Below are 230,686 nucleotides of genomic sequence, written 5' to 3' on the forward strand. Positions count from 1 at the left end.
GCTCTCCCTCAATCTCTACCGATAACTCCCGCCCTATGTTCTTCACATACTGACGATGTAGCTTCAACGGACGATCTAGGCCCGGAGAGGACACATCCAAGGTGTATTTCTCTCCCAACCAACCATTCTCCTCTATCTGAGCTTCCAAATGACGACTCAATCGCGCACAATCTCCAAAATTGACCCCATTGTCACTGTCAATAAAAACCTGCACTTTGTTCTCGCCCTTATACTCAATCTCTACCAGAAATAAAGCCTCTCGACCCTCTTCTGCAAAATAAGCCGTTATCAAATCGGCTAGCTTTTCCGTAATTGTTGGCATCTGACTTCTTTATAATAAAAAGAGGGAACGTTTTCACGGTTCCCTCGCTCAATGCGTTTTGCTGCCACAAATATAAGCATTTATCTTTAGCTTTTTGGACTTTCTCCAGATTTGTTAGCCCAGCCCCCATTTTTTCCAGCTCCTCTCCCCTCCTTTCTACTGCCTCAATTTCTGCTGTTTTGGGGCCTCCCGCCTGCGGCGGGCGGTTACTCCCTTTGGTCGTCGAACTGCGAACTAAAGTTCTTGTTGTCGTTTATTCTCTTTGGTCATCGAACTGGCGCCCCTATAGGGGCTTGTTGTCGCAGCTCGCTGCTATTTTGGGGCCTCCGCCTCCCTTCGGTCGTCGGCGCTACGTTCCGCAGCTCGCTATTCGCTCGGCCCTTCGCCAGCTTCGCTGGCTCGGTCTGGCCTACGGCCACTGCTGCACATCGCTAGGCCTGTGGCCCTTCGGGCCTGTAGGACGAAAAAGTTTTAGCTAGCTTTAATGGCTTTATTAGGTTGATAATTATACTTCTTCAATGCCGCCTTCATTTTTGCTATGGCCTTCAATATTTCAGTACGGTTCTTTCTGCTTTTTATCCATTGAGGAAGCCGACTCGCTAAACTCCTATTTATGTTTGGAACACGCTCCCGTAAATCAGCTTCAACATAGCGCTCAATAAAATCTAAATGAGCCCTGTTTCTCGCCCAGAGAACATGCCCGCAACAATGAATGACTAGGAAGTAGTTAATGTCTATAGTCAGTCGAACATAATGAGGTAGACAAGAAAACAGTGGTTCAAACTTTTTATTAAACCCACAATGAATACAAGCCACTTGTAAGTCGATAAAATCTGTTGGTCTCGCACATTTGGGACAACCTACTATTTCAGCACCGTAAAAGTCGTATAAGGTTGTTCCATTGTCTTCAAATTTTTTCATCTTTATTTTATTTAGAGTGAATTAGTATTATTAGCCCTCTAACTGCTCATCTTCTGATAGATGATTTTTTGCTTGGGCTAGCTGTCCACTCAATACCCGCTTTCATTGAAAAAAGTTCTATTGTCTTCAAAAGAAAGAAGGACTTTATTCTTTTATTTCTTTCCTTTTTAGGCCATTATCTCCCCCACTCCCCCCATAACAAAGGCAATCTTCATGCTCTGCATAGTCTTTTAGCTTAGGGTGCTTAAACTCTCCCAACTTTTGTAGGCCAATTTTTTTCATGACTTGCTCGGACTTTTGGTTGTCTAGGGTGCAAACGGCAATGAGCTGCTCTATTTCTAGCTCCTCAAAGGCAAATTCCAGACATTTTTTGGCCCCTTCTGTTGCATAGCCCTGCCCCCAGGCCGCTTTTTTCAAGCGCCAACCAATATCTACCGCAGGCGTGTAGGCGCTCTCATAATCCTGATAGGCTAAGCCGATGAAGCCTATAAATTCTCCGCTCTCTAAAATGTCAGTGGCAAAATAGCAGTAGCCATATTTCTCCTGATGCGCCTGTAGCCGCCGCAGAAAGGCCGCCGTTTCTTCTTCTGTTAGCGGACTGGGAAAATGTGCCATGACCTCTAAATCGGCATTCATTTTTGCCAATTCAGGCAGGTCGGCGGCGGTCCAAACACGAAAACCCAAGCGGGCAGAGCGAAAAAGGTAGTTTTTCATGTTGATTGTTTTTATTGGTCCAAGATAGGGTTTAAAATTTTGTGTATGCGCCTTTCTTGCGGCCTAGGGACATATATCTCCTCATCTATTATCTCATCTCTACCCCTAGGGCCAAGGCCCTAGGGGCATGTATCTCCTCATCTATTATCTCTGCGCCTAGGGACAAGCCCCTAGGCTAGCTTTTTTAGACAGCCCTCTAAAGAGGGCCTCCAGATAAGGCCCTTCTCTACAATAACTCCTTACTTAAATAAGCTAGTTGATAGACATCTAAGCGCTTACCTAAACTTAGGTAAGCTAATTGACAGAGATCTAATGGCTTACTCCAATTGGGATGCCCTAATTGACAGAGATCAAGGCCTTTAGGCGATTTAGCAGGCGGCGAAGCCGCCGCAGGCCTAGCGATGTGCAGCAGTGCGGCGCAGCCGCAGACCAAGGCCGTCAGGCCGCAGGGCCGAGCGAATAGCGAGCTGCGAAACGTAGCGCCCGCCGAAGGCGGGAGGCCCCAAAAAAACAAAAAAGGAGCAGTAAAAAATTACTACTCCTTTTGTATGCTATTGTGCCCAAGCCATTAGATAAAGAGGTCGGGCATAGGTTTTTGGCTGCTATCTACAGCATATTGGCTAAGGTCTTGGATGCCTTCAAACATCAAGACTTCATCATCGAGGAAGAAATTGCCCGTGCATTCTGCGGCGGGGCGTTGCAAGATGAAATAAGCGGCATCGGCCACCACTTTGGGCGTACGGCTCTGTTGCACCATAGCCTCTCCGCCTAAAAGATTGCGCACGGCAGCCGTGGCAACAGTCGTTCTAGGCCAAAGGGCATTCACGCCAATTTTATAATCCTTAAACTCCTCCGACATGCCCAAAACGCACATACTCATGCCGTATTTGGTCATGGTATAAGCCACATGATTAGCGAACCATTTGGGGTCCATATTCAAGGGTGGCGAAAGGTTGAGGATATGGCCATTTTCTGACTTTTTGAGGTGGGGCAAACAAGTTTTGCTCACCAAAAAGGTCCCTCTCACATTTACGGAGTGCATCAAATCATAGCGCTTGAGGCTAGTGTGCTCCGTGGGCGTAAGGCTAATTGCGCTAGCGTTATTGATGAGGATATCAATGCCACCAAACTCGGCCACCGCCTTATCTACGGCTTCTTGGACCAGCTCCTCGCTGCGTACATCTAGGAAAACCGCCAGGCCTTTTCCGCCAGCAGCCGTCATTTCTTCGGCGGCGGTATAAATGGTTCCCTCTAATTTGGGATGGGGTTCTGTGGTTTTGGCCGCCACCACAATATTGGCGCCCTCTTGGGCCAAACGAAGGCCAATTGCTTTGCCGATTCCGCGGCTACCGCCTGTAATAAAGACAGTTTTATTCTTAAAATAACTCATCAGGATTGATTTTTTGGTATTGCTCTTAGCGAGCGGCTTGAAATTGACCATTTTTTGTCAGTTCACAAAATATTAGTTGGCCTTTTTCTCTGCGCTAAGACAAGTCCAAATACTTGCGGATGGTGTTAATGGCCACGCCTAGCACCCGAGCCGTTGCCGTTTGGTTGCCCTGCATGCGTTCATAGACCATTTTGATATGCTGCGCCTTGACATCTTCTAGGCGGAGGCTATCGAGAAAAAGCTGCTGCATCAGGTGCAATCTTTTGGGGAAATCTTGGCGACTGACCTCTTCTAGGCCCAAAACATAGAAGCGCTCCACCAGACTTTCTAGCTCTCGGATATTTCCGGGAAATCGATAATTAAGTAGCTCCTTATAGGCTTTCTTTTCAAACTGAATTGGTTTTTTTCGGCAATAAAGCTGTCGTTTTTGCTCTACAAAATGCTTGAGGTAGAGCTCCTTGGCGGCTTGTCCCTGCTCGTCTAGGCTGGGCAGTTCTAGCTCAGCAATGGCGAGGCGATAATAGAGATCCCAGCGAAATTTACCGGCCTGACAAAGCTGTACCAAATCCTGATTGGTAGCCACAATAATGCGCACATCTACCTTTCTAATTTGCTGCCCAATGGGAGCAATTTCTCCAGACTGCAAAACCCGCAAGAGCGTTTGCTGCATCTGGGGAGAAATATCGCCAATTTCATCTAGGAAAATGCTGCCCTTATCGGCCTGCTCAAAATAGCCTTTATGCTCTTGGCTGGCGCCGGTAAAAGAGCCTTTGGCATGGCCAAAGAGGCGAGACTCCAGCAGAGAATCGGAAAAAGCGGCACAATTGACCGCAATAAATGGCTGCTTGGATCGGGGCGACTTACTATGGATAAACTGGGCCAATAATTCTTTGCCACTTCCACTCGCCCCCTGAATAATAATCGTTCCCCTTTCGGCCTGCGCCACCTTAAAGGCCTGATTATAGACCCGCTCTAGGGCGGGGCTCAGCAGCACATGATCTTCGGGCAATTGGCTGCGGCTCATCTCTTGGCGGCTGCGGCCTTCTTTTAAGATAAAAGAGCCCAGCTCGGTAGCCCGCTCAATATTGAGGAACTTTCGACGGGGTTGTTGTTCGGGACTCTCTTGGCTTTTGGTGGTTTGCAACAGGCAGGTCCGTAGCCCCAACTGCTGATGCAGCATAAACCAAACCACCGACATGGCCGAGGTGCCTGGAGAGAAAAAGAGATCAATTTGATAATCCCTATGCTCAAATAATACAGGCTCTACCTTGGCCTTAATGGGGGCAAAATCTATAATTTCCTCTTCGCTTAGGCCCATATATCGGCCCTCAATTTGATGGCTGGGAAAATCTCGTCTCAGCGTATTGAGCAGAAACTCAAAGGCCGTATTTTCTTGGGCCTTAGAACAGAGGATGATGTGCTTTTCATAGCCCTCAGTTTCCGAAAAAAAGTATTGGTGGAGCTCATAATTGGGCCCAAACTTATTGATTTGTGAACGCTTTTCTCCTCGCTCAAAATCAGAAAGGGGAGCCCACCAAGAAATAACGACCTTGGGTTGCATACCGCAGTGTTTAAACAATTGAATGGGTTGAAATTGATGGTTCAGATAGCTGATGAACCGACTATTGTCTGTCATTTGTGTTGGTTTTGCTTTAGGAGGGGCAAAACGAACTAAAAAACAGACCAAGCTATAATTCATTGATAAACAAGCCTCTTTAAAACAGAAGCTTCATCAAAAAATGATGGCAGCTATCAAAAACTGATGACTTTATTCTCTAATGATACGGAATTTCATCCAAATATCTTCCTGAGGGCGGCCATATTGGTCTTTGGCTTGGGCCGCAATGCTATCAATAATATCGAGGCCTTCATAGACCCGCCCAAAAACGGAGTAATTCATATCGAGCTGTGGGCTGCCCCCTAAATACTTATAGCGCATTCTGTTTTCGGGACTATAGACCATATTGTACTTGCGCTCATTTTGGTCCAATTGCTCCATTCGGACCTGGCTACCCTGTACAATATAAAACTGGCTAGCGGAGGACTTTTTTTCTGGGTTGAGCTCATCACTTTGTCGAGCGGCAGCCAAAGCCCCTTTGATATGGGGATACTGCGGCAGGATTTCGGCCTCTAGCAGTTGGCCATTGCCGCCTCCGCCCAAACGTTGTCCTTTTTTGGCTTGTCTGGAGCTGGGGTCTCCCCCCTGAATCATAAAGCCTTCAATTACCCGATGAAAAAGCAGGCTATCATAAAAGTTTTGGCGGATCAACTGCAGCATATTTTCTCTATGGCCGGAGGGCTCAAAATAGAGCTCTATCTTCATCTCGCCATAGGGCGTTTCTAGGGCCACCAAAGAAGAAAAGGGATCGGGAGCGGGAATTAGCAAACTGCTATCTATAGCCGCTGTTTTAGGGCTAGAGCGGTCTTCAATCTCTAAAGGGCGATGGCAGGCACAAAAAAGCAAGAGCAGTAGGCCAAGCGGGTATAATTTCTGTATCATTAGCGGTATTTTGGCCCTAAAATACTAAGGCAAATGCAAAGCAAATTATTTCTATTTAGCTTTTTTCTATCTCTTCCCTTTTCGCTACTGGCCCAGAGCATCCAGCTGGTAGATGGTCCTGCGCCCGAACAGCCCTATGCGGAATTAGTGGCCGAAAGCTGGGATGAGCAAGGCGCCAATTTTGAAATCCTCATTGAGAACAAAGGAAAGGCGATGCTCCAAATTGATAGCATCGCCCTGAGTTGCGATTGTTTGACTTTGCGGCCTTATCATAACATTCCCTTGCCAGAAGATGGCCGCCGCCGCTTTTTTATTCAGTATAAAGGTCCCAAAAAACCTTTTGATTTAATGGCCATTATTTATAGCAATGCCAAAAATCACCCCGCCTATTGGCTGCGCCTAAAACAGGACTAGTCTACAGTCTCTTTAGGGTAAAGCGAGCGCTGAATCACTTTCTCATAATAGGCCTCGTACTGAGGCAGTATATTTTCTATCGAAAACTTTTTGGCATGTTCTAAGGCCGCCTTCTGAAACTTCTGATGTAGGGTTTCATCCTTGAGCAACTTAATGGCATTGGCGGCCATTTCATCCACCTCGCCCAAATCGGAGCAAAAGCCCGTCACTCCATGCAAATTGACTTCGGGCAAACCGCCCACATTGGTCGAAATTACGGGAACCTCACAGGCCATAGCCTCTAGGGCCGAAAGGCCAAAACTCTCACTAGCCGAAGGCATAATAAAGAGGTCCGAAACGGCCAACAACTCTTCTACCGCATCTTGCTTACCCAAAAAGCGAATATCTGCACAAAGGCCCAATTCTCTACACAATTGCTCTAGTTTTTGCCGCTCTGGCCCATCGCCAACCAACAGTAGCTTGGCAGGCAACTCGGCCCGAACCTGCGCAAAAATCTTGACCACATCCTCTACCCGCTTTACCTTGCGAAAATTAGAAATGTGAATCAGTATTTTTTCGCCATGAGGCGCAATCGCTTTGCGAAAATGCTCTTTGTTCGAGCGCTTAAATCGGTCAAAATCAATGAAGTTATAAATGACCTCAATCTCTTGGTCCACCTCAAAGTTGGCATAAGTATCCTGTCGCAAACTATCCGATACCGCCGTTACCCCATCCGATTTATTGATCGCAAAACTGACCACTGGCTCATAAACGGGCTGCTTGCCCACCAGCGTAATATCGGTCCCATGCAAGGTCGTCACGGTGGGAATATAGATCCCTTCTTGCAGCAATATTTTCTTGGCCATATAAGCCACCGAAGCATGCGGCACCGCATAATGCACATGCAAAACGTCTAGTTGGTCATATTTGACCACATCCACCAACTTAGAGGCCAGGGCCGTTTCATAAGGCGGATAATCAAAAAGAGGATAGTCTGCAAAACGAACCTCATTATAGACAATATTCTCATGAAACCCATCCAAACGAGCCGGAGGAGCATAGGTAATAAAATGAACTTTATGGCCTCTATCGGCTAGGCCTTTGCCCAATTCTGTGGCAACAACACCGCTACCTCCATAGGTAGGATAACAAACAATTCCTATTTTCATAATGACGCTTCTGTATGCTTTGGCCTCAAGATAAGGCCCGACTTATAATAAACAAAAGCCCTAAAAGGTTTTTAAGTGATGTTTAAGCCTATTCTGCTGTTTTGGGGCCTCCGCTGCGGCTTCGCCTTGCGGCGCTACGTTACAGGGCTCGCTCTTCGCTCGGCCCTTCAGCGCTTGCAGCGCTTCGGTCTGGCCTAACGGCCACCCTTTCACATCGCTAGGCCGTTTGGCGGCTTCGCCGCCCAAACCCAAACCTTTGGTCCAGCTAGCTGTTTAATACCAAAAAAGATGAAGAAAGCCTCTAGAAAAAAGCCTTGGAAAAAAGAGCAACTCCCTTCCAAAATTTGTATACATTGCGGCCGCCCCTTCAATTGGAGAAAGAAGTGGGCAAAAAACTGGGATGCTGTAAAATACTGCTCTAAAGCTTGCCGCAATGGAAAAACGCCTACAACTTCAAGATAGAATGCTGAGCCAAAAATGGGGCTTTTATGTCTTGCTTTTCCTCCTGCTCTTAGGAGGCAGCTACCTCAACAGACTCCTCAAAGCGGGCATCTTTGGCTGGGCCCTACTCGCCTTTGGCCTCTGGCAACTTAGCCGCTCTTTTCAACTGCAATTGCGTCTGGCCAAAAAAGAAATTATCCTAGAACGACAAATTTTTGGCCTGACCATCAAACGCAGAAGCTGCGCTTTCTCTCAAATGGAATGCTGGGAGCATGGCTGCCGCCTCCTCTTTTTTCAGAATGACCAAAAATGCCTAGAGCTCAGCTTTGAAGAGGAAGGGCTCCGCTGGGCCGAAAATAACTACCAAAGCCTATTGACCCAAGCCAAAATAGGACAAGCCCTCTGGGGCAAAATTATGCAGTATTATGGCTTTTTGCGCTAAAACTGGCCCTTTACAGCGGACAGGCGGCAAAGCCGCCGCAGGCTGAGGGATGGACAAGGGTGGCCGAAGGCCAGACCTAGCAAAATGAGCGCAGCGAAATTTTGCGCAGGGCCGAGCAGACCTGCGAGCTGCGAAACGTAGCGCCGCAAGGCAAAGCCGCAGCGGAGGCCCAAAAAAATCCAGATGAATATAGAAACTTAACATTTTCTTGAAACAGCCTAAGCCATATTTCCTTAGAAAAAAGCGACCTTTGTCCTCAATTTTAAGCCTTTAAGTTGGTCTAATTTGGACCGCAAAAGGATTTCTTCGAATCAATTTACTTGCAGAACCTATGGATATCAAAACCACTGCTGCCCCCTTTGAGGAGCACTTGAGCAAATGGCGCGAAAATGAAAAAACAGCCCTTGAACTTCAGCGCCTAGTTGGAGAACTGCGCTTTGATCGCTCTATTGAGATTGTCCTTTTCCGTCGAGATATTTATGATAGCCGCCCCAGCCAAATTATTAATGACCACCTTTTTGCCAAAAATTACGTCAAAAAGCCCATTACGGCTCAGATGAGTTTGGCCATTACCGAGGCCATTGCCAAATTGGACCTGGCCCCCTCTAAAATTGATATTGGGAAGTTGGCCACAGAATGGCTGAGCTTAGACCAAAGTGAAAGCCCTAGCCTAGAAGATTTTGTGGCCGATCAGCTTAAGGATTTTGTGGGACAAGCGGCCAAAGATGCTCAAAATGTAAGCCCCAAAGATGTGGTGGTTTATGGTTTTGGTCGTATTGGTCGCCTAGCCGTTCGCATTCTTACCGAAATGATGGGCCGTGGCGAGCAACTTCGTCTGCGCGCCATCGTTTTGCGCCCCCGAAAAGGAGGCGATTTGGTGGCCGAACTCAATAAACGAGCTTCGCTTTTGCGCAAAGATTCTGTGCATGGCAAATTGAGAGGAACCGTGCAGGTTTTGCATGAAGAAAACCAACTCATTATTAATAGCTGTAAGGTGCAGATTATCTATGCCGCCCAGCCTGAAGATATTGACTACCGAGAATATGGCATCAATGAGGCCCTCATTATTGATAGTACTGGGGCGTGGAAAGACCGTGAAGGCCTAAGCCGCCACCTTCGTCCTGGCGTAGATCGCGTGCTCTTTACCGCTCCCGCCAAAGGCATCAAAAATGTGGTCTATGGCATCAACCAAAGCGATTTGGACCTCAGTAGCGAGGAAGATAAAGTCGTTTGTGCCGCCTCTTGTACCACCAATGCCATTGCCCCCGTGCTCAAGGTGCTCAATGATAATTTTGGGATTGAAAAAGGCCATATGGAAACTATCCATGCCTATACCAGCTCTCAGAATTTGCTCGATAACTACCACAAAAAAGAACGCCGTGGACGTGGAGCCGCCACTAATATGGTCATCACTTCTTCTGGAGCCAGCTCGGCCCTAAAAGAAGTATTGCCCGCCTTGACAGGTAAAATTACGGGCTCTTCTGTACGGGTACCTATTCCCGACGGTTCTGTGGCCATTATGACTCTCAACCTCGATAAGGCCATCAGCCTTGAGGAGCTCAACCAAGCTATGCGTCAGGCCTCTTTGCATGGCGACCTCTTTGAGCAAATTCAATACTCTACCTCTAAAGAGTTTGTTTCTGCCGATGTAATTGGTGCCCAAGCTTGCTCTGTTTATGATGCGCCCGCCAGCAAAATTTCTGCAGATGGCAAAACCATTACCATCTATGTTTGGTACGATAACGAATACGGCTACACTCGCCAAGTACTTCGCCTGGCCAAATATGTGAGCCAAGTACGCCGCTATCACTACTACTAGACGCTTGTCTTTATTGTATAAAAAAAGGACTGCCTAAGGCAGTCCTTTTTTTGTGCCCTACAACAATATAAAGCACTTAGCAAAAAACAAATACATTAACCGTATCAATACTTGCAATTACAAACCTAAGTCATTAACTTAGCGATACATAACAAAAACACAAAAATTATGCATCGACTAATTATCTTTCTCCTCAGCTTTTTTCCGCTTCTTCTATTGGCCCAAATCAATACGGATCGCCCCACCCAGTCCGAGAGTTCGGCCCTTGTTTTGCCCAAGCAACTACAGCTAGAGCTGGGCAGTAGCTGGCAGCAAGCCCCCGATTTACAGGCCTATCAATTGCCTGGTTTTTCTTGGCGCTACGGCCTCATTAAAGGCTTAGAATTGCGGGCCTTGGGGCAGCTGCAGCACCTTCTGCCCGAGCAAGAGCCAGCAGAAAATCATTGGAAGCTTTCGGGCCTTCAGCTAGGCACAAAAATGCAGCTTTTTTCTAGCGCTTCTGGAGCTGCCGAAGGGGCTTGGGTCAGCCAAATAGCCCTTCCTATCCAGACTTATGGGGGAGCGAGCAACTGGGCCTGGACCAACAAATTGGCCTTTAGCCATCAGCTCAATAGCCGACACAATTTGGCCTATAATCTGGGCACTCATTATGCCGAAGGGGGCCAACATAGCTTTAACTACACCCTTTGCTGGTCCTATAGTTTGGCCAAGGGTTGGACCGTTTTCCTAGAGCCTTATGGGCAGTTTTCGCCGCAAAACAATCCGCAACTTTGGGCCAATACGGGCCTCATTTATTTGCTCAATAACAACCTTCAGCTCGACTGTTCTTTTGGCCTAGACCTACAAACGGCCCAACAGTATTTTATTGGACTAGGCCTGAGTAGCCGCTTTTTTGCCCCTGCCAAGGCTAAAGAAGAAGAGGAAGACTAGTTGTTTTTTTCTTTTTTGGGGCTGCCCCGCCCTGCGGGCGGGTCGGGCTGTATCGCAGCTCGCAGCTCTGCTCGGCCCTGCAGGCTTTTTCGCTTCGCTTCAAAAGCCTTGGGTCTGCCGCCTTGCGGCGGCCCTGCTTTCCATCCCTCAGCCGGGGCAGTTTTCTTCGCTCCAATGGCAATTTCTAGCCACAATCTCCCCCTTCTATGCCCTATCTTATTTTTCTTTCCCTCTTCTTCAGCAGCTCTTTTCTTTTGGCCCAATTGCAGCCTCTACCCGAGGCGGGCGGCCAGTTGGTCCTTCAAAAGGATAGTATTTTTTATATCGCTCCCAAAGCCAGCTATCTTTATCAAGCAGGCCAATTTATTGCCCTAGACAAGGCCCCAAAAGCGCCCCCCAAGAAGCCTAGTCTGGCCTGGGGCGCCCAAGAGCGATACATTTTGGACCAAAGCCAAAACTTTCGAGCAGGCTATTGGGCCAAAGATTTGGACCAAAGCGAGGCCCTGCTCGAACAAAAGAAAGCCGAAAGCTGGCAGAGCTTTCGGCTTTTCCTTCCTCCTTATGAGGATGCTTACATTTATAGCCTAATAGAAAAAGAGAAACAATTGTACCTCTGTCTCTATCTAGACGAACAACATTTTTTACAACTTATTGTGGTAGAGCCGCCGCCTCCTTCTCTAAAATAGAGCGGTAAGTGCTGGTATCTACACAAAAAGGCATATTGTCCTGCTTTAGGTACTTATACCCCGCAGTCATATCTGGGTTTGGACCTGCTTTTTTCGTCTTAAAGTCTAGGGCTTCGGCGCAGCCTTGTTCTAATCCAGCAATAAAGTTGGCCACTAAGCGGGCTTGCTCTGCTCGGCCTTCCCAGCCTAAGCCCACGGCTTCTACCATGCCCAAAACAAAGAGGTTATCATATTGAGGATGGAACATATTGAGGTAGAGCTTGGGCGCTCGTTCTTGCCAGTTCAGCTCCTTTTTGTCAATAAAAGGATAATCTAGCTTATAGCCCGTAGCCAACATCAAGATATCATACTCTTCCTTTTGGCCATCTTTAAAATGGACCGTTTGCCCCTCAAACTGCTTAATATCTCCACGGATGTTAATATCACCTTGGCCAATATGCTGTAAAATCAGCGTATTCATTACTGGCCGAGACTCATACACCTTATGGTCTGGGGCAGGAAAACCAAAGTGCTGCAGATCGCCAACTACCCATTTGAGGAGCTTTCCGCCAATCCATTGCTGTAAAGGACGGGGCAGGCGCCATTTTCCACCTAAGGTATCCGAGGGTTTACCCATAATGTATTTGGGCACAAAATAATAGCCTCTACGAACAGAGACATCTACCTTGGGCGAACGGTGGGCCGCATCTACGGCAATATCGCAGCCGCTGTTTCCAGCACCAATAATCAAGACCCGCTTACCTTCAAAGATGGCCGCATTTTTATACTGCGAAGAATGCCAAATCTCTCCAGTAAACTCCCCTTTAAACTTGGGGTAATTGGGCTGGGCCAACATGCCATTGGCAATAATGAGCCCTTTGTAAAGATGGCTAGACCTTTGGCCATTTTGCTCTACTGTTATCTCCCACTGCTCTCCTTTTCTTTCCGTCTTGATCACCTTGGTCTGAAAAGAATAGTGAGGATAAAGGTCAAACTCCTCGGCATAAGCCTGAAAATAGCTATACATCTCTCGATGAGAAGGGTAATCGGGCCAGTGTTCCGGCATTGGGAAATCCTTGAATTCCGTTTGCTTTTTAGAAGAAATCAGGTGAGCTGACTCGTAGACAATGCTATTTGGATTATTGATATTCCATAATCCGCCAACATCTACACCTAGCTCAAAGCCATCAAAAGGAATTCCTTGTTCCTTGAGTGCTTTGGCCGCAGAAATCCCCGAAGGGCCGGCACCAATAATAGCATACTTTTCTTCTGTTTGGAGGAGGGATTTGGGGCCTTGGACATTATTCTTGCGATTGGGCACAAATATATAGTTTTGGTGAAAGCGTAAAATGCTAAGCATCTCGCTATAATAGACTTTCTGCCAATAGATAACGGTTTTCAAAAAAAAATGAAAATTTCTACCGTTAAAAAAATCTAATGAATTCGGGAAATCGTATTAAATAGATTTTTTTTTAAAAGATGGCTCTAAAGGGTAACAAAACCTTAAGAATTGTCATCTATATAATAAGTCTTAGGTAAATGCTTATCTAAGACCTCTTATCTCACCTAAAGCTTAATTTAATGTCTAGATTATTATTTTTACCCTTACTCTTATTCTTCTTCTACCAACCGGCAGAAGCTCAACTAATGAACCGCCTTAAGAAAAAGGCAAAAGCAGGTGTTGCTGGCGTGAAGGCCCAAACAGAACAAGCTGTAGACATCAATAGTCTGCCAGCAGAAGAGCGTCGAGCACTGTATGAAAAAAAAGGCTATCAAGTTGTTGTTGGCTATCTACACTGGGCCACTGGGCAAGGTGAGCTGGCAGAAGAAGTGACTGGTGCAGCGAAAGCTATGCAACACCCTAGCGCAACTTATGCTGAATTAACATCTCCCTTAGAGGATCGTAAACTCCTTCAATACTCAGAACTTCCTGAATCTAGTGATTGGGTGGAAGCTGGAGATAAACTTTATGCTATTGTTGGACTAAGTGGTATCATTAAAAATCCTGAAACGAACAAGGCTTTCCGTTATCAAGAACTAGATAAGGCCACTGTTCGCAAACTTCTTTTTGAAGACGAAAGCTGGATTCTTTACCTAAACCGTCCTGGTGCAGAAGTTATGGTTATTGCTGCTGGAGCAGCAACTGTAACCAAAGCTCAAAATCTTTTTGAGGCAGAAAGTTCTTTAGCCAAAGCTAAAGCCGTTGAAGCTAAAATCAATATCCGCTTAGAAAAAGAGAAAGCCAAAGAACTAGAAGAGCTCAATGCTGCGGCTGCCAAAGTACAAGTGCCTAAAAAAGGCGCTATGGATAAAAATAGCGACCTCCGTGCTTTGTCTAAAAAATACTTGACTGAGCTTTGTGAAAAAGACGGCACTCCCCTACTCTATTTTCACCTAGAGTCTAATGATTGGACCCCCTACATGAACCAATTGACCTCTAAGCCTTTTTACCGCTGGTGTAAGGGTGCTTTTGTTCAGAAGAATAAAGACGGAAGTTGCATGCTTCATGGCTATACGCTCAAGCAGCGTTATGTGGGTGGAAAATACCATACAGAAATTGAGTTTGGTGGAGTGATCCAGGGCCAAGTGCCTTATGGTAGCTACATCAGCTGCGATAATATTCCGAAATAATCATTTTTCGGTTTGATGTAAAAGGGAGCTTAGGCTCCCTTTTTTTTGGTCCATTTTTGCGCCTAGAGGAGCGAAGCGACTGGCCCAGCGCTGCGGAGGGGTGGCCGAAGGCCAGACCCAAGCCGCCGCAGGCGGCTGCAGGGCCGAACAGACCTGTGAGCCCCGCAGCATAGCGGCGGCCGAACTAGGCGAAGCCTAGCCGGCCGCGGGCCCCAAAGCATAAAAAAATAACCAACCCTAATGCTAGAGTTGGTTATTCTTATATCTAGAGAAGTAGAAAATTTATCCTAAAGACCAAAAGCCTTTTTGATATCTTCTACACGGTCCAAACGCTCCCAAGTGAAGGTTTCCACTTGGCGTTTTTCCCAGCCCTGAGGCGTCAATACTTCTACCTCTTTCATTTCTGAAGGGCGGCCCATGTGACCATAAGCAGCAGTTTCAGAATAGATAGGATTGCGTAGGCCGAGGTTGCGAATTACGGCAGAAGGGCGAAGATCGAACAAAGTAGAAAGCGTTTTAGCGATTTCCCCATCGTTCATATCTACTTTGGCCGTGCCATAAGTGTCTACAAAAAGACCTACGGGCTCGGCTACACCAATGGCGTAAGCCACCTGAACGAGTGCTTGATCAGCAACGCCAGCAGCCACCAAGTTTTTGGCGATATGGCGAGTTGCGTAAGCAGCAGAGCGGTCTACTTTTGAAGGATCTTTACCAGAGAAAGCGCCACCACCGTGGGCACCTTTTCCACCATAAGTATCTACAATGATCTTGCGGCCGGTCAAACCAGCATCGCCATGAGGACCACCAATAACGAACTTACCTGTGGGGTTGACATGATAGATGATGTTGTCATCAAAAAGGGCCTGAATGCGCTCGGGCAAGCTTGCTTTTACGCGGGGCACCAAGGTTTCGATCACATCCTTTTCGATTTGATCGCGCATGTTTTTTTCCTCTGCAAAATCGTCATGTTGTGTAGACAAAACGATGGTGTTGATGCGGATCGGCTGATGGTCATCATTGTACTCAATGGTTACCTGAGACTTGGCATCGGGGCGGAGGTAAGTCATTTCTTTACCCGCCTTGCGAATGTCTGCCAACTCTCTCAACAAACGGTGAGAAAGGTCTAGGGCCAAAGGCATGTAGTTATCGGTTTCGTTGGTGGCAAAACCGAACATCATTCCTTGGTCACCAGCGCCCTGCTCCTCTTCTTCACGTCCTACATCTACGCCCTGCGCAATATCGGCAGATTGTTCGTGGATAGCAGACATGATTCCACAAGAGTTATAGTCAAATTGATATTCAGCTTTGGTATAACCGATTTTATGCAAAGTTTTGCGAATCGCTTTTTGGATATCTACATAAGCTTCTGAGCGAACTTCACCGCCCACAACCACCAAACCTGTGGTCACAAAGCTTTCACAGGCTACCTTAGAACTAGGATCATTGGCCAAAAAAGCATCTAGGATAGCATCTGAGATTTGGTCGGCTACTTTATCGGGATGCCCTTCAGAGACCGACTCTGATGTGAACAAATATGGCATTATTTCTCGCTAATTTAAAGTTGTTCAAAAAATATGCAAAGGGCCAAATTTGTCTTTTGGGCGGCCTTCGCTTCATAAATGCAGCAAAGATATAAATTTCTGCAAAGGAAGTTAAGCCCGCCCCTATTTTGCTAGAAAAAAAGCTGAGGAACAAGCGCCAAGCAATCAAAAATCAAAGGCCCGAGCAAAACAAGCCTCGGCCCAGTTTATTTCTTCCTGCTCAAAATGACTAAATTCTTTTCCTTACAGCCGCAGGCCCCCGAAAAACAGTTATCCTTGATGAATATTGCATAGAAAACAGCTTGTTTTATGAAAATTGCATACGATTTAAGGCTTAAGTTGTAAAACACTATCATTCGTTTCTTTTTTTGGGGCTGCCCCGGCCATAGGCCGGGTCGGGCTGTGTCGTGGCTCGCAGGTCTGCTCGGCCCTGCGGCGCAAAGCGCCTTGGTCTGCGGCTGCGCCGCCCCACTTTCCATCCCTCAGCCGATGCAGGCCAGGGCCTGCATAAAAGCGGCAGGCTATCGCCTATTTAATGTAAAGCGGGCCAGGGCCCGCTTTGAATTGGACCAATTTGGCCCAGGCAGCCCGAGGGATTCCGCAAGGAATCCCGCAGAGGGGTGGCTGGGCGGGTCATCAGTACGGATGAGGAGCGAAGCGAGGAATACCGCTTTGGGCCAACCAAAAGCAGAAAAGACTGTTTAAGGAAAAAACGCCATGAAAAAAGTAGAAAAAACCGAGGCCCAATGGAGGGCCCAACTTCAGCCAGAAGAGTACCGCATTTTGCGACAAGCAGGTACCGAACGCCCCTTTACAGGAGCCTATTACCAAGAAGAGCGAGCTGGCCAATATAGCTGCAAAGCCTGCAATTGGCCCCTTTTTGATGCCCAACAGAAATATCATTCGGGCTGTGGCTGGCCCAGCTTCTGGACCGAGCTAGGCAGCGCCAACATCATCCAGCGGCCAGATTATAGCCATGGCATGCAACGCATCGAGCTGCTTTGCCCTCAGTGCGAATCGCATTTGGGCCATATCTTTAATGATGGGCCAGCCCCTACGGGCCTTCGCTATTGTATCAATTCGGCTAGCCTGAACTTTAGCCCCAAAGAATAAGGTCCAAGGAGGCGGCGAAGCCGCCGAAAAGGCGCGCAGCGCCTCGGCTGAGGGGCTGTAGCAGGGCCGCCAAAGGCGGCAGACCAAAGCGCTGAAAGCGCTGCAGGGCCGAGCAGACCTGCGAGCTGCGCAATGGCCCGACCCAGCCGAAGGCTGGGGCAGCCCCAAATCCTCCTATAACTTAATTTCAGTCAAAATCTCCCATTCATTGGGCCGAGGAGCCGTATGCACCAACTGCAGGCGGTCAAAATGTAGCGGAATCGTCTGGCCCTTGCTTTCCTCATTAAAAATGGGCAAGGCCCCATACAAAAAGCTGAGCTGAGGCACAAAAGGATGCAACTCCAGATGTTCAAAAAGCTGCTGGGCCTCTGTTCGGAGCTGGTCGATCTTAGAATTTGCTTGCTTATTGAGAAAAAGGCAGCGATAATGCGCCTCTAGCTCGCCACAGGGATGAAAATCTAGGGCAATAGGCAATAGCTCCTCGGCCCAAGCCGCCAACTTTGGCGCGAGCAGCTCGGCTGGCTCTAGTAGGCCAGACAAAAGCGTTAGATGGGGACAAAAACGCGGCGAATCATCTAAGCTCGACAGGGCCTTAATGTGTTGGGCCAACTGCCGATAAGCCTGATGATTAGGGATTAACCAAAGAGAAAGCATAGCAAATTGTGATTAGGGAAAGGAAGATACAAACTTATTAGGGAAAATTGCCCCCCTCTTCGGTCCTTAAAGAGTTTTGTTTAAATTTGCGGGCAATTTCATCTGCTCAAATACAGGCTTTTATCATGCTCAACATCATCTTATTTAGTAGCGAGGCCCAACGCATCCGTTTGCGCCCATTTAGTTATAGCCGCCCCATTGGCGCTTTTCGTTTGGGGATAGACAACTTGGCGGACAAATGGCAGGCCTTGCTTGGCGGAGAGGTCTCGCATTTTACGGCCCCTTATTTGGCCCAAAAATATCCCTGCCAATTTGAAGAGGAAAACTTATTGATTCGGGCGACCGTCCTCCCCTCTGCAGATTTGATTTCGGCCATTGGGCAGCTACAGCTTGGCGAAAGCCTAGCCGATGCCCAAGGGCAATCTATTGCTTTGAAGCTGAACTGCCTAGCCGCTCAACAATATTTGGCGGGCCAATTACTAGAGCCGCCCATTCAGCAAAACTATCTAGGCGAATTAGTCGAGTTAAAAGGGCCTTGGGACCTCTTTCAACTCAATGATCATCAGCTTTGGCAAGACTTTGAGCGCCTGAAGGGCCAGGGCCAAAAACTTTCGGCTAGCAACCGTTTGATTGGGCCAGAAGATCAGCTCTATATTCATCCAACCGCCAGTGTAGAAGGCAGTATTTTGAATACCCAAACGGGGCCTATCTATATTGGTCCCAAGGCTCAGGTCTTAGAGGGTTGTATGTTGCGTGGACCCATTGCGCTAAACGAGGGGGCCGTCCTGAAAATGGGCGCTAAGGTCTATGGCGCAACAACTCTGGGCCCTTATGCTAAAATGGGCGGAGAAATCAGTAATGTCAATGTCTTTGGCTACTCGAACAAAGGACATGACGGATTTTTGGGCAATGCCGTTTTGGGCGAATGGTGCAATCTGGGTGCAGATACCAATAGCTCCAACCTCAAAAACAACTATGGCAAAGTCAAAGTATGGAACTACGCCCAAGAGCAATTTGAGCAAACCGACTTACAATTTTGTGGGCTGCTGATGGGCGACCACAGCAAAACGGGTATCAATAGTATGCTCAATACCGCCACTACCGTAGGCTTTTCGGCCAACCTCTACGGGGCCGACTTCCCCGAAAAGTTTATCCCTTCTTTTGCCTGGGGCAGCAAAAACAACTGGCAAAGCTATAGCCTCGATAAAGCCATGCAAACCGCAGAGCGAATGATGCAACGCCGCAATATCCCCTTTGATGAAAAAGAAAGCCAGCTTTTTGAACAGCTTTTCCTACGGACCAAAAACTATCGAAAATGGGAGTAGCCGTCACAAAAAAGCCCAACTTCTTAAAAAAAATGGCCAGCTACTTCTATAGCTTCCTTTTAGAGCAGGCAGAAAGCCCCATTAGCGGCCCTCTAGAACTGCACTACCGCCAAGGGCGCTATATGTTGAGTACAGCCCATGCAATTTATTCTTATGAAGACCTCTATCACAATTTTCGGCTAGCTTTTGACTACCTGCAGCCCGAAAAAAAAGGCATCCAATCGGTCCTTATTTTAGGCTTTGCCATGGGCAGCATTTGTCAGCTCCTTGAAAGTAGGGGGCTAAAGGCCAATTACTTAGGAATAGAAATCGACCCTATCATCATCGATTGGAGTGAACGCTATATTTTAAGCGAATTATCGGCTAATATTTGCATTCAACAAGCTGATGCGGCCAAGTTTTTGCAAAAAAACACAGACAAATTTGAGCTGATACTCATTGACCTATTTGTAGATAATCAGGTCCCTGAAGCCTTCAGAACCATAGACTTTTTAGAAAACATTCAAGAACATTTAGCCCCAAATGGACGTATAATATACAACAGTATGTCTGATCAAAAGGGACATCCAGCATTTTTGGAACAATTTCGGCAAGTCTTTCCGAAAATGCACAGCCTAGAAATTGGAAAGAACCAGCTCCTTTTTAATTTTGCATAATCAGCTGTCACAAATATTAGGCATTTCACCTAGGTGCAGATTAAAAAATCATTAGGGTAATTAAGGCTCTTGGCAAATAGACTTTTATTCCTTATTTTTAGTTAAATTAAAATAAAATTCTGAGTTGCCTAGCAGTTAGCTAACAAAGGGTAGCTGCAAAAAGCCGTCTAATTGCAGTTAATTTCTCAAAACTCTTAATTTTCACGATATTCATTGGCTCAATAGCCCCCAAAATACTCCAACTCAAGATAAATACAAAGACAGAAAATCGACACACTTAATATTTTAGGGAATATGAAAGCACTGTACAACCAATCACTCTTTAGTTTGCTGCTCCTTTGCAGTTTGCTGTTTTTAGGGAGCAGCTCTAAGCTAGAGGCCAACGACAAGTTTTTCGATTACCTGCCCAAGTACCGTAAGTTCAATTCCAATTATCAGATTGATAAGATTGAATACCGAGAAAAGCGCACGGTAATTTACTTCCGCTTTGTGGTGGAAGAAGATAATAATGTAGCCTTTTATAGCGGCTCTCACCCCAATGCCTGGTACCTGCGTACACCTCCTCGTATGCGAGGCATTGAGGTGCAGTTCAAGTTGATGGAAATCACCGACATCCGTGTCAATAATGAGGTAAAAGTAGATATCCTCAAAGATATTCCAGAAATCGAATACGAAATGAAAAGAGGCGATGTAGTGACCTGCGAAATGCACTTTGCCCGCATTCCCCACTATATCCGTATGCTCGACCTTATTGAAGGTGCCGACGGAGATATGGATAACGACCGCTTCAACTGTTTCGATATTCTCATCAAAACGGCTCAAAGCCCTCTGCTCGGAAAAGAAAGCGAGGCCCAAAAGAATACCCAACGCTTTGAGTCTACCTTTACTTACCTGCAACCCAAAACCGCTAGCCAACCCCTAGCCGCCAAAGAAGACAGCTCCAAAGAAGCAAATAATACACATATGGCCGAGCCGATTGACTATCGCCCTCAAGCCATGACAGACCTAGCCGATATCCGCTGCAATAAACGGGTGATTCTTCCTTCTATCTCTTTTAAAGAAGATGCGGTAAATTTCAACGGAAGAGTCCGCGCTATGCAGGATATCAAAACACTTCGCCAATACCTAGAAAATTATCCCTCGGCAATGATTCGCCTACACGGACATACCGATATCTTTGGCGATGAGATCCAAAACCTTCAACTCTCTAGAGAACGGGCTATGGCCGTTAAACTAGAACTAGTCAAAATGGGCATCGACCGCGATCGTATCGAGATCCTATTCTACGGCGGAAGACAACCCCTCCAAGGCCTAGAAGAAGGCGGTATAGCAAACAGAAGGGTGGAAGCAGAAGCCATCTGTACCGACCAATAAGCCAGACTATTCCGCAATCAAAAGCAGCTATTCCTATTCAGGAATAGCTGCTTTTTTCGATTAGGGTTTCCCCTAGTTTTGCAAAGACTAGGGTTTCCCCTAACAAAAGAGAAAAGACTAGGGTATATATTTGTGTCAGAAGCAAAATTCCTCTCCCACCTTAAATCTTTTGTTATGCGATTAGCTATGGAAAAAATGGGTAGTCTGTTTTTTTACCTCCTTAAGGACTACCTCTATCAAGCCCTCCCTCCTATTCGGCTCTATACCAAAGTGTACCTAATTGATAATCAATCTGATTATCCGCTGACGATTGTGGGGTGGAAAGAGGGACAGAAAAAACAGGAATTTATTCCCCTTGGCCCCAACGGACAATTAAATCTAGAAGACAGCCAACGATATTGTAAAACTAGCCTCGGCCGGTCTGTATCTATCTTTATCAATGGATGCTATACAAGCAAACGCATCAAATATATCAACGGACAAGCCACCCTAATTATCAAGAATTCAGATTACTCATCCTTTTAATCGTTCATTATGCAAATTAAAGAAGAGATCCAAGCCTGGAACGAGATCCGAAATAGCCAAAAAGGCTTTCAGTTCTTGCAAGCAGGTAGCGGACTCACCCTCTCTAAAGAGGAGTTCCAACAGTGGAATAACAGCTCGGATTATGTTCACCTCTACCTAGCTAATCAAAATGATGCGCTCTGCTTCTATCTTATTGATGATTATCATGATCATGCCCAAGAGTATATCCTGGGCCAGACCATTTTCAAAAAGCAGTTTATTCATCCCACAATAAACGCTAAGCAACAGCCTCCTCTAGCAAAACAAGCAAACAACTTCCTTATCCAATTTCTTCAAGAGCTCAATAGCCGACTACAAGCAGCTAGCAATAGCTCTCTCGAGCAACAAAAGCAAAGCCTAGAAGAAGGCTGCAAAAAGATGCTGGACCAACTCAATACGCCCCTAGCCCTCAGCCAATTTCAACAGGCTGTTCAGAACCAAATAGATGCCGTGATCCCCAGCTTCCGCTGGCTGATGTTCTCCCCACAATGGTTCGAGGAATTGGCCCAAGCCGAAAAGGTGGTGCAGGCCTTCAAAATCCCTTTCCAAGATTTTAAATTCCTCTTCGAGGAGCACAATAGCCAAGAGGCTTTCCTCTTTTTTGGCCTGAAAGATACCCCCATGGAAGATTTTTCGACCACTATTGATGTCTTTCTGACCCAATACGACCCCAGTAAGAAAAGTAGCGAGGAGATTAGCTTTGTCCTAGCCAATCGCACGGCAGATATTAGCACGCCTTGCCCCCCTTACCATAGCTACGATCTCCCCCTGCTTAATTAGGTCTAGCCCCAATACCTACTTTTTATGCTTTTTGTTCTCCCCCTAGCCCTAAGCCAATCAAAAAGGGCTAATAAACTTTAGCTTGCCTAGGACTAGACAAAAAGCATATTTTAAGTACATTAGCCCCAATCAAATTGGGGCTTTTTACTTATGATGGAATGGATAAATTTACTAGGCCGATTGATTGCCGTCTCCGCTATCGTCATCCTAACGCTAGGCGGCCTGCTCTCAATCACTACAAAACAATACGCAGAGAAAAACTGGACCCTCACTTACCTTCTTTTCTTGCTCGCCACTGAAGGCCTCGCTAGTTATATTGGCTTTTATCGCCAAGAGAGCGTCTTCTTTATGTTTATCCTCTCTTTTTTCTTGCATTTCTCCTTCCTCAATCTCTACTATAACCACTTTCTCTTTCAACATCCGCCCTGGAAAACCCTGCTCAGCGCTAGCCTCGGCCTAATCCCCTTTCTCCTCTTTGTTTTGCCCGAACCCTACTACCAGTTATTCCGATACTATGACCGCCTGCCCTTCTCTTTCTCCATTATGCTCGCTAGCCTGCTCTATTTCTACCAATTGGTCAGCGGAAAAAGAACCTACGAAAAGCCTACAACCCTACTCAACGCCAGTATTCTCCTCTTTTTTAGCCTCGATGCCTTTTTGGCCCTAGCTACAGAGTACCTGATTCATGAAAACCTGATTTTAGTCTCTGGCTTTTGGACCATCAGAGCCATTTGCCTCCAATTATTCTATAGCGCTTTAATTTATCACGGATGGGCCCGCAGCAAAATGCCTCTACAGTTCTAATCCTCCTCGCTCTAGGAACCATTATCCTAGGGACCCTCCTCGGCCTGCTCTTTTTCTTCCTCCGCATTCACCTCAAAAGAATTAAGGCCGCCGAAGAAGAAAAACACCGCCTCGAGATTAACCACCAAAAAGCCTTGGCCTCAGCTACTGTAGAGATTCAGGAAAGAGAACGCGCCCGTATCGCAGAAGAATTGCATGACGATCTTATCGCCCAACTTTACCGAATTAAGCTCTCTAACTTTAATCCACAAATCAACCAGATGCTCAAAATGAGTATCCAAAAGGCCCGCGGCCTCTCTCACGATCTTAGCCCCCCTATGATTGATCAGGTAAATATGGAAACGATTCTGCTCGATTTTATCGAGCCCTTTCGACAAAAGTATCAAATTCAATCTAATCTCAATGATGGCAATAATAAAGAACTGCCCAAGGAGGCGAAGCTCCAACTCTTCCGCATTTTTCAAGAACTCATTACCAATATAGATAAACATGCCGCGGCTAAGCAGATAGATATTTATTACCGCTATCGCCATAATTATTTGGCCCTCCTCCTCCGCGATGATGGCCTAGGCTTTAAGGCCGAACAACAAAATGGCCTGGGCCTAAAGAATATTGCCATGCGCAGCCAAATCCTAGACGGTCAATTTAAGTTTAAACCCAATTCTCCAAACGGAACTACTTTTACTTTCCTACATTATGAGCCAAACAACTAAGATTAAGATCGCCATTACCGACGACGACTCTCTGGTGGTCCAACTACTTACCGAATACCTAGAGAAGTTCTCTCCCCTTCCCTGCCAGGTGGTCCTCCAAGCCTATAGCGGCCAAGAGTTTATAGAAAAGACCAAGCTCCCTAGCTTCCAAGAGGTCGATATTATCTTGCTCGATATGCGAATGAAGGAAGGAGACGGCCTTTGGGTGCTCAATGAATTGAGTAAGCAGTCTTTTTCGGCCAAGATTATTGTGCTCACTTCTTACTATAAAACGGCCTACATTGGCCAGATGATGAGCCTTGGAGCCCATGCTTTTTTGCCCAAAGAGATTGATAAGGAGCAATTAGTGGAAATCATCCAGGAGGTCCAGCAAAAAGGCCACTATTTTAGCAGCGAGCAGATGCAGTCGCTCCGCTCGCAAATTACGGCCAAATCGCCTAAGTTACAGCTCGATCCCAGTAGCCAGATTAGTCCCCGAGAACTAGAGGTGCTCCAACTGATTGCCCAGCAATATACCAATAAGGAGATTGCCGAAAAGCTCTGCCTGACGGTCAAGACCATTGAGGCCCATAAAAGTAATTTGCTGGCCAAAACGGGCTCTAAGAATGCGGTGGGCCTAGTGGTCTATGCTATAGAACAGGGCCTGATTAAGGCCAGCGATTGTATCCGCCTCAACTAATTTTTTTTGGTCTTTTTGACCTTTGTTTTTTCTTTTTTCCTTTTGGGGCCCGCGGCCCAGGCAGGCCTAGGGCCTGCCTGGGCCGCCGCTATGCTGCGCGGCTCGCTGTTACTTGCTTCGCTGCGTCGGCTCCCGTTGGTCGGGTCGCTCGGCCCATCGCTTTTTCGCTTTGCTCAAAAGCTCGGTCTGGCCTGCGGCCACCGCTGCGCAGCGCTGGGCCGCTCGGCCTCTTAGCTTGGCCAGTTCTTTCTGCTGCGGCCCCCTTGGCCCCTCCTTTTAAATGGTATTCGTCGCTGCGCTCCTCATCCGTCTATATGTCCCCGCCCACCCACCCCTCTACGGGATTCCCTAAGGAATCCCTCGGGATGGCTGGACCAACTCCTACACCTCCTCGCCCACTAAATAGGCGGCTTCGCCGCCTCTGGCCCAAAGGGACAGAACGGCCTAGTGATGCGGCGGGGTGGCCCAAAGGGCCAGACCCAGGCGGCGCAGCCGCCGCAGGGCCGAGCAGACCTGCGAGCCCCAAAGCGTAACGGCGCAAGGCGAAGCCGCAGCGCAGGCCCCAACTCCTCCCCTCAGAAAAATAGCGGAAATAAAACACAAAACCTCTAGCCCCTAGCGCCCAACATAAGCCCCCAGCGCCTCCAACAAAGCCGAAATATCCCCCAAATCCATATCCGCCCGCAGGCAAATGCGCAGGCGCTCCTGCCCCCTAGGCACCGTAGGGTATCGAATGGGACGCAAATCAAAACCCTGCCCCTCCAAATGCTCCGAAAGGGCCAAAACCTCCCGATTTCCTGGCCAAAAAATAGCCTGAATCGGTCCCTGATTGGCCGTCAAAATAGTCGAAAGGGCCAGTTTTTCCCTTAAGGCCAAATAATGGGCTAAACGCTGCTGCAGTTCGGCCCGCAGCCGCGCCCCCTCCCGCTCCAAATAGCGATAAACCAAGCGCAAATGCCCAATCTGAGGCAATGACATGGCCGTACTATAGATCAAAGGACGGGCAAAATTGATGAGATACTGCCGCAGGGTCGAGCTGCCCAAAATCACCGCCCCATGGCTGCCCACCGCCTTGCCAAAGGTATGCAGACGGGCAAAAATGCGCTGGCTCAGGCCTAATTCCTGAACCAAACCGCCCCCATTTGGACCAAAACAGGCCGTCGCATGCGCCTCATCGACCAAAAGGGCCGCCCCATAACGCTCCGCCAAATCGGCCAAGGCCCCCAAAGGCGCCCGATCGCCATCCATGGAATAAAGCGACTCCACCCAAATGTAGCGCAGCCCCTTGGGCGCAAGCGCCAACTGCCTCTCCAAATCCTGCAAATCATTGTGCGCAAAGGCAAAAGCCTGCCCCTTGGCCAGCTTTAGGGCATCATGCAAACTCGCATGGGCCAAGGCATCATAATATAAGGTATCGCCCCGCTGCAAAAGGGCCGAAACCAAGCCCAAATTGCCCAGATAACCCGTGTTAAACAGCAAAGCCGTTTCCGCCTCATGGAATTGGGCCAACTGCTGCTCCAACTCCAGCATAGCAGGATGATGGCCCGAAAGCAAGCGGGAACCCGTGGCCCCCATTTGCTCATATTTTTCTTGCCCCAACTGCAAAAGGAGCTCCCGATTCCTAGCCAAGCCCAAATAGTCATTCGAGCTAAAGCTAATGAGCTCTGGCCGATGGCGCAAACTGCGTTGCATCCCCCGCTTCGCATAGGCCGCAAGACGCTCTTGCAGCCGTTCTTCATGCTTCATGACTTACTCAATTCTGGCTACCGTATTGACCGCATCCAAGTTCTTAATCGACATAATAATCTGCTTGAGCTGGTCCTTATTTTGCACCATCAAACTAATCCGTCCTTCAAAATGACCCTCTAGGCCCTCCATAGAAAATGAACGCATATTGACGCCCAACTCATTGGTAATGATGTTAGACAACTGCTGCACCACCCCCATATCATCCATGCCCGTAATCAAGAGATCGGCCACAAAAGAGGTTTCGCCAGACTCTACCCATTCCGCCTTTTTTATCCGATAGCCATAAGTGGCCTGCATATGCTCGGCATTGGGGCAGGTGGTCCGATGAATTTTTAAGCCATGCTTAGAGGTCACATAAGCAAAAATATCATCGCCCATAACGGGATTGCAGCAGGTGGCCAAGGAGTAGGTATAATTGCTGGCATCTTCGCCATCTACCATCAATTTGGGCTTCTTAAACTGCTTGCGACTGGCCAAGGGACGTAATTTGGGGCCCTTGGGCTTTTCTATCTGTGCAATTTCCTCCTTAGGCGTATCGGCCAACTCTGGGAACAGCTTTCCCTGCTCCTGCCGCAAGAGCTTAATCTCATTTAAGTTGTACTGCCCCTGATAAATCCCATAATAAAGAGCGGGGCGATTCTCTAGGCCATAGTATTTGACCAGTACGTCTATATTCTCATCGGCATCTAGCTTGAGGGTTTTTAGTTTGCGCTCTAGGGTTTCTTTGCCCAGGGCGCCCAACTTCATACGCTCCTCACGGAGCGCCTGACGGATCTTATGTCGAGCCCGTCCAGTCTCCACCATCTTCAACCAACCCTTTGAGGGCTTTTGGTTGGGACTGGTCACCACCCTCAATTGGTCGCCATTTCGGAGGCGATAGCTAAGAGGAACAATCTTTTCGGCCACCTTGACCGCCTTACAATGATAGCCCACCTCCGAGTGAATATCAAAGGCAAAATCTAGGGCCGTGGCTCCTTTAGGGAAAAAGCGGAGGTCTCCCTTGGGCGTAAATACATAAACCTCCTCGGCAAAAAGGTTTGACTTAAAGCTGTTTAGAAACTCAATGGCATTGGTTTCTGGATTCTCTAACATTTCTCGGGCTTTGGTCAGCCAGCGTTCAAAGGTACTGCTTTGGCTGGATTTAACGCCCTTGTATTTCCAGTGTGCCGCAAAGCCCATTTCGGCAATTTCATCCATGCGCTCCGAGCGAATTTGCACCTCGACAAAGCGGCCCTTGGGCCCCATAACTGTCGTATGCAAAGATTCATAGCCATTGGTCTTTGGCATAGATACCCAATCTTTTAGGCGTTCGGGCACGGGGGTATAGTAATCGGTAATGATAGAATAGACATTCCAACAGGCGGCCTTTTCTCTTTCAATGGGTAAATCTAAAACAATCCGAATAGCAAAGAAATCATATATCTCCTCAAAGGCCAGTTGCTTCTTCTTGAGTTTGTTGTTAATGGAAGAAATGGATTTGGCTCGGCCAAAGATGCGGGCCTTATAGCCTGCAGCTTCTACAGCCTTGCGCACGGGAGCAATAAAATCTTCAATATAAGCCTCTCGCTCGTCCTTCGTTTCTTGTAATTTCTTGACAATGTCTTGGTACTCTGTAGGCTCGATGATCTTCATGACCAAATCTTCCATTTCCGTCTTTATGGAGTAGAAACCCAGACGGTGGGCCAAAGGCGCATAGATATAAGAGGTTTCTGAAGCAATCTTTAGCTGCTTATGATGAGGCATAGAGCCTAGGGTCCGCATATTATGTAGGCGGTCCGCCATCTTAATGAGCACCACCCGCACATCCTTGGCAATGGTCAAGAGGATCTTTTTAAAGTTTTCGGCCTGTGGGCTACTCATCTTATCGCCCTGTACATTATTGGCATTGGCAATACCCGAAAACTTAGTCAGGCCATCTACAATAGAACTTACCTTTTGGCCAAACAATAACCGAATTTGGGCTAAATTAACCTCCGTATCTTCTACCACATCATGCATAAGGGCCGCTTTGATAGAGCGAGGGGCCAAGCCTAACTCATCGGCACAAATACGGGCTACCTCTATGGGATGCAGAATATAAGGCTCTCCTGACTTTCGTCTTTGGCCCGCATGCGCCCGAAAAGCTAAAGTAAAAGCCAGACGCATTTCTCTTTCTTCCTCTGGCGGATAATCCATCCGCAGGCTGCCTAACAAATGCTCAAAGGCCGCATAGACTTCTTTTTCTTCATCGGCATTGAGATCGGTGGTTGGGTCTGGCAAATTTAAAGGCGCCAGCTTTTCTTCTATATAGTCTACCATAGTCTTATTCTTTTTATACAGGGCCCTACTCATCCAAAAATTTGATCCTCGGCCACCGCTTGCTCTTTTGCTTTCTTCTTTTAATAGAAAATCATTCTATTACAGAAAAAAATGCCCCTGCCCTAGCCCATAGGCTAAGCAGAGCACAACAACAAAAAAGAAATTTAGAGAGAAGCCCTTGCTTTTCCAAACTTTTTTAAGCTATTGTCTGCATCACTATATATTATATGTATAAAAGAAATAGGAAGCACTGCTTTTTTGCCCCTAAGTCAATTGATGAATAAAGCAGAAAGCTCTTTTTATCAGCGGACTAGCATCCCTTAGGCTAAAAACAAGGCGCCAGAGGCCTCTGGATTGTTACATTTAACCGTGGGGATTCCCCACAGCCATCTGGATTGTTACATTTAACCGTGGGGATTCCCCACAGCCATCTGGATCGTTACATTTAACCGTGGGGATTCCCCACAGCCATCTGGATCGTTACATTTAACCGTGGGGATTCCCCACAGCCATCTGGATTGTTACATTTAACCGTGGGGATTCCCCACAGCCATCTGGATTGTTACATTTAGCCGTGGGGATTCCCCACAGCCATCTGGATCGTTACATTTAGCCGTGGGGATTCCCCACAGCCATCTGGATCCTTAGATCATTATCTATAGTCTACACTTCCGTAACGACCACAAAAACAGCCTTAATTTTTCTACGTAAACAACAAAAGTTAAAAAAGTTGTGTTTTTTTCTGCAAAAGACTTGACCTTATAAAATCGTTTACCTATATTTATAACGTCAACTAATTAGTAAACTAATAAACGCAATCCAATGGTAGAAACTACTGGCTGGATCAAGACGGAAAACTTCGTCTATACGACCACCAAAGAAAACAAAAAGAAGATGTACCTTTTAGCGAAGGATCATGTTCACAAATTGACAGAAAAAGCGAGCAGCGATCCTGTCATTCAAGACATCTTGAACTTTATTCTTCCTGCCTATGAGGACTTTCTTCTTCAGTATCGTAAGAATACGGTAGAGAGAAGAGACTATCAGCAGAAAACAGCAACATTTAAGTCCCTGATTGCTCAATTGTCTGGCGTTGAAATTCGCCGCTGGGATGTTGAAATTCAGATGACCTATGATATTGTTACCAATGATTACCGTCTATTTCTTCCCTACGGACGAGAGCCCTTCCAAAAAGGGACCTATGATATGCGCATTGAGGCAGTCATGACCTTGGGAGATTTGTTGAGCGCCGATCCGCAGCTTCAGGGCTTGGGGGCTCGTGTACTTGCCTTTGGCCAGCAGCTAGATGATCTTCGTGGCCAGCAGCAGGGAGTAGAAGGTAATAACGATGACAATGTAGATGATTTGGAAGCCAAGCGTGAAGAGCTCGCTATTATACTTTATGGTGCTTTTGCTCGCCTATTGGCCCATTATTATCGTACGCCCAAGCGGGTAGATAACTTTTATGAGCTCAAGTATTTCCGCCGCAGCCGAAATAGCAGCCCAGAGCAAGAAGAAGAAAACGACAACTTTAGCAACTTTGAAGTGGCCCTAAGTCCTGGCAGCAGCCAGCAGCAACTAGAGGGCCTACTTATTGGTGGCGAGCGCTTGCGTTTGCAGCATATTAGCGGAGAGCCCGTCTTGTACTACTTCTTGGTTAATTCTAGCGATAGCCCAGGCCAACAGTATGAGTTGCAGCCCAACCAAAGCGTTGAAGTGATTGTCCCGCTTGGCCATCGTCTTATTGTGCTAGAGAATCCTAGCCGCCAAGACAGCCTTGTCGAGATTGAGCTACTGCCTAGCTAGACTTAGCAACAGAACAGCCATCCAAGACTATGGATGGCTTTTTCTTTGTTTGGGTCTTTGGCCCAAGAGCTGGCCCAAAAAGAAAGCGGCCTAGGAGAAATTCTCCTAGGCCGCTACTTATTATGGTCCTATTGCCTTAATCTAGCTTTAATTCAAAAGGCAGGCGCATTTGTGGTCCTTGCATGCTTCGCAAGTCTTTCACCTGCTTCATCCAGATCAAAAGCTCGGGATCTAGATCTTGAAGCAATTGATTTTTCTGCCATTCGCTGGGCGAGAAATCAACTTTTTTGCCTCCTGTCAAGCTTTCCATCAGCTCTTCTTCAAAGTTTTTGATCTTGGGGTAATGCACGGCATCATAGCTTTCGCCCAAATTGGCCAAGGCGGCAGCTTCTGTAATAGCGGCATCTAGGCCCGCAAGGCTATCGACCAATCCAATTTCTAGAGCGGCAGTGCCCAGCCATACACGGCCCTGAGCAATGCTATCTACATGGGCGCGCTTGAGGCCACGGCCCTCGCTCACTCGGTTTTTGAACAAGTCGTAAATCTCCTCAATAGATTGGGTAATGATGGCCCCCTCCTCTTCATTGAAGGCGTAATATTGGCCCATATCCCGACTCATGATTGAGAACTTGCCCGTTTTTACAGTATCCATGCTCAAGCCCAATTTCTCTTCATAGAGGCCGCGCATATTGGGGATCATACCGAATACCCCAATTGAACCCGTAATGGTATTGCTTTCGGCAAAGATTTTATCCGAGTTAGAAGCAATATAATAGCCGCCCGAAGCCGCTACATCTCCCATAGAGGTCACTACCTTAATGCCCTGTTCTTTGGCCAACTCAATTTCTCTCCAGATGACCTCAGAGGCAAAGGCAGAGCCCCCACCAGAATTTACTCGCAAAACAATGGCTTTCACCTTATCATCTTCACGGATTTCGCGGATGGTGCGAGCATAGAACTCGCCCCCAATACTCCCGCGATCGCCTTCGCCATCAACGATGCTTCCTTCTGCAAAGATGACGGCTACCTTATCCGAGCCCGCAGAGCGTTCCCGCAAGGCCTTTTTCTTCACATCATAGTAGCCAGAAAGCCCCACAAACTTCAGTTTGGCCTTTTTGTCATCCTGAATCCCGACTAGCTCACGCAACTCCTTAATGACTTCATCCTTATACTTCAGGGCATCTACCATACCGTATTGTAGGGCCGCATTGGCATTGCGAATCTTAGCCTGATTGGCCAATTGGTATAGACTATCGGCAGAGATGCCACGGCTCTCGCCAATGACCTCCAAATACTGCATATAGGCCCCATTGAGGTACTCCCGCACTTGCTTGCGGTTGGCCTCGCTCATATCCGTTCTGCGGAAAGGCTCGGTAGCGCTCTTAAATTTTCCTGCATAGTAGATCTGTGCTTTTACACCCAGCTTATCCATTAGGCCCTTATAGTACATAATTTGGCCCCCAAAGCCCATGAAATCAATACCGCCCATAGGGTGCAAATACAACTTATCTGCGGCAGAGGCTAGGTAGTAAGTAGACTGCGAATAGCTATTGGCATAACCCAAGACAAACTTCCCTGAGGCCTGAAAATCGGCTAGGGCTTCGCGGACCTTTTTCATGCTAGCAAAACCACCGGGGCTGCTCTTGGGAGAAAGGTAAATCCCCTTGATATTGGGGTCCTCCTTGGCCATGGCAATCAACTGCAAAAGGTCGGCTAGACCTACATTCTCGGCAAAGAGGCTTTCTAGGTCGGTGGCCCCACTTTTGTCCAAATTATTGCTCAATTCTGGAACAGCGGCCCCAAAATCTAGCTTCAAGATGCTGTTTTCCTCTACCTCAGGATCGCCGGGCTGGTTGAGCAGCACAATAGTCATAATAATAGCCCCCAAACCAAAGAGACCGACAATGGTCCCGAAGCAGGAAGCAAAAAACTCACGGATAAAATTCTTCATAGATGATTGATTTATTAGATATGTTCTTTTTCTGATGATTTGGGGCTGCCCCGCCCTGCGGGCGGGTCGGGCTGTCTCGCAGCTCGCTGTTCGCTCGGCCCTGCGCGGGCTGCGCCCGCTGGGTCTGGCCTTCGGCCACTGCTGCCCATCCCTCAGCCTCTGCGGCTAAAGCCGCAGCCAAGCGGCATAGCGCTTTGCGCTATTGGCTAAGATGGCGGGCTGGGGCCCGCCATATCGGCGGCTTCGCCGCCTCTTTGGACCAAAAAGGCCGCCTTGCTCAATTCATTAGAGAAAATAGTCAAAGTTTTTGGGACAAAAAAAGGGCTGCCCCTAAAAGTCGACAGCCCCACAGATATTTCGGACAAAACTTAGTGCCCTTTAAAATTGGGCGCACGTTTCTCCAAGAAAGCCGAGGCCCCTTCCTTAAAGTCTTCGGTATTCACGGCATTGGCAAACTCGATTACTTCTTTCTCGAAGCCGCCCTTGCTAAAGTGGCTATTGACACATTCGATCACTTTTTGGATAGCGATAGGGGCTTTAGTAGCAATCTTCTCTAGGAGTTCTTTGGCCTTAGCGACCTCCTCTCCTGCGGGCGTGACATAATTCAGCAAGCCGAGGCGGTAAGCCTCTTCGGCCTTAATCATATCGCCGGTCATGAGTAATTCGATGGCTTTGGTTTTGCCCAAGTATTGGATCAAGCGTTGGGTTCCGCCATAGCCGGGGATAATGCCCAGATTTACCTCGGGTTGGCCAAAGCGGGCCTTCTCGCTAGCTACACGAAGGTGGCAAGCCATGGCCAGCTCACAGCCACCGCCCAAGGCAAAACCATTGATCGCAGCGACAACAGGAACCTTAAACTCTTCAATCAAAAAGAAAATATCTTGGCCATGTTGGGCCATCTCCAAACCAGCCTGAGCGTCTAGTCCAGTAAACTCGCTAATATCGGCACCGGCCACAAAAGACTTGGGGCCTGCTCCAGTAAGGACCACCCCTTTAAGGCCTTCTACGGCTAGGGCATCTTGGCCAAAAAACTGCTTGAGCTCCTTCAAAGTTTGTTGATTGAGGGCATTGAGCGCTTTAGGGCGATTGATAGTTAGTGTAATGATGCCGTTTTCTTCAACGGCCAAAAGATTCTGATAAGTCATAATGATATCTGATTGATCAAATGGATGTTTTTCTATTGTGCTGCGTCTAGAGGCGGGCGCAGCCCGCCGGCCTAGCGATGGTAGGCAGTGCGGCGCAGCCGCAGACCCAGGCGCTGAAAGCGCCGCAGGGCCGAGCGAATAGCGAGCTGCCGAACGTAGCGCCGACGAGCGAAGCGAGGCGGAGGCCCCAAACAGAAGGCTATCGCTTTCTTTGCCAGAACAGCAAGCCCCCAAAGATAAGAAAGCCGAGCAAACTCCCCAAGAGGGCGGGCTGCCAATAAGGGGGGGAAAACTGCAATTCGATTTGGTGCTGGCCTGCAGGCAGCGGAAGGGCCATAAAACCCAGTTGGGCCCGATAAATCGGCTGCGCCTCCCCATTGACCAAAAGTTGCCAATTTGGATCGAAGGGAATAGAGAGGAAGAGGGCTGCGGGCTGCTCTAAGGCTATTTCGCCTTGGAGCTGCTTTTGGCCCAACTTGCTCCAGCGAACGACTTGGCGACTTCGGTTGGCGACATCTTGGCCCAGCTCATTTGGGCCATAAGCCTGAGGGTTGAGATTATTCAAGGGGTTGTCCTGCAGAGCAGTAAAAGCCCCTAGATCCTCTTGGGCCAGCACCAAAGTTTTGAGCAAAGCCATCTGTTGTCTAATTGATTGATTATCCTTGGGCAGGGCCTCCCATTGCTTTTCCGAGCATTTTGTATCGTAAGTGAAGCCTAGGGGAAGAAACATACTATTCTTCCAAATCTTGACGGCCCCCACACTATCTTGCAAAACATAAAAGAAAGGATTGAGGGGTTCCTTAGCCAGCCAATACTTGCTGCTAGCTAGGACCTGCAAAAGGGGCCGTTGGCGAATGCCGGGGGCCCAGCGGGTTTGGTTTTCGTCCTGGGGATCAATCACTGCAGTTTTGGCCAAAAAGCGGATATAATTCTTTTGGTTGAAAGAGTGATAAGAGGAGGAGCCCTTGAAGTTTTGGACCTTGGCATCATTGAGGCCATTGTGCATAGCGGGGCTAGAACTATACATCTTCTCTATGCGATAAAAGCCAGAGTCTTGGGCTTCAATTTTGGCCAAAGCGGTCATGCTCTCATCTTGGTAGCCTATATTTTTGGACCATTCTTCTTTGCTGATCATTTGGCGGTCGCTGCTATAGACCTGCTTAGCCGAGAAAATCAGCTCCGCCAAAAAGAGCAGGGCCAGAAAACCAAAGGCCTGCAAGCGATATTTTTCAACGGCTAGGGCCGCAATGGCTAGCGCGCTCCCCAGCAAAAAGATAAAGAGCAAATTCTGCAAAGGCTGATCGACCTCTACCTCTTTGGCCGATAGAAAAGGAACATAGAGCAGAGCCGCCCAAAAGACCAGGCTAAAAATGAGCAGCCAAATATTGGGTTTGGCTCCCTGCAACAGCTTAGAGAGTCCCTTTAGGGCCAAAAGCAGCAAGCCCGTGGCCACAAAAAGCGAGTAAATGCGGTAATAATTTCCTGCGTACAGCCAAATGCTATATCGGAAAAAGGGAATAAAAAGCGGGAGCAAGAGTAAAATCAAGGCGGCCAAGCTCAGGTAGCGTTGCTTGCCCTTTTGGAAAAAGAGCGCTTGGGGCAAAAGCAAGAGCAAAGGGAGAGCGATATAGAGACTAGGGGCCTCTAGGTAATTATTCCAACCCTTATAGGCCAGAACATTTTGGCCATTGGGCAACTGCTCATAGGCAGCCCCAAAGAAAAAGTTGGGAGAAAAGAGTCGGCCAAGGATCGTTAGGGCCTCTGCCTTTTGGGTACTGCCGAGGCCTTCCTGCATCAATTGGGCAAAAAAGGCGGATTCTCCGCCCACACGGGGGCTGTTGAGAATTTGGTCAATAGTACTAATTAGGAGGACCGAGCTCATGAGTAGGCCAACCGCTCCCCAGATCATTAGCCAGAGGTAGAGTTGGATAATGGCTTTTTTATCTTTCTCCCCCAACTCCAAGAGGCGAAAAACGCTATAAACGCCTACAAAGAGGCCAATAATATAGAGATCTACCGGCATATTGAGGGCCAAGAAAAAGACCGAAAGGCCGAAAGTCTCTCCTTTTTGTTTGGCCAGTAGGCGCTCAAAGCCCCAGAGGCAAAGCGCCATAAAAACGGCTTGAGTGCTGAAGACATACCAGCCTGCGCCAATGAGCAGAAAGCCAGAGAAAGCGAAGGCTAGTCCCCCCGCCATTTGGGCCAGGGGCGCCAGCTGTCTATAGCCTAAAAAGCGAAAGAAAAAGAAAGCCGCCAAAAGCAGCTTGAGTGCTTCCATCCAAGCGATGCCATAGGCCAGTTGTTTTGGGCCGAGGAGATAGAGCGGCCATTGGAAGGGGTCGCCTAGGCTAAGGGGGAGAATATTTTGTCCCATTCCTTGTTGGAAAGACCAAGTAGGGAGTCCCTCTTTTTGGAGGTAGTCTGCTACATGATGGAGTTGGGGATAAAACACATTGAGCGTATCGCTTCCAATATCTTTAAAGAGAAAGAGGTCTGGGCCAAAGAGAAAAGCGCTAAAGGCCAGCAGAAGCAAGATAGTCGTCAGGCCCAAAAAGATATAGGTTTTATGGGGCAGCCATTTTTGGGGAATAAGCGAAGAGGACATAAGGCGAAGAATTAGGGAAGCCCATTATGCTAGGGGCTTCCGTTGCGCTAAAATTGACTAAAAAAAGGCCCTTCTCAGCCAAGAGAAGAGCCTATAGAAAAGATTGCTTGTTATAACTAGTTAGAGCGTTTGTTGGCCAAATAGCTTACTCGGCGGAAGTTGGCTTTACGCAGCTCTGTTTTTACATCGGTGATGAGTCCCATTTTCACTTCCCCATCAATTTTCATGGCACAAGTCATTTCGTTGTGGCGTTCGGGGTTAATGGCCGAACGTTCTACATTGACAAACTGCATGATATCATCAGGAGTAGCAAAAGCATCGTTAAGTTGGATCTTAGGAGCCGAACCAAACTGAGCTTGATAAACGGGAGAAGGAGGACCGATGAAGATATGGCTCACCATAGATTTCTTCTCTAGCTTTTGAAGTTCAGTAGCTTGAGGAATTCTGACGCGCACCTTTACATCTGCATCACGCATTTTTGTTACTACCATAAAGAAACAGAGCAACATAAAAACGATATCGGGTAAAGAGGCGGTGGTGATACCGGGGGCATCCTTCTTTTTATTCTTCTTAAATTTAGACATGGTCTAGTGGTTTAAGATTTAATCAAATCGAGTGGGCTCCGCTTCAGAGAGGAACTTGGGATAATCCTCACGGATAGCCATACGGTCCTCTTTTTCGAGAGTTTGGTATGGGCGGCCAAAGCGGCGCTGGGCTTCTGACTCCCAAATGGCATTATAGGCAGCTTGTAGTTCGTTGTAGACCCCTAGGTAGGTAGCATAATCGGTTCCATCATCATTTTGCAGCGAGATCACTGCTGCTTTGGGGTTATCTGACATAGTAGGGTCAGAACCATTGTTGGTGATAAAACGGATAGCTTTTTCCTTAAGGCTTTCTACGGGAAAGCCGGGCTCTCCTTCTACAGCAAGCTGATTAGCCCCATTGATGACCACTTCTAGAACGTTACGAGAGTTTTTATCCTGAGGTTCTGGGGGTTCATCTACCCATTGGGGTAGGGTTACCTGTAGTCCAGAATCTGTTTGAATAGTCGTAGTAACGAGGAAGAAAACCAAAAGCAGGAAGGCGATATCGGCCATAGAGCCTGCGTTGATTTCTGGGATTTGTCTTTCAGCCATAATTCTTGATTTCTATGATTATGATTTAATGGTATCCCAAACTGCGGAGAAGACCCAGGCAGCGATACTGAGGAAAATCATGACCACAGCGAATAGGAGGAGGCCATCGACAAAAGCGACATCGCCAGCTTCTAGGTGGTGGTTATGGTTTCCTTGAAAGACTACCAATTCTTCGGCAGTGGGAGTAGTACCCATTGCTTTAGTGACAAAGAAAACAACCAACATTGCTCCGGCGGTAGCTAGGAACTTGATTGATTCTTTGATATTGAACGCCATGTAAAGGACGGGGCCTACAATAGCGACAATAGTACAAATAAAAATGAGTAGATAAGTAATATTTAGCGCAGGGTTGAAGATTCCTGAAGCATAAAGCGTAGGCCGATCTGCTTCCTCTGGAAAACCTCCAACGATTGCGAAGATAGAGATGAGAGACAATAAGGCACCTAAAGAGAAGCTAATTGTCACCCCATGCTTTTTCAAAAACTGATATGCACCGTTCATAAGGCATTTCTGATTTTTGGATGTGAATGGAGAAAATCAATTAGGCTTCTTTGCCATTATTGTTATAGCCGTTATCTAGGAGGATGTCAATCATAGAGATTGTAGCATCTTCCATTTTGTTAGATAGAGAGTCTACTTTGTTGGTAATCAAGTTGTAGAAAATCTGAAGGATAATCGCTGTGATCAGACCGAATACGGTAGTCAAAAGGGCTACTTTAATACCACCTGCTACATCAGAGGGGCGGATATCACCGGCGGCTTCGATCGCATCAAAGGCCGAGATCATACCGATTACCGTACCCATAAAGCCCAACATGGGAGCGAGAGCGATAAATAGTGCCAACCAAACCAAACCTTTTTCTAGAAGGCCCATTTGTACGCTACCGTTAGAAACGATGGCTTTTTCTACAGCGTCTAGGCCGTTATCTACGCGGCGGAGGCCTTCTCCGAGTACTTCGGCGGTGGGGCCAGGAGTAGCTTTGCAAAGCTCGTGAGCACCAGAAATATCGTTGGCGCGAACATGGTCCTCAATTTTGGTCAACAACTTTTTGGTGTTAATAGTGGCCAAGCTAAGCGTGATGATACGCTCAATAGCTACAGCCAAACCAAGGATCAAACAAACCAATACGAAGGTCATGAATTCCCAACCTCCATCAATATAGTATTTCTTAATTTGCTGGTAGAAAGTTACTTTTTCTGTTTCAGCATCTGCGGTTTCTACATCAGCGCCAGATTCTTCTTCAGGGGCGGCTTCTGGAGTTTCTTCAGGAGTAGCAGCGGGATCAGTTCCCTCTTCTGCAGTTCCTTCTTCTACTTGTTCAGTAGGCTCGCCGTTATCAGCGGGAGGATCTTGGGCATAAAGCGCCGTGGTTGAAATCGTTGCTCCCAAAACAAGCACAAGCAACAAAGCAAACAATCTTTTCATAATAGATGTGCGATTTAACAGTTTTTCGGAAAATTACTTTTCGTCTTTACCAAGAAGCAAGAAATCACTTCTTAGAAAGCAGCTTTAAAGTTAAAGTGTAGTTGAAAATTTGAGCGCCTAAATTACTTCAGGCGCTCGGGAATTAGCGGAGAGAGCGGGATTCGAACCCGCGGTACCCGTAAAGGCACACACGCTTTCCAGGCGTGCCCGTTCGACCGCTCCGGCACCTCTCCTGTTCTTTCCTCTGCCCTCGGGGCTTTCGGAACCGCACAAAATTTGTAAAATAAAGTTATAAAACAAAATTTTTTTTAAGCCTAAATTAACAAGCGCCTTTTTTTAGCTTTCATTTTGCTTTATTTCCTTCATTTTCAGGAGCCGCCTAATTTCCTCTTATCCTTAGCCTTTTGGGCCAATATTTGTTTTATAGACGCCTCTTTTTCAAAAAGGGGTGTGCGCCCCCTCTTTTTTTTCTAAAAAAACTGATTTGGAGTAGCTCCTTGCGTTTAGGGAGGGCCGAAGGCCCGACGGCTGAGGGATGGAAAAGGGGGGCCGAAGGCCAGACCAAGCAAAACGAGCGCTAGCGAAGTTTTGCGAAGGGCCGAGCAGACTTGCGAGCCCTGACACAGCCCGACCCGACCAAAGGGAGGGGCAGCCCCAAAACAAAAACGACCTACTCCAAATCATCATCTTAAAGGGTTCCTCTTAGCTCTTGCTCCCGCTCGATGGCTTCAAACAAGGCCTTGAAGTTTCCTTTGCCAAAAGATTGGGCGCCACAACGCTGAATGATTTCATAGAAAACGGTGGGGCGATCCTGTACCGGCTTGGTAAAAATCTGTAGCAAATAGCCATCTTCATCTCGGTCGATCAAAATATTGAGTTTTTTCAACTCTTCCAAATCCTCTTCAATTTTGCCTACCCGATCCAAGACCGTATCATAGTAGTTGTCGGGCACATAAAGGAAGTCTACCCCATTGGCTCTCAACTGACTAACGGTCTCGATGATATTATCGGTAGCCACGGCAATATGTTGTACACCGCCGCCCTGATAAAAGTCAATATACTCCTCAATTTGCGACTTCTTACGGCCTTCGGCGGGTTCGTTAATGGGAAACTTCACATAGCCGTTTCCATTAGATACCACCTTGCTCATCAGGGCTGTATATTCGGTAGAAATATCATTATCATCAAAGGTAATCAGGAGGTTAAAGCCCATCACTTTTTGGTAGTATTCTACCCATTTATTCATCTCGCCCCAACCGACATTGCCCACGCAATGGTCAATATATTTTAGGCCAACTGGCTGGATTTTCATAGGGCTTTCTTTGGCCATATAGCCCGGCATAAATGCGCCCTTATAATTTTTGCGCTCGACAAAAGTGTGCACGGTTTCGCCATAAGTATAAATACCGGCCAGCTTCACTTCTCCATCTTCATCGCTCAAGGTTTTAGGCTCAAAAGCCGATTTTGCCCCTCTTTCTAGGGCCACTTTATAGGCATTTTCTGCATCATCTACCCAAAGGGCCAAGGTTTTTACCCCATCGCCATGCTTTTTCACATGCTCCGCCACGGGATGATCGGGCACTAGAGCCGAAGTTAAAAGCAAGCGGATTTTGCCCTGCTCCAATACATAGGTACAAAGCTCCTTATCGCCAGTCTCCAAACCTCTATAAGCTACCAACTTATAGCCAAAAGCCGTTTGATAATAGTGGGCCGATTGCTTGGCATTTCCCACATAAAACTCCACATGATCGGTCCCCAATAGGGGCATTGCATCTTGGTTCATGTTACTGTTTTTTTTAACGTATTTAGATGATCTTGCTGTTCAGCGCCTAAACTTAAGGAATTTTTAGCGCTTTTTACTGTTTTTTGGGGCTGCCCCTTCCGCCGGGTTAAAACCCAGCGCAAAGCGGCATCGCTTTGCGAGCTTATACAAAATGAGGGTTAAAACCCTCATGAATTATCGGCCGGGTCGGGCTGTGTCGTGGCTCGCAGGTCTGCTCGGCCCTGCGGGGCTTTCGCTTCGCTTCAGCCCCTGGGTCTGCGGCTTCGCCGCACCACTTTCCATCCCTCAGCCTGCGGCCCTTCGGGCCTGTAGGACCTAAAAATCTTGCCCTCGCTCTAGCATATTCCAACGCAAGCCTAGGCGGCCCCAAAGCGCCTGCGGGCTTTCTATTAGGCCCGTTATCTTTTCTTGGCGGAAAGATAGGCCCAGGTCTACAAATAAATTGTGGCGCAGCTGATAACTGCCCAATAGGTCCAGATACAATAAATGAGTGGCCAGCCCCTGCCCTATTTGGTTGCCATACTCCTGTTCTCTTGTAATATAAGAAAGGTGGATATTGCTGCCCCAATTGCTGCCGCTGCTATCCTGCCCATAAAAGGCATAGGTACATTGGGCCCGAAGCTGTAGTTTGGGCATTGGCTGATAGCGAATAATGGCCAAAAACTCTCTAAAGTTGGCCCCTAGCGGATGGGCCAAAGGCTGATTATAATGCGTATAACTAGCCGAGCTATCTCTAAAGGTATAGGTATAGGGACGAACCGTATTAAACTCCAATTGCAGATCTAGATGATTGATATTGGCTACATTTCGGTATTTGAGGCCCAATTGCAGGCCTTGTTTGTTGGCCCACCAGCCGCCATTGGCCGCAGAGGGCGAACGGAAGACCTCTGAAAACACAAACTCATCAATGACCACTTGTCCATAAAAGGCAAAGCGCCGCAGAAAATCCCAGCGGAAATTTAGGCCCAGCATAGCATTATCTGGGCTGCCTAGGCCTTGCTCTACTGCCCGATAAAAAATAAGGGGATTGAGATATTGCAATTCAAAACCTTGCTCTCGACCGAAAACGATGGCCTCAAACAAGCCAATTTGTAGGTTTTTGCTCAGTTTGAGGTCCAGATAATGCGCTGCCAAATACTTTTTGGGATAGAGCCCATTGGCTACGGGTGCATGATCCTGCGTCAATTCCGCAAAGATATTGCGGTAATGAAAGCGCCAAATGCGAGTATCTAATTGCAGATAAAAATAATTGTTTGAGAAATCGGACAAGAGCAAAGAGCGGTGCCCATCGCCAATAAAATGGCGGCCATGGCCCAAGCGGGCCGAGATATAGGGCATAATCTGAAAGCCAATATGTCCTTGGGCCAATAGATAATCTACCCCATCTTCTGGGGCATCGGTCAGTTGGCTATCATAGACCTTATAAAAGCCCGCTCTGGGCACCGCCCCAAACTGGCTAATTCGGTTTTGGATATGGCGGGGAAAAGCTGCCTGATTTTCGGTAAGGGTTGTCGAGAAAAACAAACGTTTAGCAATATCCCCCTCTAGGCGCAAGCCTCTGCGGTTGAGGAAAAGCAGGTTTTGGCTTCCATCTTCTAGGCGCTCCCCTCCTGCTTGCAGATGCAATAAAGGATTGACCGAAAAATAGAAATCGCCAGTTTGCAAGGCATATAGATTGGCCTTTTGTCTGTAAAAATGCGACCAAAAACTTTTGGGCGCGGGGGCCAGGCTATCCCAAAGGGCATTATCGGTTAAAAGATAGCTAGAGTCTGGACTTTGGCTGGCCAGCTTGCGCAGATCGCTGCGCAAAAAGGGCCGCAGGCTCGTATGCGCGCCTTCTAATTGTGGAGCAAGGGTCTGTGCTCGGTCCAAATAATCATCAGCAGGGCCCTGCAGGGGGCTATATTGGCTAGTTTGGGCCCAAACACTGGCCGAAAGCAGCAAGGGCAGAAAATAAATGAGCGTTTTCATGAAAACGAATTAGAGCGTAAAGATAGCCCGCAGGCTAAACATATAGGGATTGAAATAAGTATCCTTTCGGATATTCATGGGGGCTCTTTGCCAGCGAACATTGAGGCCCCAATTTTTGGTAAAATAAAAGGTCAGGTCGGCCACAATCATGACATAATCCTTGCGAAAATTATCAATTACTGCGGGATCATCCTGCCCATTTACTTCTACGGTGGCATTGAGGATACGATTATAGGAAAGCCCCGCCCCAAACTGCATGCGGTGGTAGCTATCCTTGCCATCTTCTGTGGAAATTTCCCAATCTTTGAGTAAGATAAGGACGGGCACCTCTATATTATTAAGGTGTAGATAAAAATTGCGAGGCGCTCCCTGAAGAGAGGGAGACTGGCTGCCTTGCTGAGAAAAAAGAATCTCTACCCCTAGGTCCCAAATGGGCGCCAAACGGGCCGTTCCTCTGGCGCCAAGATTTAGGCCGGGCTTGGTATAGCCTGCGGCATCATCGCCATCTATTTGGGCCATATTTATTCCAGCAATAATACTAGCCGAAAAGCGATTCTGATAATCTGAAGATTGGGCCTGAAGCTGTAGTGCTCCAATCCATAAGGCAAGAAAGCATAAGATATTAAGTCGCATAGTAAATATTTTAGCGTGAAAGCCTCAAAATACTGCGCTTTTAGGGGATTGGGAAGGCGGGGGCTGTTTTTTATCCCTTAAACTCTGGCTGGGACTATTTAAAATTTTGGGTCTGCCCTTTCCTGCGCCTAGGGACAAGCCCCTAGGCTAGCTTTTCAGACAGCCCTCTAAAGAGGGCCTTTGGATAAAGCTAGCTGCAGCCTAAAGGCCGCAGCCAATCTTGTTGGGCCATCATCTTGCTCGCCGCAGGAGCTTAAAAGCCCCTGCTTTTTTAGGGTTGAGCAAATTAGGTTTTGTTTTCAGGTCCTGCGGGTTTTAAGCTGCAGATCTATATATACATCCTACAGGCCCGAAGGGCCGCAGGCCTAGCGATGTGGAGGGGTGGCCGAAGGCCAGACCGAGGAGCGGAGCGACGAAGGGCCGAGCAGACCTGCGAGCCCCGCAACGTAGCGCCGCAAGGCGAAGCCGCAGCGGAGGCCCCAAAGCATCCCAATAAACACAAAAAAAAAGCTGAATAACTCTAAAGTTATTCAGCTTTTGGTCGGGATGACTGGACTTGAACCAGCGACCACTCGCCCCCCAGACGAGTACTCTACCAACTGAGCTACATCCCGATTCGCTAGTAGCGTTGTTGTTTGTGGTCACAAATATAGGGCAATATTTTTTAGATCCAAACTTCTAGCGATTATTTTTTCTAATTTCCTCCAAAAACATCTCGGAGACGGTCCAAAAAGCCCTTTCTACCGCCTTTTTCCTTGGCATTGGGAATGAAATTTTTGCTGTCGCGCATTTTTTCTAAAGCACGGCGCTCATCCGAAGACACATTTTTAGGCACCCAAACCTTAACATGAATGAGCTGATCGCCCTGGCCATATCCTCTTAGAGAAGGAAGGCCCTTGCCTCTTAGACGGAAGACCTTGCCGCCCTCGGTGCCCGCAGGTAGCGTCACCTTGACCTTGCCCGTTAGGGTGGGGACCTCCACGGCGGTACCTAGGACCAAATCAGCAAAGTTGACGTCTAGCTCATAATGAATATTATTGCCATCTCGAGCAAAGAGCTCATGCTCCTTTTCTTGGATATTGATGAGCAGATCGCCCGCAGGACCACCATTCATGCCCGCATTTCCTTTGCCATGCATAGAAAGCTGTAGGCCTTCCGATACCCCAGCAGGGATCTCAATCTCTAGGGTTTCTTCGCCATAAGTACGGCCCTCGCCTCCACAGCTGCCGCATTTGCTCGTAATGCTTTTTCCAGAGCCATTACATTGGGGACAAGCCACGGTGGTTTGCATTTGGCCCAAAAAGGTGTTTTGCACCCGACGCACATAGCCGCTGCCATTACAAGTACCACAGGTCTTGATTGAACTGCTATCTTTGGCTCCAGAACCGCCACAGCTAGCGCAATTGACGTACTTCTTAACCTTAATCTTCTTTTTGGCGCCCTTGGCAATTTCTTCTAAGGTTAGGCCAACCCGAATACGAAGATTAGAGCCCTTTTGGCCACCTGCAGCCCTACGGCCACGGCCCCCTTGCTGCTGACCAAAGAAGTCGAAACCTCCTCCTCCGCCACCACCAAAGATGTCGCTAAACTGAGAGAAAATATCTTCCATAGAGAAGCCGCCTGCACCGCCAGGTCCAGCGCCCTGATTCACGCCAGCATGCCCATAACGGTCATAAGCTGCCCGCTTTTGGTCATCATTGAGCACCTCATAGGCTTCGGCTGCCTCCTTAAATTTTTCTTCTGCCTCGGGGTTATCGGGGTTGCGGTCTGGGTGGTACTTCATGGCCACCTTGCGGTAGGCCTTTTTGAGTTGCGCCTTTTCCACATTCCGATCTACGCCCAACACTTCATAATAATCTCTTTTCTGCGCCATGACTCTTTATCTTCTTTTTTATTGGCCCACTACAACCTTAGCGTAGCGGATGATTTTTTCATTCAAAATGTATCCTTTTTCCACGGTATCAATCACCTTGCCCTTGAGCTCTTCTGTGGGAGCGGGTACCTTGGTGAGGGCCTCATGAAAATCGGGATCAAAGGCTTGGCCAGTAGATTCCATTTCTTCCAATCCTTTTTGGGCCAAAGCTTTTTTCATTTTTTCATAGATGAGCATAATGCCATCATCTAGCTCTTGGCCAGCTTTTACCGCCCGATCAAAATCATCGAGTACGGGCAAAAGCGACTTAATCGTATCGGCCGCAGCAGTTTGGATCAGCTGCAGTTTTTCTCTGGCATTGCGCTTTCTAAAGTTGTCAAATTCAGCATAAATACGCAGGTATTTATCCTTCATTTCGGCCAGTTCTTGGGCCAATCTTTCTTTTTCGTCTTTGGGAGCTGCCGTTTCCTTCACGGTCTCCTCTTCCTGAGTTTGTGCATCTGCTTGCAACTGCTCTTCTTGCTGCTGTTGCTCCTCCTGAGGATCTAGTTGTTCCTCCTGCTTCTTTTCTTCCATGATAATATATATATAGTATGACGGTGTTTAAACGATTTCACTTTGGCCCTTGTCAAGTTTTTTGCCAGCCGCAAGATAAAGACATCTTGTCAGTTTTTTCTTGCTTTTTGGCAGTTTGTCAGTTTAGCCTGACAGGCCGAGGGGGAGCCATTATTTTTTTGTTGATTTTTTTGGGGCCTCCGCAGCAAAGCTGCGGCGCTACGTTTCGGGGCTCGCAGGTCTGCTCGGCCCTGCGGCCTGACGGCCTTGGTCTGCGGCTTCGCCGCCCCCCTACACATCGCTAGGCCATGAACGAGCGCAGCCAGCTGCGCCCAGCAGGCGGCAAAGCCGCCGCAAAGGCGCGAAGCGCCTCGGCTGAGGGATGGATAGGGGGGCCCGCAGGGCCAGACCCAAGTTTTTTGAAGCGAAGCGAAAAAAACTGCAGGGCCGAGCAGACCTGCGAGCCCGGCACAGCCCGACCCAAGGCCGTAGGCCGCAGGGGCAGCCCCAAATAAAACTTCTTCAATTCCTGTTAAAGCCCTAAGTTTGTCCCCTCCTATTTAGATCAAGAGTGAGCAACTCATTTTAAAAAAAACAAACTATGCGTTTATTTCAAATCGGGCTATTTTTGGCCCTCTTTTCTGGTATTTTCCTTTTTTCTTGCCAAGATAATGCCCCTCAACAAAGCGAGGGCGAAGCAACCGTAGCCGCCGATAGCAGCCAAGAAGGAAGCAGCGCCTCGCCTAGCCCCTTGAGCCCTGAAGAGCAATTGGCTAAGATGGAGCCCGCCGCCCAAGCCGAAATGGCCAAGCTCAATGAAACGGCCTGCGCTTGCCTGCAAGAACATGCCGAGGCCATCACTAATTTTACCGATAAGGCCCTGCCCGCTATTGCCGAAGCCAAAGAAAAAGGAGGCGTTAGCCTAATGGAAGTTCTGGGGCCCTTGATGCCCGATATGCGCAAGATGAAAGGCTATCGCGAATGTGGCAGCCAGGCAGATAGTAGCATCAATCAAAACCTAATTGATGAGGCCATGGCCAAAATTTTGGGCGAAAACATGGACCCCAAAGCCGCTAGCGAAAGCAAAATAGCCATTATGAACGCCCAACTTAAACAAAACTGTCCCGATGGTTTTGCCATTCAGGAAAAAATTACCGCCTTTGCCGAGGCTGGCCAAAGCTTGCAAGGAGATCAGCCCGCTGCCCCTCATAAATAGGCACTGTCCCGTCCTGAAAAACTGATACAGAATTTAAAGCAATAAAATTCTGATTAAATACGGGTGAAAAGTTATTCTGGAAGATTTTGACCTCCTTCAAAAAGGTCAAAAAATCTTACGGAAATAACTTGTTGTCAATTTAACAACTCTGGCTTAAGATGATCTTGGGCTAGAGTTGTTTTCTTTTTATAGCTCTTATATTCGAGCTCTTGTTGTTGGTGCATTTCAGCAGGCGGCATAAATTGACAAGACCAATGTGGCCGCGCTTGGTTGTAAATATCAATACTTTGAGCCACTATTTTCTTCATCGCATCTAGCCCTAAATGGAAAAAATCTGCAATAAACTCTTGCTTTAATATTCCATTTATTCGCTCTGCTACGGCATTTGCATAAGGGTCATAAGACTCAGTCATAGAGCAACTTATGCCTAGCTCTTTGAGTACTTGCTGATAATCATTTGAGCAGTACTGAATGCCCCGATCAGAATGATGAATCAGCTCTTCGTTAGGATATAGACGACGCTTTGCAGCCTGTTTTAAGGCTCGAATAGAGCCAATACTGCTCAAGCTGTCAGAGACATCATATCCCATTATTTGCTTAGAATAAGCGTCTGTGACCAAGGCTAAATACATTGGATTTTCTCTCGTTCCAATGTAAGTAATATCTGAAACCCCAGACTTGCTCTGGCCGATAAATTTTCAAATCAGCTATCTTGTTCTTATGCTTTCTGTAGTGGTGGAAGGAATTTGTCGTTGTATGATAGTTCTTTCGAGGTCGAACTAGCAGATTGTTGGCCCGCAAAATAGTAAAAAACTTATCTCGGCCTACTCGCAGAGCCTTCAACTCAGATTGAAGTAAATGGTACAATTTGCGGCCTCCTAAGCGAGGCATTTTGTTCCGTACTTCTTGAACTAAGGCAACTACTTTTTCTGCCAAACCCTGATTAGATCTATGTTTCGCCTTCGATCTATAGTACTGCTGACGATTTATCCCGACCAATCGACATAAGCCACTTAAGCTTATTTTTTCTTCTTTTTGGAATTTATCAACTGTTCGGGTAAAGACTTTTTTCTGATTGGAATTTCAAACTCTTCTTCCGCTATATCTATCATCATATCAAAAAACAAGGCCTTCTTATCTGCCTGATTTAGCTCCTTTTCCAAGCGACGATTTTTCTTCTCTAAAAGCTTCAATTGCTGACGCAACTCCATCAATTCTTGTTCTGGACTCTTCTTCATACTTCTTAATTTATAGCTTTTATCGTATTGGCCATGTTTCTCGATCCATGTCCGAATTGTACTGTCTCCTTGTATCCCATACTTCCGTTGAGCCGCCCTTAATCCAATCTCGCCATTTTCTACTTCCGACACAACTTGGAGCTTAAAAGCTAAGGTATAATCTTTTTGCGTCCGCTTAACATACTGACCTTCTTTATTTTCCATCTATCTTCTGTTTTTGTTGTATCAGTATATCAGGACAAGACACACTGAAGTAGAAAAAGGCTAGTGATTTTTATCGCTAGCCTTTTTTTTGGGCAAAAAAAAACCTCCAAGCCAAAAGCTTGAAGGTTAAAGTGGTTTCGGGCGGGCTCGAACCGCCGACACACGGATTTTCAGTCCGATGCTCTACCAGCTGAGCTACGAAACCAGCTGTTTTTGTTTTGCGTGGCACAAATATAAGGCAGTTTTTTAAACTTCCAAAGGTTTTCTGAAAAAAACTATACTTTTTTGTGAATTCAGAGCCTGGCCTTAAAGTTTTTTAAAAATTTAAGATTAGTGAGGCCTTTTATTAAATTTGCGCAAGTCCTTTTTTGCCCAAAAATGTTTGGTCTCATCCTTAGAATTTAAAATCTATGTACTTAAAAAGATGGAGTGTACTGGCCCTACTCCTTTGTTTTGGCCTGTTGAATAATAGTTGCGATAATGAAGTTGATGTAGTTGGCGACTGGAAAGAGGTGCCTATTGTTTATGGCGTAATTAACCCCCTGCCTTTATTTTCGCCTATGGAGCCGCACTATATTCGTATTGAAAAGGCCTTTTTGGACCCTCGTACGGATGCCTTTCAGATTGCGCAGCGGGCCGACTCCCTTTATTATGGTCCTTTTGACCTAGAAGTAATTTTGTATGAGCAAACGCAGCAGGGCTCTCAGGTCATCAACACCCCTCTAGATACTTTTGAGCGGGTAAATGCCACCGATGAAGGCTTTGCGGACCGAGAAGAGGGTATTTTTGCGGCTAGTCCCAACTATATTTATAAGAGTGATGCCGTTTTGCCTGTAGGCAGCTATTTCTTACTCAAGGTAAAGAACTTGGCTACGGGCAAAGAGTACGATATATATACAAAGAGCATTCAACCTGGCAATCGTGATTTTACCGACTCGACCTTTAATGAGTTTAGAGTGACCACGCCCTCCACTAGTTTGGGGATTAAGTGGGCCAACTATGATCAGGGCAGCCAAGACTGGATCTTTAGAGATATCCGCTTCAACTGGGCCACCCCAAGCGATGCGGCTATTTATGATCTTTCATTGGATATTCATTATTATGAATTTGAGGTAGACCAAAGCCAAACGGGCGAGCCCGAGATTCCTGGCACTCGAGTCCGTAAAACCCTCAAGTGGACCCCCTTCCGCTCTGTTTTGGCCTCGGGTACTTCAGAGCCTAGAGGACTTTGCAATGCTTGTCCACAAACCTATGAGCGTTTTATTGAAGGCGATGGAACCGTGGCCCAAGAAATCAATGGCGAGAGCTTCTTCCGCTATTTGGCCAACAACCTATCGAGCACTACAGATAATAATATTCGCCGCTGCTTTAGCGAATTGGATATTCGGGTAGATGCCGCTGGCGTAGAGCTGGCCAACTACCTTAAGGCCAATGCCGCCAACCAAAGCCTAGTGGGCGGACTGTTTCCGGCAGAACCCTACACGAATGTTCCTGATGGCTATGGCATTTTTACCACAAAAATGTTTACCACTAGAAATGGCTATGAATTAGACGATGAAGTTTTGGAGTACCTCAAATTTGGGGAAATCACTCGAGATCTTGGTTTTAGAGATTATAGCTGCAACTAAAATATAAAAGGCCCTTTGGAGGGCCTTTTTTTATGCCCTGCAAGCCAGGCCGCCAAGCAATCACTGACAAGAGAGCGGACAAAAACTGAAAAAATGGCAGCTTGTCAGGCCAAAATGCAGGCAAAACAGCCGATTTGGCAAAAAAAAGGGCAAAAAAGAGAAAAAATTCTGTTGGTACAAGCCTTGATCTTAGGGCAGTGTCGCTCAATGAGGCGAACAACAATAATTGACTATCAAACTAACAAATTCAATATCTACAAGTTATGGGTAAGATTATAGGAATCGACTTAGGAACTACCAACTCCTGCGTATCTGTAATGGAAGGAAACGAACCTGTAGTGATTACCAACGAAGAGGGTAAGCGCACTACGCCTTCTGTTATTGGTTTTTTGGATAATGGCGAACGCAAAATCGGTGATCCCGCTAAGCGTCAGGCAATTACCAACCCGCACAAAACAATCATGTCTATCAAGCGCTTTATGGGCTTGCGCCACAGCGAAGCTGGCGATGATGTGAATCAGGTCCCCTATGAAATTTTGAAAGGGGCCAACGATACTATTCGCGTAAAAATTGACGACCGCGAATATAGCCCACAAGAGATTTCGGCCATGACGCTACAAAAAATGAAGCGCATTGCAGAAGAGTACTTGGGCCAAGAAGTGACTGAAGCTGTAGTTACTGTACCTGCTTACTTTAACGACTCTCAGCGTCAAGCCACTAAAGAAGCTGGCGAAATTGCCGGCCTAAAAGTTCGTCGTATCATCAACGAACCTACTGCCGCAGCTCTTGCTTACGGTATGGATAAAGCTGATGAGGATGTAACTATTGCTGTTTATGACCTTGGTGGAGGAACTTTTGACGTTTCTATCCTTGAACTAGGCGGTGGCGTTTTTGAAGTAAAATCAACAAATGGTGATACACACCTTGGTGGTGACGACTTTGACCGTGTGATCATGGACTGGCTCATTAGCGAGTTCAAACAACAAGAAGGTATTGACCTTAGCAAAAATGCAGAGGCCATCCAACGTCTAAAAGAAGCTTCAGAAAAAGCTAAGATTGAGCTTTCTGGTGGTTCTTCTACAGATATCAACCTTCCTTATATCTCTTTCAATGAAAGTGGCGCTAAGCACTTGGTCCGCCAATTGAGCCGCTCTAAATTTGAGCAACTCATTAGCGACTTGGTACAGCGTACCCTTACGCCCTGCCAAAAAGCACTAGATGATGCTGGCCTTTCTATCGGCGATATTGATGAGATTATCCTAGTAGGTGGTTCTACTCGTATTCCTGCCATTCAGGAAGCTGTAGAAAAATTCTTCAACAAGAAGCCCAATAAGAGCGTAAACCCCGATGAAGTAGTGGCCGTAGGTGCTGCTATCCAAGGTGGTGTATTGACTGGTGAGGTGAAAGATGTTCTTCTCCTAGATGTTACTCCCCTTTCTTTGGGTATCGAAACTTATGGTGGCGTATTCACTCGCCTAGTTGAGGCCAATACGACTATTCCTAAGCGTGCTTCTCAGGTATTTTCTACCGCTCAAGATAACCAGCCTTCTGTAGAGATCCACGTTTTGCAAGGAGAGCGCCCCATGGCCAACCAAAACCGCACAATCGGTCGCTTCCAACTAGAGGGTATCCCCGCTATGCGCAAAGGTGAACCTCAAATTGAAGTAGTTTTTGACATTGACTCTAACGGTATCCTTAGCGTTTCTGCTAAAGAGAAAACGACCGGAAAAGAACAGAAGATCCGCATCGAGGCTTCTACTGGACTTTCTCAAGAGGAAATCGATAAGATGAAGCAAGAAGCCGAGGCCAATGCCGAAGCCGACCGCCAAGCTCGCGAAAAAGTAGATAAGCTCAATGAGGCCGACTCTATCATCTACCAAACAGAACGTCAGATGACAGAACATGGCGAGAAATTGCCCGAAAACCTCAAAGCCGATATCGAAAAAGCAGTCACTGAGCTTAAAGCAGCTCATCAAGCACAAGACCTAGATGCCATCAACAAAGGGATCGAGGCCGTAAATAACGCTTGGGCTGCAGCTAGCCAGCAAATGGGTGGACAGCCCGGCGCCGGTGGCCCCGAAGCAGGCCCCCAAGGCCCCGCCAATGACGGCCAAGCCGGTGGCGATGATGTAACCGATGTAGAATTTGAAGAGGTAGACAATAAGTAGTCGCCTACTCAAAAACTCCAATAATGAGGCGAGTCAACTTAGGTTGACTCGCCTTTTTTATGTCTTGGCTTTCTATTCTTTATTATCTTTGGACCAAAATCTAACTTATGGCGACATCCCCCAGGCTCCGCTACTTTCTGCTTATACCTATGCTAATTTATTTCCTTTTCCTCTTTTGGTTCCACTGGATTCAGCCCAAAACGCCGACTAAAGCCGAGAAAATTGCGGCCAATAATGAAGCCATTGCCGCCTATGTCGAACGCTTCCACCCCCTCGCTATTGCCGAGATGCACAGACTAGGCGTGCCCGCTAGTATTACCCTGGCCCAAGGGATCCTAGAGTCTCAATACGGAAAAAGCGAATTGGCCCAACAAGCCAATAATCACTTCGGCATGAAATGCGGCGGCAACTGGGAAGGCGATAGCTACTCTAAGTTTACTGGAGAATGGAATAATGAAGCCCAGTCTTACCGACAATTGGCCTGCTTCCGCGTTTTTGATTCTGCCGAAGCCTCTTTTAGAGCACATTCCGACTTCCTGCGCTACCGCAAGTATTACCAAAAACTCTTTCTCCTCCCCTCCAAAGATTATAAGGCCTGGGCCAAAGGCCTACAAGCCGCAGGCTATGCTACCGACCCCAAATACCCCGATAAACTCATTTCTCTCATCGAACGATTTGAACTGGACCAATATGATCAGCTCCTGCTCCGCCCAGAATCGCCCTGGGTGCTGGCTCCAGATACCCTCTCTTTCGACTAACGATTATATGTTATGCGCTTGCTCTCTTTTTTTGCCCTTTTCTTGCTCCTCGCCTGCCAAAATGAATCCCAAAAAGCGGAGCTGCTCATCTTTAATGGCCCTATTTATACCGTAGATAGTAGCCAATCTCAGGTGGAAGCGCTGGCGGTGGCCAATGGGAAAATTATCGCCCTGGGAAATTGGAGCGATCTCCAAAAGTTTCAAAGCCCTAGTACCGAACTGCTGGACCTTAAAGGCAAAACCCTGATTCCCGCCTTTATTGAAAGCCATGCCCATATTCTGGGCCTAGGGCAGTTTAAACGAGAACTGGACCTCAGCCAAGTCAAAAGCTATGAGGAGCTGATCCAATTGGTCCAAGAACAAGCTGCCAAAACGCCAAAAGGCGAATGGATTCTTGGCCGCGCCTGGCATCAAAGTAAATGGGATTCTCTCCCCTTTTCGATCAAAGGCTACCAAACGCATGATGCCCTCAGCCAAGCCGTCCCCGATCATCCCGTTTTGCTGATGCACGCTAGCGCCCACGCCCTGATGGCCAACGAAAAAGCCATGCAGCTGGCGGGCCTAACGCCCGAAACCCAAATGAATGAGGAAGGCGAGATTATCCGCTTTCCCAATGGCCGCCCCACAGGCATTTTTACCGAAAATGCCATGACGATGATTAAGGAGGCCCTGCCGCCCGCCGATGAAAATAGCCGCTATCAAGATCTACTAGCGGGTATCCAAGAGGCCCTTAGCTACGGTATTGGCAGCCTGCAAGATGCCGGCTCCGATTCTGCCGCTATTGCGCTTTACCGAAAAGCCCTGGCCCAAAATGAACTCCCGCTCCGCCTTTGGGTAATGCTGGCCTATAATAATTATGCTGCCGATGTCCAAGGCCAAGACGATCCTTTCCTAGAAAAATGGCTGAAAAAAGGTCCCGAAAAAGGCGATTTTCTCAGTATCGGAGGCATTAAGCTTTATGCCGATGGCGCCCTAGGCTCTAGAGGCGCTTGGATGCTCGAGGAGTATAGCGACCGAGCTGGCCATTTTGGCCACCCTACTCTCCCCCTAAAAACTATTGAGGAGATTGCCGAAAAAGCCCTGCTGGCCGACTTCCAACTTTGTACTCACGCTATCGGCGACCGAGCCAACCGAGAGCTGCTCAATATTTATGAACGGGTCCTAAAAGCCCAGCCCCAAGCCGCCAAAGACCACCGCTTCCGAATTGAACATGCCCAACATATTGCCCCCAAAGATATTCCCCGCTTTGCCCAGCTAGATGTTATTGCCTCGGTCCAAGGGATCCACTTTTCTTCCGATCGCCCCTGGGCCCAAAGCCGCCTGGGCCGCCTGCGCATCGCTATGGGCGCCTACCGCTGGAAACAATTGCTGGCCTCTGGCGCCAAACTGATTAACGGCACCGATGCCCCCGTCGAGTCGATCAATCCAATCGCCTGCTTTTATAGCCTGGTCAGCCGCCAAGCCAATGATGGCCAAGTCTATGAAGCCGACCAAAAGCTGAGCCGCCTGCAGGCCCTAAAGGCCTATACCCTAGATGCCGCCTATGGCGCTTTTCAAGAAAAGGAAAAAGGCAGCCTAGAGGTCGGAAAGTTTGCCGATTTTGCCATCCTTTCCCAAGATATTATGCAGGTCCCCCTCCAAGATATTCCCCAAACTAAGGTCCTGCAAACTATTGTAAACGGTAAAACGGTCTATTTGAGGGAGTAGGATTTGGGGCCTCCGCCTCGCTTCGCTCGTCGGCGCTACGTTTCAGGGCTCGCAGGTCTGCTCGGCCCTTCGCCAGCTTCGCTGGCTCGGTCTGGCCTACGGCCACCCTTGCACATCGCTAGGCCTGCGGCCCTTCGGGCCTGCTATCCGTAGCTTGTCCCGTCCTGAAAAACTGATACAGAATTTAAAGCAATAAAATTCTGATTAAATACGGGTGAAAAGTTATTCTGGAAGATTTTGACCTCCTTCAAAAAGGTCAAAAAATCTTACGGAAATAACTTGTTGTCAATTTAACAACTCTGGCTTAAGATGATCTTGGGCTAGAGTTGTTTTCTTTTTATAGCTCTTATATTCGAGCTCTTGTTGTTGGTGCATTTCAGCAGGCGGCATAAATTGACAAGACCAATGTGGCCGCGCTTGGTTGTAAATATCAATACTTTGAGCCACTATTTTCTTCATCGCATCTAGCCCTAAATGGAAAAAATCTGCAATAAACTCTTGCTTTAATATTCCATTTATTCGCTCTGCTACGGCATTTGCATAAGGGTCATAAGACTCAGTCATAGAGCAACTTATGCCTAGCTCTTTGAGTACTTGCTGATAATCATTTGAGCAGTACTGAATGCCCCGATCAGAATGATGAATCAGCTCTTCGTTAGGATATAGACGACGCTTTGCAGCCTGTTTTAAGGCTCGAATAGAGCCAATACTGCTCAAGCTGTCAGAGACATCATATCCCATTATTTGCTTAGAATAAGCGTCTGTGACCAAGGCTAAATACATTGGATTTTCTCTCGTTCCAATGTAAGTAATATCTGAAACCCAGACTTGCTCTGGCCGATAAATTTTCAAATCAGCTATCTTGTTCTTATGCTTTCTGTAGTGGTGGAAGGAATTTGTCGTTGTATGATAGTTCTTTCGAGGTCGAACTAGCAGATTGTTGGCCCGCAAAATAGTAAAAAACTTATCTCGGCCTACTCGCAGAGCCTTCAACTCAGATTGAAGTAAATGGTACATTTTGCGGCCTCCTAAGCGAGGCATTTTGTTCCGTACTTCTTGAACTAAGGCAACTACTTTTTCTGCCAAACCCTGATTAGATCTATGTTTCGCCTTCGATCTATAGTACTGCTGACGATTTATCCCGACCAATCGACATAAGCCACTTAAGCTTATTTTTTCTTCTTTTTGGAATTTATCAACTGTTCGGGTAAAGACTTTTTTCTGATTGGAATTTCAAACTCTTCTTCCGCTATATCTATCATCATATCAAAAAACAAGGCCTTCTTATCTGCCTGATTTAGCTCCTTTTCCAAGCGACGATTTTTCTTCTCTAAAAGCTTCAATTGCTGACGCAACTCCATCAATTCTTGTTCTGGACTCTTCTTCATACTTCTTAATTTATAGCTTTTATCGTATTGGCCATGTTTCTCGATCCATGTCCGAATTGTACTGTCTCCTTGTATCCCATACTTCCGTTGAGCCGCCCTTAATCCAATCTCGCCATTTTCTACTTCCGACACAACTTGGAGCTTAAAAGCTAAGGTATAATCTTTTTGCGTCCGCTTAACATACTGACCTTCTTTATTTTCCATCTATCTTCTGTTTTTGTTGTATCAGTATATCAGGACAAGACAGCTGCAGCTTAAAAGCCGCAAGACCTGAAAACCGAATGCTTGCGCCCATCTCCAATAAAGCAGGGGCTTTTAAGCTCCTGCGGCGAGAAAAATGATGGCCCAAGAGATTGGCTGCGGCCTTTAGGCTGCAGGAATAGGATTTTGGCCCCAATTGTTAGGGAATTGTTAAAAATGAAAATAATGTAACAAAATCAAAAAGGGGGAAAGTTCGGTATTTTACCGAACTAGTTCAGCTCCAGACCGAAGCAGTTCACCTCCAGACCGAACTAGTTTACCTCCAGACCGAAGCAGTTTACCTCCAGACCGAACTAGTTTACCTCCAGACCAAACTAGTTTACCTCCAGACCAAACTAGTTCAGCTCCAGACCAAACTAGTTCACCTCCAGACCGAACTAGTTCAGCTCCAGACCGAACTGGTTCACCTCCAGACCGAAGCAGTTCACCGCCAGACCGAACTAGTTCACCGCCAGACCGAAGCAGTTTACCTCCAGACCGAACTGGTTCACCTCCAGACCGAAGCAGTTCACCTCCAGACCGAACTAGTTCACCTCCAGACCAAACTAGTTCAGCTCCAGACCAAACTAGTTCACCTCCAGACCAAACTAGTTCACCTCCAGACCAAACTAGTTCACCTCCAGACCAAACTAGTTCACCTCCAGACCGAAGCAGTTCACGGGACTGTTCAGGATTTTGTGTATCCAGATAGGCAACAAAAAGGGCAAGCAAAAAATGTTAAACAAAAAAGCCCAGCCACTCCCCTAAGGGATTCCTTAGGGAATCCCGCAGAGGGGTGGGTGGGCGGGTTATATTGCGAATGAGGAGCGCAGCGACGAATACCGCTTTTGGGCCTCCTCTAGAGCAGCGCATTAGGCTAATTTTTGAACGGCAGTACTCGCATCTCCATAGTTTTGGCCGGGCGCAACGCTAAGTAGATTAACGCCAGGTTTTTTGCCTGGAGCAAAGCTGCCCAATTCCTCCTCAAAGCCGAGGGCTTCGGCACCGTTTAGGGTGGCCCATTGCAAAAGCGTCTCAAAAGGGACATAAGACTGGTAGCGGCGGATAGTCTTTATCTCCTCTAGAATAGAAAGGGACCAATTAGAGGTAAGGCTATCGGTACCTAAACAAACCTTAGCGCCTTTTTTCAAAAATGCCTGATAATTGGGCAAGCGATTTTCAATATATAGATTGGCATTGGGGCAGCTGGCCCAATAAACCGATTTGCCCCAGCTTTTGGCAAAAGCAATATCCTGCTCAGAAGTAAGGGTATTATGCACAAAAAGCGTTCGTTGTTCGGGGTCCATTTGCGAGAGGGCATAATGAATGGCCGTGCGGCCATTAGGCTGGAATTGGTCCAGAGAAAAACCAAACTGCCCATAGAAATCGACAAAGCCGCCTGTTCCTGTCAAAAAGAGTTCTTGTTCTGGGGGTGTCTCTTGGTTGTGAATGCTTACCGTATGGGCTTCTCCTTGGTTGGCGGCATTGATGCGCTCGAACAATTGGGGAGAAACAGAATAAGGGGCATGAGGCACCATCACCTTTTTGCTCCCTTCTGCTAGGGGGAGAGCATCATAAACGGCCTTATATTTTTCAAATTCGGCCTCGGCATTGGCGGTTTGTAGAAAATCGAAGCATTCGACAAAGCTATAATAGCGCAGGCGGCCCTTGGCCTTTTGGGCAAAGGTATCGGGAACATTAGTAATATCGCCTACGGCCACAATACCATTAGCGATCATTTGGTCCTCGGCCCAAGCGATAGCCTCGGCAATTTCGGTTTCGGGCGCATTGCGTCTAGACACCACCTGCTTAATAAAGTCGATGAGGCCCGTGCCCGTTTCTACTTTTCCGAGCATATGAGAGAGCTCTAGGTGGCAATGGGCATTGATAAAGCCGGGGACCAAAATCCCTTCATGAATCTCGATCTCTTCATCGGGATAATCGGCTCTTTGGCCTATTTCTAGGATGCGGCCCTCATCATCAAGGACCAAAACGCCCTCTTTGATGGGAGCTTCGCTAATTGGGTAAATATAATCGGCGCTTATTTTTCTCATGATAGATGTCTTTAATTTGAGGGGCAAAAATAGCTAAAACTATTGATTTTATCCTTAAAAATGCGGTGGACAGGCGGCGAAGCCGCCGCAGGCTGAGGGATGGACAGCAGTGGCCGTCAGGCCAGACCCAGCCGCCGCAGGCGGCGCAGGGCCGAGCGAAGAGCGAGCTGCGAAACAGCCCGACCCGACCGCAGGGAGGGGCAGCCCCAAAATAGCAGCGAGCTGCGACAACCAGCCCCAAAGGGGCGCCAGTTCGATGACCAAGGGGAATAAACAGCCCGACCCGACCGCAGGGAGGGACAGCCCCAAAATAGCAGCGAGCTGCGACAACCAGCCCCAAAGGGGCGCCAGTTCGACAACCGAAGGGCGTAGCGGCAGCCCCAAAATAGCCGCATAAAAAAAGCCTCCCTAGGGAAGCTTTTCCTTAATATTTAGAGTAGCCTTAATTTCTCGGGGCCGCAGCCTAATTCATCGGCTAGATGGCCGCCATTTTCGCAGAGGGGGAGCAACTCCTCCTGGAGGAAAGGCTGCACCTTAGGCTGCATCGATTTGGGGTAAAGCAGATGCAAATTGGGGCCTGCATCTAGGGTAAAATAGAGCGGGAGTTTTGTTTGTTGGCGCCAATCTCGGACCTTCTCGATCAGGGCCAAACTATTGGGCTGCATCAGCAAATAAGAAGGGCGAGAAGTCATCATGAGAGCGTGTAGCATCAGGGCCTCTTCCTCGGCAATTTGGCCAAAGGTGGCCCAATCGCCAGCTTGGAGAGCGGGCAAAAGTTTGCCCAAATTCTCTTCCGCCAATTGGTAGCGAAGGGGGGCAAAAGGGTTGCCCTCCATCAGTTTGTGGCCGGCGGTACTAGAGACCGATTTCTCGGCCCGGCTCACCAGCAAAATAGTATCTTGGACCGCCTTAAAATCATCATGCAAGAGCTCGCCGCAGGGGCTAGCCCAGAGATTAGAGCTCCCCTTTAGCTGCTTAGACTCGCCCCAAGAGGCGGCCATAGGGTAAAGCGATCGGCAGGCAGAGCCAGAGCCTAGGCGGGCAAAATAGCTGGCCTTTTGCCAAAACTCGGCCTGATCGGAAGTGGGGCCAAGGCCCAATTCGGCGGCCATATCGCAGAGGCAGAGAGCCAGAGCGCTCATGCTAGAAGCGGAAGAAGCGATGCCCGCAGAATGGGGAAAAGAATTCTTAGAATCCAGTTCTAGGGCGTATTCATCGAGGAAAGGCAGCTCCTCGAGAATACTTTCTAGAAAGCCCTGAATACGTTGGGCAAAAGCTGGTTTTTCTTGGCCTTCAAACAAAAAGCGCAACTGAATACCGCCCTTAGCTTTGGGGCTATAGCGGAGCGTCGTTTGGCTATAGGCGGCAGAAAGCGTAAAGCTGAGCGAAGCATTTTTGGGAAGTTGGCGGCCGTATTTGCCCCAATACTTAATAATGGCAATATTGGAGGGGCTTTTCCAGCAAGTTTGATTCATGATATACTTATTTTGATGTTGATTCAGGGGCTTCCATAAAGCTTTGGGGCTCTAGAAAAGCAAATTGATAATATCTGAAATAAAGGGATTGCAGACCGAGAAATAGGCGGCCATCCTCTAGGGGGTAGCTCAATTCGGGGCAGAGCAATTCATCTTTAAATTCGTAAGATAATAACTGTTTCTCTTTTAGCTTGCCTTGGGCATCTATTTGGGCTAGGTAGGCGCCTGATTCGCGGCCATAGAGGCCTCGATTGAAGAGCAGATACAGCTTGCCGGCCTTCTCCCAAAGGTAAGGGCGTAAAAAGCTAGCCTTAGACTTGGGAAAAGAGTTGTGTTTGAGGATACTCTGCTCCCAGAGTAGCTCTCCAGCTTCAGAGAAGCAGAGCAGAAAAATATTGTGGCTTTTAAAGTTATGAATGCCATAGGGACGTTCTTCAGCTAGGAGGATCAAGCGACCATCGGCCAGTTGTCGGAAGCTGATCGTTTTGTAATTTCGCAGCTCTGTTTTCTCCTTAATTCGCCCTAATTTCCGCTGCAATAATTGGGCTTTTAGCGAGTCGGAAAAGGACTGCTTGTACTTAGTGAGCACCTGATTTCGGGCGGCATTTATTTTAATAAAAAAATAGCCGCCTTGTTTATAATATTTTTTCTGAGAGTAGAGGCCGGTCCAATAAATATTGCCCTCTGCATCAAAAAGGAGATCCATTTCATTATAGAAAAAATCGCCTAATTTGGGACTAAAGTGGGTAAACTCCCCTGCATTTGGGCCTAAGAAATAGACCAGGGGGTCTGCCGTTACCTTTTTGAGCTGATAAGAGCGTTTTTCTCGAAATCGATCGCAGAGAATAGCAATAATTCCTTGATTACTAATCTTCAGCTTTTGAATAGCGACCACTCTTTTTCCGCTTTGATGAAGAGAGAGATCCAGCTTGCGCTCCCAGAGCAGCTGAAGACGGGCATCGAGCACCCGCAGGCGGATGCTATTGGTAAGTCCCCGAATATCTTCAATATCGCCTTCTTCCTCATAATCATAAAGCAGCAATTTGCTACCATCTGGAGAAAGGACAAAATTGCCTCGGTAGAGGCGTTCTTTCATATCAAAGGGCGGAATCAGGGCAATACTATCGGGAGATAAGCGAAAGCTATCGGGCAAAATTTCTTTGGCATAGAGGCTCACATCCTCATAGCGCTGAAGAGCCTTATTGTCTATATAGTAGGAATAGAGCAAATAGTTTTTGTCCTGAATGTGCATGGCTCCGCCATATTTTCGCTTTCGGTCGCTTGAAATATAGCGGCCCTTTAGCTTGAGCTGCCCATCGTAAATTTCGGTTTCGGCCTTATCGAATTGCTTATTAAAGCGCAAAATCTGAAAGCGATTCTCCTCATACTCTAAAAGCGCATAGGTTTTATAGTTACCTAATCGCTCTTGGCGCTCGCCCAAAAATAGCGCTTGTGCGCCCAAGAATAAAGGGAAAAAGCTGATCAATAATAGAAGTATAATTTTATGCATGTATAGATGATTTGATGTAAATGTACTGACTTCTTATAGAAGTCTAAACTTAGCCCCAAAGCAAATAGATGAATCTCTGAAACAATCTGGTGGTTTTAAATTAACTAAGCAAAAGAGAAACTAATTTTGACCTTTTACATTTATCCGACTTTCTATTTATCAAAACCCCTTATAGAATGATTAGTCTTATTATACTTATTGGCGTAATTCGCAATTATTGGAATTTAGCCAAAGCAAAAGGCAAAAATGCTTATTTATGGGCATTTCTAGCTTTTATTATTTATTATGGCTTAGTTATACTCATATCTGTCCCCCTTATGTTTTTCCTAGAAGAACAGATTACAGGAGAACCCGGCTTTGAACTCCTCTTCAATTTAGTTATTGGATTTCTATCTTTACTTTTCACTTATTTACTAGGTCCGGTCCTTATTAAAGATGATAAGGCCCTCTCTTTGGAGGAGCAAAACGACATCTTAGATGCTGGCCTTTAATTTATCATTATGATCATACTCACTATTATCCTTGCGGGCGCCTTGGCCATTGGCAAATGGTACTGGGATAGCGCCGCCGAGCAATCTCTGCCCAAACTCAAATGGCTACTCATTGGTATGGGCCTATTTATTGGCAGCTATATCCTCATTGGAATAATTGTCTCCCTAGTCTTTCAGTTTGTTTTTGGCGATCTGGCCATTGGTATACATGAAATTGGCAAAATTCTCATTACCGCCTCTTTGGCTATTAGTGTCTGCAAATGGGGCAACAAACGCTGGCTAGAAAATTATAGCCCTCCCCAAAAGTCAGATATTCTAGATGCGGATATATAAACCAGTTTCCTATGCAATTGACTATTTATTTACTCCTGTTCTCTTTTTTTCTGGCCTTAGTTCTTTACGGACATTACCGCCTCAAAGCTCAAGCTGCTAGACTAAATCCAGAAATTTGGGGCCTAGCTGGCCCCATGCTTTTCTTTGGGCTCAATCATTACCTCAGTCTGCTCATCATTGCCCTTCGGGAGAGCATCAGTAATATTGATTTATTTCTCGCCCTCAGTATAGCAGGCAGCCTCCTTAGCTTTGCAACCATTTTCTTTATGGCCCCTTACCTAATTTCTACGGTCCAAACAACAGCAGAACATGAACGCGATTAGCCCCCATCTTCTCACGTATATCCTTAGCCTAATCAGCCTATTTTATTATGCTTCTCTTGCCCCTAAACACAGCAAGAATGCCTTGCTATGGGCGGCTTTTGGCTTTCTTTTTCAGACAGGCCTCTCTCTCCTTTTCATCCTATTCAGTAAGGTATTTATCGCCCTATTCAAAATCCTTTCTTGGCCCATCAATGATTATTGGGCGATTGGCCTGCTCCTTCTCCCCCTAATCGCCTGCGTCCTTAGCCTTAAGCTAGCCCCTTCTTTTGTTGCGCCCCAAGCAAAAAGCCCCGCTCCTTCCTCCTCCAATTCAGATATTCTAGATGCGGATATTTAGGGGCCCGCGGCCGCCCTTTATAAGGGGGGCGGCCGCCGCTAGGCTCCGCCGCTCGCAGGGCTGCTCGGCCCTGCAGCGCTTTCAGCGCTTTGGTCTGGCCCTTCGGGCCACGGCTGCGCAGCGCTGGGCCATTTGGCCCTGCGGGCCAAGGGGGCTTCGCCCCCTAGATTCCTAAACCTAGCATAAAACACAACCATGATCAACTACTATGCTTATTACATCCCCTTCCTACTTATGCTTGGCCTCAACTTTTATATGTACAGAAAGAAAGCCATTCGCTACAATAAAAATCCACTAAATTGGGGACTTATTAGCCTCCTTATCTATTACGTTTGCTTTGAACTACTCTTTCATCTGGCCAATTTGTTGTTTGCATTTGTTGGTGTAGCCTACCCGTAAGGTGCAACCAAAAAATACTATACATCTAACATCGTCCTTTCAAAGTCATATGGGCTAATATTTCCCAGACTTTGGTGGGGACGATTAAAATTGTAGTGCTGAAACCAATTTTGAATTTCCTCATTTAGTTCTTCTAAAGAGTGGAACCAAGATAAGTTTAAACACTCTGTTCTCAAAGTTTTATTTAATCGCTCAATAAATGCATTTTGGGTAGGTTTTCCTGGCTGGATGAACTTTAATTCAATATCATGTTTTTGGGCCCAAGCAGCTAACTTTTTAGAGATGAATTCTGGCCCATTATCGCAACGAATATAGTCAGGTTTACCTCTGTAATCCAGTACTTTATCAAGTACATCAGTAAGCTTTTTTGCAGAGATACTTTGATGGGCTTCTGTCCACAAAGCTCGCCTTGAGGTCTCATCCATAATGTTGATAATTCGGACCGATTTCTTATCTGAGCTCATGACCCAATCGCTTAAAAAATCCATAGACCAACCCTTATTTACCTCCTTGGGCAAAGAGATAGGTTCAAATTTTCGGCGAATACGCTGACGCTTTGGGCGCTGTCTTAAGTTTAATTTTTCTCTCTTCCAGATTCTATACACCTTCTTATGATTGAAGGTAACACCTTGATTTCTAATGTAATGAAAAACCTTCCAAAAGCCCCAAGCTAAATATTCTTTCGTGACTTCATGCAGTAATTTAGCGATTTGATCATCGACTACTTCTGGCCGATGACCTGACTTTCGTTTATAGTATGTTTGACGACGAAACCCCAAAACGACACAGATTCGACGCACACTGTACTTCTTGGACAGCTCGTCTATGACTCTTTCTTGTCTTTTGGGGTTAAGTGCTTTTTTGCCATTGCATAGCCCTCTTCTAAAATTTCATAATTCATGCTTAAGTCTGCATACATCTTTTTTAAACGAGCATTTTGGGCCTCTAATTCCTTGATTAAACGCTCTTTATCGTCAACTTCTTGCTCTTTGGATCTTTTCCATTTATAGAAAGTGGCTGGGCTTATTTGGTGCTTTCTACACAAATCTGCCACGCTAAGGCCGCTGTCGTGCTCAGCTAAAATTGATAACTTCTGCTTTTCCGTGAATTTACTTTTTCGCATCCTTTTAGTTTTTGTTCTTTAAGATAATTATTTTCTATAACTAATGGTTGCTTTTTTGGGCAGGCTACATTGGGTACAGCTACGTTTTTTACACAGAGCAGCTTTCAGAAAAAGAAGAGGGACCTCAGGTTATGTATATTCTACTTTATAGTCGCCAAGCAATAGCCTTCCTTTCCGCCTTATGGCTAAGTTTGCGCATAGGAGAATTCCTTATCCGCCCTAGTAAAAATCAGTCTAATGCCGACAATCAGCAGCCCTAGGCCATCTGCTAAAAAGGACTGCCCTAAGACAACCTTCTCGCTGTCTTCCTCCTATCTATCTTGCTCTTCCCTAAGCTCCGCAATAAGCTTCCATAAGCAAAGGCCGATTTTAATTTTTGCTCCCCTGACCGTATCCGCATTTCTTCCATCGGAAAGCGCTGTATGTGCCGCCCCAACTGCATTTCTTCCTTAATCCCCGCCCCGCCAAAACTAAGGTCCAAATTGGACCGATCAAAAAAATCTAGCCCCACTTCATGGTCCGTAAAGGGAAAGGCAAAAGCCCGAATAGGTTGCCGCAACCAAAGGGCCAACTGCTGCTGGTTTTTCTCTGTCTGAAGCAATTGCTCTTCTAACGAAAGCTTTTTGTATAAAGGATGATCCCAACTATGCCCCCCTATGCTAAAGCCCATTGTTTGCAGGGCTCTTAGCTCTTCTAGCTTTAAATAAGGTTGTTTTTGGACCAAAAAGTCAGGGACCGAGCAGCCAATTCGATCCGCCCAGGCCAAAAGCTCAGCTTCCTGAGCATGCCCCGCCGAAAAAAGCAGCTTTGCATCTTTTGGAGCCAAGACTTTCTGTGCCGCCAAATGGCTGTAAATCAGGGCCGCCAAATGCCTAAACATCAAGCGCTTATTATCAATAAAAGCCCCATTGATAAAAAAAGTAGCAGGAACCCCCAAACGCAACAAAATAGGCGCAATAACATGATAACAACTACTCAGGCCATCATCAAAACTCAAATGAAAAAATGGCTTTCGAGCAGGGCGACCCGCTTCTACCCAAGCCAACAGTTCTCCTAAATCTATGGGCTCAAAATGGGCCAAAATGAGCTTTAGCTCGGCCTCAAATTGCTGAGGCGAAATAAGCGGATAAAGGGGCGAAATATGGGGCTGCGGCTCCGCTTCTACCGCATGATAAAAGGGAAAAAAAGCCGCTACCTTTGCTTTTTCTTGCCAAAAAGAAAGGGAAAAGGCCTGAGCCAATTGGTCCAGACCTTTTTTCATATTATTCTTTATCCAAGGACCTAAGCCTTGTCTTTGGGCATAGTACATTGGCCATTAAATATTGCTCCTTGTTCAACCTGCAATCGCTCACAGTCAATATCTCCTTTCAATTGAGCCGAAGCCTGCAAATAGACCAAAGCACTGGCTTTTACATTCCCCTTGCTCTCGCCCTCAGAAATCATTTCTTTGCAGTTAATCTGGCCCATCACCTTGCTTTTAGGCGCCATCACTAGGCGGCCCCCACAAGAAATTGTTCCATGCACCTCTCCTTCCAAACGAATGTTGGCATTGGTCTCTAAACTCCCCTCGATAATGGTCCCCTGCGCCAAAATACATACATCCTTGGCGCCAATAGCTTTATTCTCTTCCATAAAATTTAATTCAAATTTGGTCTTCAAGATAAGAACTTCTCCTTAATAGGCCAAGTTTTTCCTCTTTTTGGGGCTGCCCCGCCCTGCGGGCGGGTCGGGCTGTCCGCAGCTCGCTGCTCGCTCGGCCCTGCGGCGGCTTTGCCGCCTAGGTCTGCCGCCTTCGGCGGCCCTGCTCTCATCCCTCAGCCGAGGCGCTTCGCGCCTGCAAAACGCAGTTGGACCTATTTCAGACCCCGCTTTTCACAAATCGTATCATAGGCCTCTTGCAAGCGCTTAAACTTAGACTCCCCCACTTTCTGAAATTCCTCTCCCAAACTCGCCAAACTATCCGGATGATACTTCTTCACCATCTTGCGATAGGCGGCCTTTAATTTGGCATCAGAGGCAGAAGGGGGTAACTCTAAGATCTTATAATGGCTGTCCATTTCATCATAAAACATCGCCTTAATCGATACAAAATCACTATGCGGTAGGTCCAACTCCAAACTAATGCGCTTGATGGTATCCACCTCCACCTGGTCAATACTATAATCTGCATTGGCAATGCCAAACAGAAAATAGAGCATCTGCAAGCGGGTTTCATAGCTACTGCTCAAATAAATCTGCCGACAAGTTTTGGCCATATCCCAATCTTGCTCTAAGGCGGCACTCAAAATGCCCATATACTCCTGCAAGTTATCTTGGCCAAACTGCTCGACCAAAAACTTTTGAATATAGCTCAGCTCCAACTCTTCTACCTCTCCATCTGATTTGACCACCGCAGCGGCCAAGATGAGGGAGCTCAAAATAAAGTTGGTGCTGTCGTTGGGTTGTGGCAATTGTTTTTTGCGCCTTTTTGGGCCTGCCCCCCCTCCTTTTTGAAGCAGTATATCTAGAAAAAAGCCAATACCTAAACCCAGTAAAAGACCAATTGGAAAGTAGAGCAAGCCACCCAACAGCAAGCCTAGAATCTTCCCTATATGTTGTTTTAGTATCTTCATCTATGCTATTTTTTACCCAAGGACCAACTTTGCTGCAGCCACTCACTACTTTTTTGCCACCATTCTACAAAGGGCTGGCTTTTTTCTTCCGTTTCGGCCAATTGTTCTAAAATGGGTTGTTCGGCGCTGGGGTTTTGCTCTTCGCTCAGGATAGCCAAAAAGCGACTAATCTTGTCTATGGCCTGTTGGGCCTCGGGGACATAGGCCCAAGCAAACTGCCAAACATGTGGCATGCCCTCCCAAAGGTCGACCCAAATTTTGGCCCCAGCTGCCACCGCTTTTTCTCCTAAGCGGCGGCTATCATCTAATAAAATTTCATCTGTACCGACCTGGACCAAAATCGGGGCCGTATCTTTCCAGTCTCCAAACAAAGGAGAGACCAAGGGCGACTTAGGGTCTGCCGAGCCATAATAAGACCTGGCCCAACTGCCCGCATGCTCGGCCCGCAGAATTGGGTCATTTTTTTGGCAACGCTCTAGGCTATCTCCAGACAAAGTCAGGTCGGTCCAGGGCGAAAGCACTACTGCCCCCAAAGGCTGCGGCAACTCCAAGCTTTTTAGTTTTAGGAGCAAGCTAAGGACCAGCCCGCCCCCTGCCGAATCGCCCATAAAAAATATATCTTTTGGTCCATAGCCTTGGTCCAATAAATAATGATAGGCAGAAAGGGCATCATTTAGGCCAGCAGGAAAAGGATGCTCCGGCGCCAAGCGATAATTTACACTTAAAGCAGGAATACCCGACTGCGAGACAATTTTGCCCACCAAGGCCCGATGTGCCCTAGCCGAGCCCAACAAAAAGCCCCCACCATGCAGGTATAAAATGACTTTTGGGTTCTTTTCTGCAGCAGGATGACAAAACTCAGCCGAGCAAGTAGGCAGCTCAACTTCTTGGTAATGCAAGCCCTTGGGGGCGGGCAAACGACAAAGGGCTTTATCATGCTCTAGGCGCATTCGGTCAATATCATCTAAATAGATGAGACTCATTTGGCGCATGGCACGCATGGCATATTTTACAAAAGTGGATTGTATACTTGGCATAATTCTGACTTAATTAAAGGATGATTCCAAAACGGCAGAGAAAGACGCAAATGGCCCAGCGCTGCGGAGCGGGTGGCCGCAGGCCAGACCAAAGGCAGGCTACGCCTGCCTGCAGGGCCGAGCAGACCTGCGAGCCCCGCAGCATAGCGGCGGCCGACCTAGGCGCAGCCTAGCCGGCCGCGGGCCCCAAAAAAAACGAAATCGTATAGGGCTTTAAGTCTTTAGAAACAGAAAAATAACAAAGATAAAGAAGGCACAGTTAAAAAATCGGTTATTTTGCTTTTTAGCGCCCCAGTTGCGCCTTATCTTTTGCCAGCTAATTGAGTTTCACCTAATTTAATAGAACTTATGCCAAACTTATTAAAACTTGCCCTACTGGCTCTCCTCTTCTTGCCGCTTCATTTGAGCGCTCAAGACTCGGATGGTCTTTATAATGTCAATATGAAATTTTATCATCTCGACTTGGATATAGACATCGACAAGCCTCAAATTAAGGGCTCGGTCTATATTGAATTTGTGGCCGTGAAGGACCAAATAGACGAGCTCTACTTGGACCTTGGCGAGGGGATGAAAATAAGTAAAATTGATGGGGCCAGCGCTTTTGAGCGAGAAGGCGAAGAAATTCTGGTCAAATTATCGGGCCGCCCATTACGCAAAGAAGAAAGAGGCAAAATTACGGTTCATTATGAGGGCGTTCCGCAAAACGAACAGCTGGATGTAGACGGAGAAACCGTGACCAAGGGCCTATTGGTTAAAAACCGTGGAAAAGATAAATTTCAGAGTCGCTTAGTGGCCCTAGCGGCCTATCCGCAGGCGGGTTACCGTTGGTTTCCCTGCCGTAGAGGCATTGGCGACAAAGTCGATTCGGTTTATGTAGATGTGACAATTCCCGTTCGTTTTAGTACGGCTATGGTGCAAGAAAAAGAGCGCAAAATTCCTTATACGGCTGTTTCTAATGGCGTTTTGGAAGGGACCGAAATCTTGGAAGATGGCAAAAAAAGAAAGTTCAAATGGCGGCATCGCCACCGCATTGCGCCTCATCATTTGACCGTGGCCGTTTCTAATTTTGCCAAAATGGAAGTGGAATACAAGGCCAAGGGCTACAGCTTCCCAATCAACTTTTACATCTTTCCCGAGCATCTAGAAGAGGCCAATGCAACCATCAACCGCTCTAAGGAAATCATGGCTTGTTTGAGCCGCACCTTTGGTCCCTACCCCTACAGAGACGAGGGTTTTAGCGTGATAGAACTGGGCTTGCCCTTAGGCTTGGACGGTATGCCGACCCAAACCGCCGTTTTGGTCGAAGACCTCAAGAGTTTCCATATGTACCAAGTGGTGCACCAAGCCGCCAATATGTGGTTTGGCAACCATATTTCGCCCGAGGCTTGGCAGGATGCCTGGATCACCGAAGCCCTAGCCACCTATGCCGAGGCCACTTGGCAGGAGTATAAGCGGGGGCTCAATGTTTACCAAATCATTTTGGACCAAAAAGAATACTATGAGGGTGGCAAACTCTATCTGGACAATATCAATGAGTACTCTCAAGAACGCCTTTCTAAAAAGGGAATGTACGTCATTCACATGCTTCGGGGCATGATGGGCGATGAGTATTTTTATGAAACCCTAAAAGGAATTACGGAGCTCAAAAGAGGCAAAAGCACCTATTTGAGTACCCAGCGCTTTAGAGAAATTTGTGAATATTACGCCAGCGAAAATGAGCCCAAAGACTTTAAATACTTCTTTGACCAATGGGTCTTTGGCGAATACTACCCCACTTATAAAGTAGAATATGAAAAAAACCGCAGCGGCGTCAACCTTCGGGTCCTACAAGAAAAAGTAGAGGGCCAAAAACAGTTTTTCGAGATGCCCGCCCGCATCCGTTTTACCCTAGAAGATGGCAGCACGATAGAAAAGGTCGTGCAACTCAAGGCCCTAGCCGATCAAACGATAGAAATTGAGCTCGATAAAGACTTTAATCAACTTGAGTTCGATCCCTTCAACTGGATTTTTAAAGACCTCCAATATAGCCGAGAAATCTTATCGGGCCGTAGCCCCATCGAAAACATGAGCATCAAGACCAGCCAGGGCCGCCGCAAAATTGCCCTCAGTTTTGATAGCCCCAAAAAACAAAATATCGAGATTCAGCTTATCCAGAAAGCCAATGGCGTAGATATTCTAGAGGACAAAATTCTCCAAAGCCAAGAAATCAAAAAGGTAAAAGGCAAAAAAGAGCTAAGCTTCAAATTGCCTGTTCCGCCCAAAAGCCGAGGCGTTTTTGAGCTCAAAATTATCGGAAAATCAGATATTTTCTCTAAAACAATTCGCGTGACGCAATTAGAAAAGCGCTTTAAGTAATTCTAATTTATTTTTCTATAGGCTAGTTCTTGATTCAGGACTAGCCTATTTTTTTGGGGCCTGCCGCCTTTGGCGGCCGGGCCCTTGCGGGGCTCGCAGGTATGCTCGGCCCTGCGCCGCTTTCAGCGGCTGGGTCTGGCCTACGGCCACCCCTTCAGGCCCCTAGGCCGACGGGCCTTCGGCCCTCTATTTGGCCTTTGCTTGCGGCGGCTTCGCCGCCTGCAAAACCCAGAAAACGAATAGCTAGAATAATTTCAAATCAGAACTAACAATAATAAAAAGCAAATTTCAGCTAATAAAATTTTAAATTAGAGGGCAAACCAATTCATCATTACAACCTTATAGTATATGCGTATACTTTATGCTTTTGCAGCTGCACTTTTGCTCTCTAGTTTTGGTCTACAAGCCCAAACGACAGCAGGAGACTGGCTAGCGCTGAAGTCGGGCCGAGAATTTATTGCCGCCGACCTCAGTAGCTTTAGCAGCCCGCAGCAACAAGATGTTTATCAAGGCAAGCTGTTTCGCTTGGCCAACTTTAAAGAACTGCCCAACGCCAAAAAACGGGCAGCCATGCAAGACCAAGGCATTGTATTTTTAGAATACTTGCCCAAAAATAGCTACCTGCTTGCTATTCCGAGCCGCCTAACTGTTCAAGATTTAGAAGGCTTTGGTATTCGTGGACTCAAACTGCTCGCTCCCAAACATAAAATGGACGCCCGACTAGAGGAGCGTCCATTTCCTATTTGGGCCATGCAAGGGCAAAAACTTAAGCTTTTTGTCCAAATTCATCAAAGCGTCAACTGGGAGCAGGCCCTCCAAGAGCTACAAACAGAAGGCTATCCCCTGCTGTTTGTCAACCCCCTAAGTAGAACCCTAGTTACGGCCCTGCCTCCTAGCCAAATTGAACAACTGGCCCAAAAACCCTTTGTTCGCTACTTAGACTTACCCTCTGATCCCGGACAGCCAGAATCAGATGATGGCCGTAATCTTCACCGCGCCAACCTTATCGATGGCGATTATTATGGGGCCTATGCCTATAATGGCGCTGGCGTGGCCGTCGCTATTAACGATGACGGTTTTGCTGGTCCACATATCGACTTTAAAGGCCGAGCCAACCAACAAGATGTAGCTGGCGACTTTACTGGCTCTCATGGCGATATGACCGTGGGCATTGTGGGTGCCGCAGGAAACCTAGACCCTGTAATGAGAGGAATGGCCCCGCATGCTTATTTGCACGTTCGCCAATATAATAGTAGCCTGCCTGGCACGGTGGCTCTCCACCAAGATAGCGCCGTCATGGTTTTCTCTAGCTCTTATTCTAATGGCTGTAATGCGGGCTATACCACCCTAGCCAGAACCGTGGACCAAGAGATCTATAGCAACCCTAGCCTCATTCAGGTCTTTTCGGGCGGAAATAGCAACGGCAGTGACTGTGGCTATGGCGCTGGTAGCCAATGGGGAAATATTACTGGAGGCCATAAAGTAGGAAAAAATGTCTTGGCTACCGCTAACCTCGCTAATGATGATGGCCTTGCTACTAGTAGTAGTCGTGGCCCCGCCTCCGACGGAAGAATCAAACCCGATATCTCCGCTCATGGCCAAGGCCATTTCTCTACCGACCCCGATAATACTTATGTGGCCGGTGGAGGAACTTCAGCCGCCGCTCCTGGTATCGCAGGGGTGCTCACCCAATTGCATCAGGCTTATCGAGACCTCAATGCTGGCGCTAACGCCCCCTCGGCCCTACTAAAAGCCGCATTGCTCAACTCTGCCAATGATCTAGGCAATGATGGTCCCGATTACTCTTTTGGCTGGGGAAAAGTGAATGCCTATCGCGCACTCAAAACCCTAGAAGAAAACCGATACATTAACGGATCTGTGGGACAAGCAGGCAGCGCTAGCCATACCATTAGTATCCCTGCTAATGTTCGCCGAGCTAAAATTATGGTCTATTGGCACGATAAGGAGGCCTCTACTTCAGCCGCCCTTGCCCTAGTTAATAACCTAGACCTTACAGTTAGCGATCCTAGTAATAGCACGCATTTGCCCTGGATCCTCGACCCAACACCTAATGCCACTACCCTAGCCCTACCCGCTACCAGAGGAGTCGATACCCTCAATAATGTGGAACAGGTGGCTATTGATAACCCTAGCGCAGGAACTTATACCATTAACGTAAGTGGTACTGCGGTGCCCTTTGGCCCACAAGACTACTATATCGTCTATGAGTTCCTGACCGATGATATCCTACTCACTTATCCCGTGGGGGGCGAAGGACTTATCCCTGGCAGCCAAGACCGTATCCATTGGGATGCCTATGGCACAAGCGCTAGCTTTAATATTGAGTATAGCGCCGATAATGGTAATTCTTGGGCGACAGTACAATCTAATGTAGCTGGTACAGCTCGCTTTATTGACTGGACCGTCCCCACTGCTGTAACTGGCCAAGGACTTATCCGTATTACTAGAGGGAGCAACTCGGATATGAGCGATGCCAATTTCTCGATCCTAGAGACTCCTCAAAATATTCGAGTAGTTGCGGTCTGTACCTCTGCCAATACCATCCGCATCAATTGGGATGCCGTAGCTGGTGCCGCCGAATATGATGTCTTTGTTCTTGGTGCCACACATATGGATTCTGTGGGCTCTACGGCTAACCTTAGCTTTGATGTCCCCGTCAACAATATCAATGATGACCAATGGTTCTCGGTTCGAGCCAAAGGCCCTAACGGCCTTAGAGGCCGCCGCGCTATTGCAGTCCAAATGCAAGGAGGAAATACTGGAAGTTCAGCCTGCCTCATGGATTGTGGACTAAATGACGATGCCGGAATTAGCCAGGTCTTTAGCCCCCAAACACAACAGCAAAGTTGTAATGGGAATAGTCTGCCCGTAGAAGTCGAATTGACCAATATTAGCAATCAAGCACAAAGCAACTTTGAGGTCTACTATCAAGTCGATAACCAAACTATTGTTACCGATACCTTTACTGGCAGCCTAGCCGGAGGCGCTGTTGCTAACTTTAGCTTTAGCCAAGCCCTTACACTTGCTAGCCCCGGCCAATATCAGTTTAAGGTCTGGACCAATATCCCCGGAGATGGTGCCCGCTGTAATGATACAATCGCCATGACAATTGATTTTAGCAATACTATTAGTGCTTTCCCTTATATCGAGGACTTTGAATCTGGCGTTTTTCCTCCCGCCAATAGCTACCTCGAAAATAATGATGCCGACCTCAGCTGGCAGGAAGATAATGTGACGGGTAGCGATGGCAACCCCACTACTGCTATTGTGGTCAATAACTTTTCCTATAATGCCGCTGGTGAAGAAGATGTCCTCGGCTTCTTTAGTATGGACCTCACTAACGCACCCGCCGCTCAACTCAGCTTTGATGTGGCCTATGCTCGCTATAATGCCTCGCTCTATGATGGCCTAAGAGTAGAGGTCTCTACCGATTGTGGCCAAACCTATAGCCAACTCTACTTCAAGGAAGACCTTAATCTCGCTACGGCAGGTAGCCAAACTGGGCAGTTTAGCCCCGCCGCCGCTAGCGACTGGAGAACAGAGGTCATCGATCTCGCCCCTTACATTGGTAATAATGTGGCCTTCCGCTTTGTGAATATCTGTGGCTATGGCAACGACCTTTTCCTAGATAATATCAATGTGACGACGCTTAATAATGCCCCCAGCGTGGCCTTTAGCGCTGGAAGCACGACTAGCTGTAATGGTGCAGTCTCTTTTATGGACCAATCTACAAATACGCCCACTAGCTGGGCCTGGGATTTTGGCGATGGCAATAGCTCTACGCAACAAAACCCCAACCATCTGTATACCGCCAATGGCAGCTATACGGTCCAACTAATTGCAAGTAACCAACTCGGTAGCGATACCCTGGTCCAAAGCAATTATGTAACAGTGAATTTCCCTACAGCCCCCACTGCTGCAACTCCAGCTACAGGCTGTGTTGGCCAAACTGTTGCCCTAAGCGCTACCGGCACAGGCAGCATCTGGTGGTCCGATGCAAACGGTAATTTCCTCTTTGAAGGCAATACTTATAATGCAACGCCTACGGCTACAAGCAGCAACTATTCGGTCCAAAATGTAGTCACTTCTCCCTCTCAGCAGGTTGGCCCAGCCAACCCCGCCGCTGTAGGTGCCGGAGGCTATTTTACAGGTACCCAATACCTGAATTTCGACGCTAGCAGCCCCATCCGCATCGTTTCCATTTTGGTAGATGCCAATGGCGCAGGCAACAGAACGATTGAGCTTTATGATGCAGCCAATGGCGGCGGCAACCTGGTTCAGTCCACTACCGTAAATGTCCCTAACGGACAAAGCCGCATTACGCTCAATTTTGAACTGCCCGCTGCAGGTAGCTATAGTATCGGTGGCTCGGCCCTCAATCTCTACCGCAATAATGCCGGCGTTAACTATCCCTATAGTATCGCTGGCCTGATGAGCATCACGGGCTCTTCTTTTAGCCCCGACTACTACTATTTCTTTTATGATTGGGAAGTCCAAGAAGGCCCCTGCCGCTCTACTGCCGTTACGGTTAATGTCTCTGCTGATGAGGCAAACTTTAATCATGATGCCAATGCGAGTACCCTTGCCGTTAACTTCACGGACCAATCCGCTGGAGCCAATAGTTGGAGCTGGGATTTTGGCGATGGCAATAGCTCTACGCAACAAAACCCTAGCTATAGCTATACCGCCCCTGGCGTTTATTTGGTCCAATTGACGATCAATGGTAACTGCAGCTATACAGATACGGTCACGGTTGGCCCCACGGCTATCCAAAGCTGGAGCAATGGCACTGATGTACGCATCCTGCCCAATCCTAGCCTCGGCCAAAGCCGCCTACAACTCTCTAGCGCACTCAGCAATACCCTAAGCGTTCAACTGATTGCCCTAGACGGACGTATCCTACAAAGCTATGAACTGCCCGCTGGCCAAAATAGCCTAGACCTTAATGAGGAGCTCGCCCCCGGCCTCTATTTCTTGCGCCTGCAAAATGAACAGGAGCAACTCCTACTCAAATGGATTATTCAAGACTAATCTTTTTCGGTTTTTCTTGATTTCTCATCTAGAGGCCTTCCTTTTGGAAGGTCTCTTTTTTTTGGGGCCTGCCGCCTTCGGCGGCCGGGCCCTTGCAGGGCTCGCAAGCCTGCTCGGCCCTTCGTTTTTCGCTGCGCTCAAAACTCGGTCTGGCCTGCGGCCACCCTTTCAGGCCCCTAGGCCAATAGCCACTGCGGCTTTCAGCCGCAGCAAAAAGGGCCAGCTCAAAAGCTGGCCCAAGACCTAGCAGGGCGCAAAGCGCCCGCAGGCTGAGGGATGGGAGCAGGGCCGCCGCAGGCGGCAGACCCAGGCGCTTTAGTGCCGCAGGGCCGAGCGAACAGCGAGCTGCGGACAGCCCGACCCGCCCGCAGGGCGGGGCAGCCCCAAAAAATCATCATCTAGTATTAAAGCGATAATTCCCAACTCAAACCCGAAATATCCACTAATTTTAGGGTTTTGGCCTTGGCCGCTAAGGCTTTGGAAATCGGCAGACTCAGACGGGCCTTGGCCCCCAAGGGAACCACTAGGCTATGCGCCCCCGCCTTGATTTTAGCGGGATAAGCATTCTGAATTTGTTGATCGGGCAGGCTAGAAAGGGCTTTTTGGTCCCAGTTCTTAAGGATTTGGCCCTCCTCATCTAGCAATTCAATTTGGATGAGAAAGGAGCCATAGACATCTGCTCCCTCTATGCGATAGAGCTCAAAGCTTAGGCTATCGGCCTGAAAAATCGGGGCCGAAAGGGCCAATTTGGGCTTAACCGATTTGTTGTGTAGCTGTCCCCAAAGGCCAGAATGAAAATATTGGTTAGTATAAAGTGCTAGGGCAAAAATGAGCAAACTGCCCCATAAAACGGGCTTTTGGAAGCCTTCCCAGCGGATAGGGCCAGAGCTCCAGAACGATAGGTAGCCGGTCCAGCCCCAACGCTCCAAAGCATAATGGTCTAGACTGTAGCGGCCGCCGCCCGTCATCAATATACTTGCCCCAGCAGATACCCCCAAAATGCCGATTTGCCATTCATCTAGGCAGGTGGTGCCCAGCCAGCCTGAGCCCAGCAAAATGCCTAGGGCAAGGCCCAAAACGGCCAGACTCATCAGGCGGCTCAAAAAACCGAGCATAAAAAAGAGGCCCACAACGCCCTCTATCAGGGTAAAAAAGAGCATGGCCCACCACAAATAGGCGGGATGTTCGAGCAAAAACTCGATGATTGGGCCAATGCCAAGGGCCTGCGGCAAAAAATGATTAAACTTGATACCGATATAATTGGCGGCATCGGGATCTAGCTTATTGGAGAGAATCAGGCGGCGCCAAAAAGCCGAGAAATAGGTCCAACCCACCACTAGACGGAGGCCCAAATTAAAGACGCCCAATAATTTATAGGAAAGAAACTGCTGCCCATCTTGGGGCAAAACTGCTGATTGATTTGACATAGAAATGAGTTTTTTTAATGAATGAATCGCTTAATTGCCAAGCATTCATCAACTCATTTTTCCATTGTTGGTAGAGCAGAAAATAGGGCCGAGGAGGGCCGCGGGGGCCTTCGGCATCGAGCATAGCTCTATTTTTCCGCTTCATTTGGCTCAAAAAAAATAGCGAAGCCGAAGAAAGAGGCGCTGGGCCTGTTTTCTTTAGCTTCACTATTGTTTGGCCCCATTGCAGCAGCCTGTTTTCGCTTTTTTGTTCTGTTTTCGCACAACTTAGGCCTTTGGCTTTGGCGGCCACGGCCGTAGGCAATTGGTCCAAACTGCTTTGCAGGGCCCAGCGCATTTTGCAGGGGGCTAGCAAGAGCAAGCTGCCCAAAAAGAGCAGACCAATATATGTGCGGAGCCTATTCATAGGCACAAACATAAGGCTTTATTCCTTTCCCTTTTCTTAGCTATTTGCTAAGGCTTTCTAAAAGGCTTTTGGCCCCTTCAAACAAGCTGTCTAGGGCTTTTTCCATTTGCCAGCCGGCTCTATTGCGGGGCTCTACATAATTGGAGATAGACCGCAGGGCCACAAAAGGCTGTTTGGCTTGCAGGCAGGCAAAGAAAAAAGCGGCTCCCTCCATACTCTCCAAATCGGCCTCGGGATATTTGGCCCGAATCTGCTCGATAGAATGGGCAGAGCCATGGGCTTTATTGACCGTTAGGCCCGTAGCCAAGGGCAAAAACTCGCTTTCATCGGCTTGGGGGTTATAGAGGCGCTTATTGATATAAGGCGGGTTGCTCGGTTCTAAGAGGCCCAAATCAAAGAGGTCTAGAAGGCGGCCATCTTTTTCCTCGGCCCCTAGGTCTCCTAAGATTTCGGCCCGAACGTGATAGAGCTGGCCCAAAACCAAATCGGGGTTCAAGGCTCCAGCTACCCCTAGGTTGATGGCCAAATCGGGGGGATTTAGGAGGAGCTCTTGGCCCAAAGCATGGGCGGTATGCATACTGCCCACCCCAGTAATTAGGCAATGTAGTTCTAGTTGGCCTTGCTTAAAGCTGCCCGCTCTGCGCTGAGGCTCCCAGTTTTTGTACAGCCATTGCAAAAGGGGCGAAATTTCTAGTTCGGTGGCGGCGACAATCAGGAGTTTCATAGTTGAGTGGCTTGTTCGGCGAGATATTCTTCTTGGCTCATGCGGTCATAATAACGCATCTTAAAACGGTCCTTTTCGAGGACCACTTGGGTGTGGCTGACCGTCTGCACAATGCCATTATTTCGGTACATCACTAGGCCATTTTCGATATCGCCTTGGCCCCCTTCCTGATGAAACTGCCAGGCAGATTCTGGGCGGTAAGTTCCTTGCTGGCACTTCCAATCTGTAAACCAGCCCGCTCTTTGGGCCTGAATAGGCGCTGGATAAAGGGTGGCTGAAGACCAGATATAGGCCTCGGTGGGCATCAATTTTTCTACATGGGCTTTTTCCTCATCCCAGCGCAATTGATACAAATTGCCTCGCTCATAAATGACCAAAGTAAAGGGTTCGATGCCTTCAAAATCGTAGTGTTCAAAAAAGCTGGGCGCATCTTCATAATCAAAGAAGTCGAGGACCAGCAGGCCACGGCTGCGTTTATAAGGCGGTTGATGCTTATGTTTCACAAAGGCGCCATTGAGCAAACAAAGCAGGCGGCCATTATCCGAGGCGGCAATCCAAGTTCCCCCTTGGCTCGGCTCTTTGGGGTAAATCACCCCCTTTTCCTCATTCTTAAAAATCCCCTCGGGTTGGCGGCGGGGGCTCTCATCTCGGTTAGAGGTCAGTACAAATTGGTCCTTGCCTAGGGGCAAGTAAGTTACGGTACACATAATATTATATAGTTCTTGTTTTTCGGTTGGGGTTATGGGAAATTTTGGGGCTGCCCCGGCCAAGGGCCGGGTCGGGCTGTGTCGGGGCTCGCTATTCGCTCGGCCCTGCGCGGGCTTTGCCCGCTGGGTCTGCGGCTTCGCCGCCCCCCTATCCATCCCTCAGCCTGCGGCGCTTCGCGCCTGCTTGCTGCAAATTATTGGCCCAATAAAATTTGCTGGGGAAAGAGTTTTTTGAGGCGGGCATCATGGGTAACAATCAGCAGGCTAGCGTTTAGAGCTTCTGATTGTTCTCGGAGGAGCTGGGCCACTTCCTCGGCATTTTTATCGTCTAGGCTGGCCGTGGGTTCATCGGCCAGGATGAGTTGGGGGCGGCGCAGCAGCACACGAGCAATAGCGATGCGTTGTTGTTCGCCTTGGCTCAGTTGATGGGGTTTGGCCTTGCGTTTATCGGCTAGACCTAGGCGATCTAGCAAATGGACAATGGCATTTTTGTCTTCTTTAATTTGGGCAAAATGCTGGGCGGCCAATAGGTTTTCTTCCACATTTAGAGAGCGGATAAGGTGGGCTTGTTGGAAGACCACCCCGACCTTTTGTCCCCTATACTCATCTAGGCTGCCCTTCATATTTTCTAGGGCCAAATTGCCTAGGCGGATACTGCCTTTTTGCAATTTTCGGAGGCCTGCGATCAGGTGGAGCAGGGTTGTTTTGCCGCAGCCAGATTGGCCTAAGAGCAGGCGTTGCTCGCCTGCGGGGCAAGTAAAATTGGGAAAATCAATTTGTTTTCCATCGGGATATTGGTAACTAACATCTTGAACGTGTAGGTCCATAGGAAAGGAGTTTCTGGTCCAAAAAATGGCGGCTTTGCCGCCTTGGCCGCAGGCCAAACGGCCTAGCGATGTGCAGGGGTGGCCGAAGGCCAGACCGAAGCGCGCAGCGCTGAAGGGCCGAGCGAACAGCGAGCCCTGGAACGTAGCGCCGCAGCTTTGCTGCGGAGGCCCCAAAAAATCAGCGAGCCCCGGAACGACAACAAGGTCTTTAGACCGTCTTTGACGACCGAAGGGAGTAACCGCCGCCTCATCATATGAGTGGAGGCCCCAAAAGGGCATAAAAAAGGGGAGAACAGCGAACTGTCCTCCCCTCAAAAGTACAATATTTTGGCTTATTTCTGCAAAATAATGCGTTCGGTCAATACTTGCTCACCGATGATGATGCGGGCGAGATAAACGCCAGCGCTATAATCGGCTAGGTTAATTTGGTAGTTAAGGTTGCGGCCCAATTGGCTGGGGAAGCGTTGAACTTCTTGGCCATTGAGGTTATAGATTGTCAATTGTACTTCCTCCTCATTGGCTAGTTCAATTTGAAGCTGAGCGACATCTTGAGTAGGATTGGGGAAGAGATTCAATTGATTGAGGCCTTCCACGCCATTGATATTAGTGGGTTGAGTGTAAGCCAGCGTGATTGTTTGGCTAGCAGAGCAACCTACTTGATCGTAGACAGAAACTTCATATTGGCCAGAAACGAGGTTATTGATGCTAGCGGTAGTATCGCCAGTATTCCAAACGATGTAGTAAGGACCAACACCGCCAGAGACAGAAACATCGATAGATCCAGCGAAGTCGCTGCTTTCGTTCACGATATTATCTACATTGATTGTCAAAGCGGGGTTAGCGCTAATTGTGTAGCTTTCGTCATAAGTACAGCCGATAGCGTCGGTAACGGTTACGCTATAAGTTTCGCCATCGAGGACGTTGCTTAGAGCGGCAGTCGTTGCGCCATTGCTCCAGTTGTAGGTATAGGGAGCGGTACCGCCTTGAACGTTAAGTTGGAGCGTACCGGCATTGCCACAATCTACGCCATTAGCCATAAAGCTAAAGTTGATCGGGGCTGGGCCATTAACGGGATAAGTTTCGGTAAACTCACAGCCGTTATCGTCGGTAATAGTTACGGTATAAGTTCCAACATCTAGTCCAGTGATATCTTCAGTAGTAGCGCCGGTGGTCCAATTGAAAGAGAAAGGAGCCGTACCGCCAGCCAAAGTAATATCAACAGCACCGTTGCCATCGCGTCCGCAGTTTAGCGTACTCAACTGAGCGCTAACTGTGGGGCCAGTAAAGAAAGAAATCTGGATAGAGTCGGTAAGTGCGCAGCCATTAGCATCAGTCATGGTGACTGCATATTGGCCCTCCATATTAGCAACAATACCGGGAGTAGTTTCTCCAGTGCTCCAGAGATAGCTTTGAGCGCCAGGGGCGGCAGCAAGGCCTAATGGGTTACTTTCACAGATGGTAGCATCGGGGCCAAGGTCTAGGTTGGCTGTTGACACTACAGTAGCCGTAACGGGGGTACGCGTTGTACCGCCAGCACAAGAAGTAATTTCTGCGTAGTAAGTAGTAGATACTTGGAGCGCAGGAGTAGTAAATACGGGATCGGTAGACAAGAGTGTACCGCCAGTAGCTTGGTCGTACCAGCTAATTCCGCCAGCGGGCATAGAGGTCAAGCTAGCGCTATTTCCGATACAAGTCGTATCGTCCATGAAAGTGGGGTTAGGATTAGCGATGCTCACACAAATGTTAGCGGTATCATTGCTTGCGTTAGCGTCGGCAGCAAGCTGTGTAATGATTTCGAAGCAGTAATTTCCGCCTCCTGTAGTATTAAAGGTACCTACAGTGAGAGTATCTTGAGCGGCAGAAGCTAAAGGACCAGCATAGGTAGCGCTCAAGGTTTGCGTACCGTTAGGGCCATTCAAGTTTACGATTACGGGAACATTGCTAAGGCTATTGCTACCATTATTAGAGAGCGTAATTACCAAGACTTCATTGGCATTTTCGCAGGTACCTACGCTAGGGGCGTCAACACCAACGGCTACGGCATCATCAGTAAAGATAGTAATCTCATCAGCTCCGATATCGGGTAGTGAAGTACTTGCAGAGGGTCGAGTTTCGCCATCGATATCAGTAGCTACGCCTACAAGAGCGCCAGCGGCATTGAGTTGGATATTTTGAACGTGTAGGTCTGTGTAATTAGCCACAAACTGGGGATCGATATCCAAAGAGTTAGCATCATAGCCATAGGGGCCAGAAGCCTGCCAAGTGGCCAAATCATAGGTAGTTGTACCATAATCGATATGGTTAGTTCCGCTTGCCTTATAGAACACGTTATTATCCATAGCGGCCAAAGGCAAAGCATCGGCAGATTCAAAGGCGTAGGCAGAAGCATTATCGGCCACAAAGATATTATTGCGAATATCTAGGTCGGTGGGGTCATTCATATAGAGACCAGAAGCGGCAGTGCTACCAGAACCGACCAATGTATTGTGCCAAATATCTACAGATTGGATATCATCCATATAGAGTGCATCATCACTCTTAGAGAACACCATATTGTTGATAATCTGTCCACGGCGAGTAATAGTGCCATCAAAGTTACCATCAGAGATATAGATGCCATAATCTTCTGTCACCACACGGTTGTAGTTGATTGTAAAGTCCATGATATCGAAGCAATAGATTGCATCGCTGGCGGTAGAGCCCACAGTTGTTTCAATCGTATTGTAGTTAATCTCTAGAGAGTCTTGATCATCAACATAGATACCGTAGTCGTCAAAGTCTACAATTGTATTATTGATGATGCGGTTATACTTGTTGCGAGCAGCGCTAGCGCCTTCGATGTGGATCCCCATTTCTCCACCAGAGATATAGTTATTCTCGATGAGGGTATAATTGGCGTTATTGCCTTCTGAGTAGTCATTGGTATAATCTGAAGAAATAACTACAGGAGTCACATCAAAAACAGAGGTGTGGAAAGTAGCGCTAATGCGGTTATTTCTGATGCGGTTATGATCTGCGCCATTAGTCAATTGTACGCCCCAGCCATCGCCGCCAGAAAGGGCAGTAGTAGCAATATTGAAGTTTTGTACTGTTACATAATCGGCTCCATCCAATAGTACAGTAGCATATTGGCTACTAGAAGCATCATGAGTAAGGAAAGTGGTAGCGGTATCGCCACCATCAAAAGTGATGGTATTGCTCATGCTAGCGCCAGAGATTTCTCCAACTAGGGCCAGTTGTTGTCCAGTATAAACGCCGGGAGCCACTTGGAAAGTGACGGCACCAGCTACACCACATTGGTAGAGGCGAGCTACAGCATCTGTAATAGCGGGAAAATCAGAAGTGGGCGTACCTACAGTATAAGTACCCACTAGGCCTTGGCAAAGCTCGGCATAGAGCGTATCATTGCTCATACGGTCATCAGTTTGGCCGTTGGGCATGCTGGTCCAGAACACAAAGTCTACATTTTGGCCAGCGGGGAAGTTAATGCTACTTAGGGTAACATCTACTTCTTGTTGGGGAGCAAGAGGAGCTCCAGTATAGCCAATTGTTCCTTGAGGCGTTCCGTTGTAGGTCCAATCAATATTGAAAGTTGTCAAATCTTGTACACCAAAGTTACGCACACGTACGGTTACGGCTTGGAAGCCTGCAGTTAGTGGAGAAACGGGGTTGACCAAAGCGATCACACCAGCATCATTATCTTTGGGGCGGAACTCATCTGCTCCAATATCTACGGTAGTGGCACCAGTAAATGGACGGCTTTCGCCATCAATATCTACAGTAACGCCAACAGTATTATCTCCAGCATCATTAGCAAAAGCGCCGTCTACGTGTAGGTCCATAGGGCCAAAGAAAACGGGATCAGCTTCTACAGAGTTAGTGCCATGGCCAAAAGTGTTACTATTTTGCCAAGTCACTACATCAACATAGTTAGAGGTACCAAACTGGATAAAGTTTGTTCCGGGGTTAAAGCGGAAAAACAGGTTATGGTCCATATCAGTTAGGGCCAAGGCATCGGCATGGCGGAAAGTATAGCCAAAGTCTGAAGTAAAGATATTGTTCACTGCAGAAACATCAATCAAGTCATTGCCATAGAAAGATGAGCTAGTGGTGCTTGTATTTTTGTTCCAAGTGCTGTTATGGAAAACATCAGTTTCGTTCACATCATCTAGGTAAATACAATAGAACCCTTCAGCGATAGACATGTTGTTGATCACCTCTCCACGACGGCTAGGGGTCGCATCAAAGTTTCCATCAGAAATATAGATGCCATAATCTTGTGCATAAACATTATTGCTATTGATACGGAAGTCCATCAAGTCAAGGCAATAAATAGCATCAGAGAAGGTAGAGCGAAGATCATTCACTGTGTTTCCGATGATATCGATAGAGTCTTGATCATCCATATAGAAACCATAATCATCTACGCCAGTGATTGTATTATTGATAAAGCGGTTGCCTACATTGCGGTTAGCGCTAGCGCCCTCAAAGCGGACGGCATAGTCTCCTCCTGTAATGTAGTTGCCTTGGATCAGGTTGTAGTTGGCATTGTCGCCTTCGCTAGAGGTACTAGTATAACTAGCAGAAGCAAGAATAGCTACGGCATCAACGATACCTGACCGATAAGGCATTGTAATTTGGTTATTGAGGATTTGGTTATTATTGGCCGAATTGGTCAAGAATACCCCCCAAATATCGGTAGTTCCGGTACTTTGGATACCTAAGTTTTGGATACGCACCCATTCTACGCCATCTAAAGCCACAGTAGCATTACCATCTGTGCCAGAACCGTCATGCGTTACAATAGTATTCGCGGCATTTCCACCATCAAAGGTTACCGTATTTACTGCAGAGGCCCCTATAATAGGGCCAACTAGGGCAATATTTTCGGTATAAGTACCAGGCTGAATATTAAGCGTAACTGGGCCACTGATTCCGCAGCTATACAAAGCGGCAACAGCATCTCCGATAGTAGCAAAGTCTGCCGTTGCGCCCCCTACCGTATAAGCCCCATTAAGGCTGGCACAGAAGATAGCAGTCAAGGTATCATTGCCTGTAAAGTTATCGGCATTACCGTTAGGCAAAGAGGTCCAAGCCTTGATTGTTGTCAAACCATTAGTAAAGTTATAGTTTCCTAGGTTAACGGTTACGCTAGCCTGAGGAGCCACCAATGTGCTATAATTGACCTGCGTTTGCATGACCCCATTCATTTCCCAGTCAATATTTACTGAGTTAAGGGCATTGGTGCCAAAGTTGGTTAGAGTTACATCTACGGCTTGATTACCTGCTGTACTGGGTACAGTAGGAGCCACCAAGGCGCTAATTCCAGCATTGTCGGGAACGGGAGGCGTACCTGTAATGCTAAAGTCATCTAGAGTAAATCCATCAGAACCTGTGATACTCGTGGCTTGAAAGTTATCAGACCAACCAAAACGCACCTGAAAAGTACTACTAACTAGCTGGCTATTGGCCGCTAGAGTAGCATCGATATCGATCCCCGTCTCATTAAAATAAACAGCATTGGTTGTGTTTCCAGACCAATCTAGGACCTCAATCCAAGCATCGGTATTACTTCCTCGGATCCAAACGCGGTCCTCTGGCTGCGACTCATCTCCATGGTCCATCCACCAAAAGCTAAGCTCTAGGTCATTAGAGCCCAAATAAGTGGAAAGGTCTCCGGTAAAAGTTAAATAAGAAATACCTAAGGTGCTGTTCACTTCTGCATCTAGGGTCATAGCGCGGTTACCGCCATGATAAAAACCCGCTCCAGCATCAGTACGAAGGCGACAGTTCGTGGTATTTTCTTCAAAATCCCATTGGTAGCCTGTGCCACTAAGGCCAGGAATAGGGTTGGTAGTGGCTACATAAGTGCCAGCTGTGGCCCCCTCAAAGTCCTCATTATAAGGAAGGGTTAGCTGGGCCTGCGCAGAGGTCCAACTCGCCAAAAGCAGCGCTACACAATAGCCTAATTGTGTTAACGTTTTTCGCATCGTTTAAAAGTAAATTTGATGAAGAGTTAATAAAATTGTGAAATCTTCCTAGGTAAAGTTAAGGATTTTTAAATGGAAAACAAACCCTCTTCTCTCCCCTATCTACTCCCTAAAATTAGATCTGCGACTAGAGGAGCGTAGCGACTGGCTGAGGGATGGATAGCAGGGCCGCCAAAGGCGGCAGACCAAGGAGCCCAAGGCGACGCAGGGCCGAGCAAGCCTGCGAGCTGCGACACAGCCCGACCCGAGCGAAGCGAGGGGCAGCCCCAAAAATAGCCCCTAATTTTTCAGAAAAACAGACTTCACACAAAAAAGCAATAAAAAACAAACCGAAAAGCTTAGATATTGTTAGCTTAACAGCTACAATTTTAAATCTTATGGATATGTCTGCTCTGCCCAAAAAAGCCAAAAGAGTTATTGCTTGGTTTCGCCTAGATTTGCGACTACACGATAATGAAATGCTCACCGAAGCAATTAAGGCCGGTGAGGAGGTCTACCCTGTCTATGTCTTTGATGAGCGGACCTTTGGCGGCAAGACGGAGTCTGGCTTTGCCAAAACTGGCCCCAGAAGATGCCAGTTTATTATTGAGGCGGTGGCCGACCTAAAGCAACAACTACAGGCCCTTGGCATCGACCTCCTTATCCGAAGAGGAAAGGCCGAGGAGGAGGTCTTTAAGCTGGCCCAAGAACTCAAAACGGGCTGGGTGTTTTGTAACCGAGAAAAAACTTATGAGGAGGAACTTCAGCAAAATCGTCTAGAAGAAAAACTCTGGTCTATTGGCCAAGAAATTCGCTTTTTTAGAGGGAAAATGCTCTACTATACTCAAGATCTGCCCTTCCCTATTGCCCATACCCCCGATATTTTTACGCAGTTTCGCAAGGAGGTGGAAAAACTAACGCCGGTCCGCGCCCCCCTGCCCAAACCCAAGGCTTTTAACCCTTGGAGCCACCGTTTGCCCCTAGGCGATTTACCCCAATTGAGCGATTTTGGCTGGGAAATGCCGCCCCAAGATGATCGGACCGTCCTGCAGTTTAAGGGCGGAGAAACAGAGGGACTCAAACGCCTACACTATTATCTCTGGGAGTCGGATTGTATTGCCAGTTATAAGGAAACGAGAAACGGCCTGCTGGGCGCCGATTATTCCTCTAAGTTTTCGCCCTGGCTGGCCCAAGGCTGCCTTTCGCCCAAACAGATTTATGACGAAATTAAACGCTACGAAAAAGAAAGAACAAAGAATAAATCCACTTATTGGCTCTATTTTGAACTGCTCTGGCGCGACTTTTTCCGCCTGATGGGCAAAAAATATGGCTCGCAGATTTTCTTGCCCACGGGCCTGCGGGGCAAAAAGAAAAAGAAGCTCTCTAATAATATGCAAGCCTTTGAAAGTTGGCTGCTAGGCAAAACCGGACAGCCCTTTATCGACGCCAATATGCGAGAACTGGCCCAAACGGGCTTTATGTCGAACCGAGGCCGCCAAAATGTAGCCAGCTACCTCATCAACGACCTAAAAGTGAATTGGCAACTGGGCGCAGAATACTTTGAATCGGTCCTGATTGATTATGATGTGACCAGCAATTGGGTCAATTGGCTCTATATCGCTGGCCTGGGCAATGACCCCCGAGAAGATCGCTATTTCAACCCCATCAGCCAAAGTAAACGCTATGATCCCGATGGCGAATATATTCGGCTTTGGCTGCCCGAATTAGCCGCCCTCGATAGCCGAGAAATTCATGAGGCCGATAGCCGAGCGTTTAGCCGAAAAAAACATCAACCCTAATGATTAGAGGTCCATTTTTGGACCTTTTTTCTTTTTTGGGGCTGCCCCGCCCTGCGGGCGGGTCGGGCTGTGTCGGGGCTCGCAGGTCTGCTCGGCCCTGTGCGGGCTTTGCCCGCTGGGTCTGCGGCTTCGCCGCCCCCCTTTCCATCCCTCAGCCGAGGCGCTCCGCGCCTCTCGCCCAAGCTTAGTCCTTAAGAAGAAATTAAAAGCGAAAAATAGGCTTAAACTCCTTTCAAAACGATTTAATTTTGGCCCAAGTTAGTAGAGCCTAAAAAAATGCCTATTTTAGGGCCCTTAAACACTAGAAAAATAAAGGTGGCCCAGGCTACCCTATATAATTAACATCCAACCCCTTAAGGGGTCAAAAAATAATACAGATGCAATCTTCGGCAGATATTCAAGCCCTGAACGAACGCATTTATGCAGAAAGCCAAGTCATCGAGCGCCTATTGGCCGAAACCTCTAAGGTGATTATTGGCCAAGAATACATGATTGAGCGCCTGCTAATGGGCCTGTTGACCAAAGGACACGTTCTTCTGGAAGGCTTGCCCGGTTTGGCCAAAACCCTAGCCATCAATACGCTCTCTAAGGCTATTGATGCGGAGTTTAAACGGATTCAATTTACCCCCGATTTGCTGCCCGCAGATATTTTGGGGACCATGATTTATAATCCCGCCAACAACAGCTTTTCGGTCCGTAAAGGCCCCATTTTCGCCAACTTTATTCTTGCAGATGAGATTAACCGTGCCCCCGCCAAGGTGCAATCGGCCCTGCTAGAGGCCATGCAAGAGCGACAGGTCACTATTGGCGAAAAAACCTATAAATTGCAAGAGCCCTTCTTGGTCCTCGCTACCCAAAACCCCATCGAGCAAGAAGGAACTTACCCCTTGCCCGAGGCCCAAACCGACCGCTTTATGCTCAAGGCCAAAATTGGCTATCCCAAAAAGAGCGAAGAACGCCAAATTATCCGCCTAAATATGAGCGGAGAGTTTAGCCAGGTCCAAAAAGTAGCCAGTATAGAGGATATTTTGCGCGCCCGCAAAACCGTTCGAGAGGTGTATATGGATGACCGTATCGAGCAGTATATTTTGGACCTCGTTTTTGCTAGCCGCTTCCCCAAAGAACACGGCCTCGCCCAACTAGAAGATCTCATTACTTATGGAGGCTCACCTCGGGCAAGTATCAACCTGGCCCTAGCCGCAAAAGCCCATGCCTATATGCGCCGCCGAGGCTATGTGATTCCAGAAGATGTGCAAGCTATTGCCCCCGATGTGCTCCGCCACCGTATTGGCCTAAGCTATGAGGCCCAAGCCGAAAATATTAGTCAAGAAGATATTATTGAGCAATTGCTCAATAGCGTAAAGGTCCCCTAAAGATGAGCCAGCAAGTTCGAGATTTAATCAAGAAAGTGCGCAAAATCGACTTAAGGACCAGAGGCCTCTCTGCCATGGCCTTTTCGGGCAGTTACAAAACCCATTTTAAGGGTAGAGGAATGTCCTTTAGCGAGCTGCGCAGCTACCAATATGGAGACGATATCCGAAACATTGATTGGAATGTGACGGCCCGTACAGGTACGCCCTACATTAAGGTTTTTGAGGAGGAACGAGAGCAGAATTTTATGCTTTTGGTGGATGTGAGTGCCTCCACCAATTTTGGCAGCCATGATGTCAATAAACGAGAGTTTATGGCCGAGCTGGGCGCCACTTTGGCCCTGGCCGCTATTCGCAACAACGATAAAGTGGGCGTCATCTTTTTTTCAGATAAAATTGAGCAGTATTTGCCGCCAAAAAAGGGGCGAAACCATGGTTTGCGCATCATTCGGGAGCTCCTGCAATGCCAGTCAGAAAGTCCGCATACAGACATAGACCAAGCCCTGCGCTACCTGACGGGCCTGATTCGCAAACGCTGCACCGCTTTTCTTTTATCCGACTTTTTGGACCCCAATTATGGCCGCTATCTCAAGGTGGCCGCTAGCCGCCACGATTTGGTCGGCCTACAGGTCTATGACCCCCGAGAGGTAGAATTGCCCAATTTGGGCCTTTTGCCTATCCGCGATGCCGAAACCGGCAGTTGGCGCTGGATAGACAGCGCTTCCGCTAGCGTTCGTCAGGCCTATAAAGCTCGTTTTGAGCAACAAACCGCCAGCTTTAAGGAGCAATTTGGAAAACTAGGGCTCGACTCCTTGAGTTTGTGCAGCGACCAGCCTTTTGTGGGCGCTTTGCGGCAGTTTTTCCAGGAACGTCCGGCCTTATAAATGATTAGAAACTACCATGATGCACCGCCTCCTTTTGTGGATTCCTTATATATTTTATTGTTTTTATTCTATGCTAAGTAGGATTTGGGGCCTCCTGCCTTCGGCAGGCGCTATGTTCGGCAGCTCGCAAGTCTGCTCGGCCCTGCGGCCCTACGGGCCTGGGTCTGCGGCTGCGCCGCACTGCCTACCAGCGCTAGGCCCTGCCCGCCCTCGGCCCAATAACGTCCTACAGGCGGCGATAGCCGCCGCAGGCCTAGGGATGGAAAGCGGTGGCCGAAGGCCAGACCGAGGCGGCTTTGCCGCCGAAGGGCCGAGCGAAGAGCGAGCCGCGACACAGCCCGCCGCCAAGGCCGCAGGCCTGCAGCGGAGGCCCCAACTCCTGCTGATTATCCTTACCTTTTTACTGCCTGTACTGGCTTCTGCCCAAGCCAATATTCAGTTTTTGGTGGATAGTACAGAGTTGTTGATTGGCGACCAATTGACGGCTCGGATGCGGCTAGAAAGTCGAGAAGATGTACTGGTCCGCCTGCCCAACCCTACGGTATATTGGGATGATGACTTAGTGGAAGTCATTCGACTTTCGGATCAATTGGAGGAGATTAGCCCTGATGGATTAAATAGTTTTGAGAAAAAGATCACTTTTACCTTTTGGGATACGGGCCATTATCAGCTGCCCGATTTGCCCATTTTGTATCAGAAAGATGGACAAATAGACAGTCTTTGGTTGAAAGTGCCCCTGATTCGGGTCAAGTTTCCGCCGGGCATTCGGGGCGATTCTAGTTATGTTGCACCGATTAAGGACATTATGGATGAGCCGCAGAATTTTATAGAAAAGCTGCTAGAATGGTTCTTCTTTTATCTGCCAATTGTTGCGGTAGTTTTTCTCATTTTGTTTGCTAGTGTCTTGGGCTTTTTGGCCTATTTGCTCTACAAAAAAGCGCAGGCTAGAAAAACCTACAAAACGCCTGAAGAGCGGGCACGTATAGCCCTAAAAAAGCTATTGGCCAAGGGCTATTTGGAGCGAGAAGAATGGGCAGAATTTCATACGGGCATCAGTTGGATTATCCGGAGTTATTTGCGGCTTCGTTTTAGAGTTCGGGCTTTAGAGGCCACCACTAATCAGCTATTAGATCGGCTAAATTATGAGCATCTAGAGCAGAGTTTACTCTTAGAATTGAGAGAAGTACTAGAAACTGCGGATTTGGTCAAATATGCCAAGGCTTCGCCTTTGGCGGCGGCCAATGATTTTTCCTTAAAATTTATCCATAAAATGTTGGAATATGTAGAGCGGCAGGAAGCCCTCCGCAATCGTTAAAATTAAGCAAAAGCATGTCAGGTCTTACATCTATTATATTTGCACAAGCTTGGGTCTTGCTTCTTTTGCCCTTACTGTCTTTATTTTGGTATTGGCGGAAGCGGAGAGCCTATTATCCTGACTTAGAGTTATCTTCTACGGCGGGTTTGGGCCCGGCTAAGAGTTGGCGAAGTCGTTTGCGGCCCATATTGCCTCGGTTGCAGCTCTTTGTTTTGGGGAGTTTGATTTTGGCCTTGGCTCGTCCGCAGAAAGTCTTGGTCAAGGAAAACATCAAGGCGGATGGCATTGACATTGTGGTGGCCTTAGATGTATCGAGTAGTATGTTGGCTCGGGACTTTAAGGAAGACCGTTTGGATGCTTCTAAGCGGGTGGTGCAGCGCTTTGTTGACCAGCGGCCCTACGATCGTTTGGGCTTGGTGCTCTTTGCGGGCCGCAGCTACACCCAATGTCCGCTAACGACCGATCATGGCATGCTCAAGCAGCTGATTAGTCGGGTAGAATGTGGCTTAATTGAAGAGGGGACGGCCATTGGGATGGGCTTGGCCAATGCGGTTCGGCGTTTACAAAAGAGCCAGGTCAAGAGCAAAGTAATCATCTTATTGACCGATGGAGTGAATAACTCGGGGAAGATTCCGCCTTTGGTGGCCGTAGAAGCCGCCAAAAAGCTGGGGATAAAGGTCTATACCATTGGAGTAGGGACCAGAGGGCGGGCCTTGGCGCCTATTTACCGCAAGGCCAATGGCAGCTTTGTATTTAGCCCCACCGAGGTAGAAATTGACGAAAAGCTTTTGCAGCAAATTGCAGAAAGCACCAGTGGGCTTTATTTTCGGGCCACAGATGAAAAAAGCCTAGAGAAAATTTACGCTCAGATTGACAAATTGGAGCGCTCTAAAATTGAGAAAGAGACCTTTATTCGTCATCGGGAACTGTACCAATACTTTCTCTTTTTCGCAGTGATTTTACTGTTCCTTCATCTTATTCTTCAACAAACGGTATTGCGTAGCATCGTCCAATAGTCTTTTATTATGCAGTTTGAATCACCCAGTTTGCTGGCCCTACTAGTCTGCATTCCCCTAATTATTATATTATTTATTAGGGCGCAGCGGCTCAATGCCCAAGTTAGAGCTCGTTTTGGCAGTTGGACAGCCTTTCAGCGGATGATCCCTACTTTTGCTCCTGGCCGCAACAAGCTCAAGTTTGTGCTTTCTGTGTTGGCCCTTTCGCTAATGATTTTGGCCTGGGCCAACCCGAGGATGGGCAGCCGCAGCCGCAAAGTAGAGCGGGCGGGAGTAGATGTTTATCTGGCCCTCGATTTATCTAGAAGTATGTGGGCCAAAGATGTGCAGCCTAGGGGTATGGACCGTTTGGAGAAGGCCCGTCTGTTTAGTTTGGATTTGCTGCAGGGTTTGGCCAACAATCGGGTGGGGCTTATCTTCTTTGCGGGAGAGGCTTTTTTGCAAATGCCGCTTACTTTGGACCATAGTTCGGCCCAGGTATTTCTTTATAATGGCTTGGAAGAAGTAGAACTCATGCAAGGCAGTATGCCAGAGAAAGTCTTGGAGCTGGTCCAAAAATCAGAAATACAGCCCGATGGCAAACAGCATCAAAAAGCGGTTATTTTTGTTAGTGATGGAGAAGAACACAACCCCAAAACCTTAGAAGCGGCCAAAGCCGCCCGCAAAAATGGCGTATTTAGTTATACCATTAGTGTGGGCTCTGGCCAAGGGGCCAAAATTCCTCTGCAAAGAGAAAATGAACTGGGTTTTCATAGAGATAAGCGAGGAGAAGAAGTAGTGACCGCTACCAACAAAAAGATGTTGGCCGAATTGGCCAAAGTAGGGGGCGGCCGAGCCTTTGATATTGACCAAGGGAAAAATATCTTGCCCGCCTTGCTCAAAGACTTTAAGAAATTGGAGCAACAAGAGTTTGATGAATTGCAATATGACGATTTTGACAGCTACTATCAGTATTTGTTGGCTCCTGCCCTACTCCTTCTCCTCTTTGAGTTTTTTCTGGCCTACCGCAAAAAATCATAAGCGATGAGAGTAATTATTTTTCTGCTTCTTGCGCTCCCTTTGGGGCTATTGGCCCAAGAATCTTCTCGGAAGAACTTGATTGAAGGCAATAAGCACTATCGGCTGGGCGAACAAGAAAAGGCAGGGCAAAGTTATAAGAAAGCCCTGCAAACCGATGAAAACAATAGCAAGGCCTGGTACAACCTAGGCAATGTCTTTTATCAGGCACAAAATTATGAAGAGGCAGAACAACACTATAAAGAAGCCCTTCAGAAAGCCGATAACCCCGAGCTAGAAGCCCGGGCCTACCACAACCTGGGGAACCTCTACGCCAAAGAGAAAAAACTCAAAGAGGCCGTAGAAGCCTATAAGAATGCCCTGCGCATTCGGCCCAAAGATGTGGAAACCAAACACAACCTGGCCCAGGTCCTCAGAACGATTAAGCAGCAGCAACCGCCGCCCCCTAAGCCCAAAGATGATAATAAAAAACAGGAGGAACAACAAGAACCGCCGCCCCCCGATGAAATGTCTAAGGATGAGGTAGAACGCATGATGGATATGATTGAGGAGGAAGACAAAGACACCCAAAAGAAGAAGAAAAAGCAACCTAAAAATCGCCAAAATCCAGAAAAAGACTGGTAAGCAAATTGTATTTATAATGAGCGGAAGGAAGCAGGGCTTCCTTCCACCTTCTATTCTTCATTTTTAAATTCAACTGCATTATGAAAACGCTTTTTAGTACTTTGATGGGACTCTTTTTTGTGCTTGGCCTAGGGGCCCAGTCGCCTACTATCTCTCTGGAAGTTCCTTATGATACCGTAGGGACCGAAGATGTTTTTCAATTGCACTACCATATTGAGCAGGGAGAGCAAGTAGAGTTCAAACAGCCCGATTTTGTCGACTTTGAGGTAGTGGGGACCGCTAGTAGCAGCCAAACCTCTATTATCAATGGCCAAAAGACCGCTAAGAAAACCTATAGCTTTAGCCTAAAGCCCCGCTATGCGGGCTATCTGGCCCTACCCTCCGCTACGGCCTATATTGATGGCCAGACTTATAGCAGCCCCAATGGGTCTGTCTTTGTGGTAGAAGGTCCACTAAGAGGCAACAGCAAAGGAAATATTTTTGGCAATTCTCCCTTTTCTAATGACTCGCCTTTTGGCCAAGGCTTTAATCTACAGCCCGATAATTTCAACTTTGATATGGAAGGCTTTGGCGATTTGAGCGATGGCCGCATGCAAGAACTAATGCAAAAACAAGAGGAACTCATGCGACGCTTGCAAAATCCCGATTCCCTGCTTAAACAACTAGAGCCACAACTTAGAAATATGGACCAAGAATTTGAGGAGCTTTTTCGCCAAATGGAAGACCAATTCCCTGGTTTGCTTGGACCAGATGCCCCCAAAAAGGAACAACCCAAAGAGCAAAAAACCTATCGGCTTTAAGGGAAGCAGCCAAGCGCAACTTGGCCTAGCGATGTGCAGCAGTGGCCCGCAGGGCCAGACCGAGCCGCTGAAAGCGGCGAAGGGCCGAGCGAACAGCGAGCTGCGAAACGTAGCGCCGACGACCGAAGGGAGGCGGAGGCCCCAAATAAATAGATAAGTCAACAACTACCAGATTAAAACTACCGTTTTGAAAAGCTACCAACTAAGTCTACTTCTCCTTAGTTTTTGGGCCATGAGCAGCAGCTTGTTGGCCCAAAAAATCGCTTTTGTAGCCGATTGCAACGCCTCTAAGGTGGTGCTAGGCAATGCCTTCAGACTCTCTTTTCGTTTAGAAAATGCCGAAATTAAGAAGATTCGATTTCCAGATTTTGAAGCCCAGGGCTTTCAAATTGTGGAGGGCCCCGTCAATGAGAGCCGATACACCAATATTAACGGCAACCGCTATACCTTTGAGGCCTATACCTTTAGTTTGGCCCCCAATGAAGAGGGCAACTATACGATTGGCCCCGCAGAAGTGACCACTTATGGCGGTAAGGTCCTGAAAACTATGCCCGTTAAGATCAAGTGCGTGGCGCCAAGTAGTAGCAATGTACAAAGCCTAAATGACCACAACCTGCCCCCAGAATTGGCGGGAAAAGTGCTTTTTCGCCTCGAATGTGAAAATCAGGAGGCCGTGGTGGGCGAACAAATCCGACTCAATTATAAGGTCTATACCCAAATAGATATTTCTAATATTGAGCTGGTCAAGGAACCCGAATTTCCTAAAATGTATAGCAAGGAATATCGCTTCTTTGACAAAGATCCTCGGGTGGAGGTCATCAATGGCCAACAATATGCCACGAAAATCATCTACTCTATGGGGGTTTTTCCAACCAAAAATGGCGAACTGAGCATCCCCCCCGCCGAAATCCTAATTAGTGTGGGCCGACAAGATCCCCGCAACCCTTTTGCTAGCCGCAACCTCAAACAATATCCCCTGCTCAGCCTGCCCAAAACAATTCCCGTTCGCTCGCTTTCTGGCCAAGATAAAGATTATACCGGGGCCGTGGGCGAATACGATATGGAGCTTTATCTGGAAAAAGATGAAATTACAACCGATGAAGCCCTAGAACTAGTGATGCGCATTCGGGGCCTAGGCGATATTAAACCCATCACGGCTCCACCCGTCCATTTTAAGGAGGGCAGCTTCAAGATTTTGGAGGTCGAACAAAAAGAAGATATCCGAGAAGGCGGCCGCGGCATTGGCGGCGAAAAAACCTTTATCTATAAAATTGACCCGCAAGAAGTGGGGAATTTGAGCTTGCAGCCCAGCTTTGTCTACTTTGATGTGCGCGACCGAAAATTGGTCCGCATAGATAGCAGTCTAGAGGTCAAGGTAAAACAAGGCAAACGCATCCTGAACCAAGAAGTAGCCGAAAAAGCCGTAGATAGCAGCCAAGTATTGAGCATGCAAGCGGCCCTAAAATCGGCAAGTTGGCGGCCAACACCCCAGCCATTTTTTGGAAGTTATCGCTTTTATCTGCTCAGTGTATTGCCCTTTTTGGCCTTTGGCGGATTCTATTTGCTCCTTTTGGGCCGAAAGAAAAGCCTAGCGCTCAAAGAAAAACAAGCCCTAAAAAATGCCCCTTATCGACATGCTCAGGAGCAGCTTAAGCTGGCCAAAACAGCCCTAAAAACAGATACTGTAGGCGATTTCTACCGGGCCATTGAAGAGGCCCTAAAAGGCTATATTGGCCTACAGATGAATATCCCTTTAGGCGAAAGGAGCAAAGAACGCCTACAAACGCTTTTGCCCGAAAAAGAAGCGCAGGAACTAGGCGAAATCCTTGAGCATTGCGAACAAGCCCTCTTTGCTGGCCAATCGCCCCATAAAACCATGGAAGAACAACTCAAACATAGCCAAAAGCTCATTAAACAACTCGAAAAACGCCTTGCCTAATGCTACGCCTTTTTAGCCTCATTTTGCTCCTTGCCGTAGCAGCCCCAAGCTGGGCCCAACTGCCCGACAGCTTGGCCAAACAGTTTGCTATTGGCTATGCCCATTATGAAAAAGGAGACTACGAAAAAGCCCTTTTGGCCTATCAAAAAGCAGCCTTGCCAGGCTATTGCTCTGCCGAATTGCAAAATAATTTGGGCCTGACCTACGAGAAATTAGGCCAATATGGCCCCGCTGTGCTCGCCTTTGAACGCGCCCTCTTTTGCCAGCCCCAATTTGGGCCAGCTCAAGCCAACCTTAAAGCCATTTCCGGCAAATTAAGCCGACCCAAAGCGCAAGAAAAATCCGGTTTTATCTTCCAAACTTGGGACAATATGGCCGCTGGCCTCGGGAGCCATTTCTGGGCCTATAGCTTCCTGTTTTTCCTCTTTTTGGCCGCCGGCAGCCTCGCCTACTACCTCTTTGTGCAACAGAAAAAAGGCAAAACTTGGCTGCTCATCCTACTTAGCCTGCTGCTGGCCTTCTTTAGTTTTATGCTCAGCCGCCGAGCCAATTATCTGCAATTTAACCGCCAATGGGCCGTCGTCATGAGCTCAGAAGCCGCCATCCTAGACCAACCCTCTATCCAAGGCAAAGAAGTAGAGCTGGTCGGCAGCGGAAATAAAGCCCTAATTCTAGAAGAAAAAGAAGATTGGTATTATGTTCGCTTGCCCAATGCCGTACAAGGCTGGATATCGGCCAAATTACTAGAAAAAGTACGCTCCTAATTTGGGGCCTCCGCAGCAAAGCTGCGGCGCTACGTTTCGGGGCTCGCTGTTCGCTCGGCCCTGCGGCAGCAAAGCTGCCTGGGTCTGGCCTGCGGCCACCCCTACACATCGCTAGGCCTGCGGCGCTCCGCGCCTGCATAACGCAAAATATAAGACCTCTTAAAATACTTATCATCATGAAAAATATCTTTTCTCTAAGCCTCATGGCTGTCCTCATTCTCTTTAGCTTTAGTAGCTGCGATAGCCTACAATCTGCCCTAGATGAGGCCTCAAAACTCAATGGCGGAACCGCCGCCCTTACCCAAGCCCAAATTGGCGAAGGACTCAAGCAAGCCCTTAAGCAAGGGGCCAGCAAAGGAGCCAGCCAACTGGCCGCCCGCGACGGATTTTTTAAAAATCCTTCGGTCAAAATCCTCTTTCCCGATGAGGCCAAACAAGTAGAAAGCCGCCTCCGTGCCCTAGGCGCTGGCAACCTAGTCGATGATGCCATCGAAAAACTAAACCGCTCGGCAGAAGATGCCTCCAAATCAGCTAAAGACATTTTTGTTAAGGCGATTACCCAAATGACCATCCAAGATGCTACGAATATCCTGATGGGCGACAAAGATGCTTGTACTAGTTACCTCAAAAAAACCACCTCCACCCAATTGTACCAAAGCTTTCAGCCTGTGATCAAAAATTCATTGAATAAAACAGGCGCCCTAAACGCCTGGAACAATGTAATGACTCGCTACAATAAAATTCCACTGGTCCAAAAAGTGAACCCCGATCTAGATGATCATGTCACCAATAAAGCCATGGAAGGCCTATTCAAAATGGTCGAAAAAGAAGAGGCAAATATTCGCGCCAATCCTGTATCTCGGGCTACCGACCTTATGAAAAAAGTCTTTGCCAAACAAGATTAGTAGCCTTTTTAAGCCCTACTTACGTTAGTAAAAAGAGAAGTCAGTTGATCCTCAACTGACTTCTTTTTTGTTACTTTTGAGCCCCTCGGAGCAAAATGCTCTAGCCTAGCCTAAAAATAGAATTTATGTTTTATCGCACGCTTTTATACCTTTTGATCTGCTGCCTAAGCAGCCCCGCACTCTTTGCCCAAGGAGTACAGCTGGTTCCACTAGAAGAAAATTTGGCCCTCAAAAAAAGAAGCCAACTCAAAAATAATCAGGTCTGCCCCAACCTCCAATTGAGCCTCCCCTTCTTCGAGGATTTTGCCAATAACCCCAATGGCATTTACCCCGATTGTAGCCGCTGGCAAGATAATCACGCTTATATCAATGAGCAATTTGGCTATTTGCCCCCCAGCTTAGGAGTCGCCACCCTAGACGGTTTGGACCAAACTGGCGCTCCCTATGATGCCAATGCTAGCGTCTCTATCCCTGAAGCCGCCGATACCCTTACTTCTCAAACTATAGACCTAGACAACCGCAACCTAAGCGACCAAATTGTCTTGAGCTACTTCTATCAGCCCCAAGGCTGGGGCGACCGCCCCGAAGAAGGCGACTCCCTGCTACTGGAGTTTTTGGACCAAAACGGCAACTGGCAAGCCGTCCGCGCTCATGCTGGGGTGCCTAGCTCCGTCTCTACTACCGACCTCATTGACTTTGAAGAGGAGCTGGTGGTCCTAGATACCCAATTCCTACATGCTAATTTTCAATTCAGATTTAGAAATTTAGCCACTATTACCGGAAGTAATGACCACTGGAACCTCGATTATATTTATCTAGATGCCAACCGCGATACCAGCCAAGCTAGCAATTATGCCGATGTGAGCTTTCGTATGCGACCAAAATCTCCTCTGGCCCCCTATACCGCAGTGCCTTGGCGCCATTTTGATAATACCCTTTGGTCCGACTCTATTGTGATGCAGTGCTTTAATCATAATGGCCTATCGGGTACCCTAGACCGCAGATACCAAGTTTATGATAGCGCACAAACGAGCTTTTTGTTACTCAATAGCCAAGTGCCCGCTACCACCTATGCCCCTAGCCCCAATGCAGACGATGACTATCGAGACCTTAGCCTAAATGCTTTTTCTCCCTTTTTGCCTAGCCAAACTACAGAGCTCATCAGCCGCTATATTATTGAAAACCCTAGCGATTTTCAATCTGCAGCCCGCTATCAGGCCAATGATACCGCCTACCTAAAAACCCAACTCTCCAACTATTTTGCTTATGATGATGCCTCGGCAGAAATGCGCATTATTGTCCAGGGAATTGGAACCCAACTGGCCGTAGCTTTTCAGGCCCAAGTAGATGATACCCTCAGAGGCATCTATTTTCATTTGCCCTATTTTACTAACCGAGATGCAGAACTCGACTTTATCAATGTTAAGGTTTGGGAAGACTCTGCGGGCGTCCCTGGCCAAGAACTATTTTCTAAGGATATTTATAAATTGCGTTATGTAGAGGGCTTTAATGGCTTTCATTATATGCCCCTCAGTGATTTTGCCGATAGCCTAACGCCTATCGCCCTGGCCGCCGGTAGCCGCTTTCATATTGGCTGGCAACAAGCTTCTAGTACGCCAGTTCCAGTAGGTTTTGACCGAAATAACAGCGATGCCGAAGCCTTTACTCATGTCAAAGTAGGAGGAAATGCTTGGCAGGATCTGGCCCTAGGCGGCGCCGTGATGATTCGGCCCGTACTTAGCCCCTCTGCTAATCCAGTGATTGTGTCTAGTACAACAACATTGGCCCCAAAAACAACATTAGACTGGAAGGTATTCCCCAACCCACTAGCAGACGTTTTAATAATAGAAGGACTAGAAGAACGACCCCAGGCAGAGCTCCAACTCTATAATAGTTTGGGCCAATTGGTGGCCCAAAGTCCCGCCCAAAGCCGCTGGACCCTTCCTCAACTTCCCAGCGGTATTTATTACCTTTCGGTTTGGGAGAATGGCCAATGCCTAGGTAGTAAAAAGCTATTACAACCCTAAGCCCCATTTGCTGTTAAAGCGCTTGGGGGCGGCTTGGCCGCCTTGGCCGAAGGCCAAATGGCCCAGCGCTGCGGCGGGGTGGCCGAAGGCCAGACCAAAGGCGAAACGAAGTGGAGCCTGAAGGGCCGAGCAGAACTGCGAGCCCCAAAGCCTTGGGTTGACCCACTTTTTATAGCGGTGTCAATTTAGGGATCGATATCCATCATACATAAATATGAATCTCTCTAACCCTAGTCCTATTTTCTTGACGGATACGGCATGCCTAGTTTTCTTCACTGCGCCATTAAATTCGCCCAACCTTGCTATGATCCAATAGGCCCAAGCTATTGATTTAGAGGTAAATGGGTTACGCAAAGAAGGGCTTTGGCTTTCGCCTTTTAGATATTGTTTAAATATAAGATCTAAGACTTCTACTTCATCTTCTGTGAAAATAGAGGTTGCTGGAGTCTCATTATCTTGGTTAAGTCCAGCTTCTTTAAGCTTAAGGACCTTGTCAGATGCACTGATTGCCATAAGTATCATTTTGCGGATAGCTTTACCTGTTTTTAAACATATGTTTTCAATATCAAAGCCATCTGATTTTAAATATTTAAAGTATGTTTCAATTAACCACCTCTTGCGGTAGCAAAGAACAAGCTCTAAGAGCTCTTCTTCGCTGTTGATTTCTTCATTTGTGAGTAAGCGCCAACTGATGGTTTCATCATCATGATCTTTTTTTGTTCGGCTTCTTTTTCTAGCGGCAGATTTTGAAAAACCTTTGCCCTTTTCAAAGACCTCAATAACATTGATTGTCATTGGTTTAGGCCTTGGTTCGCCAAGAACATACTTACAAGATTTGGGAACGGCAAAAGTCACTTTTTTAGATCGAATAACTAGCTTCTTCCCGTTAAGTTTTTTACGGCTACTCTTGACCGTTTCTGTCGTCTCAAAGTCTGCTGGATAATGTTCAAAGACATCACATAATGGAATCTTTTTGCCATCCTCCCAAATCGTTGCTCGTCTATCTGTTCGAGACCGAATCAAGAACTTAATATGCTGTCTGAAAAAACTTTCCATCATAGGATAAACATCTCCTTCTCGATCACAAACATGTAAAATATCAATTAGGTCGTTAATTATTTTTAACGCAGATTCTGTCTCTTCTACATTTATTTTCCACCTCGTAATTTCACCTCTAAAATGACCCGTATTTCTATTTTCAGCCTCCTTACAAGTTACTCTATTTTTATATCGATTATAAAGCTGAATACCTCCTAAGCCATGATAATGAAAGCTTTCTCGACCATATAGTAGAGCCATGTGAAGAAATACAGACAAATTTGTTTCCCGACCTCCAGGGCCTAAACCCTCTTTGTCGGTTAGTCTATTTCTTTGCTTGTTCAGTACAACTTCAGAGGTGTCGTGAAAGGCCAGAAGCTTTTCTTCAACCACCTTCATAGACTCCCTACTTTTGCCAATAAACTCAAATTGAATGTATTCCTCAGTAAGATTTTTGTTTGATAACAACCTCATGAAAGCCTTACGGTCTGCATCAGTTTTTGCTACATTTGTTAAATGTGGGTTAGGATTATTTTTTAGACTCTCTACTAATCTATAACATACTCTTACTGATTGCTTATTTAACATAAATGAAGATACCTTTGTACTGTCCATATAAATCTTGATTTAGAGCTAAGTTAAGCTTATTTTTAAAAGTGGGTCAACCCAAGCCCCAAAGCATAGCGGCGGCCGCCCTACTATAAAGGGCGGCCGCGGGCCCCAAAACACCCTAAAAAGAACTACATAAAACATCTAAAATGAAAGTTGATATTCTTGCCATTGGCGCACATCCCGACGATATTGAAATTTCTTGCTCCGGCACCCTTTTGCACCATATTTCATTGGGGCATAAAGTAGGGCTGTTGGACCTCACCGCTGGAGAACTGGGCAGCCGAGGCAGCGCCGAAATTCGCCTGCAAGAAGCTCATGCCGCCTCTCAACTCATGGGGGCCAGCTTTAGAGCCAACCTAGGCTTTGCCGACGGATTTTTTGAGCACAACCAAAGCAATATTCTGGAAATTGTGCAAATGATCCGATTGACCCAGCCCCGAATCGTTTTGGCCAACTCTATCCATGACCGCCACCCCGACCATGGCCGGGCCGCTAAACTCATTGCCGATGCCTGCTTTTATGCGGGTTTGCGTCGAATTGAGACCGAATGGGAAGGCCAAGCACAAAAGGCCTGGCGACCAGAAGTCGTCTACCACTACATCCAAGATTATAACCTAAAACCCGATTTTGTCTTTGATATTAGCCCCTATATGGACAAAAAAATGGAGCTGATTCAAGCCTTTAAATCACAGTTCTACGACCCCAATTCTAGCGAACCCCAAACGCCCATTTCTTCCGCAGAATTTTTGGAGTTCGTCCGAGCAAAAAATGCCACCTACGGCCGGCCCGCTGGCTTCCATTATGCCGAAGCCTTTACCGTAAACCGCAGCATTGGAGTAGATAATCTGTTCTCCATTAAATAGCTTTTAAGCGAGCAAAAGCCGCAAGCCTCATCCGCTTGCGGCTTTTTTTTTATTTTTTTTCTTGGCCTTGGAACTTATCCAAAGAGCTTAGAGTTCTGCTGCTGTCTACACTTAGTTTAGATATTAAACTAAGTCCATGTTTAACCTCAAAATCTTTTTATTATGGGAGACAGCCGCGAACGCGATTTAGTCCTCGCCCCCAACGAGTACGCCTTTATTTCTGACCAAACCAAGGGGAATGTAATTACTTATGTAGGGCCTTATAAAACCAGTATGGCCAATACAGACAAGCCCGTTTTTTTTAATAAAAAGACGAAAGCCTTTGACATTTGCGATTTGGATGGTTCGATTCAGACCTTTTGCACGGCCCCAGAAGGCTGGTATATTATCCTGAAAAACCCTGCAATTGATAATAAACCGCCCCAGATTGGGACCTCTAACCAGCTTTCTTCTTTGCAGATTGGGCGCAAGGTCAATTTACCTGGTCCCAACTTTTTTGCGCTTTGGCCCGGCCAAATGGCCGAAGTTTTAGAGGGCCATCATCTGCGCTCCAATGAGTATTTGCTGGTCCGTGTGTATGAAGAGGAACAAGCCCGCGCCAATTGGGATAATGCCGTAATTACGCCTCAACACACCCAGCCCGAAGGCCTAGAAGAAGAGCAAGCAGCCAATGATAGCATTGATGCCAACCGCCTCAGCATGGGCCAATTGCATGTGATCAAAGGGACCAATGTTTCTTTTTATATTCCTCCCACTGGGATTGAAGTGCTCCGAGACAAAAAGGGAAATTATGTCCGCTCTGCCGTCACTTTGGAGCGCCTAGAGTATTGTATTCTGCTCGACGAAGATGGCAATAAACGCTATATCCAAGGACCCGATGTGGTCTTTCCTCGCCCTACCGAACGCTTTATTGAGAAAAACGGCAGTCGAAAATTTAAGGCGATAGAACTAGATGAAAATAGCGGGATTTATGTCAAAATCATTGCTCCCTATACCGAAAATGGCCAAAGCTATAAGGTGGGCGACGAGCTCTTTATTACGGGCCGAGAACAAATGATTTATTTCCCCCGCCCAGAGCAAGCCCTGATCAAATATGGGGAACAGGAAATCTATCAGGCGGTGGCCATCCCCCCCGGCGAGGGCCGCTATGTATTGAACAGAAAGAGCGGAAAAATCAGCCTGCAAAAAGGGCCTTCCATGTTTTTAGCCGACCCCAGAGAGGAGATGATTTTGCGCCGTATCCTTAGCCCCAAACAGGTCGAACTTTGGTTCCCTGGCAATCAAGAGGCCCTGCAATATAACCTCCAACTGCAAGAGCTCTCTAAACAACAGCAGGCCCGCCTGCGCAAAGCCTCTAAAAAGCGGAACAAACTCAATTTGCCGCCCATGGCCCAACAACAACAGGCCCTAATTGATATGGATTTCTCGGAGGAAAATGAAGATGGCGAAAGCGTCTATGAAGGCATCGTCAGCAATTCTTTTTCTAGAAGCCGACAACCCCAAAATAATAATAGCTTGGTCCTCGATAGTAAGTATGAAGGGGCCGTTACTATTGATGCCTGGACCGGCTATGCCGTTTTGGTCACTAGCAAATTAGGCGACCGCAAAGTGGTGGTGGGCCCAAGTACTTACCTACTCGATTACGATGAGGTCCTACAGGGCATCGAGCTCTCTACAGGCACCCCAAAATCTGATGCAAAGCTAATGAGAACGGTCTATCTCCGCATTCTCAATAATAAGGTCTCTGATTTGGTGCGAGTAGAAACTGCCGACTTCTGCGAGCTGGATATCCACCTCTCTTATCGAGTCAATTTTACGGGAGATCCCGAAAAATGGTTTAATGTGGAGAATTATGTCAAGTTCCTCACCGACCACCTCCGCTCGGTCCTCCGAAATGCCATTAAGCAGTATAATTTGGCCGATTTTTATGCCGAAGGGATTGCCGAATTGCGCAATATCGTCTTAGGTAGCCGCCCCGAAGGCGAGGAGCAGGATAGCCGCCGCCCCGGCCGACTATTTACCGAAAATGGTATGCACATTTATGAGCTGGAGGTCCTCGATATCGAAATTCTTGATGAGGAAATCCAAGAGCTGCTTTTTGCTAGCAAGCACCAAGATATTCGCAGCCAGCTAGAGCTAGAGAATAAGCGAAAGGAGTTGCTCTATAGCCAAGAAGCAGAAGAAATGGCCCAGAAAATTGCCGCTAGCCGCTCTAAAACGAAGCAGTTTGCCCTAGAGCTCCAAGAGGCCGAAGAAAAACAGGCCCAAATGCTCAAGTTGGCGAGCCAAGCGGCCCGCATTGACCTAGAACGCCAAGAACTTACGGCCCAAATGGAGATGCAAGAAAAGGCCCTCAACATTGCCCGACTACAGCGCCAAGATGAGGAAGAAGCCGGCTTGCTCCAACTCGAACTCAAGAAGGGCGCCCTAGAACAACGCCTCAAAGAATTGGAAGGCGAAGTGCAGGCAGTGGTCCAAAAAGCCGAGGCCGTTAGCCCCGATCTGATCGCAGCCCTACAAGCCTTTGGCGACAAAGCCCTGGCCGAAAAAATGGCCGAAAGTATGGCCCCGCTCTCTATTATCGGCGGCAAAAGTATTGTCGAGGTCTTTGGCAATCTGCTGGCCGGCAGCCCCCTCTCCTATCTGCTGGATAAAAAAGGAGAAACTCAGGATCCCGGTTTAGAGGAGTAGGTTTTGGGGCCTCCCGCCTTCGGCGGGCGCTACGTTTCGCAGCTCGCAGGTCTGCTCGGCCCATCGCCAGCAAGCTGGCTCGGTCTGGCCTTCGGCCACCCCTCCACATCGCTAGGCCAGTTCTGCGGCCCAAGGCCGCAGTTGGGCCGAGCCAGCTAGGCAAAACCCTTTTACTGGCCCTAGCATAAGTAAAGCGCCCCGCTGCCAATGGCAGCGGGGCGCTCTTTTTGGCCCAAAAGCTAGGCCTTAATCCTTGGCTAAATGCTTGGCCAAAAAGCTTTGCATTCGGCCATAAAACTCAAAGCGGTTTTCCTCATTTCGGAAGCCGTGGCCCTCGTTTTCCTTAAGGATGTACTCTACCTCTACTCCTCTTGCCTGCAAGGCCGCCACCATTTGGTCCGATTCCGCCTGATTGACCCGAGGATCTTTGGCCCCCTGCGCAATCAATAAGGGCGCCTTGATTTTATCCACATGAAAAACAGGAGATGTCGCCCGCATCCGAATACTGTCGGCCTCATTGCTAGGGTCACCTACCATTTCATGTAGCATTTTGCGGTAGGGCTCCCAATAGGGCGGAATAGTCTCCATAAATGTAAAGAGGTTAGACACCCCCACATAATCTATAGCACAGGCATATTTGTCGGGACTAAACGTGACCCCCGCCAAGCTACAATAGCCCCCATAACTTCCGCCATAAATGGCCACTCGATCGGGGTCGGCAATGCCTTCTCGAATCAACCAATCTACTCCATCACTGACATCATCTTGCATTTTGAGGCCCCACTCCTTAAAAGAAGCTTCCCAGAATTTGCGGCCATAGCCCGTACTTCCTCTAAAATTGACCTGCAAAACGGCATAGCCTCTATTGGCCAAAAACTGCACTTCTGGGTTAAAGGTCCAGACATCTCTGGCCCAAGGCCCACCATGTGGATTAACCACCACAGGCAAGTTTTTTGGCGCTTTGCCCTTGGGCAAGCTAAGGTAACCATGAATCTGCCAGCCATCTCGGCTGCGGTAGCTAATCGGCTGCATTTCTGCCAATTGGTTGGCGGGTAGCCAGGGACTCACCTCCGCTATTTTGCGCAACTCCTTTTGGTCCAAATCATAGAAATAATAGGCCCCCAAAGAACGATCGCTATAGGTGCGGACAATAAACTTGTTTTCTTCCTCATTGGTGCTGCTCAATACAATCTCCAAATCGGGCAAAAGACTTTCTAAATGCTTATAAATAGCCGCCACCTGAGGGTCCAGAAAATGATACTCTCGCTTCCAACTAATATAGGAAATGGTGCTAAGGGCCTTGCGCTTACGCGAATAAGACATATAAGAAACATTGACCTCGGGATGCTCAAAGATGAGCTGCGTCTCCTTGGCCGTTTTTAGATCAAACTTGACCACTGCCGTTTTATCTCGGCCCAAATCAGAAAGGGCGTAGATTTCCTCCTTGCCTTCAAAATCAAAGTAAAGCGGGTAGAGCGTTTCCTTAAATGACGTACTGAGGACCAAACGGAAACTATCTTGTTCACTCTTCCGATAGAGCAAACTACTATTTACCCCATCAGTAGCAATAGCGAGGCGGAGCCGCCCCTGATGGTCCGTTTTCCAACTCGTGATATTTCCTGGGTTTTCGGCCAAGAGTTCTAGCTCTGCCGTTTGGATATTGAGGCGGTAGGGGTCAAAGACTTGGGGGTTGCGTTTATTCATCCCAATAATGAGATGTTGTTCATCGCTGCGGAGGTCATCAATAATTTCTACCCGAACATTATCGAAGGGCGTAAGGTCTACTTCCTCTTGGCCCGCTCGGTCTACCGAAAAGAGATGAAAGTTTTCATCTCCGCCTTGGTCCCGCACATAGACCAAGCGCTCATTATTGGCCCAAAAGAAGCCAGAAAGATCACGGTCGGTCACCTTGGTGAGGCGCAAAGGAGCTTGCTCCTGAGCCACATCTTGGACAAAGATGTTTTTGCGGTTTTCATAAGGGGCCAAATAGGCCATATACTCCCCATTTGGAGATAACTTATAGGCACTACTAGCGGGATTTCGGAAAAAGTCTTCTAAGGGAATTAAGTTCTCGTTCTTTTGCATATCAACTTCCTTTTCGGGGGCTGGATTTTTAAATAGGCAACTACTGCCGAGCAGGAGCAGCAGTAGGCTAAGTATTTTAATTGAATAGCTATTCATTGGTCTTCATTGAGTAAAGCAGTTAGTTTTGCGAGGCTTAGCTATTCTAATGTAGACTTTAGTATTGGTATATTGCAGTTCTTTAGACTAAAAAAAGATTTCTCTAGACTTAAGCCCGCTCTTTTTTGGTCCATTTTGCGGTGGACAGGCGGCGAAGCCGCCGCAAAGGAGCGCAGCGACGCGGCTGAGGGATGGATAGCAGTGGCCGAAGGCCAGACCGAGCTTTTTGAGCAAAGCGAAAAAAGCGATGGGCCGAGCAGACCTGCGAGCTGCGACACAGCCCGACCCGGCCAAAGGCCGGGGCAGCCCCAAAATAAGAGCATAAAGCTTTGCTAAATAAGAAACATGATGATGCGTTATTTCCTATTCTTGCTCCTGCTTTGGAGTAGTGGGGCGCTTTTGGCCCAAACAGAAGATATTGAATTGGTGGTGAGCCAAGGCCACCACAGTAATGTCCGAAGCCTTGCCTTTTCGGAAGATGGGCGTTTTTTGGCCACGGCTGGCGATGACCGCAGCCTGCGCATTTGGTCGATGCGGCTACAGCAAGAATATAAGGTCCTTTGGGGACATAAGGCAGCTATTACGGATGTTGGCTTTTCTAAGGATGGGCAGTTTTTGGTCTCTATCGGCAGTCGGTTGCTCTGTATTTGGTCCATACCTGAAGGCAAACTTTTGCATCAGCTGGAGGTAGATGCTTTGGGCAAACGCCTACAATTTTCGGAGACTAAGGCAGGTCATGTTATGGTCCGACTGCCCGAGGGCATAGCCTGGGTAGATTTAAAAACGGGGGCCATAGACTACAGCCCAAAGCCCTTTATGCGCAATTGGAGCAACTGGATTTTGGGACAAAAAACAGCCCGTGTGATTGTCCCTGAACGGCCCGATAGCATTTGGGCCTATAGCCTAGCGGGCAAAAGAGAACAACTATTTGTAGGTAAGGGGAGCTATTATAAGCTGCTGCTTTCGCCCAATGAGGATTATCTGGCGGCCTATTCGGGCAGCCGTATGGCCGTAGATGTTTGGGATTATCAGAGCGGGAAATTTATAGGCAGTATTGAGGGGCTTAGCCCAGTACAAGACTTTTGTTTTGATATATCGGGCAAGCGGCTCTGGATTATGGACCTACATGCCGAATGCAAGGTCTATAGCTGTCCTCAGCTCCAAGAAGAACTAGTGGTCAATAAGAAAAGTTGGGACAAGGAAGGCCTTGGCCAAGGCGATTTGGTACAGGTAAATATTGGTCAGCAAATTCGCCCTAGCCCCAATGGGCAGTTTATGGGGCTGGCCATTACTCGCACCGAAGTGAACCGCAAGACGAGCAAGATGAATGACCTCAGAGGGGTGCAGCTAGTCGATGCCCAAACGGGCAAAGAAAGGGGCCTGTTTAAGGGGCATTTTAAGTGGATTACCCAGCTAGGCATCTCGCCCAAAGGCGATAAACTCCTCTCCATTAACATGGGCAAAACCCGAGGGCTGCGCTCTTGGGCCATCAAAAAAGGAGAAATTGAACGCTATATCCATAGCTCCCAAAGCCTTAGCCAAAGCCAAGATAAAAAACAACTGGCCCTACTCGAGTTTCATGAAAAAGCTCAGCCAGAACTAACGGTCTATCAGCTCCCTAGTTTTAGAAAGCTAGCCAAGAAGAAGCTCGACAATTGCAGCGCCTTTGCCCTAAGTGGCGATGGCCAAAAAATAGCGGCCCTACAAGTAGATGTCAATCTCAAAAACCCCTTAAACAACCGCTTTTATTACTCTATATGGAAGCTGCCCAACTACAAACTAGAACAAGAAATTGAGATCGAATCTAAGGAATCTGCCCTGCCCATATTTAAAAGTCTATTGCTTGATTCTGCTGGCGATTACCTTCTTGCCGCCGCCCAAAACCAAGCCTACAGCCTAGAGCTAAGCAGCCAAAAACGCATCCGATTTGCCCTGCCTAGCTCGGCTACTTATTGGCGAATGCTCTGCCTGCATCCGCAACAGCCCGCCCTACTCTTTGCAGTCACTGAGGTGGTCTATAATCAGGAGAAAAAAAGAGTGGAGGAGCTCAGCAAGCTGCTGCTCTACAACTATAAAACAGGCGAACTCATCGAGGAAGTAAACAGCCCCAAAGAGGGGGTTATCCAAAGCGCAACCTTTAGCCCAGATGGCCAATACCTGCTCACGGGACAAACGGCCTATCAGGCCGTTATCGACTTTGATGTGCTGCTTTGGGATTGGCCCCAAAAACAACTGCTCTGCCAATTTAAAGGGCATAATGGCGGCATCAATGACCTGGCCTTTGACCCCCTAGGCAAAAAGGCCTATAGCTGCTCAGAAGATGGATTGATTAAGGCCTGGGATATAGAAAAATGTGCCCTAGCGGCCTCTTTTATTGGCTATAATGAATTGGATTACCTTATTATCTCGCCCGAAAATTACTATAAAACTAGCCGAAGCAATACCGCTGGCCTTGGCTTTCGATATGCCGGCGACCTCTATACCTACGATCAATTTGACCTCCGATTTAACCGCCCAGATAAGGTCCTCGCCCCCTTTAGCGATGCCCCTCGCAAACTAAATATTTATACCAAGGCCTGGAAAAAAAGAGTGCGGCGACTCGGCTTTACCGAGGAACAACTAGAGCAAGAGCTAGAGCTGCCCCAACTTCAAATTGTCAATCAATTGCAGCTCCCCATTTTTGTAGAAGATAGCCTCATCCATTTCCAAATTACCGCCTTTGACCAGCAACAGGCCCTAAAAAAACTCCGCATCTTTGTCAATGGCGTGCCCTACCCCAATGCAGAAGGCATCGAGCTAAACAACAGCCCTGGCGATAGCCTGCACCAAAAACTAAGTATTCCACTAGGCCAAGGCCCCAATAAAATTCAACTGTCGGTGGTCAATGCCGCAGGCCTAGAAAGTGCCAAACAGAGCTTTCAACTGGCCTACCAACCCAAAGAGAAACAAACTAGTCAACTCTACTTTTTGGGCCTTGGGGTCAGTGAGTTTAAAGATAGTAGCCGCAACCTAAAGTACCCCAAAAAAGATGCCCATGACCTGGCCCAAACCTTAGCCGAAGCCCAAGAAAAAGGACAGTTCCACCAACTTTTACTCGACCCTAATATGCCCATAGAACAACTGCAAAAAAGCGCTAGGGCCTTCATGCAGCAGGCCAAAATCAATGACCAAATTGTCTTTTATATCTCTTCACATGGCCTGCTAGACGATAGCCTGAACTACTACCTAGCCCTGCCCAATAGCCAATTTGATCAGCCCCAAAATGGAAGCTGGGCCTATGATGATATGGAGCAATTACTGGATGGGCTGCCCTGCCGCAACCGCCTGCTCCTGCTCGATGCCTGCCATTCTGGGGAAGTGGATAAGGAGGTAGAAACCGAGAAGAAATCGGTCAGTAGCTTTGCCCAAAACATACTCAAAAGAAGCAAGTCGGGCAGTACCCTGATCCGGCCCAAAACAGGACTCAACAACTCTTTTGCCTATATGAAGGCCCTTTTTTCGGACCTAGAACAGCAGCGGGGAGTCACGGTTATTTCTGCCGCTGGCGGCTTCGAACTGGCCTATGAATCGGATGAATGGGGCAACGGCCTCTTTACCTACGCCCTTTTGGAGGGCATCAAAAGCAAGAAAGCTGACCTCAATAATGATGGCCAAATTCCTATCCTCGAGCTGCGAGACTTCCTCAGCCTCAGGGTGCTAGAGCTCAGCCAGGGCCAACAGCAGCCCACCGCCCGCCAATCTAATGTTTTCAATAACTTTATCCTTTACCGTTATGATTAGTTTCTTTTCTTTTGGGGCCTCCGCCTCCCTTTGGTCGTCGGCGCTACGTTCCGGGGCTCGCAAGTCTGCTCGGCCCTTCGGCGGCTTAGCCGCCTCGGTCTGCGGCTGCGCCGCCCCCCTCCACATCGCTAGGCCAAAACCAAAAACTGCCCTAGGGGCAGCCAAAGAGGGCCTTTCGGCCCTCCCACTAAATGCACCTAATAGCCCCCAACAGGCTGGCAAGTCGCTCTTTCTTTTGGGCCTTTTGCTGCTCTTGGTCTTGGGCCTACTTCCTGCCTGCCAGCCTGCTCAATCGGCTGAGGCAGAGCCCGCCCCCCTCCTAGCAGATAGTAGCCAAACAGACAGTTTGCCCCCAAGCCAACTCCCCCCCGCTATTCGCCAAGGGCCACAGCCTCGGCTAGCCCAATTTAGCGACAGTCTGACGACCCTAAGGATTGGGGGGCATAAGGTGGATATACAACTCCCTAGGGCCGCCTTTAAGGGCAGTATCATTATTTTGCCTGGCTATAATTTCCCGAAGGAGGATGCCTGCCAGAAAGCCCCCCTCTTTTGCCAGACCTTTTTGGATGCTGGTTATCTACTCATCATGCCCGAAATGGGACGCTCCTTATATAGTAGTCAGTATTTTCCAGAAACCCAGGCTCGTTACAAGCGCTATCCCGACCAAAACTGGGTCCTAGATAGTCTGCTCCCTAATTTGCAGCTAGAATATGGGCTATTAGTAGATGGGCAAGACAATTTCTTAGTGGGTATTTCTACTGGGGGCCGAGGAGCGGCTCTTTTGGCCTTGGCTGCGCCCGAGCGCTGGACCGCAGTGGCCTGCCTGTCTGGAGATTTTGACCAAAGCCAGATGCCCAATGATGGACTGATGCGCAACTTTTATGGACCTTACAAACAATTTAGTCAGCGCTGGAAAACGGTGGATAATGTTATTGCTCGCATAGACGACTGGCAAACGCCTATATTTATTGGGCATGGCGGAGCCGATAAGGTGGTCCCCCCTGCCCAGTCTAAACAACTCTTTGATAGCTTGCAGAGCCGTTTAGATCAGGAGTTACTCTATTACTCTGCCCCCCCCAAGGCCGAGCACAACTATGCTTATTGGGAAGCTGAGGCCAAAAATATACTGGCCTTTTTTCAGTCATTGCCTTAGCGGGCTGTTTTTTGTCCTGCTTTATACTTTGCCCCCTAGTTGCTTGCAGCGGCTAGGGGGCTTTGTTGTTTGGGCTAATCCCCAGCAGTTTACTCTAACTCATTCAGCCGCTATTTAGCGAGACTATTCTTAGCCTATTGGCTAGGTCTCCTCCCCAATTATTATAGCAAATGAAGAGGGTTTATGCTAGTCCTCTAGAGGGGGTCCCCTACCCCTCTGCAGGGGTTGCGCACCCCCTCAGGGGGATTCTTCTACCTCCAAGCGAGGACCTATAGAAATCATCAGGAGGACCTCATAAAATCCTCGGGAGGACGTCAATAAATCCTCTTGACCATTTTACAAGATCCTCGGGAGGACGTTAATAGATCCTCACGACCATTTTGCAAGCTCCTCGGGAGGACGTTAATAGATCCTCTTGACCATTTTACAAGGTCCTCGAGAGGACCTTCTTAAATCATCTTGATGAGGTAGTGAGGTCCTCTTGATGAGGTAGTGACCCCCTAAAGGGAAATCAGCCTTTACCTAAGGTTCAACAGCTAGCAAAATGGCTAAATTTTATCGCCTAATGCGAACAATTTAGCCTAAAAACCTGCCAAATACTAAAAAATAGTATCTAAAACGTATTTTTTATTAGTTATAACTTGCATTATTAAATTGTTTACCTTATGTTTATAACGTAGACAACGAAAAGGACTATAACTTTGTAGTTGTCGAACAAGTTCTTGACTAATAAATTTTTAATCAATTAAACATTTTGACCTATGTCTAGAAAAAATGTAATTAGCATTGATTTGCTTGCTAGTGATTTGCAGCAAATTATGTCTGCCTTTGAGACCATTGAGCAATTACTGCAGGGCAAATTGACCAACATCAGCCCGGAGGACCGTCAGCGTTATGGGAGTGTAAATGAGCAGGCCAAACTATTTGTGTTCAAGGCGCATGATTTTTATCGGGCCAAGGGGCAGTTGCTTCCGAGCTACTTTGATGCTGTAGAGTATGAAAAAGACTTTGAGGGGCGTAAAGCCTTTGAGCAGATGGAAAGCAGAATTAGCGAGCTATATGAAAAGGTTCGCGACACTCGGACGCTTTTGGATTATGATACCCTTCAGTATTCTTACAGTCTGTATCGACATCTGAAGAACATGAGCCAGGAAGACATTCCGGGCATTGATTTTTGGCTAGAGGAGATGTCTCAGTTTTTCAAGCGTAGCACTAACAATGGTTTGGAAGAGCAGAGCAATGATGAGGCGGAGCCGCCTATTGTTGACTAACTAGTTTTAGTTGTTTAATCTGTGGTTTATAAATTGGTTACAGGCAAGCTCTACTTTTGTGGGGCTTGTTTTTTTTGTGGGCTGGGGAGGCGGCAGCCATGGCCCGCAGGGCCAAACGGCCTAGCGATGCGGCGGGGTGGCCGTCAGGCCAGACCAAGGCGGCGCAGCCGCCGCAGGGCCGAGCAGACCTGCGAGCCCCAAAGCGTAGCGCCGCAGCTTGCTGCGGAGGCCCCAAATAAAAAGGCTGAAGTAAATACTTGTTATCTTGCTGAAGCTTTGTTAAATTTGGGGCTTGTTTTTGGGGCTTAGGGTCCTGAGCAGATATTAACAAACCGTATTACGAATAATATATCATGGGAAGAGCATTTGAATATCGCAAAGAGCGCAAGATGAAGCGTTGGAGCCAGATGGCCAAGGTATTTACAAAAATTGGTAGAGAGATCGCATTGGCGGTAAAAGAGGGGGGCCCTGATCCGGAGAACAACCCGAAATTGCGTTTGGCGGTACAGAATGCCAAGGTGGCCAACATGCCTAAAAAGAACGTAGAGGCGGCCATTCAGCGGGCGACCTCTAAGGATGCGGAGGACTTGCAGGAGGTGGTATATGAGGGTTATGGGCCTCATGGTATAGCCTTTATTATTGAGACCTTGACGGACAATCCGACGCGGACGGTGGCCAATATGCGTTTTTATTTTAGCCGTTCTAATGGTTCATTGGGGACCTCGGGTTCGGTATCTTTTATGTTTGACCGTCAGGGCGAATTTATTTTGGATGCCGAGGGTTTGGACATGGAAGAGTTGGAGTTGGAATTGATTGATGGAGGAGCCGAAGAGATTGAGATCAATGAGGATCAGGTTTGTATTTATACGGCCTTTGAGGACTTTGGAAACATGCAAGCCAAGTTGGAAGAGTTGGGCTTGGAGGTAAAAGAGGCTAGTTTGCAGCGTTTTGCCAATGCGAGTAAAAAGTTGGAAGACCCCGATCAAATTGCTGAAATAGAGAACCTTATTGATAAGTTTGAGGATGATGACGATGTGCAGAAGGTTTTCCACTCTATGGAAATCTAAAAAATAAGCAAAAAACTAGGCGCTTTATTTGGACAAACCAATTGGAGCGCCTATATTTGCATCGCACTTGAGGGAACGATAGTGTATAATTACTCTTGCCCAGGTGGTGGAATTGGTAGACACGCTACTTTGAGGGGGTAGTGCCTAATTACAGGCGTGCAAGTTCGACTCTTGTCCTGGGCACCAAAAAATCTCGATATCGGAAGATGTCGGGATTTTTTTTTGTGCTGTATAAGATGAGGAAATAAAAAAGCCACAAGTCATACAACTTGCGGCTTTGGTTTTCTCTAGTGCTACAATCTAAGCCTCCAAAGAAGCCATATCAATAACGAAGCGGTATCTCACATCGCCTTTTTCGAGTCGGTCAAAGGCTTCATTTACCTCTTGGATATTGATGCGTTCTACGTCGGCAACAATTTGGTGCTCGGCACAGAAGTCTAGCATTTCTTGGGTTTCTGCAATACCACCGATATTAGAGCCTGAAAAGCTTTTGCGTCCTTTTACCAATTGGAAGGCGCCTACTTCTAGCGGTTGAGCGGGTAGGCCCACAATAACGAGGCTACCATCTACGGCTAGGGCACTCAAATAACTGTTCACATCATGTTTGGCAGAAACTGTATCAATGATGAGATCAAAGCCTTTGGCTTGGGCCATGGCTTCGGGATCAGTAGATAAGATCGCTTGATCAGCCCCTAAGCGTTTAGCATCTTCGGCCTTAGCTACAGAACGGGTGAATACGGCTACTTCTGCCCCCATGGCTTTAGCGATACGAACGGCCAAATGGCCCAGTCCACCAATACCAATAACAGCTACTTTTTTGCCTGGACCAGCCTTCCAATGTTTGAGGGGGGAATAAACCGTGATGCCTGCACAAAGTAAGGGAGCCGCAGCGGCTAGGTCCTCAAAGTTGGGCATTTTCAAGACATAGCCCTCATTACAAACATAGAATTTGGAGAAGCCGCCATAGGTTCGTCCACCAGAAACCTTATCTGGAGAGTTGAAGGAGAAGGTCATGCCTTCTTCACAAAACTGTTCTTCTCCAGACTCGCAATGTTGGCAATGCTGGCAAGAATCGACAATACAGCCAACAGCAGCTAGATCGCCTACATTAAAGTTTTTTACTTCGGGCCCAACTTGAGTCACTCGGCCTAAGATTTCGTGGCCAGGGACAATAGGAAAAGTTGTTCCGCCCCAATCGTTGCGGACCGAGTGTAGATCAGAATGGCAAATACCACAAAACAGGATTTCCATTTCTACATCTGTAGCTAAAAGGGTTCTTCTTTTGATTTGCATACTTTCTAGAGGCTGAGTAGCGGCCTCTGTGCCATAAGCTTTTACGCTAGTCATATTCATTTACTAGTTTTTTGATGGTTGTGTGATTGAAAATTACTTTTTAGGGAGAGGGGATTTCCCTGCTGTTCTGAGATAGCTCAAGCCAACATTTACACCTAAATCGTGAGCAGCGATAAGAGCTTCTAGAGCTCTTTGTCCAAAGCCGCCCAATTAATTAAAAGCCTCATCTAATGCTTTAACTTATTCGGAGCTCAAACTCAGGTAAGCAGCGGCACTACGCATACTTACTTTTTTAAATGAAAGTCCCTACTCTGATCGCTAAGTTCAGCGATAGAAATCGAAACGAAAACGTTCACATCAAAAGGAATCTTAGGATATAGCGGAGTCATCAACTACTTCCCTTTGTTGCCTTACAAAGTTAAGGGAAGTTGGAACAGCAAAATGACGTTTTTAAAATAGAAGATTACGAAATTCAAACCTTCCTAAATTGACCAGGGGTCATTTTCAATTGTTTCTTGAAAAAGTTATTAAAATGAGTAGCCTCAGTAAAGCCCAAGCCATAGGCAATTTCCGAAATATTCCAGCTCGTATCCTTTAAAAGGATTTTTGCCTCTCTCAATATTCGCTCTTGGATAATTTGACTTGTCGTTTTATCAACTGTTTCTTTGAGTACTCTATTTAAATAGTTAGGATGAATATTCAACTTTTCAGCAAATTCAGAAGCCGTCCGCAACTCTACTCTTGGATGTAACTCATCTAAAGGGAACTGTCGACCCAATAATTCAAAAAAAAGCGTAGATATCCGCTCCGCTGCATTTAAAGTATGCTGTTGACTTTCACTAGGCTTCAATTTCATAGCAAAATGAATAAGCTCTTGGGTCAGCATTCTAAGTACATCAAGCTTAAACTCATAAGTAGAAGCAATCTCTTTGTGCATCTTTGCAAAAATGTCTTTTACCCAAGCCAATTGCTCATCGTCTAACTCAAAGACATGATGCCCCTTAGGTTGAAAAACACTATACTTTGACAATTTACTATACGAGTAAAAAAAATCATCGCTGAAAATAGCATAATGCCCCTTGTGCACACTCTCAAAATGCTTCCAACAATAAGGAATGTATGGATTGGTGAAAATCAACGCCTGCTTAGGTATCCGAATGACTTTGTCTGCATACTGCATCAAACTATTCCCCTCCAATAAACTCACCTTGTAATAATCTCGCTTCTTATAAGGAAGCGGCTTTTTGTTTTCTGTCTCAAAAGGCTCTATTTCAAAGACATTAAAATCACCGCTCTTTCTAGTTTGGTCCCTCATCAGTTTTGTTTTATCAGCAGTTCCCCAGATAATCCTAGGCAAAACAAAGTTACGATTTTCGTACTATAGTTTTAACTACTAAAACTAGTTTAGCACTCTTTGGTCCTCAAAAGAAATATCTCAGTATTAAGCAAACCAAAGCCGCCAACTTATCTCTATAAGCTGGCGGCTTTATGCGCTACTTGGGATTCCACCAAAGCCCCCCTTCTACTCCCCCAGCCTCTCCAATTTCTAGCTCCCAAATACTGCCCAAAGGCGTATGGCAACCATAGGGACAAGTATAGGGGTAGTCGAGTAGCTCTTTCTTGGGGTCCAAATACTCCAAAATCATATTGATGGGCCCACAATGGCTAAAGATGGCCGTGGGCCGAGCCCATAACTGCTGCTGCTCTCCCCGATACCAATCCTGCACTCTTTGTTCTAGTGACTCATGCGGCTCTATTTCTTTCTCTCTTTCTCTTAATGCCTGCACTACTTTCGGCTGCAAAGCTGGCACAAGCTGAGCATAGGGCGCATAGGTCTGCCCTACCCGCAAATAATCGCTACAATATACGGCCTGAATATCTTTCTTTGCTAAATATTGGGCAATGGCTAGAGCTTGCTCTTTTCCCTTTTCGCCCAAGGCTGGCCCCGGAAAACCCCGATATTCTTTGGGGGCAGGCTGGGCATGACGCACTAGATAAAGCTTCATATTTTATGTTGACAGTCTCCTTTTTCGTTAATAATTTCATGTTCCCCCCCTTGGTTCTGCACCAACGCAAAGCCATTGTAAAAGGGCTCTAGCTGCAAAAATCGACGATTATATACGGGCCGCCCCGCCAAATCGATATGCAACCAACCCGCCTCATCTTTGGCCCGGGCAAATCCTTTGTGAAAAACATCTAGTTCTAGATAGCGATAAGGATGTAAGGCCCTGCCCTGAGAATCAATATGCAAACAATAGCCATCGGCCTGACGAACACAGGCATAGCCATCCCTAAAGTCGCCCGCATAGCGATAACGCTCCTCATAAAGCGGATGTCCCTGCAGATCAATATGGAAGTATTCCCCGCCTTTTCGGACCGTGCAAATGTCTTGCTGATAGTTCCCACACCAGTCATAACGCTCTCCATAAATGGCATTTCCTTTTGTGTCTATATGAAATTGCCCCTGCTCCGAAGATACCGCCGCCCGCTCACAATAATAACCAAAGGTCCGCAAATATCGCTGCCGATAAAGGGCCATGCCCTCGCTGTTGATATGATAACTGCCCGTTTCGTCTTCTACAGGCGCCAAACCCGGCGCATGAAACTTTAATACCGACTTATAAGGACCAAATATAGCTTGCCCTTCCAAGCAAAATCCATTGCCCTCTGCATTGACTTTTATGTTTTTCCAATTCATCTTTTCTCAAATATCAATAGGGTCTGTAAATCATTGATCGGACGCTTTTCTAGATAAGCAAAGCCTATTTTCTCTGCTAATTTCCGATAGGCAGCTAAGGTCCGTTCTTGGCTCTTGCAAATGGCCAACATATTCAAACTAAGCAGCTCGGCCCCATCGGCTAGCTGCTCTTTTAGGATTTCTAAGATATACATTCGCCCTCCTTTTGGCAAGGCGGCATAAACGTTTTCCAATATTTTCAAGGCAGCTTCATCGGGCCAATCATGTAGCACTCTGGCCAGAAAAATATGCTCCGCGACTTGGGGAATAGGCGCAAAAAAATCGGCTGGAATAGGCCGAAAAGGCAGCTCCCCCGCTGGCAATAAAGCCAAGACCTTGGGCTTGTCTAATAAATAATATTTAGGCTGAGGATGAACCCTCGCCAAGGCCTTGAGCAAAGCCCCCAGACCGCCTCCCAAATCCATCACAGCCTTAGCTTCCGACAAATCCAACTGCTCGCCCAACTGCGCATAATCATCCCGCGCATATTCGTTCATCGCCAAATGATAAATCCGATTGCTCTCGGGCTGCTCATCCAAATAATCAAAAAAAGGCTGTCCATATAGCTGCTCAAAAACGGCCTCATCACTGCGAATACTCTGCGCCAAATGCTGCCAAGCCCGCAAATGCTCCTCCCCCCAAAGCAAACAAGCATACTTCAAAGATTGGGGATGTTCCTCCGCCAGTTGCGCCCCTTTTTCGGCCAAAACATACTGCCCATTTTCGGTCCTCAAGGCCGCCAATTGCTCCAAAGCCGCCAATAATAACTGCAAACTAGCCTGTTTAGCCCCTAGCTTTTCGGCCAACTCAGCCAAACTAAGCGGCCCCTCCCAAAGCGCATCAAATACCCCCAGCTGGCAGGCGGTCCGCAAGGGCAAATAATGCCAATAACTGGTAAAACTATTCTTCAACTCCTGACTAATACTCATTTTTTTCTGTTCTACATGATTTGATTTTGGGGCCTCCTGCCTACGGCAGGCGCTACGCTTTGGGGCTCGCTATTTGCTCGGCCCTTCGGCGGCTTTGCCGCCTCGGTCTGGCCTAACGGCCACCCCGCCGCATCGCTAGGCCAAAAAAGGCCTGCGGCTGAGCTAGAGAGTAAGCTAAGCTACCAGCGCTCTAAAGTTCGATGACTCACTCCTAAAGCCTCCCCTGCTTTTTGTAAAGTGCCATATTTCTCTACAGCCCAATATTTAAGTTTTGCCTTAAAGTTTCTAATTAGCTCATCAGCACTTTTATCTTCGATACTGAATTCATAAATGCCTGTCTCTTTACTTTCGGGAAAATGATTGTATTTCTTGAATCCTGCTATAACTTCTTGCGCCAAATGCTTATCGTCCACCTCTTTTTCAGCTAAAATATCTCTATAAGATTGATCCCAGCTTATACAAAGTTTATCCAGGTCTCTGAAATTTCCATTAAAGCTATGCCCCTTCTCCTTTAGGAAATCTTCTAACACTTTAGGGTAAGGCGCTTTTTTAAACCCAAACTTTTTCCAACTTACCTTAAAGTCTTCAACAATCTTAGCGGAACAACTATCAAAGCTCGGAAACTCCACTACAAGTTGAGCAATGCGATCAAAAAAATGATTGCTCAAGTATTGCCGACTATCTCTTAGGTTCGCAATAGGTTTAGAGGAACTAAAGACAACACGTACCTCATACTCTTTTTCAGCTAAGCCAAATTTCCCATCCTTAGTCGACAGCCCTTCAAATAACAACTCTTGGCTTTTTTTAGACAAATACTCCACATCCTTAATCAAAAGGATTTTCTGATGTGCTTTTTTTAAAATATGCGCCCAAAAATCTTTTGTCTCTTCGGTTAAGCGCCCTTTTACCATAATCACTTCTATTCCTTTTTTTTCTGCAAACTGTTCTAGCCAAAATGTTTTTCCAGTCCCTGTTTTTCCTAGGATAAGAATAGAAAATCGTCCTGGATTCTCAAGGTAGTTATTCAATTTCTGAATAGCTGCCTTTCTTTTTGCGTGCTGTTTATCTATTGACACTTTCATTTATGTATTTTTTTGCGGGTTATTTAGTCTTTTTTTGCGGGTATCAATATGCCTCTTACCTATGCCCTACATTTGTAGAGTAATCAGCTGATACACTATTATTTACTTATTTAAAATCAATGCTTATGAAATACGATGGAAAAGATTCTGATGAAATGGAACAACACGATATAGACAATCGTGCTGACCAACTTAACCCCAATAATGATGCATACTGGACTTCTAGAGACTATGATGAGCGTCCAAATGATTGGGAAGATCTTGTTGACTAACATCCAATAAATTTAATCACTTCTAAATTGACAGAACATGGCCAAATCAACAAAGAAAACAGGCTTAAACCTACCAAGTACAACTGGAAACCCTTCTGGTAAGGGACGTGATAATTGCTCTTCTAAACCAAAGAAGTAGCCCTTTTTTACCGCTATACTAGTTTTAGTATAGCGGTTTTTTATCTACGCCTACTTCCGCATCGTACAGCCTTGGCAAAGGGGCTTTTCCTTATAGTTTTCTACCAATTCTACGTAGGCTTTACTTTGTAGGACCTCCACAAGGCTGCGGTTCTGAATACTACCAAAGTCGCCTAAGGCTTGCCGCTGCTCATCGGGGGCGCAGCAGGGCGATATTTTCCCGGTGGCCGAGACCCAAAGTTCTTTATTTAAGAAAGGGCAGTCGTAGTCTTCTGGGACCGCCTCTGCTGCGCCTGCCGTTAGGGGGACAATATTTTCTAGTAAAACAGCTTTGCCATTGGGCAGTAAATATTGGTCTCTAGCCGCATAGGCCTCTTCTACATATTGGTTCCATTGGGCCATGCTTTGGGCATCCTTACGAAAAGACAGGTCCTTGATTTCATCAAAATGATCCCACAACTGATGCCCTTTTACCCGATCTACGCCAAGACTAGCCGCTAGCTTGATGATATCGGCTAGTTCATGCATATTGTTTTGCATGAAGGTGAGTTGGAAACTCACACGGCAATAATAGCCCGTTTCTGCAAAATGCTGGTCCCTTACAGCCACAAAGCGACGGACATGATCTACACACTGCTCGAAGTTAATTCCAGGCATGACTTCCTCAGCCGTTTTGGCTGTGGCCGCATTCCAAGAGATTTTAATGTCTGTGGTTTGTGGTACAATCAGTTTGGCCCAAACCTCTACGGGCTTTTTAGGAAAGGTCCCATTGGTGGTCAAGTTGATTTTAATCCCATACTGCTCACTCAAATCAAAGATTTGCTCAAAGCCTTTATAGAGCAAGGGCTCGCCCATGGTAGAGGGGATAATCTCTTTGACGCCCAAGGCTTGGGCCTGCTCAAAAATCTGGACCACCCACTCAAAAGGCATACGGCGACGCTTGACGCCCGTGTTTTTATAGAGGTCTGCGATAAATGTACTATAAGGACTATGCTCCTCGCACATAATACAATGCAAGTTGCAATCTTCAGGGTTGGTGTCTATGGTAATTCGCCAAAAGTCTTTAGGCTTGGACATGCAAAATAGCTTTATACTGTTCTAAAATGGTTGCTGTATGTGTTTTTATATCAGGGACCTCTCCGGCGGCATCATAGAGATAGCCTCTTTGGCCCAATTGCTTCATTTCTTCGGGATGTTGAATGGCCCAGGCCATTTGCTCTTGCAATGATGGACCATCTCGGTGCTTGAAGAGCAGGCCATTGACCCCATGCGCTACATATTCTGCCATGCCGCCATAATCTGCCGTGATGACAGGCAAACGAGCCGCCTGCGCCTCATGAATCACCAAAGGAGAGTTTTCGCCCCAAATAGAAGGGACCACAATGGCATCTACCTGAGCAAAGACCTCTTGGACCAAATCTTCATTGGCATAGCCCCCACAAAATGAAATCCGCTGACTTTGTGCTGCGCTCATGGCGTTTAAGGCCTTTTGGCTTTGGCTGTCTTTCCAGCCCCAAATCTTTAGCTCTGCCGCTTGATCCAAGCCCTTAAAGGCCTCTATGAGTAGGTTGACCCCCTTGGCGGGAATATGCGTGCCGATATACCCAAAGCGAAAAGGTCCAGCTTTTCGAGCTGTTTTGGGCGGACTTAAATAATGCGTTGGAAAGCCATAATCTAGATAACTTACTTTTTCGGCAGGCAAATTAAAGTCCTTGATAAAGCGATTCATCAGATAGCGAGAGGGCGCAATAAAATGATCGACTAGCCCAATAATTTCTCTTGTTTTCTGCATCCGTCGGCCGATCCATCGGCTCCAATAGGCTAGGTCTTCGGCTTCTTCTTCTGGATGGCCAGAAAAGAGCATTTTGTAGCAAGAGGCCGCACATTTTTGGTCCTCTTGACCCGTACAGAGCTGATAGCAGTTTTGGCCATCAAAGTTGCGCTGTAGAAACTGACCTCGGGGACACATCAGCCAGAAGTCATGCAAGGTAAAGAGAATAGGCACCCCCGCCTTTTTCAGCGCTTGGACCAAGCCCAAGGACAGATGATTAAGATGGCCAATATGAGCCACATCTGGACGGTCTTGGGCCAAAATAGCCGCCAGCTTTTGGTCGACCTGCGGCTGCCAATAGCCATCTTTGTCTCTGGGCATATTGACCAAATGAAACTGTAAGCCCTGCTCATCTTTAAAAGAACGCAGCTCAAAATCTGGCCGATAAGGTTCCTCCTCTCGGCTGAAAATGCTGAGCCGATGCCCCTGCCGATGCAGTTCTTGGCAGAGGCTCTGGCTATAGACTTCGGAGCCTGCACTGTAGCCCGGCGGATAGCCATGAATAATTTTTAGAATGTGCATTTTTTCAATTTATGGTTTAGGGAAGGCTGTTGGGAACTAGCTCAAAAGGAGAGTTTTGTCTTTGTGCCCCTTTTGTGCTCCACTTATTTCAGCTAATCAAAAGGATGTGCCAAAAAACAAAAACCAACTAAACAACTAACAACCAACAACTTACAAAAACAAGCTAATTTAAAGCTGCTGTAAAATTTTGGAATCTATGTATTTTTTTACAGTTTCAGGATAAATTTAGGGCAATACTTAGGCGGCTTCGCCGCCTTGGCCGAAGGCCAAATGGCTAAAGGCCAAATAGCAGTCCTCTCACTTCTATCCTTTGATGCAATTTCCTGCTATTCTGCGTTATTTTTCTCAGCCATAGCTAGGGCTATGCCTTTAAAAAATGCCTTGAGTAGCCTGAAATTTCTATCCAAGGATGGCCGAAGCGAAGGGCTTCTATTTGGCCTAGCGCTGCGGCGGGGTGGCCCAAAGGGCCAGACCTAGGCGGCAAAGCCGCCGCAGGGCCGAGCAGACCTGCGAGCCCCAAAGCATAGCGCCCGCAGCTTGCTGCGGGAGGCCCCAAAAGCCCCTCATTTAACCCTCAAAACTATGGCAAAAGAAAACATTTACATCAGTTGGCATTATACTACTCATGGTATTGCATTTTTGCAGCATCAATTGGCGGCTTTTTGGCGGGGGGAGCTGCAATTATCGGAAAAGCCCTTGTATAAGGAAGGGCTTTGTCAGTTAGAATTGAGCGAGGCCTTTTCGGCAAATCGGCAGCCTGGATTTTTATTTGACAAGGTCTATTATTTATGTGCCGAGCAGACTGTTTTGGACCGTTTATCTCTTCGGCGTTTGAGCTATCGGAAGAATATGTATGAGGTAGACAAAGCAGTGGAGGAGACGCAGATGCAGGAGGTTTGGAGAGAGGTGATTGCGCAGGATCTTTCCTCTTGGGTAGATGAGATGGCTTATGTAAAGGAACATTATCCCGATCGTTTGGAAGACTTTGAGGGGCAAATTTGGCGGGATATGCAGCATTATCCCATTGACAGTCAGCTAGCATGGTTTAGGAGAAGGTCGCCTGCTGCGCCTTATTATCAAGCTCGTTTTGAGGCCATTCATTTTAGCCAAGAAGAGCTACCAAACTTGCGAGACGAGCAGAGTATTTTGGCTGTTTTGCAAGGATTTTTCAAAACTCTTTTGGCCCATCATGGGGCCGAGGCCAATTATATCATCAATGTCAGTTTGGGCAGTAATGAAACGCAGGTCGCTTGGTTTGTCCTGGCCGAGGCGGGGCTCTTGCCCCCCAACTGTCGATTCATCAAGGTCTATGATGTTAAGACCAAAGGCGCAGATCCTCGTTTTAAGAATTTCCAAATTCAGGAGATTCCCAGCCGCCTAATTTCTAGTTTATCGGCCAACTTATATGAGCATGACAACCTACAATCGCCCCAGCGGCGTTTGGCTGATCTCAAGATGAAGACCTATATAGAGCAAGGTTTTGCCATATTGATTTTGGGCGAAAGAGGAACGGGAAAATCCAGAATGATTTCAAGATTGGAGCGAGAAAACCGCAAGGTCTTAGCCATCAATTGTGCCTCCTTTGATGATGATAACAAGGCTGAATCGGAGTTTTTTGGACATAGCAAGGGGGCCTATACTGGGGCAGATCAAGCCAAAAAGGGCTTATTTGAAGAAGCTCGGGGCGGAATTCTCTTCTTTGATGAGGTACATCATTTGAGTAAGCGGGTACAGGGCAAACTCATGAAAGCCCTACAAACCGATGAGAACAACAACTATCGTTTTCGGCCCATGGGGAGCAGCCAAGAACAGCAAAGTCAGTTTACTGCTGTTTTTGCTAGCAACAAAAGTATTGAAGAGCTGCGGGAGCTTTTATTGGCCGACTTCTTTGATCGTATCTCTCAGCTCCTGATTGAGCTGCCCCCACTGCGGGAAAGTCGAGATGAAATTGAAAAAGACTGGGAAACCGTTTGGACGCAACTGCGCTTTGCCCCTAGCTACCCCTGTCCTAAATCTCCAGAGCTTTTCCAATGGCTCAAAAAGCAGCCTTTGTGGGGCAACTTTAGAGATTTGCAAAAGATAGCCATCTATTATAAGGCCTTTATGGATTTACCCCAAGAGGCTCAACAACTAGAGGGAGTAGATAGCCCTCTGGCCTTTGCCAAAAAGGAGTTTAAGGCCTATCATGGGCATTTTCCTAAGCAAACTAAGTTGCCCCAAGCCTTTCAAGACCTCTTTGATCTGGAGCTCATTGCCTCAGAGACAGAAGAAAAGACCTATAAAATTCTGGAGAAGCGCTATAAAAAGGCCCTTATTAGTTGGGTAGAGGAAAACTTTCCCGCTCAACCGGTTTGGGAGATTTTAGGCATGAGCGAAAGTAATTACTACAAGATGAAGAAAGAGGGCTAAATAAGAGGGTTTAGGCCTCGGTTCTCAAAAGCGCATAATGGTATTCATCCCAAAATTGGCCCGCCTTATAAACCGCTTCTAGAGATTTGCCCTCTAAACGGAAGCCTGCAGCTTCTAATACCTTGACCGAGCCCAGATTAAAGCTGAATACGGTCCCCACCACCCGATGTAAGTCTGGATAACGGCCCCAAGCCCGCTCTAAGAATAAGGGCAAGATCTTTTTCATCAGCCCTCGGCCCCAAAAGGCAGGCGTTAACCAATAGCCAATTTCCATATTGTAGCGCCAAACATCTTGCTGTGCATGCAGACCAATTCCCCCAATCAATTGCTCTTGGGCAAAGATGGCTAAGATGCCCCCATCCGAAGGGATGGCTACCTGATTCACAAAGGCCTCTGCAGTGGCTAAGGTATATGGCGAAGCAAAACGATCGCTCATGCCTTTGGCCACTTCTGGATAATCGGCAGCCTGCTGTAAGGCCGCTGTATATTCGGGCCGAAATAGGCGTAGGGAGTAGGCCTCGCCATTTAGTTCAAATTCTATCTCTTTCATTTTTTATCTTTGAGTTCACTCAGAATTATTGACATGATTAAGATAGATAAAATAAAACAACTGGCCCAAGAACAACTAGAGCAATGGATCAGCATTCGCCGACATCTTCACCAATATCCAGAACTCTCTTTTGAAGAATGGGAAACCGCTAATTATATCGCCTCTTGCCTAGACCGCTGGGGCATTAGCTACCAAAGAGGCATGGTCAAAACAGGGATTTTTGCCCAAATTGAAGGCAAAAATCCCGATGCGGCCTGCATTACGCTCCGTGCCGATATAGATGCGCTCCCTATCCAGGAGCAGACGGGCCTGCCCTTTAGCTCTAAGAATGAGGGCCGTATGCACGCCTGCGGCCATGATGTACATACGACTTCCCTACTCGCTACCGCTTTTATCCTTAATGAACTTAAGGAGGAGTTTGAGGGCCGCGTTCAACTGATTTTCCAACCCGGCGAGGAGCTACTACCCGGCGGCGCTAGCCAGGTCTTGGCCGAGGGTTGGCTGGATCAAAGCCGAGATTTTCCGATTCTGGGCCAGCATGTAGAGCCTGGCCTGCCTGCTGGACAGGTAGGTTTTCATCCCGGCCCTTTTATGGCCTCCGCCGATGAGCTTTATCTCTCTGTTTATGGTAAGGGGGGACATGCCGCCCGACCCCAAGATTGCAATGATGTGGTCCTGATTGCCTCGCATTTGGTCATTGCCCTACAGCAGTTAATTAGCCGATTTAGAGACCCGCTGCAGCCTTCGGTCCTTAGTTTTGGCAAGATGAATACGGCTGGCGGGGCCACCAATGTATTGCCCGAACGCATTGATCTTGAAGGCACATTCAGGGCATTCAATGAAGAATGGCGAGCCGAGGCGCATCAAAAAATGCAGCAGCTCTGTCAGCAAATGGCCCAAAGTATGGGTGGCCGTGCCGAGCTAGAAATCAGAAAGGGCTACCCCTACCTACACAATGAAGAAAGCCTAACGCATAGCCTGATGCAGGCCGCCCGTGACTATGTCGGCAAGGATAATTTGGTCCTTCTTCCCCAACGCATGGGGGCCGAAGATTTTGGCTTTTATGCCCAACAAATGCCCGCCTGCTTCTATCGCTTGGGCACGGGCATTGGTCCAGGTTTGCACCACCCCAAGTTTTCTCCAGATGAAAAAACGGCCCTCCCCTTGGGGGCTGGGCTTATGGCCTATCTGGCCCTTTTTCAGCTAAATCAACAGATCAAAAAGGCCTAGTTGTTTGCTTGCTTTTGCTTAACTTGCAGCCAATTCGCATTTCAAACATAGAGGCTCGACCTCTTCAAAGCTTTTTATTTCTATGAAATTTTTTGTGGATACGGCCAATCTGGCCCAAATTAAAGAAGCCGCCGATCTTGGCGTTTTGGATGGTGTAACCACCAATCCCTCTCTCATGGCCAAAGAAGGCATCAAAGGCGAGGAGGCCGTCCGCCAGCATTATCTAAACATCTGCAAGCTTGTAGATGGCCCCGTAAGTGCCGAAGTGATTTCCACCGATTTTGAGGGCATGATCAAAGAAGGCGAAGCCCTAGCCGCCCTACACCCCAATATCGTCGTGAAGGTCCCTATGATTGAGGATGGCGTGAAGGCCCTTCGCTATTTTAGCGACAAAGGCATCAAGACCAACTGTACCCTCGTCTTTTCTGCTGGACAGGCTATTTTGGCCGCCAAAGCAGGCGCTACCTATGTTTCTCCCTTTATTGGCCGCATTGACGACATTAACTGGAGTGGCGTGGAGTTGATCGAGCAGATTGTACATATCTACCAAAACTTTGCTTTCCGCACTCAGGTTTTGGCCGCCTCTATCCGCAATCCCTTGCATATTGTGCAGTGCGCAGAACTTGGCGCCGATGTGGTCACTTGCCCCCTTTCTGCCATGAAAGGCATGCTCAAACATCCACTTACCGATATTGGCTTGCAAAAGTTTTTGGCCGATCACGCTAAAAATAATGGCTAGTTAAAGCCCAAGAAGATAAAGGCTGCTGAAAAGTAGCCTTTTTTTTTGGGGCCTCCCGCCTTCGGCGGGCGGTTACTCCCTTCAGTCGTCGAACTGCGGCCTAAAGGCCTTGTTGTCGTTCCGCAGCTCGCTGCTGTTTTGGGGCCTCCCGCCTTCGGCGGGCGCTACGTTCCGCAGCTCGCTCTTCGCTCGGCCCTGCGGCCTGACGGCCTTGGTCTGCGGCTGCGCCGCACTGCTACACATCGCTAGGCCGCTCATCTGCCTTTTTCTAGCTTAAGTTTCTTCTTTGGCGGCTGGGTAGTTTTGGGCCGATGGGCTGAAGCCCATTTGGAGGATGCTATTCTGCAACTGCAAAACGACACATTCCATTTGGAGGATGCTATTCTGAAACTGCAAAATGGCATATTCCATTTGGAGGACGCTATTCTGCAACTGCAAAACGGCATATTCCATTTAGAGGATGCTATTCTGAAACTGCAAAACGGCATATTCCATTTGGAGGACGCTATTCTGAAACTGCAAAACGACACATTCCATTTGGAGGACGCTATTCTGAAACTGCAAAATGGCATATTCCATTTGGAGGACGCTATTCTGCAACTGCAAAACGACATATTCCATTTGGAGGATGCTATTCTGCAACTGCAAAACGACATATTCCATTTGGAGGACGCTATTCTGAAACTGCAAAACGACACATTCCATTTGGAGGATGCTATTCTGAAACTGCAAAACGGCATATTCCATTTGGAGGATGCTATTCTGAAACTGCAAAATGGCATATTCCATTTGGAGGACGCTATTCTGCAACTGCAAAACGACACATTCCATTTGGAGGACGCTATTAGGAATTTGCGAAAACGTACATCAAGACTTTGATGGGCTGTTCCAAAATTCGTCTTACAGGCCCGAAGGGCCGCAGGCCTAGCGATGCGAAAGGGGGCGGCGAAGCCGCAGACCAAGGCCGTCAGGCCGCAGGGCCGAGCAGACCTGCGAGCCCTGAAGCGTAGCGCCTGCAGCTTTGCTGCAGGAGGCCCCAAAACAACAACAGCAAGAGCATAAAAAACAGCAGACTAAAATGGGAAGAACAGAAGATTGGGCATTCATTGCGGAGCATCAGGCGGAAGATTTGGCGCAATTGGCTTTGCAATTGGCCAAGCGGCCAGAGCTAGACCGCAGTTTTATTTTGGCGCAGGTCAATGGGCGGCAAAAGGCCAAGGAAAAGTTGCCAGATTGGGCGGGTAGAGCGGGCTTAATATTCCCTTCTCGCTTATCGATGCAGCAGTCTTCTAGCCAGATGACGGCCCAAAAAAAGGCCGAATACTTGGCGGGGGGCACCCTAGTTGATTTGACGGGAGGTTTTGGGGTAGATAGTTATTATTTGGGCCAAAAATTTGAACGAGTTTATCATGTGGAGCCGCAAGAGGAGTTGCAAGAAATTGTGCGGGCCAACTTTGCGCTTTTGGGCTTTGATCGGGCGGAGTTTTTTTTGGGCAAGGCCGAAGAATTTCTGGAACAGGCCAATTTGCCGGCCATAGATTGCTTTTATATTGATCCGAGCAGAAGATCGGAGGGCCAAAAAGTCTTTCGTTTAGATGATTGTCAGCCGCAATTACTGGAGATCTTGCCTCGATTATTGGAGCTTGCGCCTAGGGTTTGGGTCAAGGCGGCCAGTATGTTAGACATACAGCAGGCCTTGCAGCAATTGGGGGGTAAAGTTCGGCAAGTTTATATTTTGGCTTGGCGCAATGAGTGCAAAGAGTTGCTCTTTGAAATTGGGCGAGAGCCACAGCCCTCTCCGCAGATACAGATAGAAGAAATTTACCCCAAGCGGGCCTTTTCTTTTCCGTTTACATTAGCAGAAGAAGAGCAAGCTCGGGCCGATTATGGGCCCTTGGGCAGTTATGTATATTTGCCGCATACAGGCCTACTCAAGGCGGGAGCCTTTAAATTATTGGCCGAGCGTTATGGGCTGAGCAAGTTGGCCATCAACAGCCATATTTATAGTAGTGAAAAAGAAATATTGGATTTTCCGGGCCGGGCATTTCGGTTAATTCGGGCCATCCCTTACCCTAGTAAAGCGGCCAAAAAGCTAGGCTTAAAAAAAGCGCAAATCATCAGTAAGAACTTTGGAATGAGCGTAGAACAGCTACGGAAAAAGCTAAAAATAAAGCAATCGGGGGGCAGCTACCTCCTAGCGAGCAGAGATCAAGAAAACAAAACTTGGCTTTATGAAATGGCGCCCTTGTTCTAAATAGAGTTTTTCTCTCCCTAAATTTTTTATTAAATTGTAAATGCTTTAGCGATTCATTTAAAAAAGTGTGGATTTATTCCCTTTTCGATGAAAAAGTCAACCCAAGGATTTTTTGGCTGTTAGGAGTCAGATATCCTTTTTTTATCTCCAATTCCCCATAGCCTTAGGGCTAACGACCGAGAACTTAACTATGCCTGCTCCCCGTTTCCTCCATTTTTTTCCAAAAACATTTAGGCAAGAAAGCTTAGAGAAGATACTCTTATCTTTAGGGAGTTTTTGGAGTATGATCATCTGCATTACCTATTGGTTAATTAGTTTATACTATGACTATCAAGAGGTCGTTCGCTTAGCCACTACTTTAGGGGCCTTAGGCTATTTGAGCTTATTTTTATGGCTAAAATTTAGGACTTTTTCACCTTGGCTGCCTGTAATTTACATTCTAATTTCGCTTAGCTTACTAGATGGGCTTTGGATGAGAGTGGGCGGAGTTTATAGTGACTTGCCTATATTGCTCTTGCTGGCCTTTTTTACCTCTATGATTATTTCAACAGAGGGTTGGCGTTGGTTAGCGATGGTACTCAACTTTAGCAACTTTGCCTTTTTGTTAGTTTTGCACCTTTATTTCCCCGAGAGTATCAGCTACTATCCTCCGGCAAGCGAGGTAGCCTTTACCAGTTTTACGAGCTTGGGAGTGGCTTTATTTTCGGTTTGGGTATTGATGGGCATCTTAAAGGAGCGCTATCAATTGAGTCAGGAGCAATTGGAGGGAAAAAACATGGCCTTAAGAGATGCCAGCCAGGCCAAGTCGCAGTTTTTGGCCCAGATGAGCCATGAGATTCGGACCCCCATGAATGGAATGTTGGGCATGGCCCAGCTCCTGCTAGACGGTCCCCTAAGCGAAGAGCAACAAGAATATGCGCAGACCCTCAAACAAAGTGGCGAGCAGCTTTTGCAGATTGTCAATGAGATTTTGGATTACTCTAAGTTAGAGGCGGGAGGTTGGCATTTGCAGGAGCAAGAATTTGAGTTGGAGCGGGCTGTAGAGGAGGCCATGAATATTGCGGTCTCTAGGGCCTTAGCCAAGGGATTGAGCTTGCGTTATTTTCCAGATGCCCATTTGCCAGAGCAGCTCATTGGAGATGCGACAAAGATTCGGCAAATGCTATTAAATTTATTGGACAATGCCATTAAGTTTAGTCATCAGGGCTGCATCTCTATTTATCTATCCAAATTGCGGGAGGAAGAAGATCGAGTTTGGGTAGAATTTCGCTTAACGGATCAGGGTGTGGGGATTCCCAAAGCCAAGCAAAGCGATTTATTTAAGGAGTTCTCTCAACTGTCCAATCAGCAGGCGCATAGCAGCTCGGGCACGGGTTTGGGCCTATCCATTGTTCGACAATTGGCCGAGCAGATGGGGGGCCATGTTGGTGTAGATAGTGAAGAGGGCCAGGGGGCCAGTTTTTACTTTCATTTACCCTTACAAAAGGCGGCCTCCAAGTCGGCCAGTTTATTTAAGGGCAAACGGCTCTTTTTATTGAGCAAAAACAAGGATGCCGCTCGTTTTTTCGAGGCCATTTGCCAGCGTTGGGAGATGGAATACTTTCAGTTTTGGGAGCCCGATGCTAGTCATCAGGCTGCAGAGCTAGACATTATTCCCAGCCCTGATTTTGTCTTTTTTGATAGCCAGTTACAAAACCCTGAAGAGGTGTTGAGTTGGCCTTGCCCCCAGTTTTTACTTTTGGCCTTAGGTGAAGAGCGGAAGCTCAGTCGCAACTTTCAGGCAGCACTTTCGGCTCCTTTGCGCCCGCTACGAATCAAGCAGTTATTGCTCAAGCAAATGTCGGTGGTCCAAGAGGAAAAGGAGGAAGGTCCTAGCTACCCCTGGACCAATAAAAAGGTACTTTTGGCCGAGGATAATAAGATCAATCAGCGCCTGATGCAACAAATTTTGGAACGGATGGGGCTTCGGTTGCATATTGTACAAAATGGGCAGGAAGCCCTTGACTTTTTGGCCCAAGAAGAGGTAGATCTTATTTTTATGGACCTACAAATGCCCGTTTTAGATGGGCGAACAGCCAGCCAAGAAATTCGAGCTCAACAGATTAACACGCCCATTATTGCGCTTAGCGGAGAGGAGCAAAAAGCCATTGAAGGCATCAATGGCTTTTTGCAAAAGCCCATTGCGCGAGAAGAACTAGAGGCTTGTTTGCGCCAGTTTTTTTGCTAGCTTTGCGCTATTATTTTCACGCATCCTCCCCTCCGAATCATGAAAGTTACTGCAGAAAAAATAGCCCTTTATAGTCTTGGATTTCTTTTTTGTATCCTGCTACTCTACAAGGCGGTCAAGATGAGCATGACCCATGATGAAGCCGCTACTTTTTTGGTCTATACCAAATGGTCTATTTATGACATCTGGACCAATTCGGGTCCCAATCCTACGGCCAACAACCACCTACTCAATACCTTATTGATTAAGTTTTTGGTGCAGCTCTTTGGCGATCATCAGTTGGTGGTTCGCCTTAGCAATATTTTAGCGGGATTCAGTTTTCTCTATTTCTCTGGGCGCCTGATGCAGCAGGTTTTTGGGCCAAAAAATAAGCTTTTGGTCCTTTTGGGCTTCAGCCTGCTGCTAATGAATAATTATCAGTTTGATTTTTTTGCCGTGGCCCGCGGTTATGGCTTGTCTATGGGCTTTTTTATGCCTGCGATCTATTTTTCGCTGCAGGCGGTCGCCAATTCTTCTATCCGAAGTTGGAGCTGGGCGGTCGGCCTTTGTCTGCTGGCGGTTTTGGCCAATTTTAGTAGCCTGGTTTTTTGTATCGCCTTGCTGGGCAGCGCACTGCTGCTGGCGCTCAAAAAAGAGCGAAACTGGCGGTTTTTGGGCCAAAGTCTAGGTATTGCTAGTCTGGCGGCCCTCGTTTTAGGGCTGGCCATTGCCCCTGCCATCATTCGCCTCATCGACTTTGAGCAGCTCTATTTTGGGGGAAATAATGGCTTTTTTCAAGATACTATAGGCAGCTTGGCCCGATCCTATACACACAATATTTCCTTTTTGCATTCGCCCAAATATATCCATTGGGGCTTTGGGTTTCTGCTTATTTTTGCCGCTGCCCGCCTGCTTTTTTCGCTGATCAAAGAGAAAAGTCAGGGCCCTGCCCTTTTCATTCAATTGGGTTTATCCTGCCTTTTGGCTAGTTGCATCGGCCATCTTTTGCTGCACCTCCTTTTCGATGTCAAGTTTCTGATTCAACGGACGGCCCTGATTTATTTTCCCCTGCTGCAGTTTTCACTCATTAGCCTGCTGTATAGCCTTTATCAGGTTTTTCCCTTGGCCAAAAAATGGAAAAATACGGCTTTGGTCTTCGCTAGCGTTCTGGGCCTAAGCCTTTTTGGCCTCAACTACCGCCCCAATACCATGACCGAATGGTACTATAATGTAGAGGATAGAAAAATTTTGAGCGAATTGGAGGCGAGCATTCCCCAAAATGAAACCCATACCCTGGGCATTTGGTGGCTCTTTTTCCCCACTTTCGAGTTTTATCTAGAAACGGGAGTCTATCAAAATATTCAGCTCAATCCACACAATATGCAGCTCGATCTCGAGCAGGATTATGACTATTATTTTATTGACCACAATGCAGAACGAGTGGCCGCTTTAAGCGAAAAATACGAGCGCTTCAAAAATTACCAACAAGGGATTCTCTTTCGCCATAAGAACTTTCCCATTCAGAAAAATAACTAGTGTTTTTTGGGGCTGCCCCAGCCTTCGGCTGGGTCGGGCTATGTCGCAGCTCGCAGGTCTGCTCGGCCCTGCGGGCTTTTTCGCTTTGCTTCAAAAGCCCTGGGTCTGGCCTTCGGCCACTGCTTTCTATCCCTCAGCCGCGTCGCTGCGCTCCTATGCGGGCGCTGCGCGCCCTGCAAAACCGCAATTGGACCAACAGGCTAGCGCTTTTTGGGTGGAAAAAGCTCAAAGCGCTTCTGAAAATCTTTCAATAAGCCATTTTGCTTCAAAAAGTGGACATACTTCTCTCGGTCGGTCGTCGGCCGATGTTTTGGCTTGGGGATATCTTCTTCCTTGGGTTCCTCTATTGTAAATTTATACTGCAATTTGGGCAGACCAAATTCTTCTCGCAACTGATTGAGCAGGGCCTGTTCATCGCCAATAGCGTCTTTTACTCTTTGGCTACTCACCACTAATCCTAGGGCCTGTTCTTCTTTGGGCAAAACCGTCAATTTAGCCGAGCGCAGCAGGGCCTGCATAGAAGGCGACTCCATTTTTTGGGCATAGGCTTCCCAAAGGGCCAAAACAGCCTTTTCTTCCCAGCTTTTGTGTACAATTTGCTTTTTGCGCTCTTCTTCAGCCTGAATTTCGGCCTTAAGGGCATCTATGGCCGTTTCTTTTTTCTTTTTGAGGCGCTCCTTTAAACTCTTTTTAGGCTTTTTTTCCAGTTTTGGCGCTGCCTCCTTAGGCTCTTCTTTGGCTGCAACTACTTTAGGGCTAGTTGTTTCTTTGGGTTCTTCTTGTTTTTTGCTGGGGGCAGCGCCTTCTTGGACCACTTCCTTCGGGCTGCTTTCTACGGTTTGCACATATTGTACAACTTGCTGCGGGGCCAAAGTTTGGGGCTGTATCGCCCTGCGGATATGGGCCATTTTAATCAGAGCCATTTCAACATGTAGGCGCTTATTTCTGGCCATTTTATAATTTACATCGCAGGCGGCGCTCAGGCTCAGGGCCGAAACCAAAATATCTTTGGGCGCCAATTGGGCCTGCTGCTGATAGCGTTGGCGCAGCTTTTCACTAAGGTCCAAAAGGCCAAGGGTGCTAGCATCTTGGGCCATTAGCAAATTGCGCAAATGCAAAGAAAGGCCATCTAAGAAAATATCGCCATCAAATCCCTTTCGCTGAATTTGGTCAAAGATGAGGAGCAATTGCTGCATATCCTCGGCCAAGATGGCATCAATAATCTGAAAGTAATAATCGTAATCTAAAATATTCAGGTTTTCAATGACATCCTCATAGCGGATATTGCTGCCTGAAAAACTGACCATGCGGTCAAAAATAGAAAGGGCATCTCGCAGAGCGCCATCGGCCTTTTGGGCAATCATATTGAGGGCCTCTTCTTCGGCCTCAATGCCCTCTTCTTGGCAAATCTTGGCCAAATGCGCTCGCATATCGGCTACCTGAATCCGATTAAAGTCAAAAATTTGACAGCGAGAGAGAATAGTGGGAATAATTTTATGCTTCTCGGTGGTGGCCAAAATAAAAATGGCATAAGAGGGCGGTTCCTCCAAGGTTTTTAGAAAAGCATTAAAGGCCGCCTGAGAAAGCATATGCACCTCATCAATAATATAGATTTTGTAGCGGCCCTTTTGAGGAGCAAAACGCACTTGTTCAATCAAAGAGCGAATATGCTCTACCGAGTTATTGGAGGCGGCATCTAGCTCATGAATATTGAGCGAAGCATTTTCTCTAAAGGCCGTGCAAGAAGGGCATTTATCGCAGGGCTCGGTATCTGAGGTGGGGTTTTCACAATTGAGTAATTTGGCCAAGATACGGGCGCAGGTCGTTTTACCCACCCCTCTAGGGCCACAAAACAAAAAAGCTTGGGCCAAATGCTCTGAGCGGATGGCATTTTTGAGGGTATTAGAAACATGTTGTTGGCCCACCACCGAATCAAAGCGGATGGGACGATATTTGCGGGCGGAAACGACGAAATTACTCATAATAATTTAACTTGTAGGGCAAAGATAGGCTTTCTAAAGGAACTTAGCGGCCCTTCTGAATAAGAAGAGGGCAAAAACTTCTGCGGTCCCTTGGCCTAGCGCTGTGCAGGGGTGGCCCGCAGGGCCAGACCAAGCAAAATGAGCGCAGCGAAATTTTGTGAAGGGCCGAGCAGACTTGCGAGCCCCGAAACATAGCGCCCGCAGCCTGCTGCGGGAGGCCCCAAAAAATAAAACAAATCCCCTTAAATATGCGTATATTTAAAGTTATTATTTCATTCTTTTTTTTGCTGAGTTGTTCTCCTCCCCCAGAAGTTGTGGCTGATCAGCCTGCGCCAGAGCCTGTAGAAAAAGAGGAGGTTGCTGCTCCGCCTGTAGCCGAGCCCAAGCCAGTAGTGGCCATAGACAGCAGTGGGCCCAAGCGGGCCAAAAAGCCCAGTTTGCGGCCAGCTTTTCCTCAATTTGATAGTTTGGCCCATGATTTTGGGGAGGTTATTCAAGATTCAGTGCTTCGGCATCGCTTTCATTTTGAGAATACTGGAGAGCGGCCTTTAGAGATAGAATCGGTGCAGGGAAGTTGTGGTTGTATACAGGGCAGCCAGCCATTTTTGCCCATTGGGCCGGGAGAAAAAAGTTATATTGATGTCCGTTTTGATAGTCGGGGACGGCAGGGGGCTGAATACAAATACCTTTTGGTGAATTGGAAGGGCAATGAGGAGCCATTGAAGCTGGAAGTCCGGGCAAAAGTCTTGTTAAAAGAGAAAAAATAGTGGTATATTCGAGAAGATAACCAAAAAACTATTTTCGATGAAAAACTTTATCTTTTTGGCCTTTTTAGGGGCCTTACTTTTGGGGCAAACAGCCTGTAAACGCAGTGTAGAAGGCGAGACACAGAGCTGGGAGGCCAACAAGGGAAATGTACAGAAGCTATCGGCCAAGTACAGTAACTTTAAGCCTGCTTTTGAGGAAATCTTGAAAAAAGCGGAGGCTAAAATGACCGAAGCGCAGGCGATGACTGATGAGAAGGCCAAGATTTCGGCCATGGCGGAGGCCAACTCGATTATTCGGCCCAAATTTGTGCGGGGCTTAGAGGGCATGGACCGCAAGATTTCTACTTTGGAAGACCTGATGGCCAAGGCTAGTCAGCAATCTAAGGACCATAGCGACCGAGATGCTGCTTGGGCGGCTAAAAGCAGTGGCGAGCGGGCTATTCGGGAGGCTCGCGAGCTTATTCGCAGCGCCAAAGTGAGCTCGGCAGCAGTAGCCGATGGCATTGTTAATGATGCCGAGCGGCAGTTGAGTTCGGCCCAAAAGCGCTTACAAGAAGTGGTCAAAACGGCCCAGAAAAAAGCCGATGAAAAAGAAAAAGCAAAGGCCGATCAGAAAGCAGAAGAAACGGCTAAGCAAGAAGTCGAAGAGAAAAAAGCTTCGCCCATCAAATGTGGGTACTGCGGTACAATGAACAAGCCTGGCAGCTTAAAATGTAGCTCTTGTGCTGCTCCCTTAGAGGCCAATAAATAGGTGGAACGAAGGGCATAAAAAAGCCGCAAAGGAGAAATTCCTTTGCGGCTTTGCTGTTTATTGGCCAAAAATCTGCGCCCAATAATAGCCCCATTCGCTATCTTCATCGGCAACAAAACCTGCGCCCATAAAGCGGGCATCGGGGTCCAGCATATTTTTAAGATGGCCAGGACTGTTATACCAGAGCTCAAAAACGGCGGCGGCGGTGGCGGTGCCCACCGCAATATTTTCAGACATAGGAAAGAGCTCCCTTTGGCAAAAGGGCTTAATTTTTTCAAAGGTATCGGCCACTTTTTTTAGTTTTCGGCCTTTGCGGTCATAGAGCCCATGTTCAAAATATCCGTCTATTATCATATCTTTGGCATGATATCTTGCTGCCCAACTGAGTTCCTTAGACCAGCTGAGGGCTGCCAGCCCCCTAGTTTGTCGAAGTTCATTAACGAGTTCTAGCAACTTTTGCTCCTCACTCTTATTAGAAGATGCGATGCGCTCATTGCCCTGCGGCAAGCCCTTAAAACTCTGCGCCTCTAGGCGAAGGGCCGCCATAGAGAGCAAAGTCAATAGGATAAAGAAGATTTGAAATTGCATTGCGCTAAAAGTTAAAATTGAAATAATGAAACAGCTATTTTGTCTGCTCGTTTTTTTGGGAGCCAGTCTTTTTGCTGAAAGTTGGGCCCAGACAAACTCTTGTCAAACGGTAGAACTCTATCTTTATGCCAAAGATAACAGCGGCTTGATTGCAGATGCAAATATTCGCTTTTGGCGGCCTGCCGATAGCCTGAGCTACCGCCTAAAAACCGATTCTCTGGGCCGTTGTCGGGCTTGTTTGCCCTTGGCCCAAAAGGAGTATCAGGTCCAAATTCAACACAAAATTTTTTCTAGCCAAACTTTTTCGCTCCAACTCGATGGTAGCGATAGTACGATCTATAAAAAAGTAGGCCTAGACCGTCTGCCTGGCTATTTGCTCGAGCTTAGTATTACCGAGTTTTTGCAAGGCCAAGGCGATAGCCTAGCCGCTGGCGAATATAGCCTAGAGGGCGTTACGATCGAAATCTATAATAAAACGCAGTATAAGCAGGAGCTTCGCCTAGTGGAACATCCCCATCATGAAATTTCTTTTTTGATGGAGCAGGGCAATGAGTACATTTTTATGCTCCGCAAACAGGGCTATTATAGCAAGCGAATGCGGGCCAATGTGAATGTTAATGATTGCATTTTGTGCATGGAGGGCTTTGGAGAGCTTACGCCTGGGGTGGCCGAATCGCTCACGCAGGACAACAGCATGGGCACTTTGGTCAGCAATGTGAATTTGAGGCCCTTGGCTGTGGGCGAAAAAATGAAGTTGGACAATATTTACTATGATTATGGGAGCTCGCAAATTCGGCCCGAAAGCTATGCCACCCTCGACCAATTGGCCGAGATGATGCGCGACAACCCCAATGTCTATATGGAACTTTCGGCCCATACCGATTGCCGAGGGAGCAAGGCCTTCAATTTGGAGCTTTCGCAGAATCGGGCCAATAATGTGGTCCAATATATTCAAGAACGCCTCCCCAATGGGGCCGATCGGGTTAAGGCGCAGGGCTATGGCGAGTCTAAACCCCTCAACTCTTGTGTCGATGGCATTAGCTGTAGCGAGGAGTTGCACCAACAAAATAGACGAACCGAGCTGTTGGTCCTCGATGTGGTCGATGATGAGGATTATATCAACCGCCCGCTGGCCTCGATCATGCAAGAAGAGCTAGAGTCCGAGATTTTGGCCGCCAATAATAGCTCCTACTTTAAAGAAAAGGACCCCAGCCAGCAAAAAGCGCAACAAAAGCCCACGATTCCCGGCCCAATTCCCCCCAATTATAGCGGCTACAAAATTGAGCTGAGTCGCAGCCAAGAGAGTCCGGCCCTAGACCACCCTATTTTTATGGCCTTTTCAACTGTTTTTCTCGACATTGACGAGCAGGGATTTATCAGTTTTATGGTGGGCGACTACTCTTCTGAGGAGGAGGTCAATAAGGCCCTAGATAAGTTTCGTTCACGTTTTTCTAAGGCCAAGGCAGTTTATTATAAACTGGGAATTCGACAATAATTTTTGGGGGCTGCCCCTGCGGCCTTCGGCCTTGGGTCGGGCCATTGCGCAGCTCGCAGGTCTGCTCGGCCCTGCGCAAAATTTCGCTGCGCTCATTTTGCTGGGTCTGCGGCTTCGCCGCCCTGCTACAGCCCCTCAGCCAGATTTAATTGCGCTGCTTTGGCTATAGTTTGCTATGAATTTTTGGCTAGACCAGCTATTTTTTAAGGGCATAGCCTTCGCTATGGCCGAGAAAAATAGGGCCGACTAGCGGAAAATTGCTGCAAACTATAAAAGTGAGTGCATTTAAATTTGGCTATAGCCTGCGGCGGCTCCGCCGCCTGTCCACCGCCATTGGACCAAAAAAGCCGAGCCTGCACTAGGCAGACTCGACTTCACTTAATAACCCTAAAACCTTAACCTTTGGCTTAAATTGAATTAAGCCTCTGGAAAACCAAAAAACTCTTACTGAACCTGAATACTGATTTTCTCTTTTTTAGGCTCCTGCTTTTTGGGAACCTCTAGTTGGAGAATGCCATTTTCATAGCTAGCAGTAATACTTTCTAAGTCGTATTTATTAGATAAACGGAGCTTGCGCTCAAAGGTTGTAAAGGCAAACTCTCTTCGTCTAACTTTAACATTTTCAGTCAGTTCCTTAACATTTCTCTTAGCTGAGATATGCAGAAGGTCCTTCTCTAGCTCCAATTTAAAATCTTCTTTTTGGAAGCCCGGAGCCGCTAGTTCTAGCAAAAGGCCAGCTTCTGTCTCAAAGACATTGAGCATAGGTTGCTGATGGGCTTGGTCTTGACCAAAAAACTGTTGTAGGGGTTCTTGCTTGAGCAGTTGCTCTAGCTCTTTACCAAATTCATTGAAAGGGAAACCAAAGAAGTGATTTGCTTTTGCGTTTTTCATAACTCTATTATTTTTCTTACTCTTTTACTATTTAAGCTGGCCTTGGGCCAGTATGTCTATCGAAGCTTCATCCTCCATTAGACAAGTTTGGGACCAAGGGCCAAAAGAAGAAAAACAACTGCCAAAATGGCAAAAACACAAGAAAAAGGCTGCCAAAATGGCAAAAAAGATAGTTTTGAGCTGTCATTTTGGTCCAATTGCGGTTTTGCAGGGCGCGCAGCGCCCGCAGGCCTAGCGATGCGGAGGGGGGCGGCGAAGCCGCAGACCGAGCCAGCTTGCTGGCGAAGGGCCGAGCAGACCTGCGAGCCCCAAAGCGTAGCGCCTGCCGTAGGCAGGAGGCCCCAAAAAAAATCCCCTCTCTAAACGAAAGGGGATCTAGTTTTACTTTTTCAGTTTCATATAATCTTTAAGGATAAAGGCGACCTCTTCGAGGTAAGCGTCTTTTTCTAAGCCAGCATGCCATTTCTCAAAGCTTTTGGCCTTCACGCTATCGAGAGCGATTTGCTCCTTATCGGCCTTGAGGTTATAGATAGAAAAGTCCTCAATTTTGGGCATCATATCCTTATACTGCTCGGCCTCCTTATCGGTTTTGGCCTGATGGGCCTCATAATCTTCTAGCTGAAGCGGATAAACGGTTTCGCCCTGTTGTTTTTCCAGCCATTTTCCGTGCTCTTCTAGCAACTGAAAAGTTTTGCTTTTTGCTTGGCGTTTTGCGCTTTTGCTTTGCAATTTGGGCAAGGCCTTCATTTTCTTTTTATGATAATTGGCCGGATCAATTTCGGACCAAGCCATGGGATAATCCTCATCTTTTTCGCCTACTTTGAGGTAGCTATAGCTACCGGGCAGCACGATATCGGGTTCTACCCCTTTGAGTTGGGTAGAGCCGCCATTGATGCGATAGAACTTTTGGATTGTAATTTTGAGGCTACCGAGTGCGCCCAAATCTTTGTAGCGAGGCGGCACCACCGCATCTAGATCCATAAAGCGCTGCACAGTTCCCTTACCAAAAGTAGAGGGGCTCGTGCCGACAATAATGGCGCGGCCATAGTCCTGCAAAGCGGCCGCCATAATCTCAGAAGCCGAGGCAGAATAGGCATTTACGAGAATAATGAGGGGGCCATTATAGAGGGCGCCGGCCTCTTTATCTTCTAGCACATAGGGGCGATTATCGCGGCTTTTGACCTGTACCACGGGGCCGCGGTCAATAAATAGGCCGGTCATTTTGACCACATCAGAGAGCGAGCCACCGCCATTAAAGCGGAGGTCGATCACGATACCATCAATATTTTCTTGGAGTAATTTGCGGACCTCCGCTTCCACATCAGTAGCACAGCGGCGGCCGTTGGGGTCTTGAAAATCGGCATAAAAGCTACGCAGATCAATAAGGCCCATTTTCACGCCGGCCTTTTTGTGTTCTACGATAGCCGATTTGGCGTAACTTTCTTCTAGGACCACCACATCGCGGATGATTGGAATCACCTTAGTTTCGCCACTTGTTTTCTTGACTGTTAGGCGCACCTCGGTGCCTTTTTTGCCGCGGATCATGGGCAAAACGTCATCAATGCGCATATCGACTACATTGACGGCCTCTTCATTGCCTTGGGCCACCTTAATAATTTTGTCATTCACCTCTAGCTCGCCTTGTTTCCAAGAGGCTGAGCCGGGCACAATATTCACCACCTTAATGTAGCCATCTTCTTGGCGAAGCTGGGCACCGATTCCCTCTAATTTGCCCGACATACGGATATTAAAGTTCTCTTTTTCGAGTGGGGGAAAATAGCCAGAGTGTGGTTCGTGGGCATTGGCAAAGGCATTGACATAATTGGCAATACGGTCGTCACGGCTATCTTTCTTGATATTTTCTGACCATTCTCGGTAGCTTTTGAGCAGCTTTTCGCGCTCCTCTTTTTCTATTTCCTCAAAGGTTTTGATGCTATCGACTTCCTCGCCTTTTTCTTGGGCTTTTTCTTGTCGCTCGAGGCGGTCATGCACACGGCCAAGAACCTGTAATTTGAGGTAATCGTACCAGCGGGCTTTTAGTTCTTCGGGATCCTTGAGGAACTCTAATTTTTCGCCATCCATTTGAAACTCGCCTTTTTGGGCAAAGCGAAAGGGTTTGGCCAAAATGTCTTCATAATAGCCTTCTACCTGCTTAATTCTTTCGTCAAAGGTATTATTGACCAGATTAAAAAAGCTAAAATCGCCAGCTTGGGCGGCATCATCGAGTTTAAATTTAAAGTCTTCAAACTTTTTGACATCATCGGCCAAGAAAAAGCGCTTATTGAGGTCCATCCGCTTGAGGTAAAGGGTATAGACCTTTTCAGAAAACTCATCATTGATGGCTTCTGGTGCATAATGGTTGTAGCGCATACTTTGGAGCACCACTTCGAGCAGCAATTCTTCTCGGTTAGAGAGGTCGCCACTAATTTGGGGTTGATTATCTTGCCCTTGCTGCCAGCGGAAGGCAATAAGTAGGCTACAAGCGGCAGTAATTAAGAGGAGTTTACGGATCATAACTATAGTTCTGTTGATTAAGCGGAGGGCAAAAAAGAAGATAGCGTATTTTTGTTAAAATTTGCAGTTTCTAGATTTGATTGGGCCGTAAAATAGGGCCATTCATTTTGCTTTAACAAATTTTAATACGCTAGAACGATATTTTTAGTTGATTTCTTAGAAAAATTTGGGCCAAATCATTTTTGCCTTAGGCAAAAGCATGTTTATTTCTTTAGGAGTTTTTTTGGGGCTGCCCCGCCCTGCGGGCGGGTCGGGCTATGTCGCAGCTCGCAGGTCTGCTCGGCCCTGCGCTTTTTTCGCTTCGCTCAAAAAGCTGGGTCTGGCCTTCGGCCACTGCTATCTATCCCTCAGCCAGATTTAATTGCGCTGCTTTGGCTATAGTTTGCTATGAATTTTTGGCTAGACCAGCTATTTTTTAAGGGCATAGCCTTCGCTATGGCCGAGAAAAATAGGGCCGACTAGTGGAAAATTGCTGCAAACTATAAAAGTGAGTGCATTTAAATTTGGCTATGGCCTGCGGCCCTTTGGGCCTGCCAAACGCAAAAGCCCCAATTTGCTAAAGCAAATTGGGGCTTGGGCCAGGGGGGCTCGGTCTTACTGTACGGCTTCATTAAGGACTTGAAGGCGTTGAGACACTTCTTGTCCGGCTTCATTATAGAGGCGGAAAATATAGTAGCCATCTTCAAAAGTTTTGAGATTGATGGCCTTATAATTATTACCTGGCGTCAGTTGCATTTTATTTTGGGCCACTAATTCTAGGCTTTGGGCCTCATAAATTTCAAAGTCGAGCTCTTGAGCTTCTTGGGCTTTTACGCCAAAGAGGAAATAGCCTTCTTGCACGGGTTCTGGCGACATACTAAGGGTCACGGGCAATTCCTTTTGTTTATTTTCGGCGCCCATCAGGCTAGCGAGCAGCCGTTGGCTAAAGGCGGCATCGCCTGCGCTTCGGTCGGCGGGAGCTAGGGCCTCGATAGGTTCTTTAAAGAGCTCGGCGGGAATTTGGTCCTCTACTTTGCTAATGGGCAGACTTTCAAATTTTTCTACGACCAATGTCTTTACGTCGAGTTTACCTCTTTGGGCAGACTCGGTAATAATCGTTTCGGTTTGGATGGCAGTAGCAGCACTATCTTCTGCATTTTCGCAGTCACATTGGCAGCCATAGGCCAAAAAAGCCATAGTGGCAGAAAGGTAAATTGCTTTTTTAAACATCATTTTAATTTTAGGGCCAATAATCGGTTAAAAAAAAGAGCGTACTGTATGTACAGCCGCTCTTTTCAAATATTTTGTTTAGGCAAAAACGGCCTAAAAATTAGTCACGTTTGATCACGACTGTATTAGTCATTTCTTTACCAGCCTCGTCTTTTAGCTTGAAGAAATACTTACCTTCTTCTAGGCTAGTTACATTGAGGGCTTTGTAATTGTGACCTTGGTTGAGGCTAAACTTGTTGTTGGCGGCTAGTTCGAAACCTTCTTCATCGTACATCTCGAACATAACATCTTTAGCTTCTTCTGCTTTGAGGCCAAAAACGAACATATCGTCTACGGCTTTATCTTCCATAGTGAGTTCGATACCAGCAAGTTGGTCTTCTTTTTCGGCAGACATCAAAGAGCTGTGGATATCGTTTACTGCATCTTCGCTTTGCTTAGCGTTTGCTTTTTTGGCTTCTACAACGAAAACGTCTTCAGCAGTGATCGCTACATCTGCGCCTTGGAACTGAACAGTTTGTACACCACGAGTGCTATTTACGTTCTTGATATTTACGGCAGTAGCAGCTTGTTGGCTATCAGAGCCACAAGAGCCCATAGTGAATAGTACGGCGGCAGCGAGGAGGAAGCTTGACAACTTTTTCATAAGAGGTGGTTTTAATGTGATAGTAAATAATAGGTTTTGGCTTTTAGGGCCAGTTGTTTTGGGGTGTATGGCGGTTAAAACAATGGGGTTTAATCCGCTCTATGTATGTTTATGGCAAAAGTACTGACTTTGTTACCTTTAAATCGGTTTTTTTTTCATTTTTTTTTCAGACTTCCACTAAACCTAAATAGATTATTTCTAGAGAATTGGCCACAAGTAAGATATAGGGGCCAGACTCTAGGCTAGCTGTAGGAATGAGCAGATTTGTTTTTCCTTTGGGCAGGGCGGTAGTTTCTTTAGCTAGGCGATTAAAGCCGTCTTGGTCAAAAAACTGAAACTCTAGGTCCATGTCTTCGGTGGTTGCTAGCTCTAGGTAGAGGTAATCATTACCTTCTTTTTTGTAGGCTAGTTGAATAGGACTTTCGTTGAGTTGGTCCACCTTAGCAAGCAGCTCTCTAAATTGTGCTTGGCTTTTGCTCGATAGGCTCCCCTTGCCTCTTAAAAAGAGTTTAATTTCTTTCAGTTCCCGATCGATGGTTGTTAGGCGTTGAAGTTGTGGAAAATCAGAAAAGTGGACCTGTTGTCCTCTGACACTACTATCTGCCTGCAAGCCTTCCATGTTGACTTCTGGCCTAGGGGCGGCCCCTGGTCCACAAGCGCTGACCAAAAGAAGCAGGACAAAATAAATAATGCGATGTTTTAGACACATTGGGAGTGATATTTATAGACAAATTGTCTGTCGGTGAGAAGTATAATTCAGTTGTTAAACAGTTGCTTAGCTTCTGTAGCTGATTTAGAGAGGGGACATTCTTTTTCAGGTCACCAAATAACACTTCTTGGGGAGTTCAATATAAGCATATTTAACGAGCCTTTAAGGTATTTTATCACAAAAAAGGACAGCTTTTCAAGAGGCTGTCCTTTTAGCGGTTCATAGGCTTATATTGTAGCTAAACTACTCTCTTTCAATAGAAAACATTTGGTTTAGCTCGGCGCCGGCTTGGTTTTTCAGTTTGAAGTAATAAGTTCCTTCTTTGAGGCTACTTACTTTGATGGCTTTATAGTTTTTGCCTTCAGTTACTTCAATGCTATTATTGGCGGCCAATTCAAATCCTTCCTCATCATACATTTCAAAGGTTAGATTTTCTTCGGTAGTTGATTCTAGGGAAAAAGCGAAGATGTCGTTGACTGGGCCTTCGGCCATCGTCATTTTAACATCTAGTTTCTGCGCTTCATTTTCGGCTTTGGCCAAAGAGCGCATAATGCCCGTAACGGCTTCTTCATTTTGCTTATCCTTAGCTTTTAGGATGATCATATCCTCGGCGGGGATGCTCACGGCATCGCCGGCGATGCTAAACTTTTGTGCGCCGCGGGTTTCTTCTAGATTGATGCTTGCTGTCATGCTACTGCCTGCCTTTTTGGCTAGGTCGTCGCCACAGCTACTGAGGCTAAAAAGAATCATGGCGCTAAAGAGGAAAAGTAAATTGAGTTTCTTCATGATTGGTGCGATTTAAAAGTTGCTTTTTATAAATTTTCTATTGATTTTGCTATCTTATTTGGGTTGGCCTTTGGGCACAACCGTTTAATATTTTACTATTTTCTGGTCCTAATATCAAAAATAATGCAAAACCAAGATAAACAAGAACTTAATATTCAGATTTCTGAAGAAGTAGCCGATGGCATTTATTCTAACTTGGCCATCATCAGTCATTCTCCGGATGAGGTGGTTTTAGATTTTGTTCGTTTGGTCCCTAACATTGATCATGCTCGGGTAAAGTCTAGAGTATTAATGAGTCCACATCATGCCAAGCGTTTATTGGCGGCTTTATCGGATAATTTGCAGCGTTATGAGCAGGAGTTTGGTCCAATTAAGGACCCTAGAAATAGCAGCCGCAATAGCAGTTTGTCTTATTCTGGACCTAAGGGGCAAGCTTAAATTAATGCCGCCCAAAATCAAGCCAAAAGCCCTTTTAAGGGCTTTTTTTTATGGCCCTAGGGATATTTTTTAGATAAGGCGGCCAAGCCGCCGCAGAGGAGCGCAGCGACTTGGCTGAGGGGCTGTAGCAGGGCCGCCGAAGGCGGCAGACCAAAGCGGCGCAGCCGCTGCAGGGCCGAGCAGACCTGCGAGCTGCGCAATGGCCCGACCCGCAGCGAAGCGAAGGGGCAGCCCCAAAAAAAGGACATTAATCAAATAATCTCCAAAGAACTGAGAGTCGGAGCCAGTTATTGGCCTCGGCATATTGGTAGCTACTAAAGTAGTTTTGGTTTTCCCAGAAGTAGCTAATATTTTGATAATTGAGGCCAATTCGGAAGCGGTAGACCTTGAGGACGGCAAAGGCATCTAGTTGGGGATAAAACTGTAAAAGTTGTTCGTCTTGCAGATAAAATTGGTTCCAAGTTGGGGCATAGGCTTGGGCGTAGAAGGCCGTTTGGTAGCGCAGGCGGAAGCCAAATTGCCAGCTTGCGTTTCGGAAATATTTGCCTTTAAAGTAGAGCTTTTGTTGGAGTTGGCCTTGGGGCAGGGGCCAGTATTTTTCTTCTCCGACTTGTAGCTGCCCAACTAGGCGAGTGTCGGAGTAAAAGCCTTTGTAGTGGAAGCTTTGTTGGAGTTCGGCTTGCAGCAAGCTCAGGCTGCTATTGAGTTGTTCGCTTTGGCCGTTTAGGTTGTAGATAATAGGATTTTGGCGGAGGAAATATTGGGCTTTGAGGCTTCCCTCCTGCCCTTTCCAGCTCAGGCCGAGGCCGAGATTGGCTTCTTGGCTTTGGCCAAAGTCATTGTTCCAGATTTCTTGGCCAGAGAGATAGGCTTTTTGTTCTAAGAAGCTGGGGCGAAACTGCTGCATTTGTCCCCAAACCGCAGCTGCTAGCCCTTTAGACAAAGGACGTTCATAGCGCAGTTTAAGCTGATAATCTAGGGTTTGCTCTCCAAATAAAACTTGGCCTGAGGCGCTTAGGTTTTGGCCTTGATAATTGGCGCCTGCAAAAAGGCTATTGAGCTGTTCTAGGGGCAGGGGTTCTTGTGTAACCGCTTGAAATCTGTGGCCCAAAAAGAGCTTAATATCAGCGAGTTGATAGCTCAATTGATTTTGAAGCAGCTGTTGTTGCATGGCCATTCTCAGGCCTCGGTTATTGACCTGAAGTGGGCCGTAGAAGCTACTATCTGCGGCTAGATTATTATCAAAAAACTTAAATCGTTCTTGTTGGTAATGCAGTTGGTGCTCCCAGTTTTTCCAGTTTTGGCGATAAAGCAGTTCCAAAAAGCGATTTTCCTGTCGGGGCGAGTCATTATCGCCTTCATTGAGGCTAGTTTCGGCAGTTTCTAAAAAATCATTGCTCAGGCCTTGCAAAACACTATCTTGCAGGCCTCCATTTTCGCTTTGATTTTGGCTAGAAGAGACTACAAACAGGCTGCCCTTATAGTTGGCTTTTTGGTAGTGAAGCTGCAGGCCGAGGTCTCGATGTTGGCTAGCGAGGCTATTAAAATAGCCTCTTTGGCTCAGCACGCTATACTGGATGCCGTAATAGAGTTGTTTATTGTATTGCTGGGCCAATTCGGCTTTGAGGGCCAGATTTTTCAGGTTAATTTGGCTGTAGTAAAGGTTGGTTAGGGCCTTCCCTCCTTCTACCTCATAGATGCGGAGTTGGTTGGGCCGCAGGCGGTAGCGGTCCAGATGTTCTCCAGCGCCTAGGCGGGGGCCTAATTCTTTTTCTTCATACTGCCAAGTTTTGGCAAAAACGGGCGTTCCCCAATGGCCCAGATTCCCGTAGTTTTGGGTCCAACTTTCTTGCGCCCAGCCCCAGGCAAAATCATGCATATAATGGAGGCTAGTATCCAGTTTGGCCCATTTGTTTTCGCTTAGGGCATAGCGCCATTTTATTTTCAGGCTATCGCCTAATTTCTGAAAGCGTTCGGCTTCTGTGGCGGCGGGCAGGCTATCTCGTTGTAGGCTATCTACTGGCGTTTGGGCCCAGCTACTGTTTGCCCAAAGGAGCAAAACAGCCAAAAGAACAATTCGCATAGAGCTTTAATTTTTGCGCAAAAAAAAGCCATGGACCCAAAGAGTCGATGGCTTTTTATCAGAACTTAGAAAGAAAAAGCAACTTACTTCTTCTTTTTCTTGTCAGCAGCAGCTTTAAGGCTAGTGCGTAGATCTTTGTTATCTACAGTACCAGCAAGCTCTTTACCTGCTTTAAACTTTACAGTTACCTTGTCGCTGATTTGGATTTCCTTCTGCGTAGAGGGGTTGATTCCTTTACGGGCAGCACGGTAATTCACATCAAAAGTACCAAAACCAACCAAAGTGATTTTTTGGCCTGCTTTCAAAGTGTCAGCAATAGTTTCTAGGGTAGCGTTCAAGGCTGCAGCAGCATCAGCTTTTTTCAAACCAGCAGCTTCTGCAATTTTGTCGATCAAATCTCCTTTGTTCATAGTTAAATTCTAGATTATCCAAATGATACAGTAATTCTTGCGCCCTAAAAAGCTAGCTTGGGGTAGTTTGAATAGGCAGGGGGGCTCTGTATCTAGGGCTTCTTACTGTTCTTCAAACCAATGGTCGAAGGTCTAGCTTTCGGCGCTTACAAATTTATATCCTTTTGCAGCATTTCCAAACATTTACCCAAAAAAAGCAAATAAAGGCCCTAAAAAAGGCCATTTTAGTACTGTTTTGGGGCCTCCGCAGCCAAGCTGCGGCAGTTACTCCCTTTGGTCGTCGAACGGCGAACTAAAGTTCTTGTTGTCGCTTCGGGGCTCGCAGCTTTGCTCGGCCGCTCGTTTTTTCGCTGCGCTCAAAAACTCGGTCTGGCCCTCTGGGCCAGCCCTCCGCATCGCTAGGCCAACAAAGGCCTTCGGCCCAGAGCGGCTTCGCCGCCAAAAGAGTCCGCCTAAAATAGCAACAGCCAGTCAGAAATCTGACTGGCTGTTGTTGGCCTACTAGGACTCGAACCTAGAATGACAGAACCAAAATCTGCTGTGTTACCAATTACACCATAGGCCAATAAAATCTTTGCTACTTATAGGAGCCAAACTCTCCTCTGAGAAGTTGTTGGCCCACTAGGACTCGAACCTAGAATGACAGAACCAAAATCTGCTGTGTTACCAATTACACCATGGGCCAATTCCGTAGCGGCACAAATATAAGAAGGAAAATTAAACCGCCAAAACTTTTTACATTTTTTCTAAAAAAATTTGTCGTGTTCCTTCTTCTTGGACCAAGATCCGCAAATGCAATGCATTTTCGGCTAGCAAAGGTAGCAAAATTTCTGGCCATTCTACAAAAAAGTAGTGTTCATCTTCCAAGTAGTCCTCTATACCAATTTCTAGGGCTTCTTCTAGGCTATCTAGGCGGTAGAGATCGGCATGGCGGACGAGCAAAGGGCTGTTTTGCAGGCCATATTCGTTAATGAGGCTATAGCTAGGGCTGCTCCCCTCTTCTTGGCCCCCTAAGGCTTGCAGTAAATAATGGACCAGAGTGGTTTTTCCGGCTCCCATAGGCGCATCTAAAAAAACTTTGCGGTAAGTTTGCAGCGGTCCAGCTACTAATTCTTGGGCCACAGCTGCCAATTCGGCCAAATTGTTTACCGTATAATCTGCTTGCATAATGAATTTAATTTCTGCAAAATTAGTCCAGTTTTTTGGGCTTCCCAAAAAAATGGGCGCTGCCCTGCTTCTTTTTGGCCTTTTTTTTACGGCCTGCAAAAGCAGCAGTCCCCTAGCCTACCTACAAGCCCCGCCCCAAGCAAAAATGCAAATTGATGGACAAAGCGAGGATTGGCCCGAAGGCCTACAGCGGCTAAGAGAAAAAATCAATATTCAGTATGCGGCCAAAGAAGACGAAGAGTTTCTCTACCTATATATACGTATAGATGAGCCTAGCTACCAAAACTATGTTTTGGCCAATGGGGCTCAAATCTGGATAGACAGCCTAGGCAAAGACAAAAAAAGCTTGGGCCTCAATTACCCCCTGCCCTTGGCCACTAGCCGCCTAGAAGAATTGGCCCAAAAAGCTGGTGTAGATGAGGCCAAATTTCTGGCCCTCTACGCCCAAGAATTACAAGAGTTTGAACTCCTCAATTTTGTCTCTGAAGATATTCGCGTAAGCAATTTGGCCTCTAAGGACTTTAAAACTGCCGCCCATTTTGATGCCGGCAAACGCCTTTGCCTAGAGTTTCAACTGCCCAAAAATCGCCTAGGTCTAGCCCCTAAACAAAAAACGCCTTTTTCCCTAGGCTTTTTTGTCCGAGCTGCCAAAGCCTCTCCCTTTGAGCAGGCAGAACAGGCCGGCAGCCTCTTCGATGAACAAGACCCTCAGAATGGAGTGACCAGCAGCAACCCCATGCTAGGAGGTAGAAGTCAACAAACGAATAGAAATAATAGCTTGTCTATTTCGCCTAAAAGCAACTTACCAAAAATTTGGACTAGACTTAGTCCCAAAGAATAAGATGTTGTGATAATTAAATAGTTATTCAACTTTTGTGACAGAAAATTTATTCAGCGTATTTTAACAGTACCTTGCCTTAAATTGGCCTTTTTGTCTACTTTTTTTCTTTTTTTGCGCTATTGCTTTTTAAGAAGCCAAGGAGCAAAAATTACTCTAATAAACTAATAACCAAATAGTTGGATTTGAATTTAATTAAAAACCGGGCAAGTAGGTAAAATACCTAAAAAAGAGCAGTAGGCCTTTTCCTGAGCTGCAAACAAGTGAAAAATTTCATATTTATAACACAACAAACAGCGACTAGCTTAGCTTGCTAACTAGGAAACTGTTTGGGGTAAATAATGGGGATTTTTATAAGCATCAAACTTGGGGGAGTTTGATGCTTTTTTTTGGTCCATTTTGCGGTGGACAGGCGGCGAAGCCGCCGCAAGCGAGCGAAGCGAAGCGGCTGAGGGGCTGTAGCAGGGCGGCGAAGCCGCAGACCAAAGCCCGCAGGGCTGCAGGGCCGAGCAAGCCTGCGAGCTGCGCAATGGCCCGACCCAAGGCCGAAGGCCGCAGGGGCAGCCCCAAAACCTCCTATTCTGGAATAGGATGGTCTAGCATTTTGAAGGTAAAAAAGGCAAGCATATTGACCACGGCATCTAGGCGGCCCTCCTCTACAGAAACATCGGTAATAGAGGGGAAATGCTCGGCAAAATAGATGTGGTCGCTGGCCATTTCGATCAGGCTAGAGGCTAGGGTATTGGGGTAGGGAAAATCTGGCTTAACTGCCTGAATGGCGTCTGCAATCACCTTAGACAGGGTTTTATAATTGAGGAAAAGGCCTTCTTTATTTTCATCATCGACCTCCTTGGTATGATAAGCCTTAATGCCCTCGGCCACCACAATGCGGTGCAGGCGGTTTTCGTCTACATATTCTACCGCTGGATTGGTTTGGGAAGAAGTGACCAGGGTAGACAAAATAATTTTGAGTCGCTTGGCGGGGCAATCGATATTCATGCTATTATAATCAATCTGGAACATGGTCCATTCCCAGTACCAGCAGACCAAATAGAGCAGCAATTTGTGCTTATTTTCAAAGTAGCGATAGACCGAAGCCTCCGTTGACTGTATTTTGCAAGCCAGCTTTTTAAAGGTAAACTTCTCGAAACCCAATTCCTCGATCAGGATAATGGCATACTCGATAATTTTTCGGCCCAGTTTAGTTTGCTGCGGGTCGCGCAGATAGAGGTTTTCGTTGAGTTGGATATGAATAGCAATCATATGTGATTGTTGAGCAGTGGTTCTAGAGCAGTATAAGGGGCAAAGATAGGCTTAAAAAAAGAAAAAACCCTTTTGCAGCTACGCAAAAGGGCATTATCCAAATAGCTAAGGGAAAATTAGCTGGCCGTTTCCTGCGGTTGTATCCGCTTGAGTTCGGCCAAGGTTTCCCCTTCCCTATCCAGCCCCAGCCATTTCCATTTGATTTCTTTGAATTTGGCATAATCCTTAAAACTTTCAAAGATATCTAGGATGTCGGGGTCAATATATTCGGTTCGGCTAGCATCAATAATCAATTGACTTTTAGCGGGAAGATTAGATAAATATTCTTTTAGCGCACTTTTATTGAGGAAAGAGAGATCTTCTGAGAGCGTCAGCTGAATCCTATTTCCCTCCTTAGTTTCGACAAAAGGCAGGCGATAGTTATTGCGTAAGATATAGAAAATGGCCACCGCCATCCCAATCATAATTCCAATGAGCAAATCGCTGAGCAAGATGGCAATAATAGTAACTAAAAAGGGAACAAACTGTTTGTAGCCTTGCTGCCAGATCTGCTTAAAGACCGTTGGGTTGGCCAATTTATAGCCCACCATCACCAAAATAGCGGCTAAGCTAGCCAGCGGGATCAGGTTGAGCAGAAAGGGAATCGTCAAAACGGCCAAAAGCAGAAAAACCCCATGTAAAAATGCCGCCGTTTTTGAGCGTCCGCCCGACTGAATATTGGCCGAAGAGCGCACAATAACCTGCGTGACGGGCAATCCGCCTAGCAAACCGGCAGCAATATTCCCCATGCCCTGCGCCTTGAGCTCCTGATTGAGGTTGGTGGTCCGTTTATGTGGATCCAACTTATCGGTTGCTTCGGCACAAAGCAAAGACTCCATACTGCCCACAATGGCCAAGGTGATGGCCGTAGTATAAACGGCTGGATTAAAGAGCTCGGCAAAATTGGGAAACTTCATTTCAGCAGAAAAGGCCGCCCAAGAATCAAAAATGGGCAGACTGACCAGATGCTCTGAGGCAATTTCTAATTGAGGAATCCCTTTAAAGCTCAAGTTCAGTACGATGCCCGAAAAAACGGCCACCAAAGGTCCTTGAATCCACAAGGCCCAAGGCTGCTTTTTAATGAACTCTTGTTGCCAAATAATGAGAATGATAAAGGCGACCAAAGCCGCTACGGCAGGTCCCCAGTTTACATTCAGCCCCTCAAAAACATCGGTAAATGCCTTAAAAATCTCGCTAAAAGTGGTCTCTCCATCGGGCTGCAGATAAGCCATCTCGCCCTCGGGGTCCTTATCGTCGCCTAAGGCATGTGGAATTTGCTTGAGGATAATGATGAGCCCAATGCCCGACAACATCCCTTTTATGACCGAAGAAGGAAAAAAGTAACCGATACTTCCCGCCTTCAAAAAGCCCAAAAGAAGCTGCAAAAGGCCAGAAATAACCACCGCCAGCAAAAAGGTCTCAAAACTTCCCAACTGCTCAATTGCGCTGATGACAATAGCCACCAATCCCGCAGCCGGACCGCTAACGCCTAGAGATGAATTGGAAAAAAGCGTGACCACAATACCGCCCACAATGCCAGCAATAACGCCAGACAAAAGAGAGGTACCAGAGGCCAAGGCAATACCTAGGCATAGAGGAACGGCTACCAAAAAAACGACAATGGCCGCAGGTAAATCGTTCTTCAAGTGCTTGAAAGTAAGAGGGGCTTTCATAGACTCAAATAGAATGTAGAACACATTTAGGGGCTAAGCTAACTGCATCCAAGGGTAAATAAGTTGGTTTAATGATAGCAATACTATCAAGCACAAAGGTAATCAACTTAAATTAGTTAGTTTTCCTTTTTTTTTATTTTTTTAATGATTTTTTGGGGCTGCCCCTCCCTGCGGTCGGGTCGGGCTGTGTCAGGGCTCGCAGGTCTGCTCGGCCCTGCGCAAAAATGCTTCGCATTTTGCTGGGTCTGCGGCTTCGCCGCCCCCTTTTCCATCCCTCAGCCGGCGGCCCTTTGGGCCTACTAGACCTAAAAAGGCCCAAAACCTTAGGGTTTTGGGCCTTTGGGGCCAGAAAGCATTCTCTTTATTCTTCTTTGAGGCTAAAGCTCCCCATGAAGGCCTCTATTTCTTTTGGGCCAACTTCTTGGGGTTGTTTGTTCACAATCAGCAATTGATAGACCTTATCCTCTTTACGGTAGAGCTCATAAACAGCGGCAGCATCAAAGCCGAGCAGGGTATATCGTTTAGACTTTTGGGGCCAGGGCCCTTCTTCTCTTTGGATGCTTAGGGGTTTTAGGCGGAGAGCGGCGCCTAGGAGCAGGGCTTCAAAAAGGCTATCGCTGCTTAGGGCTTGTTGTTCTTTGCTTAATTGCATACAAGCCGCCTGATACTCCCAGATAGAGTCGGGACTTTTATAGAAATAGGCTTCTACATCCTTTTGCAGGATACTATCGGCGGGAGCGGGAAACTGCAGGCTATATTGGCCCCATTTGGAGTGGACCGTTTGGCCCTTTTGGCAGGCAAAGAGGCTAAGCAACAGGACCAAAAAGATAAAAATTCTCATGATTGATTTTGGACCAAAAGTAAGCTTTTTTTTGGAGATTGGAGGCGGCGAAGCCGCCCCGGCCGCAGGCCGAATGGCCCAGCGCTGCGGAGGGGTGGCCGAAGGCCAGACCAAAGGCAGGCTTTGCCTGCCTGCAGGGCCGAACAGGCCTGTGAGCCCCGCAGCATAGCGGCGGCCGCCCCAAAATAAAGGGCGGCCGCGGGCCCCTAAAAAATACTTTGATTCGTGAGTCGAAGGGCAGCACGGAGGGCATTCAGCATATTTCCATGCGTTTGAATTTCTTGAATATCTAGGCCAATATCGACAATCGTTTGGGCCACATTGCCAGAAATGCCAGAGAGCATCGCTTGGCAGCCCATCAGTTTGGCCGCCTTGCTCATCTTAATCAGGGCGTTGGCCACCTCGCTATCCATAACGGCGATACCGCGGATATCGAGAATAAACACCTTGGCGCTTTTTTCCGCAATTTCCTCGAGCATAGCGTGCATAACCTGTTGGGCGCGTTCGCTATCTAGAAAGCCCACCAAAGGCAGCAGCAGAATGCCCTCCCAAAGCGGGGTAATGGGCGTAGACATAGAAGAAAGCGTTTCCTCCTTTTCTCGGAGCAACTCATCTTTGGCCGAGCTATAGCCATCGGTGAGCGTAGAGATGGCGATGCCCGTAAACTTTCGGTAAGTTTTGAGCAGGCTCAGACTGAGCAGGCCATGTTCTTCGAGTAAATCCTGGACCTCTTGATGATAATAATTGAGGAAAGCCAGATAGGCATCGAAGGGGATGCCCACGCTGGCGAAGACCTGTCCAAAAAAGCGTTGGCGTTCGATATACTCATCATCGGCTTGGCCAGAGAGCAAATCATCCCAAAAAATGTCCTCACTATCTCGGATTGCCTGCAAGACATCCTCGGTATAATAAGTTAGAAAGAAAGGGTGATTTTGCAGCCAATCGTAGAAGCGTTGATAGAGTGCATCTTTTTGATCATAAATTTTTTGGCCTGCTTGGGCAAGTTCCTCTAGCTCTTCATCTTGGAGGAAAAAGAGTGCTTGATAGTAGGGCCAATTTTTTTCGTTAGGATCAATCATCTGTACTTAATAGTTTTGGATATGCAAGAGGACCAGCGTTTGGTTGAGCAGCATATAGCCGACCTCTCCAAAGGTAAAGGGTCCTTCATAATTGCCTAGCTGTTCGCCATCTAATTTAAAGTTCAGATAATTCACGATACAGTTGCAGGCTGTAATTGCGGGGGAGTTAGGCATTTCTTTGCGGAAAGCCTGGGGGCTATAATCTACTGCTTGGGCCAAATGATAGACCTGGTCTACAGAAACGGGGGCATAAAAATAGACTGTATCTTCCTCTACTCGTTGGATAGTGGTGTTAATCAGGGCCCCAGAATAGTCTGAAATCAGGGGAAGGCTTCCGTCTATGCCCTTTGCCTTACAATAGTGCGCAAAATTTTGTTTTTCGCCATTGATCAGGGCTTCGGTAGCTTGAAAATCGGTAGATAAGAACTGAATATCGTCGCCTTTGCCTTCTTCGTAGGGGTTATAAATTTCGATTTCGGCATATTGGCTTTCGGGCAATTCGACATGCATGAGGACCGCCCGATTCTTCATTTTTTCTGCTTTTGGGCCATAATAGGCGGCGGGCAGATGGCTGGGGTCGGCCTCTAATTCTCGGCCAGTGATCCAGCCTAGAATAGGTTGGTCGTAGAGCGTATCATATTGGCCAATTTCTAGGGCATAAGCCTTATGCACCTCTGAAAAAGCGGGCAGTGCGATATAGCTAAAGCCATTTTCGGGCCGATCGGCCAGTAGTTGTTCCAGCTCTTGGGCCGAATAGCTTTTAATTTCGGCGTTTAGGGCCAGATCGCTCAGATTAGAGACAAAAAGGCGGTTAAGATCTTTTTGCGCCCCTTCTTTGCTCATGAAGTAGGGCGTAGTTCCGCCCAGCCATTGGCCAGCGGGCAGTTGGTCCAGCAAGCCTTGGCTGCCTGCAATCAGCAGCAATTGGCCGGATTCAATAAGTGCTTGAGTTTCTTTTAGGGAGAGCAATTGGTTTTGAAGCTTAGCCATATCGTTCTGTTATTAAGTTAGGAAATGGCCCATTGTGTTTATTGTTTGGGATAAAGGTAAGAGCTAAGTTCATCAAAAAAATAGTGGGTTAGTGTAATCTTCTTTACTTATCCTGAATATAGAGGAGGACCAGCGTTTGGTTGAGTAAGAGGTAAGCAATTTCGCCAAAGGTAAATAGCCCGCCATAGTTAGCCAGACGCACTCCATTCAATTGGAAATTGAAATAGATAGAAATGCAATTAAAGGCTGTTTGGGCCTTTTCTTTAGGCATTTTATCTAAGAACGCATTAGGGCTATAAGTAATTTCCTTGGCCCAATAATAAACTTGGTCGGTAGATACTGGGCCATAAAAATAGACTCGATCCTCTTCAATTCGTTCAATATCAACATTGACCAAGGCGCCAGAGTAATTAGCGAGCAGGGGGAGTTGGCCTTTAATCTCATTGGCTCGGCAATAGTGGGCAAAATTTTGTTTTTCGCCATTGATCAGGACCTCTGCGGCGGAGAAGTCATTTTCTAAGAACTGAATGCGGTCGCCTTGGCCTTGTTCGTAAGGGTTATAAATTTCGATTTCGGCATATTGGCTTTCGGGCAATTCAATATGCATCATGACGGCCTTATTGCTTAGGCAGCTAGCTGTTGGGCCATGATAAACGGCTGGAAACTGTTCATCCTCGGCCTCTAGGTCTTTTCCGGTGATCCAGCCTAAAATTGGAGAATCGTAGAGGCTTTCATATTGTCCAATTTCTACGGCATAGGCTTTATGCACCTCAGAAAAAACGGGCATAGCGATATAGCTAAAGCCATTTTTGGGCCGATCGGCCAGCATTTGCTCCAACTCTTGGGCCGAATAGCTTTTAATTTCGGCAGATTGGGCCAAATTGCTCAATCGGCTGACAAAAAGATGCTGCAGATTTTTTTCTGCACCAGCTTCACTCATAAAGTACGGAATCGTTCCCCCTAGCCATTGACCAGCAGGCAACTGATCGAGTAATTCTTGGCTAGCGGCAATCAGCAAGAGTTCTCCTGCTTCAATGAGGCGGCGGGTTTCTTCTAAAGTTAATATTTGGTTGTTCGGCATGAGCCATTTTGTTAGCGGTTAAGATATGTATGGCCAACTACTATTTTTTGATATCTAGAATGACCATCGTTTGGTTCAGGACCAGATAGGCGATTTCGCCAAAAGTGAAGGGGTAATGGTAGCCTTGAGTATAGTTTTCTTCTCCGCCCAATTGCATAAAGTTAGCTACACAATTGTAGGCGACTAAGGTCGTTTCGGTTTTTGGGGGCAGTTTAGCCTTAAAAGCCGCTTGTCGGTTTTCTATAGTTTTGGCAAAGCGGTAAATTTGGCTTTGAAAAACTGGAGAAGCAAAACTGACCGCCGTGGCGGCTTCTTCTGCCTGATAGATAGAGGTATTGAGTTGGGCGCCGCCAAAATCTCCGACCAAGGGGTATTCCATATCAATTTGATGTTCTTGGAGATAGCTCAAAAAGTTTTGTTTTTCGCCATCAATTAAACAATCCTCTACCTGATAGCCATCTTCTAGGAATTGGATTTTTGGCCCATCGTTTTGTTCATAGATATTCACAATAGAGAGCTCCGCATATTGCTCTGCAGCAAGTTGGGCGTGTAGGGCCAAAAGTTGGTCCGTATAGACCGCTCCATCTTGGCCATTCACCACTAGTGGTTGAGCGACCTCGCCCCAAACAACACCTGTTACCCAACCTAGGGTAGGCACATCAAATAGCTTTGGGTTTTGGCTAATTTGCAAGGCATAATTGGTCTGTACTTCCTGAAAAGCGGGCATCAGCAAATAGCTAAAGCCATTTTCTGGACGATCATCCAGCATTTGCTTCAATTCTTGAGCGCCATAGGCCTTAATGCTGAAATCTTGAATTTCAGTAGTCAGATCTGTCACAAAAACCTGCTCTCGGTTCAAGGCACCGCCCTCTTCGGTCATAAAGTAGGGAATGCTGCCACCGACCCAGTTACCTTTGGGTAGGGTTTTCAAAATTGGTCCATCTGCGGCAACAATTAAGGTTCGGCCTTCTGTAATCCATTGGGCACAAATTTCGGGGGAAATCAGTTGGTTATTTTTCATGGGGAGGGGGGGCTTAATGTCTAAAAATAGCTTTTAGGTCGGCGGCATACATTTTTTCATTTTTGGCACAATAGGCCCAAAGCTGCTGTCTCGCTTCATTTAAGCTTAATTTTCCTTTGCGGAGCTGCACCTTAAGGCTATTCAGTTTTAGCTGTAGCGACAGGCTTTTTAACTTGGGCTTAATCCGCTCTTCTAAAAGGGCTGCCCATTCTTCTTCTTGAGGGTCTGCTAGCATAAAATTTCTGATTTAGTGGTTTCTCTCTCAATTTAATAAAAAAAGGCTTCTCAAGGAAGCCTTTTTTTATTCTTATTCTAGGGGCTCGCACTGCGGCCGCATTTTGTCAATTGTACTTTTTGCCAAATCATTGACGCCTTCTAGCTGGCCTTCTTCGGCTTTCCAAAAGGTGGCACAGGTCTTTAATGGACTGTCACAAAGCATTTTAGACTGTAGTTTTCCTGTACTATCTTGGGCATATAACCAGAGCTCACAATGCTCATAATTTCCCAGATAAGTCCCTTTGGCTTTGGGCTGTCCATTCTGATAAAATTCTGCAAAGGGCCCATTTGCCTCATTATTGCGCATAATCACCCATTCTTTGAGCTGCCCATTGGGGTAGTAGGTTTTCAGGCTATCATCCAAAACGCCCTCCTTATAATAGCCCGCCTGTTTCAATTGGCCATTGGGGTAATAATAGCTTAGAGGCCCATCTTCCTGCCCTTTTTCATTATACTGAAAACGGGCGGCCAGTTTCCCATTCGGATGATATTGTTTTTCTTCGCCAACACTTAGACCCGCCTTCATTTTGCGCTCCAAAAGCAAGATTTTTTTGCCCTCTTGTAGGCTATATTCTTTATAAACCCCTTCTTTTTGCTGCTTGATGGTATCAAATTGGTATTCCATCAATAAATCGGCCTGCTGTTCTGTTTTCCAGACTTTTGGCCCTTCATTTTTTTGAGTCTGCTCCTCGCCTTGGCAAGCCATAAAAAGCAGGATACTAGCTGCGGCTACAATTTTCTTCATCATATGCTTTAAGATTTTTATTTTTTGGGGCCTGCCGCCTTCGGCGGCCGGGCTGTGTCGTGGCTCGCAGGTCTGCTCGGCCCTGCGGCGCTAAAGCGCCTGGGTCTGGCCTTCGGCCACCACTATCCATCCCTAGGCCAATTGACGCTTAGTTTATTGGGCTAAAATAAGCAAGCTGCTTTTTCTAGAAAAGGACATTTCTGCAAAAAGTTACGTTCTTTAAAAATCGGGTGCTTGACAAAATAGTTGTATCTTTATACTCCCCCTCATTTTAGTACTCATTCAATTCACAAATTAGCTATTCCCCAACCCTTTTGTCCTATGAAAATTTACAGTTTTTTTTGGGGCCTTTTGGCCCTTAGTCTTGTTTCTTGCCAGTCTACCCCAAAATCATCTACAAATGATGAGCTGGCCAGTTTTCCTGAAAAAGAATTTGTCAAAGTAGTAGCCTATGATTATGAAAGCATGCAAGGCGACTATATTTTGAATGAAAACGGGGTGCGACACCCTTCTGTTAAGGCTGAAAAAGAACTCACGGAGGAGCAGCAAAAGCTTTTGCTCAGCACTTTAAATAGTAAAAACAGTTATGGGGGTTCGGTCACTCGTTGTTTTTATCCTCGTTTGGGCTTTGTTTTCTACAATGCAGCCGATGAGCCTGTGGGCCAAGTGAGTATTTGTTTTCAGTGTAATCAGCAGGTGGCTGGGCCGCAGATTCCAGCACAGGAGGCCTTATTGGCCGAGGGCCAACCGATTGGTTATAGTCCATTGGGCCGAGAGAAGTTGTTGGAGCTTTGCCAAAGTTTAGGCTTTAGCAACTGTAATGAATAACGGAATTAAGAAAATAGAAAGGCCGTTTTCCTGAGTGGAAAACGGCCTTTTTTTGGTCCAATTTTCTGCGTTTTACAGGCGGCAAAGCCGCCGCAAAGGAGCGCAGCGACGCGGCTGAGGGGCTGTAGCAGGGCCGCCGCAGGCGGCAGACCAAAGCGCTGAAAGCGCTGCAGGGCCGAGCAGACTTGCGAGCTGCGCAATGGCCCGACCCGTAGCGAAGGGGCAGCCCCAAAATAGCCTAATCTACTGGCGTAAGCAGTCCTTCATTATTGGTTTTGATGAGGCAAACCATGGCGTTGGTGGCCACATTCATGGTACCCGTCATGAGATAGCCCTTGAGTTCTCTGCGGGTGGTACCAGGCACCAACTCGCGGATAGGCATGACCGTTCCGGCTTGGTTACCGGCTAGGGCCTGGCTACCATTATTGACAGAAGCGCGGCCAAATTGGCGAATTTCGCCATCCCATTCTGGGGTAAGATTGGAGCCCACCTTAGCCATAACGAGTTCATCGCCAAAGTTGGCATCATCGTATTGGTAGACAGCACTGATGACAAAGCTCGGTTCACTTCCAGAGACATCGGAGGGAACCAAAGCGATACTTCCGGCTAGGAGATCCTCGCTAGTATTGCTAAAGCCGCCATTTGTTTTACCTAGATATCGGCGTTGAATTTCTCCTACGCCCTCATCGACTTGGAGGAGGAGAAGATCACCTTCATTCACTTCATTTCTAGTGGGGTCTCTATTTTCGACATGGCTGAGAATTGTAATTCTGGCATTTAGCGAATCGTAGCAAGAGCCGCCGGCCACCAAAAACATATCTTGGCCACCAAAACTTTGTTGAGAGACCTCGCTACCCGAAGAGGCGCGGAATCGGATCACGAGAATATCGGTAGTAAAATTGGGGTTAGTGGGTGTCCCGTTTTCCTCATCTCGTTTTTCGGCGGTAGCGGTGACTACATAAGCGCCATTGAGGACCTCCACAGAGGCGGCGCGGTCTTCACCGACAAATCCACGGACAGAGCGCCAGATGATATTGCCATCTAGGTCTAGGCGCATAAGGAGCACATCTGTTTTATCTAGGGCCTGATAATCTTGGTATTCGGGTTTACCGATATAGACATCGGTTGTTTCTCCGGCCAAGACAAAACCCCCATCGGGAAGTTCCTTAATATCATAGACAAAGTCCTTATAAATTTCTGAAGAGCCTAGGGTAGATCCATTGAGCAAGACTTTTTCCCAGACCACATTTCCTTCTAGGTCTAATTTATAGAGCACGATATAAGTGGCATCTAGGGTAGATTGGCCGCCTACCGTCACCACGGTAGTTCGGTTACCGGCTACGAGGTAGCCAGACTCATCGGAGAGGACCAGCACGCGGTGGCCGGTTTCTTCATAGCCGTTCCCTCCGTCGCCAAAGGTCTTGCTCCATTCCTCATTACCCAGAGAATCTGTTTTAACGAGATAGAAGTCATTGTAGCTAGCAGAATTGACAAAAGCGTTAGAAGAGCCAAGGATAATAAAGCCCTTATCGGCTGTTTCCTTAACATCTTTTCCGATTTGGCTATTTACATGTCCGTAATACTTAACGAAAGCATCTTCTTGATTGGCGGGAGAGATATTCTCTTTTTTGCAAGCGCTAAGGCCCAGTAGCAGGAGCATACAGCTAGCGAAGAAATACTTATTGATCATAGTTTTCTAATTTAGGTGAAAAATTAATTCCCTTTAATATCTGAGGCTTTATCTTTGATTTCGTCAATTACCTTAGAGCTAGCGCGACCACGGCGAACATCTTCAATGATACCGGGTTGATCTCTTTCGAGTTCGCGAACGAAGCTATTGAGTTCTCGTTTTAGTTCGGAGTCTGTAGTTCGTTTAGCGTTTCGTTTTTCCTTCTTGATAATTTTATTGAGTCGGCGATTGATATAAACTTCGTTGTACTGTCGTTTTTTTCTGGGTTTGTAGAAAGACTTTTCGAAGCCGATAGTTAGTGAATAATTATCCATACGAAAGTCATTATCTACATGTCCGTATTCGTAGAGCAATTCGGGATTGCTATAGCGATTTTCTCTATTGACGGAATTCATCAAAAAGCGGTTGTATCGGGCTTCGATAATAACGAAATCGTGTCCTAGGCGAATTTTTGCGCCAGCGCCAGCGAGTAGAGAGACATTAAAGCCTTCTCTTAGGGAGAGGCGGTCGGCTTCTCCGGCTTGAGTTTCGGCAGAGAGGCCAGATCCGGCAATAACGAAGCTACGTTCGCCACCGACTACGGCTCCACCGCCATCAGATTCGCGGGTTGTATTTCTTTGGATATTAACCACACTAGCAGAGAGCAAGAAATTGGGTGCTCCACCGATATAAGCGTAAGGGATTACCTTTTTGTAGCGTTTGAAATAGTGTTCATAGCGTAGCATCAGGGGGATATCGATCCAGTACTGTCGTTCATCAAACTGCAGGCTAGAGTATTGCAGTGTATTTTGGGCGGGGTTTTGCAAGCCTGCCGAGAGGAACATAGTATCGATAGCGCGATAACTTCTGAGGGCAAAATTACCTTCTAGAGCGAGCGTAAAGTCTCTCCAGATAGGCATTTCTACACCGATAGCGCCAGAAAAGCCCAGTACAAATTGGTTATAATTTTCTGCTCGATAATTGTTGTTATCTACATTATAGGTTTCTAGCGTTTGCAGGCGAGTATTATTGGCGCCAATATTTCCATAAATAGAGATCAGAGGTTTATGTCTATACGTTCTAGAGAGATAAATCAGGTCATAAGAATTATTGGGATTTAAAGAATCTGCCTCATAGAGGGGGTTAATTTTGAGGAGTTCTTCAAAGGAGCGGGTAGCATCATCTAGGTCATTACGGAAGAGGTAGCTTTCGGTCAGTAATTTATAGCCTTCTTCTCTTTTTGCTTTAACGGGAAAAGCTTTCTTATTCGCTAGGCAATCTCGGATCAGGTCGCCCACCTCTTCTAGCTGCCCTTCTTCATAGGCTCTTTTAGCCTCATCTAAATGGTCATTACAGAGGTCCTCGTCTAGTGATTGTGCAGATAAGACTTGAGGGCTGAGGGCTAGGGCGACAGCGGCCCAAAGCAATTTTAGTTTCATAATAAAAAGCGAATTAGTAATTATTAAACTCGAACTCATTTTGGAGACGGCAAGCCTCTGGCTTGGCTAAGGAGAAGATAAAGCCTAAAAAAAGGGGAAAGCTAGCCCGGCTAGCCCTCCCCTGGCTCTATCTTTAGAGGTATATTATTGTATTAGTCGCCTTGTGGGTATTCATTACCACAGGTAGAAAGGGGAAGGCGTTCGCCTTCTGCAGTAATAATATACAGGCGTTGGTTGCGTGGATCTCTTTCGGGGTCATCGGTACCAATATATTTCTTCCATTCTTTATTAGAAAGGTTGCGGCGCACCATAGCGCAGAGTTGGCTAGCGTAGCGGAACATATCCACCTCGTAGATTTTCACTTCTCCATTAGCGCAGCCGGTAAGGACTTTTTGTCCATCATGGGTAAAGGCCACAGAAAGGACCCAATCTTCATGATCTTCTAGGCGAATGGGCTGGAACTTAGGATCTTTGAAGGGGAACTCCTCTTCATTATCATAGTTCTCATAAGCTTGATTCCAGATTTGCCAAAGTGTAGCTCTTTTATCGAGGCTACCCACCACGAGCATAGTTCCATCATCAGAGAAGCTGAGGTCACTAATTTTGGCGCTATGATAAACGAGGCGTTCGGGAATATAGCGGTTGCCGTCTTGGTCTAGACCATTTTTGTAGTGATAGATATCAAAGATAAGCAAAGAGCCATCTTGGTAACCTACAGCAACAAATCGGCCAGTGGGGCTAATAGCTACAGCAGTAGCATTGCGTTTGTTGTAGGGATTTTCTAGTTTAAAATCCTCTTGGCCCGACTTAATATTCCAGATAGAAACATCAGGAGATCCTCCGGCGCCAGCCACATGTTGTCCATCGGCAGAAACGGCAATAGAAGTCACTCGGTAAGGCGTACGTTCTACAATAGGAGTTACTTCTCCTTTCATATTGGTATACTTGATACTGCGGTCATCTCCGGCAGAGATTACGGCATTACCCGTAGGCAAGAAAGCGAGGTCCCAAACGCGGCGGCCACGGTGAACGTCTACTTTAAGCATGCGTTCTTCTTTGGCCACATCCCAAATTTCCATATAATCTTCATCGCCAGCACGGACCAAGAACTTTCCTTCGGCATTCATATCCATACAACGATAAACTCGGTTGTTGCGGTTGCGGGTAAGCACCTGTGGAGCGCCTGCTGTTTTTTGTTCCTCTTTGCTATCAAAAACCTGTAGAGGCCATTTAAACAGCCAGCCATCAGAACCTGTAGTATAGACTTTTTGGTCAAATTCTCCTTCTGCGGTAGAGACCACAATAGAGCGCATGGCACCAAGGTGAGAGAGGCCATCAGGAGCTACATTCAAACTATTAAAGTCTGGGTTATCTCCTACCCCTTGCATTTTATCTATAGCCTTATAAAGGGCTTCATAGATATAGGCATCATGTTCTTTTCCACCATTTACCCGATTCAGCTCAAAGGCTTCTTTAGCCAAAAGTGCTTCTAGGTCGGGTTCTTCTACTTTCCAAGACTTTACGGCTACAGACTGGGCCAAAGAAAGGCCTTTTGTCATAATCGCCTTAAGGCGTTCTTCTTGCGCTCTGCGTTCTGACTTCATGGCATCGCGGCGAGCTTGTTCGGCCTTAAGCTTAGCAATTTCTGCTCTTTGGCGTTCCAATTCTGCCGTATCCAGAGCGATTAGGGCCTTTGAGCGAGCTTGGTTGGCGGCTCTAGACTTCAACTCAGCAATATCTGAAGAGCGAATCGCCTTTTCGGTAGCCTGACGGGCCAAGAAACTTTCTCTTTGGGCACGATTGGCATTTACCTTGGCCATATAGCGGCTCTCATTGGCTCTTTGCTTGGCTATTTCTGCCTGATAAGCAGCTAGGCGAGCCTCTTTTTCTTTGCGGCCAGCCACCTGAGCCGATCGGCGGGCACTATCTAGGGCCACACCGGCCAAGAGCAAAAGAATAAGACAGATGGCGCCAAAGCCCAAAGAAAGATAAGTGATCAGCATACGGGTTTTCCGTTTGCGGTCATCATCTTCCTTCTTATCTCTAAGTTTTTTATCTGAAGCTTCATGACTTTTCAGTAAAAAGTCAATTGTTTCATCATAAGTAGTATTATATCGAGAAGCCCAAGCCTTGGTAGGCGCTAGGCGGTCGGGATGCTCCTCATCATAGGTATGGGGTTCATACCATTTGAGGCCCAAACTCAATTCGGGTTCTACCCAAAGGGCGCCTTTTCCTTCAAAGTAAAGGGCGGCGGCAGTAGATAGGCGAGTATAGGTTTCGGCTGCCTCATGCTCTTCTTCTGCCCAATGCGCCAAACGGTCCCAATAAGAAATTAAGCTTTCATGCGTAATACTAATTACGGTGTCTAGCTCCAAATCATCCCGATTTGGGGGCGCCTGCAAAAAGCGGCGGTCCGAACGAGAGAAAGCCACAATAACCGGAGCCAAACTCTCTATACTTTGATCGGTCAACTTGCAAAGTTCGCCTACAGTAGCCACCCTACGGCTAGCCGAACCATCGGCATTGCGCTCAGAAAGCGCCCGAAACATTCGTTGACAAGTAACTTTTTGCTCTTCTGTTTTGAGCTTATTATAGGCCTCCTCGGCATGCACAGAAAGCGCCTCCTTGATGGTCCCTACATTCTCATAATGCTTAATCCCCAAAGGAAGGCCAGGATCAGAATCTACCTCCACCCAATTGTCCCAAACGCGCATCATCAAATGCTGCAAACGAGGCAAATCGTCAAAGTCTTCTCCAATATCAGCAATCATCCTGCTCACTAGGTCTGGAGCAATGCTTGCCCCCACCGCCTTAACCGGCATAATCATCACCTTCTTGAGCTCTTCTACCTTCATTTTCGGAATCAGAAACTGCCCATCGTTAATCGCCTCGGGCAAGCCTCTAAAATCCGTACAACGCCCAATATAATCCGAGCGCATAGTCAATACAATATAAATAGGCGCTTCGCGCTGCCTAGATGCATTGAGCAGTAAATTGACAAAGGTAGCCGCATCTTCCTGAGCGGCTGAAGAAGTTTTAGCAAAGGCAAAAATCTCTTCAAATTGGTCAATGACCACCATCAAATTGGCTCGCTCTACATCCGCATCTTTATAAGCATCGACTAAACCCAAACTTCCTCGGCGCAGACTTTTCTCTACAATAGCCGGATAGTTAGGGTCCATTTTACTGTCAGGGTGCAAGACCCCTCTAGAGGCCAACTGACGACTCAAGTTTCCAATCGGATTGTTGCCAGGCTGACAAACCGCAATTCGCCAGTTTTGCCCCGCCTGCCCCGCAAAACCATCTTTTAGTTTTGGGACCAAGGCCGCACGAACTAGCGAGGACTTACCTCCGCCTGCTCCTCCTACCAATGCCAAAAAACGATTGCCACGAATCTTACGTAACAACTCATCGAGCTGCTTATTCCTTCCGAAAAAAAGCTCTCTCTCTTTGGCCTCATAAGGGCGCAGTCCAGGATAAGGTTCCTTAGTTAAAATTTCAAAGGATGCCATACTTTATATATAGTGTTAGTCTTGGGGAAGTTTTGGCAAAATAATGTTGCCTAGATGATTCTTCTCAGTGTAGTATGTTATTCAGCTTTAAGATAAGCGAATTATCCAGAATAATAAAACCCCTCCTTAATTATTCCTTAAAAGCCAAAGGGCCTTTTTTCTTTCTAACTTTACTTTTGTCGCCTCTCCTCCTCCCCTTTTTTAAGGCCTAAACCTAGCTTTTTGCCGCCCAAGCCTAGGCTAAAAATAAGTCGCTTGGCCCTTTAGAGCTCCCCAACTAAAAACGATAGCCCCCAACTTATCCCTCCACCAAAAATCAAGCACCCAAGCAACAACAATAAATAAACGGTACCAAAAGTCTACCCTAGGCAACTAAACACTAAACTATTCCCCCAAAAAAAATCTACCCTTTTGCGCAAAATTTAATTTTGCCCTCCTACTTTAATTAGTATCTTAGCCCTGGAAAGCAGCATTTTCAGCCTCTCAACCGCTCAAAATACTGCAAACCAATTCTTTAAGATAAAAACTTCAGGAATATGGCTAAGCGCAAAAAAAAGCCTGCATTTTCAAAAGAACAGTACCTCTCTTGGTACGAATTGATGTATCTCACACGCAAATTTGAAGAGCAGTGTAATATTGTATACTATCAGAAAAAAATCCGTGGATTCCTCCACCTCTGTATTGGCCAAGAAGCCATCTACGCCGCTATGCAGTCTGCCTGCCGCAAAGAAGACTCTTGGATTACCGCCTACCGCGTACACGGTATGGCCCTAGCCGCTGGCATCTCCGCCAACGAAACTATGGCCGAACTCTACGGTAAAGCTACCGGCAACGTCAAAGGTAAAGGAGGCTCTATGCACTTCTTTAATGCCGAACGCAATTTTTATGGCGGCCACGGTATCGTCGGCGGCCAAATTGGCCTAGGTGCCGGACTCGCCTTTGCCGATAAGTATAAAGGCAACGATAATGTAACCCTCGCCCTCTTCGGCGATGGCGCCTCTCGCCAAGGTATCCTGCACGAGAGCTTTAATATGGCCATGACCTGGAAACTTCCCGTGCTCTTTATTTGCGAAAATAATAAGTACGCTATGGGTACCTCTGTAGAACGTACCTCTAATGTGACCAATCTTCACCTCTTGGGCGAAAGCTACAAGATGCCCAATAAAGCCATTAACGGCATGGATGTGGAAGTGCTCCACAACGAATTGAGCGAGGCCATCGACTATATCCGCCAAGGTAATGGCCCTATGCTTATCGAAATCGAAACTTACCGCTATAAGGGCCACTCTATGTCGGACCCCGCTAAGTACCGAACCAAAGAGGAAGAAAAGGAGTATAAGGAGAAGGACCCCATCGGCCGCGTAGAACACACACTCCTAGAAAATAAAATGATTACAGAGGAAGAATTGAAGGAAATTCAAAATCGCCTCAAGGAGGAAGTGAAGGCCGCTGTAGAGTTTGCAGAAAATTCACCTCTCCCCCAGCCCGAACAGTTGTACGAGGATATGTACATCCAAGAAGATTACCCTTTTATTAAGGACTAAATTTACCCCTCGGGACCCAAAGAGCAATGGAAAATTATTTCTGTTGCTCTTTTTTTATTTTTGGGGCCTCCGCCTCGCTTCGCTCGTCGGCGCTACGCTTTGGGGCTCGCTATTCGCTCGGCCCTGCGCAGGCTAAGCCTGCTTGGTCTGGCCTGCGGCCACCCCGCCGCATCGCTAGGCCTGCGGCCCTTCGGGCCTCTAGAAGCCAGCGCCCAAGCTAGGGCAAAAAAAGAGCCACTGAACATATATTCAGTGGCTCTTTTCTATAGGACAACAAAGCCTTATTCATCGGCATCATCGTCTAAATTCATGGCTGTAGATTGGCCCTTAGGCATCATGCTCGTATCATCCCAGAGCTTAGATACCCAAAAGCGAAGTACCGCCTGTTTCTTTTCTTCTTTATCCAGATAACCATAATTTCCAGCCGTTTTTGCTTCTAGTCGGAAATTAGTCTCTGAGCCCGTCCAACGGAAGCTGATTTTCCGCCAAAGCAAACCATAACTCGCCTTTACATGCTTGACCACCCCTTGGCCATAAGTAGCCGTGGCAATTGCATAAGTAAGGGCATATTTAGCTCTTTTCTTCCGGCCAGCAGCATGGGCAATAATTTCAAAAGCCTGAACGCCCTCCAAATCTGAAACGATAGGGTGCCAGCGGCCATCGGCGGGGATTTCTCCTTGAATAAAAGTGCCGACTCGACCATTTGCTCCAAGCATGCCATTCACCTCTAGCTTAAAGTTGGGCAAGCTGGTCCCAATACCTACATTACCTCCCTTCCGCAAGAAAAGAAGGGTTTCATTTTCGCCATCATTAAAGCTGAGCCCTTCACTATGTGGAGTGGGATTCATCGAGATGCTAAAAGAGGCCTGAGGGTCTCGGATGCTTTCATAGAAGCTCATCAAGCGCTTATTTGGGCCTTGAGTGGCCAACATAAGGCCCTCAGTCGAACTTTGAGAGAAACCGTCATCTACCTTATTGACGGTAGAGTCGATAAGGTCAGCAAAGTTCACTTCTGTGGGGACCATGCCCCTTTTGAACAGATTTTTGAGTGTGCTACGCGTGAGTAAAGCCATTGAGTTGGATACTTTAACTTAAATGGAAAGGCGGGTGAATGCCATCAAATTTAAAAAATTGTTTGGAAAAGGCGCAGTCAAAACGATTTTATAATTTAGATTTTCTTAATAACGCCTTTATTTATTGTTTTTTAGGGCTTGGCGAGGCGGCGCAGCCGCCTGCGAGCGCAGCGAGCCATGGCCCAGCGCTGCGGAGTGGGTGGCCGAAGGCCAGACCGAAGCGCTGCAAGCGCTGAAGGGCCGAGCGAATAGCGAGCCCCGCAGCATAGCGGCGGCCGCCCCGCTATAAAGGGCGGCCGCGGGCCCCAAAAAATGGACCTTGTAGCACTAAAAAAGGCCCAAAAGTGCGTGGACTTCTGGGCCTAATCGGTTATGTTTTATGCGATTGTTTAATCGTCTAGTTCACGCTCTTCGGTCATTACAAAGTCGCCATCGAGCATCATATTGTCTAGGCCAGCTTTGGCAGGAGACTGGAAAGCCACCTCGTCGAGGAGATAAAGTGGGTTTTTCTCGAAAGGAATGAGGACCGACCAAGGCGTGGTGGCCTTGAGTAAGGGCGAAGAAGAGGTATCGATAGCGGTATCGCCTACATCGAAACCTTCGCCACTGGGGAAAACCTGAACGGCAGAAAACTTAGTGACAAAATCGACATACTCTCTTTTTTCGATAAAGCTAAGGAGAACATCCTTGGCGATAGTACCGCCTAATTCAAGTTCTCTTTGGCCGCCATACATCCAGGGGCAGACAAAGTCCATAATATCCTTATTCAACTTTTTGAGGAAGGTACCGTTGTTCATGCCTTTTTGGAAGCGCAGACCGCCGGCTACTTTCACTCTTTCGTAGATAGGGTTACGGAGTTTGATCTCGACAAAGGGCGAAGCTAGTGGGATGAGGTAATCGCGGATAGCTTCTAGGGTAGCGTTATTCACCATGGGGAGGCGACCTTGGTGAGAAGCTTTAATTCTGGGTACGACCACGAGGACCACCTGTCCTTTTTCTACAAAGGCTTCATTGCCGATATGCGTTACGCATTTCACTTGGAAAATATCGGGAAACTGGTCGAGGACCAGGCGTTCATAATCCCAGGCAGAGACGGCTCTACCTTTATGGCGGAGGCGTTCGCTACTGCGGGTATAGAACTCTTTTTTATTTTCGCCGGGTCGGCCTTCAAAAGAGCCAAAAGGTTGTTGGACCGATCGGATTTGGACCAATGGGCTGGCCAAATTTTTAATTTTATTGGCGGCCAATTTTTCTTCCAAGTGTTTCACCTCCTCTTCGGGGTTTCCGGCCCAGGTAGCCGAAATGGCTTGGGTAGAGAGGTGTAAAACGGTAGGCATACGGCTAGCGTCGCCACGGAGAGAGGCGCGCAGCCAGAACTTTCCTTTATCGAAGATGGTATTATTATCTGAAATATCTCTGGGGATATCGAAAGTGATAATTCCGGAGTTATTAAAGAAATTGGTGGTATCGTTTAGGATTTGGGTTTGCGAAAACTCCTTCCATTCGTCATTAACGAGGAAGCTCCAAACGATTTCGGCCTGTTTGGCTTCGCTACTACGGCCCTTCATCATAGAGAAATAGTCTTGATTCTCTTTGAGTTCGAAGTAGATAGAGAGTGTAGCGGGTGGGTTAAAATCTTTGATCCCAAGGAAGAGGTAAGCATCTTCATCGTAGGCGGGCAGCAAAGTGGGTTTAATTGGGCGGCCTTGAGAGAAGTTGCGCATCACACCGAAGGGGTGGATATGGAACAGCTCTTCGACCACACCGCCAGAGCTATTTACGGTACCGATAGACATGATATTGACTTGAGCTGTAGCGGTATAGTCAATGCTCATATTTCGGATAACGGGAGTAAAAGGTTGGTTGGGGAGTTTCTTTTTCTCCTTAGTTTTGGGGTCTGCATTATGGGCAGCCACATCGGCGTAGAGATTGGGAAACTCATCGTGGGCGAAAGCAGAGGGCGGGTTAGTTAATTCCATGCGGAAATAGCCGGTTTGCGTTTCGCTGGTATAGGTATCAATCTGTTTGAGATTGGCCTGTGGTTCTAGGCCAAAAAGTTTGAGATCGATATTATCTAGGCAAGTAGCATTACTAATGCCATGCACATTATCCTCATCTTGTTCGAAGAGGAAATACTCCTTGACATTATTTTTATTTTCTGGGAAGAACTCCCCTTCTCGGAGGGCCGACAATTTGATTCGGTAATCTTCATTTCGGATACCGAGGCCATACTCTCGATAATAGCCACGGAGGCCTTTTGTATTATCGGGTAGATTATGCCAATTGATATTGATTTTGAGGTTAGTCAGCTCCTTTTTGAAGAGCTCAGTTTTTCCGATAAGGAGATAAGAGCCTAGCTTAGGCGTGGGGCCAAAAGCTTGGAAAGGGATACTGCCTTCTAGTTGGCCGTATTCATTACTTAGGTTTAGGCGTTTGATTCCTTTGACCTCAACATCAATGTTAATGCGTTCTAGGCTTAGCTCTTTAAGGAAAGAGTAAGAGTAGGTTACATTTTCATTTTGGTGAAGGACCTTCATCACGGGAAGGCTAGTATCGAAATCGGGGCCTAGGACATCGGCATTATAGCCCACGATAGCGGGGGCATTAGCAGATACGGTAGCGAGCAGGCTAAACTCGGGGATATTCCAGTTTTCTGGGGGAAGGAGTTCGCAGCTTTTGGCTTCGATCCAGCCTTCTTCTCCAGAGAGGACTAATTTCAGGCTATTTTTAAAGACCTTAGAGAAGGCATCTTCTTTAGATAGGCCTTGATTTCGGCTAATATCCTTAATCAAAAGATTTAGGGTATACATAGAAGACTTATCGAATCGCATGCGCAACTTGATACTACGGTGGCCTTCTTCCATTTCGAGAATAGGCGCAGCCATAGCCCAGCCTACTTCGGCATAGACCATTTGGCGTTCATCGGAAGCTTTTTCGAGTAATTCTTCTCCGAAGGCGGGCCATTCCTCTTCATTATTGATAAAGCGTTTGCCTAGGCCATCTCTAGAGTTGGCGACAGGGGCGGCATACATATTTGTGATAAGGCGATAAGAGCTCCCGATACCGATTTTTGGGTTTTTGCTCACAAAAAGCGTCTTAACTGCATCCACTTTAGCTTGGTTCAGTTCGATACCATAATCGGTTTTATAGCGGATGGGTTTACCATCTTCATCGACGCCAGCGTCTAGGAGAGTGCCAGCGGGGAGGAAAAAGCTATCAATATGTTTGGCCAGGTTAAAATAGACATTTACCTGATCGGGTTGCAAGCCTCTTTCCTGCATTTTAAGCACATCGTAATAATAGAAATCGAGATGCTTTTCGGTGAGGGTATTCAGGTGGTCCTGATTATGTTTAAAGAGTTTCACAAAAGCGATAAAGAGCGCCAAATCGGGGCGGTGATCATCTTTTTCTTTGAGTGATTTCTCTAGATATTTTGGTGCTTCTTGTACGATATAAGAGAGCACGCTATAGAAGGTCCGGAACTGTAGTCGGATCTTCTTGGTATAATCTTGAATTTTGAAGTTAGCTCTAGGGTCTTCTACTTCGATAGCGCGAGCAGAGAGCAACTTTTTAGAGGGGAACCAGATGCTATGAAAATGCTCTTCGATTTCGTTGGGGCTATAGGGGCCTGTTTGGTGAAACTCGAGGAAGCGATCTTGTTCTAGGAGTTCGAGTAAATTAGAAGAGAGCTGTTGTTTGATAGCGTTCTCTAATTCGTTCTCTAGTTCATCGGTATCGCCGGGTTGCAGGGTATTCATTTTGAGGGCATGCACATACCAGTCGTTAAACTGTTTGGCCATGTCGAACACCTGCGTATAGAGGGCCTTAAGCGCTTCTAGGCGGCCTGCGGTACGGGCGGCATTTTCTAGCTCGGTAATATATTTGGCGTGTTCCTGCTCAATTTTTTTAAGATCGGTAGCGATAATAGAGGCCAAGAAAACTGAGAGGTCATTGCGCAAAAAGCGCGACCAATCTCCTGCGGGGGAATTAGTTTGGTCATAAAACTGGACCATTTCGGCATATTTGGCAGAAAAGGCGAGGAGGTCACTAGTAGAGCGTTCATCTACCTTAATATATTCTGGGATGAGAGCTTTGAGCAATCGTTGGCTCTGCGTTACGCCATTCCAGGACAGGCTAGATTTATTCTTTTTGGTACTCATGCTAAGGTGCGCTTAAGAGATGGTTATTGTTGTTCTGATAGTGATAGTAGTGGGGGTCTAAAGGAACTAGAGTTCGGTACCTTCTGCGAGATAGAAGGGATAGACCATATTGTTACGAGCATTTACGCCCTTAATTTCATAGACCACATTGACATTCACTCGGCCACGGAGCTGCTCGCTTTCGTCTACATCTACAGAGATGAGGCGGATACGGGGTTCGTGATAAAGGATAGCCGTAGTAATGAGATCTTGAATTCGGATTCGGGTAGCGTTATTGATACTTTGAAAAGCTTGGCTATGGATATCGCAACCATAGCTAGGGTTCATGATTCGTTCGCCGGGGAGAGTAGAGAGGAGAATATTAAGGGATTCCTTAATATCTTCTTCATCTTGAGACATAACAATTCCGCGGGTAGAGTCGCTAAAGCGGGGCGGGAAGCTCCAGCCTGAGCCTAAAAATGATTTTTGGATATCGTCTGACATGCTTAAAAATTTCTTATCGTCTAAAAATTGGGATCAACTATTTGTCTTAAGTGCGGACTTGGGTGGTCATTGGCCTAGCGCTGCGGAAGGGTGGCCCGAAGGGCCAGACCGAAGCCCGCAGGGCTGAAGGGCCGAGCAGGCTTGCGAGCCCTGCAGCATAGCGCCGCAGCTTTGCTGCGGAGGCCCCAAAAACTACCCAATCAATACAGTAGGAGCACCAGCAACTACAGCACCGCCATGGCCACAAGAGTCGCCAATACGGGCAGCGGGTTTCCCCTCAATCATGACCGTTCCAGAGCCAGAGGCAATCGAATCGCCTGCGCAGGCACAGACGGCAGAATCGCCGAGTCGGGCGGCTGGAATTCCGGTAACCATGACGGTACCGGCACCGCTAACAATGGGTCCACCTACATGAGGTGAAGGACCGGGGCAAACGGCGGGGCAAACGTGCATATCGCCAATTCGAGCAGAGGGCATTCCCATAACCTATTGATTTTAATACTTTTAATTAATCTTCACTATAGCACCTTTCACTTCGCAGAGTCCGCCCCCTTCCAATTTGGCCGAGGCAGAACCCTTGAGTTCCATAGTGGTAGAGCCTTCTCCTTTAACGGCTAGGGCCTTAATAGAGAAGTTGGCGACCGCCTCCATTTTGGTATCGGACTTTGATTTAGTCTCGATGTTAATGTCGGCCTCCATTTTAATATTTTTCTTGGCTTTAACGACAAAGTCGCCATCGGTCTCGAAGAGAATCCCGTTCTTATCCATCAACATTTTGTTGACGTTTACGGGGTCTTCAATCAGGATCGTATCTTCATCATCATTGAGCTCGATAATCATCTTATCTTCTGTAATGATCTTGACAATATTTTTGCCTGGATCATCCTGAAGTTCAATCCGGGTTTTCCCCTTATTGATAGAAATCGCCTTAAAGATGTTGGGATCTGCGGGAATATGCGTTTCCTCGGTCGTAATTCCTCTGCCGCTACTATACATAGAGCCCAGAATGACCGGATAAGTGGGGTCCGAGTTGAAAAAGCCAACCACCACCTCATCCCCTACTTCGGGATAGAAAACAAAACCGCAATCTTCGGTAGCATAATAATGCGCCATACGGGCCCAAACGCCCTCTCCAGCTTGGTCATCAATAATAGGGATATTGATGAGCACGCGAAATTCGCCATCGGGATCCGAGTCAATTTGCTTGACCACCCCATGCTGAAGCCCATGAATAGCGGGCAACATTCCGCCTGCGGGCCGAGAGCTAGCCGTAATATTGGCCTCCATATAAGGTTGGGGATCCATGCCCAAGCCTACCTCGGTCAACCATTGGCCTTTCATGACCGTATGGCGAATTCGGCTAACATAAGCATCGCCGACAAAGCGAGTTCCAAAGCCAAATAGCTCAATCGTTTTACCCAATTCCGCCTTAGCAGAACCATAAAATTTGAGGCTCCCTCGGATGCGAGAAAGATGTCCTCTTTGGTAAACCGAATCGGCCCAAGACTGAATCACATCCTTAGTCACTGGCGGAGTTGTTTTGACCGTATTTTTGGGTTCAATCACTGCGCCCAGCTTTCCGGGGTCCAAATCGCCCTGAGCATTTACTGTAGGTTTGGCCCCATCGGCCGTAACAATAGCCAAATCGGTATGGCTCCAACAAGTAGCGCCCACCTCTGTATATTGGTAAGTCGAATCGATATTCATATCCATCTCCACCAAATCATTTCCATAAGAAATGACCAGTTCAGACTTTTCGCTCACCGTAGGTTTCTTAATCGTAATTTCGCCATCATTGATAATGGTCACCAAGCTATTCACATCGGCCCGAGACTGAATAAAATCCCAGTCCGTACTCCAATACTGAATCAGTTTTTTGTGTGTGCCCGAAGTCCCTTCCACATCTGCAGAAAGTCCAGCTTCACTCACCACAGCCGAAATAATATCCGAGTCAGCCTGATCATAAAACACCTTGTTTTTACGGCCAACCGTTAGCTTGAGCGCCTCATCCTTACACTTGAGCACCAAAGAGGCACCACTATAATTAGACTGCTTAATACCGTGCTCCACCAAGATCCCCTTATAAAGAGTTTCCTCCTTACCTGGGCCATATCCCGCTTTCACCTCTACCTCCTTGCCCGGCTCAAACATGGCATCTTCAGAGGTAGGAAACTTTTGCTCCCGAGTATCTCCGTCCTTGAGTGTAATACGAGCATAAGGAATTTTATTCAGCTCCTTAACAATATCTACACTCTCCACGACCATTGTTTTAGGCACCTCAGTTCCATCAATCAGTACAAGTACCGACAAATAGCCTTCGCCCATGCCTTTTACTGGAGAATCTGCCATTTTTCTTTATTTATCTTCTAGTTAATTGAGTCAATTCTATCGATTCATTTTGTACTCCCAAGCTTCCATTGCTCGGCGCACCGCTTCCTGAATCAAGATTTCTTTATCTTTTTCGGTCATGCCTTTCCCCTGTTCCTTTCCACTTCCTTTTCCCTGACCTTTGCCCCCACCATTTTCTGCATTCACATTGGTGTTGACATTCATTTCTTTTACTGTTACTGCCATAAGCTCTATATTTTTTTGCTGTTTTTAAGCAGGTTTTTTTGGGGCCTGCGGGCTTCGCCCGCCGCTATGTTGCAGGGCTCGCAAGCCTGCTCGGCCCTTCGCAAAAGCTTCGCTTTTGCTCGGTCTGGCCCTGCGGGCCACCCTTCCACAGCGCTAGGCCAAAAACGGCTTCGCTTAATGGGCCACCACCTTAGAGAAAGCGTAAGAAAGTTCAATTTCTTGGACCAGCAAATCCTCTGAAGTAGAATTGAGCGAGCTCAAGCTCATTTTAGAGGGATAGGCAAAATTAAACTCCATAGAAATCAAAATTTGCGGCTTTCCAGATTGCGTCAAGTTCGGGTGCATTACATTTACCTGTACCCCCTTGAGCTTAATCTGCTCATTCCAAGAAGCCATGGCCTCAAAACTTTCTTCACACCATTTGGTCCAAGGATCCGAGCTTTTAATGACATCTGGGCGCACCAAGCGCTTTAGCGTAATGGCCGAGTTTTTCATTTTATCGGGTAAGTCAATTGGATAATTATATCCCCCCTCATTATACGTCTTCTTTCCCTCCAAACCAATCTCCAAACCACTCACCTCAATAAAGGAGTTATGAATATTGGTATCGCCAGGAGTAGGCAAGCCATTGGCTCCGCCACCGTCTATCTTATTGATTGCCTTTTTCATCATTCCTCCAATCATTCCTCCTACAAAGGTATCTACAGCCCCTTTAGCAACTCCCGCCAAAAAGCTATTCCCTTCATGCTTCTGATCATACATCTGCACATCAAAATAAAAGGCCGGAATGGGCGAGGTCGTTTTTTCGTCCTCTTTCATGACTTCATCTAAGAAGCGCTCAAATGGGCTAATGGTATTATTCATATCTTATTGGGATTATCTACAGCGATTGGTCTAAAAGTTAATGTGCTAAGCGGTCTTTATCCTAACCGCCCACCTCCGTTTCAAAATGACGGAAGGCAAACTCCATTTCTTCTACTGCCACCTCATTTTCAGATTCGGCATCAAAGTTAGAGGGAATATATTTTGTGATAAAGGCCTTTTCGAGTCGCCAGATAAACTGCGTCTCCATATTGTGGTCCAAAAGGTGGATTTCAATAGTTCGGCGAGAGGTATACTCTCGACTCACTGCCACCTGGTCAAACAAACGGCTCATTTGATCATCTTGAGAAAACGATCCTTTTTTAAGGGTAATGCGGCTATACTGCAACATACCAGGCATACGCTCCTTTCCAAAAAAGGGAGAATTACCATCTCGGTACTCAATCACCCCAATTTCTGCCTCCAAACCATCTACAGTTTGAAAAGACATTTCAATTGGACCAATAAACACCCGAAAGCTAAAGCGCGTTAGGGGCCAAGTCATTGTGGAATCTGAACTCATAACATCTATTTTTAAGAAAGCGGCTGCCCAAGTTAACTAGCTAAATACTAGGGCCAAGGCAAAGTTTTTTTGGGCCTATGCCCTGAAAATAGCGCTTAGCGATACTGCCTTTCATTATCAAGCAGTTAAGACCTGCTATAAGTTAAGCGCTTTAGGCTACTAAATTAAAGAAAAAATCTTAATAGCACAAAAAAAACCTAGCAGGTTTTTACCTGCCAGGTTTATTTTATTGCTAAGCTAAATTAAGCTTATGCAGTTTCCATAGTCCACTCTTCGCAGCAGAACTCAAGTTCTTCGATAGCGACTTCAGAGTCAGCTTCTGCGTCAAAAGGAGTAGGAGTAAACTTAGTAACGAAAGCGTTGAGTAGCGTCCAAGTGAAAACGATCTCATCAGCTTCATTCATCAAGTGAATGATTACAGTGCGGCGCTCAGTGTGCTGGTGGTCAACTGAAAGCTCTTTGTACCACTGATAGAGGTAGTCATCGCTCTGGAAAGTACCCTTCTTCAAGGTGATGTTGCTATAAGACATCAAACCGGGACGCTTAGTCTTGTAGAAGTTGGTAGAGTTACCTGCGCGGTACTCCATTACAGAAATCTCAGTCTCAAGACCTTCGATTGTCTGGAAGCCCAAAGTGTTGGGGATATTGTCAATCTCGATAGAGAAATAAAACTTAGGCAGTGGCCATTCTGTTGTTGCAGACATGATATATGGCGTTTAAAAGTATGATCTAAATTTAAAATGTTGATGCTCTCTCGTTTGAGCCCAAGAGAAAGGCTAAATGCTTTAGATGTCATCTCTAAGTTAAGCGCAAAGCTTACTCAGCAGCACCGGGCATTTTTTGCTGGAAGGTGATAACGATGAATTCAGCAGGACGAGAGATAGCTACTTTCACAGAAACTTTCATGTAACCATCTAGGATATCCTGAGGAGTCATAGTTGTACCCAAACCAACCTCAACTTGGAAAGCCTGATCTTCAGTAGCACCTACCAAAGCACCTGCTTGCCACTGGCTACGCAAGAAAGAACCAATCATTGATTTAACTGCGATCCAAGTGTTAGCGTCATTGGGACGGAATACGAAGGGCTCACAAGCGAACTTCACAGACTGCTCCAACATGATCATAGTACGACGTACGTTAATGTAGCGCCAGTCTTGGCTGTTACCGTCTAGCGTACGAGCACCCCATACCAAAGTACCTTTTCCAACGAAAGGACGGATAGCGTTGATTGCTTTACCGCTCAAAGGCAAGTTCAAGTCTTCTTGCTCAGTAGCAGAAATGTTCACAGTAGGTCCAGTTACAGAAGAAACTGATACGTTAGCAGGAGCTTTGAATACACCTACAGTACTATCTACCAAAGAGTATAGACCAGCTACAGCGCCAGAAGGAGGCAATACGTTCAACATGTCACGCATTTGACCCAATACATCATTGTATACAGGGCTTACAGCCTTCATGATGTTGTGTACAGCAGTTACGTTAGCATCAGCGTCAGCCATCTTAGCGATTTCAGCTTTGATCAACTCACCTTTTTCAGCTTTAACGAAACCAGCAGCTACGTTGTCATCTACTTCTTTGTTAAGCAATTCAACGAAACCTTCTAGGTTAGCAACGTTAGTGTAGTCAAACTCATCAGCTTGAACAACAGTAGCTTTCAACCAAGGGTAGTAAGCTGCACCGAAGTCTAGGAAGTTGTTGCCATAAGCCTCACGAGCGCGAGTTACAACATCATCATCTAGCATGCTGCGAGATTCGTTACCGTTCCATACGTCAAGGATAGCGAAGCGGCTGCGAGTGTCAGCACCACAATGCTTCAACATTGCTTGTTGTACTGTAGCACAGTCACCTTCTTCCAAAGAGATAGCATCGGGAACTACAACCAAAGTAGGCTCTTGCTCCTTCAACAAAGCAGTGATACCACCACCGTTCTCAGCACCCACTAGGGTCTTGGGAGAAACGTCGTCGTTGTATCCACCAACAGAAACGATGTAGCAAGTTCCACCGCCGTTAGCGTAGAACATTTGAAGGCTACGGAACAACATGTAGTTACCGCCATCAACAGAAACGGTGTAGTTGTCGCCTTCAGCATCAACGTTGAAAGTAGTTTTGGGAGCACCACCGAAGTAAGATAGGTACTCAACCAAAGAAGTAATGCGCATTGGCGTGTTGGTCAAGTCGCGCTTACCAGCAGCGGCTTTCTCAGTGTGGCCAATGAAAGCAGGGATAGCAGTTCCTACTGCTACAACAGAATTCGAAAAGGCGCTTTTTTCTTCGATATAAACGCCTGGTGTTGCATACTGTTTTGCCATGATTTAATTTATTTTGAAAAGTTTAATTGATTTACAAATTTATTTTTTGTCATCTGATTACAAATATACAATTATTTCGGAAAATACACCATCCTCAACGTTAAAATCTGTTTTTAATATTGATTTTGCTGAATGATTAGGTAAATCTGTAATCCATTCGATTCCATTTTTGCCTCTTTTGGTCCGTAACTTAAAGCGACTCAGCTGTTTTTCCTTAAAAGGAACAGGCTCTGAAGTTTTGACCAAAACGGCCAATTCGCCAGAAGGCATAAGTACCTCCTCGGCCTCTTCAAAGTCTACTGTCTCGCCAGCTCGACCATTATCGTAGGCCTCATGTCCTTTGTGCTGCTTATCCTCAGTCATTTCTACTATATAGTAATGCCAAGGTAAAGCCCTAGCTGGAAAATGGATATTATACTCTCTTTTGGTCAACAACTTTCCCTGCTCATCAAAAAAGCGGTAAGGGCTGTCATCCTCCTTATCTATATAAATATCCACCACTCCCCAAATTCCGGCAGTTCCCTCAGGAGCCAAATAAAAAGTATATTCTTCCAAACCATCTAGCTGCAAAATATACTTACCGGCAGGGGCATCAGGGATCACTACATCCACATGAGCATTTTCGCCCTCCTGTTCCAAAAAGAAATAAGACTGGCCCAACTCATCTACCACCTCGATTTCCGCATCCTCCTCTTCATCATCAAATTCGTAGCGGAAAACAGGGCCTTCAAGCGGTAAGCGATCCATTTCAGAAACCAACTCATCATTAGACAAATTGCCCTCCTCATCTTCAATCTTATCTTCGGCCCGATTTGTAAAGTGATAAATATAGTCACCAAACTCATAAGGGAGGCCCGTATAGTTAAGGAAGAAAGCATCTTCTACCTTCATCCAAAAACTCAACTTCAAAGGTTTTTCCAAACTTTCTAAAGCGGGCCCTCCAGAAACTGTCTCGCCATAACCAATCAGCAAATTATTGCCCTCAAAGGCCGTTTTAAGCTGTGTTTGCTTTAGGCGAAAAACCGTATCGGAAGTAGGACTAAGAACTACATCTTTACAGATCTGCTCATCAAAGTAATCGTGCAGTATCGCTATGTTTAATAGCTGATTGTAGCGAGTTTGAATGTTCAGCAGCATATGATGCTCCATCGGATTCCGTCGCCTGCTAAATTTACGTCTCTTCATTAAGCTCTTCTGCTTTAAGTCCCTTAAAATTAGAGAATTTAATTTTGGTCTGCAAAGTTTATTCGCAGTTTTTTTTCATTTTTTTTAATAAAAGCTAAAATTTACGTTGACTTAACATTTTTCGTAGATTTAGCTAATATTACTTTGCCATTAGTTAAGCGACAAAGCCCAACTACAGCCGCCCTCATTTGGCCTAGCGATGTGCAGGGGTGGCCAAAGGCCAGACCGAAGCGCGCAGCGCTGAAGGGCCGAGCGAACAGCGAGCCCCGAAACGTAGCGCCTGCCGAAGGCAGGAGGCCCCAAACCTTCCTAAATCTTGCGAATAGAAGGAATTTCTGGCTCGGGCTTTTTATGCTCAATCGGAATTGTTTTGAAGCGGTAGAGCACCGAAGGCAAATACTTGGCCCCTACCCCATTCCAAACATTAGAAATATCACGAAAATCTGGCGATACCATTTCGGCAACCAAACGCGTGAGAGTGCCCGAAAGTGCCGGCGTATTTTGCTCATTAAAAACGCCTTGGCGGCTTTGGAAAAAAGCAATGACTGAGCTGACAAACTTAAGGCCCTCCAGATAATTTTCATTGGTAAAATAGGCCGAAAACAACATATATATATTGACTTCAACCGGGGGCGTCACCTTGGTAAAATTCCCTCGCTTATTCGGTTGATAAGTCGCCGTGCTGCTCTTATTGCGCTCGGCCTCAATGTTAATGATCGTCATCACGATCTTATCGGCCTCTTGCACCGCCATCGAGCCATCGGCATTAACCAAATGCGAAATGATGACCTTATCCTCTAATATATTGTGTTTAGACTGCAAAAAGCGGTTGAGCTCGCCCACCACCGCCGTGACAACTTTATCAATCATAATCCTTATTCTTCTTCCTCCTCAGCTTCTGGCTGAGTCAGTGTTTTGATAGAAAGCGCAATAAAACGCATAATATAGATGCCCAAAAAGGAGGTAAAATAACCAATCAAGTACATCCAGAACACCCAGTTGCGCTCAATTTCACTCATATTCACCACCTCTCTGGTATAACCAAAGAACCAAAGGAACACCACCGCCATGGGCAGCGAGACGATCAGGGCCACAATTAGCCAAATGAACTCTCTTGCGATTATTTTAAACATGCTCTATTTTTGTTAGCCTCGATATCGTACAAGGTTGTTTTTGATTTTGATTTTTTGGGGCTGCCCCTCCTTTCAGTCGGGTCGGGCTGTGCCGCAGCTCGCAGTTCTGCTCGGCCCTGCGCTTTTTTCGCTTCGCTCAAAAAGCTGGGTCTGGCCTTCGGCCACTGCTATCCATCCCTCAGCCTGCGGCGGCTTTGCCGCCTACTCGCCGCAAAAGGACCTAAGGTAATCGTTTTTGTTGGCGCTTGAGCAGCATGCTCGCCACCCAAGTTAAGAGACCGCCCAAAATGGTTCCGACCAAGAAGGTGGCCACCCAATTATTGAACAAGCCCAAATTATTGCCGATAAACAAAACAATTGTGGCAAAAAGGACCAAATAGAAAATCCGGAATGCGCCACTGTAAAACATTACATCTCGCACCTTCCAATCTAGTAAAGAGAAGGCAAAACCCACAGCCATAAAAAACAGCATGGCCAAAAGGGTCGAGAAGACTACGCCATTGGCTTTTTTAATTTGGTAGGTGTCTTGTCCTGATATACTGATACAACAAAAACAGAAGATAGATGGAAAATAAAGAAGGTCAGTATGTTAAGCGGACGCAAAAAGATTATACCTTAGCTTTTAAGCTCCAAGTTGTGTCGGAAGTAGAAAATGGCGAGATTGGATTAAGGGCGGCTCAACGGAAGTATGGGATACAAGGAGACAGTACAATTCGGACATGGATCGAGAAACATGGCCAATACGATAAAAGCTATAAATTAAGAAGTATGAAGAAGAGTCCAGAACAAGAATTGATGGAGTTGCGTCAGCAATTGAAGCTTTTAGAGAAGAAAAATCGTCGCTTGGAAAAGGAGCTAAATCAGGCAGATAAGAAGGCCTTGTTTTTTGATATGATGATAGATATAGCGGAAGAAGAGTTTGAAATTCCAATCAGAAAAAAGTCTTTACCCGAACAGTTGATAAATTCCAAAAAGAAGAAAAAATAAGCTTAAGTGGCTTATGTCGATTGGTCGGGATAAATCGTCAGCAGTACTATAGATCGAAGGCGAAACATAGATCTAATCAGGGTTTGGCAGAAAAAGTAGTTGCCTTAGTTCAAGAAGTACGGAACAAAATGCCTCGCTTAGGAGGCCGCAAATTGTACCATTTACTTCAATCTGAGTTGAAGGCTCTGCGAGTAGGCCGAGATAAGTTTTTTACTATTTTGCGGGCCAACAATCTGCTAGTTCGACCTCGAAAGAACTATCATACAACGACAAATTCCTTCCACCACTACAGAAAGCATAAGAACAAGATAGCTGATTTGAAAATTTATCGGCCAGAGCAAGTCTGGGTTTCAGATATTACTTACATTGGAACGAGAGAAAATCCAATGTATTTAGCCTTGGTCACAGACGCTTATTCTAAGCAAATAATGGGATATGATGTCTCTGACAGCTTGAGCAGTATTGGCTCTATTCGAGCCTTAAAACAGGCTGCAAAGCGTCGTCTATATCCTAACGAAGAGCTGATTCATCATTCTGATCGGGGCATTCAGTACTGCTCAAATGATTATCAGCAAGTACTCAAAGAGCTAGGCATAAGTTGCTCTATGACTGAGTCTTATGACCCTTATGCAAATGCCGTAGCAGAGCGAATAAATGGAATATTAAAGCAAGAGTTTATTGCAGATTTTTTCCATTTAGGGCTAGATGCGATGAAGAAAATAGTGGCTCAAAGTATTGATATTTACAACCAAGCGCGGCCACATTGGTCTTGTCAATTTATGCCGCCTGCTGAAATGCACCAACAACAAGAGCTCGAATATAAGAGCTATAAAAAGAAAACAACTCTAGCCCAAGATCATCTTAAGCCAGAGTTGTTAAATTGACAACAAGTTATTTCCGTAAGATTTTTTGACCTTTTTGAAGGAGGTCAAAATCTTCCAGAATAACTTTTCACCCGTATTTAATCAGAATTTTATTGCTTTAAATTCTGTATCAGTTTTTCAGGACGGGACAAGGCAATCGTATAATGGATTTTATTGCTCTTGGCCACCTTATAGCGTTCAATTCGCTCCAATTTAGTATTCCAGATCTCTCTAGCGGCAAATTTTTCTTCTAAAGTTCGCCAAAGCTCGGTATAACCATGATCATAGCTGAGGGCCCAAACGGCCACCCCGCCCATTTTCTTTTCTAGCGCAAGGTCCATTTTCAGGCCCAAACTCGTAGAATTATCAAAGTAAATTTCTTTCAAGGGGTTGCCTAGGGTATCTACCAAAACGCCAATCATACTATTGTGCATTTTATCGTAACGCACCTTAAGGCGGTTGGCCCGGGCCAAATTCCGAATTTCAGAATAGGCCATATAGCCTTCAAAGCTCACGCCCTTATCGCCTTCTAGTGCCCAAACCGCACCATGATAAGGCAAGCCCAAGACCAAGCTAGTGCTGTGCTTGGCTCCAATTTCCTGAACATATCGATCAATGGTTTCCTCCAGACTCTCTTCCAGGCTATCCGATTCGGAGATAATGCCCTCTAGGCCAGAAAAAAGGTCAAATTCATGAATTTGAATGGTATCCTGCTCCGGCTCAAACAAAAACATATTGATCGGATTGCGGGCCGCATAATATTTGGCTAGCTCTGCCCGGCAGGCGGTTGCTTTTAGGGCGCGGCGCAAATAAGGATTATCTCTTAAATCTTGAGTTGCTCGGATAATGCCCAAAACGGTCCCCAAATCATAGGTATTATACTCCAGATTGGTAATTCCAGCTCTGAGGATATACATATTTAAGGTATCGAGCAGCTGCTTCTTATAGCTATCGGTATGTAGTAGGTCAAGGCTTTTAATTGCAGAAGAAGTGCGGAGCACCGAATCGAGGCTAATATTTTCTGAGTAGCTCATATAGCTACGCTTCCATTTGGCCTCTGGCTTGAGCAAGGGCGTTAGGGGCACCTTACTTACCCCAGTGGGGCGCAGATGAAAATTGTAGGCGGAGACGATAAAAACGTCTACCCAATTTTGCAAAAAGCCTAGGTCATAGACCTTTTCGGGATCGCGTAGCGGCAAGCTCATCGCGATAGTAAAATTGGGATTTTCTTCTCTGAGGGCAAAAGAAAGCTCTCGGACAAAATCCTGAAAATCGTTTTTATACTCAATCGGGAGTTCTTCAAAGTTAATTTCTACCCCATCGCCACCGGCATAATTGAGCACAGAAATAAGGCTATCAATTAGGTTGCGTTGGACCACCTTGGCCGAGGTAAAAAAGATTTCGCTACGTTCTCCTCTATGGCAAGAAAGCGTCAGCATAGCTTTACAGCTATCTTTATGAGCTGTTTTTACAAAGTCGCCATTTTTAAACTGATCAATCGCTTCAAAATCTTCATAACCGCCGGTAAAGGGGTTGAGCTTATAGGCATAAAAAGCGGCATGAGTAAGCAGGCCAAAATTATAGTTATGAAACTTATCGCCTGCCCAGGCGGGGTGCCAACCCCAAACCACTAAATTTTGTTTACTGTTAATCTGAGTAGACTGCACATAGACGGCAGGTTCTTGCTCATACATTTCGTCAGCGCCCAAAGGTTTTTCGTATCGAGAGTAGCGGCCCTTAGCCATTACCTTTCGATCGGTTTCCGTAGGCATGCCCCACCAATGGCGGGCTAGCGTTCTGAAACGGGTTTGGCTCAGCTCCAAGACCACCTTATTTTCAATAATGGTATCTTTCTCGCGCAGCTTTTCGAGTCGTTGCAAGCGCAACTCCGAAGAGTCTTCAGCTGTAGGTCTTAGGATTTGGGTGCCATTTAGCTCACTACCATCTAGCTGTGCCAAGAGCGCAGTAGTTGCCCAGGCAGAACAGAAAAGGAGGAGAAAAACGGTCCGTGTATGAGTCCAGATCAACATAAGTCTTAGGAATAAAATCGTCTGAATAAGAAATTGGGGTCTACATTAAGGGGCTTTAGCTTGCTGCTTATCCACCAGATAGATGACGCCATAAGTAAAGAAGCCACCAATCACAAGGCCGAGCAGCAAAATAGAAGCGCCACCACGGAATAGGCCATAATAAGAGCCGACCATGAGCAGTAGTGCCGAGAACCAGCCCAAGTAGATCATTCTAAAACGACCATTGGCAAATAGGGCTCTACGCACCTGCTTATTAAAGAGTGCCATGCAAAAGCCTGCAGAGGCAAAAATGGCCCAAAAGAGCAAGACCGCTAAAAGGGTGGCCCCCCAGCTTCTGGCTGCTTTACTGGCTGCGCCTAGCTTTTCATAAGATTCTAGCTTGGGCATTTCTATGGTCGTAAACTCTGAAGAGAGGGTATTCCATACATTATAATAGCCCAAATCGTAGCCCAATGGCCAAACCCCTACTCCAGCCAAGCCCATATCATTGATAAATTGATATTTGAGGCGAAGCGTACGCACATCATCATAGTAGAGTTCGGTACGTTCTATATCATCAATTTGTAGGGCGCCCCCTACTTTCTTAAAGATCGTATCTTCTTTGGCCCAAACATAAGAGTAGTAGTTAGAGTCAATGCCCACGGCCGTACTATCTCGCATCACAAAATCATTTTGGATTTTGCTATAGGGCACATAGCCTTCTAGATCAAAGCCACGGTTACTACTTTTCCAGAGTGTTCCATAGTTAGGGAGGGCCAAAATGAGTCGGTTGGCCGCATCTCGACCAATAGAGGCAATATAATGCTCTACCGACGAGCGAATATCTTCTTCGCCAGAGGCGGCGGTAAAGTTCAGCGGGGCCCCGGGTTTCTTAATAATTTCGCCCGTTTTGGGGTCATTGTGGTAATCTACGGCCTTAATGATAAAGAAATCGACATGTTCCTTCATTTTGCCCAGATTAAACACTCCTTCAATATCTACAGCCGGAACGCTCATACAAACTGCTAGATCTGGCGAAACTGCTCTTAGGGTAAAGGAGAGTTGGCGAACAAACTTCATGAACTCTATCTGGGCTAAGGTGGGCACATTCTCAAAGTTAATCTCTACCCCATCGGCCTTAGAGGTATCCATCAGGTAGACAATATTATCAATGAGATTTTGCCTTTGCTTGGCATTTTCGGGAGCTAAAAAGAAGGCATTGTTATCATAGCTATGGCTCGTAATACTAAGCAGCACCTTACAGTCTTTGGCATGAGCGGTGGGCACAATGCCATTATCGGGATCATCGCCCCCCAAAAAGTCATGAATAACGGTAGAGTCTAGCGCTTCTCCAGTATAGGGGTCAATATCGTAGCCATAATAGGCAATGGCCGAAAGCAGGCCATAGTCATAAGTTTTATAGGCGTTACCATTAAAGTGTGCATGCCAGCCAAAAACAGTGACAAACTGGCTAGCTGTTCCTTTAACCAATTTGGGCACTCGAAACTCAGAGCTATCAATAGCACTAATAGAATCTCTTTGGCGCTCAAACTTAAGTTTAGCGGCTAGGTCGGCATCGCTAGGGGTCATCCACCATTGAGTCAAAAGGTCGATAAAACGCTCTTTGTTGTTGGGGTTTTCAATCTCCCGCTTTGCGTTTTCGTCCTCAATCAGTTCTTCTAAGGTAGGGTCATATTCCCGCTCAAAGTCTTCTTTTTTGAAAGAGGGCAACTTTTTATACTCATCTGATTTGGTCCGATAAGCATTTTTGACCGTTGTTTTTCGGCTTTCAAACTCATCGCGCAGGGCCCGAGTGGCTTTTTTCTCTAGGGCGTTGCCTCCGCCTTTTTTGGCGGTTTGGATGGCAATACGGCTTTGGCCCCAGCTATTACTTGCCAAAAACAAGCAACTAATCAGGAGCAATTTAGCCGTTATATGAATGAAAATTCGCATTTCGTTCTGCTTTTCAAATTCTCAATGGGCTATAAATTAGCCTTCTTCGGTCTTAAATACGGGAATCTTTTTCTGCAAAAAGATTTCTTGGACGCGTTCCCGCTTAATAATCTCCAAGATTTCGGCTCGTTTGAGTTGAAACTTGGCCACCTTGATATAGACCCGGACTCCGGTGACCGTATTGAGGTTTCTGAAGCACATTTTGAGCTGCTTATAGGTACCCGCTTTATAGGCGGGAATCACGCCAAAAGGAGGCGGATTGAGGCCCTGTGTTCCTACATAATTATCGTTAGCTCGAGGGTCTTTAAAGTCGTATCGGAGGTTTCGGGCCAAAGAGTTGTTGGCCATAGGGAGGGTTTCGGTCAGGCCCAGGCCGTAGGCCATTAGGGGTTCAGACACCTCGGCGGTAATCCAGCTAAGCTTAGGGTTGGCCTTTAGGTTTTGGTAATCTTGATGGGCCTTCTCGCCAATGCCGATCCAGTAGACGGCATATTGATAATCGCCATCGAGTAAGGCTTCTGTGATACAGCTATCGGCTAGCGATTGATAATCTAGGGCGGGCTGTAGGTCCAGCTGAATTTCAGTAATATCTGGATAGGGAATAGTATCGGGATAGGCGGTGCGCATGGTATCAATAGAGGTCGTGACCATGACATCATCTAGGACCAGGGAGTCTTGAAAAGACATGGCTGGAAATTTATAGATTTGCATCCGAAAGGTCCGGCCCAATAGTCCTCTATTTTTCATCACGAAGTTGTGCGTTCCGTCTTTAGAGGCCATAAAAGACTCTCGTTCTAGGCTGCGCACTTTTTTCATACGCATTTTAAATTGAGTGCCAGGCAGTTCTACGATGAGGCGCCCCAATTTGCGGGCCCCAATAGTCTGCATATCGATAACTATTTGCTCGCCTTGTTTGAGGTCGTAAGAGAGCACCTTTTTTTTCCAGGCGCCCAATTCTACGAGTTCATCAAAAAGGACAATTCGTTCGTCGTAGGAGTTTTGGGCCTGTAGGGGGCTATATAGCAGGCATAATAATAGGGCAAACCACTGCCAATGCAGCTTTTTGGGTATTCTCATATATCCGTAGCATCTAAGGTTCTGAAGCAAATTTGGCAATTAAAAGTATAGTGTGTGGGCCAAAATCTGCTAGTACAAGCCCAAATTAAAGCTTTTTTCAAAATTAACCTTAAAATTCTAGGGCCTTTTCTAAACAAAACCTTAAAGGTCCATCAATCGTCTACCCTTCAAAGTTTTAGGGCCAAATATTTTCTGGATTTTCTTTTGGGGCTGCCCCAGCCTTTGGCTGGGTCGGGCTGTGTCGCAGCTCGCTGTTCGCTCGGCCCTGCGGCGGCTTTGCCGCCTGGGTCTGGCCTAAGGGCCACTGCTTTCCATCCCTCAGCCGAGGCGCTGCGCGCCTTGGCAGGCGGCTTTGCCGCCTGCTATATGAATGAGCTGAGGCCCGGAGGGCCGAAGGCTATGCAGCTAGTGTTGGCCCCCAAGGCCAACGCTAGCTGCCCCCAGGCGGAGGCGGCTTTGGAGGGTCTTTGGCCTGAAATGGAATATACTGAGGGCCAAATTTAAATTCAAGCAGAGAAGAAAGTGGCCAGCCGCCTACCGCCGGCCGGGTCAAATCAGCCCGCAGGGCTGTCTGAACAAAATGCCATTTTGCAGCGGCGAAGCCGCTGCAAGGGCCTAGCGCTGTGCAGGGGTGGCCGCAGGCCAGACCAAGGAGCGAAGCGACGCAGGGCCGAGCAGACCTGCGAGCCCCGCAACATAGCGCCGCAGCAAAGCTGCGGAGGCCCCAAAAGAAAAAAGTCTAGCCCTTAAAAGAGCTAGACCATTTTCAGCGCATCAAACGCAATGGGGATAATAAAATTAGTGCTGGATGACCAGTTTTTGGCTCTTAATGAGCTCTCCAGCCTTATTGCGGAGCAAAACCACATAATGGCCATTGGTCCAAGACTGAATATTAAGCTCTAGGCTTCCTTCTGTAGGCAATCCTTGACGCTGGAACAAAGGCTTACCTTCCAAATTGAGCACCTCCACTTGTAGGTCGCTCTCTGAGGCCGCAGCAAAACGCATTTGAAGCATGGTCGCCGCAGGGTTGGGGTTCACCAAAAGGTAATTGCCCGTAGTAAAGGTAAATCCACCACGGTCGGGCAAGGGAGTAGAACCGCCAGCATCACAATCCTGAATCAATTGGAAATTGCCCAAGCACTCCTGCTGACAGCCATTGGCATCAATTAGTTGGTAGGTGTACTGACCAGCCGCCAAGCCCGTAAACTGGCCACTATTGTTATTCACTACAGTTTGCGTAGTCAAATTGGCCAAGCTAATTTGGAAAGGAGCCGTTCCGCCACTGAGGCCCAACTGCAAGCTTCCGTCATTATTATCGCAGCCAGGCTCTTGGCTACTTACAATAGACAAGCTGATAGGGTCGGGCTCTACTACGGTTACTTGTGTTTGTTCGGTACAACCATTTTGGTCCACCACCTCTACGGTATAAGTACCTGCACAAAGCTGATCAATTTGATCTGTTGTGGCGCCATTGCTCCAGCTATAGCTATAGCCAGCACTACCCGTAGCCACTACAGTAGCAGTTCCATCGCAATCGCCAGCACAGCTTACCGTTGTTGCGGTAGAAGTAAGGCTAAAGCCAGGCGTGCCCATCAAGACAAAAGTGGTGTCATAAGAGCAACCATTGGCATCTGTAAGAGAAAGCTGGTACGTTCCTGCGGCCAATCCAGTAAGTGGGGCATTAACGGCAACCATTTGTCCGTTTGCCATTAGGGTATAAGGGGCCGTTCCACCATCTACATTTAGACTGATGCTTCCGTTATTTTGGCCACAGCTAGGCGCTCTAAGCCCTGTAAAGTAAAGGTCTAGAGGTTCTGGGCTCATAATTTCTACGGGCTCCACATAAGAACAGCCGTTGGCATCTAGCACCACCACTTGGTAATTGCCAGCTGCCAATTGGTCAAACTGTGGACTTGTAGAGAAATTGCCTCCAACAGAATAGATATAAGGAGCGGTTCCACCGCTAGCCATGATATGGATACTTCCGCCATTTCCGGCAGTCGCACAAAGTTGATTTTCTACATCAACTTGAGCATTTAGGGGTTGAACTTGGCCATCAATTTCAAAAGAGAGGCTAGAGCAATTGGGTTCACAACCATTTACATCCTCTACCCAAATGCCATATTGGCCAGCAGTAAGATTGACAAAAACGCCAGAATTATTTTGGAAAAGCTCTCCAGTGGTCCAGTTAATCACAGAATACTGATAAGGAGCGCTACCGCCTGTTGCGTTAATAATCGCTTGGCCGTCGTTGGTTGTACAGGCCAAATCTTGAGTAGCGTCTAGGCTCACATTTAGGCCAGCGCAGTTGCCACCACCGCCAGTAGTTCCGCCTACTACATTAATAGAATAGGTATAGGTATTTTGGCCCACCAAAGGACAGGCATCATCATGAACATTGAGGGTAAAGCTATGAAAACCTACATCAGCTGCTGTAGGCGTCCAGCAAAACAAGCCATTTTGGAAAGGAAAGCCAGAAGTGGTAAAGACCGCTGCGGGAATTGCTCCATTATAGCTGATAAAGGTATGTTGTCCAGAATCGGGATCATTAGAAAAGACCTCAAAGCAAAGTTGCTGACCAACGACAATTGTCGTATCAAAAACTTGGCTACCGTTCATTCCGGTCAATGTGGGGGCCTGATTTTGGCATTGCACTACGGTAAACTGAATATCACGGACAATCTCTCCGATTTTTTGGCCATTTCTAAACTCTTCTACCAAAACACAGAGTACGCCCACCTGCACCGTAGAAGGCACAAAACTAATCGCTCCAGTCGCAGGGTCAATGTTTACTCCATTTTGGGTAAGCAAAGGAGAGCTTGCTGAAATACCCTGAGCTGCATCATAAGTTACTGGTACATTAGCGGCATCATAGCAATTGGTTAGTGAATAGCGCAAAGAATCGCCATCCATATCCACTGCTCCATGATTATAAAAAACCGACTGTCCTACACAAGCAAAAGGCGTAGGATTATTCAAAAAGGTAGGCGAGTTATTACAATTGCTCAAGGCAGTATTCAACTCTGTTTCAATATACATCATATTGGAGCCAGGCATAGTGAGCGTTGTAATTGCATTATTGCGGCAACAAAGGCTCCAGCTAGCGGTCCAGTCGGTACAAGTTGTGGGTAGCGTAACTACTGTTTCATAAGTATATTTTTCAATTCCATAAATACCGCCGCCGCCATTACAGGCCGTGCCCACAATACCTGGACAAGAGGGCGTAATTTCTACTACTCCTGCCTGCATCAAGGTACTACTGATCGTTCCGCAATTGGGCGAGCTCAGTTCTAAGGTGTAGCTATTGGCGGCATTGATTCCATTACAATCTCTATAAAATTGTAGGCTAAACTTATATTGTCCATTACCTAAACAGACATAAGTCAAATCTGCCCCCATAGCATGCGTGGCCTTAGCTTCTTGGGAGGAAAAACCCAACAACAGAAGCAGAAAGAACAGGCCCGTTCTTAGCATAGATGTTTGCATAATAATTTGGTTTTAATGCGTTTGATGATCTGTTAAGATAACGGTTTGTTAAGATATTTGGCTGCTTTAGTGAAATATAATTCCTTATTTAAGACAGTAGTTATTCAATAAATTAACATTCGTTAAAGTCAGTGATTTCCTAGGAGATATTTTTAGAAGCCTCTACATTGTGTTGCTGATCACAGTACCCCTCCACTGATGAAAAACGTAAATAACATACAGCCCAAAAAGTCTGCATTCTCCTGCCTAGGACGAATGCTTTTGCTGTTGTTATTTCTCTTTAATGCTGGACTAGGATTTGCTGCCCAGCCTATTCAACAAGAAGACCATCAGTTGAGCTTTCATAAGAAGCCTAGCAGTGACTGGCAGCAACATTTATATGATTTCGATGGCGAGGAAAAAGACGCCAATGAAGAAGAAGTAAACAGCCAAGAAGCTGAAGAATTAAAACAGCTCCTGCTTTGGTCTAAAGACTTTCTTCCCTCCTTTTCTAGATGGTCTCCTCCCCTCCCATCTTTCCACTGTTTTTTCATTTCCAAGCCGCATCCTTCTGCTTGCCGCTTTCGGCCCAATACCGAGGCCCAAAAGCAGCAGAAGCTCTATTTGCGCTTGCACTCCCTTAAATTAGATTTGGCTTAAGTCCATCTGCGCTATTGCACAGATGAGCAATTCTATTGATGTACAGTAAGCTGTACATCCAATAACCTATTTCCTTTCTTTATTACTAAAGATTGGGCAGCCCCCTCCTTGTCCAATACTTAGACTTAAGCCTCCTAGTCATGAATTTTCTTTTCGATATGTCTATGGTGACAGGTAATATCCTCTCGCCTCCCGTTCTTTTCTTCTTTTTGGGCCTTATTGCTGTAGCCCTCAAATCTGATCTTGAAATTCCTCAACCACTGCCCAAGCTCTTTTCGCTCTATCTTTTGATGGATATTGGTCTACATGGTGGACATGAGCTTTATCATAGTGGTTTTTCTTGGGAGTTGGTCACGGTCCTTGGCGCCTGCTTTCTGATGGCCTCTATTGTCCCTATTTATAGCTTTTTTATTCTTAGAGCTCGCTTTGGAGCCGCCGATGCAGCCGCTATTGCGGCCACCTTTGGTTCTATTAGTGCCGTGACTTTTATTACTGGAATATCCTTCCTTGAAAGCCAGCAAGTAGCCTATAAAGGATATATGGTTGCGGGCATGGCGCTTATGGAGTCTCCTGCGATTATTATTGGAGTACTTCTCTATAATATCTATGGCCAAAAGGAACAAAACAGTAAAAAGAAAACTAATTGGGGGCATATTCTCCGAGATGCCTTTTTTAATGGCTCTATTATGCTCTTGGTTGGCGCCCTACTCATCGGTATCCTTTCTGGAGATAAGGGCTGGCACGACTTCCAACCCTTTGATAGCATCTTTAAAGGGATGCTTTGTTTCTACTTGCTCGACAATGGTATTGTGGCGGCTCGTCGCCTAAAAGCTTTGCGCGGAAACCTAGGTTTTTTGCTTTCTTTCAGTATCCTGATGCCTTTGTTTAATGCCGCTTTGGGGATTGGTATCGCCTACCTCATTGGCCTAAGCAAAGGAAATGCACTACTTTTCTGTCTCCTCACCGCTAGTGCTTCTTATATCGCCGTTCCTGCGGCTATGCGCTTGGCGATCCCCAAATCTAATCCTGCCTTTACGGTTCCTGTGGCCTTAGGTATTGTTTTCCCTTTCAACGTAATTATAGGCATTCCGCTCTACTATTATATCATCCAACAAATTCTCTAATTATGAATATCGTCAAATCTGTCAAAATAGAGGTCATTCTCGAAAGTATCCAGCTGGAGCGCTTTATCGAAATGCTAGAAGAGGCCGGTGCCCATGGCTATACCGTCTTCGGAAATATTTCGGGAAAGGGCCAAAATGGCATGCTCGACCATAATTGCCGAGCCAAAATTTTCTCTAATAGCTACCTTTTTACGGTCTGTTCTGAAGAAGTGGCCCAAAATATTTTGCCCCAAATTGCCCTCTTTTTAGAGGATTGTTCTGGGACCTGTTTAACCTCTGAGGTGAATCACCTGAAGGTGTAAAAGGGCGTTTTTATCCCTTTTCTTTTTTGTAGCTTGGGAGCAGCAGTTTACTGTTGCTCCCTTTTTTTATTCTCTTTTTTTTGGGGCCTCCGCAGCTTTGCTGCGGCGCTATGTTTCGGGGCTCGCAGGGCTGCTCGGCCCTGCAGCCGCCTTTGGCGGCTTGGGTCTGGCCTGCGGCCACCCCTGCACAGCGCTAGGCCCTTGCAGCGGCTTCGCCGCTGCAAAATGGCATTTTGTTTAGACAGCCCTACGGGCTGATTTGACCCGGCCGGCGGTAGGCGGCTGGCCACTTTCTTCTCTGCTTAAATTTAAATTTGGCCCTCAGTATATTACATTTCAGGCAAAAGGCCCTCCAAAGCCGCCTCCGCCTGGGGGCAGCTAGGGTTGGCCTTGGGGGCCAACCCTAGCTGCATGGCCTTCGGCCCTTCGGGCCTCAGCTTATACATCCTGCAGGCGGCAAAGCCGCCGCAAAGGCGCGCAGCGCCTCGGCTGAGGGGCTGTAGCAGGGCCGCCAAAGGCGGCAGACCAAAGCGGCGCAGCCGCTGCAGGGCCGAGCAGACCTGCGAGCTGCGCAATGGCCCGACCCGACCAATAATTCATGAGGGTTTTAACCCTCATTTTGTATAAGCTCGCAAAGCGATGCCGCTTTGCGCTGGGTTTCAACCCGGTGGAAGGGGCAGCCCCAAAACAAAAAAAAACACCTGGCCCCTAAAAAGAGACCAGATGTTATATATCATCTGAAAAAGAGAAAAACTACTCCTTTTCTTCTGCATCCTCCTCGCCCAATTCGGGCTTAGGATCTTGCAAAGTATCTACGCCATGGTTTTCGCTTACCGCCTCGCCATCCTCGCCGGGCAGCTCATCAAAAGGGCGTTTACCAATCAATTGCTCTACAGCATCCTTATTGAGGACCTCCTTATTGAGCAGTTCATTGGCCAACAACTCTAGCTCCTGGCGTTTTTCTCTCAACAAATTTTTGGCCCGTTCATATTGGGTGTCAATTAGCTTGCGAGTTTCTTGATCGATAAGATCTGCCGTAGCCTCAGAATAAGGCTTACTAAAGCCGCCGCCTTCATTCATCATGCCATAATAAGAGACATTACCCACACGCTCATTCATTCCATAAACCGTAATCATAGAGTAAGCCATACGGGTCACATGATCGAGATCTGATTGAGCCCCAGTAGAAATTTTGCCAAAGACAATTTCCTCTGCTGCACGGCCCCCCATCGTCATACACATACGGTCCAGCAACTGCTCTACGGTAGTAATGTGTTGTTCTTTGGGCAAATATTGGGCATAACCAAGAGCCGCAATACCGCGGGGAACAATAGTCACCTTGACCAAAGGCATGGCATTTTCTAAAAACCAGCCGCAAAGCGTATGTCCTGCTTCATGATAAGCAATCACTCGTTTTTCTTCTGGAGAAATCAGTTTGTTCTTTTTCTCCAAACCGCCAATCACTCGATCAATAGCGTCATTAAAATCATTCATTTCTACAAATTGCTTACCTCGGCGGGCCGCAATTAGGGCTGCTTCATTACAGACATTGGCAATTTCGGCACCAGCAAAACCAGGAGTTTGGGTGGCCAAATTCTTGGCATCCACATCTCCAGATATTTTGATATTTTTGAGGTGAACGGCAAAAATTTGCTCTCGTCCCACCAAATCAGGCTTATCGATAGAAATTTGGCGATCGAAACGGCCGGGGCGCAAAAGCGCTTGGTCCAAAATATCAGGACGGTTAGTGGCCGCCATCATAATCACGCCTTTTTCGGTGCTAAAGCCATCCATTTCTACCAACAACTGGTTGAGCGTATTCTCTCTTTCGTCATTGCCGCCCTGCATAGCGCCACGTCCACGAGCGCGACCGATAGCATCAATCTCATCAATAAAGATAATACAGGGAGCTTTTTCACGAGCTTGGCGGAAGAGGTCACGGACCCTAGAGGCCCCTACTCCAACAAACATCTCGACAAAATCGGAGCCAGAGATACTAAAGAAAGGCACGCCAGCCTCGCCAGCAACGGCTTTGGCCAAAAGCGTCTTACCGGTACCCGGAGGGCCTACCAAAAGCACCCCTTTAGGAATTTTACCGCCCAAGGAAGTATACTTTTTAGGCTTTTTCAGGAAGTCTACCACCTCCATCACTTCTTCCTTGGCCTCATCTAGGCCAGCAACATCTTTAAAGCTAGCATTTACCTTACCGTCCTTATCGAACAAAGTGGCTTTAGAGCGGCCAATATTGAAAATTTGAGAGCCGGGGCCGCCGCCACCACCACCTACACGGCGCATAATAAAGATCCAGATAATAATCAGGATGGCAAAAGGCAAAATCCAGCTCAGCAAGCCGCCGATATAATCGTAGCGGGTTTCATTTTTCTGGTTGATGCTAAAATCGGGATCATCCTGAGCAATCTTCTGCTCTAGATCATCTAATTTTTTGAGGAAATACTCCATATCGCCCACCGTATAGCTATAATTGGGGGCATCATTATTAAAAGAAGAGCGAGGCAACTTGCTATACTCCTCCTTTTTCAAGGCATCTTCCGTTAGATAAACCTCTGCTTGACTTTTATTGACGATGATAATTTTATCAACATCTTTTTGAGCGATAATCGTCTCTAACTCATTCCAACTTAGGTCCTTGGTTTTGGGGCTCACCCAAATCAAGTTCACACTAATGAGCAAGAGAGCAAGAAGGCCATAAATCCAATAATAATTGAACTTGGGGCCGTTGTTCTTATCTCCCTTTGGTTGGTTATTGGGATTGTTTTGCATAATAAAATATCAGAAAATGTATAATAATGGACCAATTGAAAAGATAGGCCCAAACTATGAGAAAGACAAGATTGCCTTTGTGTTGGTTTTTACTAAAGCCTAATCTAGATTGAATCTAGACTAAAGCGTTGGATACTCCTTACGGTCGGCATCACTCCAGAGGCCTTCTAAGTTGTAGAATTTTCTTTTTTCCTCATTAAAAACGTGAATCACCAGCGTAAAATAATCGAGTAGGCGCCAGTGGCCACCTTGCTTGCCTTCTGTATGATTGGGGCGTTCGCCCAGTTGTTCCCAGAGGGCTTTCTCTATATTTTTGGCAATACCGTTGATATGGGTAGAGGAAGTACCATGACAAATCAGGAAAATATTTGTGCTGGCCTCATCTACTCCAGAGAGATCTAAAGAGACAATATTTACCGCCTTGCGGTCTTGCATAGCTTCTACAGCGACGGCCAATAGGTCCTGCAATTGAGGCATTTTTTCTTCTTTTTGCGAAAGCTCTTGTTTATTCAAATCGACTTATATTAAATTGTGGCCCCATTAAAAGACCAAAGAGAATGAAAGGCCCTAAAGTTAGGGCTAAAAATCAAAAAAGCAGCTATGTTATGCCCAAGCAATCAGATAACAGTCTTTTTGTCGGAAAGGTTGCCATCCGTCATAAACGCCTAGATTCGACCAACCGCTATGCACTTGACTTCTTGTCAAAAAGTTTACCAACGGAAGGAACTGCCATTATTGCAGATGAACAATGGGCGGGCCGCGGCCAAAAAGGCAACAACTGGTTATCGGAAGCGGGACAGAATATAGCTCTAAGCCTTATTTTACGGCCAAAGTTCCTGCTGGTTAAAGAACAATTCCTATGGAACATGGCTATTTCCTTGGCCGTGCATGAGGTCCTGACAAATTGCCAGCTTCAACTGCCGCATTATATTAAGTGGCCCAATGATATTTATGTGGGCAACTTTAAGGTGGGGGGCATCCTCATAGAGAACCAGCTGCGGGGCAGCTACCTCGATTGGTCTGTGGTGGGCATAGGCTTAAATATATTTCAAAAAGATTTCTCTCCTAAATTGCCCAATCCCAGCTCATTAGCCCTACTGACAGAAAAAAAATTGAACATAGATTCAATTCTGTCACAACTATATGCGGCCATAGAACGTCTATACCTCAAACTGCGGCAAGGCCGCGGCCAAGAACTTTGGTCCTTATATGAAAGCAAACTTTGGCGCTATAAGGAATGGTCCAAATTTAAGTGGCAGGAAAAGGAGCATGAAGGCCGAATTTGGGGCGTAGCCCCCAATGGCCAACTTAAGATTATAGACCGAAAAGGACAGCTGCATTTATTCAACTTTAAGGAAGTTCAATATATACTATAATTCCTTTTTTTCGGGCATACTGTTTGATGTTAAGAATTTTACAATACTGACGATGTTGTAAGTTAGAGAATTCAAGGGACGAGCTTGGATTCTCTTTTTTTTTGGTCCTATTGCAATATAGGAGGCTCATCTTTGCCCTCCTCCTTTACTTCCTCTATATCTGAAAAAGGAATATCTAAGGGTTTATTTTCTTTTTTTGATGGCAACAAGCGGCTGCTGCCAAAATCCCAAAGGGTTTTTAGGTATAAAAAACCTAAAAATGGGCTAAAAGCGGCTAGGCCTAGTAAGCTTCCGCCTATTCCTAACCAAATATTTTTGGCATAGAGGCCTTTGATATAATTATACACTCTAAGCAGTAACTGCCGATTGATCAATAAGACCCCAACAGATAAGGCGGCAACAATCCACCAAACAAACTGCTTGAGGAAACCAATCACCACATAAATTAGCACCGAGACAACAATTAGGGCCAATAACAATTGTATAAAACGAGCCAAGGGGCTGCTCTTTTCTTTTTCTTCTAAGTTCAACATAGATCCGTATCTTTGGTCTGCTCTAAATATAGACACTTTTTAAAGGAGCTGCCTTATATTGGCCCCCTTTTTAGCCAGAGAAGGCGGCGCAGCCGCCGCAGAGGAGCGCAGCGACTGGCTGAGGGATGGATAGCAGTGGCCGTTAGGCCAGACCCAGCCGCCAAAGGCGGCGCAGGGCCGAGCGAACAGCGAGCTGCGACATAGCCCGACCCGACCGAAGGGAGGGGCAGCCCCAAAACAAAATGCTAAATAAGCCGCTAATTTTTAGTCTATTATGAATAAAGAGGATTATAAAAAGCTTTTGCCCAGTTTGCCTACAGATCCGGGTGTTTACCGATTTATTGGGGCCGATGAGGAGATTTTGTACATCGGGAAAGCCAAAAATCTCAAGAAGCGGATTGCCTCCTATTTTACGAGCCGCAAGGATATGCGCCGTAAGACGAAGCGGATGGTCATGGCTGCAAAAAAGCTGAATTATACGCTGGTAGAGACGGAGCAGGATGCCCTTTTGCTAGAGGCTACGCTGATCAAAAAGCATCAGCCGCGCTATAATGTGGCCCTAAAACACAGCCGGCCCTACCCTTATATTTGCATCAAAAAAGAGCGTTTTCCGAGGATTATGATTAGCCGAAAAGTGCTGCAGGATGGCTCTAAATACTATGGTCCTTATGTATCTAAAAAGCGGATGTACACGCTCTTAGAGCTAATTAAAGAATTGTTTCAACTGCGCAGTTGTGCCCTCAACTTATCGGAGGAAAGCATTGCGGCGGGCAAGCATAAAGTTTGCCTTGAGTACCATATCAAAAACTGCAAAGCGCCCTGTGTGGGTTTTGAATCGGAGGCCAATTATATGGACAAAATTGAGCAGGTCCAAAATATGCTAAAAGGCCAGTTGGGAGCGGTGCGCAAATACCTCAAATCGGAAATGGGGCGCTATGCCGAGGAGCTCAATTTTGAGCAGGCGCAGCGGACAAAAGTGCAATTGGCTTTGCTTGAAAACTATCAGGGAAAATCGACGGTGGTCAATGCCAATATCCGTGATTTGGATGTCTTTACCCTGGCCCAAGATGAAAAAGGCGAGATGGCTTATATTAACTACCTCAAGGTGGTAGAGGGGGCAATTATCAACACCTTTATGCTGGAGCTCAAGCAGAATTTAGATACCGAAGCGGAGGATTTGCTGCTTTTTGGGATTCGAGAACTGCGAGAGAAATTCCAAAGTATTGCGCCTGAAATTGTTGTCCCCTTCGAGATTCAGCTGCCTTGGTCCGAGATCCAACTGACGGTCCCCAAAATTGGCGATAAGAAAAAACTGCTGGAGCTTTCTGAGAAAAATGCCAAGTATTTCATCCTCCAAAAGCAAAAACAAGCCTTGGCCAAGGCCAACAAAATGGGCAAAGCCGAGCAGCTGTTGGAGATCATGAAAAAAGACCTACAAATTGATGATTTGCCCATTCATATTGAGTGTTTTGACAACTCCAATTTGCAGGGGAACCAGCCCGTTTCGGCCATGGTGGTTTTTAAAAATGGGCGACCTGCCAAAAAAGAATATCGGCATTATCATGTCAAAACGGTAGTGGGTCCAGATGATTTTGCCTCTATGGAAGAGGTCGTTTTTCGCCGATACAAGCGCCTTTTGGAAGAGAAAAAACCCCTCCCCCAACTAATTGTGATTGATGGAGGCAAGGGACAGCTTTCTGCGGCCGTCAAAAGCCTCAAAGCCCTAGGCATTTTTGAGCGTTTGGCCATTATTGGCATTGCCAAGCGGCTAGAAGAAATCTTCTTTCCCAATGATCCCGTACCGCTTTTGCTCTCTAAAAAATCGCCCACGCTCAAGGTCATTCAGCAAGCCAGAGACGAGGCCCACCGCTTCGCTATTAGCTTCCACAGAGATGTTCGTTCTAAGCAATTTTTGCAAAATGAGCTGCGGCAAATTCCGGGCGTTGGCGAAAAAACCCAGGAGAAACTGCTCCTGGCCCTTGGCTCTGTCAAAGAGGTCAAGAAGGCCAATTTAAGCCAATTAGAGGCCATTGTTGGAGCAAATTTGGCCAAAAAAATCCGTACTTACTTCGATGCCAAAAGCTGAGTGCTGGCCGTCTGCATCAAAATGCCAAAACTGACAGCTACGTTCAGACAAGAGGTTTGTCCATGCCCTTGAATATAAATTTTCTGGTCGATCAAGGGCGCAATGTCTTCGGGCAAACCCGTTTTTTCATTGCCTACAATTAGCAAATCTTGGGCTTCAAACTGGACCTCATGCAGCATTTTGGCGCTAGGATCTACCCAAGTGGCCATTTTTCGGCCTGGATAATTGGCCAGAAAATCGGCTACATCTAAAATGGGAATCACTTCAATGTGCTCAATAGCGCCAGCTGTCCACACCCTAGCCATTTTCTCCATTTCGGCTCTGGCAAATTTGCTTTTGCCTGGCGGTAGCAACAAATCATTTTGGTCGTAGATATAGATTTTCTTCAAGCCATAAAACTCTGCGGTCCGAATCATCGAGGATAAGTTCGGGCGATATTGAGGCGCATGTAATAAGGCGGCAAGTTGAGGTACTGACATATTTATTTTTGTTTTTTTGGGGCCTCCCGCCTTTGGCGGGCGCTACGTTTCGGGGCTCGCAGGTCTGCTCGGCCCTGCGGCCTGACGGCCTTGGTCTGCGGCTAAGCCGCCCCCCTACACATCGCTAGGCCATTTGGCCTGCGGCTAGGGCTACACATCGGTTACTCCCTTTGGTCATCGAACTGGCGCCCCTATAGGGGCTGGTTGTTGGGGCTCGCTGTTACTTGCTTCGCTGCGTCGGCTCCCCTTGGTCGGGTCGCTCGGCCCTGCGGCCTGACGGCCTTGGTCTGCGGCTAAGCCGCCCCCCTGCACATCGGTTATTCCCTTTGGTCATCGAAGACGGCCTAAAGGCCTTGTTGTGGCCAAAAAAGAGAGCCCCCAGCTAGCTGCGCTGGCTGGGGGCTCTTGTGTAATAGAGCAAAGTCTAGAGCTTCACTTCCATCAAGTTTTGGAAAGCTTTCTTACGAGCGTCCAAAGCAGCCTCATCAATTTCTTTGAGGCGGTTAGGACCAAAAGCTTCTACACAGAAAGAAGCCACTACAGAACCGTAGACCAAAGCACGCTTCATGCTCTCCAAAGAGTGGTCATCTTCTTGGGCCAAATAGCCCATAAAGCCACCCGCAAAGCTATCGCCAGCTCCAGTAGGATCAAATACTTCTTCCAAAGGCAAAGCAGGAACAAAGAAAGTAGATTCGCCATGGAACAACAAAGCGCCATGCTCCCCCTTCTTAATCACCAAATATTTGGGGCCCATCTCACGGATTACACGAGCCGCCTTTACTAGAGAGTACTCCCCAGACAACTGACGAGCTTCCTCATCATTGATAATTAGAATATCTACCTGCTTCAATACCGCCTTGAGCTCCTCCATGGCAATATCCATCCAGAAGTTCATGGTATCCATAGCAACCAATTTAGGGCGCTTTTCTAGTTGCTCCAACACCTGCATTTGAACAGCAGGCGCAAAGTTACCCAACAAAAGGTATTCAGGGTTTTTATAGCCTTCGGGCAATTTGGGGCTATAGTTCTCCAATACATTGAGCTCTGTGGCCAAAGTATCCCGAGCATTCATATTCATGTGATAGCGACCGGCCCAAAAGAAAGACTTTTCGCCTTCGCGCTTCTCCAATCCATCCAAATTAACGCCTCTGGCTTCCAAAGCAGCCAACTCCTCTGCAGGAAAATCCTCGCCAATTACAGATAGCAATTGCAAGTCTTTATGAAAATGAGAAGCCGCCCAAGCAATATAAGTACCAGCACCACCAATGATGCGGTCTGCCTTGCCAAAAGGAGTTTCAATGGTATCAAAGGCAACAGTGCCCAATGTCAATAAGCTCATAGTAAAATTGATTTTTTTTCTGGGCACAAAAAAACAGAAAAAGGCCGAAAAAACGGCAGCCTAGCCCCCTTTTTTTGCCTAGCCCAAAAGAAACTCCATTTTTTTTATGCCTTTTTTTGCAAAAAGTTTGGCAAAACCAAAAAGGGCTCCTATATTTGCATACGCAAAGAGGGAACAGCCCTCTAAAAGCAAACACACGCTTCCATAGCTCAGTTGGTTAGAGCATCTGACTGTTAATCAGAGGGTCCCTGGTTCGAGCCCAGGTGGGAGCGCTACTCATACACAACAATATATTTTGCTTCCATAGCTCAGTTGGTTAGAGCATCTGACTGTTAATCAGAGGGTCCCTGGTTCGAGCCCAGGTGGGAGCGCAAAAGCCCGACTTCATTTGAAGTTGGGCTTTTTTTTATTAGCTTTACATATCAAACACATAAAAAAACGAATTGTGTACTTTTGTTATGTAGATGAAAGTGGTAATCCTGGTCTTTATCAGGGCCAAAACTCTAAGCACTTCATATTAAGTGGCTTTATTATCCATATAAGTGATTGGCAAAATGGATTAGAGGAAATTAAAGTCCTAAGAAAAAAGGTCAATACTAAATACAATATTAGGTACAGAACTGAAATTCATGCTAGTGAACTAATTCGTATCTCGAAGCAGAAGGAATATCGAAAAATTCATAAGAGTCAAAGAATTGCTTTGCTCAAAGATATTAGCATAAGTATCCCTCAAATGTTTCCTAAAGCAAAAGTAATTAACATTAGCCTAGACAAGCTAGCCTTAGGCAACAAGGCTAATTTTCAAGAGGTAGCTTGGAGTCGCCTAATTCAAAGATTTAATAATTTTTTAGAGCGACAGTCCCCCTCTTCCTACGGTTTAATCATTGCAGATAATACAGACGAAAATACTATTCGATCTCTGCTTAGAAAAATGCGCTCCTACAACCCTATTCCTAAGGGTGCTGGCCAAACAGGATACTATCAAAAGCCCACTACAAAAATTTTAGAAGATCCTGTCCTTAGAGATTCTAAGCATTCTTACTTTATTCAAATTGCAGATTGTATTGCTCACCTTCTTTATCGAAAAGAATACCCCAAAGGAAGCCTTCGAAAATGGAATATTCATCGCCTATTTAATTATCTGGACCCTATTCTCTTAAAAGCAGCTTCTCGTTCAGATGCAGAAGGAATTGTCCGTAAATAAAAATGCCCTAGTTTAAACAACTAGGGACTTTGTCGTGGCTCGCACTTTCTCAAATGGAGAAGCAAGTCACATTATATTTTATGAGCAGCAACTCAACAGATTAAATATACTCTTTTTATTTCAGCATACATAAAAATAGATTATTTTTTATTCCTGCAAGCGCTTTAAGGCCTTAGGCCGCAAGCGCCACAACTTGGCCCCCGATAAAATTGAGCGCTCTGTGGTTAAATACAGCTGCGCATCTGGTCCAAAACAAAGGGCCTCTTGCTGCCGCAAAGGCAGGCGTATGCGCTGCTCTAATGGACCAAAACGGCCCCGCTCAAAAGAAAAGCGGTACAAATGCCGCATACTTAATAAATAAAGACTTTGCTCTCCTTCTCGATAAGCTGCGGCCGTAACCGATTGCCATAAACCACCCTTTTTTAGCTGTATGCTATCGCAGAGGCGGGCCGCCTGCGGCCCCGCCTCTTTGCCCAAGGCATAGAGATAATGCCAGCCATCATGCGGACGATGGCGGTTTTTGGTCACTATATACAAGCTGTCGCCTTGGGCAAAAAGGGCCTCCGCATCAAAGTGGCGCTGCCAAGAGGCGGCGGGAAAAGCAATTTGCTCTGGATAATAAAAGCTAATTTTTTGAGGCTGAATTTCTTTTTGGTCCAAAGCCGATTTGGGAAAAAAATAGATGCAAAGATCTTGGCGCTGATTTAAATTATTGCCCATATCGGCCAAATAAATAAATGCGCTATCAGTAGCAAGCGCCTCCCAATCTACATTAGGCGCTAAAATGTTGATGCTGCGCTGCAAATGCCCTTTTTGGTCCAATTCATAGAGCAAAGGAGCGTTTCCACCATCATTATGGCTATAAAAACTGCCGCTGCTGTCGATCCAAAGACCAGAACTTTCCGAAATAGGCAGGCGGCCCAAAGAACTCAAACGACAAGCCGACAAACTTAGGCAAAGGAGCAAAATGCCAATACAACTTTTCATAGACAGCAATTTTTGCGGTGGACAGGCGGCGAAGCCGCCGCAGGCCTAGCGATGCGGAGGGGTGGCCGAAGGCCAGACCAAGCCGCTCTAAGCGGCGAAGGGCCGAGCAGACCTGCGAGCCCCATAGCGTAGCGCCTGCCGAAGGCAGGAGGCCCCAAATAAAAAGGCATCTAGCCGAAGCCAAATGCCTTTATCTCTTAATCGACAATCATGGTATTTTTATCCAATTCTTGTTGACGAATATTTTCGGGTAGTTCTAAATACTCGTATTCCTGATTGCGCAATTGCGGACGGAAACCCGCCTCGCGGATGGCGTCTTGAATCCCCTGGGCCGTAAATCGGAAGGCAGCACCAGCGGCAGAAACCACATTTTCCTCAATCATGATGCTTCCAAAATCGTTGGCGCCAGCATGTAGACAAGCTTGGGCCACCTGTTTCCCTACGGTCAGCCAAGAGGCCTGAATATTGGTCACATTGGGCAACATAATGCGGCTGAGGGCAATCATACGGATATATTCATCGCCGCTCACATCTCGGCGTTTGATTTTCAGGCGAGACAAAATCGTGTCTTCATCCATAAACGGCCAGGGAATAAAGGCCAAAAAGCCTTTGGCCTCCTTGGGTTTTTCGTTTTGCACCTCTCTCAACCAAACCAAATGCTCCATGCGCTCATAATTGGTCTCGATATGGCCAAACATCATGGTGGCGCTGGTCGTCAGATGCAATTGATGGGCTGCCCGCATCACATCTAGCCACTCTTGGCCCCCGCATTTTCCACGAGAAATACGGCGACGCACCCGATCATTGAGAATTTCGGCACCTGCCCCAGGCAAAGAATCTAGGCCCGCTTCTTTGAGGCGGCTGAGCACCTCTGTATGCGAAAGCTGATCAATTTTGGCGATATGCGCGATTTCGGGCGGGCCCAAAGCATGCAATTTGAGGTTAGGATAAAGCGATTTGAGCTCCTTAAACAGATCACAATAGTAATCAATGCCCAAATCGGGATGGTGTCCACCTTGCAAAAGCAACTGCTGGCCGCCATACTCCATCAACTCATCAATTTTGCGCTTATAAGTGTCAATAGACGTAATATATGACTCCTCATGGCCAGGGCGGCGGAAGAAATTACAGAACTTACAGTTGGCAATACAAACGTTCGTGGTATTCGAGTTCCGGTCGATAATCCAGGTCACCACATCATTAGGGACATGATGCTGCCGCAGGCGGTTACCCACATACATCAACTCGGCGGTGCTTGCCTCTTCGAGCAAAAAAACACCCTCCTCAATACTGAGCTCTTCTAGTTGCAGGGCTCTATGCAATAAATCGCTTACATTCATAGCTTTTTGTTTCCAGATTCTCTCTTTTAACAGCCCTTTGGGCCTATGGTTGCTGCAAAGATACAACTTTTTTCATCTGTTATTGAAAGTAGGCATATTTTGGGGCTTCCCCTGCGGCCTTCGGCCTTGGGTCGGGCTCTGTCGCAGCTCGCAGGCTTGCTCGGCCCTGCAGCGCTTCGCGCTTTGGTCTGGCCCTTCGGGCCACTGCTATCCATCCCTAAGCCAAGTCGCTTCGCTCCTTTCTACTGCTTGGAGCAGAGGGCTAGGCACAAAAAAATGAGCAGCTACTTTCCCCAAAGTAGCTGCTCTGTAATCCCCATGATTTACCCCAAACTTAATTGAAGTTAGAGCAAGTATTTCCTTTTGCTCTATTGCAAATTTAAGGGAGCAAACAATTAGTTTTCTAGGCCATTTAGGCAAAACTAAAAATTAGGTATTTCACTTAGACTTAATTTTTCTCCAGTTTTTGGAGATAAGCGACCACCTCCATGGCCATATTGTCTAGTTCGGGCTGTTGGGCCTCTACGGCATTGCGCTCTTCTAGCCAAGCAAAGTATTTCTCCTCAAAAGCCTTCATCTCGTTAATGTCCAAATAATAGAAGTTGATATTGATATGCGCCGGAGCATTGATGCTAAAGACCGCATGCATAAGATCCTGGAAATCTTCATTTTGGAAACGAGAGGGCCAAGAGGGCAAAATGATACTCATATCCAGAGAGTAGAAGTCATGGCGAACGTCTAGATTGGGGCGTTCCTCCAAAAAGAACTGAATATTGCTTTGCAAAGGAATAGCTCCTGATTTAAAGCTATACACATAGGCCACAATATCATCGATTTGTTCTTCGGCTCCTTCTCGGGTATAAAAGATTTCTGGACAGCGGGCAATCTTACGATCATACTCCTGCAACACCACCTGATAGCTTTCGCCATCCTCTAGGGTTTCAATAATGAAGTTGTCCTTTTTGCTGGCCAACAAATCTAGTTGGTTACTGAGGTTGCGTTGCTCTTCAAAAGCGCCAAACTCATAGCTTTCTAGCAAGGGACGATCTTGGTCATTCACTAGACGGAAAGCGTGGCGGTCTTGGGCCTGCGGACGAAGCAAAATATGCTCTACCACATGCATTCCCTCCGTTTGGTGGTTAATGCGGGCAAAAAACTTAATCAGCTTTTCCAACTCTACCTGAGCCGCCAAAATACTGCTATATTCTCTAATTTTCACGCAGCCCAAATCGGGATTCCCCTTATAGTAAACACTATACATTTCCTCCCCATCGCGCTCTTCCAAAAGGGCCAAATAGTTATAGCTAAATATACCATTGGCCAAAAGGTCTTGCATGAGCTCGTCCAAATCCTGCCCTCTAAAGATAAACTTAGAGCGGTAGTCTAGGGTTTCTGGCAAACGCTCAGGAGCGGGACCAGGATCTTCTCCCTTCTCAATTTTCTCCAAACGCTCTAGCTCTACATCTAAATCTATGTAGCCCTCAGGCAACATAGGCGACTCTAGCTGAATGAGGTCGTGAAAATTATCCACTCCTTCTATATGCGCATCTTCATTAAAGATGCGGACCAAAGATTCATTGCCTCCCTGATTGAGGTTAAGCAACAAACAAACCCGACGTTCTAGACCTGCAACCTCCGTTTCTAAAAGCTCCAACATCTTTTTGGTAAACTTGAGGTTGGTTTCTGCTATCGCTTCAGTCAAGGTTTCAGGCAAATCGAGATCTTTGAGCATTTTTTTCGTCTGCTCCTTGGCCACATCCTCTGGTTTGCGATAGTTAATCGCCATAGAAAAAGCATCTCTCTGATGCTGACGAAGGCTGTAGTTTTCCCGCAATTGCTTGTACTGCTGGCGAATCAAATCTCTTTCTGCCTCTTCTTTATATTGCTTAATGAGCGGCTCAAATAGCTCAGCCCATTCTAGCTCTTGCTCATAAATGACATTATAAAGGGCCATGTAGTTGAATCCACGGCTACGGTTTCGACTAATGTCTACATAGTTGCGCAAAAACTCCAATTTGGCATTGACTAGCTCATGCTCTGGACTCTTGGCCTCCCCTTCCGACATATCATAGCCCACATACTGGCTTACTTTCAATAAAAAGTCGGTGGTAAAACGCTCGCCAAAACGAGCCAGCAAATGGTCCAGTAAACGGTTGCGACGCTCCACAAAAGGATCAAATTCCTCTACCGTTTCTTCTAGCTTCTTTAACCTCGCCTCATTGTCTTTCCCCTTCAAGATGTATTGCATCTCAGGCATGTTCTCTGGCAACTGAGAGAAATAACTGCGGTCCAAATCGCTATCCAATGAAAAGAATTTCTTCACATTACCCAATTGGGCCAAGTAGTTGGCCATCAGCTGCTCAAAAAAGGATAGATACCCTCTGAGCTGCTTAATCATGCCCAAACGCTCCCGAGTAGGACGCACACTATTGGGCAAACCAAATGGACTCAAACCATAGGTGGCCGGAAAAGTATTTTGTACCGAGTAGTAACGCTTAATATCATCTTCCTTCAATACCGAAGGATAATCCTTCTCATTATAGAGCATCTTCATCTGATAGCCCTTCTTGTACCGAGCATAAAGCGAGTACAACAACTGACTGGCCGTGTTGAGGTCCAAATCATAGTTCAAACTCCCCCGCTGAAAACGAATCGGATAAGCATCGGTTTTCCAACGCGCATCAATAGTGTCCATATCCAAAACAGGATAGGTCTTTTCCGCAATCCGAATCACATCTCCCTCTACGGGAAAACCATCTTTTTCTACCCGAAAATAATTGATGCGGCGAACGCCCTCAATATCCGAGATGATTTCAATAATCTTAGAAATATAAACCTCCCGCTTCATCGCTCTGAGGTCCTCTTTCTTAATGATGCCATGCACCGGCACTGGCCCATCAAAAATCTCCTCAATGGCATAGCCCTCTTCCAAAAGTTCATCTATGGTGTGGTACTGAATAGATGGCGTGAGATGCTCCTCCAACTTGAAGAGAATTTCAGCCAATACTTCCTCGGCCACCACATCAGAACTAATGTCCAAATCGGTATAAATAATAATCTTATCTACATCCAATACCTCAATGGCCTCCAAATCCTCGCAAAGGTTGCGATGCGCAGCAAATAAAGCATAGACCTCTCGCTTAATCTCTTGCAAACGCTGCGGCTGACGAGCACTATCACTCACCTGCAACAAAATTCGATACAAGCCCTTAATGCCTTGCAAATGATCCCGCACAGGCTCCACCCAGGCATTCTTCACCCCATTCACCCGATCAATAATCAAGCGGCGATAATCCTCTATGGTTACCGGATTCGTCGGTAAAATCTCCGAAGCATCATAAAAGGTGTTGTTCAAAGCCTGCCGACGGCCCTTCCCTCTAGCATTCAATAAATCCTGAATGCTAAAATCCGTGCGAAAGCCCAAATCGGCCAAAGCATAACAAAGTTGCTCCAAAATCGTCACCCCAGGATCATGGGTGTTGTAATCGGTCCAAACTTTACCCGATAGTTCTTGCACCATCTGCAAGCCCTCTTCCTTCAAAAAGAAGAAGTCCATACTCTTGTGCGGCGGGGTTTCGCGGAAAATCTGAATTGGTTTCTGCGCCATAGGTCTTATCAATCTAAATAGGGCTCTGCCCTTGGGGTTCTGTTCCGTTCTAAAATATCTTGCGGTAGTGTGTGCTTGTCTCCTATTTGTCTAGTTGCTGCGGGGGGCTCTCTGCATGCATTTGGGCATTGGCCTGCTCATGAATCTTTCCAATCAACTCATATACTTCATTAAATGGCCGCTGGCCCAAGGCCTGCAAAATCTTATTGATTTCTTGCATGTCTAGCTGCAATAGCAGGGGTTTCTCTTCTTTTGTCTTGCCCATCAGTCTCTTTTTTTGTAAAAGCCTAGCGAATTTAAGAAAAAAAGCGCTTTGTGCCAATTTATACAAATTTGATTACAGATGTAGGGATTCTTTTCACCTTTTTATTTTTTTGGGGCTGCCCCGCCTTGCAGGCGGGTCGGGCTGTCTCAGGGCTCGCAGGCCTGCTCGGCCCTTCGCTTTTTTCGCTACGCTCAAAAAGCTCGGTCTGGCCCTGCGGGCCACCCTTGCCCATCCCTCAGCCATTAAAGGCTGGCTGCGCCAGCCCCCGCCCAAACAAAAAAAAGCCGCAGTTGAATACTCAACTGCGGCTTTTCGCGCTTATCTACTCCGCTTATTCTGCATTGTTGATCTCCATGGCCCATTTGTCCCGATCATCAGGAGAAAAGGCCCAAGGCGCTCCATTGTTTTCAATGGTGTTAAACATACCGTTCCACTCTTCCGGAGAATCAGATTGCTCCAAAATGAGGTTGCGACGCAACTCTACAATAATATCTAAGGGGTTAATCAAAACCGGACAAGCTTCTACACAAGCATTACATGAGGTACATGCCCGCAGCTCTTCTGTACTGATGTAGTCAAAAAGAGTTTTGCCATCATCGTAGTTCTCTGCCGTCAATTTAGAGGTTTCCGATTTCTGCTCCTCATTGATGAACTCGGTCTTGTTGAGGTCCAAATTATGCCCTACCTCATCTGCACGGTCCCGAACATCCATCATGATTTTACGTGGCGATAATTTCTTGCCCGTCAAGTTCGCCGGACACATAGAGGTGCATCGACCACATTCCGTACAAGTATAGGCACTCATGATCTGCTGACGCTTGAGGTCAAAGACATCACTTACGCCAAATTTAGGAATCTCCTCCGATACTGGCGCATCAAAGGCAGCATTGGGGTCCATCATAGAAGCTACTTCTTCTTGTACTTCTTTCATGTTGGCCATCTCCCCCTTTTTGTTCAATCTGGCCCAAAAGGTATTGGGAAAGGCAAAGATGATGTGCAAATGCTTAGAATAAGGTAGGTAACCCAAAAAGACAAAGACCATCAAGATGTGGCCCCACCAACCAATGCGCTCCAAAATATGTAGGGTCTCATTGCTTACGCCCTCCCAAAGCGGAGAAATCAAACTACTGATCAAAAAGCCATATTCGTTGTGATGAATGGCCATATCGGTACTGTTCATCAAAAAGATGCAGAAGACCAAGATAATCTCGGCAAAGAGAATGAGGTTTGCATCCAATTTTGGCCAACCATTCATCTCCGACTTAACAAAACGAGGCAGCTTGAGCAAGTTACGTCTAGACAAAAAGGCAAAGGTAGCCACCAAAGCCATGACCGACAAGACCTCAATGAAGCTCACGAGGAAGGTATAAAAGCCGCGAAGAAAGTCGCTGCCTTCCCACCAAGACCAAAATAAACGGTGCTGCCCCGTCAAGCCATCAATGACAATCTCAATGAGCTCGATTTGCGTAACTAAGAAGGCTACATATACACAAAGGTGTAAGAAGGCCGCCAAGGGCCGCTTAAACATTTTTTGCTGGCCCAAGGCTACCATAATGGTATTGCGCCAACGCTCTGGACTAGGCTTGGCTTCCTCATCTACTTTACCCAGCTGTATGTTGCGAATCACAAAGCTGTATTTTTTGTAGGAAAAGGCCGCCGTCCCTAGCAATACTAAGGCAAAAAGGATAGGTCCTATCATGTTAAACTATTATTTTAATTGATTAATGGTGTCAGTGATTTATAGACAATAACTAAAGTCAAATCTTGACTCTAGGCAGTCTAGTCCAAAGACAAAATTAAATTTTTTATGCTAATTTTATAATTCCCCTCTCAGAACTTTCTTCCGATTTGCTTATTTCTCCCCTGCCATTTGGGCCCAAAGCGCCCTTTCTCCCCCCCTTTTGGCCCAGCAGTATTGGCCCAGCGCTGCGAAGGGGTGGCCGCAAGGCCAGACCCAGGCGCTGAAAGCGCCGCAGGGCCGAGCAGACCTGCGAGCCCCGAAGCATAGCGGCGGCCGACCTAGGCGAAGCCTAGCCGGCCGCGGGCCCCAAAATCATCTAATTATGAAAGCGATTTATTTCCTTATTTTTCTGCTGCCTAGCGGCCTCTACGCTCAAAATACGAAGCTGAATATCGACCTTTTTCGCCTTTGGCAAGAGGGCGGAACGCAAAGCGTGGAGCTGATCGTTCAGGGCGAACCGCAAGCAATAAAAAAACTGGCCCAACAAACCGATAGCCAGTATAAATATGGCCTAAATGATTTGGCCGCCCTCTCTATTCCCTTGCAAAAGCTGCCCATTTGGTGGGAACATCCCGCTATTCAGGGCCTGCAAGCCCAGCGCCTTAGCCCCCAATATTTTTTTGAACAAGATAGCCTGATGCTGGCCAATAATAACGCCCGAGCCGCTCATGAAGGCTGGGGTTTGCCCCAATCTTTTGAGGGCGAAGGCGTGCTTGTCGGCATTATTGATGACGGCTACGAATGGCAACATCCCGATTTCTGGCAGCCCAATGATAGCAGTAGCCGATTTCTCAGCATCTGGGACCAAGACTATTTTTCGCCCAACTTTTTTATGGGCCAATATGGCTATGGCAGCTATTGGAATAAAGCCCAAATTGATTCGGGCCTGATCGCTCAGCCCCCAGGCGAACATGGCTCGCATGTGCTCGGTACCGCCGCCGGAAATGGTCTGGCCGCCCAAAAATATAAGGGCATTGCCCCCAAAGCCGAGCTGTTGGCCGTGGCCCTGAGCGAAGATGGACAGTTTTTGCCCCGCTTTGTGGATGCCGTCCACCATATTTTTCAAGAAGCTAAGCGATTGGGAAAAGCCTGCGCCATTAACTCTAGTGTAGGAGCCTATTATGGCTCGCATGATGGCCAAGACTTGTATACCGCTATGATTGAAGCGATGCTAGAGGAGGAAAACGGCCGAGCATTGATTCAAGCAGGCGGCAATGCGCGGCAGGCAAAAATGCACTGGCAAAAGGCCCAAGCAGATAGCGGCTGTCTGGCCTTTTTGCCCCTCAATGGCCAACTATTTCGCAGCTCGGCCTTTATTGATACAAGTGACTGGGCCCAATTGCATTGGCAATTTGAGCTCAAGGGGAGTCAGGGACAAACATTGGTCCTTAGTCGCCCATTTTCGCCTGCCGACCTGCCGCCGCATAGCCCCCTGCCCGCCCAAAGAATAGATACTATATATATAGGTTCACAAGGGCCCCTGATTTTAGTACAATATTTAGCCGAATGGCAGGGCTGCCTAGAGTGGTCCTTTCAGCTACAGGGAAACAATTTGCAAAATCAACAGCTTTTTTTGCATTGGAGCGGAGCAGGCAAGGTAGATATTTGGAGCCATGAGCGCAATATGGGCCTTTCTGATATTGTTCTGCAGGCCAATGTCCCTCATTATATTGCGCCCGACAACCAACAAACCCTAGCCGCTTATTGGACCTGCTCGCCCAAGGTCATCACGGTGGCGGCCTACCAAAACCGAAACCAACTGCATAATTATGCTGGCGATACGGTGTCTTTGGCCTATGCGGGCTTTCCGATCTTTGGCATTGCCGATTTTTCTAGCCTCGGCCCTAGTCGAACCGGTCTGCAAAAGCCCGATTTAACAGCCCCTGGGGGGCAGGTCCTTTCGGCAGGCAGCCTGGCCGCCCTGCAAAACGCCAGAGCCAACAACTCCCCTTATTTGGACCAAGGCGGCTGGCATGTTTCGGCCAAAGGGACCTCTATGGCGGCGCCTATGGTTACGGGGGCCGCGGCCCTCTATTTTCAATGCCAACCCCAGGCCAATTGGGCCGAGCTCAAGGCCGCCCTGCTACAATCGGCCCGCAAAGATGCTTGGGTATATAGCGCTGGCGCTCCGCCCAATATAGACTGGGGAGCGGGCAAACTAGATGTGCAGGCGCTTTTGCAAAACTGCCTAAAGCCCGGCTGTCTAGACAGCAACGCCCTCAACTTTATGCCCAACGCTTGGGTAGAAGATGGCTCTTGCTACTACCCGAGTTCCACAGATTACTTGGGCGAGCAAGGGCCAAAGCTCTGGCCCAATCCCTTTAATGGCCAACTGCAAATAGAATTGCCCCAGGCGGGCCAGCTTTGCTTTTATAATGTGTTGGGCCAAGAAGTGGCTCGCTATATTTTGCCTGCTGGCCCAAAAACAATTCCTACCGAAGATTGGCCCAAGGGCAGTTACTTCTGGAAATGGGAAAATGGACAGAGCGGAAAGCTCATTAAGCAATAAACAACCCTCAAAAAGGGGCAGAACTTAGGTTTTGCCCCTTTTTTTAGGCCCTAAAATCAATAAACCCCTAAATTTCGCCGCTAAGCGAGCCTAGCTAATCTCTAGTAGGGTCAGTCCAGAAAAAAAAGACAGGACCTTAGTGATACGCCCAGAGGAGTTTGTAAACTGCAAATTAGCTCTGGGCATCGTTCAGAGCTGTTTTGCAAATGCAAATTAGCTCCGGGCATCGTTCAGAGGCGTTTTGCAAATGCAAATTAGCTCCGGGCATCGTTCAGAGCTGTTTTGCAAATGCAAATTAGCTCCGGGCATCGTTCAGAGCTGTTTTGCAAATGCAAATTAGCTCTGGGCATCGTTCAGAGGCGTTTTGCAAATGCAAATTAGCTCTGGGCATCGTTCAGAGGCGTTTTGCAAATGCAAATTAGCTCCGGGCATCGTTCAGAGCTGTTTTGCAAATGAAAATAAAGGCTAGCGCCAAGCCAGAGGCATTTGTAAACTGCAGATAGGTCCCAAACTCTTGTTTAGGGGCATAAAAAAGGCCGCAGTTCCTTTTTAGGAACTGCGGCCAAGGCATTGGCCCAAGGATTTAGGCGGGAGCCAAGCGTTTTTCAATATATTTAGAATTCATGATGCGGAGGATCGCCATATAATCGAGTTTAAACTCGATCAGGTCGCCAACGCCCAGTCCATCCTCATTAGTTCCTAGGTCGATAACCACCATATCGGAGGAGGCACCCAGCATTTTCTGTTTGGGGTCGGCCAATTGCAGATGGGCTTCATCTACATCTAGCAGGCCGAGGTCGATAATGGCGCGGACCGCCGTTTTTTGTCGAAGTTCATCTTTAAAAGTCACGGCTTCGCCCTTAAGATTAAGGCCCATATTGCCATCGGGCACCAGTGGTTTTTCGTTCAGCTCGATGATTTGAGCATAAAGCTTAAAGACATCTTGGTGCATCCGTTCGTAGGTCCGATTATTATAGACATCGGTCCCTAAATAAAGGGTCTCTCCTACTCTAAAGTGATTGATTCCCGCAGGCAATAGGTTCTGAAAAATGAGGGGGATCGTCACAGAGGAGCCCCCAGACACCAGCGGAATTTCTCGGTTAAATTTGGCCTCTACCAGTTGTTCATAGAGGCAAAGTTGGATCAATTTATCTTGGCTGGGCAAAACGCCATACATACAAGTCAGGTTAGTTCCGATGCCCACCACTTGAATATTGGGCAATTTGAAGACCTGCTCATAAAAGTCCATAAATTCCTCTCGCATTACGCCTTCTCGCAGCTCGCCCATTTCGATCATAATGATCACTTTATGCAATTTATTTTGGCGGGCGGCCTCTTCGGAGAGCAGGCGGATGCTTTCGATCTCCGTATTAAAGGAGATATCGGCATATTGGACAATTTCGGGAATAATTTCTTGGGGGGGCGGCTTAATATAGATCGTCTCCACCTCTTCCGAGATAGATTTGATCATTTTGAGGTTACTCAGGCGGGAGTCGCAAAGTTGTTTGGCGCCTAATTTAATGAGTTCCTCTAGATAGAGGCGGTGGCCACAAAGCATTTTGGAGACCACGGCCCATTGGATATTTTTTTCTTGAAAAAGCTCGTCTAAGCGTTGGTAATTTTCGGCTAGTTTTTGACTATCTAAGGTGATAAATGCCATTACAAATGGTTTACTGAAAAAATAGGTATGTATTTATCTAGGAGGGTTTTGGGGCTGCCCCTGCGGCCTTCGGCCTTGGGTCGGGCTGTGTCGCAGCTCGCAGGTCTGCTCGGCCCTGCGGCGGCTTTGCCGCCTGGGTCTGGCCTGCGGCCACTGCTATCCATCCCTCAGCCGCGTCGCTACGCTCCTTTGCGGCCCTTCGGGCCTGTAGGAGGCAGAGGGGTTTATTTTTTCAGTCGCATTTCGAGATAAGGATTAGTAAATCCTAATTTTTCATAAAGATGCTTAGCGGGATTATCTTTTTCTACATGCAGGGCGATATCTCCGGGGGTTTGCTCAATTGCTGCCTGCATTAGTTGTTTTCCTAGGCCTTTTCCTCTAAATTGCGCATCTACGGCAATATAGACCAGGATATTTTCGGGGATATAGCCGGTCATGCCTGTGCGGTTCAGCACAGTAGCGCCGGCCAATTGCCCTTGATGATAGATGCTAAAAATCTGGCCTCCAGCGGCTTGTTTTGTCTGGCCCAGGGAGTAGTCCATAGCGGCAAGAATTTGCTCTTTGGGGTCTCCGTATTGTTCTAGATGTTTAAATAAAAAGTTGGCTATTTCTTCTTTCTCCGTTTCAGTTGGCTGATTGTCAGGAGAGTAAGATTTGATCGTTGCCATTTTAAAAATAGGTATTTTAAGATTAGAAAATTTAAAAAGAACAACCCTTTAAGTTATACTTTGTTTTGTACAAAGGTAGGCTTTTCTGTCTGCAAAGCCAGTGAGCTAAAATACAGGAGCAGAAAAACAGTTGTCTTGAGGGGAGTTAAACTAAATTATTATTCAAGAAATAACTAATTGTCAAACAGACTGTTAAGTAAAGATGAAAAAGCTTAAAATATAATTTGGGTTAAATTTTCTTAAGTTTTGCAGGGCCGAAGGCCCGCAAAGGAGCGTAGCGACGCGGCTGAGGGATGGACAGCAGTGGCCGAAGGCCAGACCCAGGCAGCTTTGCTGCCGCAGGGCCGAGCGAACAGCGAGCTGCGACACAGCCCGACCCAAGGCCGCAGGCCGCAGGGGCAGCCCCAACAAAAAATAAAAAGATGAAAGCAGGAGAAATTATACGATTTATCTATTCGGGTCAGCGGGCCGAGATTTTGGAAGATTATTTAGATGGCAGCTACCGGGTGTGGTTGTTGGAGGAAGATGAGGAGAGCATTGCCTTTGGGGATGATGTGGTGCCGGAGGCCCATTATACGGGTCCGCAGATTTCTGATATTCAGCGGGAGTTTGGCAAAAAGAAGCCGAAAAAAGCGCCTAAGGGCTTATCTACGGAAGAATTATTTTATACCAAGGAAGAGATAGAGGCTCGGAAAGCGGGTCGGCCATTGCCGAAAAAAGAGGCTCCTATTCCGGTTTATCAGGCCCCCAAGATTGAGGGCAAGGAAGCAGAAAACAAAGGCATTTACCTTGCGTTTTATCCTTATGCGCAGGGGCAATACAGCATCTATTTGGTCAATGATACGCCCTATGGATTTAACTTTGAGTTTGAGTTGCGGATTTTGCAGGAGCGGGCGCAGGAGCTCAAGCAGCATATTGGGCCACATGATTACTTTCCCATTGCGGAATTTGCGCATGCCAACTTAAATGATTCGCCTCAGCTTATTTTGCGTTTGCCTATTTTTGAGTTGGAGCACAGCTTTAAGCTCAAGTACAAGAAGTGGATCAAATTGCAGCAGGCCATTCCCCTATTGGGTTTGGAGCTAGAGGGTTATCCTTGCTTTAATTTGGCGGAGTTGGAGGCGCGCAAGGCGCAGCCCAAAACCAACTTAAAAAAGTACACCTTGGCGCAGCGCAAAAAGCAGATGCACAAGGAAATTCATCGCAGATATTACAACAAGCAAGATGCGCAGCGACTGGCGCATTTTGACTCTCGTTTAGATTTGCACATTGAGCTCATTTTTCCGGAAGACTACAAAGACCTACAGCCCTTTGAGTGTTTAGAATTTCAGATAGAGGCCTTAGAAGACTACCTCAATCAGGCCTTAGAGATTGGCTTTTCGGGGCAGTTAGAGATCATACATGGCGTGGGCAAAGGTCGTTTGATGAAAGAAACGCATCGGCGTTTGGACCTTTTGAAGCGCAAAAAGATGATTCGGGGCTATCAGTGCGAGGGGGGCAACACCTTTGTAAAATTCTAGGCAATTTAGAATCAGGAAATTGGAGCAGAAAAGTTTTTGATATTAGAAAAATAAGCTTAAGTTTGCAGTCGATTTTCAAAAATCTGTTTAAAAAAACGTATTACCATGCCTAAAGTAAAAACGCATTCAGGTGCTAAAAAACGCTTTTCGGTGACGGGTAGCGGCAAGATCAAACGTCGTCGTAGTGGAAAGAGCCACATTTTGACAAAAATGTCAAAGAAGCGTAAGCTTCGTCTACGTCACGCAGGTCTTTGTGCTCCTGGCGATGCCAAGCGCGTGAAGAAGATGCTTAACATCTAGTATTAGCATCTCGAAACAATTAAGAGGCGCCTTAGTGGACAAGTTGTGGGTCCCTTCTCACCTGCACCCCAGGCCCTTATTTTATCTATCTATTTTAAACTATTAAGCTATGCCACGTTCGGTAAATTCTGTAGCTTCAAGAAGAAGAAAGAAGAAAATTTTGAAGCAGGCCCGCGGTTACTTTGGAGCGAGATCTAAAGTGTATACCGTTGCCAAAAATGCGGTAGAGAAAGGTATGCAGTATGCATACATCGGCCGTAAATTGAAAAAGCGCAGCTATCGTGCTCTTTGGATCCAGCGTATCAACGCTGCTGTTCGCCAAGAGGGCCTCAGCTACTCTCGCTTTATGCACCTTTTGTCTCAGAGCGGTATCGAGCTCAACCGTAAAGTGTTGGCCGATCTAGCGATGAACGAGCCTGCTGCTTTCAAAGCTATCGTGAATGCGGTAAAGAAATAGGCAATATTTCTTTGAGATGAATACCTTGAGTATTCTGCAGAAAAAAAGACCTCTACGCTTGGCGTAGAGGTCTTTTTTTGTTGGTTTGTTCAGGATATTGTATATCTAAATAAGTTTAGGGAAGTAGAATTTAGCCAATAGTCGCCTAGGGACAAGCCCCTAGGCTAATAAATGGAGTCAGCCCTAAAGGGCCTCAAGGTAAGATACTTTTTGACTTACTTGTTCTTGCGAAGAAAACAGCGTCCCTAAAGGCCCTCGCAGAGGGCTGTCTACAAAAGCTAGCCTAGGGGCTTGTCCCTAGGCAGCTACAACTTTTAAACAGGTCTTTTTTTGTTTAGCTCAGCACCATATCCTCATAGCGGATAAACTGCTCAAAGCCTTTTTTGGCAAAATAGGCTTTGGTTTCGGCCTCGCTGCGTTGGCTACTGACGAGGACGAAATCGCCGCCCCAGGCGCCTAGGGGTTTCACGGTTCCCCAGAAATCCTCAAAGAACTGAGCTTTGGGTCCTTCTTGGCCCAAGATGGCTTGCAAAAGGGCCTGATGTTCTTCGAGCAACTCCTCAAAATCTTCCAAATCCTTACAGTATTGGGCCAGATTATGCGTAATCTGGCTAATTCTGGGAATGGGTGCTTCTCTTTCCTCTGCGGGTTTCACTTTATAGTGGACCAAAGCTTCGCGGCTGCTCTGCTTCTTATTGAGGTGCACAAAATAAAGCTGATCTTTAAACTTCGGGGCAAAGGGGGCGGGATAAGCCTGTGGTTGCCCATTAAACAAACGGTAAAGAATGGGTCCCTGGGCCTTGGCTGCGGCCAAATCATAGCCTGAGCCGCCAAAGCTTTCGGCCAGAAGTTGGTGGGCATCTACCTGCGCCCAATCGGCTAATAGACTGATTAAGGTAGAAGAAGAACCTAGGCCCCAATCTCTAGGAAACTCTAGTTTTGTGGTTACTTCTAGTCCTTGGCCATCCGCTAAAAAGTTCGGATTATGTTCTTGAGCAATTTGGAGCAAGATGAGTAGGCGCTCGGCCTCCTCGGCCTCGCCTTCAAACTTAATCAGTTCCAAATCGGGCAGGCTGACCCAAATCTCTAGCCAGCAATCGCCATTTTCTTCTAGGCTGCGCCAATGCAATTGGCCGGCCTTTTCGCCTTTTTCAACCTGCATACTTTGGCCCTTTTTGGTGGGCAATGCCAGAGCGGTAGCGCCCTCGGTCACAAAATACTCGGCCGTAAGCAAGAGCTTGCCTTTGGCATGTTGTGAAAAAATCATAGAGTTTAATTTATTTAGTGTACTATTTTCCTTCCTTCAATTCGGCCTTGCTATAATAGCTTTGGCCTCTACTATAATACTGCTCTTCCCAAGAGCGGATAGAATGCGGGAATTTGGTTTCAAACTGAATTTTCAGGCTGCCTTTTCCCTGCGCATAAGTCAGCTGATAGTTGGCCAACTCTCCTTCTTCGCTGAGGCTTGCCTCTGCCGTTTTAGGGACCAAAAGACTGTGATACAATTGCGACAACAAACTAGAAGGCAAAAACTCAAAGCGGCCCAAAGGCAGCTTTTCTGGAGAAATGCGAATGAGCGCAAACAACTCATCTTGCAAAAGCACTTTAGGGAGGTCTCGCTGCTGATCGCCCTCCTTACTAGCATAAGAAAACTGCTGCTGCCGATAATTATAGGCCCTGAGGTTAATCTGATCAAAACGATGTCCCTCCCAGTTTTGTAAGCTATTGCTCACTTTATAACAAAAAGGCTCCGCCACCAAATCAATAGGGCGAAAAACCGACTGCATCAACCGGTACTCCCCCTCCTTAAAACTCCGCAATTGATTGAGCTCCAAAACGGGCATAGCGCCCTCATCCTCGGCCTGCACTTCATGTTGTTTGGAGCGAGAAAAATACGCCGCCTTGAAAATAAGATGGGCTTGACCCTCATATTTTTGCCCATCTAACTCCTGGACCAAATCATAATGATTGACCTCCCGTTTGCCTGTTAACCAATAAGCCTTAAATTCTTTAGACGGCTGCCAATTAGGCCCAGCCAAAGAGGAAAAGCCCAAACAACTGGATAATAAGAAAACGGCTAAAACGGAAAACTGTCTCATATTTTGTGCTTGAAAAAGGATGAGCGAGCAAAAAAAGCAGAATATCTCTTATCTTCCCTTTAGTATGAAGTAGATTAGGATGTTAAGACTCTCTAAATATAGCAAAAAATCAAAACTTATGGCGAATTTCTCTTGGCTTCTTCTCTTGGGCTTTCTGACTTTTTCTCTATCCTATGCCAGTGCTCAAGAACTCATTAGCGACCCGGTCAGCTATGATGTTTTAGTTTTTGAACATTTCGAAAAAGGCAAAACTTACTTTATCCGAAAAGGCGGACGCATTAAGTACCGCCTCTACAACAGCCCCAAAACGACCTATAAGGGAGAGCTCCAAAAGGTCAATCGAGAAAGCATGATTGTAGATGGCCGAGAAATTCCCCTTAAAGACTGTAGCCTCATTGCGGGCCGAGTACGCAGCCCCAAAGAGTTTCAAGGCGCTATTCTCCTGGGCATGGGCGCTGGGGTCATCCCCCTATCGGCTGCCCTTTTGGGCGTCAACAGCATTGCTGGCCCTATTGTTATTGTCGGGGGCGTAGTGGTACTTACGGTAGGAATCATCCGATCTATGTCGGCCCGAAAGTTTAAAATGACTAAGGGCTGGGCTGCCTATGGCGGGCAACTACAATTTGACAGAAGTTATCAAAAACAATAAAATGCTAAAATCCTGGACCTATAAAGAGCAAGGCCTCGATGCCAAAGTAGAACTCTTTCACGATCATGTTCTCTGGACCAAAACGACCGAACAACTTTATTTTTCACTGGAAGAGGCCCTTTGTCGCCCAGTTCCCATTGGGCCAAACTGGATTGATGCCGAGCTGATCGACTACCTGCAGTTGCTGCTAGACGAAGTAGAACTATCCGAGGCGGGCCAACTTATTTTTGCCTTCTACAAGGGCTTGCAAAGCCATAAACTAGTAGAACAAAGCTTCTTTTGGCCAAAACTGGAGGAAAAACAACTGCAGGCCCATTTTTCGGCCCAAGGACTACAGCTCCTAGAAGAAAGCCCCTACCAAATTCTGCCCCTGCAAGCACAAAGACTTTGGCATTTTTATCTGCAAGGAAGCAATATCCCCGGCCTGCCCTTTAAGGAAAGAAGACTTTGGAGCGACCAAATTAAACAGCAGCTCCGCTGGCCCCAACTCGCCCCTCCTTTTGCCTTGCTCGACTATAGCCGCCTGCCCCAAAAACGCTATGAGGCCCAAGACGAAAATAATGAGCTGCATTTCCTTTGGCTAGAAGAGGATTTTGCCCGAATTGGACAGGGCCGAGGCAGCCAAAGCCGTAGCGAAAAACGAAGCTACGAACAGTTGCTCCGAGAAGGCGAAAAAGGCCTGCCCAACTGCCTAGCGGCCTATTGGCCCATGCTCTACAAACTCCTCCAAAGGATGTATATTCGAGGCCAAATGCCCCAGCATCAGGACAAACCCAGCTATGAAGGGCCCGCCCCCGGACAAGCCCCTCCTGCCTAGTTATTGATCTTCTCTATTTCTTTTTTTTGGGGCTGCCCCTTCGCTTCGCTGCGGGTCGGGCCATTGCGCAGCTCGCAGGTATGCTCGGCCCTGCACAGGCTGCGCCTGTTTGGTCTGCCGCCTGCGGCGGCCCTGCTACAGCCCCTCAGCCGATAGGCTGGGGCTTCGCCCCAGCCCCATAAGGTATATGGCTGCGCCATATATTTAGTAAAAAATAATTTGGCCCAGCCCAAAATAAGCCCCCAATCAAATTTATTTGCCAACATGAAATGGTTCCAACGTATCCGAAAAGCCTTTGAGGCCCTTCTAGAAGAAGATATCGAAAACGATTATGTAGATGATGGCCGCCCTTTCCGAATCTTGAGCCAAGAACGCTCCTTTTTACCCAATTCGGCCAAAGGAGACTTTAGACTCTACCGCCTCCACCAAAGCTTTTGCGCCTGCTGGTACGAACTACTGGTCGTCCGCTCCGATGATGGCAACCTCCGTTATGAATTGCCCGGCTGGGGCCGTGCCGTAGCCATTAGCCCCGATAAAAGCAAGCTCTTAGCCGCCCGAAATAAACAGCTGGCCATATTTAATGCCGCTACCGGCCAAATGATTGGCCAAGAAAAAACCCTAGATGCCTTTATCGATTTCCTGCTCTGGCTGCCCAATGAACAAATTGCCGCCACCGATGGAGAAAAAATCTATCTGCTCGACCAAGAGCTAGAACTTAAAGCCATTATTCATGACCCCATAGATAAAGGAGGATTTATTGCGGGGATGCAGCTGGGCCAACATCCCCATGAAGTCATTATCCTTGATTTTAATCATCAACAACTGAGAAAAATAGACCTGCGATCGGGGGCCATACTCAAAGAATCAACGGCCCAATATGCCGAACAACTGTTTCGACAAGATGACCGCCTCTGGACCGCCGTAGTCAATGGGACCCAACTCCAAGAAATTCGCTTTTATAGCCTAGAAAAATTAGAAGAAAAATATGCCCTGCCCTTTAGAGGCAAAAAGGGCATCCGCTTCGCCAACCAGCCCCCTTCCGATATTAGTTATCATCATTGGACCTCTTTGCCAGTTCTTTCTCCAGAAGAACAATTCCTGCTGGTGAATGATAATGCCGGCCTGCTCTGGCTGCTCGATGCCCATACCGGAGACCACCGCCGGACCTTCTCGCCAAAATTGTTGCCCTATGTCTATGCCTGCCTCTGGCTCAATGAAGAAGAATTTGTGGTCCTTTTAGAAGATGGATTTGTGGCCAAGATGAATATCCGATCTAAATCCCTTATGTTTAAACAACAAGATTTTGACCCTCAGCAAAATCGCTTCTTTTAGAGGCGCGAAGCGCCTGGCCTAGCGATGTGCAGCAGTGCGGCGAAGCCGCAGACCAAGGCCGTCAGGCCGCAGGGCCGAGCGAACAGCGAGCTGCGAAACGTAGCGCAGCAAGGCGAAGCCGCAGCTGAGGCCCCAAAACAGACAGACAAAAAAACCTAACCCAACAATTATATTTTTATGCAAAAAAAAGCAACAGAAGCGCAGTTCTTCTTTTCTCAACTGCTCAAGCTACAGCAAGTAGACCAACCTTTGGGGGCCAAATATCAGGCATTAGATGCCCTTTTGGTCCAGCTATTTTTACAATTGACCGAAAAAGAGCGCCTACATTTTAGTGATCGCTCGGCACGGATTGCCTTTTTGTCTCATAAAGAAGACCTCAGTCGCTCGGTTCAATGGCGGATCTACCAAATTATCAAGCGGGCCAAATGGATTCGCAGAAAAGAGCTGGAGCCTACGGCTGGCCAATACGCCTCGGCCCTAAAAACCGTGGCCTTTGCCATTGCGGCCCTTTGTCATGTTCCTTTGCCCGAAGAATTGCGGGCCTATTTGCCCAGCGATGAGGAAGAAGAGCAGGAAGACCGCAACCCCTTCCCTATTAAAGAAGGCATTATTGAGGAGCTCAAAGTGGTGGTTTTGCAAATTGATGCCGAGCAAGAGCTCATCATCTGCCAACCTTATGGAGAGGGCTATACCGACCAGCTCAGGCTGCGTTATAATGTGCCCGAAATCAATGCGCAGTTTAACTCGACCATTGAGCTGATGCAAGATCATTTTCCCGCTGGGGCCATTTTGCAATTGCTGCAGGTCTTGGTAGAAGAATCGGGAATTTTGCTGCCCAAACGCATCATCTTAGAGCCCGACTACTTGGTCGATGTGACCAGCATTGCCGAATGTTTTCAGCCACAGGGCGCTTCGCCCTACCTCTTTTTGCTCAAAAAGTTTTCGGCCTATGAAAATAGCCTGCCGCTGATGCTGGGAAATATTGCCAACCGCTTTTTGGACCTCTTGAGCAAGAACCCCAAGCTGAGCTTTCAGGAAGAATTCAAGAAGCTCTTTAGCCTCAATCCCTTGGGCTTTGCCGACTTTAAGGATACCGATATTCGCAAGACCTATCATGAGGCCAAAAACCACTTTATCAACCTGCAGCATATTATCCTCAATGAGTTTCCCAAGCAGGGCATCGAGCGAGAGCGCATTTTGTTAGAGCCCTCTTTTTACTCTGCCCTTTATGGGATTCAGGGACGTTTGGACCTCTGGCAGCCGCCAGTAGAAGGCGATGATAAGGCCTTGATTGTGGAATTGAAGAGTGGCAAAACCTTTATGCCCAATAAGTATAACCTCAATCATAATCACTATGTACAGACCTTGCTCTATGGCTTGCTGACCAAATCGGTTTATCCTAGCTATAAGAGTTTGGCCCATATTCTTTACTCCAAATTGCAAGAAAAACCGCTGCGTCTAGCCCCTAGCACGCAGTTTAAGGAGGATGAAGCCTTGGCCCTTCGCAACCAGATGGTGATGATCGAGCGGCAGCTGGCCCAATTGGACCAAAAATCACTGGAAGAATATGGCCTTTTGCATCAGTTAGGGCCTGCAATTATGCCCAAAGCTAGCGGCTATACCGCCAGAGGATTGGAAGAATTTGAGGCCTGCTTTTCTAAGCTAAGCGAGCTAGAACGCCGCTACTTTATTGCCTTTTGTAGCTTTATTGCCAAAGAACAAATTTTGGCCAAAACGGGGGTAGAAGGAAATGAACGCGCCAATGGACAAGCAGGGCTCTGGCTTAGCGAAAGAGCCGATAAAGACGAACATTTTGAGCTTTTGGCGGGGCTAGAACTACTAGAAAACAATAGCGAACAGGATCCCCCTATTCTCCGCTTTAAGCGAACGGAAAATACCAACCCCTTGGCCAATTTCAGACAGGGCGATATTGCTATTTTGTATCCCGAAATGGGCCAGGATGACAATGTCTTGAAGCATCAGATTTTTAAGGGCTCTATTTCTCAAATCAATGCCGAAGAGCTTTGCTTCAAGCTTTACTCTCCCCAATGTAGCGGCAGCGTTTTTGAGGCGGCCAAAAGCTGGAGCTTAGAACACGATATGCTCGATAAGGGCTTTACGGTCCAATATCAATCGCTCTTCAAATTCATGAATTTCCATCCGGCCAAGCGACAGCTTTTATTGGGCCAAAGGGCCCCGCAAAAAAGCAGCGCTCCCCAAAATCGGAGCTTTATGCAGCCCTATTTGGGCGAAGACCAAAAGAGGATCCTCAACAAGGCCTTGGATGCCCAAGACTACTTTTTGTTGGTGGGCCCTCCGGGCACGGGCAAAACCAAGTTTATGCTGGCCCAAATGGTCGAATATCTCCACCGAAATAGCCAAGAAAACATCTTGCTTTTGGCCTATACCAACCGAGCTGTAGATGAAATTTGCGAAGCCATTGAGGAAGTGGGTATCCATGATTATCTGCGCATGGGCAGCCGCTATTCTTGCGATCCTCGCTTTGAACATCGGATGTTTTCGGTGCAAACAGAAGCCCTAGCTAGCCGCAAAGATCTGCGAGCGACCATCGACAAGCATCGAGTGTTTGTCTCTACGGTTTCTAGCATGCTCAACCGCCCACTTTTGCTCAAGCTCAAGCAATTTAATACTGTCATTATTGATGAGGCTTCACAGATTTTGGAGCCCATGTTGCTCGGTTTGCTTCCGCATTTTCAGCGCTTTGTGCTTATTGGCGACCATAAGCAGTTGCCGGCGGTAGTTTTGCAAGACAAAGAGCAGTCGGCGGTTAAAGATGAGTTGCTCCAAAGTATTGGCTTGCGCAATCGCCGCAACTCCCTCTTTGAGCGCTTGTTTGAGCAGGCCCAAAAAGAAGGCTGGACCCATTGCTACGATCAATTGCAGCATCAGGGGCGGATGCATGCCGAAATAGCCCGCTTTCCCAGCCAATTTTTCTATGATAATAAGTTGTTGGAACTGCCAGAAGACAATCCTATTGGCGACTGGCAGCAGCAGCCCCTGCCCTTCCGTCCGATGCCCCAGGCCTCTGCTTTGGAGCAGCTTTTGGCCCAGCATCGTCTGCTCTTTATTCCCAGTCAATCGGATTATCAGGGCAACAGCAAAACCAATGAAGAGGAAGCCATTCGGGTGGGCGAGCTGGTCCATGCTTTTCGGAACTTATACGAGCAGCAGGGTGGCGGTTTTGCGCCAGAGGACCTTGGCATCATCACGCCTTTTCGGGCGCAGATTGCCCAGATTCGCCATGTTTTGGCCCAATATAATATGGGTTATGAGCAGTGCAGCATTGATACGGTGGAGCGTTATCAGGGGGGCGCGCGCAAAATCATTCTCTTGTCTTTGGCCATCAATATGAGTCATCAATTGCCGGCCATTGTCTCTCTTTCCGATGATGAGCAGGTAGACCGCAAGCTCAATGTGGCCCTTACTCGGGCTCGGCAGCAGCTGGTGGTTTTGGGCAATCCCAAGCTACTGGCCAATGATCCTCGTTATGCGGCCCTAATGGCCTGGATTAAGGAGCGGGGCGGCTACTTTACCCCTTAGTTTTCTCCTTTCTGATCTTAATTTATCCCGCTAGTCATCATGACTAGGGGGATATTTTTTTGGGGCCTGCCGCCTTTGGCGGCCGGGCCCTTGCAGGGCTCGCAGGTCTGCTCGGCCCTGCGTCGCCTTCGGCTCCTTGGTCTGGCCTGCGGCCACCCTTTCAGGCCCCTAGGCCGTTTGGCCTTCGGCCATGGGGCGGCGAAGCCGCCTGTTTAAATAGTCTCATGGGCTGTTTAGAGCCATGGGCTGAAGCCCTTGTTTGCTGAGGGGGCGGGACTGCTCAGGATTTTGTGTATCCGAATAAAATTTGGGCTTTTAGCTTGTTAGGATTTGGCCAATAGTCGCCTAGGGACAAGCCCCTAGGCTAGCTTTTTCAGACAGCCCTCTAAAGAGGGCCTTTGGATGAGATTCAGCTCTGCTATAACGACTGGTCAAGGACCTGTATATCAACCTTTGGGGCTAAGCAGTTTACTTCCAGACCGAACTAGTTCACCGCCAGACCGAACTAGTTTACCTCCAGACCGAACTAGTTCACTTCCAGACCGAACTAGTTCACCGCCAGACCGAACTAGTTTACCTCCAGACCGAACTAGTTCACTTCCAGACCGAACTAGTTCACTTCCAGACCGAACTAGTTCACCGCCAGACCGAACTAGTTCACCGCCAGACCGAACTAGTTTACCTCCAGACCGAACTAGTTTACCTCCAGACCGAACTAGTTTACTTCCAGACCTAACTAGTTCACTTCCAGACATAACTAGTTCACTTCCAGACATAACTTTTGCCTTTTTTCATTTTGTTGCGTTTTTTTTAGTTTTTAACAAATCTCTAACAATTCAGTATAAAAAAAGGGGGATGAGCGGCCTAGCGATGCGGAAGGGGGCGGCGAAGCCGCAGACCAAGGCCGTCAGGCCGCAGGGCCGAGCAGCCTTGCGAGCCCTGCAGCGTAGCGCCTGCCGCAGGCAGGAGGCCCCAAAACAAAAAAGGCCAGCCCCAGAGGAGCTGACCTTCGTCAGTAATTAGTTAGCTAAGTCATTAAGGCTTAACGACTTCAAAGTTCAGTTGGCTTTGCACGGCCTCGATATGAACATTAAGATAATAAGTACCTGCGGGTAGGTTTTGGATAGCATCTAGGGTAATGAGGTCGCCGGGGCGGACCGTTTGGCTGCTGCTAAAGACTTGGCGGCCGAGTACATCTAGGAGTTTGAAATTCACTTGGCTCGTTGTTTTGAGCTGGCTAAAGCGGATATTTACAAAATCGCTAGCGGGGTTCGGGAAGACCGTCACATCTAGTTCTGAGCTATTATTGACGGCACGGACCTCAGCGTACTCAAAGTCTC

The 230,686-nt window shown here is 47.0% G+C and carries 190 protein-coding genes, 8 tRNA genes and 1 pseudogene (2 of these 199 cut by a window edge); 79 read left to right on the top strand and 120 right to left on the bottom strand.

Going from position 1 to position 230,686, the window contains the following annotated elements:
* From rimP to SGRA_RS05030, 6 genes are all read right to left on the bottom strand, one after another.
* Nucleotides 1-322, bottom strand: the 5' portion of a protein-coding gene (gene rimP, locus SGRA_RS05000) for a ribosome assembly cofactor RimP (protein ID WP_015691511.1). 167 nt of this gene lie to the left of the window's left edge; 322 of the gene's 489 nt are visible here — the first part of the coding sequence; its start codon is at nt 320-322; the stop codon falls past the left edge of the window.
* A 471-nt stretch (nt 323-793) separates the two neighbouring features.
* On the bottom strand, nt 794-1,243 hold the full coding sequence (locus SGRA_RS19535) for a hypothetical protein (protein WP_015691512.1): 450 nt from the start codon (nt 1,241-1,243) through the stop codon (nt 794-796).
* 144 nt (nt 1,244-1,387) lie between these two features.
* Nucleotides 1,388-1,957 (bottom strand): GNAT family N-acetyltransferase, encoded by a 570-nt coding sequence (locus tag SGRA_RS05010; RefSeq protein ID WP_015691513.1) that lies wholly within the window; start codon nt 1,955-1,957, stop codon nt 1,388-1,390.
* A 568-nt stretch (nt 1,958-2,525) separates the two neighbouring features.
* A complete protein-coding gene (locus tag SGRA_RS05020) occupies nt 2,526-3,347 on the bottom strand; it encodes an SDR family oxidoreductase (protein ID WP_015691514.1) in 822 nt (273 codons plus the stop codon).
* A 94-nt stretch (nt 3,348-3,441) separates the two neighbouring features.
* Entirely contained in the window at nt 3,442-4,983 is a 1,542-nt protein-coding gene (locus SGRA_RS05025) for a sigma 54-interacting transcriptional regulator (protein WP_245538640.1), read from the bottom strand.
* A gap of 132 nt (nt 4,984-5,115) precedes the next feature.
* Complete coding sequence (locus SGRA_RS05030) at nt 5,116-5,847, bottom strand: peptidylprolyl isomerase (RefSeq protein ID WP_015691516.1); 732 nt, start codon at nt 5,845-5,847, stop codon at nt 5,116-5,118.
* A 33-nt stretch (nt 5,848-5,880) separates the two neighbouring features.
* Between SGRA_RS05030 and SGRA_RS05035 the strand changes: the two genes are divergently transcribed.
* A complete protein-coding gene (locus SGRA_RS05035; RefSeq protein ID WP_015691517.1) occupies nt 5,881-6,261 on the top strand; it encodes a DUF1573 domain-containing protein in 381 nt (126 codons plus the stop codon).
* Here the strand turns inward: SGRA_RS05035 and bshA are convergent.
* Nucleotides 6,258-7,409 (bottom strand): N-acetyl-alpha-D-glucosaminyl L-malate synthase BshA, encoded by a 1,152-nt coding sequence (gene bshA / locus SGRA_RS05040; RefSeq protein WP_015691518.1) that lies wholly within the window; start codon nt 7,407-7,409, stop codon nt 6,258-6,260. The genes SGRA_RS05035 and bshA overlap by 4 nt on opposite strands.
* A 288-nt stretch (nt 7,410-7,697) precedes the next feature.
* On the opposite strand from bshA, the gene SGRA_RS19985 reads away from it, so the two are divergent.
* The 5 genes from SGRA_RS19985 (at nt 7,698) to SGRA_RS05070 (ending at nt 11,727) form a co-directional block, all read left to right on the top strand.
* Entirely contained in the window at nt 7,698-7,871 is a 174-nt protein-coding gene (locus SGRA_RS19985; protein ID WP_015691520.1) for a DUF2256 domain-containing protein, read from the top strand.
* Entirely contained in the window at nt 7,843-8,292 is a 450-nt protein-coding gene (locus tag SGRA_RS05050) for a hypothetical protein (protein WP_015691521.1), read from the top strand. The genes SGRA_RS19985 and SGRA_RS05050 overlap by 29 nt, the downstream gene beginning before the upstream one ends.
* A gap of 331 nt (nt 8,293-8,623) precedes the next feature.
* Nucleotides 8,624-10,111 carry a glyceraldehyde-3-phosphate dehydrogenase gene (locus SGRA_RS05055; RefSeq protein WP_015691523.1) on the top strand — a complete coding sequence of 496 codons (1,488 nt, stop codon included), beginning with the start codon at nt 8,624-8,626 and terminating at the stop codon, nt 10,109-10,111.
* 168 nt (nt 10,112-10,279) lie between these two features.
* Entirely contained in the window at nt 10,280-11,041 is a 762-nt protein-coding gene (locus SGRA_RS05060) for a transporter (protein ID WP_015691524.1), read from the top strand.
* Between the two features lie 206 nt (nt 11,042-11,247).
* Nucleotides 11,248-11,727, top strand: coding sequence for a hypothetical protein (locus SGRA_RS05070; RefSeq protein WP_015691526.1), 480 nt, complete (start codon nt 11,248-11,250; stop codon nt 11,725-11,727).
* Here the strand turns inward: SGRA_RS05070 and SGRA_RS05075 are convergent.
* Nucleotides 11,690-13,108, bottom strand: a complete 1,419-nt coding sequence (locus tag SGRA_RS05075) for a flavin-containing monooxygenase (RefSeq protein WP_015691527.1) — start codon at nt 13,106-13,108, stop codon at nt 11,690-11,692. The two genes, SGRA_RS05070 and SGRA_RS05075, sit on opposite strands and share 38 nt — an antisense overlap.
* Nucleotides 13,109-13,287: 179 nt before the next feature.
* Between SGRA_RS05075 and SGRA_RS05080 the strand changes: the two genes are divergently transcribed.
* On the top strand, nt 13,288-14,337 hold the full coding sequence (locus SGRA_RS05080) for a hypothetical protein (RefSeq protein WP_041329506.1): 1,050 nt from the start codon (nt 13,288-13,290) through the stop codon (nt 14,335-14,337).
* A 287-nt stretch (nt 14,338-14,624) separates the two neighbouring features.
* Here the strand turns inward: SGRA_RS05080 and metK are convergent, their stop codons facing one another.
* A complete protein-coding gene (gene metK, locus SGRA_RS05085; protein ID WP_015691530.1) occupies nt 14,625-15,878 on the bottom strand; it encodes a methionine adenosyltransferase in 1,254 nt (417 codons plus the stop codon).
* Nucleotides 15,879-16,595: 717 nt separating this feature from the next.
* Between metK and msrB the strand changes: the two genes are divergently transcribed.
* Nucleotides 16,596-16,991 carry a peptide-methionine (R)-S-oxide reductase MsrB gene (gene msrB / locus SGRA_RS05090; RefSeq protein WP_015691532.1) on the top strand — a complete coding sequence of 132 codons (396 nt, stop codon included), beginning with the start codon at nt 16,596-16,598 and terminating at the stop codon, nt 16,989-16,991.
* A gap of 174 nt (nt 16,992-17,165) precedes the next feature.
* On the opposite strand, the gene SGRA_RS05095 is transcribed toward msrB, so the two are convergent.
* On the bottom strand, nt 17,166-17,645 hold the full coding sequence (locus SGRA_RS05095; protein WP_015691533.1) for a haloacid dehalogenase: 480 nt from the start codon (nt 17,643-17,645) through the stop codon (nt 17,166-17,168).
* 125 nt (nt 17,646-17,770) lie between these two features.
* Here SGRA_RS05095 and SGRA_RS05100 point away from each other — a divergent pair, with 125 nt between their 5' ends.
* Both SGRA_RS05100 and SGRA_RS05105 read left to right on the top strand, forming a co-directional pair.
* On the top strand, nt 17,771-18,970 hold the full coding sequence (locus SGRA_RS05100; protein WP_015691534.1) for a putative sugar nucleotidyl transferase: 1,200 nt from the start codon (nt 17,771-17,773) through the stop codon (nt 18,968-18,970).
* Entirely contained in the window at nt 18,961-19,626 is a 666-nt protein-coding gene (locus SGRA_RS05105; RefSeq protein WP_015691535.1) for a spermidine synthase, read from the top strand. The genes SGRA_RS05100 and SGRA_RS05105 overlap by 10 nt, the downstream gene beginning before the upstream one ends.
* Before the next feature lie 139 nt (nt 19,627-19,765).
* On the opposite strand, the gene SGRA_RS23770 is transcribed toward SGRA_RS05105, so the two are convergent.
* Complete coding sequence (locus SGRA_RS23770; protein WP_187288182.1) at nt 19,766-19,903, bottom strand: hypothetical protein; 138 nt, start codon at nt 19,901-19,903, stop codon at nt 19,766-19,768.
* Nucleotides 19,904-19,920: 17 nt separating this feature from the next.
* Between SGRA_RS23770 and SGRA_RS05110 the strand changes: the two genes are divergently transcribed.
* From SGRA_RS05110 to SGRA_RS05135, 6 genes are all read left to right on the top strand, one after another.
* Nucleotides 19,921-21,000, top strand: coding sequence for an OmpA family protein (locus SGRA_RS05110; RefSeq protein ID WP_015691536.1), 1,080 nt, complete (start codon nt 19,921-19,923; stop codon nt 20,998-21,000).
* Nucleotides 21,001-21,174: 174 nt separating this feature from the next.
* A complete protein-coding gene (locus SGRA_RS05115) occupies nt 21,175-21,525 on the top strand; it encodes a hypothetical protein (protein ID WP_148268275.1) in 351 nt (116 codons plus the stop codon).
* A gap of 9 nt (nt 21,526-21,534) precedes the next feature.
* Nucleotides 21,535-22,344 (top strand): hypothetical protein, encoded by an 810-nt coding sequence (locus SGRA_RS05120; RefSeq protein ID WP_015691538.1) that lies wholly within the window; start codon nt 21,535-21,537, stop codon nt 22,342-22,344.
* Between the two features lie 150 nt (nt 22,345-22,494).
* A complete protein-coding gene (locus SGRA_RS05125; RefSeq protein WP_148268276.1) occupies nt 22,495-23,148 on the top strand; it encodes a hypothetical protein in 654 nt (217 codons plus the stop codon).
* Entirely contained in the window at nt 23,115-23,861 is a 747-nt protein-coding gene (locus SGRA_RS05130) for a sensor histidine kinase (protein ID WP_015691540.1), read from the top strand. Before SGRA_RS05125 ends, SGRA_RS05130 begins: the two co-directional genes overlap by 34 nt.
* A complete protein-coding gene (locus tag SGRA_RS05135) occupies nt 23,845-24,540 on the top strand; it encodes a response regulator transcription factor (RefSeq protein WP_015691541.1) in 696 nt (231 codons plus the stop codon). Before SGRA_RS05130 ends, SGRA_RS05135 begins: the two co-directional genes overlap by 17 nt.
* A 615-nt stretch (nt 24,541-25,155) precedes the next feature.
* On the opposite strand, the gene SGRA_RS05145 is transcribed toward SGRA_RS05135, so the two are convergent.
* Both SGRA_RS05145 and SGRA_RS05150 read right to left on the bottom strand, forming a co-directional pair.
* A complete protein-coding gene (locus SGRA_RS05145) occupies nt 25,156-26,286 on the bottom strand; it encodes an aminotransferase class I/II-fold pyridoxal phosphate-dependent enzyme (protein WP_015691543.1) in 1,131 nt (376 codons plus the stop codon).
* Between the two features lie 3 nt (nt 26,287-26,289).
* Nucleotides 26,290-28,587, bottom strand: a complete 2,298-nt coding sequence (locus tag SGRA_RS05150; protein WP_015691544.1) for a RelA/SpoT family protein — start codon at nt 28,585-28,587, stop codon at nt 26,290-26,292.
* An 822-nt stretch (nt 28,588-29,409) separates the two neighbouring features.
* Between SGRA_RS05150 and SGRA_RS05155 the strand changes: the two genes are divergently transcribed.
* Nucleotides 29,410-30,393: a hypothetical protein gene (locus tag SGRA_RS05155; protein ID WP_015691546.1), complete on the top strand. Its 984-nt coding sequence runs from the start codon at nt 29,410-29,412 to the stop codon at nt 30,391-30,393.
* A 136-nt stretch (nt 30,394-30,529) separates the two neighbouring features.
* On the opposite strand, the gene sppA is transcribed toward SGRA_RS05155, so the two are convergent.
* From sppA to SGRA_RS05235, 14 genes are all read right to left on the bottom strand, one after another.
* Nucleotides 30,530-32,344 (bottom strand): signal peptide peptidase SppA, encoded by a 1,815-nt coding sequence (gene sppA / locus SGRA_RS05160; RefSeq protein ID WP_015691547.1) that lies wholly within the window; start codon nt 32,342-32,344, stop codon nt 30,530-30,532.
* A 368-nt stretch (nt 32,345-32,712) separates the two neighbouring features.
* On the bottom strand, nt 32,713-33,489 hold the full coding sequence (locus SGRA_RS05170) for an enoyl-CoA hydratase/isomerase family protein (RefSeq protein ID WP_015691550.1): 777 nt from the start codon (nt 33,487-33,489) through the stop codon (nt 32,713-32,715).
* Between the two features lie 199 nt (nt 33,490-33,688).
* Nucleotides 33,689-36,094, bottom strand: coding sequence for a YfhO family protein (locus SGRA_RS05175; RefSeq protein WP_015691551.1), 2,406 nt, complete (start codon nt 36,092-36,094; stop codon nt 33,689-33,691).
* 116 nt (nt 36,095-36,210) lie between these two features.
* The gene (locus tag SGRA_RS05180; RefSeq protein WP_015691552.1) at nt 36,211-36,678 is read right to left on the bottom strand and encodes an ExbD/TolR family protein; all 468 of its coding nucleotides are present in this window, start codon (nt 36,676-36,678) and stop codon (nt 36,211-36,213) included.
* A gap of 18 nt (nt 36,679-36,696) precedes the next feature.
* The gene (locus tag SGRA_RS05185) at nt 36,697-37,230 is read right to left on the bottom strand and encodes an ExbD/TolR family protein (protein WP_015691553.1); all 534 of its coding nucleotides are present in this window, start codon (nt 37,228-37,230) and stop codon (nt 36,697-36,699) included.
* An 18-nt stretch (nt 37,231-37,248) separates the two neighbouring features.
* Nucleotides 37,249-37,731: a hypothetical protein gene (locus SGRA_RS05190; protein WP_015691554.1), complete on the bottom strand. Its 483-nt coding sequence runs from the start codon at nt 37,729-37,731 to the stop codon at nt 37,249-37,251.
* Between the two features lie 40 nt (nt 37,732-37,771).
* A complete protein-coding gene (locus tag SGRA_RS05195) occupies nt 37,772-38,656 on the bottom strand; it encodes a MotA/TolQ/ExbB proton channel family protein (protein ID WP_015691555.1) in 885 nt (294 codons plus the stop codon).
* A gap of 146 nt (nt 38,657-38,802) precedes the next feature.
* Nucleotides 38,803-38,889, bottom strand: a tRNA-Ser gene (locus tag SGRA_RS05200).
* A gap of 455 nt (nt 38,890-39,344) precedes the next feature.
* Nucleotides 39,345-40,439 (bottom strand): 4-hydroxyphenylpyruvate dioxygenase, encoded by a 1,095-nt coding sequence (gene hppD / locus SGRA_RS05205; RefSeq protein WP_015691557.1) that lies wholly within the window; start codon nt 40,437-40,439, stop codon nt 39,345-39,347.
* Nucleotides 40,440-40,754: 315 nt separating this feature from the next.
* The gene (locus SGRA_RS05210) at nt 40,755-42,410 is read right to left on the bottom strand and encodes a capsule assembly Wzi family protein (protein WP_015691558.1); all 1,656 of its coding nucleotides are present in this window, start codon (nt 42,408-42,410) and stop codon (nt 40,755-40,757) included.
* 9 nt (nt 42,411-42,419) lie between these two features.
* Complete coding sequence (locus tag SGRA_RS05215; protein WP_015691559.1) at nt 42,420-43,043, bottom strand: outer membrane beta-barrel protein; 624 nt, start codon at nt 43,041-43,043, stop codon at nt 42,420-42,422.
* Between the two features lie 538 nt (nt 43,044-43,581).
* Nucleotides 43,582-43,657: transfer RNA gene (locus tag SGRA_RS05225), tRNA-Pro, on the bottom strand.
* A gap of 80 nt (nt 43,658-43,737) precedes the next feature.
* Nucleotides 43,738-44,916, bottom strand: coding sequence for a molecular chaperone DnaJ (gene dnaJ / locus SGRA_RS05230; protein ID WP_015691561.1), 1,179 nt, complete (start codon nt 44,914-44,916; stop codon nt 43,738-43,740).
* Nucleotides 44,917-44,934: 18 nt separating this feature from the next.
* On the bottom strand, nt 44,935-45,492 hold the full coding sequence (locus SGRA_RS05235) for a nucleotide exchange factor GrpE (protein ID WP_015691562.1): 558 nt from the start codon (nt 45,490-45,492) through the stop codon (nt 44,935-44,937).
* A 580-nt stretch (nt 45,493-46,072) separates the two neighbouring features.
* On the opposite strand from SGRA_RS05235, the gene SGRA_RS05250 reads away from it, so the two are divergent.
* Nucleotides 46,073-46,687: a hypothetical protein gene (locus tag SGRA_RS05250; protein ID WP_015691565.1), complete on the top strand. Its 615-nt coding sequence runs from the start codon at nt 46,073-46,075 to the stop codon at nt 46,685-46,687.
* Between the two features lie 134 nt (nt 46,688-46,821).
* Here the strand turns inward: SGRA_RS05250 and SGRA_RS23925 are convergent, their stop codons facing one another.
* The 3 genes from SGRA_RS23925 to SGRA_RS05265 form a co-directional block, all read right to left on the bottom strand.
* Nucleotides 46,822-47,379, bottom strand: coding sequence for an IS3 family transposase (locus SGRA_RS23925; RefSeq protein ID WP_342626605.1), 558 nt, complete (start codon nt 47,377-47,379; stop codon nt 46,822-46,824).
* A gap of 327 nt (nt 47,380-47,706) precedes the next feature.
* Complete coding sequence (locus tag SGRA_RS23930; protein WP_014373333.1) at nt 47,707-48,129, bottom strand: transposase; 423 nt, start codon at nt 48,127-48,129, stop codon at nt 47,707-47,709.
* A 132-nt stretch (nt 48,130-48,261) separates the two neighbouring features.
* Nucleotides 48,262-48,334 (bottom strand) — tRNA-Phe (locus SGRA_RS05265).
* Nucleotides 48,335-48,539: 205 nt separating this feature from the next.
* On the opposite strand from SGRA_RS05265, the gene SGRA_RS05270 reads away from it, so the two are divergent.
* The 4 genes from SGRA_RS05270 to SGRA_RS05290 all read left to right on the top strand — a co-directional run bounded on the left by SGRA_RS05270 (nt 48,540) and on the right by SGRA_RS05290 (nt 54,390).
* Nucleotides 48,540-49,757, top strand: coding sequence for a hypothetical protein (locus SGRA_RS05270; protein WP_015691567.1), 1,218 nt, complete (start codon nt 48,540-48,542; stop codon nt 49,755-49,757).
* Between the two features lie 263 nt (nt 49,758-50,020).
* Entirely contained in the window at nt 50,021-51,925 is a 1,905-nt protein-coding gene (gene dnaK / locus SGRA_RS05280) for a molecular chaperone DnaK (protein WP_041329508.1), read from the top strand.
* 149 nt (nt 51,926-52,074) lie between these two features.
* The gene (locus tag SGRA_RS05285; protein ID WP_015691570.1) at nt 52,075-52,683 is read left to right on the top strand and encodes a glycoside hydrolase family 73 protein; all 609 of its coding nucleotides are present in this window, start codon (nt 52,075-52,077) and stop codon (nt 52,681-52,683) included.
* Nucleotides 52,684-52,695: 12 nt separating this feature from the next.
* Nucleotides 52,696-54,390 (top strand): amidohydrolase, encoded by a 1,695-nt coding sequence (locus SGRA_RS05290; protein WP_015691571.1) that lies wholly within the window; start codon nt 52,696-52,698, stop codon nt 54,388-54,390.
* A gap of 285 nt (nt 54,391-54,675) precedes the next feature.
* Here SGRA_RS05290 and SGRA_RS05295 read toward each other — a convergent pair whose 3' ends face one another.
* The 6 genes from SGRA_RS05295 to SGRA_RS05320 all read right to left on the bottom strand — a co-directional run bounded on the left by SGRA_RS05295 (nt 54,676) and on the right by SGRA_RS05320 (nt 61,057).
* Nucleotides 54,676-55,539, bottom strand: a complete 864-nt coding sequence (locus tag SGRA_RS05295) for an IS3 family transposase (protein WP_041329510.1) — start codon at nt 55,537-55,539, stop codon at nt 54,676-54,678.
* A gap of 20 nt (nt 55,540-55,559) precedes the next feature.
* The gene (locus SGRA_RS23935) at nt 55,560-55,982 is read right to left on the bottom strand and encodes a transposase (RefSeq protein WP_014373333.1); all 423 of its coding nucleotides are present in this window, start codon (nt 55,980-55,982) and stop codon (nt 55,560-55,562) included.
* A 258-nt stretch (nt 55,983-56,240) separates the two neighbouring features.
* On the bottom strand, nt 56,241-56,750 hold the full coding sequence (locus tag SGRA_RS24025; RefSeq protein WP_015691574.1) for a hypothetical protein: 510 nt from the start codon (nt 56,748-56,750) through the stop codon (nt 56,241-56,243).
* 140 nt (nt 56,751-56,890) lie between these two features.
* Nucleotides 56,891-58,072, bottom strand: a complete 1,182-nt coding sequence (locus tag SGRA_RS05310; RefSeq protein ID WP_015691575.1) for an amidohydrolase family protein — start codon at nt 58,070-58,072, stop codon at nt 56,891-56,893.
* A gap of 431 nt (nt 58,073-58,503) precedes the next feature.
* Nucleotides 58,504-59,547, bottom strand: a complete 1,044-nt coding sequence (locus SGRA_RS05315) for a diphosphomevalonate decarboxylase (protein WP_015691576.1) — start codon at nt 59,545-59,547, stop codon at nt 58,504-58,506.
* 7 nt (nt 59,548-59,554) lie between these two features.
* The gene (locus SGRA_RS05320) at nt 59,555-61,057 is read right to left on the bottom strand and encodes a hypothetical protein (protein ID WP_015691577.1); all 1,503 of its coding nucleotides are present in this window, start codon (nt 61,055-61,057) and stop codon (nt 59,555-59,557) included.
* A 176-nt stretch (nt 61,058-61,233) separates the two neighbouring features.
* On the opposite strand from SGRA_RS05320, the gene SGRA_RS05325 reads away from it, so the two are divergent.
* From SGRA_RS05325 to SGRA_RS05350, 5 genes are all read left to right on the top strand, one after another.
* Entirely contained in the window at nt 61,234-61,548 is a 315-nt protein-coding gene (locus SGRA_RS05325; protein ID WP_015691578.1) for a hypothetical protein, read from the top strand.
* Nucleotides 61,549-61,557: 9 nt separating this feature from the next.
* Entirely contained in the window at nt 61,558-61,881 is a 324-nt protein-coding gene (locus SGRA_RS05330; RefSeq protein WP_015691579.1) for a hypothetical protein, read from the top strand.
* A gap of 11 nt (nt 61,882-61,892) precedes the next feature.
* On the top strand, nt 61,893-62,204 hold the full coding sequence (locus SGRA_RS05335) for a hypothetical protein (protein WP_015691580.1): 312 nt from the start codon (nt 61,893-61,895) through the stop codon (nt 62,202-62,204).
* Nucleotides 62,191-62,541: a hypothetical protein gene (locus SGRA_RS05340; RefSeq protein ID WP_015691581.1), complete on the top strand. Its 351-nt coding sequence runs from the start codon at nt 62,191-62,193 to the stop codon at nt 62,539-62,541. Before SGRA_RS05335 ends, SGRA_RS05340 begins: the two co-directional genes overlap by 14 nt.
* A gap of 195 nt (nt 62,542-62,736) precedes the next feature.
* On the top strand, nt 62,737-62,940 hold the full coding sequence (locus SGRA_RS05350; RefSeq protein WP_015691583.1) for a hypothetical protein: 204 nt from the start codon (nt 62,737-62,739) through the stop codon (nt 62,938-62,940).
* A 17-nt stretch (nt 62,941-62,957) separates the two neighbouring features.
* Here the strand turns inward: SGRA_RS05350 and SGRA_RS05355 are convergent, their stop codons facing one another.
* The 6 genes from SGRA_RS05355 to SGRA_RS05385 form a co-directional block, all read right to left on the bottom strand.
* Nucleotides 62,958-63,767, bottom strand: a complete 810-nt coding sequence (locus SGRA_RS05355) for an IS3 family transposase (RefSeq protein WP_041329511.1) — start codon at nt 63,765-63,767, stop codon at nt 62,958-62,960.
* Nucleotides 63,764-64,063: an IS66 family insertion sequence element accessory protein TnpA gene (gene tnpA, locus SGRA_RS05360; protein ID WP_015691584.1), complete on the bottom strand. Its 300-nt coding sequence runs from the start codon at nt 64,061-64,063 to the stop codon at nt 63,764-63,766. Before tnpA ends, SGRA_RS05355 begins: the two co-directional genes overlap by 4 nt.
* A 283-nt stretch (nt 64,064-64,346) precedes the next feature.
* Nucleotides 64,347-65,324: a polysaccharide deacetylase family protein gene (locus tag SGRA_RS05370; protein ID WP_148268279.1), complete on the bottom strand. Its 978-nt coding sequence runs from the start codon at nt 65,322-65,324 to the stop codon at nt 64,347-64,349.
* Nucleotides 65,325-65,344: 20 nt separating this feature from the next.
* On the bottom strand, nt 65,345-65,695 hold the full coding sequence (locus SGRA_RS05375; protein ID WP_015691587.1) for a bactofilin family protein: 351 nt from the start codon (nt 65,693-65,695) through the stop codon (nt 65,345-65,347).
* Between the two features lie 221 nt (nt 65,696-65,916).
* Entirely contained in the window at nt 65,917-66,675 is a 759-nt protein-coding gene (locus SGRA_RS05380) for a J domain-containing protein (RefSeq protein WP_015691588.1), read from the bottom strand.
* A gap of 5 nt (nt 66,676-66,680) precedes the next feature.
* Entirely contained in the window at nt 66,681-67,712 is a 1,032-nt protein-coding gene (locus tag SGRA_RS05385; RefSeq protein ID WP_245538642.1) for an alpha/beta hydrolase, read from the bottom strand.
* A 348-nt stretch (nt 67,713-68,060) separates the two neighbouring features.
* Between SGRA_RS05385 and SGRA_RS05390 the strand changes: the two genes are divergently transcribed.
* Together SGRA_RS05390 and SGRA_RS05395 are read left to right on the top strand one after the other, a co-directional pair.
* Nucleotides 68,061-70,067, top strand: coding sequence for a M1 family aminopeptidase (locus tag SGRA_RS05390; RefSeq protein ID WP_015691591.1), 2,007 nt, complete (start codon nt 68,061-68,063; stop codon nt 70,065-70,067).
* A gap of 348 nt (nt 70,068-70,415) precedes the next feature.
* Nucleotides 70,416-75,119: a PKD domain-containing protein gene (locus SGRA_RS05395; RefSeq protein WP_015691592.1), complete on the top strand. Its 4,704-nt coding sequence runs from the start codon at nt 70,416-70,418 to the stop codon at nt 75,117-75,119.
* 404 nt (nt 75,120-75,523) lie between these two features.
* Here the strand turns inward: SGRA_RS05395 and SGRA_RS05405 are convergent, their stop codons facing one another.
* From SGRA_RS05405 to SGRA_RS05430, 6 genes are all read right to left on the bottom strand, one after another.
* Nucleotides 75,524-76,546 (bottom strand): TQO small subunit DoxD, encoded by a 1,023-nt coding sequence (locus SGRA_RS05405; protein ID WP_015691594.1) that lies wholly within the window; start codon nt 76,544-76,546, stop codon nt 75,524-75,526.
* Nucleotides 76,491-76,952, bottom strand: a complete 462-nt coding sequence (locus tag SGRA_RS05410) for a hypothetical protein (RefSeq protein WP_245538643.1) — start codon at nt 76,950-76,952, stop codon at nt 76,491-76,493. Before SGRA_RS05410 ends, SGRA_RS05405 begins: the two co-directional genes overlap by 56 nt.
* A gap of 40 nt (nt 76,953-76,992) precedes the next feature.
* Complete coding sequence (gene mqnB / locus SGRA_RS05415; protein WP_015691596.1) at nt 76,993-77,676, bottom strand: futalosine hydrolase; 684 nt, start codon at nt 77,674-77,676, stop codon at nt 76,993-76,995.
* A complete protein-coding gene (locus SGRA_RS05420) occupies nt 77,673-78,383 on the bottom strand; it encodes an NRDE family protein (protein WP_041329854.1) in 711 nt (236 codons plus the stop codon). The genes mqnB and SGRA_RS05420 overlap by 4 nt, the downstream gene beginning before the upstream one ends.
* Nucleotides 78,384-78,577: 194 nt before the next feature.
* Nucleotides 78,578-79,210 carry an ABC transporter ATP-binding protein gene (locus SGRA_RS05425; RefSeq protein WP_041329855.1) on the bottom strand — a complete coding sequence of 211 codons (633 nt, stop codon included), beginning with the start codon at nt 79,208-79,210 and terminating at the stop codon, nt 78,578-78,580.
* Nucleotides 79,211-79,542: 332 nt separating this feature from the next.
* A complete protein-coding gene (locus SGRA_RS05430; RefSeq protein ID WP_015691599.1) occupies nt 79,543-85,200 on the bottom strand; it encodes a right-handed parallel beta-helix repeat-containing protein in 5,658 nt (1,885 codons plus the stop codon).
* 377 nt (nt 85,201-85,577) lie between these two features.
* Between SGRA_RS05430 and SGRA_RS05435 the strand changes: the two genes are divergently transcribed.
* The 12 genes from SGRA_RS05435 to SGRA_RS05490 all read left to right on the top strand — a co-directional run bounded on the left by SGRA_RS05435 (nt 85,578) and on the right by SGRA_RS05490 (nt 99,639).
* Nucleotides 85,578-86,978: a DASH family cryptochrome gene (locus tag SGRA_RS05435; protein ID WP_015691601.1), complete on the top strand. Its 1,401-nt coding sequence runs from the start codon at nt 85,578-85,580 to the stop codon at nt 86,976-86,978.
* 377 nt (nt 86,979-87,355) lie between these two features.
* Nucleotides 87,356-88,351, top strand: a complete 996-nt coding sequence (locus tag SGRA_RS05440; RefSeq protein ID WP_015691603.1) for an AAA family ATPase — start codon at nt 87,356-87,358, stop codon at nt 88,349-88,351.
* Nucleotides 88,352-88,353: 2 nt separating this feature from the next.
* Nucleotides 88,354-89,232 (top strand): DUF58 domain-containing protein, encoded by an 879-nt coding sequence (locus tag SGRA_RS05445; protein ID WP_015691604.1) that lies wholly within the window; start codon nt 88,354-88,356, stop codon nt 89,230-89,232.
* 442 nt (nt 89,233-89,674) lie between these two features.
* Entirely contained in the window at nt 89,675-90,547 is an 873-nt protein-coding gene (locus SGRA_RS05450) for a hypothetical protein (protein ID WP_148268280.1), read from the top strand.
* A 14-nt stretch (nt 90,548-90,561) separates the two neighbouring features.
* Entirely contained in the window at nt 90,562-91,563 is a 1,002-nt protein-coding gene (locus tag SGRA_RS05455) for a vWA domain-containing protein (protein ID WP_015691606.1), read from the top strand.
* 9 nt (nt 91,564-91,572) lie between these two features.
* Complete coding sequence (locus tag SGRA_RS05460; RefSeq protein WP_015691607.1) at nt 91,573-92,583, top strand: vWA domain-containing protein; 1,011 nt, start codon at nt 91,573-91,575, stop codon at nt 92,581-92,583.
* A gap of 3 nt (nt 92,584-92,586) precedes the next feature.
* Entirely contained in the window at nt 92,587-93,204 is a 618-nt protein-coding gene (locus SGRA_RS05465) for a tetratricopeptide repeat protein (protein ID WP_015691608.1), read from the top strand.
* A gap of 80 nt (nt 93,205-93,284) precedes the next feature.
* Entirely contained in the window at nt 93,285-94,004 is a 720-nt protein-coding gene (locus SGRA_RS05470) for a BatD family protein (RefSeq protein ID WP_015691609.1), read from the top strand.
* 187 nt (nt 94,005-94,191) lie between these two features.
* On the top strand, nt 94,192-95,943 hold the full coding sequence (locus SGRA_RS05475) for a BatD family protein (protein WP_015691610.1): 1,752 nt from the start codon (nt 94,192-94,194) through the stop codon (nt 95,941-95,943).
* Nucleotides 95,943-96,707, top strand: a complete 765-nt coding sequence (locus tag SGRA_RS05480; RefSeq protein WP_015691611.1) for a hypothetical protein — start codon at nt 95,943-95,945, stop codon at nt 96,705-96,707. The genes SGRA_RS05475 and SGRA_RS05480 overlap by 1 nt, the downstream gene beginning before the upstream one ends.
* A 176-nt stretch (nt 96,708-96,883) precedes the next feature.
* Entirely contained in the window at nt 96,884-97,612 is a 729-nt protein-coding gene (locus SGRA_RS05485) for a DUF4197 domain-containing protein (RefSeq protein WP_015691612.1), read from the top strand.
* Nucleotides 97,613-97,737: 125 nt separating this feature from the next.
* Complete coding sequence (locus tag SGRA_RS05490) at nt 97,738-99,639, top strand: T9SS type A sorting domain-containing protein (RefSeq protein WP_015691613.1); 1,902 nt, start codon at nt 97,738-97,740, stop codon at nt 99,637-99,639.
* Between the two features lie 180 nt (nt 99,640-99,819).
* Here the strand turns inward: SGRA_RS05490 and SGRA_RS05495 are convergent, their stop codons facing one another.
* Complete coding sequence (locus tag SGRA_RS05495; RefSeq protein ID WP_015691615.1) at nt 99,820-101,265, bottom strand: IS4 family transposase; 1,446 nt, start codon at nt 101,263-101,265, stop codon at nt 99,820-99,822.
* A 170-nt stretch (nt 101,266-101,435) separates the two neighbouring features.
* Here SGRA_RS05495 and bshB1 point away from each other — a divergent pair, with 170 nt between their 5' ends.
* Both bshB1 and SGRA_RS05505 read left to right on the top strand, forming a co-directional pair.
* A complete protein-coding gene (gene bshB1, locus SGRA_RS05500) occupies nt 101,436-102,152 on the top strand; it encodes a bacillithiol biosynthesis deacetylase BshB1 (protein ID WP_015691616.1) in 717 nt (238 codons plus the stop codon).
* A 162-nt stretch (nt 102,153-102,314) separates the two neighbouring features.
* The gene (locus SGRA_RS05505; protein ID WP_015691617.1) at nt 102,315-104,843 is read left to right on the top strand and encodes an SPFH domain-containing protein; all 2,529 of its coding nucleotides are present in this window, start codon (nt 102,315-102,317) and stop codon (nt 104,841-104,843) included.
* Between the two features lie 246 nt (nt 104,844-105,089).
* Here SGRA_RS05505 and SGRA_RS05510 read toward each other — a convergent pair whose 3' ends face one another.
* A complete protein-coding gene (locus SGRA_RS05510) occupies nt 105,090-107,024 on the bottom strand; it encodes a S9 family peptidase (RefSeq protein ID WP_015691618.1) in 1,935 nt (644 codons plus the stop codon).
* 345 nt (nt 107,025-107,369) lie between these two features.
* Between SGRA_RS05510 and SGRA_RS05520 the strand changes: the two genes are divergently transcribed.
* The 5 genes from SGRA_RS05520 to SGRA_RS05545 all read left to right on the top strand — a co-directional run bounded on the left by SGRA_RS05520 (nt 107,370) and on the right by SGRA_RS05545 (nt 114,481).
* Entirely contained in the window at nt 107,370-110,804 is a 3,435-nt protein-coding gene (locus SGRA_RS05520) for a caspase family protein (RefSeq protein WP_245538644.1), read from the top strand.
* Between the two features lie 235 nt (nt 110,805-111,039).
* Nucleotides 111,040-111,957 carry an alpha/beta hydrolase family protein gene (locus tag SGRA_RS05525; protein ID WP_245538645.1) on the top strand — a complete coding sequence of 306 codons (918 nt, stop codon included), beginning with the start codon at nt 111,040-111,042 and terminating at the stop codon, nt 111,955-111,957.
* A 761-nt stretch (nt 111,958-112,718) separates the two neighbouring features.
* Nucleotides 112,719-113,228 carry a hypothetical protein gene (locus SGRA_RS05530; RefSeq protein ID WP_015691622.1) on the top strand — a complete coding sequence of 170 codons (510 nt, stop codon included), beginning with the start codon at nt 112,719-112,721 and terminating at the stop codon, nt 113,226-113,228.
* A gap of 353 nt (nt 113,229-113,581) precedes the next feature.
* Nucleotides 113,582-114,295: a YebC/PmpR family DNA-binding transcriptional regulator gene (locus SGRA_RS05540; protein ID WP_015691624.1), complete on the top strand. Its 714-nt coding sequence runs from the start codon at nt 113,582-113,584 to the stop codon at nt 114,293-114,295.
* 97 nt (nt 114,296-114,392) lie between these two features.
* Nucleotides 114,393-114,481: transfer RNA gene (locus SGRA_RS05545), tRNA-Leu, on the top strand.
* 114 nt (nt 114,482-114,595) lie between these two features.
* Here SGRA_RS05545 and SGRA_RS05550 read toward each other — a convergent pair.
* The 6 genes from SGRA_RS05550 to SGRA_RS05575 all read right to left on the bottom strand — a co-directional run bounded on the left by SGRA_RS05550 (nt 114,596) and on the right by SGRA_RS05575 (nt 120,336).
* Nucleotides 114,596-115,648, bottom strand: a complete 1,053-nt coding sequence (locus SGRA_RS05550) for an NAD(P)-dependent alcohol dehydrogenase (protein WP_015691625.1) — start codon at nt 115,646-115,648, stop codon at nt 114,596-114,598.
* A gap of 412 nt (nt 115,649-116,060) precedes the next feature.
* Nucleotides 116,061-116,945, bottom strand: coding sequence for a helix-turn-helix domain-containing protein (locus SGRA_RS05555; RefSeq protein ID WP_041329513.1), 885 nt, complete (start codon nt 116,943-116,945; stop codon nt 116,061-116,063).
* Between the two features lie 136 nt (nt 116,946-117,081).
* On the bottom strand, nt 117,082-117,594 hold the full coding sequence (locus tag SGRA_RS05560; protein WP_015691627.1) for a phosphoglycerate mutase family protein: 513 nt from the start codon (nt 117,592-117,594) through the stop codon (nt 117,082-117,084).
* Nucleotides 117,591-118,286, bottom strand: a complete 696-nt coding sequence (locus tag SGRA_RS05565; RefSeq protein WP_015691628.1) for a WG repeat-containing protein — start codon at nt 118,284-118,286, stop codon at nt 117,591-117,593. The genes SGRA_RS05560 and SGRA_RS05565 overlap by 4 nt, the downstream gene beginning before the upstream one ends.
* Nucleotides 118,283-119,254 (bottom strand): methyltransferase, encoded by a 972-nt coding sequence (locus SGRA_RS05570; RefSeq protein ID WP_015691629.1) that lies wholly within the window; start codon nt 119,252-119,254, stop codon nt 118,283-118,285. Before SGRA_RS05570 ends, SGRA_RS05565 begins: the two co-directional genes overlap by 4 nt.
* Nucleotides 119,255-119,433: 179 nt before the next feature.
* Nucleotides 119,434-120,336 (bottom strand): AAA family ATPase, encoded by a 903-nt coding sequence (locus SGRA_RS05575; protein ID WP_015691630.1) that lies wholly within the window; start codon nt 120,334-120,336, stop codon nt 119,434-119,436.
* A 125-nt stretch (nt 120,337-120,461) separates the two neighbouring features.
* Between SGRA_RS05575 and SGRA_RS23775 the strand changes: the two genes are divergently transcribed.
* Complete coding sequence (locus tag SGRA_RS23775; RefSeq protein ID WP_187288193.1) at nt 120,462-120,608, top strand: hypothetical protein; 147 nt, start codon at nt 120,462-120,464, stop codon at nt 120,606-120,608.
* 189 nt (nt 120,609-120,797) lie between these two features.
* Here SGRA_RS23775 and SGRA_RS05580 read toward each other — a convergent pair whose 3' ends face one another.
* Together SGRA_RS05580 and SGRA_RS05585 are read right to left on the bottom strand one after the other, a co-directional pair.
* Nucleotides 120,798-121,823, bottom strand: a complete 1,026-nt coding sequence (locus SGRA_RS05580; protein WP_015691632.1) for a radical SAM/SPASM domain-containing protein — start codon at nt 121,821-121,823, stop codon at nt 120,798-120,800.
* Entirely contained in the window at nt 121,810-123,099 is a 1,290-nt protein-coding gene (locus SGRA_RS05585) for a glycosyltransferase (RefSeq protein ID WP_015691633.1), read from the bottom strand. The genes SGRA_RS05580 and SGRA_RS05585 overlap by 14 nt, the downstream gene beginning before the upstream one ends.
* Before the next feature lie 582 nt (nt 123,100-123,681).
* Here SGRA_RS05585 and SGRA_RS05590 point away from each other — a divergent pair.
* A complete protein-coding gene (locus SGRA_RS05590; RefSeq protein WP_015691635.1) occupies nt 123,682-125,508 on the top strand; it encodes a sigma 54-interacting transcriptional regulator in 1,827 nt (608 codons plus the stop codon).
* Nucleotides 125,509-125,518: 10 nt separating this feature from the next.
* Here the strand turns inward: SGRA_RS05590 and SGRA_RS05595 are convergent, their stop codons facing one another.
* A complete protein-coding gene (locus SGRA_RS05595; RefSeq protein WP_015691636.1) occupies nt 125,519-126,058 on the bottom strand; it encodes a GNAT family N-acetyltransferase in 540 nt (179 codons plus the stop codon).
* Nucleotides 126,059-126,091: 33 nt separating this feature from the next.
* Here SGRA_RS05595 and SGRA_RS05600 point away from each other — a divergent pair, with 33 nt between their 5' ends.
* Nucleotides 126,092-127,288: a M20 metallopeptidase family protein gene (locus tag SGRA_RS05600; protein WP_015691637.1), complete on the top strand. Its 1,197-nt coding sequence runs from the start codon at nt 126,092-126,094 to the stop codon at nt 127,286-127,288.
* A gap of 82 nt (nt 127,289-127,370) precedes the next feature.
* Nucleotides 127,371-128,027, top strand: coding sequence for a fructose-6-phosphate aldolase (gene fsa, locus SGRA_RS05605; protein WP_015691638.1), 657 nt, complete (start codon nt 127,371-127,373; stop codon nt 128,025-128,027).
* Nucleotides 128,028-128,300: 273 nt separating this feature from the next.
* Here fsa and SGRA_RS05610 read toward each other — a convergent pair whose 3' ends face one another.
* The gene (locus SGRA_RS05610) at nt 128,301-128,480 is read right to left on the bottom strand and encodes a hypothetical protein (RefSeq protein WP_015691640.1); all 180 of its coding nucleotides are present in this window, start codon (nt 128,478-128,480) and stop codon (nt 128,301-128,303) included.
* Nucleotides 128,481-128,858 carry a hypothetical protein gene (locus SGRA_RS05615; RefSeq protein WP_015691641.1) on the bottom strand — a complete coding sequence of 126 codons (378 nt, stop codon included), beginning with the start codon at nt 128,856-128,858 and terminating at the stop codon, nt 128,481-128,483.
* A gap of 247 nt (nt 128,859-129,105) precedes the next feature.
* On the opposite strand from SGRA_RS05615, the gene SGRA_RS05620 reads away from it, so the two are divergent.
* The 3 genes from SGRA_RS05620 (at nt 129,106) to SGRA_RS05630 (ending at nt 134,023) form a co-directional block, all read left to right on the top strand.
* Nucleotides 129,106-130,281, top strand: coding sequence for a THUMP-like domain-containing protein (locus tag SGRA_RS05620; RefSeq protein ID WP_015691642.1), 1,176 nt, complete (start codon nt 129,106-129,108; stop codon nt 130,279-130,281).
* Nucleotides 130,282-130,564: 283 nt separating this feature from the next.
* A complete protein-coding gene (locus SGRA_RS05625) occupies nt 130,565-132,508 on the top strand; it encodes an ATP-binding protein (RefSeq protein ID WP_187288183.1) in 1,944 nt (647 codons plus the stop codon).
* A 39-nt stretch (nt 132,509-132,547) separates the two neighbouring features.
* Nucleotides 132,548-134,023, top strand: coding sequence for a hypothetical protein (locus SGRA_RS05630; RefSeq protein ID WP_015691644.1), 1,476 nt, complete (start codon nt 132,548-132,550; stop codon nt 134,021-134,023).
* A 200-nt stretch (nt 134,024-134,223) separates the two neighbouring features.
* On the opposite strand, the gene SGRA_RS05635 is transcribed toward SGRA_RS05630, so the two are convergent.
* Complete coding sequence (locus SGRA_RS05635; RefSeq protein ID WP_015691645.1) at nt 134,224-136,005, bottom strand: DNA polymerase III subunit gamma/tau; 1,782 nt, start codon at nt 136,003-136,005, stop codon at nt 134,224-134,226.
* 248 nt (nt 136,006-136,253) lie between these two features.
* Here SGRA_RS05635 and SGRA_RS05640 point away from each other — a divergent pair, with 248 nt between their 5' ends.
* Both SGRA_RS05640 and SGRA_RS05645 read left to right on the top strand, forming a co-directional pair.
* On the top strand, nt 136,254-136,772 hold the full coding sequence (locus SGRA_RS05640) for a DUF1573 domain-containing protein (RefSeq protein ID WP_015691646.1): 519 nt from the start codon (nt 136,254-136,256) through the stop codon (nt 136,770-136,772).
* Between the two features lie 37 nt (nt 136,773-136,809).
* The gene (locus SGRA_RS05645; RefSeq protein ID WP_015691647.1) at nt 136,810-137,523 is read left to right on the top strand and encodes a hypothetical protein; all 714 of its coding nucleotides are present in this window, start codon (nt 136,810-136,812) and stop codon (nt 137,521-137,523) included.
* A gap of 57 nt (nt 137,524-137,580) precedes the next feature.
* Here the strand turns inward: SGRA_RS05645 and SGRA_RS05650 are convergent, their stop codons facing one another.
* Nucleotides 137,581-138,111, bottom strand: coding sequence for a CAP domain-containing protein (locus SGRA_RS05650; protein WP_015691648.1), 531 nt, complete (start codon nt 138,109-138,111; stop codon nt 137,581-137,583).
* Nucleotides 138,112-138,136: 25 nt separating this feature from the next.
* Between SGRA_RS05650 and SGRA_RS05655 the strand changes: the two genes are divergently transcribed.
* Nucleotides 138,137-139,606 (top strand): OmpA family protein, encoded by a 1,470-nt coding sequence (locus SGRA_RS05655; RefSeq protein ID WP_015691649.1) that lies wholly within the window; start codon nt 138,137-138,139, stop codon nt 139,604-139,606.
* Between the two features lie 444 nt (nt 139,607-140,050).
* Here SGRA_RS05655 and SGRA_RS05660 read toward each other — a convergent pair whose 3' ends face one another.
* The 6 genes from SGRA_RS05660 to SGRA_RS05690 all read right to left on the bottom strand — a co-directional run bounded on the left by SGRA_RS05660 (nt 140,051) and on the right by SGRA_RS05690 (nt 146,358).
* Entirely contained in the window at nt 140,051-140,497 is a 447-nt protein-coding gene (locus SGRA_RS05660; protein ID WP_015691650.1) for an Hsp20/alpha crystallin family protein, read from the bottom strand.
* Nucleotides 140,498-140,878: 381 nt separating this feature from the next.
* Nucleotides 140,879-143,011, bottom strand: coding sequence for a carboxy terminal-processing peptidase (locus SGRA_RS05665; RefSeq protein WP_015691652.1), 2,133 nt, complete (start codon nt 143,009-143,011; stop codon nt 140,879-140,881).
* A gap of 594 nt (nt 143,012-143,605) precedes the next feature.
* Nucleotides 143,606-144,223, bottom strand: a complete 618-nt coding sequence (locus tag SGRA_RS05675; protein WP_041329514.1) for a hypothetical protein — start codon at nt 144,221-144,223, stop codon at nt 143,606-143,608.
* A 97-nt stretch (nt 144,224-144,320) separates the two neighbouring features.
* Nucleotides 144,321-144,863: a hypothetical protein gene (locus SGRA_RS05680; RefSeq protein ID WP_015691656.1), complete on the bottom strand. Its 543-nt coding sequence runs from the start codon at nt 144,861-144,863 to the stop codon at nt 144,321-144,323.
* 166 nt (nt 144,864-145,029) lie between these two features.
* A complete protein-coding gene (locus SGRA_RS05685; protein ID WP_015691657.1) occupies nt 145,030-145,572 on the bottom strand; it encodes a hypothetical protein in 543 nt (180 codons plus the stop codon).
* A 243-nt stretch (nt 145,573-145,815) separates the two neighbouring features.
* Complete coding sequence (locus SGRA_RS05690; protein ID WP_015691658.1) at nt 145,816-146,358, bottom strand: T9SS type A sorting domain-containing protein; 543 nt, start codon at nt 146,356-146,358, stop codon at nt 145,816-145,818.
* A gap of 123 nt (nt 146,359-146,481) precedes the next feature.
* Here SGRA_RS05690 and SGRA_RS05695 point away from each other — a divergent pair, with 123 nt between their 5' ends.
* The gene (locus SGRA_RS05695) at nt 146,482-146,796 is read left to right on the top strand and encodes a DUF3467 domain-containing protein (RefSeq protein WP_015691659.1); all 315 of its coding nucleotides are present in this window, start codon (nt 146,482-146,484) and stop codon (nt 146,794-146,796) included.
* A 247-nt stretch (nt 146,797-147,043) separates the two neighbouring features.
* Here the strand turns inward: SGRA_RS05695 and SGRA_RS05705 are convergent, their stop codons facing one another.
* The 5 genes from SGRA_RS05705 to tsaE all read right to left on the bottom strand — a co-directional run bounded on the left by SGRA_RS05705 (nt 147,044) and on the right by tsaE (nt 150,456).
* Nucleotides 147,044-148,879: a putative porin gene (locus SGRA_RS05705; protein WP_015691661.1), complete on the bottom strand. Its 1,836-nt coding sequence runs from the start codon at nt 148,877-148,879 to the stop codon at nt 147,044-147,046.
* A gap of 83 nt (nt 148,880-148,962) precedes the next feature.
* Nucleotides 148,963-149,289, bottom strand: coding sequence for an HU family DNA-binding protein (locus SGRA_RS05710; protein WP_015691662.1), 327 nt, complete (start codon nt 149,287-149,289; stop codon nt 148,963-148,965).
* A gap of 493 nt (nt 149,290-149,782) precedes the next feature.
* Nucleotides 149,783-149,854, bottom strand: a tRNA-Gln gene (locus tag SGRA_RS05720).
* 48 nt (nt 149,855-149,902) lie between these two features.
* Nucleotides 149,903-149,974: transfer RNA gene (locus SGRA_RS05725), tRNA-Gln, on the bottom strand.
* A gap of 50 nt (nt 149,975-150,024) precedes the next feature.
* Nucleotides 150,025-150,456, bottom strand: a complete 432-nt coding sequence (gene tsaE, locus SGRA_RS05730; RefSeq protein WP_015691665.1) for a tRNA (adenosine(37)-N6)-threonylcarbamoyltransferase complex ATPase subunit type 1 TsaE — start codon at nt 150,454-150,456, stop codon at nt 150,025-150,027.
* A 1-nt stretch (nt 150,457) separates the two neighbouring features.
* Between tsaE and SGRA_RS05735 the strand changes: the two genes are divergently transcribed.
* Nucleotides 150,458-151,297, top strand: a complete 840-nt coding sequence (locus SGRA_RS05735; protein WP_015691666.1) for a hypothetical protein — start codon at nt 150,458-150,460, stop codon at nt 151,295-151,297.
* Nucleotides 151,298-151,870: 573 nt separating this feature from the next.
* Here the strand turns inward: SGRA_RS05735 and SGRA_RS05745 are convergent.
* The 9 genes from SGRA_RS05745 to SGRA_RS05785 all read right to left on the bottom strand — a co-directional run bounded on the left by SGRA_RS05745 (nt 151,871) and on the right by SGRA_RS05785 (nt 160,305).
* A complete protein-coding gene (locus SGRA_RS05745; RefSeq protein WP_015691668.1) occupies nt 151,871-152,557 on the bottom strand; it encodes a TetR/AcrR family transcriptional regulator in 687 nt (228 codons plus the stop codon).
* 116 nt (nt 152,558-152,673) lie between these two features.
* Nucleotides 152,674-154,269 carry a SulP family inorganic anion transporter gene (locus tag SGRA_RS05750; protein ID WP_015691669.1) on the bottom strand — a complete coding sequence of 532 codons (1,596 nt, stop codon included), beginning with the start codon at nt 154,267-154,269 and terminating at the stop codon, nt 152,674-152,676.
* 361 nt (nt 154,270-154,630) lie between these two features.
* The gene (locus SGRA_RS05755) at nt 154,631-155,110 is read right to left on the bottom strand and encodes a hypothetical protein (protein WP_015691671.1); all 480 of its coding nucleotides are present in this window, start codon (nt 155,108-155,110) and stop codon (nt 154,631-154,633) included.
* Between the two features lie 206 nt (nt 155,111-155,316).
* Nucleotides 155,317-156,189 carry a protoglobin domain-containing protein gene (locus SGRA_RS05760; RefSeq protein WP_015691673.1) on the bottom strand — a complete coding sequence of 291 codons (873 nt, stop codon included), beginning with the start codon at nt 156,187-156,189 and terminating at the stop codon, nt 155,317-155,319.
* A 6-nt stretch (nt 156,190-156,195) separates the two neighbouring features.
* Nucleotides 156,196-157,179: a DUF6976 family protein gene (locus SGRA_RS05765; RefSeq protein WP_015691674.1), complete on the bottom strand. Its 984-nt coding sequence runs from the start codon at nt 157,177-157,179 to the stop codon at nt 156,196-156,198.
* A 103-nt stretch (nt 157,180-157,282) separates the two neighbouring features.
* Nucleotides 157,283-158,260, bottom strand: a complete 978-nt coding sequence (locus SGRA_RS05770) for a DUF6976 family protein (RefSeq protein ID WP_015691675.1) — start codon at nt 158,258-158,260, stop codon at nt 157,283-157,285.
* Nucleotides 158,261-158,300: 40 nt separating this feature from the next.
* Nucleotides 158,301-159,281, bottom strand: a complete 981-nt coding sequence (locus tag SGRA_RS05775) for a DUF6976 family protein (RefSeq protein WP_015691676.1) — start codon at nt 159,279-159,281, stop codon at nt 158,301-158,303.
* 13 nt (nt 159,282-159,294) lie between these two features.
* On the bottom strand, nt 159,295-159,516 hold the full coding sequence (locus SGRA_RS05780; protein ID WP_015691677.1) for a hypothetical protein: 222 nt from the start codon (nt 159,514-159,516) through the stop codon (nt 159,295-159,297).
* 72 nt (nt 159,517-159,588) lie between these two features.
* On the bottom strand, nt 159,589-160,305 hold the full coding sequence (locus tag SGRA_RS05785; protein WP_148268281.1) for a toxin-antitoxin system YwqK family antitoxin: 717 nt from the start codon (nt 160,303-160,305) through the stop codon (nt 159,589-159,591).
* 318 nt (nt 160,306-160,623) lie between these two features.
* Here SGRA_RS05785 and SGRA_RS05790 point away from each other — a divergent pair, with 318 nt between their 5' ends.
* Nucleotides 160,624-161,130, top strand: coding sequence for a hypothetical protein (locus SGRA_RS05790; protein ID WP_148268282.1), 507 nt, complete (start codon nt 160,624-160,626; stop codon nt 161,128-161,130).
* A 238-nt stretch (nt 161,131-161,368) separates the two neighbouring features.
* Here the strand turns inward: SGRA_RS05790 and SGRA_RS05800 are convergent, their stop codons facing one another.
* From SGRA_RS05800 to SGRA_RS05810, 3 genes are all read right to left on the bottom strand, one after another.
* Nucleotides 161,369-162,820, bottom strand: a complete 1,452-nt coding sequence (locus SGRA_RS05800; protein WP_015691681.1) for a hypothetical protein — start codon at nt 162,818-162,820, stop codon at nt 161,369-161,371.
* 23 nt (nt 162,821-162,843) lie between these two features.
* Entirely contained in the window at nt 162,844-164,238 is a 1,395-nt protein-coding gene (locus SGRA_RS05805; protein ID WP_015691682.1) for an outer membrane beta-barrel protein, read from the bottom strand.
* A 152-nt stretch (nt 164,239-164,390) separates the two neighbouring features.
* Nucleotides 164,391-167,750, bottom strand: a complete 3,360-nt coding sequence (locus tag SGRA_RS05810) for a WD40 repeat domain-containing protein (RefSeq protein ID WP_015691683.1) — start codon at nt 167,748-167,750, stop codon at nt 164,391-164,393.
* A 536-nt stretch (nt 167,751-168,286) separates the two neighbouring features.
* On the opposite strand from SGRA_RS05810, the gene pdhA reads away from it, so the two are divergent.
* Nucleotides 168,287-169,294, top strand: a complete 1,008-nt coding sequence (gene pdhA, locus SGRA_RS05815; protein WP_015691684.1) for a pyruvate dehydrogenase (acetyl-transferring) E1 component subunit alpha — start codon at nt 168,287-168,289, stop codon at nt 169,292-169,294.
* Nucleotides 169,295-169,575: 281 nt separating this feature from the next.
* On the opposite strand, the gene SGRA_RS05825 is transcribed toward pdhA, so the two are convergent.
* The 14 genes from SGRA_RS05825 to SGRA_RS05900 form a co-directional block, all read right to left on the bottom strand.
* The gene (locus tag SGRA_RS05825) at nt 169,576-170,367 is read right to left on the bottom strand and encodes a hypothetical protein (protein ID WP_041329516.1); all 792 of its coding nucleotides are present in this window, start codon (nt 170,365-170,367) and stop codon (nt 169,576-169,578) included.
* 389 nt (nt 170,368-170,756) lie between these two features.
* Nucleotides 170,757-174,527 (bottom strand): baseplate J/gp47 family protein, encoded by a 3,771-nt coding sequence (locus SGRA_RS05835; protein ID WP_015691688.1) that lies wholly within the window; start codon nt 174,525-174,527, stop codon nt 170,757-170,759.
* Nucleotides 174,528-174,593: 66 nt separating this feature from the next.
* Complete coding sequence (locus SGRA_RS05840) at nt 174,594-175,010, bottom strand: GPW/gp25 family protein (RefSeq protein WP_015691689.1); 417 nt, start codon at nt 175,008-175,010, stop codon at nt 174,594-174,596.
* 192 nt (nt 175,011-175,202) lie between these two features.
* Nucleotides 175,203-175,493 (bottom strand): PAAR domain-containing protein, encoded by a 291-nt coding sequence (locus SGRA_RS05845; protein ID WP_002657733.1) that lies wholly within the window; start codon nt 175,491-175,493, stop codon nt 175,203-175,205.
* A 21-nt stretch (nt 175,494-175,514) separates the two neighbouring features.
* On the bottom strand, nt 175,515-177,359 hold the full coding sequence (gene vgrG, locus SGRA_RS05850; protein WP_015691691.1) for a type VI secretion system tip protein VgrG: 1,845 nt from the start codon (nt 177,357-177,359) through the stop codon (nt 175,515-175,517).
* 36 nt (nt 177,360-177,395) lie between these two features.
* Nucleotides 177,396-177,584: a DUF5908 family protein gene (locus SGRA_RS05855; protein ID WP_015691692.1), complete on the bottom strand. Its 189-nt coding sequence runs from the start codon at nt 177,582-177,584 to the stop codon at nt 177,396-177,398.
* A 174-nt stretch (nt 177,585-177,758) separates the two neighbouring features.
* Entirely contained in the window at nt 177,759-178,448 is a 690-nt protein-coding gene (locus SGRA_RS05860; protein WP_015691693.1) for a phage tail protein, read from the bottom strand.
* A 61-nt stretch (nt 178,449-178,509) separates the two neighbouring features.
* The gene (locus tag SGRA_RS05865; RefSeq protein WP_002657740.1) at nt 178,510-178,968 is read right to left on the bottom strand and encodes a phage tail protein; all 459 of its coding nucleotides are present in this window, start codon (nt 178,966-178,968) and stop codon (nt 178,510-178,512) included.
* A 248-nt stretch (nt 178,969-179,216) separates the two neighbouring features.
* Nucleotides 179,217-179,672 carry a phage tail protein gene (locus SGRA_RS05870; RefSeq protein ID WP_002657742.1) on the bottom strand — a complete coding sequence of 152 codons (456 nt, stop codon included), beginning with the start codon at nt 179,670-179,672 and terminating at the stop codon, nt 179,217-179,219.
* Nucleotides 179,673-179,784: 112 nt separating this feature from the next.
* Nucleotides 179,785-181,278, bottom strand: coding sequence for a phage tail sheath family protein (locus tag SGRA_RS05875; protein ID WP_015691694.1), 1,494 nt, complete (start codon nt 181,276-181,278; stop codon nt 179,785-179,787).
* 57 nt (nt 181,279-181,335) lie between these two features.
* Nucleotides 181,336-182,463, bottom strand: coding sequence for a hypothetical protein (locus SGRA_RS05880; protein WP_041329517.1), 1,128 nt, complete (start codon nt 182,461-182,463; stop codon nt 181,336-181,338).
* A gap of 309 nt (nt 182,464-182,772) precedes the next feature.
* A complete protein-coding gene (locus tag SGRA_RS05885) occupies nt 182,773-183,333 on the bottom strand; it encodes a Pvc16 family protein (protein WP_015691696.1) in 561 nt (186 codons plus the stop codon).
* 5 nt (nt 183,334-183,338) lie between these two features.
* Nucleotides 183,339-183,596 (bottom strand): hypothetical protein, encoded by a 258-nt coding sequence (locus SGRA_RS05890; RefSeq protein WP_002657748.1) that lies wholly within the window; start codon nt 183,594-183,596, stop codon nt 183,339-183,341.
* Nucleotides 183,597-183,816: 220 nt separating this feature from the next.
* Nucleotides 183,817-184,068, bottom strand: coding sequence for a hypothetical protein (locus tag SGRA_RS05900; protein ID WP_041329519.1), 252 nt, complete (start codon nt 184,066-184,068; stop codon nt 183,817-183,819).
* Between the two features lie 92 nt (nt 184,069-184,160).
* On the opposite strand from SGRA_RS05900, the pseudogene SGRA_RS05910 reads away from it, so the two are divergent.
* Nucleotides 184,161-185,467: pseudogene (locus SGRA_RS05910) on the top strand (IS3 family transposase).
* Nucleotides 185,468-185,556: 89 nt separating this feature from the next.
* Here the strand turns inward: SGRA_RS05910 and SGRA_RS05915 are convergent.
* The 4 genes from SGRA_RS05915 to SGRA_RS05935 all read right to left on the bottom strand — a co-directional run bounded on the left by SGRA_RS05915 (nt 185,557) and on the right by SGRA_RS05935 (nt 193,971).
* Complete coding sequence (locus SGRA_RS05915; protein ID WP_015691699.1) at nt 185,557-187,476, bottom strand: glycosyl hydrolase family 18 protein; 1,920 nt, start codon at nt 187,474-187,476, stop codon at nt 185,557-185,559.
* Nucleotides 187,477-187,521: 45 nt separating this feature from the next.
* Nucleotides 187,522-189,408 (bottom strand): glycoside hydrolase family 18 protein, encoded by a 1,887-nt coding sequence (locus SGRA_RS05920; RefSeq protein ID WP_015691700.1) that lies wholly within the window; start codon nt 189,406-189,408, stop codon nt 187,522-187,524.
* A 36-nt stretch (nt 189,409-189,444) separates the two neighbouring features.
* A complete protein-coding gene (locus SGRA_RS05925; protein WP_015691701.1) occupies nt 189,445-190,485 on the bottom strand; it encodes a hypothetical protein in 1,041 nt (346 codons plus the stop codon).
* Nucleotides 190,486-191,283: 798 nt separating this feature from the next.
* Nucleotides 191,284-193,971: a T9SS type A sorting domain-containing protein gene (locus SGRA_RS05935; RefSeq protein WP_015691703.1), complete on the bottom strand. Its 2,688-nt coding sequence runs from the start codon at nt 193,969-193,971 to the stop codon at nt 191,284-191,286.
* Between the two features lie 198 nt (nt 193,972-194,169).
* Here SGRA_RS05935 and SGRA_RS05940 point away from each other — a divergent pair, with 198 nt between their 5' ends.
* The 3 genes from SGRA_RS05940 (at nt 194,170) to SGRA_RS05950 (ending at nt 196,036) form a co-directional block, all read left to right on the top strand.
* Nucleotides 194,170-194,610, top strand: a complete 441-nt coding sequence (locus SGRA_RS05940) for a hypothetical protein (protein WP_041329521.1) — start codon at nt 194,170-194,172, stop codon at nt 194,608-194,610.
* 140 nt (nt 194,611-194,750) lie between these two features.
* On the top strand, nt 194,751-195,734 hold the full coding sequence (locus SGRA_RS05945) for a sodium-dependent bicarbonate transport family permease (RefSeq protein ID WP_041329858.1): 984 nt from the start codon (nt 194,751-194,753) through the stop codon (nt 195,732-195,734).
* A 2-nt stretch (nt 195,735-195,736) separates the two neighbouring features.
* Complete coding sequence (locus tag SGRA_RS05950) at nt 195,737-196,036, top strand: P-II family nitrogen regulator (RefSeq protein ID WP_015691706.1); 300 nt, start codon at nt 195,737-195,739, stop codon at nt 196,034-196,036.
* A gap of 753 nt (nt 196,037-196,789) precedes the next feature.
* On the opposite strand, the gene ftsH is transcribed toward SGRA_RS05950, so the two are convergent.
* Together ftsH and rsfS are read right to left on the bottom strand one after the other, a co-directional pair.
* Entirely contained in the window at nt 196,790-198,817 is a 2,028-nt protein-coding gene (gene ftsH, locus SGRA_RS05965; protein ID WP_015691709.1) for an ATP-dependent zinc metalloprotease FtsH, read from the bottom strand.
* Between the two features lie 120 nt (nt 198,818-198,937).
* Nucleotides 198,938-199,330, bottom strand: a complete 393-nt coding sequence (gene rsfS / locus SGRA_RS05970) for a ribosome silencing factor (protein ID WP_015691710.1) — start codon at nt 199,328-199,330, stop codon at nt 198,938-198,940.
* A gap of 92 nt (nt 199,331-199,422) precedes the next feature.
* Between rsfS and SGRA_RS05975 the strand changes: the two genes are divergently transcribed.
* Entirely contained in the window at nt 199,423-200,193 is a 771-nt protein-coding gene (locus SGRA_RS05975; protein WP_041329860.1) for a biotin--[acetyl-CoA-carboxylase] ligase, read from the top strand.
* A gap of 107 nt (nt 200,194-200,300) precedes the next feature.
* Here SGRA_RS05975 and SGRA_RS05980 read toward each other — a convergent pair whose 3' ends face one another.
* The gene (locus SGRA_RS05980; protein WP_015691712.1) at nt 200,301-200,726 is read right to left on the bottom strand and encodes a hypothetical protein; all 426 of its coding nucleotides are present in this window, start codon (nt 200,724-200,726) and stop codon (nt 200,301-200,303) included.
* Nucleotides 200,727-201,000: 274 nt separating this feature from the next.
* Here SGRA_RS05980 and uvrC point away from each other — a divergent pair, with 274 nt between their 5' ends.
* Nucleotides 201,001-202,812 carry an excinuclease ABC subunit UvrC gene (gene uvrC / locus SGRA_RS05985; RefSeq protein ID WP_015691713.1) on the top strand — a complete coding sequence of 604 codons (1,812 nt, stop codon included), beginning with the start codon at nt 201,001-201,003 and terminating at the stop codon, nt 202,810-202,812.
* Here uvrC and SGRA_RS05990 read toward each other — a convergent pair.
* Both SGRA_RS05990 and SGRA_RS05995 read right to left on the bottom strand, forming a co-directional pair.
* Complete coding sequence (locus SGRA_RS05990) at nt 202,791-203,291, bottom strand: TrmH family RNA methyltransferase (RefSeq protein ID WP_041329523.1); 501 nt, start codon at nt 203,289-203,291, stop codon at nt 202,791-202,793. The two genes, uvrC and SGRA_RS05990, sit on opposite strands and share 22 nt — an antisense overlap.
* A gap of 424 nt (nt 203,292-203,715) precedes the next feature.
* Nucleotides 203,716-204,630, bottom strand: coding sequence for a PfkB family carbohydrate kinase (locus SGRA_RS05995; protein WP_015691715.1), 915 nt, complete (start codon nt 204,628-204,630; stop codon nt 203,716-203,718).
* 198 nt (nt 204,631-204,828) lie between these two features.
* Here SGRA_RS05995 and SGRA_RS06000 point away from each other — a divergent pair.
* The 3 genes from SGRA_RS06000 (at nt 204,829) to SGRA_RS06010 (ending at nt 205,834) form a co-directional block, all read left to right on the top strand.
* A tRNA-Asn gene (locus SGRA_RS06000) sits at nt 204,829-204,902 on the top strand.
* A 25-nt stretch (nt 204,903-204,927) separates the two neighbouring features.
* Nucleotides 204,928-205,001: transfer RNA gene (locus SGRA_RS06005), tRNA-Asn, on the top strand.
* A gap of 74 nt (nt 205,002-205,075) precedes the next feature.
* Nucleotides 205,076-205,834 (top strand): DUF3800 domain-containing protein, encoded by a 759-nt coding sequence (locus tag SGRA_RS06010; protein ID WP_187288184.1) that lies wholly within the window; start codon nt 205,076-205,078, stop codon nt 205,832-205,834.
* Between the two features lie 147 nt (nt 205,835-205,981).
* Here the strand turns inward: SGRA_RS06010 and SGRA_RS06015 are convergent, their stop codons facing one another.
* The 5 genes from SGRA_RS06015 to SGRA_RS06040 form a co-directional block, all read right to left on the bottom strand.
* A complete protein-coding gene (locus tag SGRA_RS06015; RefSeq protein ID WP_015691718.1) occupies nt 205,982-206,821 on the bottom strand; it encodes a hypothetical protein in 840 nt (279 codons plus the stop codon).
* A 197-nt stretch (nt 206,822-207,018) separates the two neighbouring features.
* Nucleotides 207,019-208,161: a cyclic dehypoxanthinyl futalosine synthase gene (gene mqnC, locus SGRA_RS06020; RefSeq protein WP_015691719.1), complete on the bottom strand. Its 1,143-nt coding sequence runs from the start codon at nt 208,159-208,161 to the stop codon at nt 207,019-207,021.
* Between the two features lie 448 nt (nt 208,162-208,609).
* Nucleotides 208,610-211,768: a hypothetical protein gene (locus SGRA_RS06030; protein ID WP_041329524.1), complete on the bottom strand. Its 3,159-nt coding sequence runs from the start codon at nt 211,766-211,768 to the stop codon at nt 208,610-208,612.
* 82 nt (nt 211,769-211,850) lie between these two features.
* On the bottom strand, nt 211,851-212,033 hold the full coding sequence (locus SGRA_RS06035; protein WP_015691722.1) for a hypothetical protein: 183 nt from the start codon (nt 212,031-212,033) through the stop codon (nt 211,851-211,853).
* 331 nt (nt 212,034-212,364) lie between these two features.
* The gene (locus SGRA_RS06040) at nt 212,365-213,732 is read right to left on the bottom strand and encodes a 4Fe-4S dicluster domain-containing protein (protein WP_015691724.1); all 1,368 of its coding nucleotides are present in this window, start codon (nt 213,730-213,732) and stop codon (nt 212,365-212,367) included.
* A gap of 364 nt (nt 213,733-214,096) precedes the next feature.
* On the opposite strand from SGRA_RS06040, the gene SGRA_RS06045 reads away from it, so the two are divergent.
* Entirely contained in the window at nt 214,097-216,283 is a 2,187-nt protein-coding gene (locus SGRA_RS06045) for a S8 family serine peptidase (protein ID WP_148268285.1), read from the top strand.
* A gap of 583 nt (nt 216,284-216,866) precedes the next feature.
* Here SGRA_RS06045 and SGRA_RS06050 read toward each other — a convergent pair.
* Nucleotides 216,867-217,943 (bottom strand): alanine racemase, encoded by a 1,077-nt coding sequence (locus tag SGRA_RS06050; protein WP_015691727.1) that lies wholly within the window; start codon nt 217,941-217,943, stop codon nt 216,867-216,869.
* A gap of 224 nt (nt 217,944-218,167) precedes the next feature.
* Nucleotides 218,168-218,611 carry a GNAT family N-acetyltransferase gene (locus SGRA_RS06055; protein WP_002657787.1) on the bottom strand — a complete coding sequence of 148 codons (444 nt, stop codon included), beginning with the start codon at nt 218,609-218,611 and terminating at the stop codon, nt 218,168-218,170.
* Between the two features lie 422 nt (nt 218,612-219,033).
* Here SGRA_RS06055 and SGRA_RS06065 point away from each other — a divergent pair, with 422 nt between their 5' ends.
* The 3 genes from SGRA_RS06065 (at nt 219,034) to rplT (ending at nt 220,888) form a co-directional block, all read left to right on the top strand.
* On the top strand, nt 219,034-220,131 hold the full coding sequence (locus SGRA_RS06065) for a Smr/MutS family protein (protein ID WP_015691729.1): 1,098 nt from the start codon (nt 219,034-219,036) through the stop codon (nt 220,129-220,131).
* A 105-nt stretch (nt 220,132-220,236) separates the two neighbouring features.
* A complete protein-coding gene (gene rpmI / locus SGRA_RS06070) occupies nt 220,237-220,431 on the top strand; it encodes a 50S ribosomal protein L35 (RefSeq protein ID WP_002657790.1) in 195 nt (64 codons plus the stop codon).
* A 109-nt stretch (nt 220,432-220,540) separates the two neighbouring features.
* Nucleotides 220,541-220,888 (top strand): 50S ribosomal protein L20, encoded by a 348-nt coding sequence (gene rplT, locus SGRA_RS06075; RefSeq protein ID WP_002657792.1) that lies wholly within the window; start codon nt 220,541-220,543, stop codon nt 220,886-220,888.
* Nucleotides 220,889-221,222: 334 nt separating this feature from the next.
* Here rplT and SGRA_RS06080 read toward each other — a convergent pair whose 3' ends face one another.
* Entirely contained in the window at nt 221,223-222,155 is a 933-nt protein-coding gene (locus SGRA_RS06080) for a GYDIA family GHMP kinase (protein WP_015691730.1), read from the bottom strand.
* 22 nt (nt 222,156-222,177) lie between these two features.
* Nucleotides 222,178-222,987: a hypothetical protein gene (locus SGRA_RS06085; protein WP_015691731.1), complete on the bottom strand. Its 810-nt coding sequence runs from the start codon at nt 222,985-222,987 to the stop codon at nt 222,178-222,180.
* A gap of 118 nt (nt 222,988-223,105) precedes the next feature.
* Here SGRA_RS06085 and SGRA_RS06090 point away from each other — a divergent pair, with 118 nt between their 5' ends.
* The 4 genes from SGRA_RS06090 (at nt 223,106) to SGRA_RS06110 (ending at nt 229,346) form a co-directional block, all read left to right on the top strand.
* Nucleotides 223,106-223,636: a hypothetical protein gene (locus SGRA_RS06090; RefSeq protein ID WP_015691732.1), complete on the top strand. Its 531-nt coding sequence runs from the start codon at nt 223,106-223,108 to the stop codon at nt 223,634-223,636.
* 1 nt (nt 223,637) lies between these two features.
* Entirely contained in the window at nt 223,638-224,453 is an 816-nt protein-coding gene (locus SGRA_RS06095) for a hypothetical protein (protein ID WP_245538647.1), read from the top strand.
* A gap of 264 nt (nt 224,454-224,717) precedes the next feature.
* Nucleotides 224,718-225,785 (top strand): hypothetical protein, encoded by a 1,068-nt coding sequence (locus SGRA_RS06105; RefSeq protein WP_015691735.1) that lies wholly within the window; start codon nt 224,718-224,720, stop codon nt 225,783-225,785.
* A 177-nt stretch (nt 225,786-225,962) separates the two neighbouring features.
* Nucleotides 225,963-229,346: an AAA domain-containing protein gene (locus SGRA_RS06110; RefSeq protein WP_015691736.1), complete on the top strand. Its 3,384-nt coding sequence runs from the start codon at nt 225,963-225,965 to the stop codon at nt 229,344-229,346.
* 446 nt (nt 229,347-229,792) lie between these two features.
* Here SGRA_RS06110 and SGRA_RS20025 read toward each other — a convergent pair whose 3' ends face one another.
* Both SGRA_RS20025 and SGRA_RS06115 read right to left on the bottom strand, forming a co-directional pair.
* Nucleotides 229,793-230,122 carry a hypothetical protein gene (locus SGRA_RS20025; RefSeq protein WP_015691738.1) on the bottom strand — a complete coding sequence of 110 codons (330 nt, stop codon included), beginning with the start codon at nt 230,120-230,122 and terminating at the stop codon, nt 229,793-229,795.
* A 259-nt stretch (nt 230,123-230,381) separates the two neighbouring features.
* Nucleotides 230,382-230,686, bottom strand: partial view of a T9SS type A sorting domain-containing protein gene (locus SGRA_RS06115; RefSeq protein ID WP_041329525.1) — the 3' end only. Its footprint extends 6,856 nt past the window's final position; only the last 305 of its 7,161 coding nucleotides appear in the window; its start codon lies off the right edge, out of view; its stop codon occupies nt 230,382-230,384.

Origin of the sequence: Saprospira grandis str. Lewin, assembly GCF_000250635.1 — a bacterium.
GTDB lineage: Bacteria > Bacteroidota > Bacteroidia > Chitinophagales > Saprospiraceae > Saprospira > Saprospira grandis.

Excerpts from the sequence above, each read along its gene's own strand:
- SGRA_RS19535 (WP_015691512.1), bottom strand. The coding sequence starts at position 1,243 with ATGAAAAAATTTGAAGACAATGGAACAACCTTATACGACTTTTACGGT.
- SGRA_RS05010 (WP_015691513.1), bottom strand. The coding sequence starts at position 1,957 with ATGAAAAACTACCTTTTTCGCTCTGCCCGCTTGGGTTTTCGTGTTTGG.
- SGRA_RS05020 (WP_015691514.1), bottom strand. The coding sequence starts at position 3,347 with ATGAGTTATTTTAAGAATAAAACTGTCTTTATTACAGGCGGTAGCCGC.
- SGRA_RS05025 (WP_245538640.1), bottom strand. The coding sequence starts at position 4,983 with ATGACAGACAATAGTCGGTTCATCAGCTATCTGAACCATCAATTTCAA.
- SGRA_RS05030 (WP_015691516.1), bottom strand. The coding sequence starts at position 5,847 with ATGATACAGAAATTATACCCGCTTGGCCTACTGCTCTTGCTTTTTTGT.
- SGRA_RS05035 (WP_015691517.1), top strand. The coding sequence starts at position 5,881 with ATGCAAAGCAAATTATTTCTATTTAGCTTTTTTCTATCTCTTCCCTTT.
- bshA (WP_015691518.1), bottom strand. The coding sequence starts at position 7,409 with ATGAAAATAGGAATTGTTTGTTATCCTACCTATGGAGGTAGCGGTGTT.
- SGRA_RS19985 (WP_015691520.1), top strand. The coding sequence starts at position 7,698 with ATGAAGAAAGCCTCTAGAAAAAAGCCTTGGAAAAAAGAGCAACTCCCT.
- SGRA_RS05050 (WP_015691521.1), top strand. The coding sequence starts at position 7,843 with ATGGAAAAACGCCTACAACTTCAAGATAGAATGCTGAGCCAAAAATGG.
- SGRA_RS05055 (WP_015691523.1), top strand. The coding sequence starts at position 8,624 with ATGGATATCAAAACCACTGCTGCCCCCTTTGAGGAGCACTTGAGCAAA.
- SGRA_RS05060 (WP_015691524.1), top strand. The coding sequence starts at position 10,280 with ATGCATCGACTAATTATCTTTCTCCTCAGCTTTTTTCCGCTTCTTCTA.
- SGRA_RS05070 (WP_015691526.1), top strand. The coding sequence starts at position 11,248 with ATGCCCTATCTTATTTTTCTTTCCCTCTTCTTCAGCAGCTCTTTTCTT.
- SGRA_RS05080 (WP_041329506.1), top strand. The coding sequence starts at position 13,288 with ATGTCTAGATTATTATTTTTACCCTTACTCTTATTCTTCTTCTACCAA.
- metK (WP_015691530.1), bottom strand. The coding sequence starts at position 15,878 with ATGCCATATTTGTTCACATCAGAGTCGGTCTCTGAAGGGCATCCCGAT.
- msrB (WP_015691532.1), top strand. The coding sequence starts at position 16,596 with ATGAAAAAAGTAGAAAAAACCGAGGCCCAATGGAGGGCCCAACTTCAG.
- SGRA_RS05095 (WP_015691533.1), bottom strand. The coding sequence starts at position 17,645 with ATGCTTTCTCTTTGGTTAATCCCTAATCATCAGGCTTATCGGCAGTTG.
- SGRA_RS05100 (WP_015691534.1), top strand. The coding sequence starts at position 17,771 with ATGCTCAACATCATCTTATTTAGTAGCGAGGCCCAACGCATCCGTTTG.
- SGRA_RS05105 (WP_015691535.1), top strand. The coding sequence starts at position 18,961 with ATGGGAGTAGCCGTCACAAAAAAGCCCAACTTCTTAAAAAAAATGGCC.
- SGRA_RS05110 (WP_015691536.1), top strand. The coding sequence starts at position 19,921 with ATGAAAGCACTGTACAACCAATCACTCTTTAGTTTGCTGCTCCTTTGC.
- SGRA_RS05115 (WP_148268275.1), top strand. The coding sequence starts at position 21,175 with ATGCGATTAGCTATGGAAAAAATGGGTAGTCTGTTTTTTTACCTCCTT.
- SGRA_RS05120 (WP_015691538.1), top strand. The coding sequence starts at position 21,535 with ATGCAAATTAAAGAAGAGATCCAAGCCTGGAACGAGATCCGAAATAGC.
- SGRA_RS05125 (WP_148268276.1), top strand. The coding sequence starts at position 22,495 with ATGATGGAATGGATAAATTTACTAGGCCGATTGATTGCCGTCTCCGCT.
- SGRA_RS05130 (WP_015691540.1), top strand. The coding sequence starts at position 23,115 with ATGGGCCCGCAGCAAAATGCCTCTACAGTTCTAATCCTCCTCGCTCTA.
- SGRA_RS05135 (WP_015691541.1), top strand. The coding sequence starts at position 23,845 with ATGAGCCAAACAACTAAGATTAAGATCGCCATTACCGACGACGACTCT.
- SGRA_RS05145 (WP_015691543.1), bottom strand. The coding sequence starts at position 26,286 with ATGAAGCATGAAGAACGGCTGCAAGAGCGTCTTGCGGCCTATGCGAAG.
- SGRA_RS05150 (WP_015691544.1), bottom strand. The coding sequence starts at position 28,587 with ATGGTAGACTATATAGAAGAAAAGCTGGCGCCTTTAAATTTGCCAGAC.
- SGRA_RS05155 (WP_015691546.1), top strand. The coding sequence starts at position 29,410 with ATGGTAGAAACTACTGGCTGGATCAAGACGGAAAACTTCGTCTATACG.
- sppA (WP_015691547.1), bottom strand. The coding sequence starts at position 32,344 with ATGAAGAATTTTATCCGTGAGTTTTTTGCTTCCTGCTTCGGGACCATT.
- SGRA_RS05170 (WP_015691550.1), bottom strand. The coding sequence starts at position 33,489 with ATGACTTATCAGAATCTTTTGGCCGTTGAAGAAAACGGCATCATTACA.
- SGRA_RS05175 (WP_015691551.1), bottom strand. The coding sequence starts at position 36,094 with ATGTCCTCTTCGCTTATTCCCCAAAAATGGCTGCCCCATAAAACCTAT.
- SGRA_RS05180 (WP_015691552.1), bottom strand. The coding sequence starts at position 36,678 with ATGTCTAAATTTAAGAAGAATAAAAAGAAGGATGCCCCCGGTATCACC.
- SGRA_RS05185 (WP_015691553.1), bottom strand. The coding sequence starts at position 37,230 with ATGGCTGAAAGACAAATCCCAGAAATCAACGCAGGCTCTATGGCCGAT.
- SGRA_RS05190 (WP_015691554.1), bottom strand. The coding sequence starts at position 37,731 with ATGAACGGTGCATATCAGTTTTTGAAAAAGCATGGGGTGACAATTAGC.
- SGRA_RS05195 (WP_015691555.1), bottom strand. The coding sequence starts at position 38,656 with ATGAAAAGATTGTTTGCTTTGTTGCTTGTGCTTGTTTTGGGAGCAACG.
- hppD (WP_015691557.1), bottom strand. The coding sequence starts at position 40,439 with ATGAACCAAGATGCAATGCCCCTATTGGGGACCGATCATGTGGAGTTT.
- SGRA_RS05210 (WP_015691558.1), bottom strand. The coding sequence starts at position 42,410 with ATGAAAACGCTCATTTATTTTCTGCCCTTGCTGCTTTCGGCCAGTGTT.
- SGRA_RS05215 (WP_015691559.1), bottom strand. The coding sequence starts at position 43,043 with ATGCGACTTAATATCTTATGCTTTCTTGCCTTATGGATTGGAGCACTA.
- dnaJ (WP_015691561.1), bottom strand. The coding sequence starts at position 44,916 with ATGGCGCAGAAAAGAGATTATTATGAAGTGTTGGGCGTAGATCGGAAT.
- SGRA_RS05235 (WP_015691562.1), bottom strand. The coding sequence starts at position 45,492 with ATGGAAGAAAAGAAGCAGGAGGAACAACTAGATCCTCAGGAGGAGCAA.
- SGRA_RS05250 (WP_015691565.1), top strand. The coding sequence starts at position 46,073 with ATGCGTTTATTTCAAATCGGGCTATTTTTGGCCCTCTTTTCTGGTATT.
- SGRA_RS23930 (WP_014373333.1), bottom strand. The coding sequence starts at position 48,129 with ATGGAAAATAAAGAAGGTCAGTATGTTAAGCGGACGCAAAAAGATTAT.
- SGRA_RS05270 (WP_015691567.1), top strand. The coding sequence starts at position 48,540 with ATGTACTTAAAAAGATGGAGTGTACTGGCCCTACTCCTTTGTTTTGGC.
- dnaK (WP_041329508.1), top strand. The coding sequence starts at position 50,021 with ATGGGTAAGATTATAGGAATCGACTTAGGAACTACCAACTCCTGCGTA.
- SGRA_RS05285 (WP_015691570.1), top strand. The coding sequence starts at position 52,075 with ATGCTAATTTATTTCCTTTTCCTCTTTTGGTTCCACTGGATTCAGCCC.
- SGRA_RS05290 (WP_015691571.1), top strand. The coding sequence starts at position 52,696 with ATGCGCTTGCTCTCTTTTTTTGCCCTTTTCTTGCTCCTCGCCTGCCAA.
- SGRA_RS23935 (WP_014373333.1), bottom strand. The coding sequence starts at position 55,982 with ATGGAAAATAAAGAAGGTCAGTATGTTAAGCGGACGCAAAAAGATTAT.
- SGRA_RS05310 (WP_015691575.1), bottom strand. The coding sequence starts at position 58,072 with ATGAGAAAAATAAGCGCCGATTATATTTACCCAATTAGCGAAGCTCCC.
- SGRA_RS05315 (WP_015691576.1), bottom strand. The coding sequence starts at position 59,547 with ATGAATCAAACTTGCTGGAAAAGCCCCTCCAATATTGCCATTATTAAG.
- SGRA_RS05320 (WP_015691577.1), bottom strand. The coding sequence starts at position 61,057 with ATGCATAAAATTATACTTCTATTATTGATCAGCTTTTTCCCTTTATTC.
- SGRA_RS05325 (WP_015691578.1), top strand. The coding sequence starts at position 61,234 with ATGATTAGTCTTATTATACTTATTGGCGTAATTCGCAATTATTGGAAT.
- SGRA_RS05330 (WP_015691579.1), top strand. The coding sequence starts at position 61,558 with ATGATCATACTCACTATTATCCTTGCGGGCGCCTTGGCCATTGGCAAA.
- SGRA_RS05335 (WP_015691580.1), top strand. The coding sequence starts at position 61,893 with ATGCAATTGACTATTTATTTACTCCTGTTCTCTTTTTTTCTGGCCTTA.
- SGRA_RS05340 (WP_015691581.1), top strand. The coding sequence starts at position 62,191 with ATGAACGCGATTAGCCCCCATCTTCTCACGTATATCCTTAGCCTAATC.
- SGRA_RS05350 (WP_015691583.1), top strand. The coding sequence starts at position 62,737 with ATGATCAACTACTATGCTTATTACATCCCCTTCCTACTTATGCTTGGC.
- tnpA (WP_015691584.1), bottom strand. The coding sequence starts at position 64,063 with ATGCGAAAAAGTAAATTCACGGAAAAGCAGAAGTTATCAATTTTAGCT.
- SGRA_RS05370 (WP_148268279.1), bottom strand. The coding sequence starts at position 65,324 with ATGAAAAAAGGTCTGGACCAATTGGCTCAGGCCTTTTCCCTTTCTTTT.
- SGRA_RS05375 (WP_015691587.1), bottom strand. The coding sequence starts at position 65,695 with ATGGAAGAGAATAAAGCTATTGGCGCCAAGGATGTATGTATTTTGGCG.
- SGRA_RS05380 (WP_015691588.1), bottom strand. The coding sequence starts at position 66,675 with ATGAAGATACTAAAACAACATATAGGGAAGATTCTAGGCTTGCTGTTG.
- SGRA_RS05385 (WP_245538642.1), bottom strand. The coding sequence starts at position 67,712 with ATGCCAAGTATACAATCCACTTTTGTAAAATATGCCATGCGTGCCATG.
- SGRA_RS05390 (WP_015691591.1), top strand. The coding sequence starts at position 68,061 with ATGCCAAACTTATTAAAACTTGCCCTACTGGCTCTCCTCTTCTTGCCG.
- SGRA_RS05395 (WP_015691592.1), top strand. The coding sequence starts at position 70,416 with ATGCGTATACTTTATGCTTTTGCAGCTGCACTTTTGCTCTCTAGTTTT.
- SGRA_RS05405 (WP_015691594.1), bottom strand. The coding sequence starts at position 76,546 with ATGTCAAATCAATCAGCAGTTTTGCCCCAAGATGGGCAGCAGTTTCTT.
- SGRA_RS05410 (WP_245538643.1), bottom strand. The coding sequence starts at position 76,952 with ATGAATAGGCTCCGCACATATATTGGTCTGCTCTTTTTGGGCAGCTTG.
- mqnB (WP_015691596.1), bottom strand. The coding sequence starts at position 77,676 with ATGAAACTCCTGATTGTCGCCGCCACCGAACTAGAAATTTCGCCCCTT.
- SGRA_RS05420 (WP_041329854.1), bottom strand. The coding sequence starts at position 78,383 with ATGTGTACCGTAACTTACTTGCCCCTAGGCAAGGACCAATTTGTACTG.
- SGRA_RS05425 (WP_041329855.1), bottom strand. The coding sequence starts at position 79,210 with ATGGACCTACACGTTCAAGATGTTAGTTACCAATATCCCGATGGAAAA.
- SGRA_RS05430 (WP_015691599.1), bottom strand. The coding sequence starts at position 85,200 with ATGCGAAAAACGTTAACACAATTAGGCTATTGTGTAGCGCTGCTTTTG.
- SGRA_RS05435 (WP_015691601.1), top strand. The coding sequence starts at position 85,578 with ATGGATATGTCTGCTCTGCCCAAAAAAGCCAAAAGAGTTATTGCTTGG.
- SGRA_RS05440 (WP_015691603.1), top strand. The coding sequence starts at position 87,356 with ATGCAATCTTCGGCAGATATTCAAGCCCTGAACGAACGCATTTATGCA.
- SGRA_RS05445 (WP_015691604.1), top strand. The coding sequence starts at position 88,354 with ATGAGCCAGCAAGTTCGAGATTTAATCAAGAAAGTGCGCAAAATCGAC.
- SGRA_RS05455 (WP_015691606.1), top strand. The coding sequence starts at position 90,562 with ATGTCAGGTCTTACATCTATTATATTTGCACAAGCTTGGGTCTTGCTT.
- SGRA_RS05460 (WP_015691607.1), top strand. The coding sequence starts at position 91,573 with ATGCAGTTTGAATCACCCAGTTTGCTGGCCCTACTAGTCTGCATTCCC.
- SGRA_RS05465 (WP_015691608.1), top strand. The coding sequence starts at position 92,587 with ATGAGAGTAATTATTTTTCTGCTTCTTGCGCTCCCTTTGGGGCTATTG.
- SGRA_RS05470 (WP_015691609.1), top strand. The coding sequence starts at position 93,285 with ATGAAAACGCTTTTTAGTACTTTGATGGGACTCTTTTTTGTGCTTGGC.
- SGRA_RS05480 (WP_015691611.1), top strand. The coding sequence starts at position 95,943 with ATGCTACGCCTTTTTAGCCTCATTTTGCTCCTTGCCGTAGCAGCCCCA.
- SGRA_RS05485 (WP_015691612.1), top strand. The coding sequence starts at position 96,884 with ATGAAAAATATCTTTTCTCTAAGCCTCATGGCTGTCCTCATTCTCTTT.
- SGRA_RS05490 (WP_015691613.1), top strand. The coding sequence starts at position 97,738 with ATGTTTTATCGCACGCTTTTATACCTTTTGATCTGCTGCCTAAGCAGC.
- SGRA_RS05495 (WP_015691615.1), bottom strand. The coding sequence starts at position 101,265 with ATGTTAAATAAGCAATCAGTAAGAGTATGTTATAGATTAGTAGAGAGT.
- bshB1 (WP_015691616.1), top strand. The coding sequence starts at position 101,436 with ATGAAAGTTGATATTCTTGCCATTGGCGCACATCCCGACGATATTGAA.
- SGRA_RS05505 (WP_015691617.1), top strand. The coding sequence starts at position 102,315 with ATGGGAGACAGCCGCGAACGCGATTTAGTCCTCGCCCCCAACGAGTAC.
- SGRA_RS05510 (WP_015691618.1), bottom strand. The coding sequence starts at position 107,024 with ATGAATAGCTATTCAATTAAAATACTTAGCCTACTGCTGCTCCTGCTC.
- SGRA_RS05520 (WP_245538644.1), top strand. The coding sequence starts at position 107,370 with ATGATGATGCGTTATTTCCTATTCTTGCTCCTGCTTTGGAGTAGTGGG.
- SGRA_RS05530 (WP_015691622.1), top strand. The coding sequence starts at position 112,719 with ATGTCTAGAAAAAATGTAATTAGCATTGATTTGCTTGCTAGTGATTTG.
- SGRA_RS05540 (WP_015691624.1), top strand. The coding sequence starts at position 113,582 with ATGGGAAGAGCATTTGAATATCGCAAAGAGCGCAAGATGAAGCGTTGG.
- SGRA_RS05550 (WP_015691625.1), bottom strand. The coding sequence starts at position 115,648 with ATGAATATGACTAGCGTAAAAGCTTATGGCACAGAGGCCGCTACTCAG.
- SGRA_RS05560 (WP_015691627.1), bottom strand. The coding sequence starts at position 117,594 with ATGAAGCTTTATCTAGTGCGTCATGCCCAGCCTGCCCCCAAAGAATAT.
- SGRA_RS05565 (WP_015691628.1), bottom strand. The coding sequence starts at position 118,286 with ATGAATTGGAAAAACATAAAAGTCAATGCAGAGGGCAATGGATTTTGC.
- SGRA_RS05570 (WP_015691629.1), bottom strand. The coding sequence starts at position 119,254 with ATGAGTATTAGTCAGGAGTTGAAGAATAGTTTTACCAGTTATTGGCAT.
- SGRA_RS05575 (WP_015691630.1), bottom strand. The coding sequence starts at position 120,336 with ATGAAAGTGTCAATAGATAAACAGCACGCAAAAAGAAAGGCAGCTATT.
- SGRA_RS23775 (WP_187288193.1), top strand. The coding sequence starts at position 120,462 with ATGAAATACGATGGAAAAGATTCTGATGAAATGGAACAACACGATATA.
- SGRA_RS05580 (WP_015691632.1), bottom strand. The coding sequence starts at position 121,823 with ATGTCCAAGCCTAAAGACTTTTGGCGAATTACCATAGACACCAACCCT.
- SGRA_RS05585 (WP_015691633.1), bottom strand. The coding sequence starts at position 123,099 with ATGCACATTCTAAAAATTATTCATGGCTATCCGCCGGGCTACAGTGCA.
- SGRA_RS05590 (WP_015691635.1), top strand. The coding sequence starts at position 123,682 with ATGGCAAAAGAAAACATTTACATCAGTTGGCATTATACTACTCATGGT.
- SGRA_RS05595 (WP_015691636.1), bottom strand. The coding sequence starts at position 126,058 with ATGAAAGAGATAGAATTTGAACTAAATGGCGAGGCCTACTCCCTACGC.
- SGRA_RS05600 (WP_015691637.1), top strand. The coding sequence starts at position 126,092 with ATGATTAAGATAGATAAAATAAAACAACTGGCCCAAGAACAACTAGAG.
- fsa (WP_015691638.1), top strand. The coding sequence starts at position 127,371 with ATGAAATTTTTTGTGGATACGGCCAATCTGGCCCAAATTAAAGAAGCC.
- SGRA_RS05610 (WP_015691640.1), bottom strand. The coding sequence starts at position 128,480 with ATGGAATATGCCGTTTTGCAGTTGCAGAATAGCGTCCTCCAAATGGAA.
- SGRA_RS05615 (WP_015691641.1), bottom strand. The coding sequence starts at position 128,858 with ATGGAATGTGTCGTTTTGCAGTTGCAGAATAGCGTCCTCCAAATGGAA.
- SGRA_RS05620 (WP_015691642.1), top strand. The coding sequence starts at position 129,106 with ATGGGAAGAACAGAAGATTGGGCATTCATTGCGGAGCATCAGGCGGAA.
- SGRA_RS05625 (WP_187288183.1), top strand. The coding sequence starts at position 130,565 with ATGATCATCTGCATTACCTATTGGTTAATTAGTTTATACTATGACTAT.
- SGRA_RS05630 (WP_015691644.1), top strand. The coding sequence starts at position 132,548 with ATGAAAGTTACTGCAGAAAAAATAGCCCTTTATAGTCTTGGATTTCTT.
- SGRA_RS05635 (WP_015691645.1), bottom strand. The coding sequence starts at position 136,005 with ATGAGTAATTTCGTCGTTTCCGCCCGCAAATATCGTCCCATCCGCTTT.
- SGRA_RS05640 (WP_015691646.1), top strand. The coding sequence starts at position 136,254 with ATGCGTATATTTAAAGTTATTATTTCATTCTTTTTTTTGCTGAGTTGT.
- SGRA_RS05645 (WP_015691647.1), top strand. The coding sequence starts at position 136,810 with ATGAAAAACTTTATCTTTTTGGCCTTTTTAGGGGCCTTACTTTTGGGG.
- SGRA_RS05650 (WP_015691648.1), bottom strand. The coding sequence starts at position 138,111 with ATGCAATTTCAAATCTTCTTTATCCTATTGACTTTGCTCTCTATGGCG.
- SGRA_RS05655 (WP_015691649.1), top strand. The coding sequence starts at position 138,137 with ATGAAACAGCTATTTTGTCTGCTCGTTTTTTTGGGAGCCAGTCTTTTT.
- SGRA_RS05660 (WP_015691650.1), bottom strand. The coding sequence starts at position 140,497 with ATGAAAAACGCAAAAGCAAATCACTTCTTTGGTTTCCCTTTCAATGAA.
- SGRA_RS05665 (WP_015691652.1), bottom strand. The coding sequence starts at position 143,011 with ATGATCCGTAAACTCCTCTTAATTACTGCCGCTTGTAGCCTACTTATT.
- SGRA_RS05675 (WP_041329514.1), bottom strand. The coding sequence starts at position 144,223 with ATGATGTTTAAAAAAGCAATTTACCTTTCTGCCACTATGGCTTTTTTG.
- SGRA_RS05680 (WP_015691656.1), bottom strand. The coding sequence starts at position 144,863 with ATGAAAAAGTTGTCAAGCTTCCTCCTCGCTGCCGCCGTACTATTCACT.
- SGRA_RS05685 (WP_015691657.1), bottom strand. The coding sequence starts at position 145,572 with ATGTGTCTAAAACATCGCATTATTTATTTTGTCCTGCTTCTTTTGGTC.
- SGRA_RS05690 (WP_015691658.1), bottom strand. The coding sequence starts at position 146,358 with ATGAAGAAACTCAATTTACTTTTCCTCTTTAGCGCCATGATTCTTTTT.
- SGRA_RS05695 (WP_015691659.1), top strand. The coding sequence starts at position 146,482 with ATGCAAAACCAAGATAAACAAGAACTTAATATTCAGATTTCTGAAGAA.
- SGRA_RS05705 (WP_015691661.1), bottom strand. The coding sequence starts at position 148,879 with ATGCGAATTGTTCTTTTGGCTGTTTTGCTCCTTTGGGCAAACAGTAGC.
- SGRA_RS05710 (WP_015691662.1), bottom strand. The coding sequence starts at position 149,289 with ATGAACAAAGGAGATTTGATCGACAAAATTGCAGAAGCTGCTGGTTTG.
- tsaE (WP_015691665.1), bottom strand. The coding sequence starts at position 150,456 with ATGCAAGCAGATTATACGGTAAACAATTTGGCCGAATTGGCAGCTGTG.
- SGRA_RS05735 (WP_015691666.1), top strand. The coding sequence starts at position 150,458 with ATGAATTTAATTTCTGCAAAATTAGTCCAGTTTTTTGGGCTTCCCAAA.
- SGRA_RS05745 (WP_015691668.1), bottom strand. The coding sequence starts at position 152,557 with ATGATTGCTATTCATATCCAACTCAACGAAAACCTCTATCTGCGCGAC.
- SGRA_RS05750 (WP_015691669.1), bottom strand. The coding sequence starts at position 154,269 with ATGAAAGCCCCTCTTACTTTCAAGCACTTGAAGAACGATTTACCTGCG.
- SGRA_RS05755 (WP_015691671.1), bottom strand. The coding sequence starts at position 155,110 with ATGAGAATTTTTATCTTTTTGGTCCTGTTGCTTAGCCTCTTTGCCTGC.
- SGRA_RS05760 (WP_015691673.1), bottom strand. The coding sequence starts at position 156,189 with ATGATTGATCCTAACGAAAAAAATTGGCCCTACTATCAAGCACTCTTT.
- SGRA_RS05765 (WP_015691674.1), bottom strand. The coding sequence starts at position 157,179 with ATGGCTAAGCTTCAAAACCAATTGCTCTCCCTAAAAGAAACTCAAGCA.
- SGRA_RS05770 (WP_015691675.1), bottom strand. The coding sequence starts at position 158,260 with ATGCCGAACAACCAAATATTAACTTTAGAAGAAACCCGCCGCCTCATT.
- SGRA_RS05775 (WP_015691676.1), bottom strand. The coding sequence starts at position 159,281 with ATGAAAAATAACCAACTGATTTCCCCCGAAATTTGTGCCCAATGGATT.
- SGRA_RS05780 (WP_015691677.1), bottom strand. The coding sequence starts at position 159,516 with ATGCTAGCAGACCCTCAAGAAGAAGAATGGGCAGCCCTTTTAGAAGAG.
- SGRA_RS05785 (WP_148268281.1), bottom strand. The coding sequence starts at position 160,305 with ATGATGAAGAAAATTGTAGCCGCAGCTAGTATCCTGCTTTTTATGGCT.
- SGRA_RS05790 (WP_148268282.1), top strand. The coding sequence starts at position 160,624 with ATGAAAATTTACAGTTTTTTTTGGGGCCTTTTGGCCCTTAGTCTTGTT.
- SGRA_RS05800 (WP_015691681.1), bottom strand. The coding sequence starts at position 162,820 with ATGATCAATAAGTATTTCTTCGCTAGCTGTATGCTCCTGCTACTGGGC.
- SGRA_RS05805 (WP_015691682.1), bottom strand. The coding sequence starts at position 164,238 with ATGAAACTAAAATTGCTTTGGGCCGCTGTCGCCCTAGCCCTCAGCCCT.
- SGRA_RS05810 (WP_015691683.1), bottom strand. The coding sequence starts at position 167,750 with ATGGCATCCTTTGAAATTTTAACTAAGGAACCTTATCCTGGACTGCGC.
- pdhA (WP_015691684.1), top strand. The coding sequence starts at position 168,287 with ATGGCTAAGCGCAAAAAAAAGCCTGCATTTTCAAAAGAACAGTACCTC.
- SGRA_RS05825 (WP_041329516.1), bottom strand. The coding sequence starts at position 170,367 with ATGGCTTTACTCACGCGTAGCACACTCAAAAATCTGTTCAAAAGGGGC.
- SGRA_RS05835 (WP_015691688.1), bottom strand. The coding sequence starts at position 174,527 with ATGAGTACCAAAAAGAATAAATCTAGCCTGTCCTGGAATGGCGTAACG.
- SGRA_RS05840 (WP_015691689.1), bottom strand. The coding sequence starts at position 175,010 with ATGTCAGACGATATCCAAAAATCATTTTTAGGCTCAGGCTGGAGCTTC.
- SGRA_RS05845 (WP_002657733.1), bottom strand. The coding sequence starts at position 175,493 with ATGGGAATGCCCTCTGCTCGAATTGGCGATATGCACGTTTGCCCCGCC.
- vgrG (WP_015691691.1), bottom strand. The coding sequence starts at position 177,359 with ATGGCAGATTCTCCAGTAAAAGGCATGGGCGAAGGCTATTTGTCGGTA.
- SGRA_RS05855 (WP_015691692.1), bottom strand. The coding sequence starts at position 177,584 with ATGGCAGTAACAGTAAAAGAAATGAATGTCAACACCAATGTGAATGCA.
- SGRA_RS05860 (WP_015691693.1), bottom strand. The coding sequence starts at position 178,448 with ATGAATAATACCATTAGCCCATTTGAGCGCTTCTTAGATGAAGTCATG.
- SGRA_RS05865 (WP_002657740.1), bottom strand. The coding sequence starts at position 178,968 with ATGAGTTCAGATTCCACAATGACTTGGCCCCTAACGCGCTTTAGCTTT.
- SGRA_RS05870 (WP_002657742.1), bottom strand. The coding sequence starts at position 179,672 with ATGTCTGCAACAACAGAATGGCCACTGCCTAAGTTTTATTTCTCTATC.
- SGRA_RS05875 (WP_015691694.1), bottom strand. The coding sequence starts at position 181,278 with ATGGCAAAACAGTATGCAACACCAGGCGTTTATATCGAAGAAAAAAGC.
- SGRA_RS05880 (WP_041329517.1), bottom strand. The coding sequence starts at position 182,463 with ATGAAGAGACGTAAATTTAGCAGGCGACGGAATCCGATGGAGCATCAT.
- SGRA_RS05885 (WP_015691696.1), bottom strand. The coding sequence starts at position 183,333 with ATGATTGATAAAGTTGTCACGGCGGTGGTGGGCGAGCTCAACCGCTTT.
- SGRA_RS05890 (WP_002657748.1), bottom strand. The coding sequence starts at position 183,596 with ATGTTTAAAATAATCGCAAGAGAGTTCATTTGGCTAATTGTGGCCCTG.
- SGRA_RS05900 (WP_041329519.1), bottom strand. The coding sequence starts at position 184,068 with ATGCTGTTTTTTATGGCTGTGGGTTTTGCCTTCTCTTTACTAGATTGG.
- SGRA_RS05915 (WP_015691699.1), bottom strand. The coding sequence starts at position 187,476 with ATGTTGATCTGGACTCATACACGGACCGTTTTTCTCCTCCTTTTCTGT.
- SGRA_RS05920 (WP_015691700.1), bottom strand. The coding sequence starts at position 189,408 with ATGCGAATTTTCATTCATATAACGGCTAAATTGCTCCTGATTAGTTGC.
- SGRA_RS05925 (WP_015691701.1), bottom strand. The coding sequence starts at position 190,485 with ATGAGAATACCCAAAAAGCTGCATTGGCAGTGGTTTGCCCTATTATTA.
- SGRA_RS05935 (WP_015691703.1), bottom strand. The coding sequence starts at position 193,971 with ATGCAAACATCTATGCTAAGAACGGGCCTGTTCTTTCTGCTTCTGTTG.
- SGRA_RS05940 (WP_041329521.1), top strand. The coding sequence starts at position 194,170 with ATGAAAAACGTAAATAACATACAGCCCAAAAAGTCTGCATTCTCCTGC.
- SGRA_RS05945 (WP_041329858.1), top strand. The coding sequence starts at position 194,751 with ATGAATTTTCTTTTCGATATGTCTATGGTGACAGGTAATATCCTCTCG.
- SGRA_RS05950 (WP_015691706.1), top strand. The coding sequence starts at position 195,737 with ATGAATATCGTCAAATCTGTCAAAATAGAGGTCATTCTCGAAAGTATC.
- ftsH (WP_015691709.1), bottom strand. The coding sequence starts at position 198,817 with ATGCAAAACAATCCCAATAACCAACCAAAGGGAGATAAGAACAACGGC.
- SGRA_RS05975 (WP_041329860.1), top strand. The coding sequence starts at position 199,423 with ATGCCCAAGCAATCAGATAACAGTCTTTTTGTCGGAAAGGTTGCCATC.
- SGRA_RS05980 (WP_015691712.1), bottom strand. The coding sequence starts at position 200,726 with ATGTTGAACTTAGAAGAAAAAGAAAAGAGCAGCCCCTTGGCTCGTTTT.
- uvrC (WP_015691713.1), top strand. The coding sequence starts at position 201,001 with ATGAATAAAGAGGATTATAAAAAGCTTTTGCCCAGTTTGCCTACAGAT.
- SGRA_RS05990 (WP_041329523.1), bottom strand. The coding sequence starts at position 203,291 with ATGTCAGTACCTCAACTTGCCGCCTTATTACATGCGCCTCAATATCGC.
- SGRA_RS05995 (WP_015691715.1), bottom strand. The coding sequence starts at position 204,630 with ATGAGCTTATTGACATTGGGCACTGTTGCCTTTGATACCATTGAAACT.
- SGRA_RS06015 (WP_015691718.1), bottom strand. The coding sequence starts at position 206,821 with ATGAAAAGTTGTATTGGCATTTTGCTCCTTTGCCTAAGTTTGTCGGCT.
- mqnC (WP_015691719.1), bottom strand. The coding sequence starts at position 208,161 with ATGAATGTAAGCGATTTATTGCATAGAGCCCTGCAACTAGAAGAGCTC.
- SGRA_RS06030 (WP_041329524.1), bottom strand. The coding sequence starts at position 211,768 with ATGGCGCAGAAACCAATTCAGATTTTCCGCGAAACCCCGCCGCACAAG.
- SGRA_RS06035 (WP_015691722.1), bottom strand. The coding sequence starts at position 212,033 with ATGGGCAAGACAAAAGAAGAGAAACCCCTGCTATTGCAGCTAGACATG.
- SGRA_RS06040 (WP_015691724.1), bottom strand. The coding sequence starts at position 213,732 with ATGATAGGACCTATCCTTTTTGCCTTAGTATTGCTAGGGACGGCGGCC.
- SGRA_RS06045 (WP_148268285.1), top strand. The coding sequence starts at position 214,097 with ATGAAAGCGATTTATTTCCTTATTTTTCTGCTGCCTAGCGGCCTCTAC.
- SGRA_RS06050 (WP_015691727.1), bottom strand. The coding sequence starts at position 217,943 with ATGGCATTTATCACCTTAGATAGTCAAAAACTAGCCGAAAATTACCAA.
- SGRA_RS06055 (WP_002657787.1), bottom strand. The coding sequence starts at position 218,611 with ATGGCAACGATCAAATCTTACTCTCCTGACAATCAGCCAACTGAAACG.
- SGRA_RS06065 (WP_015691729.1), top strand. The coding sequence starts at position 219,034 with ATGAAAGCAGGAGAAATTATACGATTTATCTATTCGGGTCAGCGGGCC.
- rpmI (WP_002657790.1), top strand. The coding sequence starts at position 220,237 with ATGCCTAAAGTAAAAACGCATTCAGGTGCTAAAAAACGCTTTTCGGTG.
- rplT (WP_002657792.1), top strand. The coding sequence starts at position 220,541 with ATGCCACGTTCGGTAAATTCTGTAGCTTCAAGAAGAAGAAAGAAGAAA.
- SGRA_RS06080 (WP_015691730.1), bottom strand. The coding sequence starts at position 222,155 with ATGATTTTTTCACAACATGCCAAAGGCAAGCTCTTGCTTACGGCCGAG.
- SGRA_RS06085 (WP_015691731.1), bottom strand. The coding sequence starts at position 222,987 with ATGAGACAGTTTTCCGTTTTAGCCGTTTTCTTATTATCCAGTTGTTTG.
- SGRA_RS06090 (WP_015691732.1), top strand. The coding sequence starts at position 223,106 with ATGGCGAATTTCTCTTGGCTTCTTCTCTTGGGCTTTCTGACTTTTTCT.
- SGRA_RS06095 (WP_245538647.1), top strand. The coding sequence starts at position 223,638 with ATGCTAAAATCCTGGACCTATAAAGAGCAAGGCCTCGATGCCAAAGTA.
- SGRA_RS06105 (WP_015691735.1), top strand. The coding sequence starts at position 224,718 with ATGAAATGGTTCCAACGTATCCGAAAAGCCTTTGAGGCCCTTCTAGAA.
- SGRA_RS06110 (WP_015691736.1), top strand. The coding sequence starts at position 225,963 with ATGCAAAAAAAAGCAACAGAAGCGCAGTTCTTCTTTTCTCAACTGCTC.
- SGRA_RS20025 (WP_015691738.1), bottom strand. The coding sequence starts at position 230,122 with ATGTCTGGAAGTGAACTAGTTATGTCTGGAAGTGAACTAGTTAGGTCT.